This is a genomic window from Peribacillus cavernae, assembly GCF_003989135.1.
Classification (GTDB): domain Bacteria; phylum Bacillota; class Bacilli; order Bacillales; family DSM-1321; genus Peribacillus; species Peribacillus cavernae.
The window spans coordinates 115,343-346,028 of record NZ_RYZZ01000001.1; the positions used below are offsets into that span (position 1 = coordinate 115,343).

General features: G+C 40.7%; 228 protein-coding genes and 8 pseudogenes (2 of these 236 cut by a window edge). 37 read left to right on the forward strand and 199 right to left on the reverse strand.

Annotated elements, in window-relative coordinates; translation table 11 throughout:
• Both ELQ35_RS22420 and ELQ35_RS00590 read left to right on the forward strand, forming a co-directional pair.
• Positions 1-104, forward strand: the 3' portion of a protein-coding gene (locus ELQ35_RS22420; protein WP_185861593.1) for a hypothetical protein. 40 nt of this gene lie to the left of the window's left edge; the window shows 104 of its 144 coding nt (coding positions 41-144); the start codon falls outside the window, past its left edge; its stop codon occupies positions 102-104.
• Positions 105-654: 550 nt separating this feature from the next.
• On the forward strand, positions 655-789 hold the full coding sequence (locus tag ELQ35_RS00590) for a YqzM family protein (protein ID WP_126862919.1): 135 nt from the start codon (positions 655-657) through the stop codon (positions 787-789).
• A 222-nt stretch (positions 790-1,011) separates the two neighbouring features.
• Here the strand turns inward: ELQ35_RS00590 and ELQ35_RS00595 are convergent, their stop codons facing one another.
• The 3 genes from ELQ35_RS00595 to ELQ35_RS00605 form a co-directional block, all read right to left on the reverse strand.
• Positions 1,012-3,309, reverse strand: a complete 2,298-nt coding sequence (locus ELQ35_RS00595) for a DNA internalization-related competence protein ComEC/Rec2 (RefSeq protein WP_126862920.1) — start codon at positions 3,307-3,309, stop codon at positions 1,012-1,014.
• A 48-nt stretch (positions 3,310-3,357) separates the two neighbouring features.
• Positions 3,358-3,780, reverse strand: coding sequence for a deoxycytidylate deaminase (locus ELQ35_RS00600; protein WP_126862921.1), 423 nt, complete (start codon positions 3,778-3,780; stop codon positions 3,358-3,360).
• A gap of 157 nt (positions 3,781-3,937) precedes the next feature.
• On the reverse strand, positions 3,938-4,606 hold the full coding sequence (locus ELQ35_RS00605) for a helix-hairpin-helix domain-containing protein (protein WP_126862922.1): 669 nt from the start codon (positions 4,604-4,606) through the stop codon (positions 3,938-3,940).
• A gap of 101 nt (positions 4,607-4,707) precedes the next feature.
• Between ELQ35_RS00605 and comER the strand changes: the two genes are divergently transcribed.
• Complete coding sequence (comER, locus tag ELQ35_RS00610) at positions 4,708-5,535, forward strand: late competence protein ComER (protein ID WP_126862923.1); 828 nt, start codon at positions 4,708-4,710, stop codon at positions 5,533-5,535.
• A gap of 145 nt (positions 5,536-5,680) precedes the next feature.
• Here comER and ELQ35_RS00615 read toward each other — a convergent pair whose 3' ends face one another.
• The 8 genes from ELQ35_RS00615 to ELQ35_RS00650 are packed head-to-tail and all read right to left on the reverse strand — an operon-like array spanning position 5,681 to position 10,737.
• Positions 5,681-6,427: a class I SAM-dependent DNA methyltransferase gene (locus ELQ35_RS00615; RefSeq protein ID WP_126862924.1), complete on the reverse strand. Its 747-nt coding sequence runs from the start codon at positions 6,425-6,427 to the stop codon at positions 5,681-5,683.
• Entirely contained in the window at positions 6,424-6,780 is a 357-nt protein-coding gene (gene rsfS, locus ELQ35_RS00620) for a ribosome silencing factor (protein ID WP_126862925.1), read from the reverse strand. Before rsfS ends, ELQ35_RS00615 begins: the two co-directional genes overlap by 4 nt.
• Positions 6,777-7,352 (reverse strand): bis(5'-nucleosyl)-tetraphosphatase (symmetrical) YqeK, encoded by a 576-nt coding sequence (gene yqeK, locus ELQ35_RS00625; RefSeq protein WP_126862926.1) that lies wholly within the window; start codon positions 7,350-7,352, stop codon positions 6,777-6,779. The genes rsfS and yqeK overlap by 4 nt, the downstream gene beginning before the upstream one ends.
• Positions 7,342-7,911 (reverse strand): nicotinate-nucleotide adenylyltransferase, encoded by a 570-nt coding sequence (locus tag ELQ35_RS00630; protein WP_126862927.1) that lies wholly within the window; start codon positions 7,909-7,911, stop codon positions 7,342-7,344. Before ELQ35_RS00630 ends, yqeK begins: the two co-directional genes overlap by 11 nt.
• Positions 7,912-7,925: 14 nt before the next feature.
• Positions 7,926-8,216, reverse strand: coding sequence for a ribosome assembly RNA-binding protein YhbY (gene yhbY, locus ELQ35_RS00635; RefSeq protein ID WP_126862928.1), 291 nt, complete (start codon positions 8,214-8,216; stop codon positions 7,926-7,928).
• A complete protein-coding gene (gene aroE / locus ELQ35_RS00640) occupies positions 8,210-9,052 on the reverse strand; it encodes a shikimate dehydrogenase (RefSeq protein WP_126862929.1) in 843 nt (280 codons plus the stop codon). Before aroE ends, yhbY begins: the two co-directional genes overlap by 7 nt.
• Before the next feature lie 15 nt (positions 9,053-9,067).
• A complete protein-coding gene (yqeH, locus tag ELQ35_RS00645; RefSeq protein WP_126862930.1) occupies positions 9,068-10,174 on the reverse strand; it encodes a ribosome biogenesis GTPase YqeH in 1,107 nt (368 codons plus the stop codon).
• Positions 10,171-10,737 carry a YqeG family HAD IIIA-type phosphatase gene (locus tag ELQ35_RS00650; RefSeq protein ID WP_370873411.1) on the reverse strand — a complete coding sequence of 189 codons (567 nt, stop codon included), beginning with the start codon at positions 10,735-10,737 and terminating at the stop codon, positions 10,171-10,173. The genes yqeH and ELQ35_RS00650 overlap by 4 nt, the downstream gene beginning before the upstream one ends.
• Before the next feature lie 385 nt (positions 10,738-11,122).
• Here ELQ35_RS00650 and ELQ35_RS00655 point away from each other — a divergent pair, with 385 nt between their 5' ends.
• Complete coding sequence (locus tag ELQ35_RS00655; RefSeq protein WP_126862931.1) at positions 11,123-11,263, forward strand: sporulation histidine kinase inhibitor Sda; 141 nt, start codon at positions 11,123-11,125, stop codon at positions 11,261-11,263.
• A 43-nt stretch (positions 11,264-11,306) separates the two neighbouring features.
• Here ELQ35_RS00655 and ELQ35_RS00660 read toward each other — a convergent pair whose 3' ends face one another.
• Positions 11,307-12,107, reverse strand: a complete 801-nt coding sequence (locus ELQ35_RS00660; protein WP_126862932.1) for a phosphatidylserine decarboxylase — start codon at positions 12,105-12,107, stop codon at positions 11,307-11,309.
• A gap of 276 nt (positions 12,108-12,383) precedes the next feature.
• Here ELQ35_RS00660 and pssA point away from each other — a divergent pair, with 276 nt between their 5' ends.
• Positions 12,384-12,923: a CDP-diacylglycerol--serine O-phosphatidyltransferase gene (pssA, locus tag ELQ35_RS00665; protein WP_126862933.1), complete on the forward strand. Its 540-nt coding sequence runs from the start codon at positions 12,384-12,386 to the stop codon at positions 12,921-12,923.
• Positions 12,924-12,978: 55 nt separating this feature from the next.
• On the opposite strand, the gene ELQ35_RS00670 is transcribed toward pssA, so the two are convergent.
• The 8 genes and pseudogenes from ELQ35_RS00670 to ELQ35_RS22430 form a co-directional block, all read right to left on the reverse strand.
• Positions 12,979-14,787: a M3 family oligoendopeptidase gene (locus ELQ35_RS00670; RefSeq protein ID WP_126862934.1), complete on the reverse strand. Its 1,809-nt coding sequence runs from the start codon at positions 14,785-14,787 to the stop codon at positions 12,979-12,981.
• Between the two features lie 175 nt (positions 14,788-14,962).
• Positions 14,963-15,676 (reverse strand): RNA polymerase sporulation sigma factor SigK, encoded by a 714-nt coding sequence (gene sigK, locus ELQ35_RS00675; protein WP_126862935.1) that lies wholly within the window; start codon positions 15,674-15,676, stop codon positions 14,963-14,965.
• A gap of 491 nt (positions 15,677-16,167) precedes the next feature.
• A complete protein-coding gene (locus ELQ35_RS00680; RefSeq protein WP_126862936.1) occupies positions 16,168-16,305 on the reverse strand; it encodes a YrzI family small protein in 138 nt (45 codons plus the stop codon).
• Positions 16,306-16,410: 105 nt separating this feature from the next.
• Complete coding sequence (locus tag ELQ35_RS00685; protein WP_126862937.1) at positions 16,411-16,548, reverse strand: YrzI family small protein; 138 nt, start codon at positions 16,546-16,548, stop codon at positions 16,411-16,413.
• Between the two features lie 579 nt (positions 16,549-17,127).
• Positions 17,128-17,421 carry a YrhC family protein gene (locus tag ELQ35_RS00690; protein ID WP_246025916.1) on the reverse strand — a complete coding sequence of 98 codons (294 nt, stop codon included), beginning with the start codon at positions 17,419-17,421 and terminating at the stop codon, positions 17,128-17,130.
• 233 nt (positions 17,422-17,654) lie between these two features.
• Positions 17,655-17,794 (reverse strand): annotated as a pseudogene (locus tag ELQ35_RS22425) (cysteine synthase); the annotation flags it as partial.
• Positions 17,795-17,820: 26 nt separating this feature from the next.
• Positions 17,821-18,516, reverse strand: a complete 696-nt coding sequence (gene mtnN, locus ELQ35_RS00700) for a 5'-methylthioadenosine/S-adenosylhomocysteine nucleosidase (protein WP_126862938.1) — start codon at positions 18,514-18,516, stop codon at positions 17,821-17,823.
• 79 nt (positions 18,517-18,595) lie between these two features.
• Entirely contained in the window at positions 18,596-18,751 is a 156-nt protein-coding gene (locus ELQ35_RS22430) for a hypothetical protein (RefSeq protein ID WP_185861594.1), read from the reverse strand.
• A gap of 196 nt (positions 18,752-18,947) precedes the next feature.
• Between ELQ35_RS22430 and ELQ35_RS00705 the strand changes: the two genes are divergently transcribed.
• Entirely contained in the window at positions 18,948-19,154 is a 207-nt protein-coding gene (locus ELQ35_RS00705) for a DUF2536 family protein (protein ID WP_126862939.1), read from the forward strand.
• Positions 19,155-19,209: 55 nt separating this feature from the next.
• Here ELQ35_RS00705 and ELQ35_RS00710 read toward each other — a convergent pair whose 3' ends face one another.
• From ELQ35_RS00710 to cymR, 18 genes and pseudogenes are all read right to left on the reverse strand, one after another.
• A complete protein-coding gene (locus ELQ35_RS00710) occupies positions 19,210-19,884 on the reverse strand; it encodes a YrrS family protein (protein WP_185861595.1) in 675 nt (224 codons plus the stop codon).
• Positions 19,885-19,984: 100 nt separating this feature from the next.
• On the reverse strand, positions 19,985-21,754 hold the full coding sequence (locus ELQ35_RS00715) for a peptidoglycan D,D-transpeptidase FtsI family protein (RefSeq protein WP_126862941.1): 1,770 nt from the start codon (positions 21,752-21,754) through the stop codon (positions 19,985-19,987).
• 143 nt (positions 21,755-21,897) lie between these two features.
• On the reverse strand, positions 21,898-22,374 hold the full coding sequence (gene greA, locus ELQ35_RS00720; RefSeq protein ID WP_126862942.1) for a transcription elongation factor GreA: 477 nt from the start codon (positions 22,372-22,374) through the stop codon (positions 21,898-21,900).
• Between the two features lie 190 nt (positions 22,375-22,564).
• Positions 22,565-22,708, reverse strand: a pseudogene (locus ELQ35_RS00725) (uridine kinase); the annotation flags it as partial.
• A gap of 36 nt (positions 22,709-22,744) precedes the next feature.
• Positions 22,745-23,398, reverse strand: coding sequence for an O-methyltransferase (locus ELQ35_RS00730; protein WP_126862943.1), 654 nt, complete (start codon positions 23,396-23,398; stop codon positions 22,745-22,747).
• 75 nt (positions 23,399-23,473) lie between these two features.
• The gene (mltG, locus tag ELQ35_RS00735; RefSeq protein ID WP_126862944.1) at positions 23,474-24,616 is read right to left on the reverse strand and encodes an endolytic transglycosylase MltG; all 1,143 of its coding nucleotides are present in this window, start codon (positions 24,614-24,616) and stop codon (positions 23,474-23,476) included.
• 250 nt (positions 24,617-24,866) lie between these two features.
• Positions 24,867-25,154 carry a DUF1292 domain-containing protein gene (locus tag ELQ35_RS00740; RefSeq protein ID WP_126862945.1) on the reverse strand — a complete coding sequence of 96 codons (288 nt, stop codon included), beginning with the start codon at positions 25,152-25,154 and terminating at the stop codon, positions 24,867-24,869.
• A gap of 13 nt (positions 25,155-25,167) precedes the next feature.
• Positions 25,168-25,590: a Holliday junction resolvase RuvX gene (ruvX, locus tag ELQ35_RS00745; RefSeq protein ID WP_185861596.1), complete on the reverse strand. Its 423-nt coding sequence runs from the start codon at positions 25,588-25,590 to the stop codon at positions 25,168-25,170.
• Positions 25,590-25,859, reverse strand: coding sequence for an IreB family regulatory phosphoprotein (locus ELQ35_RS00750; RefSeq protein WP_126862946.1), 270 nt, complete (start codon positions 25,857-25,859; stop codon positions 25,590-25,592). Before ELQ35_RS00750 ends, ruvX begins: the two co-directional genes overlap by 1 nt.
• A gap of 271 nt (positions 25,860-26,130) precedes the next feature.
• Complete coding sequence (gene alaS, locus ELQ35_RS00755; RefSeq protein WP_126862947.1) at positions 26,131-28,767, reverse strand: alanine--tRNA ligase; 2,637 nt, start codon at positions 28,765-28,767, stop codon at positions 26,131-26,133.
• Between the two features lie 415 nt (positions 28,768-29,182).
• Positions 29,183-30,256 (reverse strand): AI-2E family transporter, encoded by a 1,074-nt coding sequence (locus ELQ35_RS00760; RefSeq protein WP_126862948.1) that lies wholly within the window; start codon positions 30,254-30,256, stop codon positions 29,183-29,185.
• 96 nt (positions 30,257-30,352) lie between these two features.
• The gene (locus ELQ35_RS00765; RefSeq protein WP_126863153.1) at positions 30,353-30,541 is read right to left on the reverse strand and encodes a hypothetical protein; all 189 of its coding nucleotides are present in this window, start codon (positions 30,539-30,541) and stop codon (positions 30,353-30,355) included.
• A 15-nt stretch (positions 30,542-30,556) separates the two neighbouring features.
• Positions 30,557-31,033, reverse strand: a complete 477-nt coding sequence (locus ELQ35_RS00770) for a PRC-barrel domain-containing protein (protein WP_126862949.1) — start codon at positions 31,031-31,033, stop codon at positions 30,557-30,559.
• Between the two features lie 977 nt (positions 31,034-32,010).
• Positions 32,011-34,407, reverse strand: a complete 2,397-nt coding sequence (gene recD2 / locus ELQ35_RS00775) for an SF1B family DNA helicase RecD2 (RefSeq protein WP_126862950.1) — start codon at positions 34,405-34,407, stop codon at positions 32,011-32,013.
• 103 nt (positions 34,408-34,510) lie between these two features.
• Positions 34,511-35,179, reverse strand: a complete 669-nt coding sequence (locus ELQ35_RS00780) for a tetratricopeptide repeat protein (protein WP_126862951.1) — start codon at positions 35,177-35,179, stop codon at positions 34,511-34,513.
• 305 nt (positions 35,180-35,484) lie between these two features.
• Complete coding sequence (gene mnmA, locus ELQ35_RS00785; RefSeq protein WP_126862952.1) at positions 35,485-36,600, reverse strand: tRNA 2-thiouridine(34) synthase MnmA; 1,116 nt, start codon at positions 36,598-36,600, stop codon at positions 35,485-35,487.
• A 23-nt stretch (positions 36,601-36,623) separates the two neighbouring features.
• Entirely contained in the window at positions 36,624-37,766 is a 1,143-nt protein-coding gene (locus ELQ35_RS00790) for a cysteine desulfurase family protein (protein WP_126862953.1), read from the reverse strand.
• Positions 37,767-37,799: 33 nt separating this feature from the next.
• Positions 37,800-38,219, reverse strand: coding sequence for a cysteine metabolism transcriptional regulator CymR (cymR, locus tag ELQ35_RS00795; protein ID WP_126862954.1), 420 nt, complete (start codon positions 38,217-38,219; stop codon positions 37,800-37,802).
• A gap of 290 nt (positions 38,220-38,509) precedes the next feature.
• Between cymR and ELQ35_RS00800 the strand changes: the two genes are divergently transcribed.
• Positions 38,510-39,799, forward strand: a complete 1,290-nt coding sequence (locus ELQ35_RS00800; RefSeq protein WP_126862955.1) for a replication-associated recombination protein A — start codon at positions 38,510-38,512, stop codon at positions 39,797-39,799.
• Between the two features lie 19 nt (positions 39,800-39,818).
• Here ELQ35_RS00800 and ELQ35_RS00805 read toward each other — a convergent pair whose 3' ends face one another.
• Positions 39,819-40,760, reverse strand: a complete 942-nt coding sequence (locus ELQ35_RS00805) for an ABC transporter permease (protein ID WP_126862956.1) — start codon at positions 40,758-40,760, stop codon at positions 39,819-39,821.
• The gene (locus ELQ35_RS00810) at positions 40,757-41,677 is read right to left on the reverse strand and encodes an ABC transporter ATP-binding protein (protein ID WP_126862957.1); all 921 of its coding nucleotides are present in this window, start codon (positions 41,675-41,677) and stop codon (positions 40,757-40,759) included. Before ELQ35_RS00810 ends, ELQ35_RS00805 begins: the two co-directional genes overlap by 4 nt.
• Before the next feature lie 396 nt (positions 41,678-42,073).
• Between ELQ35_RS00810 and tagU the strand changes: the two genes are divergently transcribed.
• Positions 42,074-43,012 (forward strand): polyisoprenyl-teichoic acid--peptidoglycan teichoic acid transferase TagU, encoded by a 939-nt coding sequence (gene tagU, locus ELQ35_RS00815; RefSeq protein ID WP_126862958.1) that lies wholly within the window; start codon positions 42,074-42,076, stop codon positions 43,010-43,012.
• Between the two features lie 393 nt (positions 43,013-43,405).
• Here tagU and ELQ35_RS00820 read toward each other — a convergent pair whose 3' ends face one another.
• The 3 genes from ELQ35_RS00820 to ELQ35_RS00830 all read right to left on the reverse strand — a co-directional run bounded on the left by ELQ35_RS00820 (position 43,406) and on the right by ELQ35_RS00830 (position 45,456).
• Complete coding sequence (locus tag ELQ35_RS00820) at positions 43,406-43,627, reverse strand: LexA family protein (protein ID WP_126862959.1); 222 nt, start codon at positions 43,625-43,627, stop codon at positions 43,406-43,408.
• A 122-nt stretch (positions 43,628-43,749) separates the two neighbouring features.
• Complete coding sequence (locus ELQ35_RS00825; RefSeq protein ID WP_246025917.1) at positions 43,750-44,208, reverse strand: hypothetical protein; 459 nt, start codon at positions 44,206-44,208, stop codon at positions 43,750-43,752.
• A 345-nt stretch (positions 44,209-44,553) separates the two neighbouring features.
• Positions 44,554-45,456, reverse strand: a complete 903-nt coding sequence (locus ELQ35_RS00830; protein ID WP_126862960.1) for an AEC family transporter — start codon at positions 45,454-45,456, stop codon at positions 44,554-44,556.
• 249 nt (positions 45,457-45,705) lie between these two features.
• On the opposite strand from ELQ35_RS00830, the gene ELQ35_RS23350 reads away from it, so the two are divergent.
• On the forward strand, positions 45,706-45,915 hold the full coding sequence (locus tag ELQ35_RS23350; RefSeq protein ID WP_281278086.1) for an IS1096 element passenger TnpR family protein: 210 nt from the start codon (positions 45,706-45,708) through the stop codon (positions 45,913-45,915).
• A gap of 185 nt (positions 45,916-46,100) precedes the next feature.
• Here the strand turns inward: ELQ35_RS23350 and allD are convergent, their stop codons facing one another.
• The 4 genes from allD to ELQ35_RS00855 all read right to left on the reverse strand — a co-directional run bounded on the left by allD (position 46,101) and on the right by ELQ35_RS00855 (position 50,106).
• Positions 46,101-47,114, reverse strand: a complete 1,014-nt coding sequence (allD, locus tag ELQ35_RS00840; RefSeq protein ID WP_126862962.1) for an ureidoglycolate dehydrogenase — start codon at positions 47,112-47,114, stop codon at positions 46,101-46,103.
• A 97-nt stretch (positions 47,115-47,211) separates the two neighbouring features.
• A complete protein-coding gene (locus tag ELQ35_RS00845; RefSeq protein WP_126862963.1) occupies positions 47,212-48,135 on the reverse strand; it encodes a dihydrodipicolinate synthase family protein in 924 nt (307 codons plus the stop codon).
• A 343-nt stretch (positions 48,136-48,478) separates the two neighbouring features.
• Positions 48,479-48,682, reverse strand: coding sequence for an IDEAL domain-containing protein (locus tag ELQ35_RS00850; RefSeq protein ID WP_126862964.1), 204 nt, complete (start codon positions 48,680-48,682; stop codon positions 48,479-48,481).
• 95 nt (positions 48,683-48,777) lie between these two features.
• Positions 48,778-50,106 carry a polysaccharide biosynthesis protein gene (locus ELQ35_RS00855; protein WP_126862965.1) on the reverse strand — a complete coding sequence of 443 codons (1,329 nt, stop codon included), beginning with the start codon at positions 50,104-50,106 and terminating at the stop codon, positions 48,778-48,780.
• An 85-nt stretch (positions 50,107-50,191) separates the two neighbouring features.
• Between ELQ35_RS00855 and ELQ35_RS00860 the strand changes: the two genes are divergently transcribed.
• Both ELQ35_RS00860 and ELQ35_RS00865 read left to right on the forward strand, forming a co-directional pair.
• Positions 50,192-50,515 (forward strand): uracil-DNA glycosylase family protein, encoded by a 324-nt coding sequence (locus tag ELQ35_RS00860; RefSeq protein WP_126863155.1) that lies wholly within the window; start codon positions 50,192-50,194, stop codon positions 50,513-50,515.
• Positions 50,516-50,677: 162 nt separating this feature from the next.
• Positions 50,678-50,953 (forward strand): hypothetical protein, encoded by a 276-nt coding sequence (locus tag ELQ35_RS00865; protein ID WP_126862966.1) that lies wholly within the window; start codon positions 50,678-50,680, stop codon positions 50,951-50,953.
• 555 nt (positions 50,954-51,508) lie between these two features.
• On the opposite strand, the gene ELQ35_RS00870 is transcribed toward ELQ35_RS00865, so the two are convergent.
• Entirely contained in the window at positions 51,509-51,886 is a 378-nt protein-coding gene (locus tag ELQ35_RS00870) for a YkvA family protein (RefSeq protein ID WP_126862967.1), read from the reverse strand.
• 316 nt (positions 51,887-52,202) lie between these two features.
• Here ELQ35_RS00870 and ELQ35_RS00875 point away from each other — a divergent pair, with 316 nt between their 5' ends.
• The gene (locus ELQ35_RS00875; protein ID WP_126862968.1) at positions 52,203-53,405 is read left to right on the forward strand and encodes a dicarboxylate/amino acid:cation symporter; all 1,203 of its coding nucleotides are present in this window, start codon (positions 52,203-52,205) and stop codon (positions 53,403-53,405) included.
• Between the two features lie 287 nt (positions 53,406-53,692).
• Here the strand turns inward: ELQ35_RS00875 and ELQ35_RS00880 are convergent.
• The 7 genes and pseudogenes from ELQ35_RS00880 to ELQ35_RS00910 all read right to left on the reverse strand — a co-directional run.
• Positions 53,693-54,394, reverse strand: a pseudogene (locus tag ELQ35_RS00880) (GntP family permease); the annotation flags it as partial.
• Positions 54,395-54,502: 108 nt separating this feature from the next.
• Positions 54,503-55,975: an alpha-ketoglutaric semialdehyde dehydrogenase GucD gene (gene gucD / locus ELQ35_RS00885; protein WP_126862969.1), complete on the reverse strand. Its 1,473-nt coding sequence runs from the start codon at positions 55,973-55,975 to the stop codon at positions 54,503-54,505.
• Between the two features lie 87 nt (positions 55,976-56,062).
• Positions 56,063-57,277 (reverse strand): iron-containing alcohol dehydrogenase, encoded by a 1,215-nt coding sequence (locus ELQ35_RS00890; protein WP_126862970.1) that lies wholly within the window; start codon positions 57,275-57,277, stop codon positions 56,063-56,065.
• Positions 57,278-57,366: 89 nt separating this feature from the next.
• Positions 57,367-57,717 carry a Rieske (2Fe-2S) protein gene (locus tag ELQ35_RS00895; RefSeq protein ID WP_126862971.1) on the reverse strand — a complete coding sequence of 117 codons (351 nt, stop codon included), beginning with the start codon at positions 57,715-57,717 and terminating at the stop codon, positions 57,367-57,369.
• A complete protein-coding gene (locus ELQ35_RS00900) occupies positions 57,714-58,829 on the reverse strand; it encodes an amidohydrolase family protein (RefSeq protein WP_126862972.1) in 1,116 nt (371 codons plus the stop codon). The genes ELQ35_RS00895 and ELQ35_RS00900 overlap by 4 nt, the downstream gene beginning before the upstream one ends.
• A gap of 220 nt (positions 58,830-59,049) precedes the next feature.
• A complete protein-coding gene (locus ELQ35_RS00905; protein WP_126862973.1) occupies positions 59,050-60,357 on the reverse strand; it encodes an MFS transporter in 1,308 nt (435 codons plus the stop codon).
• A gap of 117 nt (positions 60,358-60,474) precedes the next feature.
• Positions 60,475-61,263 (reverse strand): IclR family transcriptional regulator, encoded by a 789-nt coding sequence (locus ELQ35_RS00910; RefSeq protein ID WP_126862974.1) that lies wholly within the window; start codon positions 61,261-61,263, stop codon positions 60,475-60,477.
• A 504-nt stretch (positions 61,264-61,767) separates the two neighbouring features.
• Between ELQ35_RS00910 and ELQ35_RS00915 the strand changes: the two genes are divergently transcribed.
• Positions 61,768-62,745 (forward strand): ornithine cyclodeaminase family protein, encoded by a 978-nt coding sequence (locus ELQ35_RS00915; RefSeq protein ID WP_126862975.1) that lies wholly within the window; start codon positions 61,768-61,770, stop codon positions 62,743-62,745.
• Positions 62,746-62,964: 219 nt separating this feature from the next.
• Here the strand turns inward: ELQ35_RS00915 and ELQ35_RS00920 are convergent, their stop codons facing one another.
• The 9 genes and pseudogenes from ELQ35_RS00920 to ELQ35_RS00960 all read right to left on the reverse strand — a co-directional run bounded on the left by ELQ35_RS00920 (position 62,965) and on the right by ELQ35_RS00960 (position 72,367).
• Positions 62,965-64,671 carry a thiamine pyrophosphate-dependent enzyme gene (locus ELQ35_RS00920; RefSeq protein WP_246025918.1) on the reverse strand — a complete coding sequence of 569 codons (1,707 nt, stop codon included), beginning with the start codon at positions 64,669-64,671 and terminating at the stop codon, positions 62,965-62,967.
• 125 nt (positions 64,672-64,796) lie between these two features.
• Positions 64,797-65,006 (reverse strand): annotated as a pseudogene (locus ELQ35_RS00925) (tripartite tricarboxylate transporter substrate-binding protein); the annotation flags it as partial.
• 50 nt (positions 65,007-65,056) lie between these two features.
• Positions 65,057-66,127: an Ldh family oxidoreductase gene (locus tag ELQ35_RS00930; RefSeq protein ID WP_126862978.1), complete on the reverse strand. Its 1,071-nt coding sequence runs from the start codon at positions 66,125-66,127 to the stop codon at positions 65,057-65,059.
• Entirely contained in the window at positions 66,124-67,071 is a 948-nt protein-coding gene (gene kdgD, locus ELQ35_RS00935) for a 5-dehydro-4-deoxyglucarate dehydratase (protein WP_126862979.1), read from the reverse strand. Before kdgD ends, ELQ35_RS00930 begins: the two co-directional genes overlap by 4 nt.
• Before the next feature lie 7 nt (positions 67,072-67,078).
• Positions 67,079-68,371, reverse strand: a complete 1,293-nt coding sequence (locus tag ELQ35_RS00940; protein ID WP_126862980.1) for a nickel pincer cofactor-dependent isomerase, group 22 — start codon at positions 68,369-68,371, stop codon at positions 67,079-67,081.
• Positions 68,372-68,428: 57 nt separating this feature from the next.
• Entirely contained in the window at positions 68,429-69,442 is a 1,014-nt protein-coding gene (locus tag ELQ35_RS00945; RefSeq protein WP_126862981.1) for a Bug family tripartite tricarboxylate transporter substrate binding protein, read from the reverse strand.
• Positions 69,443-69,582: 140 nt separating this feature from the next.
• Entirely contained in the window at positions 69,583-70,281 is a 699-nt protein-coding gene (locus ELQ35_RS00950; RefSeq protein ID WP_246025920.1) for a FadR/GntR family transcriptional regulator, read from the reverse strand.
• 114 nt (positions 70,282-70,395) lie between these two features.
• Entirely contained in the window at positions 70,396-71,901 is a 1,506-nt protein-coding gene (locus ELQ35_RS00955) for a tripartite tricarboxylate transporter permease (protein ID WP_126862982.1), read from the reverse strand.
• Between the two features lie 10 nt (positions 71,902-71,911).
• Positions 71,912-72,367: a tripartite tricarboxylate transporter TctB family protein gene (locus ELQ35_RS00960; RefSeq protein WP_126862983.1), complete on the reverse strand. Its 456-nt coding sequence runs from the start codon at positions 72,365-72,367 to the stop codon at positions 71,912-71,914.
• A gap of 311 nt (positions 72,368-72,678) precedes the next feature.
• Between ELQ35_RS00960 and ELQ35_RS22435 the strand changes: the two genes are divergently transcribed.
• Positions 72,679-72,849, forward strand: a complete 171-nt coding sequence (locus tag ELQ35_RS22435) for a PepSY domain-containing protein (RefSeq protein WP_185861598.1) — start codon at positions 72,679-72,681, stop codon at positions 72,847-72,849.
• A gap of 188 nt (positions 72,850-73,037) precedes the next feature.
• Here ELQ35_RS22435 and ELQ35_RS00965 read toward each other — a convergent pair whose 3' ends face one another.
• Together ELQ35_RS00965 and ELQ35_RS00970 are read right to left on the reverse strand one after the other, a co-directional pair.
• Positions 73,038-73,331 carry a metallophosphoesterase family protein gene (locus ELQ35_RS00965; RefSeq protein ID WP_246025921.1) on the reverse strand — a complete coding sequence of 98 codons (294 nt, stop codon included), beginning with the start codon at positions 73,329-73,331 and terminating at the stop codon, positions 73,038-73,040.
• Between the two features lie 41 nt (positions 73,332-73,372).
• A complete protein-coding gene (locus tag ELQ35_RS00970) occupies positions 73,373-74,251 on the reverse strand; it encodes a fumarylacetoacetate hydrolase family protein (RefSeq protein ID WP_126862984.1) in 879 nt (292 codons plus the stop codon).
• A 535-nt stretch (positions 74,252-74,786) separates the two neighbouring features.
• On the opposite strand from ELQ35_RS00970, the gene ELQ35_RS00975 reads away from it, so the two are divergent.
• Positions 74,787-75,260 carry a DinB family protein gene (locus tag ELQ35_RS00975; protein ID WP_126862985.1) on the forward strand — a complete coding sequence of 158 codons (474 nt, stop codon included), beginning with the start codon at positions 74,787-74,789 and terminating at the stop codon, positions 75,258-75,260.
• A gap of 121 nt (positions 75,261-75,381) precedes the next feature.
• On the opposite strand, the gene ELQ35_RS00980 is transcribed toward ELQ35_RS00975, so the two are convergent.
• Positions 75,382-76,188 carry an IclR family transcriptional regulator gene (locus tag ELQ35_RS00980; protein ID WP_126862986.1) on the reverse strand — a complete coding sequence of 269 codons (807 nt, stop codon included), beginning with the start codon at positions 76,186-76,188 and terminating at the stop codon, positions 75,382-75,384.
• Positions 76,189-76,855: 667 nt separating this feature from the next.
• Between ELQ35_RS00980 and ELQ35_RS00985 the strand changes: the two genes are divergently transcribed.
• From ELQ35_RS00985 to ELQ35_RS01000, 4 genes are all read left to right on the forward strand, one after another.
• Positions 76,856-78,205 (forward strand): MFS transporter, encoded by a 1,350-nt coding sequence (locus ELQ35_RS00985; RefSeq protein WP_126862987.1) that lies wholly within the window; start codon positions 76,856-76,858, stop codon positions 78,203-78,205.
• Between the two features lie 45 nt (positions 78,206-78,250).
• A complete protein-coding gene (locus tag ELQ35_RS00990; protein ID WP_126862988.1) occupies positions 78,251-79,267 on the forward strand; it encodes a zinc-dependent alcohol dehydrogenase in 1,017 nt (338 codons plus the stop codon).
• A gap of 197 nt (positions 79,268-79,464) precedes the next feature.
• The gene (locus tag ELQ35_RS00995; protein WP_126862989.1) at positions 79,465-80,595 is read left to right on the forward strand and encodes an amidohydrolase family protein; all 1,131 of its coding nucleotides are present in this window, start codon (positions 79,465-79,467) and stop codon (positions 80,593-80,595) included.
• Positions 80,595-80,966 carry a Rieske (2Fe-2S) protein gene (locus ELQ35_RS01000; RefSeq protein WP_246025922.1) on the forward strand — a complete coding sequence of 124 codons (372 nt, stop codon included), beginning with the start codon at positions 80,595-80,597 and terminating at the stop codon, positions 80,964-80,966. Before ELQ35_RS00995 ends, ELQ35_RS01000 begins: the two co-directional genes overlap by 1 nt.
• A gap of 83 nt (positions 80,967-81,049) precedes the next feature.
• On the opposite strand, the gene ELQ35_RS01005 is transcribed toward ELQ35_RS01000, so the two are convergent.
• The 11 genes from ELQ35_RS01005 to ELQ35_RS01050 form a co-directional block, all read right to left on the reverse strand.
• Positions 81,050-82,555, reverse strand: coding sequence for a tripartite tricarboxylate transporter permease (locus tag ELQ35_RS01005; protein ID WP_246025923.1), 1,506 nt, complete (start codon positions 82,553-82,555; stop codon positions 81,050-81,052).
• A 13-nt stretch (positions 82,556-82,568) separates the two neighbouring features.
• Positions 82,569-83,018, reverse strand: a complete 450-nt coding sequence (locus ELQ35_RS01010; protein ID WP_185861599.1) for a tripartite tricarboxylate transporter TctB family protein — start codon at positions 83,016-83,018, stop codon at positions 82,569-82,571.
• 21 nt (positions 83,019-83,039) lie between these two features.
• The gene (locus tag ELQ35_RS01015; protein ID WP_126862992.1) at positions 83,040-84,038 is read right to left on the reverse strand and encodes a tripartite tricarboxylate transporter substrate binding protein; all 999 of its coding nucleotides are present in this window, start codon (positions 84,036-84,038) and stop codon (positions 83,040-83,042) included.
• 177 nt (positions 84,039-84,215) lie between these two features.
• Entirely contained in the window at positions 84,216-85,217 is a 1,002-nt protein-coding gene (locus tag ELQ35_RS01020) for a tripartite tricarboxylate transporter substrate binding protein (protein WP_185861600.1), read from the reverse strand.
• 24 nt (positions 85,218-85,241) lie between these two features.
• Complete coding sequence (locus ELQ35_RS22440) at positions 85,242-85,388, reverse strand: hypothetical protein (protein WP_185861601.1); 147 nt, start codon at positions 85,386-85,388, stop codon at positions 85,242-85,244.
• Positions 85,385-85,738 carry a Rieske (2Fe-2S) protein gene (locus ELQ35_RS01025; protein ID WP_126862994.1) on the reverse strand — a complete coding sequence of 118 codons (354 nt, stop codon included), beginning with the start codon at positions 85,736-85,738 and terminating at the stop codon, positions 85,385-85,387. Before ELQ35_RS01025 ends, ELQ35_RS22440 begins: the two co-directional genes overlap by 4 nt.
• Positions 85,735-86,748 carry an amidohydrolase family protein gene (locus ELQ35_RS01030; RefSeq protein ID WP_246025924.1) on the reverse strand — a complete coding sequence of 338 codons (1,014 nt, stop codon included), beginning with the start codon at positions 86,746-86,748 and terminating at the stop codon, positions 85,735-85,737. Before ELQ35_RS01030 ends, ELQ35_RS01025 begins: the two co-directional genes overlap by 4 nt.
• 509 nt (positions 86,749-87,257) lie before the next feature.
• A complete protein-coding gene (locus ELQ35_RS01035) occupies positions 87,258-87,941 on the reverse strand; it encodes a GntR family transcriptional regulator (protein WP_126862996.1) in 684 nt (227 codons plus the stop codon).
• 221 nt (positions 87,942-88,162) lie between these two features.
• Positions 88,163-89,440, reverse strand: a complete 1,278-nt coding sequence (locus ELQ35_RS01040; RefSeq protein WP_126862997.1) for an Nramp family divalent metal transporter — start codon at positions 89,438-89,440, stop codon at positions 88,163-88,165.
• A 392-nt stretch (positions 89,441-89,832) separates the two neighbouring features.
• A complete protein-coding gene (locus tag ELQ35_RS01045) occupies positions 89,833-90,312 on the reverse strand; it encodes a 2,4'-dihydroxyacetophenone dioxygenase family protein (RefSeq protein ID WP_126862998.1) in 480 nt (159 codons plus the stop codon).
• Between the two features lie 35 nt (positions 90,313-90,347).
• The gene (locus ELQ35_RS01050; protein ID WP_126862999.1) at positions 90,348-91,136 is read right to left on the reverse strand and encodes an SDR family NAD(P)-dependent oxidoreductase; all 789 of its coding nucleotides are present in this window, start codon (positions 91,134-91,136) and stop codon (positions 90,348-90,350) included.
• A gap of 253 nt (positions 91,137-91,389) precedes the next feature.
• Here ELQ35_RS01050 and ELQ35_RS01055 point away from each other — a divergent pair, with 253 nt between their 5' ends.
• Entirely contained in the window at positions 91,390-91,599 is a 210-nt protein-coding gene (locus ELQ35_RS01055; RefSeq protein WP_126863000.1) for a sugar phosphate isomerase family, read from the forward strand.
• 455 nt (positions 91,600-92,054) lie between these two features.
• Here ELQ35_RS01055 and ELQ35_RS01060 read toward each other — a convergent pair whose 3' ends face one another.
• The 7 genes from ELQ35_RS01060 to ELQ35_RS01085 form a co-directional block, all read right to left on the reverse strand.
• The gene (locus ELQ35_RS01060) at positions 92,055-92,933 is read right to left on the reverse strand and encodes a phosphatidylinositol-specific phospholipase C/glycerophosphodiester phosphodiesterase family protein (protein ID WP_221884940.1); all 879 of its coding nucleotides are present in this window, start codon (positions 92,931-92,933) and stop codon (positions 92,055-92,057) included.
• 160 nt (positions 92,934-93,093) lie between these two features.
• Positions 93,094-93,369 carry a hypothetical protein gene (locus ELQ35_RS01065; RefSeq protein WP_126863001.1) on the reverse strand — a complete coding sequence of 92 codons (276 nt, stop codon included), beginning with the start codon at positions 93,367-93,369 and terminating at the stop codon, positions 93,094-93,096.
• A gap of 235 nt (positions 93,370-93,604) precedes the next feature.
• The gene (locus ELQ35_RS23620) at positions 93,605-93,748 is read right to left on the reverse strand and encodes a hypothetical protein (RefSeq protein WP_185861602.1); all 144 of its coding nucleotides are present in this window, start codon (positions 93,746-93,748) and stop codon (positions 93,605-93,607) included.
• Between the two features lie 45 nt (positions 93,749-93,793).
• A complete protein-coding gene (gene mngB, locus ELQ35_RS01070; protein WP_126863002.1) occupies positions 93,794-96,403 on the reverse strand; it encodes a mannosylglycerate hydrolase in 2,610 nt (869 codons plus the stop codon).
• 33 nt (positions 96,404-96,436) lie between these two features.
• Positions 96,437-98,377 carry a PTS 2-O-a-mannosyl-D-glycerate transporter subunit IIABC gene (gene mngA, locus ELQ35_RS01075; RefSeq protein ID WP_126863003.1) on the reverse strand — a complete coding sequence of 647 codons (1,941 nt, stop codon included), beginning with the start codon at positions 98,375-98,377 and terminating at the stop codon, positions 96,437-96,439.
• A 112-nt stretch (positions 98,378-98,489) separates the two neighbouring features.
• The gene (locus ELQ35_RS01080) at positions 98,490-99,239 is read right to left on the reverse strand and encodes a MurR/RpiR family transcriptional regulator (RefSeq protein WP_126863004.1); all 750 of its coding nucleotides are present in this window, start codon (positions 99,237-99,239) and stop codon (positions 98,490-98,492) included.
• 32 nt (positions 99,240-99,271) lie between these two features.
• Positions 99,272-99,700, reverse strand: a complete 429-nt coding sequence (locus ELQ35_RS01085; protein WP_246025925.1) for a bleomycin resistance protein — start codon at positions 99,698-99,700, stop codon at positions 99,272-99,274.
• Between the two features lie 419 nt (positions 99,701-100,119).
• Here ELQ35_RS01085 and ELQ35_RS01090 point away from each other — a divergent pair, with 419 nt between their 5' ends.
• Positions 100,120-100,494, forward strand: coding sequence for a coiled-coil domain-containing protein (locus tag ELQ35_RS01090; RefSeq protein WP_126863006.1), 375 nt, complete (start codon positions 100,120-100,122; stop codon positions 100,492-100,494).
• Between the two features lie 220 nt (positions 100,495-100,714).
• On the opposite strand, the gene ELQ35_RS01095 is transcribed toward ELQ35_RS01090, so the two are convergent.
• The 7 genes from ELQ35_RS01095 to ELQ35_RS01125 all read right to left on the reverse strand — a co-directional run bounded on the left by ELQ35_RS01095 (position 100,715) and on the right by ELQ35_RS01125 (position 108,589).
• Entirely contained in the window at positions 100,715-101,536 is an 822-nt protein-coding gene (locus ELQ35_RS01095) for a carbohydrate ABC transporter permease (protein WP_126863007.1), read from the reverse strand.
• Positions 101,536-102,513 (reverse strand): carbohydrate ABC transporter permease, encoded by a 978-nt coding sequence (locus tag ELQ35_RS01100; RefSeq protein ID WP_126863008.1) that lies wholly within the window; start codon positions 102,511-102,513, stop codon positions 101,536-101,538. The genes ELQ35_RS01095 and ELQ35_RS01100 overlap by 1 nt, the downstream gene beginning before the upstream one ends.
• A gap of 69 nt (positions 102,514-102,582) precedes the next feature.
• Complete coding sequence (locus ELQ35_RS01105; protein ID WP_185861603.1) at positions 102,583-103,860, reverse strand: ABC transporter substrate-binding protein; 1,278 nt, start codon at positions 103,858-103,860, stop codon at positions 102,583-102,585.
• 231 nt (positions 103,861-104,091) lie between these two features.
• Complete coding sequence (locus ELQ35_RS01110; RefSeq protein WP_126863009.1) at positions 104,092-104,598, reverse strand: DinB family protein; 507 nt, start codon at positions 104,596-104,598, stop codon at positions 104,092-104,094.
• Between the two features lie 175 nt (positions 104,599-104,773).
• Complete coding sequence (locus ELQ35_RS01115; protein WP_126863010.1) at positions 104,774-106,183, reverse strand: response regulator; 1,410 nt, start codon at positions 106,181-106,183, stop codon at positions 104,774-104,776.
• Positions 106,164-107,612, reverse strand: a complete 1,449-nt coding sequence (locus tag ELQ35_RS01120; protein ID WP_126863011.1) for a sensor histidine kinase — start codon at positions 107,610-107,612, stop codon at positions 106,164-106,166. The genes ELQ35_RS01115 and ELQ35_RS01120 overlap by 20 nt, the downstream gene beginning before the upstream one ends.
• Positions 107,609-108,589, reverse strand: coding sequence for a sugar-binding protein (locus ELQ35_RS01125; RefSeq protein WP_246025926.1), 981 nt, complete (start codon positions 108,587-108,589; stop codon positions 107,609-107,611). Before ELQ35_RS01125 ends, ELQ35_RS01120 begins: the two co-directional genes overlap by 4 nt.
• Before the next feature lie 628 nt (positions 108,590-109,217).
• On the opposite strand from ELQ35_RS01125, the gene ELQ35_RS23625 reads away from it, so the two are divergent.
• Positions 109,218-109,472, forward strand: coding sequence for an IS1096 element passenger TnpR family protein (locus ELQ35_RS23625; protein WP_370873407.1), 255 nt, complete (start codon positions 109,218-109,220; stop codon positions 109,470-109,472).
• Here ELQ35_RS23625 and ELQ35_RS01135 read toward each other — a convergent pair.
• The 6 genes from ELQ35_RS01135 to ELQ35_RS01160 are packed head-to-tail and all read right to left on the reverse strand — an operon-like array spanning position 109,440 to position 114,518.
• Positions 109,440-109,877 carry a Rieske (2Fe-2S) protein gene (locus ELQ35_RS01135; RefSeq protein WP_126863014.1) on the reverse strand — a complete coding sequence of 146 codons (438 nt, stop codon included), beginning with the start codon at positions 109,875-109,877 and terminating at the stop codon, positions 109,440-109,442. The genes ELQ35_RS23625 and ELQ35_RS01135 overlap by 33 nt on opposite strands.
• Before the next feature lie 7 nt (positions 109,878-109,884).
• Positions 109,885-111,000, reverse strand: coding sequence for an amidohydrolase family protein (locus ELQ35_RS01140; RefSeq protein WP_221884941.1), 1,116 nt, complete (start codon positions 110,998-111,000; stop codon positions 109,885-109,887).
• A gap of 37 nt (positions 111,001-111,037) precedes the next feature.
• Positions 111,038-112,132 carry an amidohydrolase family protein gene (locus tag ELQ35_RS01145; RefSeq protein WP_126863015.1) on the reverse strand — a complete coding sequence of 365 codons (1,095 nt, stop codon included), beginning with the start codon at positions 112,130-112,132 and terminating at the stop codon, positions 111,038-111,040.
• Between the two features lie 49 nt (positions 112,133-112,181).
• Complete coding sequence (locus ELQ35_RS01150) at positions 112,182-113,276, reverse strand: amidohydrolase family protein (RefSeq protein WP_246025927.1); 1,095 nt, start codon at positions 113,274-113,276, stop codon at positions 112,182-112,184.
• A 28-nt stretch (positions 113,277-113,304) separates the two neighbouring features.
• Entirely contained in the window at positions 113,305-113,727 is a 423-nt protein-coding gene (locus ELQ35_RS01155; protein ID WP_126863016.1) for a Rieske (2Fe-2S) protein, read from the reverse strand.
• Positions 113,724-114,518 (reverse strand): IclR family transcriptional regulator, encoded by a 795-nt coding sequence (locus tag ELQ35_RS01160; RefSeq protein ID WP_126863017.1) that lies wholly within the window; start codon positions 114,516-114,518, stop codon positions 113,724-113,726. The genes ELQ35_RS01155 and ELQ35_RS01160 overlap by 4 nt, the downstream gene beginning before the upstream one ends.
• Before the next feature lie 860 nt (positions 114,519-115,378).
• Between ELQ35_RS01160 and ELQ35_RS01165 the strand changes: the two genes are divergently transcribed.
• Positions 115,379-116,689, forward strand: a complete 1,311-nt coding sequence (locus ELQ35_RS01165) for an Nramp family divalent metal transporter (RefSeq protein ID WP_126863018.1) — start codon at positions 115,379-115,381, stop codon at positions 116,687-116,689.
• Positions 116,690-116,819: 130 nt separating this feature from the next.
• Positions 116,820-118,139 carry an FAD-dependent oxidoreductase gene (locus tag ELQ35_RS01170; RefSeq protein ID WP_185861604.1) on the forward strand — a complete coding sequence of 440 codons (1,320 nt, stop codon included), beginning with the start codon at positions 116,820-116,822 and terminating at the stop codon, positions 118,137-118,139.
• A gap of 192 nt (positions 118,140-118,331) precedes the next feature.
• Here the strand turns inward: ELQ35_RS01170 and ELQ35_RS01175 are convergent, their stop codons facing one another.
• Positions 118,332-118,826, reverse strand: a complete 495-nt coding sequence (locus tag ELQ35_RS01175) for a sigma-70 family RNA polymerase sigma factor (protein ID WP_126863020.1) — start codon at positions 118,824-118,826, stop codon at positions 118,332-118,334.
• Positions 118,827-119,152: 326 nt separating this feature from the next.
• Complete coding sequence (locus ELQ35_RS01180) at positions 119,153-119,713, reverse strand: competence protein ComK (protein ID WP_126863021.1); 561 nt, start codon at positions 119,711-119,713, stop codon at positions 119,153-119,155.
• 735 nt (positions 119,714-120,448) lie between these two features.
• Here ELQ35_RS01180 and ELQ35_RS01185 point away from each other — a divergent pair.
• Positions 120,449-121,828 (forward strand): Mur ligase family protein, encoded by a 1,380-nt coding sequence (locus ELQ35_RS01185; RefSeq protein WP_126863022.1) that lies wholly within the window; start codon positions 120,449-120,451, stop codon positions 121,826-121,828.
• A gap of 363 nt (positions 121,829-122,191) precedes the next feature.
• Here ELQ35_RS01185 and manA read toward each other — a convergent pair whose 3' ends face one another.
• Both manA and ELQ35_RS01195 read right to left on the reverse strand, forming a co-directional pair.
• A complete protein-coding gene (gene manA / locus ELQ35_RS01190) occupies positions 122,192-123,139 on the reverse strand; it encodes a mannose-6-phosphate isomerase, class I (protein WP_126863023.1) in 948 nt (315 codons plus the stop codon).
• Positions 123,140-123,198: 59 nt separating this feature from the next.
• A complete protein-coding gene (locus tag ELQ35_RS01195; RefSeq protein WP_126863024.1) occupies positions 123,199-124,080 on the reverse strand; it encodes an ROK family protein in 882 nt (293 codons plus the stop codon).
• 614 nt (positions 124,081-124,694) lie between these two features.
• Between ELQ35_RS01195 and ELQ35_RS01200 the strand changes: the two are divergent.
• Positions 124,695-124,904, forward strand: a pseudogene (locus ELQ35_RS01200) (aminoglycoside phosphotransferase family protein); the annotation flags it as partial.
• Positions 124,905-125,210: 306 nt separating this feature from the next.
• Here ELQ35_RS01200 and ELQ35_RS01205 read toward each other — a convergent pair.
• From ELQ35_RS01205 to ELQ35_RS01335, 27 genes are all read right to left on the reverse strand, one after another.
• A complete protein-coding gene (locus ELQ35_RS01205) occupies positions 125,211-125,852 on the reverse strand; it encodes a TetR/AcrR family transcriptional regulator (protein ID WP_126863026.1) in 642 nt (213 codons plus the stop codon).
• Between the two features lie 361 nt (positions 125,853-126,213).
• Positions 126,214-127,350 (reverse strand): acyl-CoA dehydrogenase family protein, encoded by a 1,137-nt coding sequence (locus ELQ35_RS01210; RefSeq protein ID WP_126863027.1) that lies wholly within the window; start codon positions 127,348-127,350, stop codon positions 126,214-126,216.
• A gap of 121 nt (positions 127,351-127,471) precedes the next feature.
• Positions 127,472-128,989, reverse strand: coding sequence for a class I adenylate-forming enzyme family protein (locus tag ELQ35_RS01215; RefSeq protein WP_126863028.1), 1,518 nt, complete (start codon positions 128,987-128,989; stop codon positions 127,472-127,474).
• A gap of 114 nt (positions 128,990-129,103) precedes the next feature.
• On the reverse strand, positions 129,104-130,300 hold the full coding sequence (locus tag ELQ35_RS01220) for an acetyl-CoA C-acyltransferase (protein ID WP_126863029.1): 1,197 nt from the start codon (positions 130,298-130,300) through the stop codon (positions 129,104-129,106).
• A 19-nt stretch (positions 130,301-130,319) separates the two neighbouring features.
• Positions 130,320-131,081, reverse strand: a complete 762-nt coding sequence (locus ELQ35_RS01225; RefSeq protein ID WP_126863030.1) for an SDR family NAD(P)-dependent oxidoreductase — start codon at positions 131,079-131,081, stop codon at positions 130,320-130,322.
• A 61-nt stretch (positions 131,082-131,142) separates the two neighbouring features.
• Positions 131,143-131,919 (reverse strand): enoyl-CoA hydratase/isomerase family protein, encoded by a 777-nt coding sequence (locus tag ELQ35_RS01230; RefSeq protein ID WP_126863031.1) that lies wholly within the window; start codon positions 131,917-131,919, stop codon positions 131,143-131,145.
• A gap of 16 nt (positions 131,920-131,935) precedes the next feature.
• A complete protein-coding gene (locus tag ELQ35_RS01235; RefSeq protein ID WP_126863032.1) occupies positions 131,936-132,379 on the reverse strand; it encodes a MaoC family dehydratase in 444 nt (147 codons plus the stop codon).
• An 87-nt stretch (positions 132,380-132,466) separates the two neighbouring features.
• Positions 132,467-133,441, reverse strand: coding sequence for an MBL fold metallo-hydrolase (locus ELQ35_RS01240; protein ID WP_126863033.1), 975 nt, complete (start codon positions 133,439-133,441; stop codon positions 132,467-132,469).
• An 87-nt stretch (positions 133,442-133,528) separates the two neighbouring features.
• On the reverse strand, positions 133,529-135,073 hold the full coding sequence (locus ELQ35_RS01245) for a class I adenylate-forming enzyme family protein (protein WP_126863034.1): 1,545 nt from the start codon (positions 135,071-135,073) through the stop codon (positions 133,529-133,531).
• A 21-nt stretch (positions 135,074-135,094) separates the two neighbouring features.
• Entirely contained in the window at positions 135,095-135,385 is a 291-nt protein-coding gene (locus tag ELQ35_RS01250) for a putative quinol monooxygenase (protein WP_126863035.1), read from the reverse strand.
• A gap of 134 nt (positions 135,386-135,519) precedes the next feature.
• Entirely contained in the window at positions 135,520-136,671 is a 1,152-nt protein-coding gene (locus ELQ35_RS01255) for a thiolase family protein (protein ID WP_185861605.1), read from the reverse strand.
• 99 nt (positions 136,672-136,770) lie between these two features.
• Entirely contained in the window at positions 136,771-137,274 is a 504-nt protein-coding gene (gene paaD, locus ELQ35_RS01260; protein WP_126863037.1) for a 1,2-phenylacetyl-CoA epoxidase subunit PaaD, read from the reverse strand.
• Positions 137,268-137,981 carry a Phenylacetic acid catabolic protein gene (locus tag ELQ35_RS01265; RefSeq protein ID WP_185861606.1) on the reverse strand — a complete coding sequence of 238 codons (714 nt, stop codon included), beginning with the start codon at positions 137,979-137,981 and terminating at the stop codon, positions 137,268-137,270. Before ELQ35_RS01265 ends, paaD begins: the two co-directional genes overlap by 7 nt.
• Positions 137,956-138,267 (reverse strand): 1,2-phenylacetyl-CoA epoxidase subunit B, encoded by a 312-nt coding sequence (locus ELQ35_RS01270; protein ID WP_126863039.1) that lies wholly within the window; start codon positions 138,265-138,267, stop codon positions 137,956-137,958. Before ELQ35_RS01270 ends, ELQ35_RS01265 begins: the two co-directional genes overlap by 26 nt.
• A 14-nt stretch (positions 138,268-138,281) precedes the next feature.
• Positions 138,282-139,190, reverse strand: coding sequence for a 1,2-phenylacetyl-CoA epoxidase subunit PaaA (paaA, locus tag ELQ35_RS01275; protein WP_126863040.1), 909 nt, complete (start codon positions 139,188-139,190; stop codon positions 138,282-138,284).
• A 409-nt stretch (positions 139,191-139,599) separates the two neighbouring features.
• Positions 139,600-140,532, reverse strand: coding sequence for a ribokinase (rbsK, locus tag ELQ35_RS01280; protein WP_126863041.1), 933 nt, complete (start codon positions 140,530-140,532; stop codon positions 139,600-139,602).
• A 17-nt stretch (positions 140,533-140,549) separates the two neighbouring features.
• Positions 140,550-141,509, reverse strand: coding sequence for a substrate-binding domain-containing protein (locus tag ELQ35_RS01285; protein WP_126863042.1), 960 nt, complete (start codon positions 141,507-141,509; stop codon positions 140,550-140,552).
• An 18-nt stretch (positions 141,510-141,527) separates the two neighbouring features.
• On the reverse strand, positions 141,528-142,511 hold the full coding sequence (locus ELQ35_RS01290; RefSeq protein ID WP_246025928.1) for an ABC transporter permease: 984 nt from the start codon (positions 142,509-142,511) through the stop codon (positions 141,528-141,530).
• Positions 142,504-143,979: a sugar ABC transporter ATP-binding protein gene (locus ELQ35_RS01295; protein WP_246025929.1), complete on the reverse strand. Its 1,476-nt coding sequence runs from the start codon at positions 143,977-143,979 to the stop codon at positions 142,504-142,506. Before ELQ35_RS01295 ends, ELQ35_RS01290 begins: the two co-directional genes overlap by 8 nt.
• Positions 143,980-144,039: 60 nt before the next feature.
• On the reverse strand, positions 144,040-144,438 hold the full coding sequence (gene rbsD / locus ELQ35_RS01300) for a D-ribose pyranase (protein ID WP_126863044.1): 399 nt from the start codon (positions 144,436-144,438) through the stop codon (positions 144,040-144,042).
• A gap of 33 nt (positions 144,439-144,471) precedes the next feature.
• Positions 144,472-145,494 carry a LacI family DNA-binding transcriptional regulator gene (locus ELQ35_RS01305; protein WP_126863045.1) on the reverse strand — a complete coding sequence of 341 codons (1,023 nt, stop codon included), beginning with the start codon at positions 145,492-145,494 and terminating at the stop codon, positions 144,472-144,474.
• A gap of 472 nt (positions 145,495-145,966) precedes the next feature.
• The gene (locus tag ELQ35_RS01310) at positions 145,967-146,272 is read right to left on the reverse strand and encodes a hypothetical protein (protein WP_126863046.1); all 306 of its coding nucleotides are present in this window, start codon (positions 146,270-146,272) and stop codon (positions 145,967-145,969) included.
• 146 nt (positions 146,273-146,418) lie between these two features.
• Positions 146,419-147,921: an argininosuccinate lyase gene (gene argH, locus ELQ35_RS01315; RefSeq protein ID WP_126863047.1), complete on the reverse strand. Its 1,503-nt coding sequence runs from the start codon at positions 147,919-147,921 to the stop codon at positions 146,419-146,421.
• 18 nt (positions 147,922-147,939) lie between these two features.
• Positions 147,940-149,631, reverse strand: a complete 1,692-nt coding sequence (locus tag ELQ35_RS01320) for an ABC transporter permease (protein ID WP_126863048.1) — start codon at positions 149,629-149,631, stop codon at positions 147,940-147,942.
• Positions 149,628-150,731, reverse strand: a complete 1,104-nt coding sequence (locus ELQ35_RS01325; protein WP_126863049.1) for an ABC transporter ATP-binding protein — start codon at positions 150,729-150,731, stop codon at positions 149,628-149,630. Before ELQ35_RS01325 ends, ELQ35_RS01320 begins: the two co-directional genes overlap by 4 nt.
• A 14-nt stretch (positions 150,732-150,745) precedes the next feature.
• Positions 150,746-151,825, reverse strand: coding sequence for an extracellular solute-binding protein (locus ELQ35_RS01330; RefSeq protein ID WP_126863050.1), 1,080 nt, complete (start codon positions 151,823-151,825; stop codon positions 150,746-150,748).
• Positions 151,822-153,051 carry an ROK family transcriptional regulator gene (locus tag ELQ35_RS01335; protein ID WP_246025930.1) on the reverse strand — a complete coding sequence of 410 codons (1,230 nt, stop codon included), beginning with the start codon at positions 153,049-153,051 and terminating at the stop codon, positions 151,822-151,824. The genes ELQ35_RS01330 and ELQ35_RS01335 overlap by 4 nt, the downstream gene beginning before the upstream one ends.
• 313 nt (positions 153,052-153,364) lie before the next feature.
• Here ELQ35_RS01335 and ELQ35_RS01340 point away from each other — a divergent pair, with 313 nt between their 5' ends.
• Positions 153,365-155,872, forward strand: a complete 2,508-nt coding sequence (locus ELQ35_RS01340; protein WP_126863051.1) for an NEW3 domain-containing protein — start codon at positions 153,365-153,367, stop codon at positions 155,870-155,872.
• A 207-nt stretch (positions 155,873-156,079) separates the two neighbouring features.
• Here ELQ35_RS01340 and ELQ35_RS01345 read toward each other — a convergent pair whose 3' ends face one another.
• The 29 genes from ELQ35_RS01345 to ELQ35_RS01485 all read right to left on the reverse strand — a co-directional run bounded on the left by ELQ35_RS01345 (position 156,080) and on the right by ELQ35_RS01485 (position 183,252).
• Entirely contained in the window at positions 156,080-156,226 is a 147-nt protein-coding gene (locus ELQ35_RS01345) for an immunity protein YezG family protein (protein WP_246025931.1), read from the reverse strand.
• Between the two features lie 62 nt (positions 156,227-156,288).
• Complete coding sequence (locus ELQ35_RS01350) at positions 156,289-156,780, reverse strand: antitoxin YezG family protein (RefSeq protein WP_126863052.1); 492 nt, start codon at positions 156,778-156,780, stop codon at positions 156,289-156,291.
• A 5-nt stretch (positions 156,781-156,785) separates the two neighbouring features.
• Entirely contained in the window at positions 156,786-157,265 is a 480-nt protein-coding gene (locus ELQ35_RS01355; protein WP_126863165.1) for a DNA/RNA non-specific endonuclease, read from the reverse strand.
• On the reverse strand, positions 157,208-157,513 hold the full coding sequence (locus ELQ35_RS01360) for a hypothetical protein (RefSeq protein ID WP_126863053.1): 306 nt from the start codon (positions 157,511-157,513) through the stop codon (positions 157,208-157,210). Before ELQ35_RS01360 ends, ELQ35_RS01355 begins: the two co-directional genes overlap by 58 nt.
• A gap of 133 nt (positions 157,514-157,646) precedes the next feature.
• Positions 157,647-157,922 (reverse strand): hypothetical protein, encoded by a 276-nt coding sequence (locus ELQ35_RS01365; RefSeq protein WP_126863054.1) that lies wholly within the window; start codon positions 157,920-157,922, stop codon positions 157,647-157,649.
• A 334-nt stretch (positions 157,923-158,256) separates the two neighbouring features.
• Entirely contained in the window at positions 158,257-159,069 is an 813-nt protein-coding gene (locus tag ELQ35_RS01370; RefSeq protein WP_126863055.1) for an enoyl-CoA hydratase, read from the reverse strand.
• Positions 159,070-159,221: 152 nt separating this feature from the next.
• Entirely contained in the window at positions 159,222-160,199 is a 978-nt protein-coding gene (locus ELQ35_RS01375; protein WP_126863056.1) for an NAD-dependent epimerase/dehydratase family protein, read from the reverse strand.
• 20 nt (positions 160,200-160,219) lie between these two features.
• Positions 160,220-160,879, reverse strand: coding sequence for a cyclase family protein (locus tag ELQ35_RS01380; protein WP_126863057.1), 660 nt, complete (start codon positions 160,877-160,879; stop codon positions 160,220-160,222).
• Positions 160,880-160,982: 103 nt separating this feature from the next.
• Positions 160,983-161,933 (reverse strand): U32 family peptidase, encoded by a 951-nt coding sequence (locus tag ELQ35_RS01385; RefSeq protein WP_126863058.1) that lies wholly within the window; start codon positions 161,931-161,933, stop codon positions 160,983-160,985.
• Between the two features lie 41 nt (positions 161,934-161,974).
• On the reverse strand, positions 161,975-162,766 hold the full coding sequence (locus ELQ35_RS01390) for an SDR family NAD(P)-dependent oxidoreductase (protein WP_126863059.1): 792 nt from the start codon (positions 162,764-162,766) through the stop codon (positions 161,975-161,977).
• Between the two features lie 80 nt (positions 162,767-162,846).
• Positions 162,847-163,635 (reverse strand): cyclase family protein, encoded by a 789-nt coding sequence (locus ELQ35_RS01395; protein ID WP_126863060.1) that lies wholly within the window; start codon positions 163,633-163,635, stop codon positions 162,847-162,849.
• Positions 163,636-163,681: 46 nt separating this feature from the next.
• A complete protein-coding gene (locus tag ELQ35_RS01400) occupies positions 163,682-164,995 on the reverse strand; it encodes an MFS transporter (RefSeq protein ID WP_126863061.1) in 1,314 nt (437 codons plus the stop codon).
• A 93-nt stretch (positions 164,996-165,088) separates the two neighbouring features.
• A complete protein-coding gene (locus tag ELQ35_RS01405) occupies positions 165,089-165,484 on the reverse strand; it encodes a Rieske (2Fe-2S) protein (protein WP_126863062.1) in 396 nt (131 codons plus the stop codon).
• Between the two features lie 19 nt (positions 165,485-165,503).
• A complete protein-coding gene (locus ELQ35_RS01410; RefSeq protein WP_126863063.1) occupies positions 165,504-166,592 on the reverse strand; it encodes an amidohydrolase family protein in 1,089 nt (362 codons plus the stop codon).
• 238 nt (positions 166,593-166,830) lie between these two features.
• Positions 166,831-167,826: a C-terminal binding protein gene (locus ELQ35_RS01415; protein ID WP_126863064.1), complete on the reverse strand. Its 996-nt coding sequence runs from the start codon at positions 167,824-167,826 to the stop codon at positions 166,831-166,833.
• Between the two features lie 79 nt (positions 167,827-167,905).
• Complete coding sequence (locus ELQ35_RS01420; protein WP_126863065.1) at positions 167,906-169,117, reverse strand: CaiB/BaiF CoA transferase family protein; 1,212 nt, start codon at positions 169,115-169,117, stop codon at positions 167,906-167,908.
• A gap of 197 nt (positions 169,118-169,314) precedes the next feature.
• Positions 169,315-170,529, reverse strand: a complete 1,215-nt coding sequence (locus tag ELQ35_RS01425) for a CaiB/BaiF CoA transferase family protein (protein ID WP_246025932.1) — start codon at positions 170,527-170,529, stop codon at positions 169,315-169,317.
• Positions 170,530-170,585: 56 nt separating this feature from the next.
• Positions 170,586-171,260, reverse strand: a complete 675-nt coding sequence (locus tag ELQ35_RS01430) for a GntR family transcriptional regulator (protein WP_185861607.1) — start codon at positions 171,258-171,260, stop codon at positions 170,586-170,588.
• Between the two features lie 187 nt (positions 171,261-171,447).
• A complete protein-coding gene (locus tag ELQ35_RS01435) occupies positions 171,448-172,347 on the reverse strand; it encodes a fumarylacetoacetate hydrolase family protein (protein WP_126863067.1) in 900 nt (299 codons plus the stop codon).
• 444 nt (positions 172,348-172,791) lie between these two features.
• Positions 172,792-174,066 carry an MFS transporter gene (locus ELQ35_RS01440; protein WP_126863068.1) on the reverse strand — a complete coding sequence of 425 codons (1,275 nt, stop codon included), beginning with the start codon at positions 174,064-174,066 and terminating at the stop codon, positions 172,792-172,794.
• Positions 174,067-174,227: 161 nt separating this feature from the next.
• Positions 174,228-175,421 (reverse strand): thiolase family protein, encoded by a 1,194-nt coding sequence (locus ELQ35_RS01445; RefSeq protein ID WP_126863069.1) that lies wholly within the window; start codon positions 175,419-175,421, stop codon positions 174,228-174,230.
• Between the two features lie 20 nt (positions 175,422-175,441).
• Complete coding sequence (locus tag ELQ35_RS01450) at positions 175,442-175,771, reverse strand: DUF3870 domain-containing protein (protein ID WP_126863070.1); 330 nt, start codon at positions 175,769-175,771, stop codon at positions 175,442-175,444.
• Between the two features lie 58 nt (positions 175,772-175,829).
• A complete protein-coding gene (locus ELQ35_RS01455) occupies positions 175,830-176,960 on the reverse strand; it encodes a muconate cycloisomerase family protein (RefSeq protein WP_126863071.1) in 1,131 nt (376 codons plus the stop codon).
• The gene (locus tag ELQ35_RS01460; RefSeq protein WP_126863072.1) at positions 176,957-177,610 is read right to left on the reverse strand and encodes a 3-oxoacid CoA-transferase subunit B; all 654 of its coding nucleotides are present in this window, start codon (positions 177,608-177,610) and stop codon (positions 176,957-176,959) included. The genes ELQ35_RS01455 and ELQ35_RS01460 overlap by 4 nt, the downstream gene beginning before the upstream one ends.
• Complete coding sequence (locus tag ELQ35_RS01465; protein ID WP_126863073.1) at positions 177,603-178,292, reverse strand: CoA transferase subunit A; 690 nt, start codon at positions 178,290-178,292, stop codon at positions 177,603-177,605. The genes ELQ35_RS01460 and ELQ35_RS01465 overlap by 8 nt, the downstream gene beginning before the upstream one ends.
• 15 nt (positions 178,293-178,307) lie before the next feature.
• Entirely contained in the window at positions 178,308-179,030 is a 723-nt protein-coding gene (locus tag ELQ35_RS01470; protein ID WP_126863074.1) for a carboxymuconolactone decarboxylase family protein, read from the reverse strand.
• A gap of 542 nt (positions 179,031-179,572) precedes the next feature.
• Positions 179,573-180,406, reverse strand: coding sequence for an alpha/beta fold hydrolase (locus ELQ35_RS01475; RefSeq protein WP_126863075.1), 834 nt, complete (start codon positions 180,404-180,406; stop codon positions 179,573-179,575).
• A gap of 339 nt (positions 180,407-180,745) precedes the next feature.
• Complete coding sequence (locus tag ELQ35_RS01480; RefSeq protein WP_126863076.1) at positions 180,746-182,068, reverse strand: hypothetical protein; 1,323 nt, start codon at positions 182,066-182,068, stop codon at positions 180,746-180,748.
• Positions 182,069-182,562: 494 nt separating this feature from the next.
• Positions 182,563-183,252, reverse strand: coding sequence for a LysM peptidoglycan-binding and 3D domain-containing protein (locus tag ELQ35_RS01485; RefSeq protein ID WP_126863077.1), 690 nt, complete (start codon positions 183,250-183,252; stop codon positions 182,563-182,565).
• Between the two features lie 549 nt (positions 183,253-183,801).
• Between ELQ35_RS01485 and ELQ35_RS01490 the strand changes: the two genes are divergently transcribed.
• Positions 183,802-185,376 carry a bifunctional metallophosphatase/5'-nucleotidase gene (locus ELQ35_RS01490; RefSeq protein WP_185861608.1) on the forward strand — a complete coding sequence of 525 codons (1,575 nt, stop codon included), beginning with the start codon at positions 183,802-183,804 and terminating at the stop codon, positions 185,374-185,376.
• 176 nt (positions 185,377-185,552) lie between these two features.
• Here the strand turns inward: ELQ35_RS01490 and ELQ35_RS01495 are convergent, their stop codons facing one another.
• Positions 185,553-185,750, reverse strand: coding sequence for a hypothetical protein (locus ELQ35_RS01495; RefSeq protein ID WP_126863079.1), 198 nt, complete (start codon positions 185,748-185,750; stop codon positions 185,553-185,555).
• 720 nt (positions 185,751-186,470) lie between these two features.
• Between ELQ35_RS01495 and ELQ35_RS01500 the strand changes: the two genes are divergently transcribed.
• Complete coding sequence (locus ELQ35_RS01500) at positions 186,471-187,037, forward strand: hypothetical protein (RefSeq protein WP_126863080.1); 567 nt, start codon at positions 186,471-186,473, stop codon at positions 187,035-187,037.
• A gap of 71 nt (positions 187,038-187,108) precedes the next feature.
• Here the strand turns inward: ELQ35_RS01500 and ELQ35_RS01505 are convergent, their stop codons facing one another.
• On the reverse strand, positions 187,109-187,525 hold the full coding sequence (locus ELQ35_RS01505) for an SRPBCC family protein (RefSeq protein WP_126863081.1): 417 nt from the start codon (positions 187,523-187,525) through the stop codon (positions 187,109-187,111).
• A 208-nt stretch (positions 187,526-187,733) separates the two neighbouring features.
• Between ELQ35_RS01505 and ELQ35_RS01510 the strand changes: the two genes are divergently transcribed.
• Complete coding sequence (locus ELQ35_RS01510; RefSeq protein WP_185861610.1) at positions 187,734-190,067, forward strand: glycerophosphodiester phosphodiesterase family protein; 2,334 nt, start codon at positions 187,734-187,736, stop codon at positions 190,065-190,067.
• 444 nt (positions 190,068-190,511) lie between these two features.
• Complete coding sequence (gene cyoE / locus ELQ35_RS01515) at positions 190,512-191,426, forward strand: heme o synthase (RefSeq protein ID WP_126863083.1); 915 nt, start codon at positions 190,512-190,514, stop codon at positions 191,424-191,426.
• A gap of 68 nt (positions 191,427-191,494) precedes the next feature.
• Here the strand turns inward: cyoE and ELQ35_RS01520 are convergent, their stop codons facing one another.
• The 4 genes from ELQ35_RS01520 to ELQ35_RS22450 form a co-directional block, all read right to left on the reverse strand.
• A complete protein-coding gene (locus tag ELQ35_RS01520; RefSeq protein ID WP_126863084.1) occupies positions 191,495-192,025 on the reverse strand; it encodes a nitroreductase family protein in 531 nt (176 codons plus the stop codon).
• Between the two features lie 223 nt (positions 192,026-192,248).
• Complete coding sequence (locus tag ELQ35_RS23355) at positions 192,249-192,377, reverse strand: hypothetical protein (RefSeq protein WP_281278083.1); 129 nt, start codon at positions 192,375-192,377, stop codon at positions 192,249-192,251.
• A gap of 217 nt (positions 192,378-192,594) precedes the next feature.
• Positions 192,595-193,713, reverse strand: coding sequence for a transposase (locus ELQ35_RS01530; RefSeq protein WP_185861611.1), 1,119 nt, complete (start codon positions 193,711-193,713; stop codon positions 192,595-192,597).
• Positions 193,691-194,038 (reverse strand): hypothetical protein, encoded by a 348-nt coding sequence (locus tag ELQ35_RS22450; protein ID WP_185861612.1) that lies wholly within the window; start codon positions 194,036-194,038, stop codon positions 193,691-193,693. Before ELQ35_RS22450 ends, ELQ35_RS01530 begins: the two co-directional genes overlap by 23 nt.
• A 307-nt stretch (positions 194,039-194,345) precedes the next feature.
• On the opposite strand from ELQ35_RS22450, the pseudogene ELQ35_RS01535 reads away from it, so the two are divergent.
• Positions 194,346-195,268, forward strand: a pseudogene (locus ELQ35_RS01535) (glycerol dehydrogenase); the annotation flags it as partial.
• 409 nt (positions 195,269-195,677) lie between these two features.
• Here the strand turns inward: ELQ35_RS01535 and ELQ35_RS01545 are convergent.
• The 21 genes from ELQ35_RS01545 to ELQ35_RS01640 all read right to left on the reverse strand — a co-directional run bounded on the left by ELQ35_RS01545 (position 195,678) and on the right by ELQ35_RS01640 (position 215,443).
• Positions 195,678-196,178: a VOC family protein gene (locus ELQ35_RS01545; RefSeq protein ID WP_126863086.1), complete on the reverse strand. Its 501-nt coding sequence runs from the start codon at positions 196,176-196,178 to the stop codon at positions 195,678-195,680.
• A gap of 143 nt (positions 196,179-196,321) precedes the next feature.
• Positions 196,322-196,774 carry a VOC family protein gene (locus tag ELQ35_RS01550; protein WP_126863087.1) on the reverse strand — a complete coding sequence of 151 codons (453 nt, stop codon included), beginning with the start codon at positions 196,772-196,774 and terminating at the stop codon, positions 196,322-196,324.
• Between the two features lie 191 nt (positions 196,775-196,965).
• Positions 196,966-197,424, reverse strand: coding sequence for a VOC family protein (locus ELQ35_RS01555; RefSeq protein WP_126863088.1), 459 nt, complete (start codon positions 197,422-197,424; stop codon positions 196,966-196,968).
• Between the two features lie 161 nt (positions 197,425-197,585).
• The gene (locus ELQ35_RS01560; protein WP_126863089.1) at positions 197,586-198,413 is read right to left on the reverse strand and encodes an alpha/beta fold hydrolase; all 828 of its coding nucleotides are present in this window, start codon (positions 198,411-198,413) and stop codon (positions 197,586-197,588) included.
• A gap of 94 nt (positions 198,414-198,507) precedes the next feature.
• Complete coding sequence (locus ELQ35_RS01565; RefSeq protein WP_126863090.1) at positions 198,508-199,314, reverse strand: IclR family transcriptional regulator; 807 nt, start codon at positions 199,312-199,314, stop codon at positions 198,508-198,510.
• 248 nt (positions 199,315-199,562) lie between these two features.
• Positions 199,563-200,531, reverse strand: a complete 969-nt coding sequence (locus ELQ35_RS01570) for a catechol 2,3-dioxygenase (RefSeq protein ID WP_126863091.1) — start codon at positions 200,529-200,531, stop codon at positions 199,563-199,565.
• 408 nt (positions 200,532-200,939) lie between these two features.
• Positions 200,940-201,095, reverse strand: coding sequence for a hypothetical protein (locus tag ELQ35_RS22455; RefSeq protein WP_185861613.1), 156 nt, complete (start codon positions 201,093-201,095; stop codon positions 200,940-200,942).
• A gap of 120 nt (positions 201,096-201,215) precedes the next feature.
• Positions 201,216-202,580: an FAD-dependent oxidoreductase gene (locus tag ELQ35_RS01575; RefSeq protein ID WP_126863092.1), complete on the reverse strand. Its 1,365-nt coding sequence runs from the start codon at positions 202,578-202,580 to the stop codon at positions 201,216-201,218.
• Between the two features lie 30 nt (positions 202,581-202,610).
• Positions 202,611-203,978, reverse strand: a complete 1,368-nt coding sequence (locus ELQ35_RS01580) for an NRAMP family divalent metal transporter (protein WP_126863093.1) — start codon at positions 203,976-203,978, stop codon at positions 202,611-202,613.
• 132 nt (positions 203,979-204,110) lie between these two features.
• Complete coding sequence (locus ELQ35_RS01585) at positions 204,111-204,896, reverse strand: enoyl-CoA hydratase/isomerase family protein (RefSeq protein WP_126863094.1); 786 nt, start codon at positions 204,894-204,896, stop codon at positions 204,111-204,113.
• Entirely contained in the window at positions 204,871-207,030 is a 2,160-nt protein-coding gene (locus tag ELQ35_RS01590) for an acetate--CoA ligase family protein (RefSeq protein WP_126863095.1), read from the reverse strand. Before ELQ35_RS01590 ends, ELQ35_RS01585 begins: the two co-directional genes overlap by 26 nt.
• Positions 207,031-207,150: 120 nt before the next feature.
• A complete protein-coding gene (locus ELQ35_RS01595) occupies positions 207,151-207,510 on the reverse strand; it encodes a MaoC family dehydratase (protein ID WP_126863096.1) in 360 nt (119 codons plus the stop codon).
• A gap of 15 nt (positions 207,511-207,525) precedes the next feature.
• Positions 207,526-207,924, reverse strand: a complete 399-nt coding sequence (locus ELQ35_RS01600) for a hotdog family protein (protein WP_126863097.1) — start codon at positions 207,922-207,924, stop codon at positions 207,526-207,528.
• A gap of 400 nt (positions 207,925-208,324) precedes the next feature.
• Positions 208,325-208,819: a VOC family protein gene (locus ELQ35_RS01605; protein ID WP_185861614.1), complete on the reverse strand. Its 495-nt coding sequence runs from the start codon at positions 208,817-208,819 to the stop codon at positions 208,325-208,327.
• A gap of 237 nt (positions 208,820-209,056) precedes the next feature.
• Positions 209,057-210,532: an aldehyde dehydrogenase gene (locus ELQ35_RS01610; protein WP_126863099.1), complete on the reverse strand. Its 1,476-nt coding sequence runs from the start codon at positions 210,530-210,532 to the stop codon at positions 209,057-209,059.
• Between the two features lie 5 nt (positions 210,533-210,537).
• Entirely contained in the window at positions 210,538-210,747 is a 210-nt protein-coding gene (locus ELQ35_RS01615; protein WP_126863100.1) for a 4-oxalocrotonate tautomerase, read from the reverse strand.
• A gap of 47 nt (positions 210,748-210,794) precedes the next feature.
• Entirely contained in the window at positions 210,795-211,589 is a 795-nt protein-coding gene (locus tag ELQ35_RS01620; protein ID WP_126863101.1) for a 2-keto-4-pentenoate hydratase, read from the reverse strand.
• A 26-nt stretch (positions 211,590-211,615) separates the two neighbouring features.
• A complete protein-coding gene (gene dmpG / locus ELQ35_RS01625) occupies positions 211,616-212,632 on the reverse strand; it encodes a 4-hydroxy-2-oxovalerate aldolase (RefSeq protein ID WP_126863102.1) in 1,017 nt (338 codons plus the stop codon).
• Positions 212,633-212,651: 19 nt separating this feature from the next.
• Positions 212,652-213,533 (reverse strand): acetaldehyde dehydrogenase (acetylating), encoded by an 882-nt coding sequence (locus ELQ35_RS01630; RefSeq protein WP_126863103.1) that lies wholly within the window; start codon positions 213,531-213,533, stop codon positions 212,652-212,654.
• A gap of 15 nt (positions 213,534-213,548) precedes the next feature.
• A complete protein-coding gene (locus ELQ35_RS01635) occupies positions 213,549-214,322 on the reverse strand; it encodes a 2-keto-4-pentenoate hydratase (RefSeq protein WP_126863104.1) in 774 nt (257 codons plus the stop codon).
• Positions 214,323-214,474: 152 nt separating this feature from the next.
• Positions 214,475-215,443 (reverse strand): catechol 2,3-dioxygenase, encoded by a 969-nt coding sequence (locus ELQ35_RS01640; RefSeq protein WP_126863105.1) that lies wholly within the window; start codon positions 215,441-215,443, stop codon positions 214,475-214,477.
• A 381-nt stretch (positions 215,444-215,824) separates the two neighbouring features.
• Here ELQ35_RS01640 and ELQ35_RS01645 point away from each other — a divergent pair, with 381 nt between their 5' ends.
• Both ELQ35_RS01645 and ELQ35_RS01650 read left to right on the forward strand, forming a co-directional pair.
• Positions 215,825-216,598: an IclR family transcriptional regulator gene (locus ELQ35_RS01645; protein ID WP_126863106.1), complete on the forward strand. Its 774-nt coding sequence runs from the start codon at positions 215,825-215,827 to the stop codon at positions 216,596-216,598.
• Between the two features lie 50 nt (positions 216,599-216,648).
• Positions 216,649-216,834, forward strand: a complete 186-nt coding sequence (locus ELQ35_RS01650; RefSeq protein WP_126863107.1) for a hypothetical protein — start codon at positions 216,649-216,651, stop codon at positions 216,832-216,834.
• A gap of 918 nt (positions 216,835-217,752) precedes the next feature.
• Here ELQ35_RS01650 and ELQ35_RS01655 read toward each other — a convergent pair.
• The 12 genes and pseudogenes from ELQ35_RS01655 to ELQ35_RS01705 all read right to left on the reverse strand — a co-directional run bounded on the left by ELQ35_RS01655 (position 217,753) and on the right by ELQ35_RS01705 (position 227,965).
• Positions 217,753-218,007, reverse strand: coding sequence for a biotin/lipoyl-containing protein (locus ELQ35_RS01655; RefSeq protein WP_126863108.1), 255 nt, complete (start codon positions 218,005-218,007; stop codon positions 217,753-217,755).
• A gap of 383 nt (positions 218,008-218,390) precedes the next feature.
• Positions 218,391-218,587: pseudogene (locus tag ELQ35_RS01660) on the reverse strand (fumarylacetoacetate hydrolase family protein); the annotation flags it as partial.
• Positions 218,588-218,647: 60 nt separating this feature from the next.
• The gene (locus tag ELQ35_RS23360; protein WP_281278084.1) at positions 218,648-218,782 is read right to left on the reverse strand and encodes a hypothetical protein; all 135 of its coding nucleotides are present in this window, start codon (positions 218,780-218,782) and stop codon (positions 218,648-218,650) included.
• 15 nt (positions 218,783-218,797) lie between these two features.
• The gene (locus tag ELQ35_RS01665) at positions 218,798-219,802 is read right to left on the reverse strand and encodes a 2-hydroxyacid dehydrogenase (RefSeq protein WP_126863109.1); all 1,005 of its coding nucleotides are present in this window, start codon (positions 219,800-219,802) and stop codon (positions 218,798-218,800) included.
• 88 nt (positions 219,803-219,890) lie between these two features.
• A complete protein-coding gene (locus ELQ35_RS01670) occupies positions 219,891-221,399 on the reverse strand; it encodes a tripartite tricarboxylate transporter permease (RefSeq protein WP_126863110.1) in 1,509 nt (502 codons plus the stop codon).
• Positions 221,400-221,416: 17 nt separating this feature from the next.
• Positions 221,417-221,866 (reverse strand): tripartite tricarboxylate transporter TctB family protein, encoded by a 450-nt coding sequence (locus ELQ35_RS01675; protein WP_126863111.1) that lies wholly within the window; start codon positions 221,864-221,866, stop codon positions 221,417-221,419.
• A gap of 100 nt (positions 221,867-221,966) precedes the next feature.
• Complete coding sequence (locus ELQ35_RS01680) at positions 221,967-222,971, reverse strand: tripartite tricarboxylate transporter substrate binding protein (protein ID WP_126863112.1); 1,005 nt, start codon at positions 222,969-222,971, stop codon at positions 221,967-221,969.
• Between the two features lie 153 nt (positions 222,972-223,124).
• Entirely contained in the window at positions 223,125-224,249 is a 1,125-nt protein-coding gene (locus ELQ35_RS01685; RefSeq protein ID WP_126863113.1) for an Ldh family oxidoreductase, read from the reverse strand.
• Positions 224,242-224,925: an RraA family protein gene (locus tag ELQ35_RS01690; protein ID WP_126863114.1), complete on the reverse strand. Its 684-nt coding sequence runs from the start codon at positions 224,923-224,925 to the stop codon at positions 224,242-224,244. The genes ELQ35_RS01685 and ELQ35_RS01690 overlap by 8 nt, the downstream gene beginning before the upstream one ends.
• Before the next feature lie 207 nt (positions 224,926-225,132).
• Entirely contained in the window at positions 225,133-226,053 is a 921-nt protein-coding gene (gene glaH / locus ELQ35_RS01695; RefSeq protein WP_126863115.1) for a glutarate dioxygenase GlaH, read from the reverse strand.
• Positions 226,054-226,107: 54 nt separating this feature from the next.
• Positions 226,108-227,025: a glutarate dioxygenase GlaH gene (glaH, locus tag ELQ35_RS01700; RefSeq protein WP_126863116.1), complete on the reverse strand. Its 918-nt coding sequence runs from the start codon at positions 227,023-227,025 to the stop codon at positions 226,108-226,110.
• A 235-nt stretch (positions 227,026-227,260) separates the two neighbouring features.
• Positions 227,261-227,965 carry a FadR/GntR family transcriptional regulator gene (locus tag ELQ35_RS01705; RefSeq protein ID WP_185861615.1) on the reverse strand — a complete coding sequence of 235 codons (705 nt, stop codon included), beginning with the start codon at positions 227,963-227,965 and terminating at the stop codon, positions 227,261-227,263.
• A 183-nt stretch (positions 227,966-228,148) separates the two neighbouring features.
• On the opposite strand from ELQ35_RS01705, the gene ELQ35_RS01710 reads away from it, so the two are divergent.
• Both ELQ35_RS01710 and ELQ35_RS01715 read left to right on the forward strand, forming a co-directional pair.
• Positions 228,149-228,778, forward strand: a complete 630-nt coding sequence (locus ELQ35_RS01710; RefSeq protein WP_126863118.1) for a FadR/GntR family transcriptional regulator — start codon at positions 228,149-228,151, stop codon at positions 228,776-228,778.
• A 3-nt stretch (positions 228,779-228,781) separates the two neighbouring features.
• Entirely contained in the window at positions 228,782-228,982 is a 201-nt protein-coding gene (locus tag ELQ35_RS01715) for a hypothetical protein (protein ID WP_126863119.1), read from the forward strand.
• Between the two features lie 329 nt (positions 228,983-229,311).
• On the opposite strand, the gene blaOXA is transcribed toward ELQ35_RS01715, so the two are convergent.
• Complete coding sequence (blaOXA, locus tag ELQ35_RS01720; protein WP_126863120.1) at positions 229,312-230,127, reverse strand: class D beta-lactamase; 816 nt, start codon at positions 230,125-230,127, stop codon at positions 229,312-229,314.
• 222 nt (positions 230,128-230,349) lie between these two features.
• Here blaOXA and ELQ35_RS23630 point away from each other — a divergent pair.
• Positions 230,350-230,472, forward strand: a pseudogene (locus tag ELQ35_RS23630) (short-chain dehydrogenase); the annotation flags it as partial.
• A 111-nt stretch (positions 230,473-230,583) separates the two neighbouring features.
• On the opposite strand, the gene ELQ35_RS01735 reads toward ELQ35_RS23630, so the two are convergent.
• Positions 230,584-230,686, reverse strand: partial view of an AAA domain-containing protein gene (locus ELQ35_RS01735; RefSeq protein ID WP_126863121.1) — the final stretch only. Its footprint extends 3,377 nt past the window's final position; 103 of the gene's 3,480 nt are visible here — the last part of the coding sequence; its start codon lies off the right edge, out of view; the stop codon is at positions 230,584-230,586.

A 230,686-nucleotide genomic window follows, 5' to 3' on the forward strand; every position in this document is an offset into this window, starting at 1 on the left:
TCCCGATCTATATGAACGCTACAGAAAGCAAGACCCGGGATGCTTCCTTTCCCAGCGGAAATATTACCTGTAAAGAAATCACTTATCAAAAAGATGCAAGCTAAGAAAGGATCACCAGCAATTGTGAAAAAGTGGTGTGCCGCTTTGTATTTTTATTTTCACCTTTTTCGGTACAAACTATTTGTGACAACTCTTGTCAGTATAGGAAGTTAGAAAAGCGGAAGCGCCCTTCTAAAGGAACGTCGACTAATAGCCGCCACGTCCTGTGGCGAACGTCGACGTCAGCGCATCCTGCGCAAGTCCGACAAGCATAAGACAGATCCCGAAAGAAGGCGCTTTTTGCCTTCTGTAGGGAGAGGGCTTATGACTCGAGGCCGACTAAGATCGCCACGTCCTGTGGCAACGCCGGCACTAGCACGTCCTGTGCGTCGGGGCTAGGCGCTGGAGCTAGACACCAGTACACATTAAAAAATTAGACTTTCTTTTCTTTTCAGAAAAGCGCAAGCGCCTCCCTGACCAGTTAGAAAAGTAAAAGCGTCATGTCAGCGAAACAAATAGGAAAACGTTCTCATATTTGCGGTTTTTCCAAATAAGCAGGTTGTAGATTTTTTTTTTGTAATCGCTTATACTATTAAAGAAATAGGAGGGGTAGACATGAACGAATTTGAAAAGAATGTACAGTCAAAGCGTAATGACGCTATTGACTCATTAGTAGGTTTTGTTGTTCCTTTTGGTTTTTTTGCAACTATGTTCATTATCGCTACCGTAATTCATTACGTAGGCTCTTAATGGACGTACACAGGTCTTCATGAGTCTATCGGTTGAGACCGTTACACTTTCCTTCATTCAAATAATGAACAGGGGAAAGAACCCAAATCGACCGGCCAGAGACTGCATTTAAAGCAGTCTCTTCTTCATTTTGTATAGAAAACTACAGATTAATTATATGCAGATAACTTAACTTTGGTTATTTGCTTCCAGCCATGCACTACCTTTTGTTTATACCCCATACTATGGCAGTACACTTGAAAAGGTTCCGCCATCATCGGAGAACCGATACAAAATTCCGCCATTGATGTCTGTCCGATAGATGGTAATTCTCCTTCTCTGCAATGCTTCCACGACTTCAGCGTGAGGATGCCCATAGCGGTTCCTCTTTCCGGCGGAAATGATTGCAGTTCTCGGCTTTAAATGATCCAGCAGCATGTCCGAAGTTGACGTTTTGCTGCCATGGTGCCCTGCTTTTAAAACATCGGCACGTAAATGTGGAAATACCTTTAGAATTTGTTCTTCTCCTTCAACGCCTAAATCCCCCGTAAACAACCAGCGCTGCCCGCCGAATACTGCATAGATGATAACCGAGGATTCATTTGGGTTCTCTTCCTCCCGATAGGGATGCAAGATATAAAAAGCGGCATCTCCCATTTTCCATTGATCACCCCTTTGGACTGTGGTGATTTTTAATCCTGCTGCCCTCGCTTTTTCAATCACACCTTTCTCAACATACTCTTGCTCAGTCCCTCTGCCAATGATCATTTCCTTCACTGTGATCTCTTCGATTATTTCACCGGTACTTCCGATATGGTCCGCGTCAGGATGAGTTAAAATTAACTTATCCAATCTGTCGACTCCCTTGCTTTTAAGCAGGGGCACGATAATGTCCTTTCCTGTAGTAAAGCTTTTCCTTCTCTTCTTCCAAGACTCCTGTTTAAAGAGTAGCCGGCCCCCTGTGTCAATCAAATAATTTCCTCTATCAAAGGGAAGCTTGATCAATATCGCATCCCCTTGTCCGATGTCGATAAACACTACTTCTCCATAAGGCGACATTTTTTCGATATGCAATTGAAAAGACATGATCAGAGCAAGTGCAGCCAAATAATATTTGGCTGTTTTAAATGAGGACAAATCCCAGAATATAAAGAACAAAAGCAAGCTTCCCACGAGCAAAAGCATGATGATAAAAGTTGGTTTACCAAAAGCGATTGATGCGAGCGGCAGTCTGGCAGCGAGGCCTGCTGCCTCGTTGCTAAGCGTGAAAACCATATTGAGAAAATAGATGAAAAAGTCCCCTGCAGGTGGATAAACGATGTGAATAATAAACGCGGCAATCGAGAAGGGAAGAAGGAAAGAATAAAGAGGCACAAACACAATGTTAAGCAATACGCCAAGCACGGATATTTCATAGAAGTGAAAAGTGAGGATCGGGAGCGTGCTCAGCTGGCATATGAAGCTGATCATGAAAAGCTGCAGAATTTTACTTTCGCTGCGGGAAAAAATAGCTGAAGACATGATCATCGAAAAGGCGGCCGCGAACGAAAGCTGAAACCCGATATCAAACAGCATATAGGGCTGGATGAAAAGGAGTGAAATGTAAACGATGATAATCGACTTTGTGATTGACAAATTTTTTTTCGCAAGTGATAGCAAAAAAAAGAGCATCGCCATCAAACATGCTCTCCATACCGAAGGACTTGCCCCCGAAAGGATGACATAAATCGGCAATAAAATGAGCAGCGCAAGGTTCATACGCTCTCTGGTAACACCAAGCCTTATTCCTGAATAGAAGACCATTCCCGCCAGAAAGCTGACATGGAGCCCTGAAATCGCAAGCAGATGGACAAGGCCGAGCCGCTGAAAATCGGAGAGTTCTTCCTCATTGATCTCCTTTTGTTCACCGAAAAGAAGCGCCGAAACAAAACCTTTTGTGTCAACCGGGAAATGTGTTTCGACATAATCAATTCCCTTGCCCCTAATTCTCTTAATGCTCTGCAGGATATCGCCTTTTTCGAAGGTGCAATTTTTCAAGGAGAAAGTCCCAGCGTACAATATCCAGTAAGTTCCTTGCTGTCTTAAATATTCCTGGTAATTAAAGCTGTTTATATTTCGGTTCGGTTCCGCCTTCTCCAAAGTGCCTTTGACAGGACAAGAAAGCCCCACTTCCGCTTTCTTTTCAAGCAGCCGCTTTTCTTCTGCCGTTGATATCGTATATCGGAATTGCAGCTTTTCACCGGAATCGGAATGAACGGAAGCACGCAATAAATTTCCATCAATGTCGGGGATATCAGCAAGGCTGATTCGAAAAGAAGTTTCACTTCCCGTATAGGAGGTGTGGCGAAGGTAGTCTGCCAGATAGGCGGCAGCAAAGAAGAGGGCAATGGCCGAGATTTGCAGGATTACTTGGCGGTAACCAGCTTTATATAGAACAAAAGCCAGAAAAAGTGCGATACATATAGTTACTTTCCACCCAAAGAAAGAATAGGCCGTTACACCAAAGGTTGCTGAAACGGCTAAGAAAAGAAGATTGATCATAGAACCTCCTGTCCAATATGATTTTAACGCTATTAAAGCCCTTCTATTTCATCCAGCCTCTCCAGGTAAATGGTCAACGCGAATATCCTTTAAAAAGTATTGATTCAACGTATTTGGATAAGCATTTCTGTACACAATCCTTTCAAGGCCGACCTGTGCTAAAATTTTCGCACATGTCTCACAAGGTTCATGAGTGATATAAGCTGCAGCTCCCTTTAGATTGTCTCTTTCCGCATGCAGCACTGCGTTTGCCTCAGCGTGCAGGGTACGAACACAACGACCAGATTCATTAATCAGACACCCGGCATCTTCGCAATGTTCATGTCCGTGGATAGAACCGTTATAGCCAGTTGAAACGATGTGCTTATCTTTGACGATGACACACCCAACGTGCAGCCTTGGACAAGTAGAACGGGAAGAAACTTCTTCTGCAATATCCAAAAAATACTCATCCCAACTTTTTCTTTCCACCTTTATCGCCTCCATTTTAAAATATTATTCATTTCTGCAGGTAATTTTATGAGGATTGAATCACAGCTAATGCGTCCTATAGTGGCTCCCTTTTTTACAAGTTTCGACTTTATCCTTTATTTTACCCTTCTCTTTTCAGTTTGTGTACCTCTCCCATTCAATTCACAGAGATCGAGTCTTTCAATTTTTCAAATGTCTTGTCGCCGATTCCTGTGATGTTCTTCATATCTTCAATCGTTTTGAACGGGCCACTTTTCTCTCTGTATTCAAGAATAGCCGTCGCCTTGGAGGGACCAATGCCTGGCAATGTCTCCAAATCGGCCTGGACCGCTGTGTTTAGATTGACTTTTTCTCCTGCTCCGCTTGCTGATCCATTGGTGACGGCTGCCCCAGCTGCCGGTATTTCTGCAATCGGCATACCTGTCTCCTCTCCGACTTCCGGTACATAAATGACCATCTGATCTTCTACAAGCTGTGCCAGATTGACTTTATCTTTATCCGCATTAGCCGTAAAGTTCCCCGCCCTGGTTATTAAATCAATGACCCGGTCGCCTTCTTTTGCCGTAAAAACACCTGGCATTTTCACTGCGCCTTTTATGTCGACTTTGACCACTAGAGGTTTTTTTGTGGTTTCCTGAGCGGTTTCTCCTTTAGCTTCAAAATCGTTTTCTTCCGCTGCATATGCTGCTGGTCCCTCTTCATCAAAGTATTTATCACTTTCATTTTTGCCGTTATCAAGAGACTGCTGATAAAAATAATAACCGGCTATTGAGAGGATAAGGATCAAAGGGAGCAGTACCAGCTTCTTCTTTTGTGATATTTTCATATTGACACCTCCGTATTCGTTATTCTTGGGTTTACAGTCATAAGACCATCATGTGTGACATACCTTTTTAGGAGAAGTTCCGCTTAGAAAGGGGGAGGAAAATGAAAATAGGTGTGATTGGAACAGGAAACATGGGGACCATTCTAATAGAAGCGCTGCTTGAAGCAAACGCGCTTGAAGCAACAGATTTGACAATTACAAATCGGACACTCTCGAAATCATTTTCCCTGAAAGAAAAGTACGCAGGTATATCAGTGGCAGATTCTTGCGAAAAGGTGGCCAGGGAGTCAGAGGCCATTTTTATTTGCGTAAAGCCGTTAGAATTCCATCATGTTATCACAGACATCAAGCCTCATATAAACAGCAGCCAATGTGTTATCTCGATTACAAGCCCGATCTCGGTAGCGCAGCTGGAATCAAAGCTTGACTGCAATTGTGCCCGCTTTATACCGAGCATTACCAGCCGTGCTTTGTCGGGAGTATCTTTGTTGAGCTTTGGTGATGGATGTTCCCCGGCATGGGTCGAGGCGCTGACTGATTTGGCCGCGTGCATCTCAACTCCTGTCAAGATTGAAAATGACATTACAAGAGTGGCCTCTGATATCGTCAGCTGCGGACCTGCCTTTTTTAGTTATCTGGCAAGGGCTTTTATCGACGGGGCCTGTAAACAGACGAAAATTGATGAACAAACGGCAACCCTTTTAACTGAAAAAATGCTTGTCGGCCTCGGGGAGCTGTTAAAAAAGGAAATTTACACACTGCCTGCCCTGCAGGAGAAGGTTTGTGTAAAAGGCGGCGTTACCGGTGAAGGAATTAAAGTGTTGGATGCTAAAGTGGGAGATATGTTTCAGCAGCTTTTCCATGCCACACATGAAAAATTCGAAGAGGATATTGAAAAAGTCGAAGAGCAATATGGAACTCCTTATTAGAATTCGCTGTAAATGGATAGTATCCTCCTAAAGGCTCAAGATTTTTTTAAAAAATTTTTTTTAAAAAAAAGAACCGTTTAGTGTTTGTGCAAAAAAACTCGTCCAGTTGGAAGAGCCTCCATGCACATTCACTTCAAACGGCTTCTTATTTTTTTTGTGCTATGAATAGAATTCTTTCTGTTTTTTCGTGGACAGGCTTTTCATCTAAATCAGAAAGAACCTCCAACAACTCAAAACCCGATTCCGCAAGCCACTTCTGATATTGTTCAGTATGATATGTACGTTGATAATGAAATTCATCAAAGCGGTCATAAAGCCCGCTTTCCCTGTCAAGGACAAAAAAGCTTAAATCGTGTTCTGCACTATACGGCTCTTCTCCAGGAAAGCAGTCCCATATATAGGAAACTTCCTCGTCATTGACAGCGAATGTATGGTTTTGGAATATATGTTCCATTTTAAAAATCGAATGGACATCAAACATAAACAGGCCGCCATCTCTTAAATGGCTGTGCACTTGCCTGAATGTGCGCGGGATGTCCCCTTCCTCACGTACATAATTAAGCGAATCGCAAAAAATCGTTACACAATCATAGGCACCGAGGCCGTCAAGTTCAGCCATGTTCTGCCGATAGAGCGGGATATTCAAGCCTTGCCTCACTGCTTTTCCATTTGCCACGGCCAGCATTTCCTCAGATAAATCCACCCCTGATACGGTAAAGCCGTGTTTGGCCAGTTCAATGGTGAATTCCCCGGTACCGCAAGCAAGATCGAGAACTTCCCTGCCATCTATTTGATAACGGTCCATTCTCGTTATGAGCAAATACAGCCATTTCTCATAGGGAGCTTCTTTCATCAGTACATCGTACACATAGGCAAAGCGTTCATATGTCATTGACTTAATTCACTCTGCAGGTCTTCTGTCGGTGCATCTCCCCATAAACGCTCCAGGTTATAGTAGCTTCTTTCGTCGCGGTGGAAAACGTGGGCCACCACATTGCCGAGATCAACAAGTACCCATTTTGCTTCGTCAAAACCTTCCATCCGTTTTACCGGATAGCCTTGTTCTTCCGCTTTTTCCTTCATTGCGCGGGCAATCGCCTGCACCTGTTTATCTGAATTTCCGTGACAAATCAAGAAATAATCGGCAACAAGCGAAATACCTTTCATATTTAACACAATCAAATCTTCGGCCCTTTTGTCGTCTGCCGCTTTTGCAGCAGTAATTAGAAGCTCTCTTTCAGTCATTGAATCTTCTCCTTGCTATTTAGGATAAGGTCATTATAGGCCTCGAATGTATCGGGATAAACCGCCTGATTTCTTTTCATTAAAAAAAATATTGTATTCCGCAACGCTTCGATTACGGCAAGGTCGAGGTTCTCTTTTGCCGTGTTCCTAACCTCATCCACCCCTTGGAACGCCCTGCCTGGTTCGATGTAATCAGCTAAAAAAACAATTTTATCTAGCAGCGCCATCTTCACCTTCCCGGATGTATGGTATCTGATCGCATCGAGAATTTCACGATCGGTTACACCGGCTTCTGTTTCAACCAGGTATGCGCCGGCTGGGGCATGCCACAATTCGGAGTTAAACGCGAGTAAATTCGGATTCATCTTTTGAGAAGCAATGATTTCCTTCATTTCATCCTTGGCACGGAACTTGGCATAATCATGGAAAATCGCCGCCAATTCGGCTTTCTTCTGGTCGGCTCCATATCTTTCGGCTAAGGCGATTGAGGTTTCCATGACGCCCAAAGTATGCTGATAACGGTGCTCGGTTATCTGCGTTTTCACTAAGCGGAGCGCTTCCTCACGATTCATACAGATCATTCTCCTCAATGTAGGTTATCACTTTCTCAGGAAGCAGGTATTTGACCGTCTTTTCATTTCTTACTTTTTCACGGACTTTTGATGATGATATCAACATCTCCGGAATTTCAACCATTGTAATCGGGTAGTCCGTAACCTCGTTATAAGTCGGCCTTTTTACGCCGACAAACCTGATGAGCTTCATCAATTCATCAATTCTATGCCACTTTGGCAGATACTCAATCATATCGGCACCAATGATAAAAGAGAATGCATGGTCAGGCTCCCTTTGCCGAAGCAGTTGGATCGTATCGTACGTATAGGAGGTTCCTTTCCGTTCGATCTCAATCTTTTCTATGGCAAAAAATTCATTGCCTTCGATCGCATAATTTAGCATGGCAATCCTGTCCGCGTCTGTCACATCAAGCGTTTTTTTCTTATGGGGCGGAACATGATTGGGCATAAACCTGACTTCATCAAGTTGTAAACTGTCCAGTACTTCATTTCCGATAACCAGGTGGCCAATATGCGGCGGGTCAAACGTGCCGCCAAGAATCCCGATTTGCTTCATTGCTTTTCCCTGCCTTATGGGAGCTTGATTTGTCTATTTTCCCTTGATTCTTTATACAGTACAATCGTATTTCCGATAATTTGGACCAGCTCGGCCCGTGCACCCTTAGAAAGGGACGCAGCGACGGTGTCCCGGTCTTCCTCACAACTTTGAAGAACGCTGACCTTTAAAAGTTCACGTGCTTCAAGCGCATCATCCAGCTGTTTAATCAGGTTTTCATTGATACCGCCCTTGCCCACCTGAAAAATCGGGTTAAAATGATGTGCCTTTGACCGTAAAAATCGTTTTTGTTTGCCAGTTAACATCTGTTTCCTCCTAGTTTGTCGAGCACGATTTGTTTCATTCTTTCTGTATCCGGGTTAACCCCTGTCCAAATTTCAAAAGCAAAGGCAGCTTGGTGGGCAAACATCCCCAAGCCATTTTGGATGGCTGCCCCGTGCTGTTCTGCTTCCTTCAGGAATTTTGTCTGCAGCGGATTATAAATAATATCGCTGACAAAAGCGCCTTTTTTTATATGTTCGATCTTAATTGGTGCAGCCTCCATGTTCGGGCTCATCCCCGCTGATGTTGTTTGGATGATGACATCGTACTCCCCGAGAGATTTTTCTGCTTCTGCTATCGAAAGCGCACACGAAGTTTTTTCATACGGGCATTCAGCGATAAGATTCTCCGCTTTTTCAGGGGTGCGGTTCGCTATATCGATAAGATGAATGCTTTCCTTTACAAGGGTAAAATAAATGCCCCTTGCCGCACCGCCCGCTCCGATAATGAGAATCTTTTTGCCTGCCAGAGTGTAATGATATTGATCTCTAAGAGCTTTTAAAAAGCCCTTGCCATCCGTATTATAACCGATGAATTTCCCGTCTCTATTCACTACTGTGTTAACGGCACCTATGGCAAGAGCCACTTCTTCCACTTCATCAAGCAGCGGAATGACAGCCTCCTTGTGGGGGATCGTGACATTAAATCCGGAAACGCCGATTGCTTTCATCCCCCTGACCGCATCCGGAAGATTTTCGGTTTGCACATGAAAATGATGATAAGCTGCCTTTATATTTTGCGTCTTAAACGCATCATTATGAATAGTAGGTGACATCGAGTGCTCAATTGGATCTCCGATTACCCCATATATTTTATGCATTCTTTTCACCAGCCATTAGATTAACGATTTACGGATCATGATGTTCACACCTTTTGGAACATAGGCAGCAATCTTTGCCCCTGGTTCATTGACTGTAACCCAGCCAAGACCGGAAAAGACAACATCCGTTTTTCCCTCTTTTATTGTAAATTCCCGTCTAACCAGTTCCGGAAACTCGTCCATTTGCTCTAAACGAGGAGGCGTAAGCATCTCCCCGGCATGGTTTTTATATAATTCATCTGCTTTCTCAAGCTTGGTGCGGTGAATGTCCAATTCATTGGAAATATAACAAGTAAAAGATCTTTTTCCTCCGGCGATGTAGTCAAGCCGCGCTAGTCCGCCAAAAAATAGCGTTTGCTGTTCATTCAGCTGATAAATTTTCGGCTTGATCTCCTTTTTGGGAGTGATCACCTTTAGATCGCGTTTATCCACAAAATGGGCCATTTGATGGTGATTGATAATTCCGGGAGTATCAATTAAAGCTTTGCCGTCATCCAGCGGGATTTCAATTGTGTCAAGAGTCGTTCCAGGAAAATGGGACGTGGTAATGATGTCCCCTTCACCGGTTACTTCCTTGATCAGACGGTTGATAAAAGTCGATTTGCCGACATTCGTACAACCGACAACATATACATCCAAATCACGCCGGTAATGGTCAATCGCTTCAGCCGCTTCCCGAATATAATTGCCTTTATCAGCACTGACAAGCAGGACATCGATCGGGTTTAATCCCAGTTCCTTTGCGGACTCTTTCATCCAATGGATGACTCGATTATGCTTGACGGATTTAGGCAGCAAGTCAGCCTTATTTCCAATCAACAGTACATCATTATTTCCGACAAAACGGTGAAGTCCCGGCAGCCAGCTCCCGTTAAAATCAAAAATATCAACAATCTTAACAATCAGGGAATCGGTCCGGCCCACTTCATTTAATATTTTTAAGAAGTCATCGTCTGTCAAAGATACATCCTGCACTTCGTTGTAATGCTTGAGTTTAAAACATCTCTGGCAAATGATACTTTCCTTTTCCAACGCTGAAGCAGGCGCATAACCCAACTCGTTCGGGTTTTCCGTTTGTACCTTAACGCCGCAGCCCATGCATTCGATATCATGATTGCTCATTCATTCGGATCCTCCCATTCTAACATGCCTTTTCGTTTAAAAAACGCTAAAATCCTTCTTTCAATCCTTCTGTTGAACTTTGTAATAAGTCCATCAGTCCTGGCGACAGGTACAACTAAAATAGTCCGAAAGCCATTTCTATTGCCTCCTAATACATCCGTTAACAACTGATCGCCGATTACAACGGTTTCTTCCCTTTTTAAACCCATATTCTTAATAGCTCTCCTAAAAGCTTTCCCCATCGGTTTTCGGGCCTGAAAAATAAATGGTATTTTCAGTGGATCAGAAAACGACTTCACCCTGTTTTCGTTATTATTTGACACAATGGTCACTAAAATCCCATGAGCGCGCATGTTTTCAAACCACTGTATCAGTTTCGGCGTTGCCGAAGGACGGTCCCACTCGACAAGCGTATTATCAAGATCAGTAATAATCCCTTTGACCCCCTTTTCCTGCAGGGTTTCGGGCGTTATGTCAAATATGCTTTTTACATGTTGACTCGGCAAAAATAATTCAAGCAAGTTCCACACCTCAATGTTTTCCAACAGATTTTCCGTATCCATCATATCGAAATTCTTTCAAAAAAACCAAGAAAAACAAAGTATACCAATAAGTAAATTCTTTGTATATATTTCCTTAGACAACCACATGAAAAAATCTATATTTACAAGCGGAAAAAAATAAATTTTTCGACAAAATTTTGGACATCCGCATTTGTGGATAAGGTTATGCACATTATACATACTGATTTAAAAAGATACCTATAGTTTATAAACAACTTAACCACAGGTTATCCACTTTCTCATGTGGATAACAGAACGATTGTTCTATTGGGTTGTTTTTGATAAAGTAAGAGTACAACAAGGCTGACTTACCAATTTATGTTCAGAAAGTGGAAATTATGCCTTTCTGAAAAAATAATGGAGGTGACTGGCCATTAGGCTGTTTATGAATAAACTATCAGATGATCTATTAATCGAATCCTATTTCAAGGCACGTAAATTAAACTTAAGCGTCGATTTTATTCGCCTTATTGAGACCGAAATCCACCGGCGCTCGCTAACCCACAAAATCAATGCCATTTTCTGATTTCTCATATGCGGGGCTGGCTACCTGAGCCAGCTTTTTTGCTTTAGCCTTCCTTTTGGCTTTCCTTCATTATATACCCAACTTTTTCACCAACGCGGACGTCGGAAGGAACCGATTTACTTTCAGCAATTTTGAAAGTATTTTTTTCAAAAAGCAAAACAACGGTGGAGCCAAAACTAAAATAAGCAAATTCCTGGCCTCTAGAAAGCGATTTTGCTTCGTCGGTTATGACAATGGAATTCACAAACATCGCACCTACCTTCACAATTACGACGTGTCCGCTGCCATGCTGCACCTCTGTGATATTCCGGTAATTTTTAGACAGCGGCGACCGTCCATATTTCATGCCCATGCTATTTACCGGATATGACTTCTTGCCGATTACCCACCGGTCCACGACTTTCCCTTCGACGGGTGCATGGATACGATGATAATGGCTAGGGCTTAAATACAAAACCATATATTTGCCGCCGATATACTTCGATACGGCGGTATCAGCGCCGAGCATTTCTTTGATTGAATATACTTTTCCTTTTACAGAAATCCGGCTTTCGCTTGTGACTTCACCAAAATCCTCCAACACTCCGTCCACAGGGCTGACAACCGCCGAGACATGATCGTCAATCTCCCTGGCACCTGCTTTTAATCTTCTTGTAAATAAATCATGAAGAGTCATAAATGTGTCGATTTCACCATCTATTTCACCTTTATTGAGTTTATAGGCATTTGCATAGCTTGAAATCAATGGCCTGCTCCATTTCGAGCAGCTGAATCTCCTTAATGCCCCTGAAGAGAGTCTCCCATTTGTCAGTTCAATGAACATACGGTATAAGGACTGAAACAAACACGAACACCACCGTTACTAAAATAATTTACAAACCTCTTGCATAAAATGTATGGTATAAAATATTATTATATAATAAAGTATTATATCCGTCAGTGGCTAAAAACTTTTTAAAAACTGACGATTAGCTGCTTTGATAGAAACGTAACACAAAAAAGCATGTCAACCGCCCATTGGCTGCAGGGAACCCGACCGCCTCACCGCGGTCATCGCCAACAGGAGGAGGACTTTTGGCCTCAAGCTAATCTTTACTATTTCGCGAGAGGAGTGAATAAATTGATGTTATCAGACGTGCTAGACCATACCATTAAAAAGCTGAAATCACAAACAGCTAACATTATTACGCTTGCAAACTTGTCCCTCGGGGGATTTGCTATCATTGCCGCAATAAATGGCGAGTTACATTTAAGCTTACTGTTGATCTTCCTCGCGGCGCTCGCCGATCGGTTTGACGGCATGGTTGCCAGAAAGTTTAACTGTGAATCAGAGCTTGGTGAACAGCTCGATTCGATGTGCGATATCATATCTTTTGGGGTGGCTCCTGCTCTATTAATCTATCAGGGAATTCTTCATGAGTTCGGTGCACCGGGAACTTTCTTTACTGTATTCTATATCGGCTGCGGCGCCTTCCGTCTGGCCCGGTTTAATATCTCGGAGAATAACGGGTACTTTACCGGATTGCCAATCACAGCAGCCGGCTGCCTTGCCACTTTAAGCTTTTTGGCGATACCGCACTTTCACCCGGTACTTTTCTTATCATTAATAATTCTCTTATCTTTTTTAATGGTCAGTCCATTTAGAATTCGAAAAGTTTAAGACGATCTCTTGTGACAGGAAATGCCCTCCACATAAAGTGGAGGGCATTTCCTTTTTATGCTTCCTTGTTAGACTTGTCCGTAAGCTCCAAAAATTCTTCGATATCCTTCAGGCAGGCACCTACAGCTTGCACCCAGAAGTCCTTTCCTGTCAAATCTGTTTTTAAATGTTTTTTGGCAAGGTCCTCGACCGTCATGGAGCCGGTATCCTGAAGTAAAGCGATATATTTCTCCTCGAATCCTTCTCCTTCTTCGAGTGCTTTCGCGTAGATGCCAAGCGAGAATAAAAACCCGAACGTATATGGGAAATTATAAAATGGCACGCCGGTGATATAAAAATGGAGCTTGGATGCCCAGAATGAGGGGTGATACTCCGCCAACGCATCTCCATATGCTTCTTTTTGTGCTTCTATCATAATTTCATTCAATCTCGCGGCGCTTACCATTCCCTGTTTTCTTTCCTCGTAGAAGCTCGTTTCGAAAAGAAAACGGGCGTGTATATTCATAAGCAATGCAACAGTTCGCTGAATTTTGTCTTCCAACAGGGCGAGCTTTTCCGCATCATCCTTCGCTTCCTTCACTGCAGCATCGGAAACAATCATCTCGGCAAACGTAGAAGCCGTTTCAGCTACATTCATCGCGTAAGAACGCTTAAGCGGATGAATGTCCTTTAGGGCATACGAATGGAATGCATGCCCTAATTCGTGGGCAAGGGTTGATACATTTGAAGGAGTCCCGGAATAAGTCATAAAAATCCTCGATTGCTCATTTAAAGGAAAACCTGTGCAAAATCCGCCGGGTCTTTTATTTTGCCTGTCTTCTGCCTCAATCCAGCTGTCTTCAAATGCTGTTTTTGTAAACGCTGCAAGCCTGCTCCCGAATTTCGAGAAATGCTTGAGAATGAATTCAGCGCCATCTTCATATCGCATAACATTTTGTGCCGCAGAAGATGGAAGTGGCGCATCCAGGTCATACCAGCTCAATTTCTCAACGCCCAGCAGTTCTGCCTTGCGATTGAGGAATTTCACGAGCGGTTCCTTATTGTTGGCAATAACCTCCCACATGCTTTCCAGGGTTTCCTTTTGCATCCTGTTAATCTCAAGAGGTTCCTGTAAAACATTCTGCCAGTCTCTTTTTTCATAGATACTTAAACGGAATCCTACCAAATGATTTAGCGTTCTAGCAAGAACTTCGCTTTTTTCCCCCCAGGCATTTTCCCAGGCTTCAAAGATTCCCCTTCTGACATTTCGATCAGGATCAGAGAACTTATTTGCGGCCTGGCCGACAGACAGCTGGTTTATTTCACCATTTTCCTTAAATGGGATCTTGATCGATCCGACAATTGTATCGTACATCTGGCTCCAGCCATGGTAGCCGTCTACAGCCAGCTGGTTAATCAATGATTCTTCTTCAACCGACAGTTTTCTTCTTGCTCTTTCCCGTCTTTCATTCAATATGTAATGTAGTTCGTCCAAAGGTGGTGTTTTAAGAATTTTTTGGTAAAATTCCTCATCAAGCTGGACAAGCTTTTGATCAAGCTTTGTCAGTGCGTCCTGGAAGGCAGCTGAGTATTGCGTTACCTGTGCGCGAAGCCCGTGTGCTTTGGCATCCTTTGTATTTTGTGCTTCAAGACAACTGATAAACGCACCCGCCTGGCGCATCTCGGTCCCTGTCTTTGCAAAAAGCTCTATGATATTAATCAGTAAGTGCTGATCTTTTTCCTCAGAGCGCACTCTCCAGCCGCTCACTACCGCGTCGAAGTTTTTAATATCCTGATTTAAACTTTCTAGAAATAAAGAGAATTCCTCAGAAGAACTTCCTCCCTTGAAAAAAACGTCCAAGTCCCATGTCAAAGAATATGTCATCAATATTGCCTCCTTATTTAATATGTACAGTATATCGTTTTATTCTGAATTATTCCATTTCTTGAAAGAGTTTTCCACCGAAATAAATGACTTTTTGGGGATGCAGATTATTTTACTTGCATCCCTTTCAAATGAAAAACAGCCTCCGATTTTCGAAAGCCGTTTTCCTGATCGCCTATCCTCTTCTTTTTTCTTTTTCCGCGCGGTAAAATTCATGGAACATCTTCATCAATGCCCGTTTTTCAATCCGGGATACATAGCTGCGGGAAATGCCAAGTTCTTTCGCTATCTCGCGCTGGGTTTTTTCTTTTTTTAAGTCAAGGCCGAACCGCCCAATAATGACTTCCTTTTCCCTGTCATCGAGAATATCGATAAACTGTTTCACTTTTTCAATTTCCATATTCAACTGAATCGTATCGACAACATCCTCTGATTCCGATTTAAGCACATCAATGAGTGAGATCTCGTTCCCTTCTTTATCCTGGCCGATCGGATCATGAAGCGAGACATCTTTCTTTGTCTTCTTCGTAGCCCGTAAATGCATGAGGATTTCATTTTCAATACATCTGGCAGCATATGTAGCCAGTTTCGTCCCCTTGCCTTCGGAATAGCTTTCGATTGCCTTGATCAGCCCAATCGTGCCGATTGAAATTAAATCTTCTGTGTCTTCGCCAGTGTTTTCAAACTTTTTGACAATATGTGCAACGAGCCGCAGGTTATGCTCAATCAGCATATTTCTCGCACCGCTGTCTCCCTCGGCCATTAGCTGTAAGTATTTTCGTTCCTCTTTTGCGGACAATGGTTGGGGAAACGCATTATTCTTAACGTATGATACTAATAAGTAGAACTCCTTTGCCAAATAACCGATTGCTGTTAAAAGATCTGGCATGCCTCCACCTCCGCTATTTTCCTCTGGACGATTGCCTATGTTAAAACCTATGCTCACGGAGGCTTGATTGTGTCTGTACCAAAAGAATTTTGAGCAGGGAGGAATTAAGGGCTGTAGGAATATTTCCGGCCGTATTGTCTAAAAACCGGTAGGAAGAGATCCGAGGCGAAATATGAGAGAAATCAAGAAGATCATGTATTGAACTCCCTCTCACTTAGTTTTCATAATCATTTTTTTATCAATAAAATAGAGTGTTAAAATCATCCCGATTTAACACTCCATTTTATATAGGCTTCCACATTATTTAGACTTGCGATGGACAACTTCCAGTTCCTTACACTTCACACCGTCCGCTTCAACAAAGACAGATCCCTTCATTTAGCCGGTATCCTTCTGATCCCATAAGCAGCCTCTTGTTCCCTTGATTGTATTTTCCATTTTCATATTCATCTCCACCTTTTCGGTTATTTGCGATTCGGATTGATTTCAAATTAGAAATTACGGTAAAACAATGTTTTATCAATGATTTCATCTCGTAGCTTTTTAATGTTTTGCTGGTGCAAATATTCTTCAGCCGTCATTTTTCGTTTCTTGATCGTGATTGTAAAAAACAGCATGTTTAGTGTCATAGTTTTCACCTCCCTTAATCAGTGTTCATCCGGTCCGATAGGCAGCCCTTCTTTTCCACGATACATCTTTCATATTTATCTCCACCCCTTGTTGGTTATTTGTTGTTAAAAGTTCCGGTACATGATTGTTTTATCCCTATTTTCGCCATGAATCTTTTTAACTGTTTCCTGATGTAAGTATTCTTCAGCCGTCATTTTTTGTTTCTTGATTGTAATGATAAAAAATAGCATATTCAGCGTCATATATATCACCTCCTTCATTGTGAAGCAGACCGATTCTAAAATTGGGCACAAAAAAGCCGCAGAAGAGAAAGCACTCCTGCGGCAATGGATATAAAAAGGCCACAGGATACACGCTTCTTCCTGCGGCCGGTATAGTCTGCATCATCATTTAAATAAAACATCCTTGGTTAAATGAAATCTGCACCGTTCAGGTCGAAAATGTGTGTATAGGAATATGAAGTTAATTCAGTCGGATAAGCGGGACATGAAATTGTGTGAGCATAAGTCATTTTCTTCGACCTCCTTTGCAGATTTTATCTTATAATGGTAAGTATATCCAAAGCTTACATATTTGTAAACCATTAATCTGCCTTTTTTTTATATAAATTTCGTCAAACAGAGATTTGTTCAAGAAATTGCATGCTGAAACTACGGTTATAACGATAAAATGATTTCTTCGAACAAAAGCGTGATCTTCTCACCCATATCACTTAATGTATTCGGGGATAACTATTCAATGTCATTATCCAATTCTTTTAGCGCCATTTTTTTCAAAAAAAAGAGCCTGAAATACCCTATATAGGTTTTCAGGCTCTATGCTTATTTTAATAAAGATTCATCATTTTCAGCGAGAATCTTTTTATATTTGGATGAGAGTATAAAGAAAATGATCGATGCCATGATAAACACGATGGTTGCTCCCATATTGACATATGTGCCAATCATCGTTTTTCCTGCAGAAGGAATGACACTGCCAAGATAGAAAAAAGCGCTAACACATAGCAATATCACTGCAAAACGTTTAAAGTCAACCATTTTCTCACGCATTGGAGACGCTTTTGTCTTTTGCTTCTTCACAAAACCACCTGCACCTTCTGTTAAACTTACAAACAACTATTATCATTCTATCATAAATCGCCTAGCAAGTAGGGCTGTAAATCTTGGGAAATAACTCTTATGAGAATGAAAATCCTTGATTTGTAATGGTTTAAAAGAAGGATTGCCCTTGGGAAATATTAATCTTCCAGTGCGTGATCAATTAAATCCCCGGCGTCTTCAAGCCCGACTGAAATGCGGATGCCAAGCTCGGCTCGGCGCTCATGTGGAATCGAAGCGTGTGCTTGAAGCAATCGATCCTTGACACTGACGCCAGGATTAAAGTATTCCAATTTGGCAAAATCCTCACTCCTGCGGGAAGCTGGAAATGTGTGATTTCCATCAAGGGCGTGTCCCCTATTAACTCATCGATGCTTTGGATTACCTTCATTTCGATTCGCACCTTACCAAGAAGTTTTACCTTATACGTTCAATCATCTTTAGGATCAGTTGCGAGGAATGAAGAGCGGCAGTTTCCAGGAACTGATCAAAAGAGATATTTGACTCTTTACCGGCAATATCGGAAAGAGAACGGATAATCACAAAGGGAACCTTGAATTGATAAGCTACCTGTGCGATAGCAGCCGCTTCCATCTCCACAGCATATAAGTCCGTGAATTTCCCTCTGACAAATTCAACCCTGTCATGGTCATTCATGAACGAGTCACCTGTTACGATCAAGCCTTTTACCACTTGAATATCTTCAATCTCACCGGCAGCTTCCCAAGCTATCTTAAGAAGTTTCTTATCAGATAAAAACGCCGGCGGCATTTGCGGCACCTGGCCATATTCATAGCCAAACACCGTCACATCAACATCATGATGGCGCACTTCTGTCGAAATGACAACATCCCCTACATGTAACGAAGGCAGGTATCCTCCGGCTGAACCTGTATTAATAACTGCATCCGGCTTAAACTTTTCCAATAAAATCGCTGTGGACATCGCTGCATTCACTTTGCCGATCCCTGATTTCAAAAGAACGACATCTACATCATTTATTTTTCCGGTATTAAATTCGGATCCAGCGATTGTTACTTGTTCCAAATCCTCCATTTTTTCTCTTAGTATTGTTACCTCTTCTTCCATTGCTCCAATTATGGCAAGTTTCATTGCTACTACCTCTTCCTATCGTTTTTCGGCCTCCATAATCCTGACAAAAGAATTGCGCCGGTCAAAGGATACATCAAAGTTATTTCTCTTCAAGCACATTTTGCAAAAACGGGATGGTCGTATAATATTCCGTTTGCAAATCCTTCTCCAAAGAATAGAAACCAGCTGCTTTTGCATTATCAATCGCCTGCAGATGATATGCGCTGTTTGATTGATATATCGTATCTGCAAACACTATTTTACCACCAGTTTTTAATTATCACTATCTCCAATAAACATAGCTTCATTATTTTGCTCACCTAATAAAGATAATGCATGGAACATCAGCGTGAAATAAAGGTAAGTATAAACATTTACCATTCAAGAGGGTTTCACCATTAGGTAGAGTAGGCTAAAATAGAAGGATAAAGTGAAAAGCGGGGGAATGAGGTATGAATTTTCAACTGGATTTGATCCAGGATAAAATAGAATTTTTCGAAGTGGAATCAATCAAAGTGCTGGAGGAAAAAATCCAGTCACAGATTGAAGCAAATAAAGCTATCCTGCTTGAGGTCCACCATGTATCCCATCAAATGCACGTTACCGAAGAGGGAAGAAGATTCTACAGTGCGGTGGTTCATTTTAAAGCGAAGAGATAAGAAAAACCCCCTGCACCATCGTTGGTCAGGGGGCCTTTTTTTTATTTTAGTTCTGTTATTGGACTTTGACAGGCTTCCACCCGGCGCCATCCACCCATTCGAGGTTTACACGATATTTTTTTGGATCATTTTTTGCCGAAACAGTCCCCGTTGCCGTATTTGGGGATCCGCCGTTTCCGAGCCACCAAATCGTCATATTAGCCTGGTCAAGGCCAGTGGCCGACGCCATCGCCTGGGTCATCTCATTCCAATCGGCAGAACCTTTTTCAAAAGAGGTCGTATGCTTTCCTGTTTGGGATGTGCCAATCGGCTCTCCAACTTTGGAATCAGCATTGTCTTCCTCCGCTTCAGCATTATCTTCCTCTGCTTCAGCATTCTCTTTCTCCGCTTCAGCTTCGGCTGCATCCTGCTTTTGAATATCTTCTTCTACAGACGTTTTTTCGGAATCAGCTTGTCCTTCCTTGTCTGTTTCAGGATTTGCTTTATCTGCCTCACTGGCACTCGAAGTTTCTTTGTTGTCCCTGTTTGTCTGTTTTGCCGAATTGTTTTCAGAAGAGGCGGTTTCTGTCGCGGTATCTCCACTGCTGCCAAAAAAAATTGTAATCCCGACAACCACAATCAACAGCGAGACAACGACAATGGAAATATTATAAACTTTATTGACTTTTCGCTGTTTGTCTTTTCTGTTAGATCGTGAAGCCGAATGTAAGGGATGTTGATCCTTATTCATGGATATGTTCCTCCCAACAAAAACTTTATCAGCTTTCATTTTATCACGTTACCACTTCAGATAGAAGCGATATCTATCCTAATGCAATGCCCGGGATAATTCATTCTTTCTGCCCATAAAGTTTGTCGGGGTTATCCATTTTATATATCTCTTTTACCATGTCCGCAAATATCCTTGTCATACCGGGCGTACTGTCATTCGTATCATAGCTAACGGCGACAAGAGCATACTTTGGTGATTTATAAGGGAAATATCCTGCAAACCATTTGTTCAATTCCTTATTTTTAATATTCGTTTGGGCCGTGCCTGATTTTCCGGCGACTTCATAAGGCAAATCCTTTAAATAGGCTCCAGTTCCTTTTGGATCGGTCACGACACCTCTTAAAAGCTCCTGAAGCTTCATCGCCGTATAGGGAGAAATCGTATCGCCAGCCAAGTTTTTATCTGGAAAATCAAAAACGGTCGTGCCGTTATTGAATTCCACCTTGCTTACAGCCTTCACCATCTTTTTCTCTCCTCCCCTGGCAATCGTTGCCATCATATTGGCAATGGCCAGCGGAGTGACCTGTACATCCTGCTGGCCGATAGCTGTTTTAGCTACCATTTTTTTATCTTTTTTCAGATCATCGTTTAACCATATGACTCCGGTTTCTTCCCTGTCAAGCTGGTTGAATGGGTCGATATGATATACCCGGTCACTCCAGCCGGACTTGCCTTTGATACCCAGCTTGCGCGCGTATACATCAAGAATCTCAGGGTTTTTATCGGCCATTTCCTGGGCTAATTCCGCGAACGTCCGATTACAGCTTCTGGAAAAACTTTGTCTGAAATTAAGCAGACCAAGATTATGCTCCGTGTCCGGCTTGCCATCTATTTTTACGTTACAATTAAACATCCTCGAATTTTTTGCCGCTTCGGAATCAACTGCTGCAGCCGCTACAATCGTCTTAAAGATCGACCCGGGAGTTTCCCGCTTTAGCATCATATTCTTATTGCCGTTATCCTCCGCGTTATTCTTATTCGCTTTTGGCCTCGAAACTAGTGCCCTTATTTCATTGGTTTCAATATCAAGTAAAACAAGTCCGCCCTTTGTGATTTTATGTTCGTCAGCCAATTGTTCAGCTGTGTCCTGCAGGGTTTTATCCAGGGTCGTGTTAATCTTTACAGGATACATAGGATTTGCCGGTTCCACATACTTGACGTCCACACCGAACAATGGACCGCCAAAGCCGTCTACATGAAAAACTAGCTTGGAATCCCCCTCTGAAAAAAGGAACTCATCGAAGGTCCTTTGCAGCCCATTGCTGCCGACCCTGGTTTCGTGTGATAGCTCCTTGTCCGGATAAAACTGTTTTTTCACCGCCTCGGATTTAGTTGTTGTCCCGATTAATTGCGCAGCAGGAATCTCTCCGTCATAAAATTTTTCCCGCACTGCAAAAACACCCGGTACTTTTAATTCATTGATGGAGGTGCTCTGTGCGGGTGTGAGTTCTATCGGTTTTGTGCCGCCGCCAAACGGAAATGGTTTTTCAGCCTTTTCAATGGCCTCGATGATTTCACGCTCAGGAACTCCAATAATATCGGCAACCTTTTTTGAAGGCCAGGTCATTTTTTTTAGAAATGGAAAAAGGATCAGCGTCGGGATTTCTTCATGGGCAAGCGCATCCCCATTATGGTCATAAAACTCTCCCCGGCCGTCATCGAGTGTAAGCACCTGTGACCTCTGGTTGACGCTTGCCTCCATTAGATTAATATGGTGTTTTGAAAATGATTCCGTACTCACCAGCTGGACCTGCACAAGCCTTGCAACTAACATAATTAGCAGCGCTATCAGGAAAATACCCATTCCTTTCATTCTTCTGCTTATCATCCGACCACCTCATAAACAGTCTTGACGGTATGCAGATTTTTAAAACAACCGTACCCTGTTTACAGTAACAAAACATCAGGTTTGGGCTCCAAATAATGAAAACAGCGGCCACAAATGGGCCGCTGCTGTGAGTTGCTTTTATTTTAGCTGATGGTAACGATTTTGACTCTCATTTCTCCGCCCGGTGTTTGAACAGCTACGGAGTCGCCAACTTTTTTCCCAAGCAAGCTTTTCGCAATAGGAGAGTCGTTCGAAATTTTGCCTTCAAATGGGTCGGCTTCTGCACTTCCAACGATTATATAGGTTTCTTTATCACCGTTTGGAAGCTCGACAAATGTTACAGATTTTCCTAAAGAGACGGTATCTGAATCCATTTTATCTTCTTCAATAATTTTAGCATTGCGAACCATGTTTTCAAGCGTTGTAATCCGGCCCTCAACAAAAGCCTGTTCTTCCTTGGCGGAATCGTATTCGGAATTTTCGGATAAGTCCCCGAAACTGCGGGCAATTTTAATTCTTTCAACAACTTCTTTTCTTTTTACCATTTTTAATTGTTCGAGTTCTTGTTCTAGTTTTCCTTTTCCCTCTTTTGTCATCGGAAACACTTTTTCCATAGCCAAAACCCTTCACTCCTTCTAGTCTTTACAGCGAGCCTAATGCCTCGCGGTTTAAGTTTATGTAGTGTATTCGCTTAAACATGAACAGCGCTGACACATTTATTGTTCAGCAGGAAGCTTTCTCCTGGCCAAAGCGAAGATAGAAAGCTGCGCGTCCTCTCAAAGGGCGCGCACCTTATTTTATGTCATGTTATTACAAAAATGACTTTTGTTCAAGAATTGTTTGTATTTTTGTGACCATTAAATCGCTGGCGACATGGTTGTGCCCGCCCTCAGGGATGATAATATCGCCATAACGCTTTGTCGGCTCAATGAATTGTTTATGCAGCGGCAATATTTAGTCTGTTTGCTATGGTTCCCCAACATTTGCTGCTCATACTCTTTCACCTTTATGTTTACTGATGGCAACACCATCTCCAATCGGCAGGATCACCGTGTCGTAGTTGGGATGGGCCATTACCCATGCATTATACTTCTTTATTTTCCGGACCAGGCTGCGGATTCGTTTCGGTTCAATGGCTGCCTCTTCTTCAGCTACCAGGCCCTTGAATAATACATTATCGGTAACGATTATACCGTTACTCTGCAAAAACACCTCATACAGTTCAAAGAAGCGCCCATATTGCCCTTTGGCGGCATCGATGAAAATCGCATCAAATGGGCTGTGTTCCTTTACAAGTCCGGCTGTTTCAAGGGCATCGCCTTCGAGCAGAATGATTTGATCCTGCTTTCCAGCCTTCTGAATGTATTCCTTTGCCTTGTCAATTCGCTCTTGATCTCTTTCGATGGTAACGATTTTGGCACCAGGGGCAGCTTCGGCCATTCGTAAAGCGGAATAGCCAATTGCTGTCCCTACCTCCAATATCGCTTTCGGTGTGCTCAACCTGATAATTTGCAAAAGCGCCTCGATTCCCTCTGGTTCCATGATTGGCACCTTACCATCTTTCGCATACTGTTCGATTTCTGCGAATAGCCCCTCTCTTGGAGGGATCAGCGAATGTAGATAATTTTCGATCTTTTCGTTCATGTTTCATTTCCTCCCGAAGGATTTTAAGAAAAGCGCAAGAAGTTATACATTCTTTTCTTTAAAAGAAAAACGTTGCTACTGTTTGCTTGTAATATGTTCTGTTTTCTTGCGATTATGTTCATCAAGTGAAACAGAATATAGAACTTCACCGCTTGAGGTTGCCAGGAAATACAGAAATTTAGTGTTGTCCGGCTGTAAAGCGGCATCGATCGATACCTTGCCTGCATTTGCAATCGGACCTGGTGTCAGCCCTTTGTTTTTATAAGTATTATAAGGTGAAACAACTTCCAAATCTTTATAAAGGACCTTTTTTTGATGCTGGCCTTTCGCATACAGGACGGTCGGGTCTGTCTGCAGCGGCATGCCCGCTTTCAAGCGGTTATAAAAAACCGATGCAATCTTAGTGCGGTCGACTTTGCCTGTCGCTTCTTCCTCGATTAAAGAAGCGATTGTAAGCAATCTATGCGGGGAATACTTCTTTTTGTCCATGTCATCCTTATATTCAATAAGCGTTGACTCTGTTTTTTTTAACATCTCAGAAACAATCTTTTCTATGTCCGGTTTATCCTCGTAAAAAGAGTAGGTTGCCGGATATAAATATCCCTCTAATGGATATAATACATTTTTGTTATAGATTTCATCCGTCAACACGTCTGGGTATCCAGCCTGCATTTTTTTGATGAAGGCTCTATCGTTTAATTTGTTGAAGACATCATCCGTTTTTTGGCCTGTTTTTGCCGCAATAATTCCGGCAATCTGGACAAGCTGTTTCCCTTCAGGAATCGTGATGCTCAGCGCAGCATTCTGCATGATTTTGCCCTTTTTGATGCTGTCGACAATTTCCTGTAATGTCATCGATGGAGCCAAATTGTATTTTCCCGCCTGAAAGCCTTCTTCATTCCGGAATTTAATATAATACTTGAATACTTTGGCGTTTTTAATAATTCCTTCTTTCTCAAGAATCGCAGAGATGCCGCTTATCGATGAACCGATCGGGATTTCGACTGATTTGACTTCCCTTTTATCTGGATCCAGGGGCTCGAGGGCCGACTTAATATAGAAATAACCGCCTATTCCTAAGATAGCAGCGAGAATAACTATCGCCAAAGAGGCAATCAGGATAACCTTTCTGACAACCCTGGCTTCTCCCTGCCTTTCAAGCATTTTTTCCCTTATATAACCCTTTTTTGAGTCCTCTTTTTTATCTTGATGATCCATTTTCATACCCCCTTCATGCATGGCACATGGATTGAAACTATACCGGAATATATCCAATTTCATATATAACAATTTGTTAACCCTGTTCATTATACTAAAACATGTGCTGATTTTCATGATTTTCACAAAAATAGACTTTATCCTACAATATATCCTTCTATATTTATGTCAAATATCATCAGGCTTTGTCAATAGCTAAGAATAATCACGTAAAAGCCCCCGGCTGTTTGCCGGGGGCCAGGATGTTCAATCAATCCTTGTCTTCTTCTTCATCGAGATATGTGTTAAGCATTTCTTCGATCATGTCCCATTCTTCTTCCGTTTCAATCGGCTGCAGTTCGCCGTCTTGATTATCTTCACTCGGAGTGAAGGAAGAAGCATGGATTTCTATCTCCTCATCGTCTGTGTCTGATGAGATTGGATAGTAAAGCACATACGACTTTTTGAACTCTTCCGAATTAAATGTGAACAATACTTCGCAAAGCTGCTCGTTGCCGTTTTCGTCTACAATTGTGATATTGCTTTCACCGTGTTCCATTCCATTCACCTCATTAAAGTTTTGATTGGCTGTCTAAATATCCCTGTAAAATCATGACTGCAGCCATCTTATCAATGACTTTCTTACGCTTGCTTCTGCTCATATCTGCTTCAAGCAGAACACGTTCAGCGGCCATTGTCGTCAATCTTTCATCCCAGAGCTGCACCGGCAAATGAAATCTCGCTTCCAAAACCTTTGCGAAAGCCTCGCTAGCTTCAGCTCTTGGCCCTATGGTTCCATTCATATTTTTTGGATAACCTAGGACAATTTTAGATACCTCATTTGCACTGATGATTTCTTTCAGACGCGTCAAACCAAATTCTTTCTTTGCTTCGTTGATTTTAATTGTTTCCAAACCTTGTGCAGTCCATCCCATTGCATCGCTAATTGCCACTCCAATGGTTTTCGAACCGAAATCAAGTCCCATTGTACGCATTACTGACCCTCACGATGGTGCTTTAAATACGATTTAACTAATTCCTCAATAATTTCATCCCGTTCTAATTTACGGATGATATTTCTGGCATCATGATGGCGTGGAATATAAGCGGGATCTCCAGAAAGCAAATAGCCGACAATCTGGTTGATGGGGTTGTACCCTTTTTCCTGGAGAGCCTCATACACTTGAAAAAGTACCTCTTTGACGTCTCTCTCAAATGGTTCTTCCGGAAAATTGAATTTCATCGTTTTATCAAAGGAACTCAATTTCTTGCACCTCTCTTCGCATTCAGCTTATTTGAACGGGCAGCAATCATATGAATCGTGCACCCGGTATTATTGCATGTAGGTCCCTTCCTGAAAAACGGGAATTCAAAAAGATTTGTGTTTACTGTGAGAAATCCGCCTTTCTGCAAAGAGAGGCGCAGCCTGGATTAATGTGGTCCTGTAGCCTGTCCTTTATGAAACCGCTGCAGATACAAGTAGAAAGGAAACCAATTAATACAGATTTCCTCTATTGTACAACACTTCTTTTCGATTATGAAATGGATTTTACCCATTCCTCGACAAAGTTAAGCGCTGAATCTAGTTTTTCAGGGTCCTTTCCGCCGGCCTGGGCCATGTCGGGACGTCCGCCGCCCCCGCCGCCGCAGCGTGTGGCCACTTCTTTGATCAGCTTTCCAGCGTGGAAGCCTTGAGCGATATAATCCTTTGTGACGCCTGCAATCAGATTGACTTTGTCGCCCTGGGCTGAGGCTAATACTATAATGGCAGAGTCCAGCTTTTGTTTCAACTCATCCGCCATCGCACGCAGGTTATTTATATCAGCAGCCTGGACTTTAGCTGTTAACACATTTATCCCGTTAACTTCTTTCACTTTTGAAACAAGATTAGAAGCTTCGATGTTGCCCAGTTTTGCGGAAAGGCTCTCATTTTCCTTTTGAAGCTCTTTCACTTCCCCAAGGATCCCGTCTACTCTTCCAGGGAGATCCTTTGGATTTGCTTTCAATCTCGAAGCTGCTTCCTTCAGGATCGAGATTTGTTCAGTCATTGCTTGATAAGCGGACGCACCCGTAACTGCTTCGATACGGCGTGTTCCAGCGCCGATTCCGGTTTCGGATACGATTTTGAACAGCCCAATTACAGCTGTATTCGATACATGGCATCCGCCGCAGAGCTCGAGGCTGTAATCGCTGACCTGGACGACACGCACAATGTTCCCGTATTTTTCACCGAACAATGCCATCGCGCCCATCGCTTTCGCTTCATCGATGTTTTTGTATTCAATGTTCACGTCCAGACTTTTCCAGATTTTTTCATTGACGATTCGTTCAATTTGATCCAATTCCTCAGGACTGACCTGTCCAAAATGCGAGAAGTCAAAACGCAGGCGGTCCGGTTCGACAAGGGATCCGGCTTGATTGACATGGCCGCCGAGCACATCCTTTAAGGCTTGATGCAAAAGATGCGTGGCTGTGTGGTTTTTAACGATCAAGCTGCGATTATCTACATTCACCTCAGAAATAATCGGTGCTCTCTGTTTCAGCGTTCCTGACTCAATTATAACGCGGTGCAGGTTTTGACCGTTTGGAGCCTTTTGCACATCAAGTACGACTGCTTTTACATCTTCGCTGACCATGGCTCCTTTATCAGCTATTTGTCCACCGCTTTCCGCATAAAATGGTGTTTCGCTGAGGATCACTTGCACTTCGTCACCTTCGTGAGCTTCATCAACTAGTTCCCCGTTTTTCACGATAGCAGCTACTTTTCCTTCCGTTTCAAGCTGGTCATAGCCGGTAAATGTGCTCTCTGTTTTAATGTCACCAAGAACGCCTCCCTGAATTTGCATCGAATCGACATCCTGGCGCGCAGAACGGGCACGCTGGCGCTGTGCCCCCATTTCGTTTTCGAAGCCTTCATGGTCAATCGTCATATTTTCCTCTTCGGCATATTCCCCGGTAAGCTCGACAGGGAAACCATACGTATCATACAAACGGAATACATCAGCGCCCTGAATCACACTGCTGCCTTTTTCTTTCTCTTTCCTGATTACGTCTGAAAGAATCGCAAGACCGTCATGCAGCGTTTCATGGAAGCGCTCCTCTTCATTTTTGATAACCTTTGCAATGAATTCTGCTTTAGCCTGGACTTCCGGATAGAACTCATTCATGATTTCACCGACAACCGGCACCAGTTCAAACATGAACGGACGGTTGATATTGAGTTGCTTTGCATAACGGACAGCTCGGCGCAGCAGGCGGCGAAGTACATAGCCACGGCCTTCGTTGGAAGGAAGTGCCCCGTCACCGACAGCAAATGCTACGGTACGGATGTGGTCGGCGATAACCTTGAAGGCGACATCCTTTTCTTCATCAGTAAGGTATTTGACACCGGCAATTCCTTCTGTTGCGTGAATGATTGGCATAAACAAGTCTGTATCATAGTTAGTATGAACCTCCTGGACAACAGACGCCATACGCTCAAGGCCCATACCGGTATCAATATTCTTCTTCGGCAGCGGCGTATAAGAGCCGTCAGGGTTATGGTTGAATTGAGAGAATACCAGGTTCCAGACTTCTAAATACCGTTCATTTTCCCCGCCTGGGAACAACTCCGGATCGTTTGGATCATCGCCATACTCCGGCCCGCGGTCATAGAAAATTTCCGTATTCGGTCCGCTTGGCCCCTCACCGATATCCCAGAAGTTTTCTTCAAGGCGGATAATCCGTTCTGAGGGGATGCCGATTTTTTTGTTCCATAATTCGAAAGCTTCCTCATCTTCAGGATGAATTGTAACGGACAGTTTCTCTTCTTCAAAACCGATCCATTTTTCATCCGTCAAAAATTCCCACGCCCAGGTGATCGCATCTTCCTTAAAATAATCGCCGATTGAAAAGTTGCCCAGCATTTCAAAAAAAGTATGATGGCGTGCTGTTTTTCCAACATTTTCGATATCGTTAGTGCGGATTGATTTTTGGGCATTCACGATTCTGGGGTTTTCCGGAATTACACGGCCATCGAAATATTTTTTTAAAGTGGCCACCCCCGAGTTGATCCAAAGCAAAGATGGATCTTCATGCGGGACTAACGGTGCACTTGGTTCAATGCTGTGTCCTTTTTCTTGAAAGAAATCCAAAAACATTTGGCGTATTTGCGCGCCGGCTAACTTCTTCATATCTATTTCCTCCTTCTAAAAATGAGTCTATAATTTCCTAAACGACAAAAAAACCCTCATCCCTTGACAGGGACGAGAGTTAACTCGCGGTACCACCCTGATTATGAGTCTTATTGCACTCATCACCTTCATCAAGCCTTAACGCGGCAAACGGTAGTCATTAGCTACACTCGGGATTAGCTTTCAGCTGCTCTTCATCTGGAATTCCTTTCAGCCAGGGAAATTCCTCTCTTACGTGCGTAGGGCACTCAGGATGGACTGCAGCATACTTGATCCTTCTACGATTTACAACTATTCAAATTCAGAGTCATTCTTATGTATTGGATTATATTCACAAGATATGCATTTGTCAATGATTTATAGAAAGCGGATGCTTGAAGCTTTGCAAAGCCAGGAACGACAATCAAACGTTCACCTAAAGCACTGCTTCTTTCTTTTTCGTAAAATGGTTCCGGGCATGGAGAATGCAAACTTTAATGACAGCGAGGATTGGCACCGCCAATATCAAACCAACAAGCCCGCCGATTTCACCGCCCGTTAACAGGGCAAGGATAATAAATAGCGGGTGCATATGCAGGCTTTTGCCGACAATTAATGGAGAGAGGATGTTTCCCTCTAAAAATTGCAGAAAGAACACAATCGCGGCAGTGATAATGATCATCTTCACAGAAATCGATGAAGCAATAATAACAGCCGGAATGGCCCCTATTATCGGGCCAAAATAGGGAATGACGTTCGTGACGCCGATAATGGCCCCCAGCAGCAGAGGATAGTCCATGCCTGCTATCCAAAATAGCAGGGCGGAAATCGTCCCCACTGTGGCACACACAAGAATCTGCCCGCGAATATAGCCTCCAAGCGATGCATCAATATCACCCAGAAAGGCAATTCCCTGACTGCGCCATTTCTTAGGGGTCAAATACCAGACCATCTTCTTGATTGAATCGAAGTCTTTTAAAATATAAAAAGCAATAAAGGGGATTAAGGCAATCAGCAAAATAAAATCAAAAATCCTCATGAGATAAGCCATTACTATTTTCATAAGCTGTTCAAGGCGACTTTCAATCATGGTGATCCCATCCTCAAGCCTTTCATGTACCCCAAATGGCCAGTGAGACGTTTTATTTTCAAAAGCAGTCACCCAATGCCGGTATTGCTCGGCCACATCCGGTACACTTTCCGAAAGCTCCCTGACCTGAATAATCATTGCTGGTATTCCCTTATAAATCCCAAAGCCCACCCCACCAAAGAAAAGCAGATAAATGATCGCAATCGACAAGCCCCGGTTCATCCCTTTTTCATGAAGAATTTCAACCACAGGATGCAATAGATAGCTGATAAATCCCGCGATGAGAAACGGAAGCGAAACCGTAAAAATGATGTTGACGATCGGAAGCCATAACGGCGTTAGTTTCACAAAGATATAAATGACGATAAATAATAAGAGCAGAAATCCAAGACGGTAAAACCATTTAACACGGATATCCATTAAATCGCCTCCACCCTATATTATTCATGCAAAGAGGCGATTTTTATACTAAAGAAACCCTGCCAAATTTGGCAGAGCTTCATACACGTTCATTTTTCACAAGGTGAAACGCCTGTCATTTTCGTCGAACAAATCATCCAGGGAGCTTAAGCTTCCATCCTCTTCCACCTGATGGGTATAAATTACTCCATCCGACAGCGATAATTCAATAAAGCAATTCCAGCAATAAAAATGATTCACGCTAATTTTCCCGATATTTTTACTGCTGCAATTTGGACATTTCATTTCCATTTTGACACCTCACTGACAATAGACAGAAATCAAGATGGCATCCTTTCCAAGCACCGGCGGCTGTCTAGATTCAACCACCCGCTTACCCTCTGTTATCTCAGAGAAAAATCCATCCGTCGTTTCATATGCTACGATTGTGCCCATTTCTTCCTGGAAATATACATCATGCAGCAAGCCCAGTTCTTCTCCGGCCTCAGTAAGGAGCATTTTCCCGAAGAGTGAATCAGCGTTGAATAAATAATGATTGGCTGGGTTATTTTTGTTCTCCGGCAAAGGCCCAACACCTGAAAGAATGATTCCTTCAGAGCCGAAAGAAGATACTTCACCCAAAGAAAGATACATAGTCCTTTTAAAAAAGCTCTTTCGATGAACGATGATTCCTTCGACCTTCCCCGAATCGGAAATACAAAGATCGGATACCTGTCCTATTGTTTCGCCTTGCCTGGTATATACCGGCATCCCTTTTAACAAAGAAAACGTCCGCAAGGTTATCCCGCCTTTCCGAACATCTATAGTATCCGTTATCGGCTCCGTATTCATGAGGAGAAAGGTTTTCCATACAGCGTGAAGAGAGCCTTGATAAATCACAGCTCATACAATCAAAAGTTTACCGTTCACAAATTCGATATTTGAACACAATCCAGTTTCTGCTCAAAAATATGGATCAACCATCTATTGAATAGTAAAAAGGAACCATAAAAAGGAAAACAATAAGCCTTTTAGCTCCACAACCCAGATAAAAACAGCATTGCGAGAGGCTCCGCTCATAAATTTGAAAGAGAGCTCATAAATTTCGATAATCGCTCTTAAATCCTGATAATCGATCATAAATCATTTTTTGCTGCTTCAGATTTCCACAAAAAGGGTAATTGTGGACACTTTTGTCTCCACCTGCTCCGAGAACGGGGATAAAAACAGCTTTTCCAACAAAAAGCGACGGCTCCACTCGTAAATAGGAAAGAAAGCTCATAAATTTCGATAATCGCTCTTAAATCTTGATAATCGATCATAAATCATGTTTGGCTGCTTCGAATTTCCACAAAAAGAGTAATTGTGGACACTTTTGTCTCCACCTGCTCCGAGAATGGGGATAAAAACAGCTTTTCCAACAAATAGCGACGGCTCCGCTCGTAAATAGGAAAGAAAGCTTATAAATTTCGATAATCGCTCTTAAATCCTGATAATCGATCATAAATCATGTTTGGCTGCTTCGAATTTCCACAAAAAGGGTAATTGTAGACACTTTTGTCTCCACCTGCTCTGGGGACAGGGATAAAAACAGCTTTTCCAACAAAAAGCGACGGCTCCACTCGTAAATAGGAAAGAAAGCTCATAAATTTCGATAATCGCTCTTAAATCATGTTTGGACACTTTCGGTTTCCATAAAAAGGAAAATAGTTTAACAAAAAGCAGTATTGCTCAAAAAGCGACAGCTCTTTTACACGAAAGTAGCGGCCGTCCTTTTATTTCCCGATAAAATCATACGGTGTTACATCTTCCATTCCAATCATTGGGTCTGTATTAAGCAGATTCTCCAAATATTCTATTGGATCAGCCTTTTCACCGATTTCCGGTGCGGACATTTCACTTTTGAGCTTTTCGAGTAATGTTGTTTTCCGGCGTTGCTCATTATTTCTTTCAACACCCAGGCGAAGTGCTTCCTCTTCTCCGCACAAAATCAAAAAGTTCTTGCTGCGGGTAATCGCCGTGTAAATTAGATTCCGGCGCAGCATTCGATAATAGCTTTTCACGATCGGAAAAATCACGATCGGAAACTCGCTGCCCTGTGATTTATGGATGGAAGTGCAAAAAGCATGGGTTATTTGTGACAGATCCTGCCTGGTGTAGGTTACTTCAATCCCCTCAAAGGAAATAATCAGCTTGTCGACATTATCCGTGTTTTCCTTGGCAAATAAAATCGAAACAATTTCCCCGATATCGCCATTAAAAACGCCGCTTTCTGGCTGATTGACCAATTGGAGCACTTTATCTCCGGTACGGTATGATATGTCGCCAAATTTGATCTCGCGTTTTTTATTGTCGTCATTGCTGTTGAACACTTCCTGCAGCATTTTATTTAAGTTATCGATTCCCGCCGGTCCTTTGTACATCGGTGCCAGAACCTGGATGTCACGTGCCGTAAAGCCTTTTTTACGTGCATTCCGGACGACTTTTTCGACTGCCTCGGCAATTTGGGCTGTATTGCATCTGATAAACGAACGGTCAGCCTGCTGTTTTTCAACATCATACGGCAAGGTTCCGCGTTTGATTTCATGGGCTAATTCAATGATCGACGATCCATTGGCCTGCCGGTAAATATGCTCAAGGGCAACGGTTGGCACACAATCTGATGCGAGCAAATCCTTTAGAACCTGTCCCGGGCCGACTGATGGGAGCTGATCCTCATCACCGACCAAAATGACCTGGACATGTTCGGGCAGTGCCTTGAACAGCTGATGCGCAAGCCATGTATCCACCATCGAAACTTCATCAATGATGACGATTTTGCCGTTAATTGGATTATCCTCATCATGCGAAAATCCTTCACTTCCATTCCAGCCAAGCAAGCGGTGGATCGTTACCGCCGGGATTCCCGTCGATTCGGACATCCGTTTCGCAGCCCTTCCGGTAGGTGCGGCCAAAATGAACGGGAACGGATCATCCTCATTTTTATAATCGTTAATATCCATCGAGATGCCATGAAGTTCGCTGTACAATTCGACGATCCCCTTGATGACCGTCGTTTTTCCGGTGCCGGGGCCTCCTGTAAGAATTAGCATCGGCGATTGCAATGCCGTCTGGATCGCTTCCTTTTGGGCGGAAGCGTATTCAACATCAAGCCGTTCTTCCAGCTCGCCAAGCGCCAGTAAAAACTCCGATTCAGGAAATTGATTTTCATATTCTGTTTGGGAGAGAATTCGATTGATATTGGTTACAATCCCTTTTTCCGAAAAGTAGAGCGACGGAAGGTAAACCCTTCTTTCTTCGACAATGATTTTTTCCTCTTCGCCAAGCTTGAGGACTTCTTCGGAAATCTCACTGAATTCAATGCTATCCCGTTTGTTTTCCTCGAGCAGCTTTTTTACACTTTCAAGCAAATGATCTGCTTCTAGATAAACATTCCCTTCCTGAAGGCATTGCGATTCCAATGTATACAGGCAAGCTGCCTTGATACGGTCTGGATGGCTTCCGCTTATGCCAAGCTGATATCCCAGCTCATCGGCGCGGCCAAAGCCGATTCCCTCAATATCCTCAACAAGCTTATAAGGATTCGTCTGGATGATTGAAATCGTATCTTGCATGTAAATCTGATAAATTTTCATCGAAAGCTGGGGCCCGAATCCATACTGATTGAGCGCGATCATCACCTGTTCAAGGCCTTGATGTTCGATCAGCGTATCATATAAGCTTTTCGCTTTTTCCGGTGAGAGCTTTGGTATGCTATCCAAAAGCGATGGCTGCTCAAGAATTTTCGAAATCGCATTCTCGCCAAGCGTTTCGACTATGCCCTCAGCCGTTTTCTTTCCGATTCCTTTAAAAAGCTCGCTTGATAAATAGCTGACAATACCGTCCTTAGACTGTGGCATGTCTTTACGGAAATGGTCGACATGGAACTGCAGGCCAAACCGGGGATGGTCTTTCAGCTGGCCATAAAAAATATATATCTCATGCTCATGGATGCGGGGGAAATAGCCGGTCACAACAGCCTCCTTTTCCTCATATTTGAGGTTGGTTTCATCAAGGCGGATCCGTACAACCGAATACATGTTTTGTTCATTATGAAAGATCGTGACCAAATGCCTTCCCTTAATAAATGATTTCTCTTCCGAAAACAAATCCATCGAATCCTGCTGCGCCAAACTGTTTCCCTCCTTTTACAATGTAAGATCCTTCAACTAGCGAAAGATGTTTCAACCAAATCAAAAAAATATTCCAACTAAATCTGCAGAGGGATCATTCCGATCAGTTTTCCTCCGCTAAAAAAGTCTCCATCAAGTTCTTTCCGTTCGCTGCCAGCATGTGGTCCGGCTGTGCCTGCAACGCTTTGTCAAAAAACTCAATCGCTGTTTTTGGATCCTCAAGATGGGCAGCATAGGCGACACCGAGGTTATAATACGCATCCGAATGGTCCGGATCCTGCTCGACGACAAGTAACAGCTGGTTGATCAATTCGTCATACAACTCCGCATTGGCGAGACAGAGCGCATATTGAAATCTTGCATCGACATCTTCCGGGTTTAATTCAACGCTCCTTTGTAAATAGGGCATCGCAAGCTTCGCCTGGTCAAGCTGCATCAAGCTCATACCCAGCATAAAGTGAGCATCGCTGTTGTCGAGGCCGTAGCGGATTGATTTTTCGAACATATCCTTTGCCTCGATAAACTTTGCCTCATCAAAATACACGTTGCCAAGCGAATAATACGCGGCAGCAGCCTTTTCATCCAGCTCAATTGCTTTTTTATAAAAGTTAACGGCCCGATCAAGTTCTCCGACTGCCGTCAATACATTTCCAAAGTTGATATATGCTACTGGTTCTGCAGGATTTTCCTCGATGGCCTCAGAAAATACTTTTATCGCATCGTCATATTTGCCTGCCTGCATGTATTGAATTCCCTGTTGGTTTTTATCCATATCGATTCACGCTCCAATTTTTCTACTAAAGAGTATATCATATGTTGTGGTATGACAGAACAAAGCGGAAGCGCCTTGTAAAAGAACAAAAGCGCAAGCGCCTTGATCAGCCCCGACAAGCATAAGACGAGCAGCTGTATGGGGAGCGATTTTCTCCCCATCAGATGATTGGCTTATGACCTCGAGGGGCTAGGCGCTGGAGCTGGATGCAGATAACCTAGATTAAATTATCCACATAAAATAATTTTATAATTTCCTAAACAACGAAAAATCCCCAGCCTGATCAGCTGGGGTTGGCTCCGGTGTTATCCTACATAGGTAAGTTTTTCACCGCTTTTGAATACTTGATCGATCGTTCCGCCTCCAAGGCATACTTCACCGTCATAAAAAACGACTGACTGTCCCGGTGTTACCGCGCGAATTGGTTCGTCAAAAATTACTTCGGCGGTTCCATCTTCTTTTACCCTAACAGTGACGCCGTTATCAGCCTGGCGGTAACGGAATTTTGCGGTACAGGTAAATTCCGCTCCGGGTGCGTGACCCGAAACCCAGCTTACGTTTACGGCATTGATTGAAGTGGAATACAGCTTTTCATTTTCAAAGCTTTGTCCGACATAAAGAATATTTTTCTTTAAATCTTTGCCGACTACAAACCAGGGATCACCGCTGCCGCCGATACCTAAGCCGTGGCGCTGCCCGATCGTATAGTACATTAAGCCGTCATGCTTGCCCATTAATTCGCCGTCTAAAGTTTCCATATTTCCCGGCTGCGCAGGCAGGTAATTGCTCAAAAACTCTTTAAAATTTCTTTCCCCGATAAAACAAATCCCGGTAGAATCTTTTTTCGCCGCGGTTGCAAGTCCTGCTTCCCTGGCTATTTCACGAACTTGTTTTTTATCCATTCCGCCAAGCGGGAACATGACCTTTTCGAGCTGGTTTTGCGACAGCTGATTCAGGAAATACGTTTGATCCTTATTTCCATCGATTCCGCGAAGCATCTTGTACTCGCCCGCGCGTTGCTCGACCTGCGCGTAATGCCCTGTTGCCAGATAATCGGCACCGAGACTGACCGCATGCTCAAGGAAAGCCTTAAATTTGATTTCTTTGTTGCACATCACGTCCGGATTGGGGGTCCGGCCCGCTTTATATTCTTCCAAAAAGTAGGTGAATACCTTATCCCAATACTGCTTTTCGAAATTAACGGCATAATAAGGGATGCCGATTTGATTGCATACTGCGATTACATCATTATAGTCTTCTGTTGCGGTACAAACACCAAACTCATCGGTGTCATCCCAGTTTTTCATGAAGATGCCGACTACATCATAACCCTGGTTCTTAAGGATCAGGGCCGCAACGGAAGAGTCCACTCCACCCGACATGCCGACGACAACGCGGGTGTCCTTTGGTGCTTTATTCATCACCTTAAACCCCTTCAATCAATTTATTTTACAAGCCTGTTTATGATTTTAACCGTTTCTTCCCCTGCTTGTCTTATTTCCTGCTCAGTATTATTCAAACCGAAGCTGAAGCGGATCGAATTTTTCGTCCGCTCAGACCCCTTGCCGAACATCGCAACCAGCACATGCGACGGATCGATGGAGCCTGCCGTGCAGGCAGACCCGCTTGAAACGGAAACGCCCGCTAGATCCATATTAACCAGCATCGCCTCTACGTTTGTTCCGGGGAAGCTGATGTTGATCACATGGGGGAGTGAGGAGTCGGGGAGTCCATTAACTTCAAAGTTTATATTTCCTGCTTCAAATAACGCGAGCAGAAGACGCTTAAAGCCGCGGAACAGTTCCGCTTTTTCCCCCATCGAACCTTGCGCGATTTTGACCGCTTCGGCAAATCCCGCGATCGCCGGCACGCTTTCCGTGCCTGCCCTCCGTTTGCGTTCCTGTTCGCCTCCGTGAAGATGGGGTTGATGCTTGATTCCTTCTTTTATATACAAGAAGCCAATCCCTTTTGGCCCGTTTATTTTATGAGCAGAAACAGATAAAAGATCGATTCCCAGCTCCTTGACATCTAAGTTTACCAATCCATACGCCTGCACCGCATCCGTATGGAAAAAAGACTGGTGTCCCAGGAGGATGCTGCTGATTTCGCGAATCGGCTGGATCGCTCCTGTTTCGTTATTGCCGAAGATAATCGAAACGAGAATCGTATCTTCCCTAAGCGCATCTTTCAAATCTTCAAGCGAGATAACCCCCTGTTCATTAACAGGCAAATAGGTTACCTCAAATCCTGATTTCTCAAGAAACTCGGCTGTATGGAGGATAGCATGATGTTCAACCTGGGTAGTGATGATATGCTTTCCCCTATCCTGATAAGCATTTGCAATCCCAATCAAGGCTGTGTTATCGGCTTCCGTTCCTCCGCTGGTAAAAATGATTTCATTTCGAGTTGCATTAATGCTGCTGGCAATGACTTCCCTGGCTTCATCCAGGATATGCCGCGCCTCCCGTCCGAACGAGTGAATGCTCGAAGGATTCCCAAAATTCTGCTGCATAACATCCATCATCTTTTCGATCACCAGCGGATGCATGGGAGACGTCGCAGCATGATCCAAATAAATACGTTCCACAATTTCAGCCTCCTATCAGAAAAGCGCAAGCGCCTATATATAAAACATATAAGAGTCCTGTTCACCCGTATCCTTGTAATTGGCCAAATCCTCCAACGTCGTACTGTCGAGGACGTCCTTGACCGCATCACGGATTCTAATCCAAAGCTGGCGCTTGACTGGTTCTTCATCCTCGATGCCTTCTACAGGTGAGATCGGACCTTCAAGTACTCGGATGATATCCCCGGATGTAATATTCTCAGGGTTCTTTGCCAGCACATAGCCGCCATAGGCCCCGCGAATGCTCTTCACCAGTCCAGCATTTCGCAGCGGAGCGATCAATTGCTCCAAATAATGCTCCGATAAATTATGTATCTGGGCAATCGTTTTTAGAGATGTCGGACCTTCTCCGTGTTTTTTGGCGAGTTCAATCATAATCGTTAAACCATAACGCCCTTTAGTCGAAATCTTCATTATTATTACACCTCGAATTTTCCCTGCTTTATTCCTGCAAAAATCTATAAGATACCGATATAGTTTGGGTTTGAAAAGCAAGCTGGAAACAATTTACTTTTGAAATTATAGCATACAATGACGGCGAATGCATTTCTCCATATCATTTCCTGTCTTAAACGGCACTGCATCTGTAGATTTCTCGCTTTTTGGTGAAAAATAGTTTACTTTTATTATAACACGAACCTTTTTACATGTATGCCCGAACCTTGTTAGTCGATAGATTATTAAAATTTTTGGAGAGATGTTTGATGACCATTAAACCATTGGCTTTTCGGATGCGGCCGCGTTCCATCGGGGAAATCATCGGCCAGGAGCATCTTGTAGGTGAAGGGAAAATCATTTACAGGATGGTAAAAGCCAAGCAGCTTTCCTCGATGATATTATACGGCCCGCCGGGTATCGGTAAAACGTCCATCGCAAGTGCGATTGCCGGAAGCACGCAATTTGCCTTCCGTACGTTGAACGCTGTTACCAATAATAAAAAAGATATGGAAATTGTCGCACAGGAAGCAAAAATGTCGGGTAAGGTAATCTTGCTTTTGGATGAAGTCCATCGCCTCGATAAAGCAAAACAGGATTTCCTGCTGCCCTACCTTGAAAATGGGATGATCACGTTAATCGGCGCGACCACAATCAATCCTTACCATGCTATTAACCCGGCCATCCGAAGCCGCTGCCAGATATTTGAGTTAAAGTCACTTGAAGCTGAAGACATGGCCATTGCTTTGGAAAGAGCTCTTCAGGACGAAGAGCACGGCCTTGGCGGATATAAAACAAGGGTCGCCGACGAAGCACTGTCTCATTTAGCATCAGCGGCTAACGGAGATCTCAGAAGCGCCTTGAACGCTTTGGAGCTGGCAGTGATTTCGACGGAACCCGATGACGAAGGCGTGATAGAGGTTGATTTGGCAACAGCGGAAGAATGCATCCAGAAGAAAAGCTTTTCCCACGACAAAGACGGTGACGCCCATTATGACGTTTTGTCCGCCTTCCAAAAATCAATCCGCGGCAGTGACGTGAATGCCGCCCTCCACTATCTTGGCAGATTGATAGAAGCCGGAGACATTGTCAGCATCGCCCGCAGATTAATCGTGATTGCTTATGAAGATATCGGGCTTGCGAATCCCCAGGCCGGGCCGCGTGCCCTCGCGGCGGTGGAAGCTGCGGAACGCCTTGGTTTCCCCGAAGGAAGGATCCCGCTTGCGGATTCAGTTGTCGAACTTTGCCTTTCGCCGAAATCCAACTCGGGCATACTTGCCATTGATGCGGCCCTTGACGACATTCACAGCGGCAACAGCGGAGACGTGCCTGATCATTTAAAGGACGCCCATTATAAAGGAGCCAAAGAACTCGGACGCGGAATTGACTATCTTTATCCGCATAACTATGAAAATGGATGGGTCAAGCAGCAATACCTTCCTAATAAGTTAAAAAGCAAAAAGTATTATCAGCCAAAAAAGACAGGCAAATTCGAACAGGCCCTCGCAAGCGTGTATGAAAAAATTGAAAGCTCAGAGTCCTTTCCCCGCAGGAAATAGCCTCTGAGCTTTTTTAATGCTATGCTGCTACGTCTCTCTTAACAAACACCCAGAAAGAAATGACGTGGAAAATAATAAAGTAAATGAACAGCATGATTACCGAAAACGTAAGAGTCATCCCCTCAACCATTGGGACACTCTCAAAGTATTGAGTTAAATTGACATTGGCAAACAGTAAATATTTAGCCCATTCAAACTTTGCCGCCAGAAGGGTTGTAATCGTTCCGCCCGCCAATAAAAGAAAGATCGATATTCCAATAGCGAGCGAGCTGCTTCTGAACGCAGCTGAAATCATGAATGCCATTGTCGTGAACATCAATAAACCAATGGATGATAATAAATAATTTGTAACTAGGTGGATGACGAAGTTTTGCTCGACGATTTTGCCATCGGCATATGCTAGATAAGGGGAAGGGTTGTCAAGCCCAAAGAAAATCGCGCCACAAACAAAGCTTATAATAAACAAAAGCAAAAGCATCGCAAGTGAAAAAAGCAAGACAACAACATATTTGCTCAGCAGAATTTTCACTCTGCTGATTGGCCTGATCAACAATAGTTTAATCGTTCCCCAGCTAAACTCGCTGGCAACCATACCAGCTGCAACGATAATCGTCAACAAGGCGACAATATCAATCAATTGCATCATATCTTCTATAAAGGACCAAGCTGAATAATCCTCAGCCGGAGATATATTATGTTCAATTCGGTACTCGTTTTCAGCAATGTCTTTCCTAATCAATTCTTTGTTTTGTTCTCCGGGCATTGATTCTATACTTTTTTCCATTTCTCTGTTTTGCATTTGAAGCTCCGTCTTCCAGTTGTTGTCGGGAGACTGCTCATTATCGGTGGTAACGATAACAATGGAAGACGCCAAAATCAGCAATGCTAAAATGCCAATCATAATATAAGTCGTTTTTCTTTTAAAAATCTTTACCCACTCATTCACAATTAACCCCATTATGCCACGCCTCCTTTATCACCGGTAATCTCAAGAAATTTATCTTCCAGTGATTTACTGATCGGAGAAACTTGATAAATCTCAATTTCGTTTTCTACCAGTTTGTTAATCACATTTGGTATCTCCGCTTTCGAACCCTTGATATGGATGCTTTGCTGTGAAACGATTACATCTTCCTCAGAAAAAGACTTTTTCAGTACTTCATAGGCTTTTTGCAGTGGTTTGGCATTGATTACGTACGATTGTTTGTCTTCCTGCATGATCTCCCTGACGTTTTGGACGTCTATCATTTTTCCATTTTGGATGATGCCGATTCGATCGCACATCATTTCCATTTCTGAGAGCAGATGGCTTGAAACGATCACTGCCATATTCTCCTCACGGGCGAGCTTCTTCAAATAATCGCGGATTTCACGTATTCCCGCCGGATCAAGGCCGTTTGTCGGCTCATCCAAAATCAACACCTTTGGCCGGTGAAGCAGTGCCTGGGCGAGCCCAAGACGCTGACGCATTCCTAGCGAATACGTTTTTACCTTTTCTTTAATTCTCTGAGTCAAACCTACAAGCTCGACTATTTCTGCAATTCTTTCGCTCGAAACACCTCCGGTCATACGGGCATAATGTTTCAGATTGTCGTAGCCGGACATGAATTTGTACATTTCCGGATTTTCGACAATTGCTCCAATGTGTTTTACCGCATCTTCGAAATTCGTTTTCACGCTATGCCCGCCGATATGAATATCGCCGGAGGTAATTTTCATTAATCCGACCAGCATACGTATTGTCGTTGTTTTTCCAGCTCCATTCGGCCCCAGGAATCCGAAGATTTCCCCCGCATAAACATCAAAGCTGATGCTATCAATAATCGTTTTATTGTTGATTTTTTTTGTGACATTCGATAACGAAACGACCGTTTCCAAATTAGGCACTCTCCTTTTCCGCTTGAAATAATTGCTTCATCCAGGGAAACGACGGATTTACCCTGTTCTTCCCTGATCTTTTCCACTTGTTGATGCAGGAAAGTGCAAGAACGAGCTTCAGCTTTCCCCGATTACCCTTTGATAAAGAACCTACCAGAGGTTTGGGATTTATCTCCATAAACTCTAGCATTTCGCACGCCTTTTGTCTATCAAAATCTGGAAATTAAAAGTCGTTACAATCAATTATTTGTTTTACGGAAAAAATGAAACGTTTACATTGCTTATAAACAAATCTTGTTATTGATCTACAAAAATAGCTATGCTTTTTAAAAGACTTTATATATAATTATCTTGTTACAGATACTTTACGTTTATTAGGAAGGAACCTAGAAGAAGATGCCTGAGAAAACACGGAGAAGAAAGAAAAAGAAGAAATGGCCGAAAGTTGTTGGAATTGTCATTTTGCTGCTTCTAATAGCCGGTGGCACTTACTTGTACTCTGTTTACCATTCACTGACAGCTGCAGTGGAAACCATGCATACACCAATTGATCGGGAGAAATCAGATAAAAGAACTGAAAAAATAGCTCTTTCCAAAAAGGAACCATTTTCGATATTGATGCTGGGAGTCGATGAGCGAAAAGGGGACAAGGGCCGTTCGGACACGATGATCGTCCTTGCTGTTAACCCTGAAAAGAACTCTGTGAAAATGCTAAGCATCCCGCGTGATACACGGACGGAAATCGTCGGCAATGACACAGAAGATAAAATCAACCATGCCTACGCATTCGGCGGCATCGAGATGTCGATGGATACAGTTGAAAACTTCCTGGACATTCCACTCGATTACTACATGCAAATTAACATGGAAGGCTTTAAAGATATCGTCGACGCAGTGGGCGGAGTTACGGTTAACAATGATCTTGATTTCACCTATGAAGGCGACCATTTCCCAAAAGGAGATATCACGCTTAGCGGCGAGAAAGCTTTAAAGTATTCAAGGATGAGATACGAAGATCCCAGAGGGGATTTTGGCCGCCAATTAAGACAGCGCCAAATCATTCAACAAGTCATTAACGAAGGCGCTAGCGTTTCAACGCTGACAAACTATGGTGGTATTTTTGATGCATTAAGCAAAAATGTAAAAACGAATATAACCTTTAATGAAATGGTAGACATTCAACAGAATTACAAATCTGCCGCGAATACTGTCGATCAAATGACAATTAAAGAAAACGGGACAAAAATCAATGGAATTTACTATGGAGTTGTCAATGAAGACGAAAAACAGAGGGTACAAAATGAGATGAAAACCCAATTGGAATTAAATCAATAAATCTTTTTACGCTGTTCAGGTCTTAGGGCTGAACAGCATTTTTTATTCAAGAAACTGTCGAAATAACAAAGATGATGAAGCAGAATTTGTAGAACGTTTTTTCGTTTCATTTAGAAAAAATAGCGGTATAAATAAATTAACAATAGTCAGAAAACATGGGATACATGATAAATATTATCTTAAGGGGAGATCACAATGAAGATTAAAGCTGGAAACTGGAGAATGTTAACCATCCAAGAGAAAATGTTGATTTTACAGGCAATAAGCCACCGTTCAAGAGTAAGAAGGAGTTTTTAATAGATTAGTGAGATGGGGTATGAATCAGGCTAAAAGTGGAAATAGATACCCCATTTCTTCATAATACGAACGATTCCTTTCATTAAAAGGAGGGATTCATGGCTCCTTCAAGATTCGTATCGTTCTCGGGCGTCCTTCGTCCCATGTTATATATCCTTTTCTCTTTAATGAATCAAGATGGCTTTTAACTGTAGAAGGCGAAATATGCAGTTTGTCTGCTATTTCCTGCTGAGCTGGTGGAAAGGCATTGTCATTGATAAAGTCACTAATAGCTGCCAATACTTCCAATTGTCTTTTGGTAATTTTTGAGTTGCGCATGATCAACCTCTTTTCTGACGGATCCACCTGTAAGTATACATCATTTATATAGTTCGATATACTTATATTATAATAGGTAAAATATACTATCGAAAGACAAACTAGTAAACATGTAAGGTGAATTAATAATTGTAATCCCACAATAACTTCCACTCGTCTTTTTCTATTGTCACAAAACAGTTTTGTTGCAATGTGAATTTGCCAAAACGGCTGTCAAATGTTTGGGTTACTGGAATTTCATACACTTCTTTTAAAGAAGTGGACCCCTTTCTTGCCTTCCATTCCTTGCGTTTTTTTGAATCGCCAATTTCAAATTTAAACGTTTCAACTTCCATATGCTGCATAAAAACATGAGATCGGTTTTGAATGTAAGCATTCTTATTGGGGAATTTCTCCTTCATATCTGAATGCAGGAGCTCCCAGGACTGTCCGAAATCCCCTTCAGCTTCATAGCTATAAAACTCCTTAACCAAATCCTCAGGTTCATTTTTCAAAAGAAAAAACATCTTCACTGAAAAAAAGATAATGATCGCGATAATTATGAGAACGAATATTGGTTTTTGTTTACGTTTGAACTTCACGATTCAGTCCACCCCTTATTGTACGAACCTTGTTTGTATCATTTATATGGGAAAGGCTTGAAGTTATGTAACCCAGAACCGTTAATGGATATAAAACTTCCTTATAGCATAAATCAGCAGAGAGTAAAATAGTGGTAGAAAAAAGGAGTGAAAACGTATATATGAGCAAAATCAAAGCGATTTTATGTCTGCTCCATCGGAACCACAAATACAGCTACTATTCAGATGAATGTATCAGATGCGGCAAAAAAAGAAACCGTTAGCGGGTGTTACTTTTGTAATTTTTGATTGCAATGAAAAAGGGACTATTCAAAAGATGAATAATCCCTTTTCAAACTGTACCAATCATAGAACAATCAAAAAGATAATCGGCAATGTAGCTAAACTTAATGTTGTACTGATAAAGGTGGCGCTTGACACAAAATCAGGTTCTGTATTGAATTGCAGAGCATACATCGTGGTATTCGCAGCAGTCGGCATCGCAGCCATCACAATCATAATTTGTTTTACCATATCATCAACCGGCAGAAACAGGGTAATAATGTAAGCAATCATAGGAGAGATCGCCAACTTGAGAATAAGCGATATCGAAACTTTGCTCTTTTCAATTTGTTTAATCGAAATAGTAGCAAGCTGCATGCCAAGAGTAAGCATGATCGTCGGGATCGCCGCATTGGCGACTAAATCAACAGCTGAAAGGATTGAGGCATTTAACGGTATATGAAGCTGCTGAAAGATAAACCCAGCAATTCCCCCGTATACAATCGGCATACGTTTTACCGCATTAAGCGCCGATTTGATTCCATTTCCATCAGGGCTCCCCTTTGCTGCATAATAAACACCGACTGTACACATAAGAAGCTGTTGTATAACCATCAGGATAATCGCGTAATCCAGCCCCACCGCACCAAACAACAAAAAGACAACCGGGGTTCCGTAATTCCCGTTATTCATAAACGAAGAAGCAAGGATCATTCCGCACGTTTCCGACATGGAGTATTTTTTAATAAACGATATAAGATAAACGACAGCGATAAGTGCAATACAGAGTCCGAATGTGTATACAATCATGTACACGTATTCGGTTTCAAACACCGTTGTATAAAAAGTCCGAAATACTAAAACAGGAGACATTAAATACAGGGCCATCGTGGAAATACCTTTCGTATCAAAATGGAATTTCCTTTGGCCGATAAAGCCTAAAACAAATATCCCGAATATAGGGAGAAGCACACTAAGAAATCCCACTTCACCAACCTCAATTCCATATATAAATCATAAACAAGTATTCTACAATCATCTTAGACTGTTATCATTATACTCCGTCTTTTTTTCCAAAACCACCTAAGAAGACCCTTCCTTCCAACTTTTTTCGCCAAGATGTCCTCTTTTTTGATTGAAAAAAGATATTCAAGGTTATAAAATAGATAACTATTTCTGGAAAGGAGCTGCCGTCTATGAATACTGAGGATGTAATCAAACATATGTTACTAAAAGATATTAAAGAAACAGACAGAAGCAAAAACTTTCACCTGCCCTCCGGAAGATACAGGCGGAACTTATGGATATTCAATGATTGTTAATCTGCTTGAAGGCAACAGCAATAATGAAGAAATGGATGATTTTAAAGAGAGGTACGGGGATTTTGACCCAGATGAATTTGATATTGATTTAATCAATTCCCACCTAAAAAAGGTAAAAGTGTAACGCGCTACTGATAAAAATAACGTAGTTGTGCTAAATTGGGTCCAAAAGAGAGGCCTATACTATCCAATGAAGTGGCCTGACACTTATCTACCACTTTAATGAAAAGATCGATGCTTCCTGTTCAAAAGCTGCTCCGAATTGGTACAATACGGCCTCGTCAAATGGTTTCCCAAGAAATTTTCCCTTTAGGATTGAACTAAATAGTTATAGACTCTCTCTGTGACGGGGACGCCATTTTGGATATGTCCTTCTTCCCTTAATTGCTCCGGTTCTCCTGGTACCATAACACGATTAAATCCTTCTGCGGGTTGTACATCATGGATTTCGTCGATCATGCCGTCCATGTTCTCCATGAAGATGACTGGATCGGTAAACATCGCAGGATCGATTACGCAATAAAAATGCCCAAGTTTTCGCATCTCGTTGTAATCTCCATACATAGGTTTAATATGTGGGCCAAAAGCAGAACCGGTCATAATCCCTGATAGTATATCAACAACCATTGCAAGGCCATACCCTTTTGGTCCTCCAAAAGGAAGAAGCGCTGTCACTTTGTTAGGATCCGTTGACGGTTTTCCGGTTTGGTCCACCCCCCAGTTATTCGGGATTTCTTTGCCGGCTTCACGAGCATGAAGGATTTTACCTAAGGCTGCATTACTCGTAGCCATATCCAAAATAACTGGCTGATGCTTCTTTGCTGGAAAACCATATGCAATCGGATTTGTACCAAAATAAGGTTCAGCCCCACCGAAAGGAACCACCAGTTTATCTGTCTGCGTCATGGCCATGCCGATAAGATTTGCTTCCGCGGCTTGATTGACGAAGTAGGATAAAGCACCACAATGACTGCTGTTAATTACGCTGACCATCCCTATCCCATTTTTTTTCGCCAATTCAATCGCATGATCCATTGCATTCTTTGAAATAACATGGCCAAAACCATCATCTCCGTCAAAAATGGCCGTCACGGGACCGGTTTCTTTAATAGAGAAGGAAGGATAGGTATTTAATCCACCTTCTATTACACGTTTAACATAGTGTTCTGTTCGCAAAACTCCATGGGAAGTTACTCCGCGGGCATCTGCATGGACCAGGACATCCGCTACGATATTGGCATGTTCGGAAGGAACTCCGGCTTTCTGTAATTTTATCGAGCAAAGCTTTTTTAATTTCTCATATGCTACAAGGACATCTCCCATGGCTCTCTTCCTCCCTATTTCTTCTGTCTATTGACAGACTTTGATACATGCTGTGATCTATTAACGATTTTTGATTTATTAGTGCCCTAACCAATATTTATAAGCTGACACCGGATTTATCGAGCACTTGATTTATGATCTTTTTCACTTGCGCTTTCTTTTCATCGTTAAGTGGGCGGGCCGGTGCCAAAACATCTTTGGAAACTTCTATTCCCCTCTGACAAAGCGCCTCTTTAACAACACTTACAAAAGGAGAATCAAGCTTATATAATGTCGGTAACGGCGCCAATTTGCGGTGCAATTCAATCGCTTGCCCATAGTTACCTTGTTTAAAAGCTTGGTAGATTCCTGTTGAGAGTTCAGGTGCGAAATTGGCAGTTGCAGGAATTGAACCATCTCCCCCAAGCGATAATGTATTTAATAAGTGATCATCAAATCCAGAAAACACGGCAAAATCATTTATTTCAGACTTTACGGTTAGAATCATTTCTCTTGTATGCGCTACTGACTCGACAGTTTCCTTGATCCCGACGATATTTGGATATACTCTAGCTAACTTAAGAACAAATTCTGGTGACAAGTCTTGTCCGGTTAATGCTGGGAAGTTATATAAAAGAATCGGCATTTTAACATTTTCAGCAATGTCAGCATAATGCTGAAAAAGATTTTCATCTGATAACACCCAGTAATACGGATTAATGATAACAACGCCATCAGCTCCTGCCTCTTTTGCATGCAAGCTTAGTAAGATGGCTTCCTTTGTACTTGTACTTCCCGTGCCGATTAAAACAGGCAAACGCCCATTGACATACTGAATCGCAAATTCGGCGACTTCTTTTCTCAATTCCACTGACATTTGACTGAATTCACCACCAGAACCAAGAAAGAACAGCCCATCTACTTTTGAATCAATTAGAAAATCGATCAGATTTTCCATACCCTTTTCATCCAAACATCCGTCTTTATGTAAAATCGTCGATACTGGTGGAATAATTCCATGAAATTTCGTTATAGTTGACATACCCATCTCTCCTCTGGTTTTAGTTTTTAGACGATAATATATTCCACAATACGGAACACCATTCCTGTTTGATACTAAAAAATAATATCCTATCTCTTTTTTCATTTCAAAAACAATTTTCTAGAGCGGTAAGCGTTGTCATTTAAATTCTAAATCTATGATATTACAGACTTTTCACAATTGTCAATCGTAAGGAAGAGCCTGCATCATTAAATTAGTTGCTAAAAGATCCTTAAAAAACCCTTTTTCCATTGAAAAAGCCATACTTATCTTAAAAGTAAAGAAGCCCCTCCCCAAAATGGGGACAGGGCTTCCTATAATCTCAATATATCAAGTTTGTTTTTCAGTTTAAAGAAAGTTGTTTCAGTTCCTCCGTTAATTGCAGGAATTCATCCTTGTTGCGATTTTGTAAAGACTGGTCGATTTCTTTGTGGATTTGCTCTATCCGGAATTCCCGTATCGCTTTATCCAATACCATTTCAGCAAATAAAGAATCGATAATTTTTACGTAAGGTTGTTGTGGTGCATTAAGCAAATACTTTTTCATTTGAACTCAGCTCCCCTGACCTTTTTTCTATTATATGAAAGGTTGTCTGACTTTTCAAACATTTTTTACTGATATTAAGGAAATATTATTTTCCATCAGTATACGCTTTGCCTTTGTTTCGTAAACCATAGAGTAATTCCTATTTTTCGACAGATTGTAAAATAGTGCATCAATGATAGTAGAACAGCTCCCGTATTCATACCCAAAATGATGCCCACCATATGCAAGGAAGCTTGAGAACCCAAGAAATACATCATTGAAAACGAAATAATATGCGACCACACCGTATGATAAAACGCGTCTTTAACTAGGCCTACCCCGATTAAATAGGCTTGCATCGGAATCACAAAAAAATGAAACAAGAAATATGGACACAGTAGTTTCAAGTAAAGCGCAGCTTCCGGGGATGAAAAAAAGAGTGAGGTTAATGGTTCCGCAAAGATATACATAAAAAAGACCGCCGGAATTCCATAAATCATCGTCAAAGACATCGATTGCTGCAAGAGATTCCTTAGTTTTTCATGATCCTTTTTCACATAGGCATCCGAAACATTCGGAATCAACATGATCATCAACGAATGAGCAATAAAGGCAGGAAAAAAACCGATCGTCATCGCAACTCCTGTCAACACCCCAAAATGTTCAGTTGCTCCGACAGCTCCAAACCCCGCGGCCATGAGGGCAGATTGAATTAAGAATGGTTGAATCGCATTTGTTATCGCATGAAATACGCGCAAGCCTGTCGTTGGCAGCGAGACCGCGAGCAGCTTTTCGCGTGCAAGTTTCCCTGACATATTGGAATTCGAAGCGCTTCTCATTGTTTGCATATGGATGAGAAATAAGCTGACTAGATAAAGAAACACAATTAATTCACTGCCGATTAATGCACTTAGGGCAATAAGTAATGATGCTTGCTGATCGAAATGAAAATAGTCAAAAATAAGCAGAAGCACTCCAAATTGAACTGCTTTTCTAAGAAAATTAGAAAAAGCAATTTTCCCCATTTGTTGAACACCCATAAAATATCCCCTAGCAATCGATGAAAATGCAGTAATCGGTATTAAACCAATCAGTAACCATTTTACATACGGGTGAAAGCCATTTAAAACGGTTGGAAAAGCTAGAACGATAACCGTTAGTATCAAAATAATCAACACCACAAATGAAGCTAATTTCAAAGCGTGCTGCAGCAGGCTATAGTGCAGCTCTCGTTTATTTTCAGCAATGAACTTTGAAATCGAAATCGGTAACTCAAGGCTTGCAAATATGAAGACCAAGAAAATGATGGGCAATATGGACATGTAGAGTCCCATCCCTTCTTCTCCCAGTTCCCTGGCAAGTATCATATTGACAAAAAACTCTACACATTCACTAAAAAATGCAGCAATAATCAGTAAGGTGGTTCCCCTGAAAAAGGCATTCATGCTGGCTCACTCCTAATAAATCTTTTTATTAGGATATGAGACAAGCAAAAGGATTATTTTACATTTTAAAGACGGTTAGAAATTGATGGGATGGATAGTTTTAAAACGGAAACCTGTGCGCGCTTATAATAAAGACCGGGTTCGTGAAATCTGCATGACGCACCTTAACCAACAGCTTCAAGCCAAAAAACCGGCTCTCATTCTTTGTTTGGGGAATGTCGCAGTCCAATCGTTTTTCCAAAACCCCGATGCTGAGGTGAAGACATTGCGTGGTGTGTGGCATGAGGTCAATGGTTTTCCAACGGCTGTAGCTTACCATCCATTGGCCGTTAGGAGGCGTCCCAATCTGCGTTCATATTTTATGGAAGATTGGGACCAGATTGCCGAGCGCTATCACAATGGAATCTGACAAGAGCATTGGATCAGTGTTGCCATCTGGAACTACTTTCCTAATTATTAGGGAAATAAGGCTTATTCACATCTATTGATTTCATGGTAAAATTATGGTAGTAGTTGGGTTAAATACTCCGTCTTTTCGTTTACAAAATATGAACAAGCGGAGGGTAAACTGATGAGACCACAATTTAATTTTATGTCTACTGCGTCCATCTTTGCTAAAACCGCGAAAAAGAAGCCAAGGGATTCAAAGGTTAAGCCTCGAAAGCCGGAATCAAAGAAGAAAAAAGATATGAACAATACGCAGATGCTTAGCCAAAGTGTCCTGAACTTTGCAAAGGCTGCGTTTGTGATTGTCTTGACAGTTGTTTTTATTGTACTTGCCTGTTTAGGCAAGGTTGATACAGATTTTTACAACACGTTGGTGGGCTCATTCTCACCGTTTCTTTAAAAGGTCTTTGATTAACCTACTAACTATTAGCTATTAGCTTGTTGGAATATGCTTGATTTTTGGGTTTTGGAGAACCCGCAAATCAAATCCTTCGACCCAACGAACGAAAAGATGATGGGTATTTGCATATGAGGACAGCGAAATCTTATAGGTAAATAATCAAAGAAAAGGGAAGTGCCCCGCCAGGCGCTTCCTTTTTTCTTTGCGGATATAAAATTCAAAGCATTTTTTTGCTTTTTTGTGGGTATAGGTTCTCCCCCAAAACATGTAAACGTTCAATTGATTTTTAATCGAATCCAGCGATAAAAATCAATTTGCACGGTCCGCAGGTCTCGTGTGAACATAACTCCCGGATGCATGAGAACAGCTTCTGGGCAAAAGTCATGAGAACTTCCACATTTAATTTTATAAATAGTCTACTTTAATTATTATAGCACCGGCGTTAAGATTGTAAACCGGTTATAAGCCTGTTTGTTCATAAGTTATCAATTTGTAATATTGTGTTCGGAACATATGATTGGGTGTTAGGAAAATAAAGCCCTGGTGAAAATTATCCTAACCTATTTTTCCATCAACATCTGAAGTATCTACGTTATCTCCAAACCAACTACTCAATTTCAATCTGGCTTTTTCTTTTATTTCTTCGTCAATATACATAGCAACCTGAAATAATGCGATTCCTAATGCCCCTAAATCATCGGCATACCCTACTCCAACTGCGAAATCAGGAATTAAATCCAAGGGGAGAATGAAATACCCCAGCGCTCCAATAATTGTCGCCTTGGTCTTTGCAGGGACTTCCGGCTTTTGAAGGGTATAATACAAGAGCAATACAGCATAAACCACAGAGGAACCTGCTTTTTTAGCATATTTTTTAAGCTTATCCCAAAACTTAGAGTCAGAGTAATACTTCCCTGTTTCCTTCGCTTTCATCGTTTCCAGGTTGAATTCGTCATTCCCTTTCTCGATAAAGATTACCCCCTTTTGCTTATTCTACTTTTCATTTTAATAGAACTCACCATAAAATGGAACCTGCATGTACGGCATTGCTGATTAAAATGTCCGTCAATCCGTTTACAATAACCTGCTCTATCTCCACCTGTCATTATTTCATTCATGATTTCCACGCATTGGTAAACGCTATCTATTAATAAGTTTTATTTATCCTGCCAAGCAATCTGTTGGAAACATCTAGATAGCTATTATATAGTAAATCGAGAAACTTACTAAGAATTAGGAGGAAAGCAAAGTGAAACTGTCTACAAAGATCCTTGTAGGCCTTTTGTTAGGCATACTGTTTGGCGCGCTCCTTAACAAAGTTTTCCCTGAGTTGGTCGACCCAATGGATCGTTACGTCTTGTCTCCTGTTGGGGAAGCGTTTATTCGAATTATTCAATTTATTGTAGTCCCCGTGGTTTTCACCTCCCTGATTATTGGTCTAACGAGTTTGCAGGGAACTGGAAAAATTGGCCGATACGCAGGGAAGCTAATCCCATTATATATTGCTACGAGCTGCATGGCACTGGCCATTGGTATGTTCATGGCAGTGGTGTTGGAGCCAGGTAAGGGCGTGTCCATTTCCGAAACAGGAGAAACGCCTGGTAAAGTGGAGAAGAACCAATCGCTAATTGATTGGTTGGTCAGCATTGTGCCAACTAATCCGTTTGAGGCATTAAGCACCGCTAACCTGCTTCAAGTGATTATTTCCGCGATTATTATCGGTGTGGCGATGAATCTTGTCAAAGAAAAAACGAAGCCTTTTTTGGCTCTTATTGAAAGCTTTTATGCCATTATTGAAAAGGTGCTCGAGATTATTTTAAAAGCTGCACCGATCGGCGTCTTTGCCTTAATTGCATCGGTGATCGCAACGCAAGGGTTTGATACGGTTATTAAATTACTGTGGTATGTGCTTGGCTTAATAGCAGCGATTTTGCTTATGGCCGTGTTTTATTACTTGTTCCTGCTTGTTGTCAAGGCAAAGCCGAATCATTTCTTTATCAGCTTTTTACCGGCTTTCTCACTTGCATTCGGAACCGCCAGTTCGAACGCGGCACTTCCCGTTGCCATGGATAACGCTCAAAATAATTACGGGATGAAACGGGATATAACTAGCTTTGCACTGCCGTTTGGCACTGCGGTGAAAAGAGACGGCGCCGGAATTCTGCAGGGCTTCAACGCGCTGTTTATTGCCCAACTTTTTGATGTACCGATTACTGCATCCTTAATAATAGCAATTTTCGTCAGCGCTCTGCTTGTGTCATTCAGTACTGCCGGTGTGCCAGGAGCGGGTATTATCATGATGACGACCGTCCTGTCTGCAGCAGGGCTTCCCCTTGAAGGAGTCGCGATTGTCGCAGGGGTTGATCGGTTGACGGACGGTTTCCGCACAGCTTTGAATATGGTCGGAAATACGGCCAATGCCGCAATCGTCAACAAATGGGAACGATCATAAGAGAATAGCTTATTGGTACCGGCTTACTTTTGATAGTGTCATTTCAGCTGTGCTCTACCCAGTTCCCCTTTGCAACATAATTTTTTCCTTTATAAAAATAGGCTGGTGTGAAAGGCACCAGCCTATTTTTGTTGATTTATTGTAGTTTCTTTGGGTCCCAAATAAGCTTACTCCTCTGGAAAATTGTTTCAGAGACTACTGTCAAAAACGATGGACATGAAACTTCCATGCCTAAACAAGGCTATTCTATACTTTTAGATAAACGATCCTACTTCTGCTAAAATGATTTATACGATACCAGTCAGCATATAAACACCGATGATAAAGAAGGCAGCCACTGTTTTAATGATCGTTATCACAAAGATATCTTTATAGGCTTGACGATGGGTTAATCCGGTTACCGCAAGCAAAGTGATGACAGCGCCATTATGCGGCAAGGTATCCATCCCGCCGGCAGCCATCGCCATGACACGATGCATGACCTCCAATGGGATATCGAATGCATTGGCCGCTTCAATATATTTCTCCGCCATTACACCTAACACAATACTCATTCCACCAGATCCGGAACCGGTAATCCCTGACAGAACATTAGTGATCACCGCCCCATTGACTAATGGGTTGGAAAAGGTATTTGAAAGGGAGTTCTGAATGACAGTAAAGCCAGGCAGGGCGGCAATAACTCCTCCGAAGCCATACTCGGCTGCCGTGTTCATCGTGGCAAGCAAGGCACCGCTTATCCCTACATTCATGCTCGCTTGAAAATTGGTTTTTACCGCTTGGAAGTTCAGCGAAATCGCGATTAGAATACCTACGAGAAGGGCCATTTCTACGGACCAAATCGCTAGCATCTGCCCCATGTTAACGCTTCCATAATCTTTCAAACCAATGGCGGCGAAATCAAATCCATTTTCATACCATTGAGGAAGGTACGTGGTAAAAAATTTGTTCATGACACCGACCAAGACGAGTGGAAGGAAGGCAAGCCAATCCTTTGCATCGATCGCTTCTCCTGAATGATCTGTTTTCTAGATTCATAGATGAAATAGAGTCCCCGCCATACAGACGGGGATTCTATTTTAGATAGAATTAAATTATTACGCTTTTACAAATACTGTTTTGATCGAAGTAAAGAACTCGATAGCCGCCTGTCCCTGTTCACGTGAATGTGAGCTGGATTGCTTCATACCGCCAAACGGAGCTTGAAGTTCGACCCCTGCTGTTTCCGCATTCACTCTTACAAGTCCTGCTTCCATTTCATTAATGAAAGAAAACATATGGCCAATGTTTTGTGTATAGATAGATGCGCTCAGGCCAAACTCCACATCATTAGCAAGTTCCACTGCTTCTTCAAGCGTATCAACTTTAATTAGTGCAAGAACAGGTCCAAAAATTTCCTCCTGGGCAATGATCATTTCGTTCTTCACATTTTCAAATACGGTTGGCTGTACGTAGAATCCGTTTTCTGTTCCATTTTCCATGGGTCTTTCGCCACCGTATAAGAGGGTTGCTCCTTCTTTTTTTCCTTTTTCAATGTATGAGAGAACCGTATTTAATTGATTTTCGCTTGAACATGGCCCCATCCATGTTTCCCCTTGCATCCCGGATCCGACTTTTAGTTCGCTCACCTTTGCCAACAGTTTTTCCTTGAACTCATCGTATACATCTGCCTGTACGATAACACGGCTTGTAGCAGTGCATTTTTGTCCAGTCGACCGCAAGCCGCCGCTAATCGTTCCTTCAACAGCAAGATCAAGATCTGCATCACTTGCAACAATGACAGGATTCTTGCCGCCCATTTCGAGTTGGTATTTTGCTCCGCGGGCCAAAGCCCCCTGGCCAACCCGTTTACCTACCTCGTTCGATCCTGTGAACGTGATGCCGTTAATATCCGGATGTTCAATGATTCCTTGACCAATAACGCTTCCCGGACCCGTTACTATATTGACAACTCCTGCCGGCAGGCCAGCCTCATCAAAACACTCGATGATCTTAGCGGCCGTAACAGCCACTTCCTGTGCAGGCTTCAGCACAACTGCGTTTCCGTAGATAAGCGCCGGAGCCATTTTCCAAATCGGTATTGCGACCGGAAAGTTCCATGGTGCAATAACGCCGACTACACCTAGAGGAACGCGTGTTGTAAACATAAGTGCGTCACTATCTGTAGATGGAATCACGTCGCCGATTTTCCGCATCCCCTCGCCGGCATAATAGCGAAGAATAGCGACTCCACGGGCCGTTTCCCCTTTTGATTCCGCAAAAGTTTTTCCCATTTCTTTTGTCATCGATTCCGCAATCTCATCAAGGCGGCCTTCGATCTTATTGGCGACTTTATATAAATAGTCGCCTCTCGAGGCTCCTGAAAGTTTCCGCCACAGTTTTTGCGCTTGTTTTGCCGCTGAAACTGCCGCATCTAAATCCTCTCGGGAAGAAGACTGTACATAGCCGACGATTTCATTTTTGTTTGCCGGGTTGATACTGCTGCTCACCTCGTTTGTATGTGAAGTAACCCATGCTCCATTTATATAATTCATATACGTTTTTACGTTTTTTTCAATCACTTTTTGCATGTTTGATTTCCTTCCCTTCTCATTTTTATAATTTCTATTTTTACTATAGAAACAATTTTATTTCTTCTCTCTTTCTCGTACTCTAGTTCAAGCTCTCTCTAGCACTCGTATCTCTTCCGCTTTTGATGACTCTTCTAAATGGCCATTGTAGGCATTCTCGATAATAGATTGGATATCCTCCGCCTTTGTAAGCCTTGGATTGATGAAGACATTGCCGCTCCTCATCGCATCCTCGACTAATTTCGGCACAAGTTCCATTGATACTCCCAACTCCTTAATGTTGAGGGGAATATTCATCGTTTGATTCATTTCGATTACCGAATCGATCGCTTTTTCAGCCGCCTGCATCGTTGATAAGCCTGTGACATCATTTCCTAAAGCAATCGCAATATCCTTATACTTCTCCTGACATGCCGGCAGATTAAACTTCATCACAAATGGCAACAGGGCTGCGTTTGCAATACCGTGGGCTATATTAAAGACACCGCCAAGCGTATGTGAGATGGCATGGACATTCCCCAAACGCGACTGGGAAAACGCGGCCCCTGCGATCATGGATGCAACGAGCATGTTTTCCCTGCTTTCGATGTCCGTTCCGACAAAGTAGGCCTTTGTTAGATTTTCACCGATCATTTTAATCGCCTGCATCGCAAACGCCTGGCTGACAGGACTGGCAGCCTTTGAGGTATACGATTCAATCGCATGGGTCAGGGCATCCATGCCAGTTGCCGCTGTGATTCCCTGAGGCAATTGCAGGGTAAGATCAGGGTCCAGGATCGCCAGACTTGGAAATACATAGGTGCTCAGCACCCCTAATTTAAAAGAGGTATCTTTATTGGTTACAACGGTAGAATTGGTGACCTCACTGCCTGTCCCGGCTGTCGTTGGAATCGCGATGATCGGAAGAGGAGGATTCGGAATTTTTCCAACCCCTTCGTAATCCAGGATACTCCCGGCGTTTTTCGCCATTACTGCGATGGCCTTAGCGGTGTCAATGCTGCTGCCGCCTCCTACTGCCAATACCGCATCACTCTGGTACTGCTTCAGATACTCGGTCCCTTTACGAATTGTTTCCGCGGATGGATTCGGTTCTACCTCATCATATATTTCATAGGCTAGGTTCGCATCAAAAAGGGACTTTTCAATTCCCTCTAAAAGATGGGCAGCCCGGATCCCTTGATCCGTTACAATCAGTATTCTCGTAGCTCCAAGTTCCTTGATCATTTCTCCTGTTTTTTTCGAAATTCCGCTGCCAGATTCCACTCGAGTGGGCATAAAATACGTAAAAGCCGTTGATGACATAAGTTATAACTTCCTTTCTATAAAAGCTTATTTCGGAATCATATCGCTTTCTTTCCCAAGAAATTCTTTATATATGTGTAGTTCTAAGGCTACATTTGTACCATAATTCTGTTGTTTTCAATCGATACTTCATAGGTTTTCACTTTGTACTTTGGATCCCCGATGCACTTTCCATCATTTATATTGAACTCCCAACCATGCCAAGGGCAGACTAAAACTTCCCCATCCATCCCGTAAATGTATTCATGTGGTTTTGAAGGCAAGGTTGTTCCTGTAATTTTCCCTTTACACAGTTCTGCTTGTTCATGAGGGCATACATTACGGATAGCAAAATATTTCTCGCCATCATAATAAATACCGATGCTTCGTCCTCCGATTTTTAAAATCTTGCAATCTCCAATTTCAACCTCTCCGACCCCCACAGCATCATGTTTCATCATAGAGGCCCACCTTCTTTTACAAGTGGCTTACTATTTAGTTGATACAGTTCAGCTGCGTTTTCGTATGCTACACGGCGACGCAGATCCTCAGGCAGTTTATTAAGCACAAATGTTGGCGTATCATTATCCCAATGCGGATAATCTGTCGCAAACATCACAGTTTTTTCTGCCCGCATCATCCGAAACATTTGGATGAGTTCCTCATTGTTCGGCTCTTCGATAGGCTGTGTTGTAAAGCGGCAATGTTCAATAATATATTCGCTTGGTTTCTTTTTCAACCATGGAACTTCATTCCTCATACCCTTGAAATTCTTGTCCATTCTCCACATCAAATGCGGAACCCATGCTAAACCTCCTTCGACGAAAACTACTTTCAACGTTGGAAAAGTTTCAAACACGCCCTCACAAACAATACTATTTAGCTGTGACATATGATGGATTGCTAAGATATTGTGACGTTCAAAATTGGTCGTTGGAGTACCAACTGCCGAAATGGGTGGGTTAATACCGTCCCCTTCGCCACCTCCATGAAGCGCAAGAACCAAATTGTTACGTACACAAGCTTCATATATCGGATAAAAACGGCGTTGTCCAAAAGGTTCACGCGACGACACAGTACAAATTACCTGAACCACCTTTGGATGCGAGCCAAGGCGATCGATTTCTTTTGCAGCTAAAATTGGATCCTGAGTAGCCACAAGGATGGATGCAAGGAATCGATCATCCGTTGGAATCCAATGATCAAGGGTATAGTCGTTGAAGGCTGATGCCACCGCTGCTGCGTAATCCGGATTATTGTGTGCAGATACTGTAAGCAGGCTGCCAGTAAGTACCGCTTTGGATATATTGTAGCGATCTAACGCATCGACTTTCGCATATTCCGGGTCAGAACCTGGAGGAAGTCCGTTACCAGGCGATGCATCACGCCGGGACAATGGAACAGGTTTGAAAATGGTTATTGGTAATGTGGCTTCGGGTTCACTTAAACGAGGCCACCATACCCGGGGCATATATGGTTTTAAATCGTCAAAGCTTTTTAATGTTTGGTGAAAATCACAATCAATAAGTCCTTGTTTTAACGAGGATTTTGATTTTTTCGCAGATACATCCATTTTTTTACCTCCATTTTTTTTGATTTTCGGCAGGTTTTCTTCAGTTTTGTCGTTTGGTTAGTTTCCAAACTTTTGTAATTCTCTTTAGCAATCTGTGAATGGTTAGCTCTTTTATCAGACACTGACCATTCACAGATTAAAATTTAGTGAACGAAATTCACCACAAACTTGTATAGTACTGCGAACCTCGAAGTTTTTTCTGAGCAAAGCAGTTCATTTGTTATAATTCTTCAAATCTTTTCTCCCTTATCGCGGCAAGCGAAATCAGAGAAATAACACCGGCGAGGACAATGTACAAAGCGACCGGTATCCAAGAATCATTGAAAGTGTTAAGCAATGCGAGGGCTACCAATGGTGCAGTACCACCGAACACGGCAGCCCCTAGCTGATTCCCTACAGAAATACCTGTATAACGTACGTTTGTGCTAAAAATTTCTGAGAACATAGTTCCCATCACAGCCTCAATCGGTGCCCAGATGATTCCTATCGCAATAATTGTAGCGATTGTTAACCAAAAGGCCGACTTTAGGGATAGCAAGTAAAAATACGGAAAGGCGAACAAAATCGTACCAATTGTTCCAGCAATGTATAAGGGCTTTCTGCCGACTTTATCAGACAGTTTCCCCATAGCAGGAATCATAATAATAGTTACAACATTAGCAATTGCAACCGCGTTCAATACAGTTGAAACTTTATAACCAAGATAGTTAGTTGCGTAAGCGATTACAAAAGTTGCAAAGATGTAATATGGTCCTGTTTCTACAAATTTAGCACCTGCCGCGATTAACACAGATTTCCAGTGATGGCGGAAGGTTTCAACAAGTGGAATTTTGGCAATGTTTCCACTTTCTTTTGCCTCTTGAAAAGCTGGTGTTTCATCAATGCCGCTACGAATCCAAAGACCGATTAAAATCAACACAGCGCTTAGGATAAATGGGATACGCCAGCCCCATGCGAGAAATTGTTCTTCTGGTAAATTGCTAATCAACGAGATTGCAATGGTACCCAATACCATTCCGACTGGTACGCCCAGCTGCGGAATACTTCCAAAGAACCCGCGGTTCTTTTTTGTTGAGTATTCTACTGCTAATAGAACGGATCCGCCCCATTCTCCACCGATGCCAAGACCCTGGCACAAGCGCAGCGTGATCAGTAAGATAGGTGCCCATATTCCGATAGCATTGTAATCAGGCAATAAACCAATCAGGAAGGTAGCCCCACCCATCAGTGATAGCGTTAATACTAGAGTCTTCTTTCTCCCAATCTTATCGCCAATATGACTAAAAATAATTCCGCCTAACGGGCGAATAAAAAATGAAAGCCCAAACGATAAGTAGGAAAGAAGTAAACCGACTGTCGGGTCGCTGCTCGGAAAAAACAGCTTATTAAATACTAATGATGCCAATGATCCGTAAAGAAAGAAGTCAAACCACTCAATTGAGCTTCCGATCATACTTGCTAATAGTGCCCTGTTTGCTTTTTTCTTTGAAACCTCAACTGGAGCCATCGTTGGTTGAACTTGAGCCATATCGCACTTCCCTTCTGTAAAGCACTTTAACTTCTTTTTAAAAGCTTGTTAGAATTGACTTGTTTTATGAAGTACATTATACGGAAGTGCCCTTCTCCTTTTCCTGAATAACATGTATCAAACAATTTGGAGGTTATATCCTAATTTACTTGATACATCGAAAGTAGTTTCAAGCAGTTGTTTAACTAACTCTTTTTCTTTGGACATAATTCGAATGGTAGGTGCACAAATACTTATCGCTGCCTTAATTAATCCGCCTTTTGTAAAAACAGGAGCTGCAAGGCATGAAATTCCACTTTCGAAGGTTTCATAAGAGAGATAGTATCCTTTTTCCCGGATTTGCGCTAACTCCAGCCGGAATATATTCGGATCGACAGTTGTGTGAGAAGTATACGCTTCCATTTTTACCGTTGAAAGATACTCATCAACACGGGCCTCTTTGGTAAAGGCCAATAAAACCTTTCCCAGTGCCGTTGAATACGGTGGTGATGTTAAGGATAAGTGAAATTGCAAACCTAAGTTTGAATCATTCGAAACAGCTCTTTCCAATAGGACTACGACATTTGCATCCAGCACTCCTAAGTGTACTAATTCATTTGTGACTTCAGACAATTTCACGAGTGAAGGATGGGTCACTTTGCGAATATCCAAGCGCTGTTCAAAGGCATTTCCTAATTCAAAACAAGCCAAGCCCAATTGATATTTCCCTGTTTCGGGGTCTTGGACAATAAACCGTTTTTCTTTTAAATCTTCCAAAATTTTTAGTAAATAGCTTTTTCTAATACTTAGAGACTCAGACATCTCAGCTAAAGTAAATTCACTTTTACCTTTAAAAGCTAGGAGAATATCTAATGCATGGGCGACATTTCCGTATGAATTTGAAGATTTTTTTTTAGTCTCCTCCAATTTTTCCGTTCACCTCCCTCATAACAATTTGAAATTCAGCCTTTTTCTCTAAAGTTTTTTGGTGAATGCGATTCACTAAATTCATTATATTTATAAAAGTATAAAAATTCAATGTTTTTTTGCAAATAGTATAATACTATATAAGTTGAAATAACCATTTCCTATTTCGGTTAAAGTTTTGGCGTCTCTCTTATCGTTTTGTCGTCTCTTTTAATTCCAAGTATTGACCGATTTGTGTTAGATGCAATTCTTAGTCTCAACTTTATATAGCTAAAATAGCTGTGCCAGTTGATTCATTGATTTGTTAGAGAATAGGAGGAGATACTTTCCACTTTTTAATAACTTTGTTGATAAAAGGATGCCTTTTTATGATATATTTAAGAATAATTTTCTGAAAACTATCAGATTTTTAGTTTCAGGCACACATTTTTGGAAGGTGCACTTGAAACCTGTAAAACAAATTGAGGAAGTGTCCATCTAAAGTGAGGGAAAGGATGATCAAGCATGTTAGTCATAAATGCCAATGAACAAAGAAGTTTAATAGATATGAATGAGGTTATTGAACAAGCGGCTATTGCTTTACGAGAATTCTCAGCCTCCCAGACTGTCACGCCTATCCGTGCCTCTATGCCATTTGGCAATTCTCAAAACACTGCATTAGTAATGCCTTCGGTAGCTGAAGCGCACGGCAGTCTTGGATTAAAAGTAGTAACGGTAGTCCCTAATAACAAAAAAATAGGAAAGAAAACGATAAGCGGCGTGGTTATGCTCTTTGATTTTGAAACTGGAGAACCACTTGCCCTTTTGGAAGGGTCTTATTTAACAATGATTCGAACCGGGGCCCTATCGGGAGTGGCGACTAAGTTTTTATCTCGGACGGACTCAAAAACACTAAGTATTATAGGTACAGGAGAACAAGCGAAAGGTCTGTTGGAAGCAGTACTTGCAGTTCGAAACATAGAGAAAATTATGCTGTTCAACCGGACTGAACAAAAAGCACATGAGTTCGCTCGTTATATTACAGAGAGATTTGAAAAGGATGTACAAGTATATTCTGATTCCAATGAAGTAGTTCAGGAGGCTGATATTACCGTAACAGCAACCAACTCGTTATCACCCGTTTTTTCCAGCTTATTAAGACCTGGTGCTCATGTTAATGCTGTCGGGTCATTCCGGCCGGCTATGCAAGAACTGCCGTCCTCTCTCATTTCTCCAGCCAATAAGGTAGTAGTGGAATCAAGGGAAGCAGCACTTGAGGAAACTGGTGATTTACAAATTCCGATTCGAGAAGGGGTTTTTAAGGAAAGCGCTATTTATGCGGAACTTGGGGAAATAGTAAGCGGTGAAAGAAACGGCAGAGAAAGCGATCAAGAAATCACCGTATTTAAATCTGTTGGATTGGCAGTCGTGGATATCATTGTAGCAAAATACTTTTATGAAAAAGCAATCAAAAACAAAGTTGGGACAAGTGTTCAGTTATAATACCGGACATTACACTTTCTGACAATAATCGTTGAACCATAAATAAATGAGAAATTAACAAAGTCAGATAATTTGAACCCAAAATGCAGCCAGAATGAGACATATCACTTAAAGATATAACGAGAGAAAAGCCTCTATTTTGTAATGTCATAGAACAAACTAAATAGAGGCAAAGAAAGAAGAATTAAAAATAATTTATTCTATATTATAAGTGATTTATTAGCCCTGCGATTTGGCTTGCTTTCGCAAACTATCAATTGTTGCATTTACTGAGATAACATTGGGGTCAGTAACCACTTCAATTATGGTTGGGACCTTTGCTGCTAGGGCCCGCTGCAACACCGGGATAAACTGATCATTTCTTTCCACCCGTTCCCCGTGCACGCCAAACGCTTTAGCCAGCATGCCATAATCCGGGTTAGAAAGATCGGTACCGATGACTCTGCCGGGATAATTTTTTTCCTGATGCATCCGAATGGTACCGTAAATGTTGTTATTGATTACAAGCGCGATAATCGGAACCTCATAGCGAAGCGCCGTTTCCAGCTCTTGAAGTGTCATCATAAATCCTCCGTCTCCGGCAATCGAAATAACCGGACGGTCCGGGAAAGCCAACTTGGCACCTACGGCCGCAGGAACGGAATAGCCCATCGCGCCAGAAGTTGGACCAAAATACGTTTTCGGCTCTTCAAATTGGTAATAGCGCTGAAACCAGCCAGAGAAATTACCGGCATCATTCGTCAGGATCGCATTCGAAGGAAGTGTTTCCTGCAAGTCATGGACAAGCCCCTCTAAATTGACAAAATCATCCTGATATATTTTTTTCGGGAGGGATACTGTTTCATATACATCCCTTATGTTCTTGCAGTAAAGCAAACGCTCCGATGATACGGCTGCGTCTTTATTCAGCTCTGCCAGCGCCTGAATTGCAAGCTTTGCATCACTGACAATACCGATTTCGGTTTCATAAAATTTCCCTATTGCCTGTTCATCAATATCGATATGAATAAGCGTTGTTTCCGGCTTCAGAAGCGTATAGTTTTGAGTGACAATTTGCGAAAATTTCATGCCTATTGCCAGAATGACGTCAGCTTGCTTGACAAACTTCAGCAAATCAGGATGTGGTCCAAGCCCTATTTGCCCGGCATAATGTTTATGACTATTCGGAAAGGCATCGTGACGCCGAAAGCTTGTCATTACCGGAACGCCAGTTAGCTCGGAGAGTTGGACTAATTTATCCTGCGAATTGGTTGCCGTTACCCCGCCTCCTACGATAATAAGCGGATTTTTTGCCCCTGACAGTAATTCGTTCGCAGCGGCAAGCTGACTCATTTCAGGTGACGGAGCAGAAGGCAGCATTTGATTCTGGAACACTACCTCTGCCTGCTCCCTCAGCATATCGACCGGTAGACTGACCAAAACGGGGCCAGGGCGGCCGGACTGGGCTACCCGAAATGCTCTATGTAGAAGTTCTGGAATCCGTTTTGGATCAGAGATTTCAACCGACCATTTAGTGATATGGCTATAAAAATCGCTTAAATCAACTTCCTGAAATCCCTCGCGTCCACGAAAGCCTCGCTCCACCTGGCCAATTAAGGCAACCATTGGGGTTGAGTCCTGAAAGGCGGTATGGATCCCGATTGCGAGATTTGTCGAACCTACCCCGCGCGTTGCCATACATACGCCCACTTTGCCCGAGGCTTTAGCATAGGCTTCCGCCATAAAAGCAGCTCCCCCTTCATGGCGGGTCGAGATTAATTGAATGCCGGGGCAATCGTACATCGCATCCATTACTGGTAAAAAGCTTTCCGCCGGTACACAAAAAGTTTTCTCAACGCCTTCACGCCTCAGAACTTCCACCACTGCCTGGCCGCCAGTCTGCACACATTTTTTTGTTTGCGCCGAGACTGTATTTACATTTGACATCATGTTCCCTCCAATTCAGGTTAGTGTACTGGCAAAACATTTACATAATATTGTATATGGACCCGCCACATGAAGTATGTCACTGTAAATCTAGTAAAGTTCACTTAAAATATTGTAGGTAAAATCTATTTTACCAGTCCAGTCTTTTCTAATAGATCACCGGTTAGCTTGTTCGTTTCAGAGATATTTTTGAAAAACTCCTCGCGATCGGCATACGCTGGTTCAATACCGAGTTTGTTGAATTCTTCTTTTATAATTGGATCTTTCATTGTTTTCTTAAACACCTCACGAAGCATGTCTACTATTTCCTGTGGGGTATCTTTTGGAACAACTACACCAGACCAGCCATGAGTAGACTATAAAAGTTTTGCTACTAATCTATTGTTTAATCTGTTAGATTCGCTTTAACGCCATATCGTTTGGCTGTATTTAATAACTCAGAATAAATTTCTCGGCTCAAAGGAATTCCCGTTTTGCGATGCTCCTCTGCTCTTAAATACTCAAGATCACCTGGCATGTATACTTTTTCGAAACCGGCAGCCGGCTCACTTTCTCTCGTTTCACGTTCTTTATCTGTCATACGGTGAAGAAACATGTCAAGAGGCATCATTGATTCGATATTGATCGCTGCGAACATATGACCCAGATTTTGCGGAAAAGGGTCATCATAAAAGCGCGGAACATTAGACCCATACAGTGACCCGGTCAGTACGCCGGTCAATATATCAACCATAATCGCAAGACCGGAGCCTTTGGCTCCTCCAAAAGGCAGCAGACTGCCCTTTAACGCTTCTTGAGGATCTGTTGTTTCGTGCCCATCTATTGAAACAGCCCAATCATTTGGGATTGGATTCCCATTTTTAGCAGCTAAGGTTATCTTTCCTCTTGCCTGGTTACTTGTTGCCATATCCAGCATGATTGGTTTACCTGAAGCGGATGGCACAGCGATACAAACCGGATTTGTCCCAAGGGTAGGTGTCTTTGATCCAAATGGAACCATAACAGGGGATGTATTTGTCATGGATATACCTATCATCCCGTGTGATGCAATTTTTGCGGTCCAATAAGAAGCGGTTCCATAATGATTGGAATTGTTCACTCCTACCCAAGAGCTGCCATACTCTTTCGCTTTCTCTACCGCTATATCGACTGCTTTTTGGGAGGCAATTTGGCCCCAGCCATTATTTGCATCTATCATAGCCGTTGTCGCTGATTCACGGATAACACTTATATGTGTTTCCTTAGTCACCAGGTTGTTATCCAGTCTTGTTAAATAATCATTCAGTTTACTGACACCGTGAGAATGTACGCCTGAAAGATTAGCATGTACGAGAGAATCAGAAATGATTTCAGCATCGGCATCCGGGATTCCCGCTGCAATTAATACTTCTGTACAAAATGATTTTAATTTCTCAAATGAAACTCTATAGGTCAAAATCTCTTGTTCTTTTTTCATGAATGACTGCCCCTTGCTTTAATAGAGTGGGTTGTGGATTTTAACGGAAAATGATCTAGAGTATTCATGAGAATCTTCTCAAGTTGAAGGTAATGCTCTTTTTCAACTGGAACAAGCGGTGGACGCACCTTCATTCCGACGGATAGACCCATTATTTCCATACCAGCCTTAATCAAGGAAACGGCGTATCCCTTTTTTTGTTTACGTATATTATTGATGGGGAATATTACTTCCTTGTATAGTTTATTTATCAATTGATGATCTTCTTCTTGAATTGCATTGTAAAACAATCTAGAGACATGAGGGATATAATTTGAGATAGCTGAAGAATAGGAAGTATATCCTAAAGGATGGTATGCCGGAAACGTAACCTCAGCCAAGGGCATTCCATTTATCCAATTGAGTTGCTGACCAAGGGTCTGAACGAACTCAATATTGCGTTCCATATTTCCAACACCATCTTTGATTCCAATTAGCTGTGGAAGGGCTGATAATTTCCTCACAGTCTCTAATGTTAAAACGGCATTGTCTCTTTGATAAATGATAGCGTTGATCTCTGTCGTTTCAATGATGGCCTTATAATAATTATATAGACCTTCCTGTTCACCATTTATTAAATAAGGCGGTAAAATTAAATAACCATCTGCCCCTTTTTCTTCGGAAATACGGGCTAACTCCATCGCGTCTATAATGTTGCCCCCGACTCCTGTATAAACAGGAATCCTGCCTTGGCATAATGAAACAGCAATTTCAACGATGGATTCATATTCGGTACGGCTAAGTGATTGAAATTCAGCTGCACCGGCACATACAAAAATTGAATCCAGCCCCCCTTCAATCAAGAAATTAATATTTTCGATTAGTGCTTGCTTGTCCAGTTGGTTAGAGCTCGTAAAAGGGGCTACTGGAAAGCCAAGAATTCCATTGATACGTGGTTTTCTCATCAATGTGTTACCTCCCTCTCCAAATATCTGTTGATATATAATGGTCAGAATCAAAAGTTATCTCAAAGGGCTCACCTAAAACTTTAATTTGAGGGTTCCCTTTTATATCACGCAAAATGGATTCCGAAACCAATATATTTTCTAACTCTAACGTATTTTTAATCCAAACAACTCTAGGGTTTTCAAGATTGATATTGTAACAGGTTTTCAAAGCTACACTAATGGCTTCTCTATCATCTCGCATAACAAGTGGGATTTTAGCAGAATCTAGAACCTTTGAAGTAATTACGTTGGCATATGTATAATCTAAATCCACTTGATCAAAAACTCGCTTAGTTGTAACATCAGCAACGCCAATTCCGCATGCATTACCCTTGGTTTCCTTCGTTAATCCGAGAACAGCCAATCGTTCTATTTGAGGGGCGTTAAATTTTTGTGGTGCTTTCGATGCGGCCCGCCCGGTAATATTCGGATCCATTCCTGATCCGCTGATATTTTTACCCATTTCTGTTACGATGAGCAAATCAATGTTTTGCGGCATAATCCTTGGCATATATTGCTTGGCTTTGATAAGTAAATCTTTGTCTTTAGAAATCATTTCATCTCCAGGAACCGCAACAATCTGGGCCGTTTGGTCATAGGCATTCTCTAATACGGCGACACCAAAGGCGATCGGGGCTTGCTTCAAATAAATTTCTGCAATTTTCGGCAACAAAATCGGCATCTCAGCAAGCGGGTGTTGATGGACTGCTAATGCCCCTTTGTGCCGCCCAAGGCCAATGGCGATCATTTTTAATAGTCCGCTTTCATAATCACCTTTAAAGCTTGTGTGTGGTTTAACTCTATTTATAAAAACGATTGCATCTGAATGATACGCCTCTTTATCAAGATAAAGAGGCATACCATTATCCAGAGTACCAATTTGAACGACATCCATGGTGGAAACCATTGGCACTCCCATACTTTCTTCTGTAATGCCGAATTCCGCCAGCACCTTTTTTTGACCCTCGCCTGTTCCACCTCCGTGGCTTCCCATAGCCGGGACTATAAAAGGACTGGCACCCCATTCAATAAGCTGCTTTATAACCGCAGCGGTTATTTTTTTTATATTTGAAATCCCCCTGCTGCCCACGCCGACTGCTACACGTGATCCGGGTTTAATTGTTTTTCGGAAGATTTCCTTGTTTAGTTCCATCTTTACTGTTTTTTCAATATCCGCTATGGTGGGTGCTTCAAATATTTGCCGTACAGGGATCATTTTAGGAAGTGAAACGAGACGGTTTGTTTCCACTGTGGACATTCGTATTACTCCCCTTTCGACTGTTTGATGATGTTTGTATATAAACGATACGACTTTTTACAAGCCGACTTTCTTAGCGATATCACCCGTTGTTTTGTTTGTGTCTTCGATCGTTTTCTTGAAATCTTCAGGATTACTGTATGCTGGTTCGATTCCAATTTTTTTGAATTGTTCAATCGTTTCAGGATCTTCCAGGGCCTTCTTAAAAGCATCATGCAAAGTAGTTTTTACATCTTCCGGGATACCCTTTGGTGCAACAATCCCAGTCCATGCATTCAAGCCGCTGTACCCTTTATCTTCAAGAAACTCTGCATCCTTAATAGACTCTGATTTAGTGGTTCCTGTATTAGCCAATATACGCAAAGTTCCTGAATCAACATGCGGTTTTGCCTCATGGACTTGTACAACTGCACCTTCAACATGGCCGCCTAACAATGCCGTAATGGCTGGTGCAGCGCCATCAAAAGGTACATGTTTCAGTTTAAGACCATCCTTAAGTGCGATCCCTTCCAAATTAAGATGCTGCGTATTGCCTTTTCCTGGCGTAGAGTAACTGAAGGAATTCGGGTTTTTCTTCACATATTCAAACCATTCATCTACCGTTTTCCATGGAGCATCTTTTTTAACAAGTAATACGTGAGGAACAGATGTTGCGATCAATAATGGTTCGAAGCTGTCATATGAGTACGGAGTATTGCCATAGTTAGGTTGGATCGCTATGTTTCCAATGGTAGCCATCGAGATTTTGTAACCATCAGGTTTTGCTTCGTATAATTCTGCCAATCCCAAAGTCCCGCTGGCTCCCGGCTTATTTACGGGTACGATCGTTTGCTTGTTTGGAAGGTATTTGGATACAGTTTTTGCTAATATACGAGCTGTAACATCAGTCCCGCCACCGGCAGCATAAGGAATAACTAACTCTATCGGCTTAGTTGGGTAATCAGACTCAGAACCAGAACCCCCCTTAGCTGCTGAGCCGGATGTCTTGGATTCAGAAGACGCACAACCTGCCAAAATAGAACCGGCGAGTAATATTGTACAAAAGATTGCTATCAATTTTTTGCTAATCATAGAAATTGCTCCCCCTAGTAAAAAAATAGTATCTTACGTTTACAATTTCTGTTTAATCTTGTTGAAAGAGTAATGAAAAGATTCTCACGCTTATACCTGCCTGCCCCCATGAACATTTAGCTATTTCCCTTCTTCTGGCATCACCCCTTTCGTGATTCTTTTAAAATTTTCTTTCTTACATAGTCCAAGTGCTCATACATTTTGGAGAATGCCTCCGGAGGAGATCTTCTTTCCAAAGCCTCGTAAATGGCTGTATGATGCTCAACAGCAACATTTCGTTCTCTAACCTCAATGTTCTTGCTCATCTGATCGAACGCAACCAGCAATGAGTCAATCATTGAATCCAGTACAGGGTTGTGGACGCTAAAGGCAATTATTCGGTGAAATTCTTTATCAATTTCTGAATAATTTCCGGGATGCTTAGAGATAGCTTCTATCGTCTGGTATAAATGTTCCAATTCGTTTTGAGTAATTTTCTCGGCTGCCAAAGCTATCAGGCCAAGTTCCAAGGCCATCCTCGCTTCGATAATGGTTGGCAGGTCATCCATAACCAAGGACAACATATTAAAATAAGGTTGACTGCCAATTTTTTCAGAGAAATACGTACCATCCCGTGTTTTTCTGTGAATTATCCCCAGCGACTCCAGGGAACTCATCGCCTCACGTAAAACAGGCCTGCTGACAGATAGCATCTTAATCAGTTCCATTTCGGGAGGTAATTTATCACCCCTTTTCAAATTTCCAGACACAAGCAATTGAATAATTCTGTCTGCTACTTCTTTGGACAATGTTTTACGAGGAACTGAGTCTAATAGTGTATGATTTTGATTTATAACCAATTTACGTCACCTGTCTATCTTATATTTGTATTATTTTATAATTGTAAGACAATTAGGATAAAAAAATTACCGCCTGAATGGAATACTTCAGCGAATGATTTTGTCTAAAAACCACTACATTTCTACATCTGTAGCTAATAATTCTTTTTTCTTCTTTATACCTGCTATCACACTTACTAAAAGAATCAAGATAGCAATCGTCAACATCACAGCAGAAATAGGCCTTGAGAAAAATCCTGAAAAATCACCTCTAAATAAAATCATCGACTGTAACAATGAACTTTCCAATAATTTACCTAAAACAAATGTTAATACAATTGGGGCAATGGGAATGTCCGTCTTTTTCATGAAGTAACCCAAAACACCAAACGCCAGCAATACCCAAACATCGAACAACCGATTATTAACACTGTATGCTCCAAGGATCGAGATAAGAAAAATGATGGGGTATAATAGTTTTGCCGGAACCATGGTAATCTTTGCCCATACCCCAGCTAAAGGTAAATTGAAAATCAATAGGATAAGGTTCCCAATAAACATACTAGCAATAATGGCCCACACGATATCAGGATTGCTCTGAAATAGCATTGGACCCGGAGTCAATCCATGCATGATAAAGGCTCCGAGTATAACCGCTATGGTAGGTGAACTGGGGATCCCCAATGTGAACAGCGGAATTAATGCAGCCCCGCTATAAGAATTGTTTGCTGTCTCGGGTCCAGCAACCCCCTCTATTGCTCCTTTTCCAAATCGGGAAGGATCCTTTGCTAACTTTTTTTCGAGCGAATAGGAAAGGATGGCAGGAATTACTGAATTAGTTCCCGGGACCAGCCCTATCAAAAACCCTAAGCCTGTTCCTCTACCAATCGAGGAAAGTGTTGGTCTCCATTCTTCCCGTTTAGGAAGGAGTCCTTTGACTTTTGGTGGTGTTTCTGCTTTTGAGATGTTCTCCAGCCCTATTAAAATTTCAGATAGTCCAAACAGTCCCATTGCAATAATGACAAAATCGATCCCATTCATTAAATTAGGTTCGTTGAATGTAAAACGAACAGCACCTGAAACAGGATCCATTCCAATAAGAGCCAGGCACAAACCTAAAAGTGCGGAGATCAATCCCCGAATGATAGACTTTCCCATTAATCCAATCACCGTTATTAATCCCAATACCATGAGAGCGAAAAACTCCGGGGGACCGAATTTTAAAGCGAATTGGGCCAGAGGCGGCCCAATGAATGCAAGACCAATAATGGAGATTGTTCCTCCGATAAATGAACCGATACCTGCAACTCCTAAAGCTGTACCAGCCCTCCCCTGCTTCGCCAGCGGATACCCATCGAGAGTGGTAATAACAGAAGCAGCTTCCCCTGGCGTATTAATAAGTACGGAAGTGATCGTTCCACCGTACATGGAACCGTAATATATTCCTGACAACATAATGATTGCCGATACCGGCTCCATTGAGAAGGTAACAGGTAATAAGATCGCCGTCCCGGTGGTAGGTCCTAAACCAGGCAGAACCCCAACCATCATCCCTATTGACACACCGGCCAAACAATATAGTAAATTCCACCATGTTAGTGCAGTTTCAAAACCTTGAAATAACTGTATCAACGAGTCCATTTAATCCCTCCTACCATCCCAGATAATTGACCGGAAGTGGAATTCCGAGAAGCGTATAGAAAATGAAAAATAAGCATAAAGAAACAACTAAGGAAATTCCAAGTCCAAGATACCATCGATAGAATCTGACTAATAAACAAAACAATAGAATACTAGCAGCTAAAACAAAGCCAATATAATTAATGGTCAGCAGCAAAAAAAGCGTCCCGGCCAATAACGATAGTATGTTCCTTGCTCCCTCTCCCCTTGGAATAATTTCCGATAAAAGGATTCCATCTTTCTTTATTGACGTTATTATGTAAATCAATGAAACAACGGCTAATCCTCCACTTAACCAAAGCGGAAAAAATCCTGGACCAGGACCTGTATCCGTGTAATAAACATATTCGAGAGATTGCCAGAAAATTATAGACGCAAAAAGTAATATAACAAGTCCTAGATAAACTGAAGCGTTCTTTAACAACACTTTATCATCCCCCTTTTTGTTGTTTCACTTTATACTTGTAAGCGCTTACTAATGCTCTTTTGTCATATTGTATTACAAATGAACAAGTATGACAATAACTTATTTGATAAATCGAAAGATTGGGATTAATGGCGTATTTTTTTACCACCTATTTCTATATAAGACGACTCCTAACAGGAGGTTCCTGCTTTAAAAACTGTACTTTTTCAAAAAAAAGAGAAAACGATGGGGAAACCATGATTATATTGGAGACCCAAATTGGTGATCTTACAGGGAAAAGTTAGGATTCGTGAGGGGAAATCTCGGGCAAAGTGATAGAAACAGAACTTGACAAAAACCAAGGTACTATGGTGTACCATGTAATCATCGATGATGGATCCACCGTTAAAGAGATTACCCTTAATACAAACAGTGGAAAAGTCTTGAAAGTGGCAGAAGATGATGATGCCGAACAAGAAGTAAAACTGCTACAAAAGAATTAAATGGTTAAAAATCACGACTTAATAGTTAGTCCCAGTACCGATGTGCTTCACCTGGTACTGGGGCTAATTTAATAGATTTGAGTTTATTAACGACTGTTTTGGACAGGCTTATTAAATTTCTATTACTTTGATCTGTGAAAAAATCTCTTCTTCTGCAGATTTGCAGTTCCATTCGTGCGGATAGTAACCTAGCGGGTTGCAGATGATCTCAATTCCGTTATAGTGCTCATAGCAGACTTCGAATCTTCCGAATATACATCATGGTTCCCGTGTACAAACAATAACCTAGTTTGTGGAAATTCATTTTGTAGCTGATTCAAAAGAGTGAGGCTTTTTTCCGGACCGGCAGTCATGTCTCCGCTAATGATAAACACATCCGGTAAATGCGTGTTGATCCATTCTTTTAAAGATGCCATGATCTCAGTCTGGGTATTTTTACGATTCAATCCTTCATGAATATCAGACAAAACGGCAATTTTCATACCAAAGCCCCCTTTATTAAAAATATCGATTTTCATTCTACCTATTCATTTTTGAGATCCTTTACTGAATTGACTAATTTCTCAAATCCATCAATATGACATTCCACAATATCTCCGTCCCGAATCACGACCGCTCCTGGGGTTCCGGTAGATATGATATCACCCGGCAATAGCTTCATCACTTTGGAGTGGAAGGAAACCAGGTTCAATGGCCGGAACGTCATATTCAAAACGACATTTTTCCGATGAATCTTTCCATTGATGACCGTTGAAACATGTAAATCCAACACTTCTTCGACCTCATCCGGAGTGATCAAATGAGGACCAAAGCTAAAAAAGGTATCAAAGCTTTTGGAACGGGTTAAATATCGTGGATTCTTTTGAAGAATATCCTCAGCTGTCATATCGATAATGGTGGTAAACCCGGCAATGACATTAGGGGCATCCTCTTCTGATACATTTTTGCATTCCCTGCCAATGATAATACCCAATTCCGCTTCTGCCGTGGTCCTTTCTGATTGCAAAGGAATCTGAATCGTATCATCAGGACCGATAATCGTCGTATCAGGCTTCATAAAACTCGCCGGTTCAGTATTAGGCGCTTTTTCACTTAAATCTGCCGCATGCTCCGCATAATTCAATCCAATCCCCCAAATTTTCCTTGGCTGCCGATAAAGCGGACCATAAGTAACTTTATTCAAGGGAATAATATGATTCTCATAAAGTTCTGTTCGATTTTGTACTTCACCTTGAAACCAAATCTTTAACTGATTGAGCTGCCCTAATTGAATGATCTCTAAAAGTTCTGTTGACCATTTCTGACTAAACTTTTGATTGAGATCTTCCATAGGAAGAACTCCATTCTCCAACACAAGTGCCGCTGTTTCTTTCCCATCTTTCTTGATTGTTGCTAAACGCATAATTTCCCTCCATTATCTTTCGGACTCATAATTTTAATCCAAGTTCATCCATCGTTTTCTATTTGCCTTGCCAAGCAAAATCTCATTTCGGTCTGTCCTATGATTTTCAACGGTGATTTATAGCTATTCAGTCCACTTTTCGTTTTGTAAAAAGGGTTAGGCCTCCCAGCTAATGACTGGAGCGAAGTCCAACTGCATATAAAGTTCGGCCTATGATAGTTTTCTGTAGATAACCCGATCAATTGCTTCGGCTGCTCTGATACTATCATAATATTCAGTCGCCTCTCCGTAAAGGCTGCAAATCCTATTATTTTACTTCTCAAAAAGAGTTCATCTATAACATTAGGCTCTAGACCGGTGTATCCGCGTGCCCATATTCTAGTACGGGTTTTGGAAATGTTTTTTCCGAATAACAGGCCGCCAAGATTACAAAAGTACATGTCCCTTATTAAATAAAATATTTCTTTCGGAAGGAATAGCACATGTTGATAGAGAAACGATTATAAGTAGTTATTTAAAAAGAGGAGGAATACTCTTGGAGCAATTAATTTTCAATCACATGGAAACAGTACGTGGAATAACGGAGCAAACAATTAAAAGAATTCCAGAAGAGATTTCTGATGTCATTCCTGAAGGGTTTAACAACAATATTCGCTGGAATTTCGGTCATATTGCATTCACACAGGAAAAGCTAGTCTTCGAATTGTTAGGTGAAGAGATGAGTATTCCAAAAGTTTATGGGCAGTTTTTTGGCAGTGGAACAAAACCTGCAGATTGGCAAGAAACTCCGACCTCATTTGCAGAAATTACAGAAACCTTAACCGAACAAAAAACGAGAATAAAGGACTTTCTTCCAGGACGCCTACACGAAAAACTAACTGCTCCCTTTACAAACAGGAGTGGCGTTACGTTTTACACAGCTGGCGAGATATTTTTGTTTAGCTTTTACCATGAGGCTTTACATATCGAAACGATTAAACGATTATACCGATTTATTTCTCCTAAATAATTGGAATCATTAAAGCCTTGGGGTAGCCTGGAGAAATGTGAATTCACCGCATTCTGGGCTCCCCTATTTTTTATAACGTTTACATACAATGTTTCATCAAAAAGAAGACCACTTCCTTCATTTAGAACAGTTGATTCAATCTCATACTTTCCACATAACCCAGTCTCCTGGAAATCTGTTCGCCTGACTCTTTTAACCGAGTAATAATTTCTTCTTTTCTTTTTTTAACGCGGTGTGTTGGCCCCGCACAGCTCATTGCTGCTACCACTCTTCCTGTATAATTAAAAATTGGAACGGCGAAACAAGTTAAGCCCACTTCAATTTCCTCATTATCCGTGGCCCAGCCCTGCACCCGAACTGAACTCAATTCTTGATGATACAAATGCTGGTCAGTAATTGTGTTTTCAGTGTGCTTTTCCATCCCTTTCTCTTGAAGAATTCGATCAACCTCTTCCAGCGAAAAGTTCGATAAGATCGCCTTTCCGACCCCCGTACAATGTACCGGTCTCCTTGAACCTAACTGTGCGGTCGTACGAATTGAACCTGTACCCTCCACTTTGTAAAGGTATACAATTTCTCCCTCGTTATAGACCGCTAGAAAGGCGGTTTCACCAGTAAAGGCAGAAATGTCATAGAGATAATGCGCAGCGACATCGACGATTTCCAAATTAGATAATCCGGATACCCCAATTTCAAGTGATTTCAATCCTATTTTGTACCGGTCTGTAACGGGTTCCAATTCAATGTATCCTCTAGTCTTTAAGGTTTCTAATAGCCGATGACAAGTGCTCTTTGGTATATCCACTCCTTTAACGATTTCAGCTAAAGGCGTACCACCTCTCTTACTTGAAATAAATTCAAGAAGTGTCAATGCACGATCAAGGCTTGAATTCATTTGACTATCAACATCATTGCCTTTTGAAGCCATATTTTGACCTCCTACCCATTTGTCTTAATAATACGTGTTGTAAATTATCGTATTTCAGCCTAATTTCATCTATTTTTTCAACGCATAGTGGAATATCGTTCTATTATCAGAATATATGATTGAAAAATTAGAATCAATATTTATTTAAGTATCTCCTGTAAGTCATGTATTTTACTGGAAGTTCGAACTTCTAAGAATCCTATACGGCTGAGCTGAATGATAAATTTACATTTAGGATAACCCCTACTGAAAGATTATATTTTTTTACTATTCAAAATATTATTGACATTAAGACCAAAAAGACTTACTATACTCAATAAATGGAACATAGGTCCAATATTAAAATCATTGTTCCAACTTGTGAGGTGATTTGCATGAAATAATCTCTAAACCTTTATTAATGGAATGATGTTTCACTAACAGAGAAATAGAATATCACCAACATTCCTGAAAACTTAAAAGCGTGATGCTGTCGCTATTATTTCTTTTCTGAAAAAAGTCAAGGAACTCACCTTAGATTTGTTGTGAATGCCATTCACCTTAGAATTGACGAAATTATCCCTGGTTCAAGGTTAGTTAAAATGATGAAATCAAGTCAATTTTACGTTTATGAAAATAGTTATTTGTTTCTAAAGAAAATAACAATTTATTAAAAAAGGATGATTGTATGGCAAATTCATCAAAATCAAAAAAGGTGCCTAAAAAAGTACTGATTGCAAGTTTAATTGGAAGTTCTGTTGAATGGTTTGACTATTTTCTTTACGGGACGGTTGCAACACTAGTATTCAGTAAATTGTTCTTTCCAAACGATGATCCACAGATAAGTTTGCTTCTTTCATATGCCTCATTTGCTATACCTTTTCTTATCCGCCCATTGGGTGGAATTTTATTCAGCCATATCGGTGACAAAATCGGACGAAAAAAATCACTAGTCATGACCCTCTCATTGATGGGTTCAGGTACTGTTCTTATGGGGCTTTTACCAGACTATAATACAATTGGGATTTGGGCGCCGATTTTGCTGGTCCTACTTAGATGCATTCAAGGTCTTGGACTCGGAGGAGAATGGGGCGGTGCTCTTTTGTTGGCATTTGAGTATGCTCCGAAGGAAAAACGTGGTTTTTTCGGCAGTATTCCACAAATGGGTGTAACAATTGGATTATTATTGGGAACTTTGGTCCTTTCTGGATTGACACTCTTGCCTGAAGAGCAATTTCTCTCATGGGGCTGGCGGATACCTTTTATATTTAGTGCAGCACTTGTCATTTTAGGCCTGTGGATCAGAAAGGGCATTGATGAGACGCCGGAGTTCCAGGAAACACAGGAAAGCAAAACGGTTTCCAGAGTCCCGATTGTCGATATATTCCGTTACCACTGGAAGGCAGTGTTGATTACGATTGGAGCAAAATTTGTCGATGCTGGACCGTTTTATATCTTTGCAACCTTTATCATCACCTATGCGAACACAAATCTTGGATTCGATGAAACTACAGCTCTGAATGCAGTTACGATTGCGGCGGTGATAGCAACGGTTATGATTCCGCTTATGGGAATCTTATCTGATAAGATTGGACGAAAGTCCCTTTATATCGCCGGATCGTCGGGTATTATTCTTTTTGCATTCCCGTATTTTTATCTGCTGAATCTCAATTCGTCGCTGTGGCTGACAATTGCCACCGTTTTGGCGATAGGAATTATATGGCCGGCCATTACCGCCATAATTGGTCCAATGTTTGCAGAGAATTTCAGTGCGAATGTCCGTTATACCGGGGTTTCATTTGGTTACCAAATTGGTTCAGCCATCTCCGGAGGAACAGCTCCTTTAATTGCTGTCGCATTGATGGGTGCGTTTAATAATTCGTGGGTGCCTGTGGCGTTATTTATTATGGCGAATGGTTTAATATCGCTTATTTCTGTTCTGTTTTTGCCTAAAACTATGCCGGAAGTTCTTCCAAAAACAAAGGAAAACGTGCATCATGGAGACAGAATAAATGATAGCGCTACCAAGTCTATTTAATAAGCTTATAGACAGTATCACCCAGTAAAGGGAGGAGACTCGCTAGTGAGGGCAGCATTTTATGAAGGAAACGAAAAAATTCGTGTAGGAGAAAGTGTTCCTGTACCACCAAAAGCGGGGGAAGTACAAATTAAAGTTTCTCATGCCGGCATATGCGGAACTGACCTGCATATTTTTCATGGCCATATGGACAAAAGAGTAACGTTTCCCCAAATAATGGGACATGAAATGTCGGGAACCATTCATGCAGTTGGGGAGGGAGTTATAAATTATAGCGTTGGGGATCGAGTAACTGTAATGCCCCTGGACCCTTGTGGTAAATGTCCAGCTTGTTTAGCAGGACACAACCATATTTGCCAATGTTTAAAATTCCTGGGTATTGAAACATCAGGTGCTTTTCAAAGCATTTGGACTGTGCCAGCACATACTTTACACCGTCTTCCAGATCAACTGTCTTTAGAACACGGAGCGTTGGTTGAGCCGTTGGCCGTTGCTTGCCACGATATTCGTATCGGCGAAGTAAAAAGAGGCGAGTCAGTGGTAGTGATTGGCAGCGGTCCGATCGGAATGTTGATTGCTCTCGTGGCTAAAGAAGCTGGGGCGAAAGTGTTAATAGTGGAAATCAATGCATATCGCCTGCAGCTGGCTAGACAACTGGGCTTTGATGCTTTAAATCCAATTGAAGAAGATATAGTGAAGTACGTCGCTCAGTATACGGGCGGAGCCGGTGCAGATGTAGTTTTTGAGGTAACCTCTTCAGCTGCAGGGGCCGAAATGATGACTCAACTGCCACGCACAAGAGGCAGGATTGTAGTCGTAAGTATCTTCAACCAGCTTCCAAAAGTTGACTTGCATCGTATTTTTTGGAGGGAACTGAAAATGGCCGGTGCAAGGGTTTACGAGCATGAAGATTTTGAAAAAGCGATACAGTTAGCTGCTTCGGGACAGTTGCCTTTAGATAGTCTAGTTACAGAAATTTACCCATTGGAGCGTTTAGAAGAGGGTTTTAGGCAAATGGAAAGCGGCGGAAAGATCATGAAAATTTTGCTAAGCTGTTCTTGACATTATCATAGATAAATATAGTCAGTTTTGGAAGCGATTGCATATATCTTAGAATAGTTCACCTGAATTAACGCCGCTTCTCTTCTAAAAGTCTTACTGCGAGAAAGATGGGCCTTCGGACAGTGGATGGTTCCATTTTTAAAATCATTTACAAATAGAAATACCAAGGATGAAAACGATAAAGGAAGTGAAAAGGAATGGAAGTAACCGAGTCTAAAAAACCAGAAGAAATCGTCAAAAAAAAGCGTACCATTATTGACTCTGACATCCATAATTACACCTCGCTTGATGAAATTAAAAAGTATTTGCCCCGAGTCTATCGTGAACAGATCGATTTATGGGGATGGAGGCTTCCTGGTTCTTTATATTTAAACGGCGGGACGAATGTTGGCCAAAGGGCCGACTCTATTCCGCCGGACGGAGGCTTTCCTGGCAGCGACTTGGATTTTATGAGAATGCAATATTTGGATCCCTCTCATGTTGAATACGGGATATTGACCGGAAGTGACTACTCGTGTCAAGCGACGCCTGATATCGATTACGCTGCAGCTCTCAGTTCTGCGATAAATGATTATACGTTGGAGCAGTGGGTTAATAAGGACCACAGACTGAAAGGATCGATCATTATTCCAAAGCAGGATCCGAGACTGTCGGTACAAGAGATTCACCGTGTTGGCTCCCACCCGGATATGGTGCAGGTTATCGTGGCGAGCGGAGCCGAAAAGCCTTATGGGAATAGGTTCTATCATCCGATTTATGAGGCATGTGTCGAACATAATCTGCCTTTTACGATCCACGTCCTTATGGAAGGAGTCGGCATAAATCCGCCAACGACCGGCGCCGGTTATGTGTCTTATTATCCGGAGTACCGCGCTACAAGACCTCAGGTAATGGCTGCACACCTGGCCAGCTTGATCTATGAAGGGGTTTTCGAAAAATTCCCTACGTTGCAGGTCGTACTTCAAGAGGCTGGTGTGTTTTGGATGGCACCATATTTATGGAAGATGGATGAGGATTGGAAAAGCCTCCGCTTCCAGACGCCATGGGTGAAGAAAAAGCCAAGTGAATATTTCCGCAGCAATATTAAGGTGTCCTCCCAGCCACTTGAAAAGACACCGAACCCGGAGATGTTCCGGCAAATGATGAAAGCAGTCTATGCGGATGAGACCTTATTGTATTGCAGTGATTACCCGCATTGGGATTTCGATTCTCCTGTGATGGCATTTCCAAAACTAGAAGATGAGTTATGGGAACGTATCTTCTACCAAAATGCCGCTGAATTATATGGATTGCCGGCAAGAAAAGACCCTACCGGGGGGATTGACTGATGACTAGCTTTTTTGTGGGAAAGGCATCCGAGATTCCTGAAGGAGAAAAAAAGATTGTCGTAGCAAACGGGCGCAGCATCGGTGTTTATAATATTGAGGGACAATTTTTTGCCATCCGTAACACCTGCCCGCATCAAGGGGCTGCCCTATGTACCGGTATTACGACCGCCTTTATTAATTCCTCCGGGCCGGGAAACTTTGTTCACGAACGTGAAGGTGAAATCGTAAGGTGTCCCTGGCACCAGTGGGAATTTGACATTAAAACGGGACACATGATCGTCGATCCTAAGAAGAGGACGAAGAGCTATGACGTAACCGTGGAACGCTTTGATGTTTCTGTTGAAGAAAGCGAAATATACGTTCATCTATAATAATAGTCAAATAAAGCCGGGCTTATGCCCGGCTTTATTTGTACGACTTTGACCTTCTGAAGTTCTTTCAATATAGTTTAGAACTACATTTCAACGTCACTCGCAAGAATCCCTCTCTTTTTCTTGAGACTGGTAAAGATGCTTATGATCAAAACAAGAAGAGAAATTACTAATAAAGTACCGGAAATAGGGCGTTGGAAAAACCCAAACACGTTTCCATTGAAATAGATTAATGATTGCAGTAACGAGGTTTCCAAGAGTTCACCAAGAACAAAAGTCAGTACAAGGGGCGCTATCGGAAAATCTAACTTTTTCATCAAATAACCCATTATTCCGAAAATGAACATTATCCATATGTCCCAAAGGTTATTATTCACGCTATAGGCGCCTATTACAGAAAAAATAAGAATGATAGGATAAAGTAATTTCGTAGGAATCATTGCAATTTTTCCCCACATTCCCGCCATAGGAAGGTTCATAATAACGAGAATTAAATTACCAATGAACATACTTGCAATTATTGCCCAAACAATATTGGGGTTTGTCTGAAATAAAGTCGGCCCTGGAGTCAGGCCGTGCATGATAAAGGCTCCAAATAGTATAGCAATCGTAGGTGAACTCGGGATACCTAAAGTGAACAATGGAATTAGCGCTGAACCGGAATACGCGTTGTTCGCTGTTTCCGGTCCGGCAACACCTTCGATTGCACCCTTGCCAAAACGGGATGGATCTTTAGCGATTTTCTTTTCCCATGAATAAGACAGGATAGCAGGTATAACCGAATTTGAGCCTGGGATGAGACCAATTAAAAATCCTAAACCAGTACCTCTGCCAATCGCTTTTAAAGTCGGCTTCCATTCATCCCGCCTCGGGAGAAGTCCCTTCACTTTAGCAGGTTTCCCCGCATTCATTCTTTCTTCCAGCCCGATAAGTACCTCAGCAAGACCGAATAATCCCATGGTAATCGTGACAAAGTCCAAACCGTTCATTAGGAAATCTTGTCCCAAATTGAACCGAACGGCACCGGATATAGTGTCCATTCCGACCAACGCCAAGATTAAACCAAGTAATGCTGAAATTAATCCTCGAATTAATGATTTACCCATTAAACCTATAACCATCAACATACCCACTACAATAAGAGCAAAAAATTCTGGAGGACCGAACCCTAGTGCTAATTTGGCCAGGGGGGGCGCTATAAACGCAAGTCCTATAATTGAGACAGTCCCTCCAATGAATGACCCGATAGCTGCAACTCCCAGAGCTGTTCCGGCTCTTCCTTGCTTGGCCAGCGGGTATCCGTCAAAACAAGTAATGACAGAGGCGGCTTCACCAGGAGTATTAATCAGTACCGAAGTAATTGTACCTCCGTACAAAGAACCATAATAAATGCCTGCTAACATAATGATTGCTGTTACAGGTTCCATCGAGTAAGTAATAGGAAGAAGAAGAGCTGTAGCTGTAGTTGGTCCCAAACCGGGTAAGACACCGACAAGCATCCCAATGGTAACCCCAATTAAACAATAAAGCAGATTCCACCATGTTAGCGCTGTCTCAAATCCCTGAAGCAATTGTATAAACGAATCCAAGTCCTTTCCCTCCTTACCATCCGAGTGCGTTTACAGGTAATGGAATACCCAACAACGAATTAAACACTAAAAATACAATTATCGAGGTGACAACTGAAATCCCTAATGCCGAATACCATTTAAATTCTCGTACCAAGACAATGAATAATAAAATGACCGCTGAGACTACAAACCCTGCATAAGATATAACGATCATAAAAATAATGATTGAACCCAGCATTGAAAGAATATTTCCCAATGCCCTACCTTTCGGCAAGATTTGCTTAAAAACGATTACCTCTTTCTTAATCGCTTCCCAAATATACACGAGGGAGATTACAATTAGGACGCCACTTAACCATAATGGAAGGAATCCTGGTCCGGGACCCCGGACCGTATAATAATCAAACGATAGAGACTGCCAAAAAATGAATCCTGCAAACCCGAGCAATAATGCACCAGCCCAAACACCCGCATTTCTCAATTTAACCCCCCCAATCAAAAGCTAGTTTTCTTGTTTTTTAGCAGCTTGGACGATCGGGTCCATTGCCTTCATATCTTTTTCAACCATAGCTTCAAAATCGCCTGCATTCAGGTAATCAATAAACAAGTTCTGTTTAGCCATGAAATCAATAAATTTTTGATCCTTTACGGCCTTTCCGATAGTATCTTCCAATATCTTCACAACTTCGTCGGGGGTGTTATCAGGTACGGCAAGTCCGCGAAATGTACCGGCCCAGCCTACATTAATTCCTTTTTCTTTCATTGTCGGTACATCCTTTAAATCCCCTTCTAGCCGATCTTCTGCCATAATGGCCAACGGACGCAGGTCGCCGCTTTTGATTTGTGCGGTCACTTCACCAGGGTTGTAAAGGCCGAACTCAGCTCTTTCACCCAAAACTTCGATGACTGCCTGTGCTGCACCTTGGAAAGGAACAGTGATAAAGTCCAGATTGGCAGCTTGAGCAAATGGTATCCCATATATACTCGGTGCAGCGGCCGAAGCGAATTTCAGCTTTCCTGGTTTTGCTTCTATATCAGCAACCAGATCCTCGAACGTTTTAAATTTTGATTTTGAGGAAACTACAAGGACAGCAGGATCCCTATTTACGTTTCCGACAAATGTAAACTCGGATGTTTTAAACGGTGCCAGTTCGAGCAATGGAAGTGAAACGATCTCGCGGGTCGCCATCGTTAATTTGTACCCATCTGCCTTTGAATGAAGGCCTTCGTTCATTCCAACGGCGCCGGAACCGCCGGTTTTATTGATAACTACCACATCCTTGCCAAGCTCGGTTTTCATCGATTCCGCCAGCGCGCGGGCTACAAGGTCAGTCCCTCCACCAGCTGCAAAAGGAACAATGAGCTCAATAGGCTTAGTCGGATACTTCTCAGAGTTTTGGCTAGCACCCGTCGAATTCGAATTCGATTGATTTGCACAGCCCGAAGCAAATAAAGACATAATCATTAATCCAGCGATTACAAATTTTAACGAGTTTTTCATGCATATCCCCTCTTGATTCTATTTATCTAGTACATTAGAAGATTTATACTTTTGGCACTTCATACCTTCATGATTTTTTTCAAGAACTAGACTCTCAATGATGACTTGTTTCATATATCTGCTTAGTCTTCTTTTTCTTTAATCTCTACGTCTGAATAGTACTTTTATACAAAGCTATTACTTTTGTTCATTAGCGGCTTGGACGATCGGATCCAAAGCTGTGATATCTTTTTCAATCATGGCTTCAAAATCAGCTGCATTCAGATAATCAATAAACAAGTTCTGTTTAGCCATGAAATCGATGAACTTTTGATCATTCACTGCCTTTTCAACAGCATCTTCCAATACGTTCACAACTTCATCGGGGGTATCACCGGGTACGGCAAGTCCGCGGTATGTACCGGCCCAACCAACATTAACTCCTTTTTCCTTCATTGTTGGTATATCCTTCAAATCCCCTTCAAGTCGTTCTTCGGCCATAATTGCCAACGGACGCAGGTCGCCGCTTTTGATTTGTGCGGTCACTTCACCAGGACCGTAAAGTCCGAATTCAGCTCTGCCGCCCAAAACCTCTACTACAGCCTGGGCTGTACCTTGAAAAGGAATAGTAGCAAACTTCAAATTTGCTGCTTGGGCAAATGGAATCCCATATAGACTTGGTGTGGAGGATGAAGCAAATTTCAGCTTTCCAGGATTCGCTTTTATATCATCAACCAGATCTTCAAACTTTTTATATTTAGATTTTGTGGAAACTACCAGTAAAGCAGGATCTCTATTCATATTCCCGATAAATTTAAAATCGGTTGTTTTAAACGGTGCGAGTTCGAGCAATGGAAGTGAAACGATCTCGCGGGTCGCCATCGTTAATGTGTACCCATCTGCTTTTGAATGTAGGCCTTCGTTCATCCCAACCGCACCGGAACCGCCTGTTTTATTGATAACCACTACATCCTTGCCAAGCTCGCTTTTCATCGATTCTGCCAGCGCACGGGCGACAAGATCAGTCCCTCCACCCGCAGCGAAAGGAACAATGAGCTCGATAGGCTTAGTTGGAAATTTTACAGAGGCTTTTTCATTTTGTTTAGCATTTGTCGAATTTGTTTGACTCGCGCATCCTGAAGTGAATAAGGATAATAGAAATAATCCAACCATTGCAATTTTCAGTGACTTTTTTTTCATAAATACCCCCATATTTTATTAAAATTAAAGGATTCCATATTTTCGGAACACTTTTGAAACACTCATTCCTTCAAGAATCTTCTCACGAACTAGATTTTCACTGCTGGCTTTTTCTAGTGCCTGTTGAATGACTTGGTCTTCTATTTCCTTTTGAATTACGACTACAATCACATGTACACCATAATTCTGTTATTTTCAATCGATACATCGTAAACTTTTACCTTGTATCTATCTGGATCGACAAGGGATTGGCCTGTCTTAATTTCGAACTCCCAGCCATGCCAAGGACAAATTAAAATTTCTCCGTCCTTTCCATAAATGTATTCATGCGGTTTTGAAGCCAATGTGGTTCCGGAAATTTTCCCTTTACACAGTTCCGCTTGCTGATGAGGACATACATTACGGATAGCAAAATAATTCTCACCATTATAGTAAACACCGATACTTCTTCCATTGATGTTAAAGATCTTGCATTTTCCGGTTTCAATTTCTCCGACTTCAGCTGCATCGTATTTTATCACCTCGAATTGCCTCCTGCTCCAATTGGATTAACATTGAATTGATACAGTTCAACAGCGTTTTCATACGCTACACGCCGACGCATCTCCTCAGGCAGTTTATTGAGCACAAATAATGGAGAGTCATTGTCCCAATGCGGGTAGTCTGTCGAAAAAAGCACTGTTTTTTCCGCCCGCATCATTCGAAGCATTTGAATGAGTTCCTGATTATCCGGCTCTTCGATAGGCTGGGTTGTAAAACGGCAATGTTCGATAATATATTCACTTGGTTTGCGTTGCAGCCACGGGACCTCACTCCGCATACCCCGAAAATTTTTATCCATTCTCCACATCAAATGAGGAAGCCAAGCTAAACCACCTTCAACGAATACCACTTTCAATGTTGGAAAAGTTTCAAACACTCCCTCACAAACAAGACTGTTCAACTGTGACATATGGTGGATAGCTAAGATATTGTGGCGTTCAAAATTTGTCGTTGGATAACCCACTGCGGTCGTCGGTGGATTGATTCCGTCACCTTCGCCACCCCCGTGAATAGCGATGACCAAATTGTTCCGTACAGCTGCCTCGTAAATAGGATAGTATCGTCGTTGTCCATAGGGTTCACGTGACCCGGAAGTTAGAAGAACCTGAACCACTTTTGGGTGTGAACCAAGGCGATCAATTTCTTGTGCAGCCAATAACGGATCCTGAGTAGCCACTACGATTGATGCTAGCCATCGATCATCAGATGGTATCCAAGTGTCAAGAGTATAGTCATTGAATGCAGAGGCCAACGATGCAGCGTAATCAGGGTTATTATGTGCAGACACCGAAAGCAGATTACCTGTAAGAATGGCTCTGTCTATACTGTAGCGATCTAAGAAATCAACTTTCGCAAATCCTGGATCCGAACCAGCAGGAAGTTCGTTTCCAGGTGATGCATCACTGCGTTCCAAAGAAATGGGGCGATAGAGCAGGAATGGTAATGTAGCGTTATAGGCATTTAGTCTGTCCCACCATACCCTTGGCATATAAGGTTTTAAATCTTCGTAGCTTTTTACTCCTTGGTGAACGTCACAATCAATAATTCCATGGTTAAACTTGGATTGCTTCTTCATTTTGTCGGAATTCATATGTGATACCTCCTATTTTTCACTTTATTATCTATGGTCATATGTACTATGCCAGCTCGATCATTATTGCTAAATCACCTTTGTGAGCGGTTACATTCGTGAGATCTCCAAGATTCCTGATCTTTCAATACTAATATCTAATATATCAGTTAATTCTATAGCTCAAATTATAACCTATTAAAATATTCTGTCAATTGTTTTTTGTACTCTTGGATAAAACTTCTCGCTCTTCATTTTTTGTATAAAGGCTTTTTCGTAACTCCCTTTTCAGCCGTCACTAAAGAGCCGCCGATTCCAACTGCGACGGCACCTGCCCGAAAAAACCTGCAACCCTTCGTGCCTGAGAAATGCTGTATGATTTGGAGGAAACACAATCATTGCTTCTCCAATAGTTACTACATTCCATGTCAAACCTCTCGACCGGCTTGTTCTCTTTGTAAAAAGTCGTGAAAAATATCCTGCCTTACTTCATCAATATGGCGGCCCATTAATTCCTTAGCATTATCGATTTGATTGTTATACATTGCTTTGATAATTTTCCGGTGCATTCCAATGGCCTGTAAAGGACGGTCAAAGTTTACAGTCATGATTACGCCAAACCACTTAATTTGTACTTCTAAAGAATTCATAATCATGATCAATCGGTTATTATTCGAATGTTGTATAAATGTATTATGAAGATTTCTGTCAGACTGAAAAAACGTATCTGCAGACCCTTTTTCCAGATCGGCCTCTGCATGGTCTGCTTCTTCTAACAAAGCCGTATAGACTTCTTTCGACACATGAGGAGCAGCCAGTTCTACCGCTACGCATTCCAACGGTTTACGGACGTCATAAATTTCTTGAATGTCCTTTGAACGTGGAATACTTACATACGTACCAGAACGTGGTTTTACCTCAATCAAATTATCAAGCTGGAGCCTATTCAGCGCATCACGCAACGGCGTCCGGCTGACTCCAAGTTCAGCAATAAGTTGTTCGTACTCTATCTTGGAACCAGGCTTTAATTCACTATTCACAATTTTATCGCGTAAATGCAAATAGACTCTTTCGTTTAGGTTTAAATTGTCAAAATGTAATTTTTCTTCCAAAGTATATCCCTCAATGTCTAAGTTTTTAATACCATTTTACTAAATTCCCCTTCTTATTTCACTTGAATTACAGCAACTCTTTTATTTTCATAAGCATTAGCTATATCTGTTTGGCATCCTCTTTATTTGTCAAGTCTTCTAAATAATCTATTTGCATGATATAACTCCCTTTTTTTGTTCAAAAGTTCCGCTTTTTAAATTCAGGTAAACAATCAATATTTCTAACTTAACGTTTCAACCACGGCTGCGATAGCCAACCAAAGAGTTACTAACGTAGAAGCCACGAGCAAAATGTTCTCGAACCAATTGTTGCGATATTTCCCTAGTGTCTTTTGATTTGAAAGGATAAGAATTCCTATTAATATTGCTGGCATACCAATAACCCCCAGGACGTTAACATACACAGCCAATGTTACAACTCCAGGCATGCCAGGAATAGACCAAATAATGGGCGTCACCAGAATAAATAAACTAAACCACTTGAACATCGGGTCATTTTCATATTTTTCTCCATATTTTTTCTTCCTTTCCGGTTTTACTTGATGAAGAGCATCAACGATTACTTTTGGAAGTCCATTCGAAAAGGCAATTATACTACTATACACGACGGCGAATACGCCGATATAGAACAAAAGCGATCCAAAATATCCAAAGTAAAGGGAAAGGGCCATTGAGATATCATTTATACTACTGACTACAATATTATTTGGTCTCAAAATTTCGGCACCTACAATCCAAATGGCCAAGATAATAATAATGGACATAAAAGTAGCGAAGAGTAAATCATTACGCTGCAATTTTTTATGGAGTGGATTAACCCATCCCTTTTCCTTCATGTAATAGGGATAAAGAAAGTTGGTTACCGAACCCGTAACCGAACCTGCTAATGAAATCGCCATCAGGACTGCTCCGTAAAAACCAACATCCGCTGGAATATCAAACCCAAGCGTGCCTTTTATAATCCCGGTCATACTCGGTGTTGACCAGATTGCTAACCCAATAAATACAAGCGTCAAAAGCACCAGAAAGACCTTCATAACATTTTCAATGGTATTAAAAACATTCTTTCTAATGACAAAAAGTGCAGATAAGACGACAATAACCGACCATATAAAAGGGTAATCAAAACGAAAGAGCCATGCAAGCGCTTCCCCTGCTCCGCTTATCATATAAGACGTGTACAAATGTCCCATGATTAGCGCGTAAAATCCTATAAATATAGGAAAGAATTTATGAACTCGTCGAAAACCTTCTATAATAGAAAACCCCTCGGAGTTGGAAAGCTGGTAACGGGACATGATATTCACAATGACAAAACGGATGATGAGGGAAAGAGGCAGGATCCACATCAAACTGTAGCCGTAACTTGATCCGGAAATCGAAGCATTTACAAGATCTGCTGCACCCAACTCCCCCAATACATATATGATTCCCGGCCCAAAGGCCAGCATTAACCCTTTTAATCCCTTTTTTTCAACAGTTTCAGTCCCAACTTGCATTTTTCTTGTTTCAGTTTCAAGTGGAATTTGACTCTCCTCCTGTCTTTTATAAACTATTGGAATTTACCGTACCAAATAACTCTTTACTATCCACATGGCATCACACTTTTATAAAATCTTCTACCTTCTCACGATGGAGAAACTAGTTCTGATGCAACAGCCATATTAAACGGGTACTATTTCATAAAATAATTGCTGATTTTACCTAAAACAAAATCCCTTGTTTTTGAAAAATGAATTGCTCAAAAACAAGGGGTTCATTTTTCTATTCTTCAACAAAGAACTGAAAACAAACTCTTCTCTAATTGGTGCTGTAGAGGATATAATTCGTTCAATTTAATACCTACCGTTTGCAATGCCAAGGACTGCTAACCATTTAGCAATTTACTATTCTAAAATCTTAATTCCTTAATCGGAATATTGTTTTGCTCACAATAATCATAGTACAGTTTCATCTTACTAAAGACGTCATCCTGCTTTATCACTTGATCATTATCATCCAAATATTGAATGCTACCCTCAAGAATGAATAGAGTAATCATTTCCTCATCCCCATCAACCAGCAGCGTATGTATATCTCCTGGCGGCTCAAATACATACGAGCCTGCAGTAGCTACCCATTCTCTCTCCAAGTATCTCCACTGTCCTTGTAATGTATAGGCCATTACTTTTCCGCCTGTGTGGCGATGACGATTTACAGCTCCACCCGGTTTCACTTTCAATAGATTAATCCAACTGCCTGTAGTTAAATCAAAACGAAGAGGTTTAAACCATACTCGATCAGATTGCGGGATCCAAGGAATGTCATTAATGTTAATGGCCTGATCACTTAATTGGAATTGTTCTGTAAAACTATTTAAATCTGTAACCATTTTTCTTCCTCCTTCAAATTCACTGTGTATTGTGATTATGTCAATGCAGGCTGTGATACTGGCGGATATAAGGATGGATCACCTGCCAGTATTCCACCATCAACAGGTATAATCGCCCCCGTTACGAAACTTGCCTCTGTCGAGACAAGAAATTCTACAACTGCTGCTACCTCATCTGGCGTTCCAAATCTTTTCTGCGGCGTACGTGATAAAATTCTTTCCCTGAATATCGGATCTTTTGTTGCACCTGATGCAAGAGGCGTCTCGATATAACCAGGGCTAACTGCATTTACACGGATGTTGTCCTTTGCCCACTCTACTGCGAGACATTTTGTTACCTGTACAATCCCACCCTTAGATGCTGCGTACGATAACAAATTGGTGCTTCCATAGTGAGCAAGCATGGAGGCAAAATTGACAATCGCTCCTCCCCCTTTTTCAGCCATATAGGGGTGAACTGCCTGACAAATGTGTACACTTCCCTGGAGATTGATTCCTAAAATCGTATCTAACTCTCCCTCATCAACGGATGCAGCTGGCGAACGACGAATGATTCCCGCACAATTAACCAGTATATCTAAAGTTCCAAATGTGTCTTTTATTTGTCGTAAAACCTCTTTTGATTCGGTTTGCTTCGTTACATCTGCTTTAAAAAACACAACATTTTTACCCTGCTCAACCAACGCTTTTGCCTGCGCTTCCCCTTTTTCGGCAGATATATCCACGATAGCAACTGCCATTCCTCGATTAGCAAGACGGCTAACCACAGCTAATCCAAGCCCGGAGGCTCCTCCTGTTACAATGGCAACCTTATTTTTTTCCATTTTCTCACCTCCAATCAAAAGTGTATAATCCAAAGAGCTGATATCTAATATATTAGATTTTACTCATACTTATATTGTAGATCATTTTTTCGTATTGTCAATGCAGTTTTTTATCTTTTCTGAAAATTTTATTCTAATCCTCACATAGAGATGTGATTAAGATATTAATCTTTACTTTGGTATATTATAGTAGAGAAGCGATTTAAGAGGGTCGACTGAGTTATGGACATACATAATAGATGTTAAAAAAAAATTGGCTGGCGAAAAAGCAGCAGAGTTGATAGAGGACGGGATGACTATCGGATTGGGCTCGGGTTCAACTGTATTCTGGACAATAAAAAAACTAGCTGAAATTGTAAATCTGAAGATAAAAGGTATCCCCTCTTCTCTCAGCACTGAAAGATGGACAAAAGAATTTGGCATACCTTTAACAGACTTTTGGAAGTTCAGAAGCTTGACTTAGCCAGACGAAGTAAATCCTGATTTTAACCTTATTAAGGGGGAGGAGGATCCTTCTTAAGAGAGAAAATAGTGGACTCTTCTGCTAAAGAGTTATTCATTGTCGACGATAATTCATAAGTCGTATCACAATTAGGTGATTTTGCATTACCGGTTGAAGTCATTCAGTTCGGTTGAAAGGCAACAGCTCAAAAAGTTTCTCAGTCCGGATGCATCCTGTCCGCAGACACCTTCGTTGTCGGATTGTTTGCCAGTGGCAGCGACGTGGCAGGCGAATATCGGTCATCCACATTGCCACTGGCAGATGTAATTAGTCCGTTTCTTTGTCGGTATCAAGCTACTAGTCTACTTCCTCCCATTATAAAACGTCTGTAACAATATAAAAGTTTGGTGCCAGTCCATTTTTTGGTATTTTAACTCGATAGATTCCAAATACATCTACTTTTTACTATATTTTATTTACCATTTGATATGCTGTTTCGTAGAGTAAGGATCATGTTCAAGGAGATATTGTTGCAGTGCAGGAAGGTCATCTGTGTTGATGAGATCCACCCCAGCTGTTAATAACTCATCCCAGACAGGCTCACGGTTCGGCAGTGCCATGTCAGGAGTAGCCCAGAAACGGACGATCTGACCGTTGTCATACGCTGTTTTGACGATATGGTTCAGCTTCTCCCGTTCATCCTCTGGCATCTCCCCAACCCCTTGCCATGTAAAATGCTTCGTCCAGTTGTCACTAATGACCGGCATAAATTGATTCGGTGCATTCGTTCCAAGATCACTCATTCGACCATCATATGTGGCGTAACGGATTTTCTGATTTTCCATCAATTCACGCGGACGGTTTCCAGAAATAATTACTGTAACAGCACTTTGCTTCACTTTTGACTTTGAGAATTTTGTGAGTATCTTCTGGTATTGGGTTAGCTGTTCGTGAATTTCCTTATATGTAGCTGCGTCTTCAGATTTAATGTCAATCCAAAGCAAGAAGTCCTGATCTGCCCCTTTGTACACAGACCCTCGATTTTGGCGCACCTTTTCTTTTAATGGATCTAAATATAGGGACTTTAGTGTCCGCTCCGATTCTACGTTACTTTGATCGTGTGCCACCAGAAGTTCCCCGTCTTCCAGCCATACATCTGCTTCCACGCTTGTAAACCCGTGATCTAGAGCATCATAGAGCGGACGTTCATGCTCATAATCATTGTGCGCATGCGCTTTCGCAAGCGGGACCACAGTTGATTTTTTCATAGCATGCTCTGCTGAGGCCAAAGTTGAAGAAAAAGGCATAACAAATGCTGTAACTGCTAATGACATCTTTACCCACCATTTTTTCACGTTTTTTCCTCCTATCCATCTCGTTTCAATTCAATCCTAACTTACTATTCTAGTAAAACAATGGAATTAACTGAACTTTAACAAACTCTAAAAAGATGGTTTACAAGTAGGATAAAAAGGCTAAGTCGATGCCTAACCGACTTTTTCGGGACATTTGTTCTTAGAATATTTTATACAAATTCTCCGAATCCCTTAGTTCCCTCCACCATAATAATTCCAGGATGGGCGTACTCACTACTATCACATCTACTAGCTCAAAGGCCTCATTAAATGAAGCAATAGCTCTTTTTCGAATGTGCTGGGCCTGTACATATTCGTAGCCTTTTGCTAATAAACTATCCTCCAAGCGTTGCAACACTTCGGGCTGGTATTTTTCTTTTTCTCCTTGAAGGTGTTCCTCGTGAATCGCATATGCTTCACTCTGAATGGTTTTCATTTGAGCCCAGGAAACCTCTGAAAGAACGGGTATGTGAACGGGAATGACTTCAGCTCCCATCTCTTTTATAGCATAGTAGTTTGAATTTACACAATGTTCAAACAAATAAAAACCTATGCATAGATTGCATAGGTTTTTATTTGACTCCGCTATGATATCTTTTATTATAATGAATTGTCTCAAGTGGTTTACTATGCATAGATGCATAAACAATTATGGACAATAGCATACCACTCTATTTTTTTCTTAAACAAAGAAGCTTCCTGCTAACTGTCGATTGATTTATTCCTAATGCTACCGCCATCCTTGTCGTCGAATGATACTTTTTTTGAGCCATAGATAAAAGCTCTTCCTCTAGTAATTGAATTCCTTCTTTCAAGGAAATGATAGAATTAACATGAACAGCCTTTTTATATAGTCTAGCTTAAAAAAGAATCGTCCTCACTTGATTCGTTTTCACTTTCAACTGAATCTTATTATCTTCTATTTCCAAAGTTTCTGAAGATTTTTCATTAAGGTTTACTATGTGAGCTTGCTGGATTGGTCGCTTAAATTCAAACGAAGCTGTTTTTTCTTCGTCTGTTGGATTATAAAAACGCAATACAAATTGCTCATCCTTTTCTGCTTTTTTCAGGGTGCTTAATACAACTTCTGGTTGCTCTTCTTTTAAAAAGCTGAATTGGACAGGAGTTGTAACCTCTGCTTTGTTTAGCTTCATTGCATTGAATGGAATTTTGTTGTAAAGGTGAATCGGTGTTAGATACTCTTTTGCCATACGTGCAACATTTGCTTGTAAGGTAGCATGTAGATGTGTGACAATCGCAAATTCCAATGTCAGCTTTCCAAGCATTTGTGAGTCAGGAGTGGGCAAGTTAATACCAGAAGGACGGCCCGGTCTTCTGAGCATATTCTCTTTCCCAAGAACGCCCACACTTCTAAATAGTGTAATAGCAATGGTATCATACTGATCACCAACAATTTCATACTCTCTCGTGCTATTTGTTAAAACACTCATTCCATACTCCTCATTTGATAAACCAACAAAGCTTAACATCGGATAGATGGAGTCCGGACGTTCATCCCAGTTCTCCTGCTCCCAAACATCCATCGCACTATCGTATACATCACGTTTAATGAATCCAAATTGGTTATCAGAAACAGAGAACGCAGAAGCGATACCAGTTGGGATCAGGGCTCTGAGACGATGATCTTTGGCATGATTATTAATTTCTAATTTCACTTCAATGATCGGCTTATGATTTGGTATCGTTAATACGATATGAACATCTACTGAGCTATTGACAACCTGTTCTTTTCGCTTATTCAAATCTTCCGGTACATCCAAATTGTATTGAATCTCAACGGCAGCCCCATATTGATTTTGCTTCATCTCTACGTTTGCCTTTACTTGATCACTGTAGATTAATGTTTCGTTTGGTAATGGAGAGAAATCATACTCATCACCATCATCTCCGCCATTTTCAAGCAAAAGAACCTCGTTGAACATTTTGTTTAAGCGCTTGTCAAAGATATTTAAGGTACCGTTTGGATTAACGGTAATTTCATAAAAGTCTGTTTCAATTTGCTCTTTAGAAACGATTGAGTTATTCATACTTCCCTCATTTTCTACCACAAAATACGTTTTGTAGCCTAACGAAGGAATGCGGTCCTTCAATTGAACCGTATATTTAATAAATGGATCATAGTTCCCGTAATGCACAATCTGCCGGTCTATTAATCCAGGGTCAATAATCTCACTGTTAATAACATCAAACTTCATTTCGTTGGAAGCTTCATCTATTAACGTAAAAGACTTTAGTTTAGAAATAACAGTAGTTGTAATCACTTCTTCACGATCATACGGCAGCAAGTTGAAGGCAGTAAGACGGTCATAGTTCCAATCAGTATCCATGGAATCAACAATTTTTCGCTTATAAAAAGTAATTAGTTGATCGACTTTTTCTTCAGCAAGGAAGAAACGGTTGCAAATTTCCCGGTGCACTTTATCCGAACAGCAGCAGCCAATACTGTCATGAGCATGGTTTTTCATGATTTCTTTCCAAATGAGTTCAATTAACCCATGATGGTATTCAAAGCCTAAGCTGTATGCCAGCGTTGCAAGTGGTTCTAGAATGTTGGTGAGCTTGTTTTCAATTCTGGCGTTTGCCGCCTTTATGTCCATACGAGTAGAGTAGATGCTGCGGTGAACGCGTGCATACTTTCCATCGATAAATTCACCTTGTAGCGTTGGTAAATCTTTATTTTTTTCTAATTCATCAAAGATGTTTTCATATTTGCTTAGGAAGAATTCCCGGTCTGGATATAGCTTTCGAAGCTTTTCCATAATCGTAAAAATATTTGTTTGAATCGGCATTTGATCATGGCCGTTTGGCAGAATAATATTGTCTGTCGTCGCACCACGGTCCAACACGGCAAAATATTTGTCAATGCGCTCTTGAAGCTTTTCCTTATCTTCAGGCAGGTATTTGCCAATTGCATAACCTAAAGGAAATAATTGAACGAGCACTTTAGAACCGTCACCCGTTTCCCAATAAAATTCGGTTTTATCGGTGCCATGGCGTTCAGAAGTTCCCCGCCAAAAAATCGAGTATTTAATATCAAAGCCGTTCAAAATTTGCGGCATTTGCGAAGATTGACCGAATGAATCAGGAAGGTAGCCAATAGGCATATGGCTGCCAAATTCTGCGCTATCTTTTATTCCATATAATAAATTTCGAACAATCGATTCTCCGCCGACGACCATTTCGTCGGTTTGCGTATACCAAGGTCCTATAATCAGCTTCCCCGCTTGTACGAGTTTTTTGATTCTTTCTTTATTTTCAGGCTTCACTGCGAAGTAGTCTTCAAGAATAGACGTTTGACCATCTAAAACATAATAAGGATAGTCCGGGTTGTTCTCCAGCATCTCGATGATTTCTTCCATGTTGTTCACTAATAAAATTCTCGATTCCTCGGTTGAAAAGTACCATTCTCTATCCCAATGCATATGCGGAACGATATGAACTTTTTTCATGATGTCCTCCTATCAATGTTAATCACAAGCTGCTTATGCAGCAGCTTGTGAGGCTTTTTTACGCTTTTCTTTATTTAATTTGCTTTTTCTTGTTGCAATTAAAAGAACCATTGAAACCAAAGCACCAATCAATGCCGCACCGAACCAAATTCCGCCAGCAGCCAGCAAAGGTTTTCCTTGCAGCAAGGCCAGTGAGAAAATCCCGGCACCAGGTACATTTAAGCCGATGTTGAAGTAGGAAACAATCGCTCCTGTAATCGCCGACCCTGCTATCAGAGACGGGATAACGCGGAGTGGATCGTTCATCATGAACGGAATCGCTCCTTCTGTTATTCCTGCTAAACCTAACAGCCATGTTTGTTTTCCTACTTCTCTTTCTGAATGAGTAAAATGTTTTTTGCCAATAATCGTTGCGCCGGTGACGGAAAAAGCCGATACCATTTTCACGGAAGCAAAAGTAGCATAAGGAATAAAATTGCCGCTTGCCATTGCGCCAATACAGAATGTATAGGCTGCTTTATTCACAGGGCCACCCAGATCAAAAGATACCATCGCACCGATTAAAGCTCCTAATATAATCGCATTCGTCCCGGACATGCTCTGCAGCCATTCGATCAGACCTGTGTTTATAAATGCTAACGGTTTTCCGACAACAAATAACATAATCGAACCAACGACGAGGGTGCCAACGACAGGATACAACCAGAAGCTGATAAATCCAGCAAACGTTCCTCTCGGTTTTACAGATTGCTTTAAGAATTTAAGGAAATAACCTGCCAAAATACCACCAAGCATACCTCCCAAGAAACCGCTGCCAATTAAGTTAGCAGCGACACCTGCTGCAAAACCCGGAGCTAAGGCCGGCTTATCAGCAATGGAGTAGGCCATATACCCTGCAAGAATCGGTACCATGAGCTGGCCTAATAATGTTCCGCCTAATTGTCTTAATAGCCAAAGCCATGATCCTTCTTCATTGTAAAGATCCTGAAGATCAAAGGCCTGTGAGATTAAAACAGCTGCTGCCAAGGTCATACCACCGGCCACGATGATTGGGATGATATAGGATATACCTGTTAAGATAGAATCTTTTATTTCTGTCTTGAACCGTTTCTTATCATTTTCTTCCGGAACCTCTGAAGCGCTTTCTTCCGGTGCATGATCTCTTTTTGGAGTGTTTTCAGCTTTCTCCAAAGCCTGCGTTAAAAGCCCTTTTGCATTTTTAAGCGGTGCTGCCACTGAAGTTTTAATTTTTGGAAGATGAGCATATCTTTCTTCATCTTTCACAGCCACGTCCACTGCGAAAATAACAGCATCCGCTTTAGCTAACAATCCTTTGGTATGGCGGTCTTCGATACCATTTGCACCCTGCTTTTCTACAAATATATCGATACCTAATTCTTTACCTGCCTTGACCAGAGCTTCCGCTGCCATATAAGTATGCGCAATGCCTGCCGGACAGGCGGTAACCGCTAGTATGGTCTTATCTATTTTCTTCACTTCTAATGCTTTTTCCTCATCCAGACGGTCCAAATTCTTGTATAGCTCCTGGTTTGTTTTCGAAGTCAATAAACGGTTTTTATAAGCTTCATTAGATAGCCTTGTCACAAATTCAGATAATAACGAAAGGTGGGTAGAACCCGCTTCATTTTCTGGTATAGCCAGTAAAATTACTAGTTCCACTTTATTATTTGGGTCAATACTTTCCCAAGTAGTTAAAGGCTTTTGAAGGGTCGCGACGGCAAAGGAAGCCTCTTTTACGGCTGTCGACTTTCCATGAGGTATTGCCAGCCCGCCTTCAAAACCAGTTGCTGATAAATTCTCTCTGTCCATTACAGCCTGATAGAAGGTTTCCTCAGAATGCAGTTTTCCTGCTTCGGCTAACTTTTTAATCAAGTACTTTATAATTTCATCTTTAGAGCTAAAAGACTGCTTCGTGCTAGTTAAGGCTGGTGAGGTAAGACTTTTTAATAACACGCTTGTACCCCCTTTGTTTCTCTATGGTAAATGATACTTTCATCGTAGCATAAAAAAAATAAGAAGAGATTTTCTTCTTATTTTTACACGTATAGGGTTGGTAAAAGCGCTTTCATGTGTATTTATACACAGTGCCGGATGACTCCCAATAATATTCGGATAAGGTCCGTAAAACAATCATTAGCGGGGTTCTATCGGTGATGTTATAGCCGTTAAGCGTTTTACCTGGAGAATAACAATATAAATGTATATCCGCTAACTTCTGCAAGGAGTTTCTTGTAAAATGAGTGAGTGAAATAATCTTGACTCCTCTTTCCTTGCCTAACGCGGCAATCTCTAAAACCTGAGAGGTTTCGCCCGACAAACTGAGGAGAAAAAGAACATCTTCTTGATCAAGCTTGTTTATCTCATGGATGATTTCATGGCGATGCATGTAAAATTCGGACTGTTTTCCGACAATTTTAAGATTCTTCACCATCATCTCACAGAAAGGAACAGTATCCCCCACCCCGAAAAAAAGAACCTGCTTCGCTTCATGCAGCATTCGAGTCACAATCGCAATCTTATCTATATCGATTAAACTAAACGTTTTTTGCAGATTAAAGTGCAAACTGTCTTCTAAATTCTCCTGTTCTGTAAAAAGTTCTTCCTTCAGACTGTTCTTAAGCTGAGAGTAGCCATCATATCCTATTTTCTTAGAAAGTCTTGTAATCGTATTAGGTACAGTAAACAAATTTGACGCGAGAGATTGAATCGAAAGCTTGACTACTTCTTTCTTATTATCAATGATATATTCAATAATTTGATCATCTGTATCATTTAGCTTATATTCGAATTTTTGAGCCCGCTCCTCAAAAAGCATTTCAGAAATCACCCCTGAGTATCTTCTCCAAATTACTCCCCAACAACTGGATCCTCTTCATATTCTCTTTCCCCCAAATTTTGAGCAAATCTTAATAAATAACCGTCTGGGTCAACGATTAAAAATTCTTTCTGTCCTATTAATTTAGTGTCTGCTCTGTACCAATTATCCTGAATTTCTATCTTAATCGGATACTGATGAATTCTCACATTCTCATATAATTCGTTACTATTATTTACTACAATTTGGAAATTAATCCCTCTCCCAAAAGGATAAGATAGCTCCCCAGTCTTCCAGTAGTCATTTATTTCTTCAATCATAATTTGACAGTCATCTAGTGATAGCAGAGCAAACTTATCCTCTGGACGTTGGTACTCTAACTTAAACAAAAGAATATTTAAATAAAAATTAAGACTTTTATTTATATCTGAAACAGATAACTCTGGTACTAATGCATTCATTCTAAACACCATATATATATTCATCTCCTCTAAAATCGCAACATCCTGCAGGTGAAAGATTGCACGAAAACCCACTCAAACTTTTTGAACTAAACTGTCAGGTAGTTGAGGATTGAAAATAAAATTACACCTTTTAATATTTCATTATACCAAAAACGTATTAGCAATTCAGTTTACATCTCGGTTTTTCCCTTAGCCATATTCTATAGCTAAAAATAGTCCCATACCAGAAAAGCCTTCTATGCTGGTATTTTTCTTGGTAACCAGGACAAGCTTATTAGCTGGATCCTTCGTACCCGTTCTCTATTCCATTCCATATATAAAAAATAGTCTCATTTCCCTCAGTTTTCTTCCCATCATTGGTAGTTTTTCTTGTGAAAAAGATGTAGAATTATGTATGAATAAGGAGGTGATAACTCATGGAAGAAAAGCGCTTAGAAAGAATCGAAGAAATGCTGATCAGTCTCATTTCAATGGTTGGAAATCTCAACAAAAATCTGCAAACGATGGATGGCAGACTGCAAAACCTGGAAAGTAAAATGGACAACCTGGAAAGCAGAATGCAAAACATCGAAGGCAAAATGGACAAATTGGAAAGCAGAATGGACAATCTGGAAAGCAGAATGCAAAACGTGGAGGAAGAACAGTCAGCGATGCGGAAGGAGAACGAAGCTAACTTTAAACAGGTTAATCAAAAACTTAAAGATTTGCTTGCGTTTCAGGAGCATACTTGGGAAAAGACAGTCAGGAATGAACGGGATGTGGCCGTCATCAAAAAACGATTGGAGTTATAGAAAGCATGTTCCAAACTTCTTTTATCATTTCCTGCAGCCTGCACACTCCTCTTTGATGCTTCTCTATTTATTACCCGAAACAATATCGTAAGAGATTTTCAATGCACTTTTTTAAAGTAAACATCCCCACTACTTTGAGCAGAAGCGATGGGGATATTTCTTTTTATAAAATAAGTACCCTCTGATCAGTTAAGTAAATAGCCAGCGTACAACATACAACTCACCCTTTCACAGACCCAGCCAGTAGCCCCCGCACAAAAAACTTCCCTAAGAAAATATAGACTAAAAGCGTGGGAAGGGCAGCAAGCAGCGCACCTGCCATTTGGACATTCCATTGAACGATCTGGCTTCCCGATAGATTCTGGAGGGCGACCATGATCGGCTGCTGGCTGGATGTCGTAATTGTCACTGCAAACAGGAATTCATTCCAGATGTTTGTGAACTGCCAGATGGCGACGACGACAAAGCCGGTAATCGAGAGCGGAATGATAATATAACGGAAGATCCGCAGAAATCCGGCTCCATCGATTTTGGCCGATTCAATCATTTCATCGGGAATTCCGGCATAGAAGTTGCGGAACATAAGCGTTGTAATCGGAATGCCGTACACTACATGGACGAAGACGAGTCCCGTAATGGTGTTGTACAAGCCAATTTCTCTTAAGAACTGAATCATCGGAATTAAAATGCTCTGGTAGGGAATAAACATCCCAAATAGGATCAAGGTAAAAACCGTGTCTGCTCCTTTAAACTTCCATTTTGATAATACATAACCGTTTAAGGATCCTAAGAGCGCCGATAATATCGTCGCTGGAATGACGAGATAAAAAGAATTCAGCAGATTAGGCGCAAGTTTGGAAAAGGCCGTCGCGTAACTGCTGAAATCAAGAGTTGCCGGCAGCTTCCACATTTCACTTAAGGTAACCTGGTCCAATGGCTTAAGGCTCGTTACAATCATCACATAGACGGGCATCAGGAATAATAGACTCAGTCCGATTAACAGGAGATATAACAATGGTTTTGCTAATGTTTTAATGGCCATTACGATTCCCCCTTTCGGCTGGAGATCAGATAAGGAACAATAAAGATCGCGACCGAGATCAGCATAATGATCGCGATAGCCGCACCATTTGCGTAATAGTTGCCACGGAAGGTCGTTTCAAACATGTAAACACCGGGAACATCGGTGACAAAGTTCGCCCCCGATCCGGTCATCGCATAAATAAGGTCAAAAATTTTCAAGGAAATATGCGCCATAATAATAACAACACTGACGGTGATCGGCCGAAGCAATGGAAGAATAATTTTACGGTAGATTTGAAACTCGGAAGCACCGTCCATCCGTGCGGCTTCCCTTACTTCATCCGGAATTCCCCTGAGGCCAGCCAAATACATCGCAACCGAGAAGCCGGTCATCTGCCAGACCGCCGCAATGACAACCGCGATAATCGCGACTGGAATCCCAAATTCAATTTTCCCCCACTGAAATCCTGCGAGGATATTCGTATCGGTATACCACCTCGAATCGAGCCCGATCTTTTTCATAAAGAGGTTCACTCCGGTAGATGGGTTTAACAGCCATTGCCAAACGACTCCTGTTACGACAAAAGATAACGCCATCGGGAAGAAAAAGATGTTCCGGAAGAGCGATTCTCCTTTTATCTTTTGATCCAATAACACTGCCAGAAACTGGCCAGTGACAATACTGGCTCCGATAAATAAAACAGTGAAGATAAGCGTGTTGCGCAAATCGGCCTGGAAACGAAAATCGTTAAATAAGAATTGATAGTTTTTCAGTCCTGCATATGAAAAATCAGGAACCAGTGAATTCCAGTTGCTAAGTGATACATAACCCGTCCAGCCGATAAATCCGTAGACGAAGACCGTTATGAATAGAATAGAAGGGGTAATAAATGCAAGTACGAGAAGATGATCTTTCGTTAATTTCCGCTTCTTTTTCCGGGGTATGCCAATGGACGGTCCTGCTGTTTGAGTTTCTTTGGCGATAACTTGCTCCATCCCTATGCCTCCTTTAATGGTGTAAAAAGAAAAGAGGAAGCACGGAATCACAACCTCTTTTCTGATCATTTATTTCAGTTCAGAAGATGCTGCTTTAAGAGATTCAACAAACCCTTTCACATCTTTCTGCGTCACAAAAATATTGACGGCCTGGTTGACTTTCGTTACATAGCCTTCAGGTGCCGCGGAACCATGAGCTAAGCTTGGTGCCAATTTCGCTGCTTTAAAATCTTCCATTGTGTCTTTTCCGTATTGGTCGTATTTAGAGACATCTGCATCCGTGCGGGCAGGAATCGAACCTTTTAACGGGTTAAAGGCATCCTGGCCTTCTACTGAACCTAAGACAGCGAGGAATTTCTTTACGTCATCTGCCTTTTTGACCCCTTTTGGAAGCCCGAATGTATCGGTGATAACCATAAATTGTCCTTCTGTTTCAGGTGTCGCAACATAGCCAAAGTCTTCATTTACTTTAAGCTTCAGGTCATTGACAAAGTAGCCTTTTGCCCAGTCACCCATCATATTCATCGCAGCTTCCCCTTTTGCTACTAATTGGGACGCATCCTGCCAGTTCCGTGAGCTATGGTCTTCGTTAATGTAAGAGAGCATTTTCTTAAACGTTTCAATGGCCTCGACTACTTTTGGATCATCAAAGGCAAGTTCACCGTTCCAGAGCTTAAGATACTCCTCAGCACCCAATTTCCCTAACAAAACGTTTTCAAATACTTGGGTCGCTGTCCACGGCTCTTTATCACCGAGCGCTAATGGAGTGATTCCCTTTGCTTTCAACTGATCCGCCACTTTAAAAAACTCATCAAACGTCGTCGGTGCTTCCAGGTCATTTTCTTCAAATACTTTTTTGTTGTACCAGAGAACGTTTCCGCGATGAATATTCACAGGTACTGAATAAATCTTTCCGTCCTTGCTTACCATATCGATTAAATCTTTGGGAAACTTATCGTTTAAGCCTTCTTTCTCATATAAATCGTCAATCGGTTCCATTTTCCCGGCCTTTACCCAGCCTTCATTCAATTCAGCGCCGCCATGCACCTGGAAGGTTGCCGGGGGATCATTTCCTTGCATCCGGCTTGCGAGAACCGCTTTCGCATTGGTTCCTGCCCCACCGGCCACGGCTGCATTTTCAATTGGGACATCCGGATATTTCTCCTCGAATAGCTTAATTAAGGCCTTTAAGCCGTCCTCTTCCCCAGCCCCGGTCCACCAGCTGAAGATTTCCAGTTTCCCGGAATCCTTTTTATCCCCGCTATCTCCTGAGCTGCTGGATGAGCTGCAGGCGGAAAGCATTAAGGCAAACACCAAAACAATCGTAAGCCATATCTTTTTTTTCAAACTTTCATCCCCCTTGCATATAGTTGGAAGCGTTTACACTTCTATTATAAAAAAAAGATTGGCATTCTAGAGATGAAGTTTTCTGTACTTTCTTACGAATTTCTGTACTTTTTTAGTATCCGGAAATCTGGACCGCCATTACATATTTTGTTGTCACATTAAAAGAACCTATTTCAAAAAATAGGTTCTCTATCTTAATGCAAGTATAAGGTCTTGAGCATTTTGGTGAACTTAATCTTTTGTTTCATACAAATATGAAACATAATCAGTGGGCTGTCCCTGATATCCCAGTTGTCTCAAAATAGATGTTATATTTCCGCGATGATAGGTTCCATGGTTGACCACATGTTGAAGAAGTTCAAAATAACTTGTCGTCAACGTTCCATAACTTGGATGATGGATACTTATTTTTGCATGCAAGTCTTCAAGCTTTTGGATAAATTGATTGTACTTCTCACCCATTTGAATGAAACTCTCTTCTAATACCTCAATGCTTTTTTCTTGGTTTTTGTCTTTTAAGTGCTGAACATCCGCCGCTATTTTATCGAAACTCTCTTTTTTTAGCGTGCTTAACCATACATGATCCACTTGATACATATGAAAAAAAGTCTCATATAAAGACGGGAACGAACTTTGTACTTCTTGATGATAAATATCAGCCGGAAGTTCCTTTACATGTTTAAACACAAGAGCGTTGGCCCACAAATGATAGTCAAAGAACTGTAGCGAAACATTCACATTATTGCCTCCCTATACTAATAATTTTAAAACTAGTCATAGATTAATTCTGCAAATGCTCGTGTATCCCTTTAAATTAGGTTCGAAAGCCTGTCAAAAATGAAAACAGAGATCTCATGGTTCCCGGTGTTCTTTATTCGGTCTATATTTTGACAGGAAGGATGGAATGAAGGGATCAGTCACCAAAACGCTGCTTTTTAAACTGCTTCGGCGACATCTGATAGTTCCTTTTAAACACCCTGCTGAAATAGTTAGGGTCCTTATAGCCAATCATATAGCTTATTTCCTTTAAACTATAGGTATTTTCAGATAATAATTGTTTTGCTTGTGCCAGCCGGGTCTCAGTCAGATAATCGATAAATGTCATTTGCGCACTTTCGCGAAAAAGCTTTGTAAAGTATGTCGGGCTAAGCTTCACATGCTCGGCTACCTGTTCCAGAGTGATCGGTTCCCGGTAATGCAAATCGATATACTTTTTCGCTTTTTCAATCGGATTTTTCGAATGATGATAATCCAGTGCCTTCAAACATAGAGTTTGGATGAATTCCTTCCATTCAGTTTGTGTTTGCGGAATGGAGAGATCGTCAATCGGAAGCGCTTCCCGGACCAATCGTTCTCTGATTCTTATATACAATTCGGGTTGTTCCATTTTACTCAAAAGCAGCTCAGCCATTGGCCAGGCCGATGGAAAACTCCCCTGATAAAGATAGATAAATAATTCTTCATATTCTTCTAGCGATTCCTCTTTCTTTACAAAAGGCAGACTGTACAGAGTCCTATTGTCTTTCTTTAATGCCCGCAGCGTTTGCAAGGCTTCTTGATAGGATTTGGGAAGCTGCCTGACGTTTGAATAAGGATAGCCGATCCCAATCGTGATGCCTGATGAAGAAGCCGCGATGATTTTTTTCGCTAAAACGAGTGCATCCAGCTTAGGCTGCTCTTTTGGATAAATGAACAAGGTTACATAGTGATTTCCATAATGAACGGTTGTATATGGAAATGGAGAATGCTGATGCAGCAATTCCAGAAGTCGAATGCCATCCTGGCTTTCTTCGATATCGGCCACAAAGAAAAAACCGCTTTTCATTTCGGGATAGAGCTGCTTTTGCTGTTTCAGCAGTTCCCCGCTCACATCATATTGGAGAATCTTTAACAGAAAGTTTTCTTTAGCAAGATAGAGAGATTCTTTTTGCTGATCGGATGCCGCTTTCTCGTTGTTAATTTCCTCGCAGACTCTTACTATTGCCTGCAATGTTTCTTCTTTTCTCGCCGGCTTCAAGATATATTCTTTTACGCCTTCTTTCATGGCCTCTTTCGCGTATGCAAATGAATCATAAGCCGAAACCATGATAAATTTGATGTTCGTCTGTTTTTTTCGTATCTGTTTGATTGCCTCTACTCCATTGATGCCTGGCATTTTAATATCCATCACGATAAAATCAGGCTGTAGCTGTTCTGCTAATTCAATCGCCTCCCGTCCATTGGAGGCCTCTCCTATCACTTTTATATTATCGAAGTTTTCTTCTAAAAATTTTTTCATCGCCTTTCGTTCGAGCATTTCGTCATCAGCGATCATTACGTTCATAAGAATCCCCCTTAACCGGCACTATCAATTTTATCGATGTTCCCTGTCCGGGCGCTGAACAGATTTCAATGACATGTTCAGATTGATAAAACAACTGCAAGCGCCGAATGACATTTTTCAAACCGAGACCGGTAGAATGGCCAACGTGCGGCGGTTCATGCCTATTTGATGACAGAGTTAATAAAGCAGCGATTTGCTCCTGGGTCATCCCTGTGCCATTATCCGTAATCTCTACGATCGTGTTTTGACCTTCCTTATAAATATAAAGAGAAATTTCTCCTCCTTCTTCCTTGCCTTCCACTCCGTGAATGAAAGCATTCTCAACTAACGGCTGTAAGGTCAGACTAGGTATGTCAATATCCAAGCAGTCCGCTTCCACATGCTTCTGAAACGTAATCCGATCGCCAAACCGGGTTTGCTGGATATAGAAATAGTCGGTTACAACATTTACCTCTTCTCGTAATAAAACGGACTTATTATTATCTCCTAAACTGTAACGCAATAAAGCGGAGACAGAGTCTATCAAACGCGATGTCTCTTTTGCATCTTCTAGATAGGCCATTCTTGAAACCGTATTCAATGTATTAAACAGAAAATGAGGATTAATCTGATTCTGCAGATGTTTTAATTCCAAGTCTTTGAACAGCCTGTCAAGCTCTGATTTCTCTTCGATTTCTATGATATATTGACGGATATTGTCACGCATCGTATTAAACGAGTTGCCGAGCAGCTTTAATTCGTCATTGGATTCAATTTGTACAGCTTGACCGTCAAACTTACCCGTGGAGATTTCCTGGGCCGCTTTAGAAAGGCTCTGGATCGGGCGGTTAATGCCTCTTGAAAACCATAACGCAAAAGAAATCGCCAATAATACAGTCGTGTTAAACAGGAACAGAGTGAACCACTTGAACGATTCATTTCTTATTTCCATTTCGGCAAAGAAAGATTGATAGTCTGTTAATTCTAAATCAATGAGATCCAACGTGGTTTCTTTAAGGTATGAGGAGGTCGTTCGTGCCTCCTTCAGATGCTTGGTGTATTGATCAATATCGTCCCGGATGACAAGACCAATCGTAATCTCACATTCTTGGACAAAGTTTTTGATGGTATTGATATATTTCTGGAGCTGGACGGGATCAAGACTATTTTCATTTGTTTGCAATTCTGCTAGATCGTCGTCCAATTGACGGCGGACTTTATGAAACTCTCCGATCGTTGTTTGATTTTTCTCTACGACATAGGCATTGGTTTTTTCATATAACAGATTGGAGGTTTGCGAAATTTGATTCAACAGTAAAAAACGTTCAAAGCTTGCATCGTACTCCGATAAAAGAGACCGGCTGCTGAAATAAATCGAAATAGACACCACATTAAACAACACCACAAAGACAAAAAAGTAAAGAAGCAGCTTAGTCCGGATCGTTTTCATTCGTTCGGCTCCCTGTTATGCACTGCTGGAATTTCGTCACGATGGATCACCTTCGTCTGGGTATATTGCAGCGCTTTTGACTTTTCACCTTGTTTTATTTGGAGAAGTGCTTCTACCGCTTGATATCCCATTTCATAAGGATATTGCGCGACAGTCGCATCTATGAACCCTTTTTCTAACAAACTAAGCGTTTGCGGTAAAATATCAAAACCAATAATATAGGGCCTTGGCTCTAATTGAAACTGATTGACCACCTGAGCAATCCCAGATGCATCAATCGCACTGGTCCCGTAAAAAGCTGTTAAATAAGGATGCGCTCTCAATAAATCATATGTCGCTTGCAGCGCCCCGCTCTTTGTAATATTCGATTCTTCCATATCTACCAATTCAATACGATGCTCCTGTTTGATCGCATCCTTGAACCCTTTGATACGCAGCTGTTGATTCGATGCCTCATATCTTCCGGTTACAATTCCCACATACTGCTTTCCTTTTGTATCCTTAATCAACGCGTTTCCCGCTATGACACCCGCTTGATAATTATCTGATCCAACATAGGCTCTCCGCTCACTGTCTGCCACATCGGTATCAACCGTCACAACCGAAATCCCGCGCTCAAACGCTTTGTTTACAAGCTGGGCAAAGACGGGACCTGCAACCCCTTGAACCATCATTCCGTCCACCTTGCCAGCAATCGCTTTATCGATAAACTTCAACTGCTCCACGTTATCAACCTGCTTTGGGCCGAGATATTCCAGATAAACATTGTTCTTCTTAGCAGCATCACGGGCCCCTTTTTCGATTAACCTCCAGTATTCATTATCAATTTCTTCAGATATTAAAACGAAATGATAATCATATGCATGAGGCGGATCCACCCGTTCCTGAACCTGAAATGTTTCCTTGCCGTAATAAAGCATAAAGAAGAGATTTAGTGCAAATAGCAGCAATAGAAGAAAATAAACCGAACGTTTCATTGTCATGGCATCACCTGATTTAAAATTCTTTTTGCTTTCATAACAAAAACGTAAAGTACCTTAGCCTAAAATAAGCTTTTCGCTTAAATAAGCACAGTTTTCGCTTGATTATTTGTTTTTTCGCTTGAATCAGTGTTGTTTTCGCTTGATTATAGTTTTTCCGCTTAAATCGGGGTTGTTTTCGCTTGATGATCCAAATTCCCACTTCATCTTACTATATACTAAAAAAGCTCCGTCCTATTGATCTCCCGCTTTTTTCCAGGCTGCCGTATCTTAATAAACGTAATAGATATTTCTAATTCCACTATAACCTATTTTATTTCACGTTTCGCCATCAGATTATGACAGAGTTTACAATAGCCTTGTCTTATAATAAATAATACAACCTTTGTAAAAACTTCTTATATCAATCACTAGGGGTGTTGTTATATGGATCATGAGGTTGGTAATTTCCCAAAAGGGTTTGTTTGGGGAGTAATGTTAAGTATTCCGTTGTGGGTTTCTTTGTTAGGGTGGATCAAAATGATACTGCTGTATTTTTAAAGATCTGTAAGTTTGTTTATAAGTCAGTCTTCGGCATTGGGAATCGTTAGATTGCCAATAGAGAAAAGCCACAACGCTATTAAAAGTGTTGCGGCTTTTCTTTTACTATATTCATAGGGAACATACTATCCTATTAGAAAAAATGATAAAAGATGATGATTTGATTGAGCATCCAGTTTGCTTAAATGGGAAACGCGCTTGCCCTCCTGAAGATGTCGGAGGGGTCCGTGAATATACCAAGTTGGTTTTCATGCTTAAAGGAAAAAACAACAAGGAAGGAAAAGAAGAATTACTGGAATGTGCAAGGTTAGATCTCAAGGACTACGTAATCTTTATCTAAGGATACAGAGAAGGTTTCGGCCGCGAACGGTCCTTTCTCCAATTCGATCTCGGCAGGATTAACTAAAGAGCACCCTTGCTCTATCTTAGCCTCGTAGGAACGAACACGCGTTTTGACTGGATCGACCCAGGATTGACCTGTCTTGACATCGAATTCCCATTGATGCCATGGACAGCGGATAATCTCGCCTTTTCGAGTGTAAGTGTATTCACCCGGGACGGGCGACTGGACAAAACCCGACAAAACTCCTTCGCAAAGTGGAGCACCACCATGAGGGCATCTGTTTCGGATAGCGAAGAATTCACCGTTAATGTTAAAAATACCGATGGATTTCCCGGCAATTTTAATGATCTTCCGTTGACCAGGTGGGATTTCATCTGCAGTTGCCACTACATATTTTTGCATATTTACATTACTCCTTATCTGGAAACCGGTATAAAGACTGAGCGTTTTTATAGAAGAATTTCTGTTTTAATTTTTCTGGAAATTTTGCATCAAATGTTAGATCTGGCGAATCGTAATCCCAATGTGGATAATCCGTAGCAAACATGAGCATGTCGTCCGATCCCAGGTGTTCGATTACCTGTAGGAGATATTCAGGAACAGGCGGTTCTTCAATCGGTTGAGTCGTAAAGTGCATATGCCGGCGAATATATTCTGACGGTTTCCGCTTCAAGAATGGCACTTCTTCGTTTAGCCGCTTCCAGTGCTTATCAAGCCGCCACATTAAGGAAGGCATCCAAGCAAACCCGCCTTCGAGCATCACGACTTGCAGGTTAGGAAAACGCTCAAATATCCCTTCACAAACCATGCTGATAACCTGGCATTGGAAGGCCTGTGCCATGCTGGTGTGATCCTCGATATAGTACGAAGGAAACCCCGAGGAGGTGATTGCGTTTCCGCCCAAACCGCCAAAATGAACGGCGATCGGTAGGCCATGGTTTTCCGCTGCCTCATAGATTTTCCAATATTTACGCCGACCCATCGGTTCCCGGGTACGAGGCATAATTAGAACTTGCACAAAGCCAGAATGGCTAGCGACCCGATTGATTTCTTCTACCGCCATATCAGCGTTCTCGTATGGGATGACAATCGAAGCGCGCAGCCTTGGTTCCTTGTCCAACCATTCGGCGATCTGCCAATCGTTAACCGCCCGGGCTAACGCGGCTCCGTATTCATCATTAAGTTGTTCTCCGACACGATACAGGCAGTTTAAGATACCGTATTCCAAATTCAAAGGGTCCAGCAGTTGTTCCTGCATGAATTTCAGATCGGAACCGGGGATTTGACCATTGGGCGGCCAGGCGTCTGCCCGTGTTCCACCCGGATTGCCCTTTGGGTAAGGTACACTTTGGACGAAACCATGGTAGCTGCGCAGGCCAACCATATCCATATACTTCCTCCAACGTAAGGGAAGGTATTGCTTCAGCACTTCATTGGAAGGAACTTCATTATGGATATCGCAATCGATGAAGCGGTTGCCGGTTTTTCGCTTGGCCTCTTTCGCTACAGAATTTATCATCATCATGTTTTTCCTCCTTACTATTCATACTCAAGGCTTTGTGTTAAAAACGGTAAACCGAACGGGCATTTTCCGATAATATCTTTTTCTCCAACCTAGGAGGGAGTTTCGCTGGGAGAGCTTCTTCATTCTTATCGAAGTGCCAATGCGGATAATCGGTTGAAAAGAGCAGCATGTCTTCGGAACGTATCTGTTCTATGGTTTCCAACAGGTGTTCGGGCTTCGGTGATTCATCGAGCGGCTGGATCGTCAAACGGATATGTTCCTTTATTATTTCTGACGGTAAACGGTTCACCCACGGTACTTCCCTGCGTAAACCTTTCCAATTCTTATCGAATCGCCACATCAGTGATGGTAACCAGGTAAAACCACTTTCAATCAGGACCACTCGAAGCTGAGGGAATTTTTTGAAGACGCCTTCGCTTACCAAGCTCACGATTTGCGACTGGAAAGCTTGCGACTGACTGACGTAATCCTCGAGGTAATAAGAAGGCCAACCGACCGGCATCGTCGGATAACCTGTAACCCCGCCGGCATGAATCCCTATAGGTAGACCATACTGCTGGGCCGCTTCGTAAATCGGCCAATAATGTTTTTTTCCGTAGGGCATTTCGGAATGGACCATCAAAAGAACTTGCACGAACCCCGGGTGCTCACCCAGCCGATGAATTTCCTCCGCAGCCTGTTCCGGATTTTGACTGGCGACGACAATGGAAGCACGCAGTCTTGGTTCCTTCTCCAGCCATTCGGCATTTTGCCAATCGTTAACTGCCCGGGCCATGGCTGCCGCCCAGTCCTCATTGTGAATCATTTGAACTCCGTAAAGACAATTAAGAATGGCATATTGCACATTCCAAGGGTCTAGCGCTTGTTGGCGCAATACGTCAAGATTGGAGCCCGGCGGATGGCCATTAGGCAATTCGGAACCCGGCCTTGCAGACAGAGGGGTACCCCTAGGATAGTAATTGGGCTCCAAACTCTTAATTCCGTGTTCCACCACATAATCGCGCCAGCGGTCCTCCAGATAGGGGAAAAGAGCTTGTATCGAAGGGACCGCATTATGCACGTCGCAATCAATTACCCCAGTCCTGGCTTCATTTCTGAAGTTTTCACTTTTCAGCGTGATCGCATCATCCATTATTAATTCTCCTCTCTTGGTAGATTACTAACATACGTGTTTAATGCCTTTATTCAAGGTTATACAACTCTTTTGCATTTTCGAAAAAGATTCGTCGTTTTAAATCCTCTGGCATTTTAGGAAAAGATCTCGTTGGTGAATCGAAATCCCAATGTGGATAGTCTGTAGAAAACATAAGAATATTTTTGGCGTCCATCATTTCAAAATTCATCAAAAGATGCTTCGGGTCATCCGGGCTTTCGATCGGTTGAGAAGTAAGACGGACGTGCTCTTTTATATATTCACTTGGACGCTTTTTCACCCATGGGACCTCTTCGCGTAAAGGTTTCCATTCACTGTCTAAGCGCCATAATAGCGAAGGAAGCCATGCGGAGCCGCCTTCGACCATAACTAGCTTTAATCTAGGAAACTTTTCAAATACCCCTTCGGTTATAAAACTAACAAGATGAGCTTGAGCCGATAACGGCAAACAGGTGTGCCATTCCATATACGTTGTTGGATATCCAGCAACATGCGACTGATTTATACCAACTCCTTCCGTTCCCGGATGGAAAGCGATCGGCAGACCATGCTTCTCGCATGCCTCATAGATCGGGTGAAATTGTTGTTGTCCATAAGGAGCAGTTGATCCAGAATCCATCATGACTTGCACGAAATGAGGGTGTCCAGCCCAACGCTCGATTTCACGTGCAGCAGCCTGGGGATTTTGTGGAGCAACGGTGATAGATCCTTTATAGCGACCATCATCGTTATTGTTGTCAAGCCAATCAGCGGCAAGCCAGTCATTAAAAGCTGCGGCGATAGCTGCTGCAAAATCCGGGTTTGAATATCGCGAAACAAAAGCGCGAGGCAGCAAAATCGCGTAATTAATGCCGTATTCATCTAGTAGCTGCTTTCGTGTAAACTCTGGGTCGGAACATGGGTATCCTCCATCTGGTGTAACAGAATCTAATCGATTCACATGAATCGGATTATCATACATCCCCCTTAACCCAGTTTGAGCGTTAAAACGACTTTTCCATGGTTCAGACATATAGGATTGAATCACTTGATAACTTTTTGGATGAGGATGAACGTCACAGTCGATAATTCCATTTAACTTTTTCCCTGTTTCCATCGCTTTTTGTTCCTCTATTTTGGCCATACGAAACACCTCCTGCATTTCTAAAAGCTTATACATGAACAAGAACATAGTTAGATTTTATAGTGACGAGGTACGTCTCCACTTGTGCATTTATCATTTCTACATCAGATTCCTCTACCGTCACGTCATAACTTTTTACCAAGCACCGTTTTGGATCAACTATTGATTTTCCTGTTTTTATATCAAACTCCCAGCCATGCCAGGGACAACGAAGAACTTCACCCTTCTTAACAAAAGAAACATCGAAGCCCTCCGAACTGCTGCCGTTATAAACAGTCATACCGCCAACACTGCCTTTACATAGCTCAGCTCCTTGATGCGGGCAAGAATTTCTTAAGGCATAGAACTCACCATTCACATTAAAAACACAAATAGACTTTCCATTTACGGAAATAAACTTTTTCTCTCCTGCTGGAATTTCTTCAACGGTTGCAACAATATGCTTTTTCATTCCACATCCGCTCCCGAACGTTTTAATAAGGTTGCTTCCCTTTTATAACCTAGAACATTTGAGATTTCCCCTGTCTCCTCCATCACTAATTTAATAATTAATTGTTCCTTCGTTTTATCAAAACGGTCGACAGGTACTGTATAAATAATGCTTCCAATTACTTTTTCCGAGGCATCGAATATAGGTGCACCAACACTCAAAGAACCCAACAGACGCTCGTTGGCTGTGATTATATAACCATCATCACGAATTTTTTCAATTTCATTCTTGAGTTCGATTCTTTTTACCTTATCGACGTTTTCTGCTTTAAAGACATCCTCCAGCTCTTTTTCATCAAGAAAGGCTAAAATTGCTTTACCGCTTGCAGCTATTGTGATCGATTGTAATAGACCGATTCCAAGAACATACTGCAATGCATGCGAACCATGAACACTGTCAATAAAGGCCAGCTTTTTATGAGACGGATTATATTGTGCAAGATATATGGATTCGTCTAATGTTGAAGCCAACTTTTCCATAAAAGGTTTTGCTACTTTTTTTAAAGTCGCTTGGGATGAGATGATGGAAGCCATGCGGATCATTTCCGGACCAAAACTGTACTTTCCAGTGACTGATGAAACTTCCAACATATTTTCATCTCTTAAGGTTTTGAGAATTCGATGTAAAGAACTTGTTGGGATACCCAGATCTCGGGCTAGCTCATGAACACCCCATTCTGCTTTTTCATCAGTAAAGGCCTTTAATACTGCAAACGTTTTCGAGATCACATTATTTGAATATCGTGTACTCATTTTCTTAAACTCCTTTAGTGTTAGAGTCCAGATTAATTATTCCGTTATTTGGGACAACGTACCATATTATAAGATAAAAAATATCCCAAATAGATAGTCGAATTTGGTATATTAATTGTATAGAATATTCTAACTACTTGCAATAGTTATTTATACAATTTCTATAAAACTCCTCATGACTTTTTTGAAACGCCTCGAATTCTCGAAGAACACTTTTTTAACACAAATTTCATTATCCGGTATCTCGCATTAACCATTTATGCGAATAGTAATAACTTTCAGAAAACATTGACAACCAATTGGATGGCTGATATGATTTTTTCTAATCTCCCACAACATAATAATAATAACAATACATACACCTATCATAAACCAACTATTCAAACTGTCATTAGATCTTTCCATTTAATCAAAAAACTATTCTTATTTTATCCTCCTAGTTCATCTTCCTTATGTCATAGACTGACGAAACAACAGAAAGTTTGTTTTTTTAGAATTTGAGAGTGGCTCTCGAATCATTCAGAATAATGGTCTGAATGAGATAGTTTTTCATGTCCATTCCCAATTTATTGGTTTGTATTAAATACTTGAAAAGCAAATATAAATAATAAATAAGATGTTGGAATGATTATACTTTTCCTGATATATATAAGTAAAAGTTTTATAAAAAGGTTTTTTGTGCCCCAGAAGTTGAACGCCATTCTATTATTCGGAACGATTATCTGTTTTACCATTCTTCCTTAAGGAGATGATGAAACATCTTAAACAATATATGTAGGTCGAGACACCCACCGAGCTTACCAAATTGTATATTGTAACATTCGAATAATTAAAAATATCATGTGAAGGGGATTATTAAAATGAGCGATACGAATCTAAAACCTGAAATCTCTCCTAGGATCCAACCTAAGAAAAACATTTTTAAAGAAGTAATGAAATCATATGGACCGGGAATCATTGCTGTTCTTTCCTGGTTAGGCGCCGGAGACCTGGTTAATGCTTCTATTTCTGGTGCGAACTATGGCTATGCTCTTATGTGGGTACTCGCTCTTTCATTACTTATTCGTTTTGTCATTACAAACATTATGTCCCGCTACCAACTCTGTAATAACGAAGGTTTGACCATTTTGGAAGGGTTTACAAAACTCCATCGATTTTACCCTTATTTCCTTGGTGCTTATGCTTTGATTATGGCGCATTTGTTTAACTCCTATATGATTAAAGGTGTTGGGGAAGTATTTGCATGGTTGTTTCATTTCGGCCATCCGTTTATGTGGTCCATTATAGCCGTCCTCACTGGGGTTTTCGTCATTGGAAAAGATATATATAACTCCATCGAAAATTTAATGAAGGTATTATTGGCAATTATGACATTCTCATTTATTGGATTAGCTATCTGGTCAACACCAGATGTTGGCGGCATTTTGAAAGGAACGATTGGTTTTAGTATTCCAAAAGATGAAGGCTTTTATGGAGCATTCTTGATGGCCGTTTCTCTGACTGGAGCGGTTGCAGGTTCGATCGCAAACTTCCTTTACCCTTATTTCATGAAAGATAAAGGTTGGATAAGTCCAATTCATAAGAGACTTCAGCGTAATGATCTGTTATTTGCCATTATTATGGCAATCGTTATTAATTTATCAATCTGGATTGTTGGGGCTGAAATATTAAGACCGAATGGTATTCAAGTGAACACGATCGGTGACCTGGCTGATGCCTTATCCCTTCATCTTGGGTACGTAGGCTCTCTCATTTTTTATCTTGGTGTATTTGGCGCACTATATAGCAGTATCATCGGATTCGCTGCAGGGTTCCCCAAATTGATTATTGACTCTATTCATAAGATTAAACCCGAACGAAGAGAAAAGTTCGGAGAGAAACTTGAAAATGATCCATGGTTTAAATGGTTCAGTTTATTTATCCTTATTTCACCTCTTATATGGTCTGTACCGGGGGCACCAGGGTTTGTTTCCTTAGTTGTCTTTGTAAACATATTGTCCGTCGTTGGGTTACCCGTGATTTCCGTAGGTCTACTTATCCTCTCCAATCAGAAAAAACTGTTAGGAAAGTACACCAATAACTGGTTTGAAAACATTTTACTAACAGCCACAACTATATTAGCTATTTATTCATCTATCACGCTGGCACAGGACATCATCTCAAAATTGTAAACGTGTGAAATCTAACTTTATTTGAAGTTCTGTAAGGAGTTGGGGAAATTCTAATTCTCCACATTTTTAGAGTGTTTAACTTGGAAAATCCAACCTGAAAAATCGGTCAACTAAAATGAAGGAGGTTGAAATGAAAAAAATTAATGAACCATCAAGAGAAATCCCAATAACAAATGAAACAAGTGTTTTGGTCGTTGGCGGAGGAGCAGCAGGATTGTCAGCAGCTATAGCAGCCAGGAGAATGGGGTGCGATGTAACGCTTATAGAAAAGTACGGCTTTTTAGGAGGAACCCTTACCTCTGTCACACTAGGAAGCTTTTGCGGAATATTTACTGTTACAGAGGACAGTATTAAACCCGTTGTCAAAGGATTCCAAGAGGAAATCATTGAGCGATTAAAAATGTATAATGGTGTTTCCGAAGCAAAGCGCTGGCTAAAAACGGCATCTGTTCCATACGACACGACCTCCTTCAAACGGGTTGCTGATGAACTGGTTGAAGAAGCAGGGGTTCAAATACTGTACCACACACTAGCTGTATCTGTGATAAAGGAACATAACCAGGTGAAAGGAGTGATCATCGAGAATAAAAACGGACGTTCCGCTATTATGGCAGACGTCATCATAGATGCCTCGGGTGATGGAGATATTATCAGCATGGCGGGCGGCGAATATTCAGTGGGTGATAATGGCATAACACAATTTCCATCCTCTATGTTCCGGATGGTGAATGTAAATACTGAAAAGCTATCATCACTAAGCAGGGAAGAGGTAACCGAGTATTTCCAAAAAGCAGTAAACGATGGATATCCATTGCCAAGAGTGGCTGGAGGAATACACCTAAACCCCATAGATCACGTCGTGCATCTAAATGTTACCAAAGTTTCAAATGAAGGTGAAGTGCCTATTAATCCGCTAGACACTAGTCAACTGACATATGCCGAAATGGAAGGCAGGAAGCAAGTATTTTTATACGAAAGAGTTTTACAAAAGTATGTCCCTGGTTTTGAGAAAGCAAGAGTCATTGACATTGGACCAAGTATCGGAATTAGAGAGGCAAGACTCATTAAAGGTGACTATACCCTGACCTCCGATGACGTACTTTCATGTCGAAAATTTGAAGATGCTATCGCATGTGGTGCCTGGCCGGTTGAAATGCATGATAGCGGCAATAAAACTCGCTGGGTATGGATCGAACCAGGCAACTTTTATACAATACCTTACCAGAGCCTTATACCGGCTCGCCTTGAAAACGTGCTGATGGCCGGCCGAAATATATCAGCAACTCATGAAGCACAGGCTTCTGTCAGAGTCTCGGCCATTTGTATGGCCATGGGCCAAGCCGCAGGCATAGCAGCATATTTGGCACTCTCACAAGAAAATCAAGTTAGACATATTTCAGTCGAAAAGCTCCAAAAGTTGTTGCTGGATAACAATGCTTTCTTACCTTAAAAGTATCTTACCAGGAATTGAATGTGTGGAAAAGATTCTTGAGCTGCGACTTGCATGTTGATTCGATTCAACATAATAGGAAAGCCACACACCTCATCACTTTTCAATTTGTTTTGCCAGTATTGAGTCTAAAATCCCATGGAAAGTATCACTATTCAATCACTTCCATGGGATCGGTTTGCAAAAAGGGAATTAAGTTGAATAAGCCGCCCAGTTTTTCCTCAGCTTTTTCAATGCCGATTGTCTCCATGACTTAACGGCTGCCACACTTACCCCCAATTGTTCGGCAATCTCGGTCAATGACTTGTCCTCCTGGAAAGTTAGCATCACCCATTTCGACTGGTTTTTCGTTAAACCCTCACAATAGGATTGAAGCCTTTCGGGCTGCAATGGCTCATCCCGGATTGGAATTTCCTCCCCAAAATCATTTGATTCGAATTCTAACGGAGTATTCCTCGTTTCAAGCAGGTGCTCCTTTTTTAATTCATTCAGGATCCTTCCTTTCACATTGCCATAAGCATAGGACAGAAACTTACCCTTTGTTGGATCAAATTTGGATTGGGCTTCCCACAGTCCGATCAGCCCAACCTGAAAAAACTCTTCTTTGTTTTTGTAAATAGACAAAGATTTGATAATGTGATGAATCATCGGAGTATACTGGTCTGCAAGCTTTGAAAAATCATCCATTCATTCTACACCTTTTGAAAAGCGCGCTTTTCGGTTATTCCCGGGTGCTTAAAATATAATTGAATTTTTCGATGCCTGCGAAGACGGAAAGTGAGCATTTTATGACTGAAAACGCAACTTTTGAAGTAAAAAAGAGAGGAAAACTGAAATTTTTGCTAAAAAAAGAACAATAAGAACATTATTATCAAATTCCAAAACTTTCGACACAAAAAGAGCCGATAGAAAACCCGGCTCTTTTACATAACTTATTCTTTACTCTTTTTTAAAATCCTTTACAACTTAAATGACAAAAAGTCTTTACAAATGAGATTCAATTGCTCCTACTCTCATTCTCCTCTTTTCCTAAATGTATAATAGTTATGACCAGTCTCTTTACAAACGTGGAAACCGCCGTTAGAGTCAACAAAATATGTAAACGTTCCCGAGTTTCTGTTCTTTAATTGTATGTAGAGCTGACCGGCTATCGAGACTCTTCTCTTAAGTAAATGAAATTTCATATCAAGCACAACCCTATGACCATGCTTCAGTATAACCATCGAAGTGTAGGCATCTATTTTTAAAATGTTTTCAATATTATGGTAAGCAAACCAGATGCAATCGGCATGGTCAATCCCCTTGCAAGGAAACCAGATGATATTCTGAGCTGAATGAACAGCAATCGGAGACATGTTATGGTTTCCGATTATCGATTTTGCCCCTTTTATCGCGCCTTTTAAGTTGGATCCATAAAAGAGGATGCTATCATTAATAATCGTTAAAGGCTTTTCGTCGATTAACAGCGAACGGACTCCTTCAAGCAAACGTGTATTTTGATTGCCGAATGAATCATATTCCGATGTAAGCATGCTCGATTCTAAGTTGATTAGATATTTTTCCTGTACTTTCATTTGTTTCACTCCCTTTTCATATATAGAAAATAAGGGTATACTAAACTCTTAGTTGGGTATATCCGGCTACAAACTCCCTCAGGTATATGTCTTCCCGGACGAGCTACCTGAGGGTTTTATCGTTCACCTTTCACATGATCAACACCTCCTTCAAAAATAGTACTTCTTAAAAACAGTAGAATAATTTCGCAAAAAAAAGCCATCTTATGCAAAGGTAAAGGCTTTTTTCGTCTACAGGATAATTATACTATTTATTTGAAAATACTGTAAGTATTTTCTTCTGAACTCACAAAAAATTCAAAATTTTTTAAATTACATGACCTTGTTCCTGATTCTATTGATCTATATTATTAATATCCGTATTGTCGTTTCAACACAATTGTTATCATCAAGTTTCTCTTCTATATAAATAATAGAACGTCCGTTTCCTATTTTCAAATATCTTGGCTAGTGTTTCACCATTCATCTCCCTCCTTACTGGCCTATACCAACCGGCCATGCTGAAAACAATTTCAACTAACATAATATAAATACTCAGAATATTTTTTTCCCATAAATCGAAAAAATCTCCTTCACGCGATAGAATTCTTTTTTCAGGGCATTTACCCAAGCAATTTCCTCTGAAATGCATATATGTATATATGGATCAAATGCCTAATTAAAGGTAGTTGAGTAAATGACTAAAAAAACCAAAGTTTCTCAAGAAGCAAAAGCAAACTGGACAGGAGTGATAGCTTGAAAACTTTACTGTTAGAGGACATATTACACGCTATGGGAATTAAGCCAAATAAATTTCAAAATGGGGTATCGATTGTAAATGTTACTCGTGAACTTTATGAAGCAGATCATAACACGGTATATTTCCGTGTAAAAAAAGGCTGGAAGCTAGATGGGGAAAAGTTAAAAAATTATCATCACTTCTATATAGTGACAGATGCCCCCTTTTTAAATATGGAAAAATTACGCCCCGAACAAGTTATCATGGTAGATAATCTGATGAAAGCTTTCTTGAATTTCACTTCTTACTACCGGCATATGTTCAACATTCCTGTTGTGGCAATCACCGGCACTAGCGGGAAAACGACGACGAAAGAAATGCTCAAGCATATTTTACAAAAAGACTTGACCGTTCAAGCAACAATTTCAAACAAAAACGCTGGCTGTTACCATCTTCCATACCTGCTAGGAATTGATGAAAAAACAGATGTAGCTGTCATTGAAATGGCGGTATCACGACGCGGTGACATGATGGAAGCATGTGAGTATTTCTTTCCAACTATAGGGTTAATGACTATGATCGACGTAGATCATACAGATAAAATTCGTTTATTTGAAAATTATAAAGCAGAAAAAGCAAAGTTAATGGAAGGCCTCGGTAACAAAGGAACACTTATTATTAATCTGGACGATGAACACATTTCATCTATGGACTTCACCAAATATTTGGGGAAAATTGTGACGTATGGGAAAAGTAAGACAGCAGACTTACGGATAAAAAGGATTAATTTCCAACAGAATAACATGAAGTATATACTGGCCTATAAAGGTCAACAGTATAAAGGGAAAATTCCAGTGCTGGGAGAACACAATGTATACAATGCGATTGCTTCGATTGCAGCGGCAATTGAAATAGGTGCCGATATAGAGAAGTCAATTAATAGGTTAGCAACCTTTTCACAATTAGAATCTCATTTTCAAATTATAAAAGGCCGCAACCAAATTACGATTATTGATGACACTTGGAAATCAAATTCGGCATCTTTAAATAGTGGTCTACTTACACTCGACAAACTATCCATTCCCTTTCAGAGAAAAATTGCGGTATTAGGAAGAATAGCGGCCCTTGGTGAATATGCAGATGAAGAGTATGAAAAAGTGGGATATTTAGTAGAAAAGTTGGGAATTGATAAGCTAATTACTAAAGGCTCTTTAGCCAAAGATATCGGTAAAGCTGCTGTTGCGGCTGGAATGAACAAGCAAGATGTCTATCATTTTTCAGACCCACAAGATATTAAAAACCTTTTTGATGAATTGCTGCAACCGGGTGATATTGTCTATTTTAAAACAGGGGGAAATGACGAAGCATTTGAAGACTTCATTCGATTCTTAAAATAAATCGCTCGTTCTGTTCCAAAATGCGGAGCGAAGAAGCCTTTCTTTGCTCCTAAACAATTAGGTTTCTTTCAATAGGAAGTAGAAAGTTCTTCCTGCAACGAAGTGGTGAAACCTTATAGGCTTCCATCTCCGAAGAATTCTCAACTGAGCCAACTTCGGCGAAGCAACTGTTAAAACTTCTTGTATAATTCATTTTTCTAATGAAGCCTTAATGATGGATGGAACCGGAAATATCAAACTTCATAACTGACAATATAGAAAGGCCACAAAAGTAGAAAACTAAATCCTCAGGATTCAATTACACTTAAATCAAAAAAGCCCCCTTCAAGGAAAAGGAGGACAAATTCAATATTTGAAAAATGATCACGGATGAGAAACTATAATCTCCATCGTTCCTTCCAGAGTGAACTCTCCAATGTCTGCAGGCAAAATAAAATGATCACCTTTACCGGTTTGATAGGTTTCTACTCCAACTTTCAGAAGCCCTTCACCGTTAATAATACTAAAAAGCATGAATGGCTTATCCTGTTTGAAAGCAGATTTTCCGCTAATATTCCATTTATAAACAGAAAAATATTCCGCCTCCACAAAAGTGGTAATCGTAGCACCTGATTTCTCATTCACTTTCGTCTCTGTCTTTACATTGTTATGAGGAACAGCCGTCACTTCAAGCGCTTTTTTCAAATGAAGCTCCCGTTTTTTTCCGCTCTGGTCCGTACGGTCGTAATCATAGACTCTGTAAGTCGTGTCGGAGCTTTGCTGTGTTTCCAGCACAAGCGTGCCTTCACAAAGCGCATGAATCGTGCCGCTTGGGACATAGAAGAAATCGCCCGGTTTGATTTTTACCCGGCGGAGAAGCTCGTTCCAGTTTCCTGATTCTACTTGCTGAATCAATTCCTCTTTCGTGCGAGCAGTATGCCCGTAAACAAGCTCGGCATCTTCTTTACAATCAATAATATACCAGCACTCTGTTTTCCCTAGTTCTCCGTTTTCATTCACCTTTGCGTAGTCATCATCCGGGTGAACCTGGACGGATAAATTTGCGTTTGCATCAAGCACTTTTGTTAACAATGGGAACACGTCAGACGGGTAGTTTCCAAAAAGGCCATGATTGTTTTTCCACAGCTCCCCAATCGTTTTACCGGAATGTGGACCAATCTTTACCACGCTCTGCCCATTCGGATGTCCAGATATAGCCCAGCATTCTCCTGTATGATTGGATGGAATATCATATCCAAAACGTTCCTTTAAAGCAGTACCGCCCCATATCCGTTCCTGAAAAATCGGCTGCAAAAACAATGGCTGATTCATTAAAAAGCCCCCTAGTATCAAACGTTCGTAATGTTCTCTTAAAATAATTATACCATCTTCTAGATATCCGTATTCTTTGCTTTGTTTGCAAGAGCCAGGGCACCGCTAATTCCGGCGTTGTCACCCAGACCTGGAGGAACTATGTATTCATTGATGGACGATAGGATTGCTGCATGATGAACGTAACCGTTAAGCAGTTCCTGAACCCTCTTTCGAATTAGAGGAAAAAGCTGCAGCTGTTTCATAACGCCTCCTCCTAAAATAATTCTTTCTGGAGATAAAATCAATATGTAATTCACCAATGCTTGCGCTAAATAATCGGCCTCCATTTCCCAGACCTCCGCTCGTCCTTGAAGCTCAACTCCTGCTTTTCCCCATCTTTCTGAAATCGCCGGGCCCGCCGCAAGACCTTCTAGGCAATCCTTATGATAAGGACATTTCCCCTCATATTGATCGGATGGATGCCTGCGGACAAGAATATGTCCCATTTCAGGATGAGTAAGCCCATGAAGTAATTTTCCTTCGACAACCGCACCAACACCGATGCCTGTCCCTACTGTCATATAAATACAGCTGTTTACATCACTGCCTGCTCCCCAGACCTTTTCCCCAAAGGCAGCCGCATTTACATCTGTATCGAATCCGATTGGGATGTGAAAATGCTTTTTCAATGCACCAAAAATATCAAATTTTTGCCACTGGACCTTTGGCGTCATGGTAATGTATCCATATTGTGGACTATCAACGTTTAAATCAACAGGCCCGAAAGAACCGATGCCAATTGCAGATAATGAGTAATTTTGAAAGAAGTCAATAACTTTCCCCATGGTTTCTTCGGGAGTTGTTGTTGGAAATGAAACTCTTTGGATGAATTCTCCTTGTTCATTTCCGACTGCACAAACGAATTTTGTTCCTCCTGCTTCTATAGCTCCTAAATTCATCCTTTTCCCTTCCTTCTTCGGTACTCATTGTTGGCTTGTAACTATTATTATAAGTCACTTTAGTTCAGTGCAATAGTATTGATAAAGTTATAAAATTCGTCGTCTTCCGCTTGCATATACATGACAAAGTTTAATGCCTTTTTGGCTTTATCCAGCGACTTCTTATTCCCAGTTTGTTCATAGTGGTTTAAGTAAACAATCGCTGCCGTAGCGACGTCATCAACTCAGTCAATACCTTCACCTGAAGCATCTACCCATTTATAATCTGGATATTCCGAATTACACCCAGCTAATATAGGTCCTGTTAATTCCCGATTGTTCCGACGATTCCCTGCACATACAAAAAATGGTCCCTTTTGTCATTCGTTGTCATCTCCAGTATGGCCAAGTGAGCACCAACACTATAAAAACTGATAGCCAAGCCCATCAATACACCTAAATAGATGACATATGTGCTTAAAGAATCTTTTTAGAAACAGCATCAATAGGTAGGTTAATATATGACAGAAGATCCCCAATCTCAGCGATGCTATTAGGCTCGTTTTTCTAGCTAACCAGGTGCACAAACCGATACTGGCCAAAATGGAAAAAGATAAAAAGAAAGAATAGATGGCTGGACATTTTTTGATAAAAATAGTAGAAAGATATTCAAGAATGTTTTAAATATGGATAAAGAAACTTGGAACAGAGCAAGAGGATGGGCTCTATGGAAGGCTTTAATAACATACAATGGTAATAAAAATTCTAACAAAACAATAGCACAAGAACCATGTAATGTTATTAATATAATAGTGGATGATTACAAATCAGGGAAAATACAATAATGATTTCAATCTTCAATTATTTAAATTATGGGGTCGCCAAACCAAACCCGATTGAATTTACTTCGGCAATGACCCCTATTACAATTGGAGCCATTGCTGACCGAAACGACCAACGTTATAACCTCCACCTACAGCAGTACCACGAATATGCGTCGGAAACTTTCGCCCATGTACGTAGCGTTTTCAAAGCTTGTCCTTAATAATAACCCCCTTCTAAATGGCCAGAAGGGGTACTTTTCTTACTACTATTTATTGAACTTTTTTAGTTATGGCTTTACATACATCTTTAGCTTATGCTCTGGCGGTTTACTTTCGTTGAGAAATCAACCTGAACCAATCGTCTGCTAATTCTTTATATGATGGGTCTCTATCTTTTTTATGCCATTTATAAACCCAGTTACACATGCCCATAATGGCATGCAGCCCATTATCAATGCTTATTGGCGGAATAAGCTGATCATCAATAGCATTTTTAATGGCTCTTCTGAAATAATTTAAGTATTGATTTTCTTTTTCGCGAATAATGGAGTAATGCTCCGTATCAAGGCGGTCTTTACTATCAAATAAGACTGTGAACATATTTCGTTCATCAATGATTAATTTCACATGAACTTCCATTAGTTTCTTTAATCTTTCCCCGGAATCAAGCGATTTTTCAATTTCATCCAGCTTCTTCAATCCCAAGTTAAGCGATCTTAGGATGATCTCATACAACAGTTCTTCCTTACTTTTTATATAGTAATAAACATTTGCAGTGGTTACATCGAGAACTTCTGCTACATCCTTTATCGTACCAGCGTCGTATCCGTATTCCCGAAAAACTTTTGCAGCCGTTTCAATGATTTCGTTTCGTTTTTCCACATGTTCTTTATTGTTTCCATCAAGACGGGGACGGCCTCTTTTTTTTACGGTTTTATTTTTCTCAACCTTCTCATCCGCATTTTGCATTGATTTCCTCCATGAAAAGTAGTTTTTCTGATATGGTGATGTGAAAAATTCTCATTCAGCTCAGTTCAATCCCGAAATAACGATAGTGAAAACTTTTCATTCTATTATATATGTTATCCTTTGTAAGGAATTAGTTCAATCGATATAGTTTTATTAACAAATAATTAAAATAATATACTCAATAACAGATTGCCAATAAACTCTGGTTCAAGTTTAAAGCTTGGCAAGTCCTCCCTGCCTGAACTGGTCACTCCCTTGAAGTAAACGAAAAGGAGGTAACTGATACTTACTTACCAAGAAGTAAATCATGTTACCCCACATCGGTTGTGTTTTTATCTAAAAACCCATTTATTTCAAGAGATCAAAGGCCTAAATTTTTAGCAATGATGCTTTTCATAATTTCCGTAGTCCCGGCAAATATCGTATCTACGCGGACGTTCTGATACTGGCGGCTAATCGGGTACTCCTCCATATAACCATATCCTCCATGCAGTTGGAGGGAGTCATACGCAACGCGATTAGCCATTTCTGAAATCCACCATTTAGCCATCGAGACTTTGTTTACGATGTCTTTGCCTTCAATATGTTCGTTGACCAGTTCTTGGAAAAAGGTTCTCCCAATTTCGATTTCCGTTGCCATTTCCGCCAGCTTGAAGCTGTTATGCTGAAACTTCCCGATAGGCTGCCCGAATGCCTTTCTTGTCTTTGCATATTCGAGACCTTCTTCAAACATCTTTTCTGCTGCAGTTAATGCTCCCAGGGCCGCGACCAATCTTTCCTGTTGCAATTTTTCCATTAGGTAATAAAACCCTTTGCCTTCTTCTCCTAATCGATTGCTTTGAGGTACGCGGCAATCTTCGAATACTAGTTCAGCGGTTCCTTCCGTATGGCGGCCCATTTTCTCCATCTTCTTGGCTTTTATAAATCCGGAAGTACCTTCTTCAATAACAAGTATGCTTAAATTGTGGTGTTGTTTTGGGCTGTTGCCAGTTTTGCAAACAACTATCGCCAGATCACAATCCCATCCATTCGTGATAAACAGCTTTTGGCCGTTAATGATATAATCCGAGCCATCCTTGACTGCGGTCGTCTCAATGCCAGCCAAATCAGAACCGGTTCCAGGCTCGGTCATGGCAATGGCTGTAAGCAGTTCACCGCTGGCACAGCCTGGAAGCCAGCGCTGCTTTTGTTCCTCATTTCCATACGCAGCGATATAGGGTACTACCACATCCGAATGAAGGGAAAAAGCGATATCGGCGTCAGCCTTTGCCAATTCCTCGGAAACAATCACCGAAGATTCAAATCCCAAATCTGCTCCGCCATACTCTTCCGGGAGCCAGGGACACAGAAAGCCCTGGCTTCCAAATTTCATCCATATCTCCCTGGGAACCTGCCGTTCCTTATACCAATCTTTAAAATAAGGTACTACTTCCTTTTGTAAAAATTTCCGGACACTCTTCCGGAACATGTCATGTTCTTCTCTATAAGCTATACTCATGATTATTTTCTCCTTTTTTATGAGAATAGACGGGATATTGATATCCGAACCTCTCAAAATGATATTTTCCGAGATTACCATTTACGGTCAGTTAGGATGAGCATAGGGAACTGAAATATGATTATATGGAAAAAACATTTGTAAATTGGTCTCTTAGCTTTCTTTTGAGTAATTTTCCCGATGTATTATAAGGAAGTTGATCCGTAATGATGACTTTTTTCGGGCATTTGTAGTCTGAAAGAACCTCTCGGCAATAGTTAACTACTTGGTCTTCCGTAAGCGTTCCTTCTATTTTTGGTACGATAACAGCCGTAACAGCTTCCCCCCACTTTTCATGGATCAGCCCGATCACCGCGCATTCTTTAATCTCTTCCATTCTTAACAAAGCACTTTCTACTTCTGTGCTGTATACATTTAAACTTCCGGTAATAATCATGTCCTTTTTTCGATCTACCAGACGGAAATATCCATCCCCATCCTTGTAGCCTAAGTCTCCTGTTTTAAACCAGCCATTAATATGGGAGCTTTTCGTGGCTTCTGGATTTTTCCAGTATTCTTTGAAACAGACTGGACCGCGAAGCGCCACTTCACCAATCTCCCCATCTATCAATTCAATTCCTTGATCATCGATAACGATCATTTCCGTGTAGATACAAGGCATGTAAGCCCCATTGCGTGTTTCCATATCCTCCACAGGCAGAAATGCCTCACAGGCACTGCCTTCCGTTATGCCATATCCATTTGAAATCCGGACATTTTTTTGTTTGAACCGTTCAACAATGACCGGCGGAATAGGTGCTGCCCCAATGGTCAATGCCTTAAAGGAGCTCAAATCAGCTTCGGCAAAATATTCATCCTGGGTGAGCATTTGACAAACAGAAGTAACCACTAATGCTGCGGATACCTTGTGCTCCTCAATCAGGTGCAGGATCCGATTTGGTTTTATTTCTTTTTCTAATACCATGGTTCCTCCGCTATGGATACAAGGCATCGTTGCCGGCACCAGGCCGCCGGTAAAACATAACGGGATCGCAACCATCCAGACATCTTCCGAGGTATAATTATAGCCGATGATCATTTGGGTGGTTACCCAAAATATATTGCTGTGCGTCAGTACAGCCCCTTTTGGATTTCCTGTCGTACCTGATGTAAAACAAATGGCTAAATCCGATTCCCAGGTGACTCCTTTATCCCCTATTTCCGAATCATCGGACGATAAAACCCTTTCAACAGAAGGCAAGTCTTCGTAAGTAGGATCAAAATAATAGGTGTGCTCCAGTTTTAGCTCTGCCCGCTCGACTACACTCTGAAAGGCTGTTTGAGCAAATAAAGCCTTAGCTTCCGACATCTCAATGAAGTATTTTAATTCGCTGGCAACTGCCCTTATATTGATTGGGACAAAACGAATGCCAAGCTTAGCACAAGCGAAAAAAAGAAACAGGAACTCCGGTGAATTCATGGACATACAGGCAACCTGTTCTTCCTTTTTTATCCCTAACTTTCTTAGTGTATGTGCATATCGGTTAACATAGTGATTGAACTCTTGATAGGTATAGTTTTCTTTCCCAAAAATGATAGCCGTTTTGTTTGGAGTCACTTTACTCCAATGTGTTACCCATTGCCCTACATTGATTGCCATATGAACCCTCCCGAAAATATGAATAGTTTGGTACCTTTTTACAAGCTTACGATTGCAGAAAACATTCTGGGTTTAAGGTGATTTCACAACGACAATATTCATACCCTATCATTCCTAAACTTTAATAATGACACAATCTCCCTGTCCCATGCCGCCACAAATAGCAGCTGCCCCATAGCCGCCCCCTCTTCTTTTGAGTTCAAGAGCCAATGTCAATATGATTCTCGCTCCTGAGGCACCGACAGGATGGCCGATTGCAATGGCACCGCCGTTTACATTTGTTATTTCCTTTACCAAATCCCAACTCGTACCATACGTTTCAGCTAACACTTTTGTACTCGTTAGAGGAACAGCTGCAAAGGCTTCATTTATTTCTAATAACTTCAAATCAGCAAATGACAGGTTTGCTTTTTCCAAGGCCTGAATAATTGCTCTTGCAGGAGTAGTAGCAATGTCACCCGAATCCCCGCAAATCTCTGTATATGCAACAATTTCAGCTAATAGGGAAAGTTCTTTATTTCGTACTTTCTCCATACTCGTAATTGCCAGTGCTGCTGCTCCTGCATCCAATCCAGGCGCGTTTCCGGCAGTAACAGTGGGGCTATTATAAATGGTAGCAAGCTTCGATAATTTCTCTAGAGTCGTAGCCGGTTTTGGAAACTCGTCTTCCAAAAACATGATTTCTTTTCGTTTATTGACCACTTCGATCCCCTGTATCTCTTCGGCAAAAATGCCTCTCTTTTTCGCAGATTCATATCGTTGCTGACTAACATAGGCCCACTCATCCTGGAGTTCACGGCCGATTCCATGTTCGACCGCAATCGCTCCCGCATCTTCAGCTGCTGTTTTCCCTCTAATCGGGTCAGCCAATACAAGTGGATCTTGTATGGTTATCGACCCCAACCGGCTCCCCCAGCGCAAATCAGGTATCGGGATCGGAACCCTGCTCATATTCTCCATTCCGCCAGCGATAATTAGTGAATTTGGATCAGCGAGAATTTCCGAATAGGCAAGCCCAACTGCGGTCATCGATGAACAACATGCTCGATTGATCGTTAATGATGGTACATGATTCGGAAGATTAGCTTCGATCACAACCTGCCTGGCCGGAACGTTTTCATCTACGGATGGGATACAGTGTCCCATGATTACCTTGGAAACATCATCCCTGCTAATCTTTTCAGTTTGAATCAATTGTTCTATGACACTGGCACCTAGTTTAGTAGCAGGGACATCCCGCAAAATGCCTCCATACTGGCCGAAAGCAGTTCGGCAGCCTGCCACGATTATAGGATTCTCTTGATTAACCATATCTCGTCCCTCTCTTTCGTTAAAAAGTAAATAAGTCTAATCCTCCTGCTATGGTAATGGCCTGGCCAGTAATATACCCTGCCCGTTCCGAAACCAAAAAAGCAATTAATTCTGAAATGTCGTCCGGCTCTCCAAAGCGTTCCATAGCAATCCGTTTTCTCATCCGTTCACTCATTTGGAAATTAACTTCGCGCTGTTCCTTAGCCAGTTCCGTATTGATGATGCCGGGAACAATTGCATTAGCGGTGATGCCATATCTCGCTCCTTCCAATGCAAGTGTTTTCATTAAACCGATCGTTCCCATCTTTGTTGCAGAATAGCCTGCCTGGCCATACCCTCCAAGTGTCCCTGCCACAGAAGCCATTCCGATAATTCGGCCTCCATTCTGCTCTTTCATGATCGGAAGCACTTCTTTAGACAATTGATAGACAGCCGTTAAGTTTACATCCACATCCAATTGCCATTTTTCATCATCCATTTTAGTGATCGGTGCTATATTGGTTACGTTGGCAGCGTTATTAATCAATATATCGATCCTTCCGAATTCTTCTTTTACATTTTTTACAAAAGATCGAATTCCTTCTGTTGATCTTAGATCAAATACATAGGACGATGCTCTCCCACCCGCATCTTCAATTTCCTGTTTGGTATTGTGTACAGAATCCCTTATATCAGCCAGAGCCAGTGTAGCTCCTTCCCTGGCAAGGACCATGGCATCGTTTTTTCCAAGTCCTCTGCCAGCACCGGTGATAATTGCCACTCTATTTTCTAACGTTTTCATGTGATCCCTCCTCAATATTTTTATTAATCATTAAGTAAAATGTAATGGCAAAAAAATATCTTTATTCACCTTTGAAGTCCGGTTTTCTTTTTTCCAGAAATGCCTGAACACCTTCTTTAAAATCTTCGGTATACGCTAGTTGGTCCTGGATCTCAGCTTCCAGCTCCATTTGTTTATTCAAGATCTCTTTTTCCTGCTGGTAGACTAGTTTCTTTGTGAATCCGATGGCAAGCGGGGCACGACCAGCCAGTTTATTTGCCAGGGCAAGGCTTTGCGATAACAGATCTTCTTTTCGGACGACCCGATTTATAATCCCGTACTGAAGTGCCTGATTGGCAGTAATCATTTCCCCGGTCAGCATCATCTCCAAAGCGATCCCGTTCCCTATTAATCTGGGCAATAAATACGTACTTCCAGCATCCGGAATAAATCCGATATTTACAAAAACCTGGCCAAATTTCGCGGTTTCCGAGGCGATTCGTATATCAGCAGCAAGCGCTAAGCTGAAACCGGCTCCAGCCGCAGCGCCATTAATAGCACCGATGACCGGTTTATCCATCCCTCTAATCAAATGAATAAGCGGCATATATCTCTCTTTTAACACCTTTTCAGGGGAGAAACCGCTTGTGCCGCCTTGCAAATCTTCTCCTGAACAAAAGCCCTTCCCTTTTCCTGTCAAAATAACAGCCCGTATGCAAGGATCGTGTGATGCCTGTTGTAATGCTTCCATTAACCGGCTGCCCATTTCATCATTCATCGCATTTAGTGAATGCGGCCTGTTTAGACTGATAATAGCAACTTTTTCTTTCTGCTCATATAAAACGGATGACTCTTCCATTCCAATCCCTCCTTCACTATAAATCTTTACTCGCAACCAGCACTTTTTGAACAAGCAGGACCAGATCCTGTTCGGCTTGGTTTTTCACTTTAAGCTCTAACGTTACAACACCCATACCATTTTGTTTATCCTCTTTCTCTACAACCTTTTGTTCTACAAAAATGGAATCGCCAATCCGGCATGGCCTTACGAAACGGAGGCGGTCAACCCCATAATTGGCAAGAAGCGGCCCGGGACTTGTTGGAATCGCCAATGCACCTGCATACGATAAAATTAAATATCCGTGGGCAATTCTCCCTTTAAAAATCGTACTCTGTGCATAGCCTTCATCTGTATGGAGCGGATGAATATCCCATGTTAAATTGGCAAACTGATTGATATCTGCTTCGGTAATCGTTCTTCTTCGGGAAACTTCCACTTCCCCGACTTCAATGTCTTCAAAATACTTACTTAACAACATTGCCTTACCACCCCCGCAATTCAGTGTTTGCATTCGTGCTATCGTTAATCTGAATAAGATAGCCTGCTTTTTTTCAAATTCGGCAGATTAATCATTTAGAAAATAGTGAAGTCCTTCCTGTTTAATCATTTCGTCTTTTAACAAATGCTTAATAAACGTATCCACTCCGGTAAATTCAATCCCGACCCTTTCTAATGAAGCATTTTTCATACCGAAATAAGCGATAAACAAGTCGATGGCCGTTTTGGGAGAATCGGATAAGACCCGTTTCAACTTTTCTTCCTGTCTGGACACCAATTCAGCAACCTTTTGTAAACCGGTTTCAAATGAAAAGGGATGTCCGTGCGAGGGAAGAACTCTGTCGATATCCAACTGTTCAACACGTTTTATACTCTGTACAAAGGCATCCACTTGATCGCCCATTAACCGGGTTAAAGCAGGTCCGCGCTGCAGCATGTAATCACCGGAAAAGAATAGCTTCTCTTGTTTTAAAAGCAGGCCCACGTGCTTCATGCTGTGCCCGGGAGTATAAATCACTTCTAATTCTCTTTTCCCAAGTGAAATTCTCTCTTCATCGACTAATTCTCGGGTTATCTGTAAAGAGCCTCCTCTTGGGAAAAAGCCTTCAAACCAATCGAGGCTGAGCTGACTTAAAAAAATCCCGCGTAAATCCGGATATTCGGAAGCAAGCAAATGTGGTAATTTCATCCACCTATCAATATACTGATCATAGCTTCCAATCTCAGCCATTGTTTCTTGATAAGCGTAGACTTGAGGAGGATCAGGTAAAAAGGCCGCCCCTCCGATATGGTCAATATGGGGATGCGTTAAAATCAGCAGGTCGATATCGGCCCATTTATACCCAAGAAAACGCAGCCCTTCATGCAGCACCTCCAGACAATTGTCATAGGGCGGCCCGCTATCAATCAATGTAAGCGTTTCATCTTCAATTAAAAATACGTTTGCTGTTTGCGATTCCATTTGCGGCAATTCAATTTGCCAGATTCCCTCGCCAATCGGTGTTACCCATTGTTCAATCATTTTCTTTCCTGCACGATTCATTGTTCCGCCCCCGCAAGATGGCTTTTTACTTCACCAAAGATCTTCGGAATAGAATTGTTTCATCAAACAGCAGCATGTTGCCATTGCTTATTTCAATACAGCTTTTTGATATTTATTTTTCACTTCCAACTTCAACAGTTTTCCAGTTGCACCTCTCGGAAAATCAGAAACAAACACGATCCGTTTAGGTACTTTATATCTAGCGATCTTATCTTTGCAAAAATTGATAATCTGGGAATCTGTTACACTTTGATTTGGCTTCAGCCTCACTTCCGCCAAAACCACTTCTCCCCATTTTTCATCCGGAACACCTACAACACATACCTCGGCAACCGAAGGATGCTCATTAATCACGTTCTCAACTTCAACTGGAAATACGTTATAAGCACCCGTTATAATCCGGAATTTTGCCCGATCCAGCAAATATAATCTTCCCTCTTCATCAAATCTTCCGATATCGCCCGTATAGAGCCATCCATCGCGGATGGTCCGCTCTGTTTTAACTTCATCCTTCCAGTATCCCGGAACGATCACATCACCTTTAATCGTGATTTCTCCTGATTGTCCGGCAGGCACCTCCACCCCGTTATCATCGACGATTTTGATATCGACATGGGATGCCGGCCTTCCGCATGATGCCAATATATCGGTACGATTATTATGAATCGCAAATTGATGCTCATCCGGGTCAAGAAAGCTAACCCATGCACCGGTATTTTCTGTACTTCCGTACCATTGTTGCAAATCACAATTGAATTTATTAAACGTTTCTACGATATTTGTTGGGGACATAGGAGAAGATCCATACGTAATTAATCTTAGAGTAGACACATCATATTCGTCGAATTTAGGATGGGAAGTCATCATTTGGATCATCGTTGGAACAAAAAGGGCAGCGGTAACTTTTTTCTCTTCTATTAACCGTAAAGCAAGTTCCGGATCAAAATAAGGCATTAAAACATTCGTGTTACCCCAATAACAATTGACCAGCATAGACACAATCGGTACCCCTGCAGCGGGTAGAGCGTGCATCCAGATATCGTCTTTTCTCAGTCCCATATGTAGTATTCCATTTACTAGTGAGTTTATTAGGTTCCCCTGAGTCCAAATCGCCCCCTTTGGCAAACCGGTAGATCCAGTTGTATAACAAAGCGAGATGATATCATTTTGTTTATGCTGCATCTTTATTTCATTCATGGGCTGAGGGCGGATACAGGTTTCATAATCATGCTTCAGGCCATGATTTTCCCCAACTCCAATCACAAAAGGAATCGAACAATCCTTCGCACCTTTCTTACCGAGTTCTGCTGTCTTTTGATCTACTAATAAAACTTTTGGCCCAGAATCTTCAAATATATAATTCACTTCCCGCTCACCATATCTCCAGTTCACTCCGACCCGGATAAAGCCCGCTTTTGCACAGGCAAACATCACCTCTGCCTGTTGGTGAAAGTCCAATCCAAAATAGGCAACCCTGTCTCCCTTTTTTATTCCAAGATCCTTAAGAAAAGCGCATAATTGATTTACCCTTGCATTGATTTGCGACCATGTAAAAGCTGTATCATTCGAGATATAGGCAATCTTGTTTCGTTTACGTTCAGCGGTTCGAATTAACAGATCCTGAAGAAGCATATTTCACACCTCCAACATTTTTTATAGCTGATTGTAAAAAGTAATGGAAAATGGCTTTTCCAGCAAATCTTCCATTTTATTGATTGAATCTGCTAAATGTGGTTGTTTCGAATGTTGGGAGAAAGCCTCTTTATCTCTCCATTTTTCGAGAACGACAAACGTTGCTGGATTTCTCCTTTCTTGAAAACCTTCATATTGAAGGCAGCCTTCCTCTTTAGCAGTCTCTGTTATTAACTCTTGTATAATACTGCTAACGCTTGATTCGTGATCCTGTTTCGCTATAAAAACAGTTTGAGCTACAATCATAGACATAACAACACTCCCCGTATTTTATTAATAAGCTAGATTGATATAGATTATTCCACTTGTTTAGGATTCTTTCCTTACTATCCAATGATGAGTTTCTAACGTTACATCTTGAATATTGCCTTTCTTTCTAATTCCTATTACAAGGAAACATTGCAGTCAATGATGGTGGTAACCCCCATTCCTCCTCCGCAATTGATTGTCGCTGCACCTATTTCCAGGTCACGGTGTTCCATCTGGTTTAATAACGAAAGGATAAGCCGGACGCCGGTCGCTCCTACTGGATCACCCAATGCAATCGAGCCCCCGTTTGGATTCACCTTTTTTTCTTCAACATCCAATTCTTCCATCCACCCAAGCAAGGCTGAAGCAAAGGATTCATTGATTTCAAACACATCAATATCCTGAATCGAAAGACCGCGGGCATGTAACGCTTTCGTTGTAGAAGGAACCGTTCCCATCAACATAAGAGTCGGGTCCACCCCAGCCACTCCCTGGGAAACAATTTTCGCACGTGGCTGAATGTTATGCTTTTCGATATATGCCTTACTTGCTAATAACAGCGCAGCACTCCCATCTCCCAACGCGGAACAATTTGCTGCGGTAACCACCCCATCCTCTTTAAAAGGTGTTGATAAGGTTGTCATTTTCTCAAATTGAACATTCTCACGGATGCACTCATCGTGTTCGATATACCTTCCATCAGAAAGTTGATAGGGGACAATTTCTTTTGCGAATCTTCCTTCCTTTCTTGCACGTGCAGCCTTTAGATGGCTTTGATAGGCAAAGTGATCTAAATCCCTCCGCGTATATCCATACTTTTCGGCGACTAATTCAGCAGAATAACCGGGATGAACAGACTGATGTTGGGACACCCAGCTGTCGGATATTGGATTTCCGTAATGGGAAGGACCTGAACCAAAAGGAACCCTTGATAAGTTTTCCACCCCGCCAGCTACGATCAAATGATATTGTCCAGTCTGAATGAGGCCTGCTGCCGTATTGATCGCTTGTAATCCGGATCCCCCCTGATAATCCATCGAAACGGCCGGGACATGGATGGGCAGCCCACCCGAAAGCCATGCGTTCCTGCCAATATTCAAGGATTGTTCACCAATCATATTCATGCATCCGAATACGACTAATTCTGCATCCTCTGCTGGAATCTGTGTTTTTTCAAATAAAGATTGCATCACATATGAAGCTAAATCGTTCGGATGGACTTGAGAAAATGCCCCTTTTACCTTTCCAATTGGGGATCTAACCCCCTCTATTATGAAAACCTCATGCAAGGCAAATCCCTTCTTTCCCAATTTCATATTTGAAAACGTTTACAAAAAATACAGTCATCAAGTATCGTACAAACCGAATACACCATATGATGTATCTACCTATAAAAGACTTTTTAACGCTTCGAATGGTTCACGGCAATCATTGCAATAATAGATCATCTTGCATAAGGTTGGACCAAATTCATTTTCCCTCGATACATTTGTAGCTTTGCATCTTGGACAGCGAACGATTTCCTTGCCTCTCCATATTTTGGACATCGCTACCCCAAATTCATTTAATTTCGCTTTCCCTTTTAGAGAAATTTTCTCGAGAGTCCATTCAGTACTATAATTTAACCTCACTTGCACCTCCGTAACATTTTCTATCAAACTAACATTCTCAATTACTCTCTTTTCAATTTCTTTCCATGCCGGGCAGCCCGTAAATGTAGGCGTAATGTCTACAAAGACTTTGCTGCCGTTATTTACCGTTTCATCTCGTACAATTGCTACCTGATTTACAATTCCCAGATCAACGATACTAATAGGAAGTTCCGGGTCTTCAACATCATAAAGACATTCCCATATGATATTTTCATTGACCGTATCTATGTTGTTTACCATTTTCCTCCGCTCATCCCTTCAACCAATACTCTGCTCCGAGTAATGAGTAGTTTTACATCATCCGATAAAACACCACGTCCTGAAAACCCTTCCTTTATTTCAGGAGTAGCAAATCCAAGTGTGGTTAATTCTTTTTTGACGGATTGGAATGTTGTTTGATCATCAGCAAGGAATGTCCCGTGAAAAAACCCTGCTAATTTTGGCCAATAATGATAAATTTCCTCTTGTATCCTACGCTTTCCTTCCAAAGTTGCCGACATTTTGCTTAACCATGTATGCCAATGCCGATGATGATACCGTTCTTCACGTGCCATTTGACCCAATACATTCTTGGTCCGCCCTTCAACAACTTCTATTAGTTGGCTGACTCTGTATTGATCCGCCGCTTCGTAAAAATAATGCTGGACGATAATCGCTGCCCAATCTATTGTTTTCGCAGAAACCAACGCCGATACTTTAAATCCAGATACGGGCCTTTGATGCACAAAACCATCAGCACTTTCCCATTGAAAAGCAGAATCTAAATCTAGTATTTCATTATAAATAATTTCTGCATGGCCAATTTCGTCCTGGGCTATAGATGAAATAGCTACATTTTCTTCCACAAACGGCCCCCCGCCAGACATCTCTGCCAGAAAAGAACCAATAACCCATTCGTCATCGGCCATGTATAATAGTTCCTTAGCCAGTTGATTCGCTTGAATCATTGCCATCACCCTTCTTACGTTTCTTCTTTCTTAACCCGGGTAAACGATACATCTTTTCCCTGCTTACGGTAAATTCATCTTCCATTTCTTCTGTTGTCATCGTGATATTTGAACGCCGTACAACCCAAATCGCGGCACAGCCTTCTCTCCTGCCGTAACATTCCTGGGCTGTTAATAGTGCAATATCTGGATCTCCGGAAACGACAGAACCCACGTGTGTATAGGGGGTCCCACGTTTATCCATTCTAAACACTTCAAAGATTGTCTCTTCTTTTGTTCTTTCCATCTCTGTTCCTCCAGTTATAAAGCTTTCGGGATGTTATCCAATTCAACTAATCTTCTGACCCATCCATTCGTTTCATAGCTTTGCCGCAGGAATTTTAAACGCCGCTGATGGGACGGCAAGCTTTTACTATTTTTATAGATTGTAAAATCTGGGTCTTTGTACTTCCAACTACCTTTACTCTCATCATATTGCAGCGTTTGATCAGGAATTTCCAGTCCCATTTTCTTAATACGGGGGACAAATTTATTTAAAAAAAGATTACGCAACTCATCATTGGACTTGATTTTTAATTTGAAATTCATCAGAACCTTTGAATGAGTTGATTCACTGTCGTGAGGCCCAAATAAAACCATGGCCCGCCACCACCATTTATTAAACGACTCCTGTACCATATCCCTTTGCGCCTTTGTTCCTTGCATCAAGGTAGCGATAAGGTCCCTGCCTTGTGAATAGTGGAACGCTTCTTCATAAACAATTTTGTGCATCGCTCTTGCATACGGGCCATAGCTCGCATCTTTTAAGGTATGCTGCCTTTCGATTTCAGCCCCGTCACCCAGCCAGCCAATCATCCCGATATCAGCCCAACTCTCATATTCTTCATCAAACACGGTTAAATATTTAGCCTTGTCGTCCAAAATATCCTGGATAAATTGTTCTCTTGAACATCCGAGATCTTCGACCACCCGCATTAAGATTTGGCCGTGGCCTACTTCATCCTGTACCTTGGCGATCAAAACCCTTTTCCTGAACAAACTAGGTGCATAAGGAATCCATTCCGCTTCTGGTATGGCACCTACAATTTCACTGCTTGCATGGAATTTCATCATTCGTAAAGCTGCATTCCGATACTCGTCTGGCATCTCATCATTCGGCTCAATCTTCTTGTCTGCAGCCAGTTTAGCCTCGAAACTTTCTACCGTCATTTGTGCCACCTTCTCTCCTTTATTTTTATTAACTTGTTGGTTAAATTATATTCTGAGTATTTGTAAATATCAATATATTTTATTGATTAGTTAATAATTAAAATTATACAGCGAGCTTCCAGCATTCTTCTTCGGAAAACATTGAACTGCCTTATAAAAAAAGCCGTTCAACCAAATGCAGGTTATAACGGCTTTCCGAGGTGAATGAATGTTTCTCTTAGCTACTGTTTATTTATTTGTTTATATGTAAAACATCGTCAATTGATAGGTCTTCACCTTCAAGATCCTTTTTTAACACAAGTACAAGTTCTGCTTCTACTTTTGGATGAATCAATTCACCCATTGATATTTTTCCGTCATTTGATACCTTCATATAATCAAAATATAATGTACAGTATGATGTGTAGCACTATATCAGTACACCATTATGCTTTAAGAATTCATCTATTTCCGTCTTTATTGGCATTGCTGGAGCTGTTCCTATTTTTGTAACAGATAGCGCCGCCACACAATTTCCGAAAATCATCGCATCAGTTATTGATTTCCCGCTTGCCACTGCGTGAGCGAAACCTCCGTTAAATGCATCTCCTGCTCCAGTTGTATCAATGGCATCAACAGTAAAACCCGGTATTAGTTTCCCTTTTTCTCCACCAGTGTATAGGAACGCTCCCTGTTTTCCCAACGTAATAATGACGTTCTTAACTCCCAGTTCATAAAGTTTTTTTGCAGCGATTAACGCTGAATGTTCATCTATCACTTCCACTCCCGTTAATTCGTGAGCTTCTGTTTCATTGGGAGTTATATAGCTGACATCCTTAAGAATCTCTTTAGAAAATTTCTGAAAAGGGGCAGGGTTTAATATTACAGGAACACCATGCTTGGCTGATAACCTTACCGACGCTACAACAGCTTCAATACTGGTTTCCAATTGAAGCAAAACTATATCGGCTTCCTTTATTTCTGCCTCTGCTTCTAATACATCTCCTTCTGATATCTTTCCGCAGGCACCCAGAGCCACTACAATGCTATTCTCGCTTTGCTGATCTACACTAATTAAAGCGGCTCCGGTTGCTTCATCTTTATCATGCTTTATATATTGAGTATTAACACGCTCCCTCCTAAAGTGTTCTAATGCTTCCCTTCCGAATACATCATCACCCAATCTAGTTACAAAAGTTACGTTTGATCCGCATCGTACCGCGGCGGTTGCCTGATTGCCGCCTTTGCCTCCAGGGCCCATTTTAAATGGGCCCCCTAGAACTGTTTCTCCAGGCTTTGGAAGGTGAGGAGCTCTACTCATTAAATCTACAACATAGCTTCCAATGACAACAATCTTTGGCATTATAAATCCCCCGATAGTTATTTAGTTTTGACTTTATCCACATTATCTGGAGTAACCAGTGTGGAATCTAAAATCACTTCTTTTTCTACAGATTCATCTTCTGAAATTTTCAGAGCAGTATCTATTGCTTCTTTTCCAAGGAAAAATGGAGGTTCGGCTATAGTTGCTTCCATTTTCTTTTGTTTTATAGAATCTATAGCTGGATCTACTGCATCACAGCCAATTAGCACGATTTCATCCAGACGCCCAGCTGCTTCAATTGCTGCTAATGCACCAAGTGCCATCTCATCATTCGCGGCATATACTCCATCAATTTCCGGTTCTGCTTGAAGAATATCTTCCATTACTTTTAACGCTTCTCCGCGGTCAAAATTGGCAGCCTGTTTTGCAACAATCTCAAATCCAGGGGTCTGGCTCATAACTTTATTGAAACCCTCACTTCTTAACTGGCCTACACTTGTGCCTAGAATCCCTTGTATCTCTACAATTTTCCCTTTACCGCCTAAAGTTTCTTTTAAAAAGTCCCCTGCAATAGTCCCGGATTTAAGAGCATCAAATCCAATGTGTGTAATAACTTCTCCACCATTGGATTGACGGTCAATTGTGAATACAGGAATTTTCGCATCGTTCGCTTTCTTAACACCCTCAGCAATTGCATCGCTATCTGCCGGGTCAATTATTAATATATCTATATTTTGCTGCAATAGATTCTCAACATCAGACATCTGCTTGCCGGAATCATTTTGAGCGTCTGTCACAACAAGGGTAGCATCTTTTTCTTTCGCCTGAGCTTCAGCGCCTTCTTTCACTGCTACGAAGAATGGGTTATTTAAGGTATTCATAGAAAGACCTACTTTTAGTTTCCCATCATCTTTTGCTTCTGAACCTGTAGTTGTACTTTTACTCTCATCCATACTGCAACCAACCAGTCCCAAAACGCCTACAACTAATGCTAATAAAGAAAAAAAATTTTTCATTATCTTACCCCCATCACCTTATTTTTTTATCCTTGCAAACTTACTATCTACTAATACAGCTACTAGAATAACAAGACCTTTCGCGATACTTTGATAAAAAGGAGAAACATTCATTAAATTCAGGACATTATCCAGAACCCCCATTATTAGCGCCCCGATTAATGTACCTATTACCCCCCCTTTCCCACCTGTGAGACTGGTTCCGCCAATAATAACAGCTGCGATAGCATCCAATTCGATCCCTGATCCAGCGGTCGGCTGGGCGGACATTAATCTAGATGTATAGATCACTGCAGATAATGCTGATAACAAACCTGCGATTCCAAAAACGGCTACTTTGATCGACTTTACATTTATCCCCGCCAGAATCGCTGTTTCTTCATTACCTCCTATGGCATAAATATAACGTCCAAAGCTTGTATACTTTAACATCCAATACATAAATCCAAAGACAGCAAACATGATGATAATAGGAATTGGAACTCCAAAAAACTTGCCATTTCCAATATAACGATATAGCTCATTGCTGACTACCAATGGATAACCCTTGGTATAAACTAATGTCATCCCACGAGCAATTACCATTGTTGCCAGGGTTACAATAAAGGAAGGAACCCCGAATCTTGCCACAACAAATCCATTAAATACCCCAAAAAGGAGACCTACTGCCAATGCTCCTAGCAGAGCAACAGAAAGAGGGAATCCTGCAGTCAAGATGCCTGCTAGAATGGCGCCAGAAAATGCCATGACTGCTCCTACAGATAAATCAATACCTGCTATCAGTATGACAAGCGTCATGCCACTTCCAATAATGGCAATAATTGAAACCTGTCTGAAAACATTCATGATGTTATTCATTGTAAAGAACGCATCAGATAGAAACCCTGCCGCTATACATAAAACAAGAAAAATAAGCAAAACACGGTATTTTTCCAGCAGAGCATTCCAGTTTCTATTCGATTTTCTTACTTGTTCTTTTTTAGTTGAAGGAACACTATACACTCACCCCACCTCCAGATGCAAAATAGAAAATGTTTTCTTGCGTAGCTTTGCTTTGGTTCAATTCTGCGCTTATCCTCCCCCCATGCATGACTAAAATCCGGTGACTTAAACCCAGCAACTCGGGCATATCAGAGGAAAACATGATGATGGAGATCCCTTTTTCTGTAAGCCTTTTCATTATTTGATAAATTTCTGCCTTGGCACCAACATCTATACCTCTTGTTGGTTCATTTAAAATTAACACTTTCGGATTCATCTGCAGCCATTTACCTAATACTACTTTTTGTTGGTTACCTCCACTGAGTGTCCTTACTTCTACATGTGGATCATGCACCTTTATCTTCAAATCATTTATCCAGCGATTTACAATCTCATCTTTCTTGTCTTTCTGTAAAACTCCGAACCTAGATATTTTTCTATAAGCGGGAAGAAGTAAATTCTCGTATACTGATAGACCTAAAACAAGCCCTTCCTGTTTTCGATCATCGGTAACCAGAGCGATTCCTGCATCAATTGCCTGCTTTGGGCTGGAGATATTCATTGAACCTACCGTTACCGTTCCACTCATATTTTTATATAATCCAAATAAAGCCTTGGATAGTTCCGTTTTCCCAGCCCCCAATAAGCCCGCTATGCCGACTACTTCACCTTTTTTAACCTGAAAGTTTATATTTTGAAGAACATTTGGTACATTTACATTTGTTACTTCGATAGAATTGCTACTGTCCGGAATAGTCTTTTCAGGAAATAATTCTGTCAGTTCTCTGCCAACCATAATGGTTACCATTTCATCTTTAGTTATAGCTTGTGTTAATGAGCTACCTATGTATTTTCCATCCCTAAGAACCGAAACACGATCTGCAACTGCTTGCACCTCTTCTAATCGGTGAGTAATGAAGATAATTCCTATACCCTGTTGTTTCAGTTCCTTCATGATCTTTAATAGCTTACTAGTATCTTCATCATTCAAAGCCGCTGTTGGCTCATCCATGATGATAATCTGCGAGTTGAAAGAAAGCGCCTTTGAAATTTCGACTAACTGTTGCTCTGCCACAGACAAATCTGAAATAATCGTGTCAGATGACAGTTGGGTTAGACCTACCTTATCAAGCCACTTTCTTGTTTCTTCCTTTATTTTTTTTCGATGTAATATTCCTTTTGCTTTACGAGGTTCCCGACCGATAAATATATTTTCTGCAACACTCATATGTGGAATAAGGTTAAATTCCTGATATATAATACTTATCCCTAGATTTTGAGAATGTTTTGGACCTTCAATCGTGACTGGTTTTCCATGCAGATAAATTTGTCCGCTACTTGGTTGATGGGCACCTGCAAGAATCTTCATAAGAGTGGATTTACCGGCTCCGTTTTCCCCGATAAGAGCAAGAATCTCAGAGCGGTTTATTTTTATAGATACTCCTTCAAGTGCTTTTACCCCTGGAAATTCCTTTGTAATTTGTTTCATTTCGAGTAACATAGAATCCATTTCCTTCTCCCCCTAAAAAAAGTGAAGATGATAACTCATTTAGTACACAACACCTGCAACCAAAATAACATTTGCATACGGGGTGAATTCTCCGCTTCTAATTAGCCCTCTTGCTGTTTTGGTCTGTTGCTTAAATTCGGTATGTGGTACATATTCAACTGCAAGTTCTGGAAACCGACTCATAATTTCATCGTTCATATCTGGACTTTTCGTTTTTATCTCCTCAGCAAGGATGACCTTTTCTACTTCCAATTCCGATAAAACTGTATCAAGAGTCTCAAGAAATCCCGGAAGTCCCTCTTTTAGGGCTAGATCAATTCTGTGGGTAACATTTTCCGGAATCGGAAGTCCTGCATCTGTTATAACAATAGTATCTGTATGACCTGTTTCTGAAATCAATTGATTAATTTCCGGATTTAAAATACCACTTTTTTTCATTAAATATTCTCTCCCTTTGCAAAATGTAAACGTTTAGAAAACTAGTTTGTTTAGTCTGCAGGACTCTCGTATCTTTAACTCTGGGGATAATAAGTATTCTCGCTTTGGCAAACTCTCCTTACTGTGGATACGGTCATGCAACAACTGAAAAGCAATTTCACCGAGAGCATTCATAGGCCTAGAAACAACTGACAGCTTTGGAGTAATAAATGTTGCAATCTCTACATCATCGAAACCAATAAAAGATACCTCCTCACCTAATTTCCACTCAAGCTCCATCAAAGCTTTCATGCACCCGATGCTCATTAAATTATTTGATGAAAAGATCGCGGTAGGGCGTTTTGGTAAGTGAAACAATTTATATGTTGCTTTATAACCGCTCTCCTCCATAAAATCCCCATTCGTTATAAAACTTTCATTTACAGGTAAGTTGTATTCTTCAAGGGCGTTCTTGTAGCCCTGCAACCTTTCAAACCCAGGAGTCGTATTCTGAGGCCCGCAAATAATCGCAATGTTTTTATGTCCTTGTAAGATCAGATGTTGAACTGCTTGATATGATCCCTTTATATTGTCAACCAATACTGTATCAACTTCAAAACGCTTAATTGCCCGATCAATTGCAACAAGAGGGATTCCTTGTTCCTGCAATAGTTTAATGTGGTTACCATTTTCATTCGCAGTTGTGATTATTACTCCGTCTACCCCTCGCTCAATAAATATTTTAACAACCTCTTCTTCTACAATAAGAGATTCATTGGTACTGCTGAGAATTGTATAATACCCTTTATCGCGGGCCATCCGTTCAATGCCTGAAACAACTGAAGGAAAAAAGGGGTTTCTGATATCGGGAACAATAATACCGATTGTGTTTGTTTCCTTTTTCTTCATGCTTCTTGCAACTGCACTTCTAATATATCCTAATTCATTAATTGCTTTTACAATTCTCTCCTCTGTTTTCTTTCTTACTCCACCCTGTTTATTAATTACACGTGACACTGTTGCAATAGAAACTTTCGCGCGTTTTGCTACGTCTTCTATAGTTGGTTTGTATTCCATACGATCTGCTCCTAAGGGTAAAAGCGCTTACATATTTTCCTCGAAAAATAGGAAAAAGTAATATTAACCAAATGTAAACGTTTAGATTTTTCTTACTTTGATATTACCATGGCCTAAATTCACCCGGCAATAATTTTTTAGAATTTTTTGAAAATTTTACCCTTCAAGTATAAATACAATTTAAACTTATTAGGCTTTTGTTAACCATCTACTGATCCTTTAAGGACAAGGGGAACCTGAGCAACCGTAAAGACCAGGCAAAAGACAAATGTAAAAGCGAACATTTAGCTACTCAACATAAGAACTCAGTTAGTTGAAATGTTCTTTTCCTCATTTAAGTTATTGAAAATGAAAAAAAGAATAACAAAAAACCTGAAGGTCTATTTGATCTTCAGGTTTTTGGCTTAAAACTAAAAGTTCGAAACAGATTAAAGAAGGGGCCCTTCTTTTTTAATGAGACCAGCCACCTGAATTAATCGTCTCGATTATTTGCATCATTCATATCTTTTGGGTCCTCTATCGGATCTTCTGAATCTGGATTGGCATCCTTTTCATCATCTTTGTTCATAGTATCATTTTGATCATCGCCAGGCATGTCGTTTTCAGGCTCTGTATCGCCATTGAGATCATTTGTATCATTGTTATTTTCATCTACCGGGCCTTGATCCGTATTTTGTTCTTGGTCAGGAGGCGCCGGATCCTGATCATTGTTACATCCCACTACCATCATAGCAGATAAAATTGTACCAGTTAGCATGAGAAACCATTTTTTATTCATGGTCACTCCCCTTTCTTATATGATTTTTTAAGCCTTTTTTTATCATTTCCTGTGTAAAGGAAATTATGTGTTAAAAATCTAATGGAAGTCCTTTCATCTGAAAAAACCCCAGGATTCAATCCTGAGGTTTTAATTGTAAAACAATCCTATTTTTTGTCGTCGAAGCAAAATTCAACTAAATTTGCCCTTTTTGTTTTTAAAATCTCAACTGTGGATTCATATTCATGGACTTCCGCGAGAAGTTGCTTCTTTCGTTCTGAAATCATTCTGATGACTTCATTTGGATTCGGTCCGCCTTGTATGGTTCTGATTTTAATAAAATACTCGGGTGAAATGATTTTTTTCCATTCTTCTGCTGATAATGACACATTGACGAATTCGTGAATCATTTCATTAATATCGCGTATATCCCATTCATATAATTCTTTCTGTTCTTTGATCGTTCGTTTTGAGATGTAGCTGGCGATTGAATGGGCTTTTCTAAGCGGTACCTGATAATCCCTGGATAAGGTGTCCGCCAATTCGGTAATGGTAATACTTGATTTTTTGGCCATTTCTTTCATATGTTCACTGTTTACTTTTAATGTAGTTATGACGGCATACATTAATTTTAATACCCGGTTTGCATTAGTAAATGCACGGTATAAATGTGGCTGTAAATCATCTTCTGTGTCTACGATGTCGCCGAACGGCGTATTATGGATCATATTGATCGCAGCCAAAGCATCGCCATAAGCACTGCTTGCTAAAGAACGGGAATGTTCGATGGAGACAGGGTTTCGTTTTTGTGGCATGATGCTGCTCACCTGTACATAAGGATCCGCCACAAGAAACGAGCCGAATTCCCTGGTTACCTGCTGTAAAAAGTCCTGGATCCATCTTCCGGTATTGACCATAAGGGTCATAATGGCTGTGGAAGTCTCAAGCAGATAATCGGCGCCTCCAATCGAATCATAGGAATTTTCAATTATTCCCTCAAAGCCTAACAACTCACAGGTACGTTCCCGGCTAATCGGAAAACCGGTCGTTGTCAAAGCAGCTGCCCCCAGCGGAGATTGATTGACCAGATGATAAGCGGACCAAAGACGTTTGATGTCTCTTTGCATAACGTCATAAATCGCTAATAAATAATGGCCTAAAGTAGTCGGCTGAGCAGGCTGTGTATGGGTATAGCCCGTCATATAGGTCTCTGAATGTATGGCGGATTGGTCCAAGAGCGCTTCACTTAATTGATATGCGCTCTCAATAGTATTCAGTAGATGTTCTCTTAAAACCAACCGGTACATGGCCACACCCATATCGTTTCTGCTGCGCCCGATATGGATCTTACCAGCCAGTTCGTCACCGATCTCTTCCCCTATCTTCGCTTCCATCATGAAAAACAGATCCTCGAATTGAGGTTGATAGGCCAATAAGGCAATATCCGATTTCGCGACTTTATTGATTCCTTCTAACATCACTTTCGCTTCGGTTAAATCGATAATGCCCTGTTCGGCAAGCATAATGACATGTGCCCGGTGGATATCAAACATGACATGGAATAAAAAATCTCTCTGATCATTGAAAACAGGCATCAATAATTCTTCCATATAGGTTTTTCCTGGAAATACTGTTCCTTCTTTCCTGATAAACTCCTCAAGCTTGTTCATACTATTTCATCTCCGATTTCATGAAAGTGATTGTTCGGCTTTCACTCCAAAAAATTTATTCGAAATAAAGAGAACGACTGCGATTATTACAATCTGGATCATCCCGTATGCTGCAGCCTGCCCCATGTTAGCCATACGGAGCTGGTTCATAATTTCAATCGAGATTGGCCGATTGGATATCGTGTATAAGAGAACGGATGTCGGGAATTCCCCAACAGATTCGACAAAGGCCAGCAGTGTTCCGGATAACACACCCGGCATGATTATAGGCAAAATGACCTTTCTAAAGGTATAAAACCATTTGGCCCCCAGGCTTCTTGACGCTTCCTCGATGGAGTCATCCAATTGCTCAAGCACCGCATTCGTGGATCGGACGATTAAAGGAATGTGACGGATAAAATAAGCCAAGGGCAAGATCCAAAACGTTCCGACAAGAATGTTTCCAAAAGTAAAGATGCTTGGTTCATTAAAGGCAAATACTAGATTCATCCCAATAACAGTTGCTGGTAGCGCCCACGGGATCATTACCAGGATATCGACAAGACTTTTCCCGACGAATTTGCGCTTTACCAATAAATAAGATGTTAAAACTCCAAAGACGAGATTTCCTGCTGTCGCGATAACGGACAGCAATAAGCTATTCTTTAAAGGCTTCAATATATTCGGATCCTCGAAAAGAAGCCGGTAATTTTCAAAGTTAAAGATAGTAGGATAGGTTTGCCATGTCCATGTTCCATCAGGTACTAATGAAAGGAGCAGGATGGTGAAATGCGGCAGGAGCAGGATGATAACTCCAACCATTCCGATCATGACCATGGTCCACTTTATGAATGGATTTTTCACTTCGCTGCGATGGGCGCCAATCCCTTTAGACGCCATTCGGTAATCTTTCCGATTCTGGTACCACCGCATAAACAACAGAAAGCTAATCGAAACGATCGAAAGTATGACTGATTGCGTGGCGGCAATTTCCATATCACCATTAATTTTTGAAAAATAAATTTGTAAGCTTAAGACCCGAAAGCCGCCAGCCAGTAAAAACGGTGCACTGAAGGAGGCCATGGAAATCATGAAAACCAACAGCGATGCAGCAACGATAGCTGGTGTCAGTAATGGAAACGTTACTTTCCAAAACACTTTACTTTTACTGGCTCCTAAATTGTAGGCTGCTTCCTCCAGGGAAGGATCGATTTTATGAATCGCCGACGATACGGTCATATAGAAATACACATACATCGTGTAGGCATGGACAACTAAGATCCCCGAAATCCCTCCGATTTTGAAGGGTACTTTCTCAAGCCCGAATAGATCCTTTATCGCATTCGGGACCAACCCTGTTTCCCCATATAAAAACATAAACGCCATAACCCCGACTAATGATGGAAGAACGATGGGCATGATCGCAGCCGTTGAAAAAAAACTTCTCCCTGGAAAGTCGTAGCGATTGAATACAAAGGCCAGTGGAATACCTATCAGGGCACTGGCTAACACGCTTAGCAGCGAAATATAAACGGAATTCCATAATGCTTCCAAATTGGTTTTGGATGCTTGTGTAAAAAAATCCTGATAATTGCCAAAGGTGATACTGCCATCTTTTTGCAAGCTTTCAAAGAAGGTCCGTAAAGAAGGATAAAGAACATAAGCGATCAACACTAAAATAACAGGAATCAATAGAAGCAAAGTCAATCTGTTATCACGATTTTTCATCATGTGACATCACCACTTACCATGGGAATAATTCGAATTTGATCCTCCGGCAGCTGTACGTAAACGTCGGTTCCTTCTTTAAAATTGCTGGACCTATGATCATTTAACAAATTCACTTGCAGAACCAGCTTATTTATCTTCACATTCAGGTTGATAACAGAGCCGAAAAACTCGACATCCATAATCGTTCCTTTAAAAATATTGGGTCCCTTCATATAATTGTCCAGGACTTTTATCGCTTCTGGCCTGATGGAAAGGGCCAGCTGTTCCTTTTTTCCCTCCAAGGCAATATGAAAAGGATGATTATGTACGACAAAATGTTCCGAACCATCCAGCAGGGACACGTGTACTTTCTCTTCATCGGCTCTATCGACTTTAATAGACAGAAGATTGATTTCACCGATAAAACGGGCGACAAAATCATTAGTTGGTGTGTTGTAAATTTCAGTCGGCGTTCCTACCTGGTGGCATTCGCCAAAATTAAAAACAGCAATTCGATCACTCATAGATAATGCTTCTGCCTGGTCATGGGTAACATAAATCGTGGTAATCTTGTATTCTTGCTGCAACCGTAAGATCTCACTTCTCATTTCATCGCGTAACTTGGCATCCAGATTGCTCAGCGGCTCATCCAATAGCAGAATTTGAGGTTCGATGACCAATGCCCGAGCAAGTGCCACACGCTGCTGCTGCCCCCCGCTTAGTTGACTCACTTGACGATCTGTATATTTCTCGAGCCTCACTTTATGAAGGACATCCTGTACCCGCGTTTTCACTTCATTTACAGGAATTTTTCTGACCTTCAATCCAAATGCCACATTTTCAAAGACCGTCATATGAGGGAAAAGGGCATAGTTTTGAAAAACCATGCCCGTATTTCTTTTTTCCGGAGGTACACGCGTCATATCTTTTTCGCCAAATCGGACAAGGCCCTTTGTCGGGTAGTAAAAGCCGGCAATCATGCGGAGTGTAGTGGTCTTACCGCATCCACTTGGACCCAGAAAGGTAAAGAATTCCCCGTCCTTTATGTGTAAGTCTAAATGATCGACTGCGATTACGTTCCCGAAGGCTTTTTGGACATTTTCAAGTTTTATCGACGCCATACCAACTACACTTCCTATTCCTTAATTTCTTTATCTCCACTTTTAATGTTTTCGTCCCAATGCTGCATCCACTTATCGCTTTCTTTCTGGAATACCTGCCAATCGATGTCCATGCTCTTAATCTCAGTATCGGTAATCCACTTTGGCAAATCTTTCACATCATTTCTTGTTGGGATACGATAGAATTCCTCAGCCAAAATCTTGGCAGCTTCCGGTGTGTTGACAAATTCATAGAATGCTTCTGCCGCTTTTGGATGCGGTGCATCTTTCACTACGGCAATCCCTTCTGTCAATACCGGTGTTCCGCTTTCGGGGATAATGAACTCGAATGGATAATTTTTATTTTCCTTCAGCATCACAACGTCCGGCATCGCCCAAACGGAGAGCACTCCTTCCCCTTTGGCAACTTTGCTGTACATCATTTCAGGATTTGCTGAATATTCTTTTGTATTTGCATCCAATTTCTCTAACCATTCATATCCTTTAGCCGGTTCATTTGAATTCTTGAAGTCACGGTAAATCATCGCCGAGAAAATCGTTCTCATCGTACCGGATGCTAATGGATAACGAATGATGATCTTATCCTTCCATTTAGGATCGAGGAGCTCATCCCAATCCTTTGGAGCTTCTTCCTTTGTTACCTTTTTACTGTTATACATAATGACTTCCGGTGTCTGACTTGTGCCGCTCCAGTGCCAATCCGGGTCATGGAAGCCTTCGTCCAGAGCAGCAGCGTATTTTGGTTCATACGGCTTTAGCAGACCCTCGTCTTTTGCTTGATCAAAACTTGTGGAAGGAGCTCCCCACCAAACATCTGCCTGTGGATTATTTTTTTCCGAGCGGACGCGGTCTAGCACTTCCTGGGAACCCATATCCAGCCACTCGACATCAATATTATATTTTTGCTCGAATTGTTGTTCGAATTTGGACAAAATATCTTTTCCGTGCGGGGAGTAGATAACAATTTTTTCTTCCAGTTTACCTTCCTTTTCTTCTGGTTTACTCGAACTACTTTCTGAATTACATGCTGAAAGTAACAAAGCAGCAGATAACGTCAACGCTGTAACAACCGATACCTTTTTCTTTGTTTTCATAAACAGTCCCCCTCGTCATGATAATTTAAAATACTTGCATGCTCCCGTAAAAACAGTGAAACTGCTCCCAGCACTCCTGCATGATCCCCTAACTGTGATGTATGAATTTCTACTGAACTTGGAAGATATTGATTCACGATTTTACGTAAAGCAGGTAAAATAAGTTCGGTTGATTGTAAAACACCACCTCCCAAAATAATAACCTCAGGATTTAGCAAACTAGCAGCATTGATCACCCCATATGCCAAATGCTCGATTGCTTCTTCAATTACTTCCAGGGCGATCCTATCCCCTTTTTTCGCTCGTTCAAATGCCATTTCACCTGTCAATTCAGATGTTTTAGCCTGTTCGAATAAAGCATGATCAGGCTCATTTCTGATGTGTGTTGTGAATTTGTCCCCTATTGATTTGCCGCCAGCTACACTTTCTAAATAACCATAGCGATGAAAGGTCGGCTTAAAGTCATGTTTCAAATCCGTTTTATCTGTCACCATGTACCCGATCTCACCCGCGGCACTTGAAGAACCCCGGTACAGCTGATTGTTAATAATAATACCGCTCCCGATACCGGTACCAACGGCGATAAATAAAACATTCTTTCTGTTCTTTGCGCTGCCCAGCCATTGTTCCCCGAGCGCGGCGGCATTGACATCATTGTCCACATAAACAGGGAACGAAAAGTACTTCTTAGCTTCACTAATAAAATCATATTGAACCCAGTTTAACGTGGGTGCCTCAACCACTATTCCAGTTGCGGTTTCCGTTATTCCAGGTACGCCTGCACCCATCCCTAATATATCCGTCCGGCCGATGTTGTTCTGTTGTAGTAAACGTTCCACTTCAGATGCGATTTGTTTTAACAATCCGGACTCCAGGTATGCACCGGTTGTAAAACTGCTTGATGCAATTATATTTCCTCGCAAATCACTGACGACCGTATTTACTTTTGTCCCGCCAATATCTGTGCCGATAATATAAGCAGCCCGATCATTGAAATAAAGCTGAATCGGCCTCCTTCCTCCTTGTGAGGAGGCTTCACCGTTCCCTTTTTCAAAAACCCATTGTTCCTGGATAAGTTCATCGACTAATAAGGAGACAGTGGGCTTGCTTATTTTAATTTTCCCAGCAATCTCTGCTCTTGAAATAGGAGCATTTTCTTGAATACACTGCAAAACCCTTTTTTTATTGATGGATTTCATATACATAGGTGTTCCTTTAAAACTCATAGCATCACGGCCTTAACAATATTGGTTAGTTAGATTTACTAATTAACTAGCGCTAATATAACGTAATTGGAAAACGTTTGCAATACACTTTTTAGAATATTTATATTATTCTAAACAGAAGATTATTTATGAAAAATACAAATATAGTCAGAACATTAAAAGTATTTACAATTTTATTTATACATGTTATTCATTAGTTATGGGTTTTTTATCTACAGTTAGTTAGGTAAACTAACTAACTACTAAATACCCAGATCGAAAGGATTGTCTCTGATCTTACGTTTTTACTTCAAAAACGAAAGGGGTTACAAGATTGAAAAAGTTTCTAGTTTCTATACTTGCTCTTCTTTTAGTTGTGTCTTTGTTGCCGATCAGCGGAAACGCTTCAGAATCACGGACGCACGATGCGGACTTATGGAATGCTGTGAAACCTCTTGAAACAACAGTCACTTTCTTAAATACAGGAGCACATCCTGATGATGAGAGAAGTGATTTTCTTGCCTATTTATCAAGAGGACTTGGGGTCACCACTTCAAGCCTTATCGCGAACCGCGGTGAAGGCGGTCAGAATGAAATTGGAAATGAATTAGATAATGGGCTCGGAATCATCCGGTCAAGGGAAATGATTGAAGCAGCCAAGATTACCGGTGTGAAAGCTTACCATCTAAGCCAAACGACATCTGATCCAATCTATGACTTCGGTTTCTCGAAAACCCCTCAAGAAACATTGGCCAAGTGGGGAGAAGACCTTACTTACGAACGCCTGATCAGGTTTATCCGTACGTATCAGCCTGATATTGTCATGCCATCATTTAGAAACGACCATACCCAGCATGGACACCATCGCGCTATGGAAATTCTAAGTGAACGCGCCTTTAAGGATGCGGCAGATCCAAATGTATATCCGAAACAATTAAAAGAAGGCCTGACTACCTGGCAGGTTAAAAAGCTGTATTTGCCTGCAGCATCCAAAGAAACGGCAACGGCTTCCATCGAAATCGGGATGTACGATCCGGTTTACAAGATGACATATCCACAATTAGGCGAGCAATCCCGTTATATGCATAAAAGCCAGGGCATGGGTTCAGACATCCCTGCGGCCCCAAGACAAATTCACCTTGAATTACTTAATAGTGCTATAAACACAGAAGGCAGCAAGGACCTATTCGCAGGTGTTCCATATAACTTTACAGAATGGGGGAATGTCCTTCCAACAAAGGAAAAATCCTTAAAAAAGCAATTAACGAAACTCCAACAAGATTTAAACTCGATTATTGCAGCTTATCCAAATAACGATAAAGTATTTGCACAAACCCTACATGCATTGAAAGACGTTCAAAAACTAGTAAAGAAAACAAAAAAAGCCAAATTGGATCGGCAACTGGAAGCAGATTTACTTCATAAACTTTCCTTAAAGCAACAACAATTACAAACAGTAAGCTTCGTGTCCTCAAAACTGAAGGTAACTGCAAAAGCAGCATCCAACGTTCTTACAGAAGGACAAAAAACAACAGTCCAGGTTACTCTTGAAAACAATGGCAAACAAAAGCTAAAAAATACAGATGTTTCTTTAGCAGCTCCAAAGAATTGGAAAATTACCACCACAGACAAATCAAAGTCACTTGCTCCTGGAGAAATCAAACAAATGACCTACCAGGTCAAAGTCCCGAAAAGTGCGGATATTTACCACGCTTATAAGGATGCTGTTATGCAGGCACAGGTGAGTTATAAATCGAGTGGAACAACAACCGAACACACCCAGGAATTAGAAGGAACAGTTGCGGTTCTTCCAGAAGTTGGCATCACCCTATCCCCTGAAGATATAGTGGTGAACACGGAAGACGTCCAGGAGGAAATTCCTGTTACTGTAAAGGTCACAAACTATCAAGAAGGCAAAACGCATGCTAACGTAACTTTAAACACGCCAAAAGGATGGGAAAGCGTTCCACAAAAAGCGGCCATCGATTTTGGAAAGCAATTAGAGGAAAAATCGGTAACCTTCAAACTGAAGCCTCCGAGAAATATTCAAGCCGGAGATTTCAAGATAGGGGCTACAGCAATGGTAAATGAGAAGACCCTTGATTCAACCATTCAGGAAATTTCCTATGACCATATCGGAACTTTCTATTACCAGTATCCAGCAGAGCTGAATGTAGCTGCCTTTGTACTTCTCAAACCGGACAAATTAAAAATCGGCTACATCGACAGTGGATTTGATAAAGTAGCGGATGCTTTTGTAAATACAGGTTTTGACATTAGCAAACTGACAGAAGCCGATCTCGCAACGGGTGATCTAAGCCAGTACGATACGATTGTAACAGGAATCCGTGCATACTTATCACGTGAGGACTTACTGAAAAACAATGCACGCTTGCTGAAATACGTGGAAGATGGCGGACATTTAGTCGTTCAATACCATAAACCAGGCGACAAATGGGACCCGGCAACTACCGCTCCATACAAGTTAAAAATTGGAGAACCATCAATCCGCTGGAGAGTAACCGATGAAAACGCAAAAGTCACCGTACTGAAACCCGAATCCCCGCTATTTAACTATCCGAATAAAATCACGGATAAAGACTGGGATCAATGGGTTCAAGAAAGAGGACTTTACTATCCAATGGAGTGGGATGACCGCTTCGAAACATTCGTAAGCATGGGAGATCCGAACGAAGAACCTTTCAACGGCGGCATCCTAATGGCTAACTACGGCAAAGGAACCTATCTATACACAAACCTGGTCTTCTACCGCCAAATCCAAGGCCAGGTACCGGGAGGATATCGAATCTTTACCAATTTGATTAGTTATGGTGCGAGGTGACAGATTCCATTATTTGTTCTATCCAAACCTAACAACAAAAACAAGCCACTTTTCTATAATTAAGAGTGGCTTGTTTTTTCGTACTTATTCTAACGTTCTTAAGGATTTTTATCTTGATTTTTCAATAAGTCGATGTTTAAAGGAGTGGGGGTCTGACCCCTTTATTAGTTTACTTGTTTATTTGTTTTTCTTCACTGTTTTAACGATTTATCTTTCGTATTTGTTTAGGTATTCTTCTAAAAACATTATATCGTCCTCATCTTGGGGGATAAGTCCGAGATATTTATGTTCCCATATGATTTGCTGCTCGTGTGGATCAGCCTCAGAAAGATCGTCATAATTGTAATCAATCAATTGCTTGATAAATAATCCCTAATCTAGTTTCATCCATCTGATTTACCAAAGTCAACTCCCCACTATCTTTTTTCTTCTCCGTTTTCTAAATTTTTCATATATATATCAAATAAAGACTTTTTATAACTTCCGTTTTCCGGAATAATGCCAAGTGTTTTATATTCCCAAATAACTTGAGTTTCAATTGGATCGTTTTCAGTCAAATCCTCATACCCGTACTCTATTTTAAAGTTTCCTGTGTTCTCTAAAATGAAGGTAAGGCATGTCCATTGTTCTTGATCACTTCCTCGAATTTCCTCCCATAATTCAAAAAAACAATCATCTAACTCAGTTCTTAAGTTTATAAATTCGTCCTCATCTAAATTAAAACTTTTAGGGACATTTAAACTGTAAACTGGCTTATTCCCCCCTACAGGAAAGTAATAAAAGAATACTGTCCCATGGTCTTCACTTATTTGTGCATATAAATAAATCTTTTCCCATTCTTCCGGAATCATTTCATTCATAATTTGAGCAGCCTTCTGAAAAATTTCTTCCGTTATCTGTGTATCCACTTTAATTAACCTCCAGATCTGTTTTGAAATACTTTAGTAAAAACTTCTCCATCTATTGTAGAATCTATCATAAAGCGTATAGGTCTTTGTGAATCACCCCTAAAAACAGGTCTTACTTTTACGTATACTTCTTGTCCTTGTTTTAACGCTTTACTCCATGCATTTTCAAGCGTTTTAAATGCTCCCCTATTCAAATTTGAATCCATAGGTACTAGATTATCAAGTCCACCTGAACCTTTAAAAATACTTGCAATTAAATGTCCTCCATCATCAGTTATTAAGCGGTCTTCTCTTCCTGCAACCTTTTGCGCATGAATATTTCTTTTTGCTTTTCCTAATTCTAATTTACCTTCAACCGTTGAAATACGACCGACACTGTCAGTAGTATAAGTGTAACCTACTTCTGTTATATATTTAATATTAGGTTTTAGGACCTCTCTTCTTCCTTGTTTTGTATAATGTTGTCCGTACTCAACAGTAGTAATTTTTCATTGGTTTTAACAGCTCCCTGAGATGCATTTCCAGTAAATTCTTCACCCGCCGAAGGCTTACCAGCCTCCACACTCTTCAACGAAAACTCCTGCTTAATATCACTAATCGATTTCTTCTCGACCTCGATGATCTTAGTGTTTAAGCCCGGCCCTACAGCTTCAAACACCCGAACCCCAACAGGTACTTCCACTTTCCCGACTTTCTTCCCTAAGTCCTTCAGTATCAGCTGAGCTTCTTCCACTTTGGCTTTCGCATAGACATTGCTATACTCCCGTCTAATTCTGGATAATCAACACTCATGAAGCATAATAATTAAAAAGCCCTTGGGGAAGAATTCCCAAGAGCTTTTTATTGACCAAGGCAAAAGCGCAATTTTAGGAATGGGATAGTTGGAATAAACTCGGTGTCACAATCACATCTGCCCATCTGGAAAAACCGAGAATTAATCCGATGACGATGCCCAAAATAGCTCCACAGGTGTAACCTACCCCGACGCGGTACAAGCTGGCAAACAGATTCTGGTATAACTCCCCGCTTACGATCATGTCCTTTGCTGTTACCAAAATAGTGGATGGAGCCGGTAGTCCGGTGGCGCGTGCGATCTGGAAAAGACCCTTTTTCTTAACTCTTAATTTTATAATTGCCTTCAAATGCTTTTCCTGATCCTTTCACTAGTACCGGATGGAACATGGACATGCCAAACCTTACGTGGAAGATGGCGGACATGTAGTCGTTCTAACAATAAAACCAAGCCGCTTTTCTGTATGTTGAGGCGGCTTGGTTTTGCTTTTTTATAAAAATATAATTAAGCAGGAACTGGTGATCACAATTATAAGGAGTTAACGAGTGTAATGTCCTGGAGTCATTCTGGAAAAAGAAAAGAGGAAGCCTCCCAACAAGTTTAACTGCACCAACAGTTACAGGGGAGACGTCCTACCAAAATAGCACTATTGAAATCAGATTCCTTGATTTGGTTTTTTGTTTTTATTCTCCCCGCCAGACCGGAGAACGTTTCTCCAAATAGGCCGAAACTCCTTCAGCGAAATCCTTGCTTCCATATACCTCAGACACAACATCATCAAATTCTTGTTCAGAAATATTTAAACCATTATACTTGTTGAGACGACAAAGTGCTTCTTTCGTCGCACCGACCGTAAGTGGGGCGTTTTTGCTAATTTGACTGGCAATATCAAGCACTTTTTGGAAAATATCTTCCTCATCAAAAATGGCTGTTAAAAAGCCAATTGAAAAGGCTTCTTCGGCAGAAATGACTCGGGAAGTATATAGCAATTCTTTGGTACGCATGGAGCCGAGTTCCTGTACCAGTCTTTGGTAGTTAGCAAGACTGAGGCAGTTGCCGAGTGTCCGAGCCATAGGGGCTCCGAACCGAGCCTTTGGTGTAGCGTAACGCAGGTCACAAGCAGTTGATATAATCATCCCACCTCCAATTGCGTACCCATGAATCGCAGCAATTGTTGGTTTCGGAAAGTTAGCCAATTTATTGATAATACGATCCATCTTACTTTCATAATCTAGACCGTCTTGACCGGTAAAATCTTTAAACTGATTAATATCAGTTCCGGCGGCAAAAGCCTTATCCCCTCCACCGCGTATAACTAATACACGAGTCGTAGTGTCATCTGCTAGAGTAGTTAAATGTTTCTCTAATTGTTCATACATCTCCCAGGATATCGCATTCAGGGCACTTGGCCTTGAAAGGGTTAACTGGGCAACGGCACCAAAACGTTCGAGAATAACGCGCCCAACATCGCCAGTATTTTTAACGGACATGTTCATCTCTTATCTCTCCTAAAAAGATAGTTTTAAAAAACGATTAATCGAGAAGAGAGATTAACTCTTCGCTCGATTACTTCTCATTGATTTTAATACTATATACTGTATCAGTGAAATGCAGCATGAAATCGCTCTTATTGTAGCGATTATATAATTTAAACCTTATGCATTTCATTTACTTTAGATTTGTTTTTATTAATCCACTCTAGATAATTACGTATTCCATCTGCGATTTCAGGAAACTCTGGTTCGTATCCTAGCACCATACGTGCTCGGCCGATATCAAGTGGTGCACCACGTTTTAATCCAAACCCAGGTCCTAGATAAACACCTGTATCTACTCCTAATATTTCTTTAACAATCTGCACAACCTCACCTAAACTTACTTTAATACCACTAGAAATATTAAATACCTTATTTTCAACTTTTTCCTGCCGGTACACTTTGTTTACACCTTGTGCAACATCCCAAACATGCGTGAAATCTATCTCGGTATCAGAGCCTGATTCACCAATGTAATTAAAAACTCCTTCCAAAGGTCCGAAAAGACCTTTGTAGAGTGGATACATTCCAGAGGGCATCTTGCCCGGTCCATAAATAAAGTATACACGTGCAATTCTAACATCCATATCAAATGCATCCCCATATTGCAGTGAAAAAAGTTCACCCGAAATTTTTGTAGACCCATATAAATCTGTAGCTTTATATGGTGTATCTTCGTGCAAAACACCTGCTGTATCACCATAAACCGCACCAGAGCTTGTATAAACGAATTTCTTAATACCAAATATTCTGGCAACCTCCAGCATATTAAGTGTACCAAAAGTATTTAGCGATACATTACGATAAGGTCGATCAGTAAACTCTGGGACTCCAATCAATGCAGCAGTATGGATTATCCCTTCTATACTATCTCTGTATTTATTCAAAACATCACATGTTGTTTGAAAATCTAAAATATCTCCATCTTCAAAAATAAGGTTATCTTTTACTTCTTGCAAAAATTCAAGCCCTAAGCTATCAAAATGTTTTACAGCTGGATCATATATAATTACTTTGTTTCCTTGCTTTGCTAAGTTATATGCTGTCCAAGACCCAACGTGTCCAAGACCTCCTGTTACTAATATTGCCATAGAATTTCCTCCTCATAAAGTTACTTTTCTATCGCTATAACCCTGGCAGGTCCGCCTTCAAAACCTTCTAATTTTAAGGGTAAACAAATTAATTCAATACGATCTTTCTTAATTTTTGACATATTACACATATATTCTATATGCAAGATATCATTATTTAATAAATATTCATGCGAAGTTAACTCTTCTAGCTTCCAATTGCTTCCCTGGTTTACAAGCTTTAAATTATAATCTTGTGGAAAATCGAAACCTACTACTCTCGGTTTTTTATCTCTTAACCATTTTGCTGCTCCCTCGGTTACGTATGGTGACTCAGTCCAATATTCCTTACTATAAGGGCTATAGTAATCATCCCAACAAGTTTTGAGAATTATAATATCGTTATCTTGTATATGTTTTCCGTTTTCCAGCAAATCCTCCACTGTAATAGGTTGATCTGCTTTTTTATAAGAAATATTCACTACTGCAGCAGACCCGCTATATGCATCTACCTCAATTTCCCCTAGGGTTATACTATCTGGTTTACAGTGTAGTGGGGTATCAACATGTGTGAACGCGTGGGCACCCATCTTAAAAATAGAGGTTCTAAAGTCATCCCCCTGTTCAAAATCATGATGAAGTTCTTGATCTATTTTCCATCTCCAATGATTTTTTATTGTCATAGATAAATCTATAAACATAATCGTTCTAGCCTCCTTAAGGAAAGACCTATAAATTAATTATCAAACACAAGTTTTTAACAACTTTTTTCAATGAAACAGATTAATAAACAATGTTCAATTTTTAATTGACCTTCACTTTTTCACTAATTTGTGGAATTCCTAATCCCTTTGCTCCTAACTTCGATGTTTCAGCTTCCGGATAATATCGATCGATCATTTGAATACCTAGGGCTGCTCTTCGAACCCGTTCTTTACACAACGCAATATTAGTCGATTCTAAATGCGTCCCCGAGGGATAAACATCAGGGTGATTGCGAAGTCCAAATTTAATATAAACCGGAGCTAAGATACGAATAAGTTCTGGGATCTCGTAGTAACGTATAAAGCCTCCAAAGTTATCCGGTACTTCAACATAGAGATCAATAGGGATATCGATCGTTTGACGAATAGCTGCTAGTTTGGGTAAAGTTAGGGCAGTCGGGACATTGTAAGTGTCCGCTCCTAAATCTTGCATTAATTTAACGGATACTGGATTGGCAGCCATCATTTGTACTGAAACCTTTACCACAAAATCCTGTGGAAGGTCACCCTGCTGTTTCATTTCTTTCGTTAATAACAGCAGTCCTTCATCAGCCACCAAAGCTCCGCGTAATCCCAAGTTTGCACCTCGTTTTAATTCTTCCATGGCATATACTAGTTGATCAGCACCCTCATGGCGTAATGCAATGGCTTTACCAGCAGGAGTTAATGGCTGGGCCCCTATATCCCATGTGCCACGGGGTCCCACAAAAAGGCTTAGTTCCATCTTTCTATTCGCACACATTGCACACATTTCCCTAATTTCCTCATCCGTTTGTAACATAATTCCACTGCCTTGCGACACGCGATGGACGGTGATTCTGTAACGGTCAATTTCTTCAAAGGTCGCTTCTAGCGCTCGTGGCCCTTCTACGCTAGGAAGCTCAATACGATATTGAGCTCCATCAGGAAAGCGTTTATTGGATGATGGCAGAGAATAAAGGTCACCATCAGGGTAAACTAATGACTTTAATAGTTTTTTTGATTCAATCAATGTTTAACACCCCTGTTCAAAATATTTATTGCTATTTGGTATCATTCAGGTAGTTCAACAGGTAATTTAGCCAATAGTCCACCATCAACTGTATACACTCCACCAGTCATAAAACTTGCATTATTACTACAAAGATAAACAATAAAGTCAGCTACTTCATTGCTTTCACCTAACCGGCCTAGAGGATGAGATTCCCCCCATTCCTTAAGGGTTTTTTCTCCTTCGAATCGATCTGCTGATTTAATCAAAGATGGTGTGAAGATTGTACCGGGGCAGACGGCATTTATCCGAATGTTTTCTGCAGCATGATCTACAGCCATAGCCCTTGTTAAGGCATTAATGCCACCTTTAGACGTTGTGTAAGCAACAACATTTTTTTGAGAAGCGAAGGATTGGACAGAAGAGATATGAACAATTGCCCCGCCCTCCCCTGACTCAATCATTTTTGGTAAACAATATTTAGAAGTTAGGAACATGCCTTTTAAATTTACGTTTATTACATTGTCCCAGGCTTCCTCATCTAAAGTGATAGCGTTTCCAGAAGCCCTTATAGCTGCAGAATTGATCAAATAATCGATTCGGTTAAATGATTGAGTTACTTGATTCACCATTCTTTCAACTTCCAGACTTTTAGAGACATCTGTCTGAATACCGATAATATTGTGGTTTCCTGTTTTCTTTATCATTTCTTCAGCTGTTTTGTTGGCGGTATCGTGGTTATTATCTACAATGGCTACTGAAGTCCCTTTTTCTGCAAACTTTCGCACCGTCTCTTTACCTATTCCACTTGAACCGCCTGTAACGATAGCAACTTTATTTTCATAACTCGACATATAAAAGCCTCCTCATAAAATTTATGAGATCAACATTGTTATAGTAAAAGCCAGGTATTTCATATGGCAATTCACCGAAATTATTCTTGAAGAGCCACTGCTCTGCAAGTCGCTCCACGCGCACCTTGAATTTTTAAAGGCAATACAGATAACTTTATTCGTTTTTCAGAAATTTCACCCAGATTACACATCGCGCCAATATACATGACATCAGCTGAATTTAATATATTTGGAGAAGGAAAATCTTCATATGCTTTTTCTGTCGTATAGTTTGCTAAGTAACGCCTCGCTTCTACAGATGGAAAAGGGTTTCTTTCCCAAGAAGGTTTTGAAGCCCATTCTGGCAGTTGAAATTTTCTCCCGCCACCTAAATATGGCATATCTGTACCTACTAAATCGGAATGAAAATCTTTCATAACCTCAACTAACCTCTCGGCTCCTCCCTTGGAAACATGCGGGGCTGTTCGGGCATAGTCATCTCCTAACTCTACCCAACTCTCATTGTCACCCCAGCCCGTCCGGAGCAAGATAGCATCATTCATCTTAATCTCCGCTCTCTCAAATCCCTTGTCGATATCCAATGCAGTTACTTCATGATCAGCTTCAACAGGCAAGTCAACTATAACAGCGTCCCTCATCATTAACGAATCAAGTGGCAGTTCATGGACTTTTGGAGCATCAGGATCCTGCATGGCGCGAATCATTAACCTTGTACCTGTCTCTGAAAACATGGTAATTTTAGTGAGTTCGTAGCCATTATGCGAATCCTTCGTAATCGGTTCCGTTTGGAAAGGTACATCCCAGGCCCATACATTTCCCACAGGCATATAATCGTATAAAGGCAAAGTTAAATCGATCCACTTAGTCATCTGCTTTCCTCCTAGTTTATTATCTTCCTTCTCTGTCCAATTAATTTCACGCTTTCATTTTTATATCGGTTTCCACCCGGGTATGCTGTTTTCGCAGAACTAGCACCAAGCAAGTACATACAATCAGTGAACAGCCCATGAAAATTAATCCGCTCTGGGGACTGCCTGTCATGGAGACCGTGAAGCCCATCGCGTAAGGCCCAATGAAACCTCCAATATTGCCAACAGAATTAATAAAAGCAATGCCTACAGGTGCGGTGGAATCCGTTAAAAATCCATTGGTGTATGACCAAAAGGGGGAGAAAAAGCTGAAAATCCCAGCCGTGGCCACACTTAGCAATAAAAGAGAAGCGACTGGGTCGATCACCATTGCACACCCACTCAGACCTATCGCCCCAATCACCGGTGGAATCGCTGTATGCCAACGCCTTTCTTGAGTTTTATCCGAATGAAGACCCCAATAGACCATGACCACTGCCGCAATAATATATGGAATCATTGTAATCAATCCAACTTGGGTATTGCTCATCTGATCGGAAAAGTCATTTACGATCTGAGGCATCCAAAATCCAATCCCATATGAACCCACATTGATCGTGACATAAACCATTGCCAAGAGTAAAATCTTCCTGTTTCGCATTACTTGCAGGATGGAATGTTTTTCGGGTTGGCTTTTCAACTTTCTTTCTGCTTCCAACTCTGTTTCCAGCCAATCTTTTTCTTCCTGTGTCAACCATTTCGCCTTTGCGGGTTTGTCGGTTAGATAAAAGAAGGTCACAATTCCCAATAGAATTGCGGGAATCCCCTCTAAGAAAAACATCCAACGCCATCCTTCCCAACCCAACCAATGGATAGTATCCATGATCCAAGTGGATACAGGTGCACCTATGATATACGATACTGGCAGAGCAATATAGAAAAGAGCATACGCACGAGCTTGCTCTCTGGCACGAAACCAGTATGTTATATACAGAACAATACCTGGAAAGAACCCTGCTTCTGCGACTCCCAACAAAAACCGCAGAATGTATAGGTGAGTTTCATTTTGTACCCAACTCATTAACACGACAATAAGTCCCCAGGAGATCAATATGCGCGCAAGCCACTTGCTCGCACCAAATTTATGCAGCATAATATTACTCGGTACTTCGAAAAGAAAGTAACCAAAAAAGAATATTCCCGCAATGAAACCAAAGGTTTCGCTCGTTATACCCAGGTCTTCGTTCATATCTAATGCCGCATAACTTAAGTTAACCCGATCTATAAAGGCAATAATGAACAACAGGGAAATAAACGGAATGACTCTTTTCGTTACTTTTTGAACGGTTCGTTTCTCAAGCGTAAGGGTCACATTACTCATATTGATACCTCCAATTCGTGATAAGTGGTCTAAAAATAGACATTTCTTTTTATTTGTAAGAATGGGCCTCTGCTCCGGTAACGGACACCAGAGTTAAATATGAACGACTACCGCACCCAACTCCACAGTGACCTCAAAGGTTTCGACGCTTTCCGATTCCTCTTCCACCGTCACTTCATACGATTTGACAAAGCACTTGTGAGGATCAAAAATGGATTTTCCAGTTTTAATATCAAATTCCCATCCATGCCAAGGACAGCGCAGTATTTCTCCTTCTCTGCCCCAATTGAATTCCTTCGGTTTGGAAGGAAGAGTCATGCCTGTCACTACTCCCTTACAAAGAGGGGCCTTATAGTGTGGGCAAACATTTTTCAGTGCATAGTAAGAGTTTTCAATATTGAATATACCGATGGAACGGCGCTCCAGCGTAACAATTTTGCGTTCTCCTGGAGGAAGTTCAGACACTTTACAGACGACATGTTTTCCCATCGTAGCAAATCTCCTTTTCTTAAAATCTGTAAAACTCTCTGGCATTTTCATACAAAATCTTGTTTTTCATTTGTTCCGGAATGTTTCTCGGAAACATTTCTCTCGGGTGATCGGTATCGTAATGCGGGTAGTCGCTGGTGAACATCATGATGTTTTCCGCATCCATCATTTCCAAGAAATACAGTAAATGTTTGTCATCGTCCGGTTTTTCAAGAGGCTGGCTTCCAAACCGGACATGATCGCGAATATACAGACTCGGGAGCTTCTTGACCCAAGGAACTTCAAAACGGAATGACTTGTAATGCGAATCCAATCTCCATAATATCGCTGGTAGCCAAGCTGAGCCGCCTTCCAGGGATACAACCTTTAATCCGGGATAACGCTCGAATACGCCTTCAGTCAGCAAACTGACCAGGTGAGAAATGAACCCACACACAAGCGTCGTGCCCCATTCGATGAAGTGGGTTGGGAATCCCGGTGTAAATGGAGTATTCGACCCTAAACCGTCACTTCCCGGATGGTAGGCAAATGGAAGTCCATGCCGTTGACAGGCTTCGTAGATAGGCCAATAATGCCTTTGGCCGAAAGGTGCACGTGCCCCGGCATCTGCAAGGACCTGGACGAAATGAGGATGTCCGGCCCAGCGTTCGATTTCCTTGACAGCCAAACTCGGATCTTGATGAGAGATAACGATGGAAGCCTTAAACACACCGTCATGATTGTATTTACTTAACCATGTATCATTGAGCCAGTCGTTGTAAGCGGAACAAATCGCCGCCTTCAAGTCGGGATCCGCATAATAATCCGCGTATATCCATGGATGCAATATCGCATGTTCAGTTCCGTAGGAGTCGATCAGCTGTTCCCTTAAAAATTCAGGATCTGATCCGATCGGTCCTCCTGTAGGCGGTTTTGCGTCAGGGCGGACCTCAGTGAATGGATTATCAAAAATCCCTCTTCCCCAGAAACGAAAGGCATCACGGAACGGTTGTTTCATGTACTTTTTAATCTCATCATTATCAAAAGGCGAGACATGTACATCGCAGTCAATAATACCTGTTCGTTTCCTGTTCTTATTTTCGAGTTTTACCGCTTGATTTTGGGTCATAATGAAACCTCCTTGAGAATAGTTGATTTATCTTAACAGATTTTGTATAATTAAAATTCAACAATCAGTAAATTCAATTTACTTACCTTATTTTTCTTGGAAACTAAAATTCACGGATACACAATAGCGGGAATAAAAATTGACTTTTAACTTTGAAAAAAATTGGACTCCTTTCCGTTGGTTGTTTGGATATATAAAACGATGAAGTGAAGACTAAGACTCTGTAAAGTTCCTAATCCTATTTAACTACTGAACTCAATTTCTCAAGCTCTTTGTTTACAAAATAAGTAGGCTTTTTACCGCTTAAGACCTCTATAACATTCTGGGCTGTTTTCGTTCTTAATTCCTCCATCGCTTCTTCGGAATACCATGAACTATGAGGGGTTAATATGACATTGCTCATCGTTAACAAGGGACTATCTTTTGGAATTGGCTCTTCCTCTGCAACATCAAGAGCTGCACCAGCTATTTGTCTGTTTTTCAACGCATCAGCTAAATCATTTTCATTTATAATCGGTCCCCTTGCCGTGTTTATAATGACTGCATTCTTTTTCATTAGCCGTATCGTATGTTTATTAATTAAATGTTTTGTACTCTCAACGAGAGGAACATGAATAGAAATAAAATCGGATGCCGTTAATAGTTCCTCAAATGGAACGGGCTTAGCACCCATTTGTCTAATATCGTCTTCCGGAACAAAGGGATCGTGTACTAGGATTTGAAAACCAAGAGGTTGTGCCTTTTTTACTAAAACACGTGGAATCCGTCCAAAGCCAAGAACCCCTAATGTTTGTTTCGAAAACCGATAGATTGGAGTTGCTAATTTAAAATCCCATTGCCCTGATTTAATGTGAGCGTTTAATTGAGTAATTTTCCTTGCCGAGCTTAGGAGCAGAGCAAGAGCATGATTCGACACTTCTTCAACGCCGTAATCCGGAACATTCGAGACAAAAATACCTTTATTTGTAGATGCTTGCACATCTATGGTATTTACGCCGACTCCATATCGCGAAATGACTTTGCATTTTTCTAATTCATTGATCACTTTTTCCCCAACAGGCGCATATTGGTTTAATAGTGCATCTGCATCTTTTCCTATTTGAATTACTTCCTCTTCCGTTTTACACTGAGCTTTAACAAAATTTATATTAAGCCCTGAGCTTTTAAAAACCTTTTCTTCAAATCGGAAATCTTCAAATTCATAATCAGTCAACACAACTTTAAAACGATCCATCGTTAAGATCCTCCTATTCTCATAGTTTTGTTTTCCTATAGATAATTTTTATTAAATCAGCTGCTCGTAGTAATTTGATTTATATCTCTGCGGGCACAGAACCCAGCTTGATAACTCCTTTTTCTTCTAAATCTGATATAGCATCATTTGATAAACCGCCAAGGGTTGATAGTACTTCTCTTGTATTCTCTCCAAATAAGGGAGGAGCAGAAACAATTTCCCCAGGTGTTGCTGATAATTTAACAGGAAGTCCCGTCATTTTTATTTTTCCAGCTGTGGGGTGCTCTACTTCCACCACCTGTTCTCTAGCTAAAACATGCGGGTCTTCATAAATTTCATTAAACCGGAGGACAGGGCCACACGGAATTCCAGTGCTTTCAATAATAGCAATCCATTCTTTCGTTGTCTTAGTATGAAAAATATCTTGCAAGTATGGAATCAACCGTTCACGATTTATTACCCGGTTAGCATTATTGCTATATTTAGAATTGTCCTTTAAATCAGATGCACCTATAACTTCACAAAATTTTTCCCAGTGATTTTCAGTAGCAACAGCCACGTTAAAAAAGCCATCAGACGATTCAAATAATTGATATGGTACAATATTAGGGTGTGCTCCTCCTTGCGGTTCAGGGTTTTTACCGCTTGCGAAGTAATTACTGGCTAAGTAAGTTTGCCAAGATATCATCGTGTCTAACAAAGAGACATCTACCCGTTGCCCTTCTCCAGTCTTTTCACGGGCTATCAATGCATTTTGTATTCCAACTACAGCCCACATACCTGCTCCAATATCCGCAACCGAAAAGCCGACTTTGACGGGAGGCTTATCGGGCTCCCCCGTAACACTAGTTAAACCGCCAATCCCCTGGGCGATAATGTCGTACCCTGGTTTTTTCGAATATGGCCCTGTCTGTCCATAACCTGAAATTGATGCTAATATGATTTTTGGGTTTATCTTTTTCAACGTTTCATAGCCTATTTTTAATCTATCAAGAGTGCCCGGCCTAAAGTTTTCTACAACTACATCTGCCTTTTTTATCAGGTTTAGGAGAATCTCTTTTCCTTCTTCGGTTTTTAAGTTAAGAACAATGCTTTTTTTATTTCGATTTACACTAAGGTAGTAAGCGCTTTCACACTTAATAAAAGGAGGCCCCCAATTACGTGTATCATCCCCGGCTGGTGATTCAACTTTAATCACTTCAGCACCCATGTCAGCCAGAGTCATTGTGCAGTATGGGCCGCTCAGTATACGAGATAAATCAATTACTCTTATCCCGTTCAGTGGCTTCACATGAATCCCTCCAATACTTATTTTTTTCAATTTTAATTATGCAAAAAGTGATATGGGCTATTTTAGATTTTGTTTGCTTTTTTGTTGCCATTTCCAAACAATCCTTTGCGCCTGCGAAATCACTCCCTTATCAAAGCAATAATGGGTGAAATAGTTTGCTGATAAACGACCTTCTCTATATTGAACGACAGTGTTCCTTATTTCTGAATAGATAAGGGCTCCTTTGAGATAATGTTTTCTTCTAGCAATTGTTGTATATCTTCTTCGGACAATAAGAGTTCTTCTCGTAATATTTCTTCGGTATGCTGGCCTAGTAAAGGAGCAGGTTTTCTAATTTTTCCGGGCGTTTCCGATAACTTGCTTGGAATTCCTAGCGTTTTTAATTTACCTGCAACTGGATGGTCAAACTCTTGAACCATACCTCTTTCCAGAATGTGAGGATCATTGAGGGTTTCATCGTAGGTGTATATTGGGCCTCCTGGGACTCCCGCGTCATCCAGTCTATCTACCCAATACTGAGTGGTTTTCTTGACTAATACTTCTTCAATACATCTTTCCAAGTCATCAACATTTTCAATTCGATCTTTTGGTGTTTTATATTTTGGATCATCTATCCATTCGGGCCGATTTACAACCTTCTGGCAAAATTTTTCCCAACTGCGTTGGTTCGCTCCGCCAATAAGAACATATCCACCTTTCGTTCTGTACGCTTGATAAGGCGCTGAAACACGATGACGGGACCCCGTTCTATTTGGAACAATTCCCTCTCCAAAATAACCGGCTGATTCCCAAACACTCCAAGCTAATCCAGACTCTACAAGTGAAACGTCTATGAACTGGCCACGGCTGCTTTTTAGCTTTTGGATGAATGCAGCCATAATAGAATAAACAGCTGTTACTCCTGCTGAAATATCATTTATTGAAATTCCTACTTTTACGGGGTGGCCATTTGGTTCACCGGTCATACTCATAAGTCCCGACATTCCCTGTGCCATAATATCATATCCACCTTTGTTACTATACGGTCCTGTTTGACCATACCCCGAAATGGAACAATAAATAATTCCTTCATTTAACGCTTTTACCGTCTCATAATCAATCCCTAGTTTTTTTACTACTCCCGGCCGGAAATTTTCAACAATGACATCTGCTTTTTTTGCTAATTCCAGAAAGATATTTTTCCCTTTTTCTGATTTGAGATCAAGAGTCATGCTTTTTTTGTTTCGATTAATCATCATAAAACAAGCGCTTTCACCATTTACAAATGGTCCCATACTTCTTGTATCATCGCCGGTCTTTTCTCTTTCGATTTTAATTACATCCGCCCCTAGATCTCCTAATATCATCGTGCAATAGGGTCCCGCCATTACGCGAGTTAAATCAAGCACTTTCATTCCATCCAATGGAAACACGTAAACACCTCCTGAAGTTTATCTAAAGAGTCTGTGAAGATGAAAGTAATTTATTATTAATCTGAAACCTTTTCGAAAAAATCCATATTAAGAATCTCTTTCCCTCTGCTCAAATCTTTTAATAAATGATCTTCAATTTTTTTAATAGCCTTCTCCACGTCTTTTTCTTTTATAGCATTTAAAATGTCTCTATGTTCATCTACAATTTCAATATTAAAGTCATTATATTGAAGGATATTAGCCCTGTATATTAATAATAAAGACCGGACTTCATCGATAAGCTGAACTAATCTTTTATTTGGACATGCGCGTATTAAGATTTCATGGAATCTAGTCGTGTATTGGAGCACCATTAAATTTTGTTTTGTTATAAATGCTTCCTGTGACAGTTCGATAAATTTTTCAGCTTCTAATAGCTCCTCAGCAGTAATATGAGAAACTACTAATCTAATAATTTCTTTTTCTAATACAAGTCGACAGTGAAGTAATTCTTCATAATCCTGCTGATCCAAAGAAATCACATTTGTTCCCATGTGATTATTGACCAGCAATCCTTCATTCGTTAACTGTCTCACTGCTTCTCTAAGAGGTGTTCTACTTACGTTAAATTGCTCAGCTAGTTGCGTAGCGACAATTTTGGAACCAGCTGGAATTTCTCCCTTTAATATTGCATCTTTAATGGCTTCATATGTTTGTTGATGGAGCGGCTGATTCTGGTTTATTTTTTTCACTCTTTTGCCTGCTTTCATAGTTAGTTTGTTCATACTTTTTTGAGTCCGCATCCTGCACCCTGCATCCAATGCATGGTAAAAAAAGGGTTTTTCCCTATTCAACACGAACCGGATTAGAGTATTTAAGCTTTTTTGCATGTAAACTTTATTTAAAGATAAGTCCTTATCCCGATTGAAAAAGAAAACTCTATAATAATGTTACTGATTTACCAACTAGGCTCTTAACAGGATTATTCAGTGTTCCTATTCCTGGTATGTCAATTTCAATGCGATCGCCTTCATTAAGAGTGAATTCATTCGGTGGCACAACGCATGTACCTGTTAATAGAACAGTCCCATCAAATACGATATTATCTCTGACTAGAAAGCTAACAAGCTCATCGAATTTACGCTTTAGCTGATTGACCTTGGCAGATCCCTCAAATACTTTTTCTTCCCTGCGATAGATACAACAATGGATTTCCAATTGATACGGATCTTCCACGCTCTCAGCCAAAAGGATTGCAGGACCTATAGAACAAGAGTTTTTCCATATCTTCGCCTGTGGTAAATAAAGAGGATTCTCCCCTTCAATATCACGACAACTCATGTCATTTCCGATTGTATAGCCCAGTATGACACCTTTCTTATCCAGGATCAGTCCAAGTTCCGGTTCAGGAATCTGCCAATTAGAGTCACTTCTTAAATACACGTCTTGTTCGGTTCCCACTGTACGATCTCCTGTTGATTTAAAGAAGATCTCTGGCCTTTCTGCATCGTAAACTTTATCATAAAAGGTTGCAGCATCTAATTTACCACCTGTTGCTTCGTAATTCCTAGCTTCTTTACTCCTTTCATATGTAACACCACATGCCCAAACTTCCTTAGCTTCTATGGGCACAAGTAATTTTAAGTCTACCAAACGCTTATTTAAGGGTATTGCTTGATTAACCGACTCCTCTACTACTGCTAAAATTGATTGTTTTCTTTCCCTCGAATAATAAACCAACTCAAGAAAGTCACTAAATGGAAGGTTATAGATATTTTCCTCTTTTGTGACTGCCGCCATCAAGGATTTTTTTTCATCTAAATACCTGATTATTCTCATTAACAAGCCTCCAATTTACTTTTTATAAAACTATGTTCCTGCAATATAAGTTGTTCATGTCTCATTGATAAAAAAAAACAGTGGATATTAGTTGATCTTACGGTTTTAATAAATGGGTTTAATAATTTAGTAAGCATTTATAATTCTTAACTTTTATTTTAACTCTGCATCCCGCACCCTGCACCCTGCATCCAATTTATATAAGAAGTATACAAATTATTCTGAACATTGTCAATATTATTTTTTTATTTATTGCTAAATTCCTATAATTGAAACCTCTTTTTATAACAATTATTTTAAGAATCAATTATTTACTTAAGATCCACCACCTATTTTTAAGGTAAATTTAATCAGCTTAATAAAATATTTACGCGTAGTTAAAAGCCCTCATTCTTTACGAAGAATGAGGGCTAAAGTCATATACCTTATGGGAAATTCCACTGCTTATGCAGAATGGCCCCCGGAAGCGTTTCCATTTTTTCTGTCCTGAATACCGCCTTCCGTTTTAAATGGATCGTACATTTTTTCTTTGATAAATAGCGCAGGGATGATTCCAGCAAGTGCGTAGGCAATCCCCAAGGTCGCCAAACCGAACCCGATTGAATTTGCTTCGGCAATGATTCCAATTGAGATTGGAGCTATTGCTGACCCAAAACGACCAATGTTATAAGCTCCCCCTACAGCAGTACCACGGATATGCGTCGGGAAACTTTCGCTCATATACGTAGCGTTGACTGCATAAGGCATACCATAAAGAAATCCTAGTATAGTCAATAAGGCAATAATATTGGCCGGTGAATTATACAGATAGATAATAGGCAAGGCCATCGCAGTAGCTAAACCACCAATGATAAACATTGTTTTCCGGCCGAATTTATCAGCCAACCACCCTGTAATAATCTTTCCTAATATCATGGCTGTATAAGTCCCAACTAGATATCCTGTCATCTTTTTAAAATCAAAGCCTAGTTCACTGACTAGATATGTTGGCAGCCATGAGCCGATACCGTAAAACCCAAACTGCAGGAAGGTTGCTGTCAGAATCCACAATAGAAAAATTTTCCTCGTTTTTGGTTCTTTAAAAATTGTAGCCCATTCATTTTTCTTAATTCCAGATGATTTGCGTTTTTGAACCCCTTCTATCCACGATTGAGGCTCAGGGATTTTACGTCTTAAATAAAGTGCTAAAACTACAGGAATAATCGATATAAAATAAAGCGGTCTCCAACCGAATTCAGGTAGAATGACTCCTGCCAAGAGTGCTGCCACTAAATAACCGACTGAATATGCTGCTTGAAGGGTACCTAAAATAGTTGTTCGTTTCTTAGTTGGAACATACTCTGCCATAAGCATCGATACAATCGAATATTCAGCTCCGATGCCAATTGCTGAAATAAAACGGACGGTGATGAATTGTTCGTATGTTTGCACCAACCCTAGTAAAGCAGTACCGACGGAGAATAGCACCATCATATAAGACGCCATGCGCACCCGGCCAAACCGGTCAGATAACCAGCCGCCCATTATTCCTCCCAAGGCCATTCCCACTAAGGACAAAGTACTGATGAGGCCAGCCTGTGTCTTCGTTATATTAAATTCTTCTATTAAGCTCGGAAGCGTTACGGATAGCATTTGTATATCCATGCCATCGACTACGAGGCCAATAAAACAAGCGACAAATACAACTATCCACGTAGGATTTTTTTTAGTATTTTCCATAATACCACCACTTTTCTATATATTAGTAGGATTACTATTATTGCTTCTTACGATCTTAATCCGCTTTTAATAATGTTTTTATTTACTATTTTCAAAGGTCTGTAAATTATCAGCAGTTTTATACGATTTTTTGTTTTTTTAATTTTTATATATAAATTTATTTATAACTGTTTGTTTTCAATAATTGTTGTAATTCCTAACCCACCTGCAATACATAAGGTGATGAGCCCGTATCTTTTTCCTGTTCTTTCTAATTCATGCATCGCTTTTGTTGCTAAAATGGCACCTGTGGCACCAATCGGGTGTCCCATGGCAATTGCACCACCATTAGGATTCACCTTATTTAGATCGAGCTTTAATTCTTTTATTACCGCTAAAGCTTGTGCAGAAAATGCTTCATTTAATTCAATTAAATCAATATCTTCTAATTTCAGACCAGATATTTGGAGCGCCTTCAACGTTGAGTTGACAGGTCCAATCCCCATAAAATTTGGTGAAACTCCTGCAGCTGCTTGAGCAATTACTCTTGCTTTTGGTTTTTTGCCAAGTCTTTTTGCTTCTTCTTCTGACATGAGTACGAGAGCGGATGCACCATCATTTCTGCCACTGCTATTTCCAGCTGTTACTGTCCCATTTTCTTTAAAAACTGGCTTTAACTGGGCTAATTTTTCTAAGCTGGTTTCTCTTGGGTGCTCATCCACTTTAAACTCAGTTATTCCTTTTCTAGTTTTTATTTGATAGGGGACGATTTCTTTTGAAAATAGTTCAGTAGAAATGGCTCTTTTTGCATTTTCTTGGCTTCTTAATGCAAATTCGTCTTGTTGAATTCTTGAAATAGAGTACTTTTCAGCTAAATTTTCTGCTGTCATTCCCATTGTTAATATGCCATAATCTTCAATGGGCTGTGAACCCGGCTGGCTTTCCGTGTTTGGATCCAATAATTGTCCATTTCCTGATTTTAATCCAAAACGAACATTTCGCATATAATACGGAGCTGTACTCATCGATTCTGCTCCACCAGCAATAATAACCTTTCCTAGACCACATTGAATTTGCTGACTAGCCGAATTAATGGCTTGAATACCTGAGCCACATTGCCGATGGACTGTATAACCTGGTACTTCAACCGGGAAGTCGGCACGGAGTAATGCTATTCTTGCCAAATTTGATGCATCAGAACTTTGTTTGGCTTGTCCCATTATTACTTCATCAATAATTTCTTTTGGAATATCCGCTCGCTTGATAACTTCATCAAGAACAGTAGCTGCTAGAAAATCAGCAGGAACATTTTCTAATGCTCCCCCTAATTTCCCAATAGCAGTTCGAACAGAGTCAATAATAACGACATTAGTCATTTTTGATCCCCCCGTATTTTTTATTTTTTTCTTCTTTCTTCTAAACTGTCTTTATATCTTTGATGTGCTATTTTTAGTGCAACTATAACGGATTGTTGTGATGGCGCTAAAAAATCAGTTGTAATATGATCTATTAATGGATTAATATCCTTACTGAAATCATATCCAACAATCATTCGCTTAAAAAAATCTTGTGCTAATTTTGTTAAAAAAGTAAATTCTGCATTTATAATAATGTGACTTTCTTTTTGGATTTCAAGTACTATACCCGCATATTTATAATTTTCGTACATACCTGTATTTTGCGGTGCTTTTGCATAAGCAGTAATTAGTAATGTTGGCATTGCCATAATACTTCATCCTTTCAAGACTACCTGTAAGGGTAACATGGAATTATTATCCCTCATACTAGCTTAAACTACTTACAAATTCTCTTGAATAATGTTTCAATTTTTCTTTATCAATCTCCATACCAAATCCTGGTCCGTTTGGAATTTTTATTTCAAAATTCTCATATTCTATTTGGTTTACCGTTACATTGTCTTTAAATAGTAAAGGACCAAATAGTTCAGTACCAAATGTCATTTCAGGAATCGTTGAGTAAAGCTGTGCACAAATTGCAGTTCCTAAAGATGATTCAATCATTGTCCCGCCATACATTGAAATTCCAGTCGCCTCTGCAACGGCTGCTACTTTTTTAGTTGCAGTTAGTCCACCTGCTTTCGGAACTTTTAGAGCAAATACATCTGCTGCTCTATGCTTTGCAATTTGATAAGCTTCATGCAGCGTTCCAAGTGATTCATCTGCCATAATTGGCACTTTAAATCTGGAGGATAATTTCGACATTCCTTCATTATTCCAACGGACTAATGGTTGTTCAATCAGGTCCACGCCACCATCTTCTAACGCTTCTATACAATAAAGAGAAGTGACTTCATCCCAGGCTTGGTTAATATCAACACGAACACTGCCTGCATCACCGACTGCTTCTTTAATTTTGATAACGTGTGTCACGTTCTTTTTAGGATTGCCTTTTCCTATTTTCAATTTAAAGATATTATGCCTTTTCGTTTCTAAATAATTTTGAGCCTCTTCAATATCCCTTACCGTGTCTCCACTCGCTAATGTCCAGGCAACAGGTAATGATGTATGACATTGTCCACCGAATAATTCATAGCTTGGAACATTCTTTGTTTTAGCTACTAGGTCAACCATTGCCGATTCTACTAGTGCTTTCGCAAAGTAATTCCCTTTAACATGTGTGCCTATCATATGTGAAAGAGCATCGAAGTTAATTGGATTTTTTTCAATTATTAATGGCTTAATATACTTTTCAATATTCAATTTGATCGCTTCTGGACTTTCCTCACAGTATGAAGCTCCGCCAATTGTTGCCACTTCTCCCCAACCTTCAATTCCATCTTCACTTTTCATACAAGCCATCACAATAGTCTGCGTTACAATTGTATGCATTGCTAAGTGATGAGGTCGAATTGTAGGTAAATCTACTACGTATACATCTAATGAATGTATTTTCACTTAGCTCTCTCCTTTAGTTGATCGATAAAGTCCGCTTCTGTCTTGTCTCTCACTTCTTCAATCGTTATACCTGGCATTAATTCCAATAAATTCAATTTACCTTCTTCTACTTCAAATACTGCTAATTCAGTAATGATCATGTCTACACTTCTTGTTGATGTAATAGGAAAATGGCATTTTTTTAATAACTTACTTTTTCCGTCTTTCGATGTATGTGTCGTTGTTACAATGACTTTCTTTGCTCCTACAAGCAAATCCATTGCTCCCCCTACACCCATAATGTTCTTACCTGGAACTGCCCAATTGGCAATTTGTCCTGACTGATCCACTTGTAAAACACCCAGGATTGCTACATCAACATGGCCTCCGCGAATCATCGCAAAAGATTCGGCACTATTAAAAAACGATGCTCCGATTGTTTCACCAACAGGGAGTTTTCCTGCATTCACCAAATTAGGATCGATTTGGCCTTCCTCAACATCAGTGACACCTAACAATCCATTTTCCGTATGAAAATAGACATTTTCATCTTCAATGTATTTCGCAACTAAAGTCGGAATTCCAATTCCAAGGTTTACGACACAAGGACCTGTAAGTTCTTTCGCCGCACGTTTTGCTATCAAATCTTGAATTTGATTTTTTTCACTCATAATCAATAACACCTTCTTTCGTCAAGATTTTCTTTGCTTTAATAATGCCATCGACGAATAAATGCGGCGTTACGATCACTTCTGGAGATAGTTCTCCAGGTTCTACAATTTCATCTACTTCTACAATTACTACATCTGCTGCTGTTGCCATAAGTGGATTGAAATTACGAGCCGTTTTATAATAAACGAGATTACCGAGTGTATCTGCTTTCCAAGCCCTGATTAAAGCTACATCCGCTCGGATAGCCGGTTCGAAAATATATTTAATTCCGTTAATTTCTCTTTCTTCTTTACCTTTTGCTAGTTCTGTTCCTACACCTGTTTTCGTATAATACCCACCTATACCTGCACCGCCAGCACGCATAGATTCGGATAATGTCCCTTGGGGTAGTAGCTCTAATTCAATCTCACCCTTTTGGTAATAATCCCCGACCTCGCGATTACTAGTAAAATAAGATCCGACAGCCTTTTTGATTTTCTTTTGTCTTAGGAGTTCACCTAATCCTTTGCCTATCTCACCTAAGTTATTGCTGATAACCGTTAATTCTGTTACTTCTTTTTTCGTTAAACCATCAATTAATGTTAGAGGTGCACCGATTAGTCCAAACCCGCCTACCATTAACGTATGACCATCTTTTACACATGCTAATGCTTTCTCTATATCTTGGTGTATCTTCGACATTTTCCCACCCTCCTATCACATTTTGTTTTCTATTAATGAATCACTTGCTTCAAACCAAGCTGGAATACCCGCGGTTAATAAACAAATAAATCCTACATCTGCTAATTGAGCCTCTGATGCACCATTAGCTCTTGCTGCTTCCATCCATTCTTCTGCTTGTTGCCCTTTTAACACAGTTATGAAGATTCCAGCCATTAAAATATGTTTCAGTATTTTTGAAACGACTGAATCACTTAGTACATACTCTTTAAGTAACGCTTCATCTCCTGATCTAACAAGCTTTAATACATTTGTAGCAAAGGAGGAGTTCTCCCCACCTAAAAGCTCTATCATATAAAGAAGAAGTTCTTCTGTCGTTTTTCCATCTGCACTTTCTGCTTGAAATTCAATGCCTTTTAGTGTAAGTGCATATTCCAATGACTTTACTCCTGTTTGTAAAGCTTTTGCTCCATTAAACAAGTAAGGAACAATGAGATATTCAACTAGCTCTGGTAGAGTTGCTCCGCCATCTATTGCTCCTTTGGTGTGGTAAACCATGCTTCGTTCATACAATCTTGCCGCATTTATCCCTACTAGCAGAATATCTTTCTCTTTTCTTGTTAAAGCTCCCTCTTGCATAATTTCACTACGCAAGCTTGTATAATGATCAAGTGCATTTGGGTTACAATCGTGCATTTTTTGAACCCAACCCGGTACCACATCATACACTTCTTTAAAATACGATAATCCTTTACCCATTTTGTCAACACCTCTCAAATTAGTTGTGAGTTTAAAATAGACACCTTGTCCACATTCGGCCTCTTCAAGTAAATTTGCTCTACGGACGCTCCATTTTCAATGGAATGTGACGGAGCAGTTACCTATGCTCCGCTATGGTCACAAAAAGAAATCATTCTAGACTCAAAGTATGAGTGATATATATCCCTTGTTTGTTCAAGGTAATGTTGTTTATTAATACCAACTTCCTGATGATCATTTTTTGTCACTAGACCATCATAAAGTTCCAGATTTAAATGAAGTATGTTGATAGCAAAACCCACGAGAGGTTTAAAGCGTTTACATTATTGCGATAAAAAAAAGGCTATCTTAAACATTACTATCAAAAATTGATAGTAGTTGTCTAAGACAGCCTGTTTGTCCACTAGTTATATTAAAAAAGGTTGTTTTTTAATAGCTAATGAATAGGCAATAATTAATTTGTTAATCTTATATTACATGAAATTCTGAAAATTTCAATCCCCTTTTAAAAAATATATAATTTTCAAGACACTATTCCTATGTTATATTCTCATTAAAAATGTTTTAATCGATTGATTTATCTCTTCTCTATTTTCAAACACCATTGTGTAGTGATTACAATCCGAGATAATTGTTTCAATATGTTCCGTATATTTCTTCGTATCATCATATGCATTTTCAAAAAATAAGGGTGGTAAAGTACCAATTTCACCTTTTGCATACACTAATAAAGTATTGCATGTAACTTTTGAGCACACTGTTTTAGGGATATATGAATAAAAGCTTTCAAAGTCTTCCAGTACCTTATATTCCGTTGATTTATGTTCCCACTTATCTCCTGCTTCTCGAATTTCATACTCCACTGCATCCTGTAAAACAGGTGTCCATTCCACCCCTAATCTATTATAAATCCCTTTAACTTCCTCAATATAACTTTCTTTAGATTCATACCTTTTACTTAATCTTCCTAAAGATGGTTTTACAATGTCACGTTGCTGATCAGACATTGTAGCTGCACCGTCTAATAAAACCAATCCTTTTACCGTTTCTAATTTGCTCGCTATAATCGATGAGATAAATGCTCCCATTGAATGACCAATTAAGATTGGATTTTCTATTTTCAGTTCTGTTATTAAATCGATTACATCTTCCGCATGTTTAAAGATAGATGTATGTTCATCTAGTTCCGAACTATTCCCGCGCCCTCTTAAATCAACAGCAATTACTCGATACTCGCCCTTTAACAATTCCGCATAGTAATGCATATTTTTATGTGTCCCTGTTAATCCATGAATAGCAATAATTGTTCCTTTTTCGCCCGGATAATCGGCAATTTGAATATTTCGATTCCCCAGTTCTTTTACATACATTTTCATAGTAACACTCCTCGAATTAAATTTATTTAGCCATCATCAATCATTTATCTGGTTGTGTTTGTTAACACTTATAAACTAAAATATTTTACACCTCTCACAAAATATGCACACACACATTAATGCTACAAAAAATGGCTATCTTACCTTCACCATCAATTATTTGATGGTGAAGGTAAGATAGCCATTCATTTCATTAATTTTTATTAAAAAAGTGTGTTTTTTAATAGTTAATGAATAGGCAATTATAAATGTAATAATTTCATTTTACATGAAGTATTCAAAATTTCAATTACTTTTTCCATCTAAATCACGAAATGACCCCTTACAACAACACACACTCTACAAAATGTCTGACCATAACATCAATTGCACATAGGCTTCCACCAGCAGATAGAATGTACATGCATATGCCCAATTATTTTTAAAACTGTTATTCCAGGGACTACGCCCGTTTGCACCACTCAATATAATGACTGGAGCAACTAAGGGGGATAGCATAATCGAAAGGGCGCTTCCAATAGTCAGTGAAATCAAAATGAGCTCCGGTGGATAGGGAGAATCGATATTTTGAATAATTCCCCCTACAAGAACCATGGACATCAACGGGCCGAGACCGATAGATCCCAGCATGACAATGATCAATGGGAGCACCCATAGGAAATTTATCAACGGCAGTTTTTCTGTCAGATAATAGACACCCTCTACAAATTCTTTTCCCCATCCTGAAATATTCAAGGCATATATAAGCAAACCTGCTGAAAAGAAAATGCTCATTTCTTTCCCCTTTTGTGGAACTCCCCTGGTAATATAATATTTACCTTCCGTAAAAAACCGATACAGATCTCGTTTGGTCAGAAAATAAATGAACGTCCAAGCTAGTACAACCAAAGGTATAACGATTAATAAATCCCAATGTAAAGTAAGATGGATAACGAAAATAGGCACCAGTAAAGATAGAAACAAAATGATAAATTCGATGACTATTCGATACGTTATTCTGTCTGTTTTTTTCACTGATAACACTCTATTAAATTCTTCTTGAATTCCTTTGGATAGAATAGATGGATCTTTTTTTTCCTGAAAGTAAAGAAAACCTATAGCTAATGCCGTCCCTGCCAAAGAAACGGAAAATCCCTGAAGAATGGCAATAGATAAAGACGCTCCCGTACTTTGAACAGCATAAGAAAAGCTCGGAACACTAATAATCCAAAGCGAACTCAAGGCAAAACCCCTCAGTACAGTGGTCGCTTTAAACGTATCCCATATCTCCCCTTTTTTTCCTTTTAAAAAGGTATGTACAAATTGGAACATAATAGGTACCGCTCCAATTATGATAAAGTAGGAAACCAACTGGGTAACTGACATGATCCCGCCATAAAAGCTTTTACTGTTATTTAAATGTTTGCGGCTAAAGATCATCACTTCTTCGATATAAGGCTCATAGCGCAGCACCCAGCTAACAATGGGTACAATAAATAACAGGCTTATTAGGGCACGCATTTGCAGAATTCCTTCCCAGATGCCTGGAAAGATGTTTCCTTTAGAGCTCAGCAGCATGATAGCAATCGAACTTATCGTGAGAAAAAGAGGAAGGATCATTACCCTTGGCTTCATATAAAAGAAGGTAACAAGTAAAGATAGGATTCCAAACAATGAGAGCAAGTTGGACAACCACTCAGAAGGCCAGAAAAAACTCAAGAAATGTATGCATGCATATAGACTAATCAAAAAAATAAATATCCACTTTAGAAAAGATCTCACAGAAATACACCCTTTACCTTCCAAGAAGTTTTTTGGTTCGATGAAAAGCAAGCAGCAGGATTCTCGGCGTGCGCTGAAGTTTTCCATGCCACCTTCAATACGGTCTTTAAAGAATATACGTTTGAGTTTTACTATTATCCTCTAATTCTAATGAAACACTCTAATTATAACATTTTCGCAAAATAAAAATATCCCAATAAGGTTGACCCTATTGGGATGAATGGTTACAGCATATGTAAAAAACACTTTAGGGGAATTTTCATCTTACTTCTAATAATCTGGGATTACAAACCTTCGTGATCTCAGCGTTAATCTTGATATTTCTATCTAGACTGTCGATTCCATAAAATCCTGTTTTCTTACCTCTATCTACTATTTTCTGGAAGCACGTTACATTAGTTAATGATGGAAACTTTAACAGATTTAACGCCCCAATTCAGTGCCGTATGTTCTTCAGGGAAAAAGATATCGATTTCATTTCCATCAATTGCTCCACCAATATCCTCTGCAGTAGCATAGCCATATCCCTCCACATGAACCTTTGAACCTAGCGGGATAACATTCGGATCTACCGCAATAACCTTTTCATTAGGATTTTTTCTGAGGTTGACACCGGTTTTAGTCACTCCGGAACAACCCTCACAATATGCGGTATATGCCGTTGATTTTACTGTAAGAGTTTTTCCAAGTGACTCCTTTTGCCGCTCAAGAGATCCCTCAGATCCCTCCAATGAGTCGAAAGCTATTTTTTGGTTTGGAAAGATCAAATCTGTTTGCAAATGATTCCAATCTTTTAAGTTATCAACTGACACTCCGTTCTCTCTTGCAATCTTCCAAAGTGTATCGCCTTTTTTCACTATGTATTGTTTTCTTTCTGGTGAAACTTTTAATTGTTGATCTGGATAAATGGTATTCGATGATAAATGATTCCACTTTTTAACTTGCTCTACGGAGACCTTATAACCCTGCGAAATACTCCAGAGAGTATCCCCTTTTTTGACGGACACCTCCTGTGCATCTGCATTTGCTCCAATGGTTCCTGTAAGTGCCGCTGCTACAATAAAAGAAAATATTGCTTTTCTCATTATGAAAAGCCTCCCTGTTCATTATTTTCATTATCTTAACATAGAAAATAACTACATAAAGAACAGACAGATTATATTTCAGTTGCGAAAATGTCATCACTACAACAATCAAGTTACATACTTTTTTCTAAGAATCCGATTAATTTACAGGAAAAAGAGTTAACCCTTGCCACAAATGGCTTTTTAATACGGTTGGTGCATAATGGAAATATTAAATTTTCATGATTACCCTCAAAATTGGTGGGGCTTTTTCGAATAACTACACTATTTCAAAATAAGGTTCAAAAACACAATCGCGATTTATAATTTATTTCTATAGAAATCTGTCCATCCTTTTAGTCCAATCTTTTTTTAGAGCAGCTTCAAGCATTGTATTAAAAAATCCACTAAACGTTGTCATTATTATTCTTGATGGCGCCTGGACAATCGTGTCTCCCGAAAGAACCACATCCTCTTATATCATCCTTAATAAAAAATTTACGTTCCCTTTAGATGGCTGAAATGATCCAAAGTTATACTGAAAGTACATCTGAAGGGAGGAATCAGAAGTTGTCAAAATTTCAAATCGCACCGGTGTTCTTCCTGTTACTCCTCATTCTGGGAACATATGAATACAATTCCACTTCAACCTCACTAAAACCGTCAGCATCCAATAACTACATTCAAGTTCAATTGTTGGGCGTCAATGATTTTCATGGCCAGCTTAACAAATATCAAAGCCTGTCAGGGACCAAGGCAGGGGGCGCTGAATACTTGGCTGCCTATTTAAAACAATATAAACAGGAAACCGAAAATACACTCCTTGTTCATGCTGGTGATATGGTTGGAGGAAGTCCGCCTATCTCCTCTCTATTTCAAGATCAACCAACGATTGAATTATTAAACCTTTTGAACTTTGATGTAGGGACACTTGGAAATCATGAATTCGACGAAGGCGTTAATGAGATGAAACGCCTTATTCATGGAGGGTTTCATGAAAAAACAGGCACTTTTCCAGGTTCCAATACCTCTTACTGCTCCGCAAACGTCATTGATAAAAAAACCGGTACCCCGTTGTTACCACCGTATGTGATTAAACAAATAAACGGAATCAACATTGGGTTCATTGGTGTGGTCACAACCGAGACCAATCAGTTTGTTCTCCCTGAAATTCGAAAAGAAGTAAAAATTATTGATGAAGTTTCGGCGATTAATCAAACAGTTGAGCTATTAAAAGAAAAAGGGATAAAATCCATTGTGGTACTCGCCCATGTTGCAGCTAAATCTGATTTGACAGGAACAAATCCTTCTGAAGATTTAGCGGAGATGGCTCCAAAAATTGATGATGAGGTCGATGTCATCTTTGGCGGCCATAACCATAAATATGCTAATACCGAGGTAGACGGTAAACTAATCGTTCAATCTTATTCTTATGGGAAAGCTTTTTCTCAAGTAAAGCTTAGCCTTGACCGACATACAAAAGATATTGTTAAGAAGAAAGCAAACATTATAGTCACGTCACATCATCAAATAGAACCCGATGAAGAAACGATTACTCTTCTAAATAAATACAAAGAAAAAATGGACGTCTATACAAATACAATAGTAGGAGAAGTTCCTGAAGGATTTGCACGGAAGCAAAATCCAAACGGCGAATCCCCATTGGCGCAAATAGTTGCGGAATCCGGACGGACGGCAATGGAATCAGAGATTGCTTTTGTCCATCACGGCGGGATCCGGGCAAGTTTAAAGAAAGGGGAAATTACGATTGAAGACCTTTATACAGCCTTACCGTTTAACCATAGTGTAGTGAAGCTGACCTTAACTGGAGACCAAATAAAACGTGCATTAGAACAGCAATGGATGGAAGACAAAGAAAACATTTTGCAAACTGCAGGCTTAACGTATAACTGGAACCCGGATGCCCCGATTGGCAGCCGTATTCTTGTAGTGAAAGACTTGCAAGGCAAAGAACTACAGCCAAACAAGGAATATACAATTGCGGTTAGTAATTATTTAGCTTCAGGCGGCGATGGCTTTACTGTCTTTAAACAAGGGAGACTCGTAGAATCAGGTCCACTAGTTGTGAGTGCACTTAAGCACTATATACAACAGAAGTACCCTCGCGAAGTTGTTCTCCGATAATACAGAGCACCTTTCTGGAAAATAACAGACAATCGCTTCCATATTTCCGGAATGCCAAAAAGCGGGAGCCTATTATATGGACTCCCGCTTTTCCTTACTCTTGATATTTAGTTAAATTATCAGGCGTCCATCCTCATGGTAAGAGACAGTACATGCTGTCCAAGTTCTTAAGGAATTTATCTCGATTGTTCAATAAGTCGATGAAGGACCATCCTAAATCCTTCTTTTTCATTATTGGTGATTTCAGTGACGACAATATCATTAGTTCCACCGTGAACATAATACTCCCCTGCTCCACGGAAGGAACGAATAAAAAACGCAGGAATACTTTTATCTTTATTATGGCCTGTATTAATTAGCCAAGTCATCTTCATTCTGAACACCCCCGCAATAGTATCTATAAAAATCCTTTAACAAAATGGTTCAGTATCAAAGTCTGGATACCATAATTCGACAAATCGACAAAAAAGGAACATCCAAATTATCGACGTATTGGTTAAGTATACGACTACCTACCATACGAAAGGATGATTTGGATGCTTACCCATTATACCATGGAGTTTGAAACGAAAACAGTTCCCTTTGTCATTGTACACCAACAAGAAATTCCATACGTTTATCAAGATTCTGGATTATATTGTCAGATCGTGTGAACCAATAAAAGTGCACACTGTCCTAACTGTGGCGCATGGTCAACGTCCGTCCGTGAATATCTTCCGAAAGTCGTACTAGCAGGAACGTACAACGGAGTGTTAATTTAGCATTCGTAGTCCTCTTTCGATAATATACGAAAGCAATTCTTCGCAGTAGCACTCCCGTTATATTGATTTTATTCAAAAAACATATTTCAGTGCCTTTTTTTCACGATGGTACAAGTCATTTTATCTAATTGACATAAAATAACTTAAAGAAATTAAAAGGAGAAAACACTGTACGACGTAATGGGAGAACCGATAGAAGCTGTATGAACATCGCTGTTAGGAGAATGAGAACACTACTTTAACTCCTATTATGGATCCCGACAAAGAGAAACCAAGAATACAAAAATGCATGGAAAGTTAGAAACTTTGAAGATAAAGGAGGCCATTTTATTTATGTCCTTAGATAATAAAGATGTGGAAAGATTTCAGTCTGATAAAAGTGTTATCTTGTCTGATGATGAGATAAAGTCTATTCATTTTTGGATATCCCAAATGAGACAATATCGTTTTCGAAGCATAAAGGAAAAAATCAAAAAAGCAAAAAACACATTAAAGTTAAAATACAATGTGATTGGAAGTGGGGTTAATCGAATTGTCTATGACCTTAATAACGGCTATATAGTAAAAATAGCTATCTCTAATTTGGGACTTAAAAGCAATGAAACTGAATTCGACATATACACACACTGTCCACAGGAAATAAAACGATATCTTTGCCCAATGAAAGAGTTTGGTCATGGTTGGATTATTATGAAGAAAATGAAAGCAAAAGTACCCTGGCAGATCATCGAGATTACAAAACTAGTAGATTTGCAAGTAAAATTTGTTAGTTACGGAATTTTGCCACTGGATTTGAGGATGGCAAATGTGGCGTTATCGGATGAAAATGAAATTGCTGTTGTTGATTATGGACATTTCATTAGGGGACTTAACAGCCCACATTTTAGATGGTTTGATTAAAATCACTATAAGCCAAAAAGAAGGGTCCTGCCCCTTCCTTTTTATTTTTCTACAAAATCCCATTTAGTATATCAGTGATCTTTTTCCACATAATCCTTTAAAAATTTTCCTAAAAGTTCTTGCCATCCTTCTCGATGTGATTGTTCCCATTCCTCTGTCAGTAATCCAACAGCATGATGAGAAAGTTTTAATAATGTGCCTCCATCTTGCTCTTCTAGCGCAAACGTATATGCACTATTTACAGCACCTTTCATACCAAGCATGCCATTCAATCGGATTTCTTCATTTCCCTTTATATATGTGATGGTGCCCCAAACCGCACCTCCACCATCATTCCATTCTTCAGTAAAAAGGCCTCCTAATTTTGGTTCCATACGCATTTTTGCCTCTTTTTTACCGACGCGATACTGCCACCAATTGCCAATGTTAACGGTTAGGGCTTCATACACTATTTCTTTTTCTGCCTTGATAAATACTTCTTGCTCAATCTAGTAACATATCGAATTGCATTTCACAACTTTTAAAAAAACCCCATTACAAAAGGGTGGAAAATAGATTTAGATACATTTCCCCACATGAAGTTAAAGCTCTTACATGCAAAACCTTTACTTGATTTTAATACCAACTTAATAAAATTTTGGAATGATAGTTTTGGAGTTTACTATTAAACTACTAAAGTATGTGGGGGCATTTAATATGTTAAAAGTTAAGAAAAAGGGTCTTTTTAAGATCGTACTCGCCACCGGTGTGGCCTTTAGCGCATGGCCTTCTCTTTCCGACAAGAACCCAACCGCTTATGCGAGCGAAACAAGCAATGTTTTAATGAATGAAAATTTTGACGGCATCGCTAACGGGAGTGTGCCTGAAGGATGGAAACTCCTACAGGGAAATGCTTCAGTAAACGACGGTAAGCTGGTATTAAGCTCCCCTTCCTCTTCTAGTCCTGCCAGAGTGATCGTTCCTTTAAGCAAGAAAGATGGTGACTTTGTATTTGAAGCAGATATGACCTTCCAGGCAGCGGCTGACGATGCAAGATGGGCCTCTATCATGTATCGTATTCAATCCGGAAATTATCCTTACTATCAATTCGCGGTCAGAAGAAATACAACTGCTTTAAATGGATTGGAATTTGCGATGAGGAATGAAAAAAATCAATGGGAGGTACCCGAAAGTACTTTTTATCCTGAGAAGTTCGCGTTTAATAAAACATATCGCCTCAAGGTGGTTTCAAGTAAAAACCGTGTTCAACAGTTTATTAATGACAAATTGGTCATAGATACTGATCTTGCAACAAAATGGCCTTCTGGCGATGTCGGTTTTCAAGCAAACGGAACAACCGTACAGTTTGATAACGTAAAAGTTACTTCGCAAACGATAGCATTACCGCCAATAGAAAATTCAAATGCATTTATCCCAAAGGAAGCGGAGACTACTATCATAAATCCCCCAACCCTTATAAGCAGTTCAAAAACAAATACTGAATCTGAAATTGCGTCTGCTGTGCTGCCGGTCCATAAGAATAGTGATGGCACCCTTATGGTAAATGAAATCTCACTAAAGGATAAACTCGCAGCTATAAAGAACAAACTGATCCCTGTCATTCAATTAGAAGAAGATGGCCTTGAAGATGAAACCATCCGTGCTTTAAATGAAACCCAAACGATCGATGTACATATAATCTCGAGCAAAGATTCCATTTTACAAACATTTAAGAACAAGTTCCCTACTGCCCGAATTGGCTTAATTTATAGAAAAAAATCTTTCACGAAAAGCGATTTAGAAGAATATGCAAAACAAATTCACCAGAACAATAGCAAAACGGCCATTATTGAGCAAAAGAACATTACTCCTGAAGTCGTTCATTATCTGCACAGCAGAACAATCGCGATTTGGGGAATCGGTACTGAATCTTCAGAATCCGCTCATGAATTAATTCACCTTGGAGTGGATGGGATCATATCTTCAAAACCTGAGTATACTTCCGAGGCCCTAACCGAATATCCCGAGAAAACGATTATCCAAAGGCCAATCGTAGCTGCACACCGTGGGGTTCCTTCCTTAAGTCCGGAGAACACTATGACGAGTTATCGACAAGCATATGACCTTGGAGCGGATTTAATTGAAACAGATGTCCAAAAAACAAAAGACGGACACCTGGTCATTATGCATGATTACACAGTAAATCGGACAACAAATGGAACAGGGAATGTAAAGGATCTTACACTTGACCAAATCCAACAGCTTGATGCGGGCGTGAAATTCGGCCCGGAATTCCAGGGCGAAAAAGTTCCTACTTTTAAGGAATATCTACAGGAATTCAAAGACAAAGAAGTTGTATTACTGGTAGAGCTAAAGGCAGCAGACATCGAACAACAGGTCATTGATGAGATAGAAGAAGAAGGTATGGCAGACAAGGTTGTCATTCAAAGCTTTAATCTCGACAGCGTCAAGAATAGCAAAGTGATAAAACCGGAGATTGGGACTGGCTATCTATACTCTTCAGCCGTTCCTGCTACCGAAAATGCCAAGCTGAAAAAAGCCCAACAGATGCTTTTATATGGAACAAGCATGAATACATCCCTTAACGCAAGCTATAGCAGCCTCTATCAGGAATTTATCACCTATATGCGTCAACGTGGAATGCTGAACATGCATTGGACTTACAGAAATGAAGAGCATCTTCATCAATCCCTCAATGCAGGAATAATCGGTCCGATTACTGATTATACTCAGTGGTTAACAAAGTCGCCTATCATGCTTGAAACACCTGTTAAGAAGGTAAAATTAGAAGTAGGAAATACGAAAACGATTGATCCCAAGGCAAAAGTTAGCTATAGAATGGATAAAAAAGAAAAAGTTCCAACTACTCTATATGCGACTGGAAAGGAAGAAATCATTCAAATTGAAGGCAACAACATTACGGCTCTAGCTCCGGGAAAGGTAAATGTCTATGTCAAACACACCTTTAAGATGCTAGGGCACGATTGGAATGTCGTCGCAGAACCGATAGAAGTAACCATTTCAGAGTAAAAAGATCGTAACGTAAGGTCTATACCCGCCGCTTAAAAACGCCTGGATATAAAATCCAGGCGTTTTTCATTATGTTGGTGCCTCTCTCATTTATGATTTTTGAACGGATTGATTTATAATATTATCCAGAATTTGATTTACTTCCTGGGCCCATTCACGGATTTCCGCACCTTTCTCGATATACTCTTTGAAAAGATGTTCCATATCACGAAAGATGGCCTGGCTTCCATGTCCTGATTGGATTACTGCAATCCTTAGCGGGATGCATCAAAATTCCCAATAAAGGTCTGAAAATTTAAAAATTGTATTGAAAATGTTCACAAAGATTCGACATCTTTTTGTCTAAAATACGATTCAAATCTTTATAGAACAAATTTCTGTTAATATAGTACATAATTGATTAGATTCATTACTACTGATTGATTTAAAGAAAGGTGAACCGTGATGAAAAATACAGAAGCAGTTATAGGAGATTCTCTTCCTATAAAAACTTATCTTTCTTGGAGCGTATTGAAAGCTATTGTAAAAGACGGAATTGTGAAGTCAAACCTTCTCGGGATGTTTGCCGGTCTTTCTGTAGCTCTGTCCATCCATAATCTGAGTTTTATCGATAATATTTTGACAGTACTCCTGGCATTATTCGGTACAGCATTTGTCGTAGGCGGGGCTGGTGCAATTAATAATTACTACGATCGGGATATCGATGCCCACATGAAGAGGACGATGGTGCGGCCAACAGTTACGGGTTCCGTTAATCCTATATTTGCGTTATGGCTTGGAATCGTGCTTGCAATTGTGGGCATCGCTTTATTACTTCTTATTTCTGGTATAACAGCGTTCGTCGGTTTTTTGGGATTGTTTCTTTATTTAGTTCCTTATACGATGTGGACGAAAAGAAAAACCATTTATAACACAGAAGTTGGCAGCTTATCTGGCGCCATTGCACCGCTGATTGGATGGGTTGCAATTTCACCGGAGGTCATCCATCCCATTTCAATCGGATTATTTATGCTTATGTTTTTATGGCAGCCTCCTCATTTCTATGCAATCGCGATAAGGCGTTTAGAAGATTACAAAAATGCAGGTGTGCCGATGCTGCCGGTTGTTAAAGGTATACACCGTACAAAAGTTCAAACGATTGTTTATTTAGTAATTCTGCTTGCATCTTCTTTTTTGTTTTTATCATTTAGTAAAGTTGTTGCCTTTACAATGTTTGGGCTCACTCTTGCTTGGATGTTGGCTGGGATTATCGGCTTTCGTAAAATGGAAGATTATAAATGGGGCACCATGATGTTTGTCTTTTCACTCAATCATTTAACCATTCTATTTTCTTTACTAATCATTGTTTCATTCATTTAATTTCCTAAGCAACGAAACAAGCCGGCTGGAACTCAATAGCCGGCTTGTTTTGATGTAAATAAAACAGGTCACTTTTCCTGAAACTGTTCATAATGAATAAGTGATTCCTTTGGCAGCAATTGTTTGGCCGCCGGTTCTTTTTCCAGATAGCCCAATCCTAGAATAGCAACTACACGCCGATCATTCGGAATCGTCAGCGTTTCCCGGACATAGCCTTCCCGTTGTGCGGATTCATTGGCATCCTCTGCATGGTAGATAGCCCCAAACGCGGCCCCCAATCCTAATTCAACCGCCGACAACCATATAAATCCACACGCAATGGAGGCATCCTGTAACCAATACTTACTCTCTTCAGGACGCCCCGTTACTACAATAGCTGCTGCAGCCTTTGCAAGCCAAGGAACAAAAGGAGTGGATTGTGCCAAATGCTGTAATGATTCACGCTTTGTCACAAGAATAAACTCTCTTGATGGTAAATTGTTTCCGGAAGGGGCCAAATAAGCTGAGTCCAATATTCGCTCCAGATCTTCATCAGGTATGGATTTATCCAAATAATGCGTGATTTCCCGTCTCTTGCGTATTGCCTCAAATACGTCCATTTAAAATCAACCTCCGCGTTTTCGTTACCCCATAAACTTGCGACAATGCTCTCCACTATGATGTACCTCTCTGTATTTATTACAGAAAAACTTTTGCTGCAATCCATTTTAAAAACCCAAACCCCGACAGTTTTAGGAGAATCTTATTCTTACTATTTTTCTGGATACAAATTGAGAGATTGTCAATTTTAAACTCATGATAGCGATCCAGAGCCTTAGGTTTTCACTCATGAAGATCGACAGCACAACAGCCTTTTACCTGAATCGTTTTTACTGTTAACTGTTTGCCTTTCGATTCAATCCACTTTTTTGCATGATCATCTAATTCAACATTCGTAGCAACATTTATCATCCTTTCTACACAATTCTAAATGGAAGAATTATTCTAAAGAGCCTCCGTCAAAATTAAAATTCCGGATAAATTTGGATAATGGTGGGAGGGTAGTTTAGGATGCAGGGGAGATTTTTTTAGGAAAACAGATAAAATCCCCATTTCTTCTCGAAGAGAAATAGGATCATCAAAAAAAGGGCAGACTACTCCCTTGGTTCAAAATCCGTTTTTTAAAAAGTTAAGCGGATAATTTTGTCCAGCCTCTATAAAGCGTTCCTGTCTCCATGACCGAGATATAAGCAAGCATATGAGATATCGTAATACACCGATCCATATGCGCTTCAACAGCTTTTTTCCCTCTTTTATGGACACGGCGCATACTCAGTCCATCTTTGAGTTGGGCAAACACCCGTTCAATGGCTGTTCGTTCCTTATATATTTTTTGAAAGGACGCCAAATGTTGAGGAAACTCCGGATCAATTTGAGGAGTTGTTTCCTGGTCGATTCGGATGGTCCTCCCTGACTTCGCTTGACTACAACATTCTGTATGACAAGCGCTGGAACAAGTAAGGCCTTCTTTTTGATACTTTTCATTGAACACTGGGCAAACCCATATGTATTGGTTGTTGGTGGTGTCCAGTCCTTTCAGTTTCATTTGATGGCCACTCATACAAACCGGGACACCATAAGAAGTCAGTTTTTGCATCCCTCTTACGTCTAATGGCTTTTCCTTGCGGTTTCTTGGGTTGATCGGTGCGATCAATTTCGCTTCTAAGATCTCTTTACACAGCGTTTGATTGTTTCCATTTTGATACACACCATCCGCGGTGACATATTGAATGGATTTGGCTATATAGGGTACATCTTCGAGAACGTCCTTTAGCGTTTCTTCGAGGGTAACGGCATCCGATCGATTCCCCTTAAAAATAGTCCGGGTCGAAGGCAGTTCCGAGTGGACCCCACAGACGACAGATGCTTTATGGCCAATGTAAGAAACCGTGTTGCTTTTTCGAACGAGACCTACATTGTCATCCGTCGGAACCTTCGGGCATTCACAAGGTTCTGGATGATCGCATGTTTTTCGTGTGGCATTCAAAGTGGCCTCGGCCTCTATATGAGAGGTATCGACAGCGACGACAGCCTCTTTTTCGATGACTCCCTGTTCAAAATTTTGGAATACCGTCATCTTGCGAACTTTTTCCCATAATCCCGTTTCAATCATGATCTGGTCAAAGCGTTCAAAGGTCCGGATTGAAGGGATCGATGAAAACCCGCATAGTGCAGCATAAGCCGGGTTGGCCTCGACTTGTGCATGTACCGTACTGACCATCACTTCAATATGAAGAAGCGGAGCCAATAAAAAAGCTTTTAGCAGAGGATAAAATCTCGTCCCTTTCCGCCCTTTCGGATCCCGAAACTGGTGAGGGGCTAGGCAGATCAAACAAAACATGTTCTTGTAGCTCTTCTTCCCTTTCCGCAGGATTTTTCTTGTGATGTTCGAGGCGTGCTTGGAGGAATTCTTGCTCATAGGAAGAAAATACAGCTTCCCATGGGAAATGGAGAGCAACCTTAGCAAAAGGCAACTGAAGGATCGTATCGGGGAAAGGGTATTCTGGAAAATGAAAAGCATCCTGAAGATAGATTACATTTGAATCATTATTTGATATAATGGTAGCAGTCATGATAGTCTCCTTTTTAATGGTTGCTCGTTACTTCCATTATACCAAAAGGTTTCTGTCATGACTTTTCTTTTTTAGTAAAACCGCAAAGTTCCCATTATCCATAAAACCCCTGTAAATAATTAGGGTGTGAATATAGAAAAAACGGATTATTTGGCCTTAAATCAGCTAAAACGGAGTTTGACAAAAAGGAAAAGCCTCGTTCTCAGTTAGGAGCACGAGACCAAATAAACTTGAGTCAATCATTAGAATGAGTGTTTACAAGGGCTTCTGAATTTTGACGGAGGCTCAAATATAAAAATTTGCGATTAATGGAGAGGCCTCTATTAATGAGATAGATCGTATAACAGAAATCGGCAAACAGGAAAAATCAGACGTTGTCATTGGTGTTGGCGGCTGAAAAACAATTGATACAGTAAAGGCTATTGGAGATAGCTTGCAAGCAATTCGTGTTATTATTCCAACGGTTGCTTCTACTGACGCTCCTACCAGTGCTCTGTCGGTTATTTATTCCGATGAAGGAGTTTTTGAATCTTATAAATTTTTTAACAAAAACCCGGATTTGATTTTAGTAGATACCCAAATTATTGCCGGTGCACCACCTAGATTCCTAGCTTCTGGAATTGCAGATGCCCAGCAACTTGGGTGGAGGCAGGACAGGTAATCGAAACAGGTTCCACTAATATGGCTGGCGGTTTAACAACAATTGCTGGCAGGGCAATTGCAGAAAAAAGTGAGGAAGTGCTTTTCGAATTTGGATTGCTTGCTTACGAATCCGTCAAACGCCAGATCGTTACCCCTGCTCTGGAAGCGGTTATTGAAGCAAACACTTTACTAAGTGGACTAGGCTTTGAGAGCGGCGGTTTAGCAGCTGCTCATGTTATTCATAATGGTTTCACAGTTCTGGATGGCGATATCCATCACCTGACTCATGGAGAAAAAGTAGCGTTTGGAACGGTTGCACAATTAGTGCTAGAAAACAGACCGATCAATGAAATAGAACGTTACATTGAGTTCTATCTCCAGCTTGGCCTCCCAGTAACATTGGAAGAGATCAAACTACAAGATGCAACAAGAGAAGACTTATACAATGTTGGAGTAGCAGCTACAAAAGAGAATGAAACCATTCATAATTTTCCATTTACTGTAACTCCAGATGATGTTGTAAACGCTATCCTTGCAGTAGATCAGTTTGCAAAAGCATACAAAGCCCGCATCGGTTTGGAAAAGTAATTTGTGATATAGAATGTAACAGAATAATAGTTTGCATTGCGATAAAGGGGTAGCAAAATGCTGCCCCTTTTTAGGTCCTGAATATATTGTGAGGTCTTTTACTCCTGCCAGCTAGGTTCTGCCAACTGATGCAGTTCAGCGTATGTCTGTTGTATCTCTTGTTCGAGCTCAATAATAAAATTAATAAGCTGGCTCAAGATTTACCTTTGTTTATTCACCGAAAACGCCATTATTGGAGTAAAGTTCTTCTAATTTCTGTTGACGGGCTTGGATTCGGTAACGTTCCTTCATTGTCATTCCTGCGAAATGCCTCTTTTTCACAGAAAAGAAAAGGCTGACCCAAAAGCACTTTATATGTCCTTTTGGGTCAGCCTCAATCAATTTTGATGGTAAATATTGAAGGTCTATTTTATTTTTGGGAAGGGTAAGTTCCAACCGAAGCGGGTAGATCATAATCTTCATTGGTATTAAATATTTCTAATATGAAACCCAAGTCTTTCATAGTATCTAAGTAAGTATATTTTAAGGCAAATTCGCCACCTTGAATCTCGTTGATTCCCCGAGCAGCCATCTTTAGCATAACATCTTCATAGTTCTCCTTTGAATCAGCATTTTCAGTTGATAGAGCGATATGGTGTAAGCCAGGGCCATGCTCTTTCAAAAATTCCGAATAAATGCTATTATCACTTGTCGGTTCAATCAACTCCCACTGCATGTTGTGAAACTCAAAACATATTGCTACTTTAAAAGTATACTCCTCTTTCTTACCATGGACAGTCATATTACTTATATTATCTTTGTTGAAATCGTATACTGTCCAAGGTCCTATACCGTAAACATCATTATACTTCTTCATGTAAGCCTCAACATCGTCCACAACTAAACCAATCTGAAGTGTTTTCCCAAACATGTTTATTTCCCCTCCTAACTCGATCATTTCAGCAATAAAAGATTAAACTTTAAATCCAACACATGTGGCAAGTTTTTTGACGCTGCTGCATTGTGTCGGTCTAACCTCCTCCGTTCGTCGTAGCGCTCTTGGCGTCTACGTACTCAGCCCAGATGCTCGACGAGCTCCAACATGTTGCCTTCGAGGTCAAGGAAGTGCGAGCAGCGCACTCGAAGCAGCGGGTAGTCCGCCGGCTCCCAGACGAACTTGACTCCGCGACGCTTAAGTTCCTCGGTCGAAGCGTCACAGCTGTCTACGGTGAAGGCCATATGTATAGGGCCTTGGATCGATGCAAACTCAGGGGGAGTACCCCCGGCGTGTGGGTTCTGCGAAGAGCCGTGAAGCTCGACGAGTTCAAAGGTAAAGCTGTTGACTGTGACGAACGCCACATTGGTCTTAAGATCTTCAAACTTCATCCTGTCCGTGACCTGGCAACCAAGCTTCTCCTCGTACCAGCGAATGCTGGCCTCCAAGTCTGCGACCGAGACAGCAATATGATGGCTCCGGGTTACAGTGCCGAGCGGGTATTCCATTGTAGTTGGTTCTGTTCTTGACATGTATCTTCATCCTCTCTCAATTTGTATAAATTCACCTCCAACCTGCAATCACTTATAATTCAAGTAATTTTGGGGAGAAGAAAATCCTATTTTTAAAAATTTTGGATTATATTTGATCGTAGATACTGTGGTTCCAACATACTGAACATCACGACAAACTTTTCGTGACGCCGACCTTACAGGCCCTGAACTTAGTCCAAATGCTCGACGAGTTCAAGCAGGTTGCCCTCGATGTCAAGGAAATGTGCGCAGCGCCAGTTCAGCGCCGGGTAGTCTGAAGGCTCTGAGCTTCCACCAAGACAGAGGATCTTGACCCCGCGGCGCTTAAGCTCCTCGGCCGTAGCATCACAGTTGTCGACGGTGAAGGCCATGTGCGCGTGTCCTTGAACCCGAACAGCTTCTTCAGGACCCCCCGGGAACGGGAACGGCACGGAGCCCTTCCGCTCGATGAGCTCGAAGCTGAATTCATTATTAATCGTGAGGACAGCTAGCCTTACGCCTAAGTCTTCGAAATTCATCGTGTTGGTGACCTTGCAGCCGAGTTTCTCAACGTACCAGCTGATGCAAACGTCGAGGTCGGCAACCGAGATGCCGATGTGATGTGCGGATCCTAGCGGGGATTTCATAGTAGTAGTTTTAGTGTTTGACATCTTCCTTCATCCTCTCTTTAATAATATCGATTAAATTCAATCCACAATCACTAATTGATTGTAAAAAGGATTCTATGTTTGTAATATTGAAAAAACGATCACTAAACATCTACCTTTTCACCTTTTACAAAAAGATGACTGTGAAGAAAAAAGCAAACGCCTCATTTGCCCTGTCGTCCTAAGAAATCTATAACTTGATTAGCAAAGGGCTTTGTTTTTTCGATTTGCGTCCAGTGTCCACACTGTGGGAAAACGTGCAGTTCAGCATTCGGCATGATTTGTGACATCTTCCAGCTGGTTTTCTCTACCGGGATAATCCGATCATCTCTGCCGTGAATCAATAATACAGGAACTCCTATTCCTTTCAATTCTTCTTCTTTTAAAGCTAAAGCATTTACATGCCTTTGCCTTGGTGCTGGGAACATCGCAGAAAATGATTCCTGAAAACCTGCTTGTATACTTGCTTCATATCTCATTTCTACAAGGTCGTCATTGGCTGCAAGGCTTTGGTCATAAGCAAAAGTAGCGATCATATCTTTCATATTCTTAAGGCTTGGTGTATATCCCCACACCTCATTCAATTCATTCGTGATTGGAAATTCAATCCCTACACTTCCCATTAGAATAAGCTTTTTAACCAGATCAGGACGCCGATTAGCGATATGTAGCGCCAAAGCTCCACCCATAGAGTTCCCTAGTATCGATACATTTTCCAAACCCTTTTTCTCCATATAAGCGATCATATGGTTAACCCATTCATCTACGGAATATTCAATATCTTTCGGTCTTTCTGTATAACCGAATCCCACTACATCCGGCGCATAAAGGTGATAATGCTGAGACAGGATGGGAAATACCAATCTCCAATTTGCCCAGGCTGAAACACCAGGGCCTGACCCATGTATGAGAAGAAGCGGTTCTCCACTCCCATCCTCATGAAAATGGGTATTGATTCCTCCCGCTTCAATATACTTTCCATGATCAGACATAATCTCATTCCTCTCAAAATATTATTTTGGAAAAATTCTTTTAAATCATTGACTTACCTTTTTTGATAAATTTATCTATTTTTTTACATCCCACTTACTTCCAATAACCCAATTGTTCCGATATCTCATTTGCTGCCTGGACTACTTTTTTTTGATAAGTAGGAAGATGATGCCGTCGAATACGTTGCACAGGCCCTATCACCGATACGGCTGCAACAACTTTTCCAGTATAATCTCGAATCGGAGCAGCAATCGAAGTTACCCCTTCTAACAGTTCTTCGACACTAATGGCGTAACCTTGTTTATTGATTTCTTTGAGTTCAAAAAGTAACTTATCGGGAGATGTAATGGTATTTGGGGCATAGGCAAGTAACCCATCTTTGATAATTCTCTCGACTAGACCCTCACTTTGGAATGCCAACATCACTTTACCCGAGCTAGTACAATATGCAGGATTCCTTTTCCCTAAATGTGTAAGGATTCTCACAGGGTGATTGCATTCCACTATTTCAAGATACATAGTATTCGTGCCTTCTAATACGGCAAGATGTACCGATTCTCCAATGTTTTTTACCATATCCCTTAAGATTGGCCTCGCCTCTTTATTAATTTGCAGCTGAGAAGTAAGTACACCGCTCAACGATAAGAATGTTAAACCTAAACGATACTTTTGGCTTTCTACATCCTTGGTTACAAATCCCTCACTTGCAAGAGTAGCAAGTATACGACTTACGGAACTCTTTCCAATCCCCAATTCACGAGATAGTTGAGTCACCTGCTTTTCCGGCTCTTCCATTGTGAAACTTTGTAAAATGCTTAAAGCATTTTTAACCGATGAGAGTAGATAATTCCCTTGCTCTTTACCTGGATCTGTATTTTTACTTTTTGTAATTACAGCCATTGTCCCACCTGAACCTCCCAGCAAAGTATTGTCTTAGACAGACTTTGTTTAAACCAATTCAAAAGGAATTTCAATTACTCGTAAGGGATAAATTGTAAGGTCTAACATTGAAAAGCGGATGTGATAAATCTTTTCGCTGGGTGAAAATATTCTGTTCTACTTCCGTCGAACCCATCACAACCGCTAACATCAAATCTTTAAATCTATTTTTTTAAATGATTTTGTTTTTAATACATAGTTAGTAGCCCTTAAACCTTGGCTGGTTCGATTATTGGAGTGCCGTACATAAAAAACTCTGCAGGAAGCGGCGAACCATACCAAATAATCCCTTTATCCAATTCATCCTCTTTCCAGGTGATCGGTTTCCACTCTGGATCAAATATTAAATACCCTGCATCGCCGAATAGTTCGATTCGATTTCCTCCCGGTTCTAACACATATAAGAAGTTAGCTTGGCTTACACCATGTTTGCCGGGGCCTGCCTCGATTTCAATCTCGTTCTCTGTAAAAATATCTGATATGTCGGATAAATGTTGTGGATAACCATACCAAAAACAAACATGATGCAAACGGCCTCGGCCTCCTAATGAATCGCTCATGAAGGCAAGCTCGTGGACCAATGGACTAACACTCATCCAGGCGCCTGCTTCACTGCCATCGTTCATCACAATGTGTTCCCTCAGTCGGAAACCGAGTTGATTCATCAGAAAGTTCTTGTTTGTCGTAACATCACTGGCCAGCAGGTTGACATGGTCCAAACGACGGACAGGCACGCCGCGTAACGGTCTCTTTTGTGGTCGGCTCAATAGTTTCGTCCATTTATGTTCAGGAGCTTTATAGTACTCAACGTCCCAAAGAAGTTCCATTTTATGACCGTCAGGTGTCTCAAACTGAAAGGCCGGTCCATGACCGAGATCCCCGTCAATCCACTTCTTTCCGTAACCACTCGATTCAAGCGCCTGCACACGACGCTCTAGAGCAGGTTTTGAACTCGTCCGCCAGGCCACATGCCCTATACCGGGTTCCTTTGCCTCCGTCACCTTCAAGGTGTGATGGTAAAAGTCTTCATAGGCACGAAGATATACCGATTGGCCCTCTCTAGTTGTTTCTTCCATCCCAAGAAGTTCTTTGAAAAACCATAGTGTTTCATCTGGTTTCGGTGTAAAAATTTCAACATGAGCAATTTGTGCAACATCAAAAATTGGTTCTTTAGTCATTCTCTATTCCCCCAAATTTTTATGAGATCCAACACTTTTTTTTATTTTCTAGTCCACTAAGTACGGAAGAAACATTTTTGTTCTATTATAGTAGCATTTTCATTTTGTGAATATTTTTAATATTTATAATTATTATAATACATGCTGGTTACTTTACAACTTCCTTGTTGTTATATAAGCAACAATTTATAAATTTCTTTAGTCGTACCTTCCAATTGAAAGTTCAAACCGCTGATACAGCATGGATTTTCATTTTTGTTTGGTCACTACAACCTACAATTTTTTAAGCAAAAGGCGGTAAATACATTTCCGTTAATAGATGAAAAAATACCCCGCAAAGTAGAGGGAAATCAATTTTGATAGTTCAGGAAAATATATATACTTTCTATTTGAAAAATAAAGTGTTTCTTAGTTGCTAAAGCCCCAAATACCTAACATCACATCATTTCCAAATTGGTCATACCATCCGAATGAACCCGGTTGGATATAATGCCAGTTTGTGAATACAAGACGACTTCCGCTTAATCTGTATGGATGACCCACTCGATATAGCTGTGCACACATACTCATTCCTCCTTCCCATATAAAATTCTTTGCATACGCTGAGCATAGTCTTTCTTAAAAGTGCTTTATTTAGCTCCATCATAGTTGGCAGGAGGGAACCATTACTTTACAAGGGGTCAGTTACGTACTATGGTTTTCATCTGGAGTTCCCAAAAAACTATTATCCCGGGACAGTTCACGCTGAATTTCTTTAATAGGAACTTCTCGAGGCAAAACCCCATTTTTGGTTGCGTAAGCGGCTCCAACTGCTGCGGCCTCTCCTGTCAAAGCACATGAAGGAGTGTTGCGAGTGGAACCAAAAGCTGTATCATCTGCCGAAATACACCTTCCTGCAACAAGAAGCCCATCAACATCTTTTGGAATTAAACAACGGAATGGAATCCCATAACCTTTTCCGACATCAATAATAGTTAATTTTTCTCCATCGGGTTCATGAATGTCGATAGGACAATTTGAGAGTCCAATTGCATCTTCAAATCGTGCCTCATTAGTAACATCAGCCTTCGTCAACATATATTCACCCACGATTCTACGAGTTTCTCTTATGCCGAGTTTTGGTGCAACTTCCAGAAAAATTGAGTTTTCAAATCCTCGTACGTATTTCTTTAGAAAATCAAAAGCATTATAAGCTTGTTTACGAATTTCGATCTCTGCACGACTTAGGGTGCGCTCGTCTAATCCGTTACCATGGAACCGGGTGGCATTGATATTTAATTCACCTGGAATAAGTCCTGCTTTCAGTGCCATGTGGTCTCTTGGCACAATCCAATTGAATCCGTCTTTTTTAGCATTTTCGATTCGTTCTGTTAAACCAGCAGCGAAAAAGTTCAAAACATAATCTTCGTTGGTTGCTCCCTCTTTTTCCGGAACGTTAAGCTCCCACATATCCTCTATATGTTCTTTAAAGTCTTGAACAACGGAAGGGATGTCAACGTTTAATACTCTAAAGTAGGAAGTGATCGGTTGCATTAGTCCATCTTGTGACCGTCCTGACAAAAATTGTGCCTTGGCTAAACATGCCACATCTCCATCCCCGGATGCGTCAATAACAACTTTAGCTAATACCAGTTTGGTTCCCGATTTCGTCTGAATCTGAATCCCTTTCACCTGTTGGCTATTGCGAATTACGTCCGTGACTTGGGTATGCAGGAGTACTTCAACGTTAGCTTCCTCTATTACCTCTATAATCACACGCTGCATGACTTCCGCATCGAATACTCCTGAATAGCTTCCCCACTTTGAACTTCTGATTTGATTATCCGCCCCCCCATTCTCAGCAGCACGATTAATCAATTCCTTATATATTCCTCCATTAACCAAGCCAGCCGGCTTTGTTAGTCGACCTCCCGTTACAAGCCCTCCTAAAACTCCGCTTCCCTCTACAAGCAAAGTTTTCACACCTTGACGAGCTGCACGTATTGAGGCCACAACTCCCGTTATCCCGGCACCAACAACAACCACATCATATTTACCAAATAGCTCCATTTCCATTACACCTCTTAATAGATAATTTGATTATCCGGTGATTCTTGCAATTAGATTGACAATAATTTCGTATACCGACCAAAATCCAACGCCCATGAGGATAAAAAGAATTCCAAACTCCCACCATCTGTTTGCTTTGTCTGGAAGCATATACTTTTTACTGCTGGTCATTATCGTAATCCCTAAAATAATAGGTGGTACCATAACCGTCGTAAGAACCGACCCAAATATACTTATATAAACAAGGTTAGGCGCATTCGGTACAGTAATAAGCAACGTAAACAAAGTAAGTAAAATTATCACCTTATTAAATAATGGGTCCTCATCTGCCTTTTTAAAACTTTCCCCTCTCTTGGTGTTCAAATGAAAACCATCAAACACTATTTTTATCAATCCGTTGGCCGCTGATGGAAAACTGGTAAATGCCGTTAAAAACACACAAATCCAGAGTAATGAAGGTCCGCTGGGGCCGACAGCCATTTCCATCATGAGCGCCAAATCTTGTTCATTAGAGATGGTAATCCCTGATCCTCTCATTGTTTCTGCAGCAACGATCCAAATGAGTATCATGATTAATAAAACAGGCAGTAATCCACTTAATAAATCGATTGTTTGAAGCTTTCGGTATTTTGGTCCCTTCCATCCTTTTTCTTCCATGAAGTAAGGATAAGTTAGATTGAGCACTGAACCACCAACTGTACCAATAGTCGCTACAGCAATAAATACAGCATCAAATGCACCGTTGTTCGGAGGAAGACCAAAGCCCAGTCCTTTAATTAATCCAATAACATCAATTGTTCCAATCTTAAATAACGCAAATACAAAGGTCAGAATTATGGCGATTGATGCGATTTTTGCACACCATTCCAAAATTTTAAAGGCATTTGGTCTTGATAACATATATAAGCTTATCCCTACAGTCACACTTCCCCAGATGAAATACCCCCATGTGCTTCCTCCGGTCTGCCCAAATAAGTTATATAAAGCGACCGAACAAAAGCGGACCATAGCCATCATAAGGATAATGGCGTAAAACAAGGTAAGAATCCCTAACAACATAGGAAATCCCTTCCATACCCTTTTATAACCTTGTAGAATTGAAACATCCCCGAATTTATTTTGCAGTGTATATTTCGCAATAGCCGAAACCATAAAATACCTGGCCGCGAGCCCAACGATCACGGTCCATATCAAGGCGTACCCGTAGTTGGTACCTGATACAGCTGAACTAACTAAATCGGCCGTTCCAAGAAATGCCATCGCAATAACGATTCCCGGACCTAGACTTTTGATAATGTCACCAAAAGTAGTTGGCAATTCATTTGGTGGGTTCGTTTCATTAGTTTGAGAGTATTCCAGCCTATCGACGTTTACCTTTTTTTCCTGAGCGTTGTTCATAAATAACCTCCCCCTTGTTTCAACAATTTTACTTTCTTTTAACTTCCTACAAGTTCGTTTACCAGCTTTGGAATATCTTTATAACCTTTTCCTCTAAATATGACTTTAAAGCGCTTACATTCCTGTCATATCTTATTTCCCGATAAAGTGAGGCTCACGTTTTTCCAGAAATGCGCTTACCCCTTCATTCGAATCATGAGTATTGTACATTAATGCTTGAATATAACGCTGATAATCTACTGATCTTTCTAATGATTCTCCAATGCTCTGATTAATCGCCTTTTTCATCATTCCGATTTGGCCTGTAGGTGCTTTAGCGAAACGATGTGCCCACTTGTTAACTAGCTCGTCAATTTCTTCTTGTGATGCCACATAATTCACAATACCCATTTGATGGGCCTCTTCGGCAGTAAACATATCTCCACTAAACAAGAGTTCACAAGCTTTTTGATAACCGATAATTTTGGGTAATACTGCTGTCCCCCCCAATGCACCCCGTTTCGCAAAAACCAGCCCGAATTTCGTTTCCTTTGCAGCAAAGATCATATCACACGAAAAAGCTAAGTCACATCCGGCTCCGAGTGCAAAACCATGTACTTGTGCCAGGACCGGCTTATCTAATTGCCTTAAGGTAAGAATAAAGCGAGAATACCCTATCTCAGCCCGTTTTAAAGGAAGTCCTTCCGGTAAAGGCGTTTTCGCAGTGCCCATCCCTTTTAGATCATCGCCGGCACAAAATGCTTTCCCCGCACCTTTTAAAACAATGACTCGAACCTTTTCATTATATTTGCAGTCACGGATTACCTCTTCAAGTTCCTCTAGTACATCATAAGTAATGGCGTTTAATGAACCCGGACGGTTAAGAGTCACTGTCCGAATCCCATCCAAATCGCTAACTAGTAAATTGTCCAAGTTCATTTTTATTCTCACCTTCCTGGTTTTTTATTTTAATTAATGAATCAACGATCTTAACTCCTTTTCCATTTTCCAAAACGAGGACCGGGTTAAGATCAGCCTCTTCAATTTCAGCTACTTGTGCTAACCTTGAAAATGACATGATCGTATTGCATAGTGCATCTACGTCTAGAGCTGCCTTACCCCGGGCTCCATGTAATAGTGGAGACATTTTTAGTGAGTTGACCGCCTTTTTAGCCCTAGCGAAGTTGAACGGAGGAACTAAAAGTTGAATATCCTTTAGTATCTCAATATAAATCCCACCTGAAGCTACCATAATAATAGGACCGAAGGCAGGGTCTCTTTTTAAGCCAAGCGAAATTTCATACCCTTGGTCTATTACCATCTCTTGTACTAATATTCCGTCAACCAGGTCTACACTAACGAAACGTTGGACATTAGTTAATATTTCATGGTATGCTTTTATTAGATGACCTTCATTTTGGACATTGAGTTTAACGCCGCCGATTTCAGTTTTATGTTGTATGAAAGGCGAAGATATTTTCAATACGACCGGATAGCCGATACTTTTTCCTGCTTGACAGGCTTCTTCCTCCGTTTTACATAAAATTTCTTGAGAAATAGGAAAATTCCATTTCTTCAGAAGAAGTTTACTGTCATACTCGTTTAAAAAGTCGGTGGCATTTGTTAGATTGATATCATAATTTAATTGTTCGCATTCTGCCTCTTCATCAAAATAACTTGATAGCTCTAAGTGATATTCAATAAATTTAGCTACAGCTTTTATGCATAAATTTGGATCTTCAAATGCCGGGACGCCATTTTTGCTTATTGTTTCGATTACCCCTTTGTCACAACCTACACCCGTTGAATCAATAAGAGTCAGGGCGATAATAGCGTTACCTTGTTTCTGGGCTTCAGAAAGATCGATAATCATCTTCGAAATGTCATAACCTTCCCCAATCCCTAGACCAAGCAGGATACTGTCTACATTAGAGTCTTCCATCAAAATAGGAAGTATCTTTGAAAACAGATCATGATCAAAAAAGATTTGAGTAGTTACATCAACCGGGTTATCCACCGATGAAAACGTCGGAAGAAATTGAGATAACCGGTGTTTGGTTTCCTCCGAAAAAATGGCTAAGTTTAGACCTAGTTCCTTGCATTTATCGACCATCATAACCCCTAATCCGCCTGAATTGGTTATAATCGCCACGTTTTTTCCGCTAGGTTTTTTTTCTAATTCAAACACCTGAGGAAAAACGCCCAATTCAACAACGCTGTCTACACGAATAATCCCGTAATTATCAAATACAGCATCGATTACTATATCCTCTGTAGCCAATGCTCCGGTATGAGAGCTAGCTGCCTTGCTTCCTTCAACTGTTCTGCCTGATTTTAAGGCTAATATAGGCTTATTCAATTTTCTGGCTTTTTTCGCTGCATTAATTAATGAGGCCCCGTCTTTTACATCCTCCATGTAAACTTGTAAAACCTTAACATCCGGGTCATCTATAATATAGTTCATCAATTCAGGCACATGAACATCAGCCTCATTCCCTGTCCCTATCCAATATTTAGCCCCCCATCCAAAGGCCTTATGAATGTTATAAAGCATTCCAGATATTCCACCGCTTTGACTGATGATGGCAGATGAACCATTATAGAGTTCACCCTTTGCTAAAGATGTAGAAAAAGAAGCCACACTATGTGATTTCAAATTTGCTACACCTTGGCAATTGGGGCCTACGATTCGCATTCCGTATAACTTTGCTATGTCACTGATTTCTTCTTGTGCTCTTCTCCCGTCTTCCCCTAATTCTGCATAACCGGAACTAAAGATAATAGCTGCTTTAACCTTCTTTTTACCGCACCCATGCAAGGTCTCGATTACATATTGACTGGGAATTGCTATAATAACCAAGTCGATTTCATCTTCAACATCAAATATCGAGGCATGAGAGGCAATTGACTGAATCTCCGGATAGTTCGGATTGATTGGATATATCTTCCCTTTGTAACCATATCTTTTTAAATATTCTATCGGTCTACCACCTATTTTAAGTGGATCATTCGATGCACCGACAACTGCTATACTTTTTGGATCTAAAAGCGCCTTTATTCCGTCGTTTTCCACTCTTAACGTCTCCCTTCACTAATATGAATAGAATGCTGGTTAGTGTGTTAACTCATCGTTCCCCTCGCAGCTAATTGGCAAATCAAAGTTTCATAATTGCGAATTTTTGTAGCATAAATACTATTTGGCGATAAAAGCCTTCCCTGAAACAACAGTCTTTTCTTCACATATCACTGTAACGTCCATTTCAATATTTTGATTTTGTTCTAAACAAATGACAAAATCGGCCCCTGCTCTGACAGGTTTAACAAAGGTTGCCTTTAAGGTGCCCTTCTGGTGCCAATCAGGAAACCTAAACTCCAGTTCCTTTTCTATAAGAGCAAACAACAATACACCATGGACAAGGGTTCCACCAAAAGAGGTTTGGCTTGCATATTCAGGATCAATATGAATTTTTCCGGTTCCCCCGCTCGCTTCCGCAAATTGATTCAACTTATCTTGAGGTATATTGTAAACTTCACTTACATACTTGGTTTCCATCTGTAATCTCCCTTCCTATTGATTCGAAGCAAAAGACAGCAAAAAAGTTGACTCTTGTCTGCATATTACCTGGTTTTCTTTTTTGAAAATGGTTTCCCAAACCAAATAATCTCGTCCTTTTCTGACGTATTTATCAGCTATCAGTACTTCTACCTCATATTCATCTCCAACGAAAGGTGCCCCGAAGTGTTCTACTGTTTGTTTTAAATGAATCGATCCCTGTGGAAATCGCCCTCCCAATGCTTTTAATGTTGGATTTATAAATGTCGAGAAGAGTGCCGCAGGTAGAGCTTTTCCATTTTGAAAGACAATACTTAAAGATTCTATAAGGTTTTTGGCAAGCTTATCTGTTAGTATAAATTTTGTGTGAAATTTACTGCCAACAGAAAACTGGTCATTGGTATACTCCTTCATTATCGAACCATCCTCTCTTTTTAACGGTTATACAATCTTTGCATATCAATTATTTACATTTATTATAGCGGACACCGGTTTCTATAGAACTTCTCTTTTGTTATATAAGCAACAGTATAAGAATTTCTTTAAAAATATTTCTATCCATAGCCCAAACTATTGATATAACAGGTTTTTCACCTTGGTGACTACAACCTATCTTTTTGTTATGCGAATCCTATATCAATAAAACGAAAAATGTCATTGAGAGTTAATGGAAGGAAACCAACAAGAAATCCCCCTTACAAAGTAGGAGGAAATCCTTGTCTAGACATATTAGACTTTGACTACGTTCGCTTACTACCCCTATAAAAAGGTGATTGGGAAGATTACTGTTGGAAATGAAGAAGAAAAATCACAATCAGTCTATATACTCTACGATCTCCAACTGGTTACCTTCAAAGTCGCTGAATGTACTGCGACGGATGCCCAGGTCAGGAAAGCTTGCTGGTTCCCAGGTGATCTCGACATCGCGTCGTTTTAGCTCTTCAATCACTTCATCAACATTATCAACGGTAAAGCACAAATGAGCGAGTCCATGCATATATGCTTTCGCAGCGGGATCACCCTTGTACGGGAACGGAACAGAATCCTTAAGAGCGATCATCTCGATGTTGAAGCCGTTGAGCTCAAGGAACGCGAATTTCCCGTCAATTCTTTCTTCTCTCGTAGTTACACCAGCATCCGATAGGTTTTCGAACGCAAATCTCTTCGTGACTTTGAAGCCAAGCTTCTCCTCATACCAACGGATGCTAGCGTCGATGTCCCGGACCGAGAGACCGAGATGATGGGTACGTGTTACGGTGCCCAGTGGGGATTCCATAGTAGATGTAGTTTTAGTTTTACTGTTTGTCATTTTCTTCATCCTCTCTTGATTTATCTAGATTCACCTCCACCTTACAATCACTTAAATTTCCAAGTAATTAAGGGGAAGACAAGTCTTATTTTAAGAATATTTCAATATTTATGCGCAGTAAATATCTCTGTTGTTGCATACGGATTATCACATAATTTTTTTAAAAACTTTCAATCTATAAAAAAAATCACGGTTTTTCAATAAATTCATGTAGAGTGTACAGCTTTAGTTATAAAATTATTTCAAAGCAATACAGATATTTTTGGCCTCCGTGAAGAATTCAAGGCTATGATGGCCGCCTTCCCTGCCGATTCCGCTTTTCTTAAATCCGCCGAATGGAGCACGGAGATCACGCACAAACCAGCAGTTTACCCAAATGGTTCCGGCACGGACATTGTGGGAGATACGGTGGGCCCGTTGTAAATTATCTGTCCAAACGACACCGTTTAATCCGTATTCGGTGTTATTCGCAATTTCAAGCGCTTCTTCTTCTGTGTCGAAAGGAATCAAGGTGACAACCGGTCCGAAGATTTCCTCCTGGCAGATTCGTGCATTTGGATCCTCTTGGATATAAATCGTCGGCTCTAGGTAGTACCCATCCTGTAAATAATCTGGAAGATCGGGCCGTTTTCCACCGTATACCAGTGTTGAATTTTCATCATTGGCTATATCTAAATAGCTGGTAACCTTATTGTAGTGTTCTTCACTCACAACCGGCCCCATGTTCGTCGAGACATCTTGTGGATCCCCGACTTTAAGTTCGGACGCCGCCTTCTTAAATCGATCAACAAATTCATCCATAATGGAGCGCTGTACCAGAATCCTGGAACCTGCCAGACAGACCTGGCCCGAATTCATAAAAGCAGCCTGGATCGATACCGGGATGGCTTTATCCAAGTTCGCATCTTCAAAAATGATGTTTGCTGCTTTGCCGCCTAGTTCAAAGGAAACGCGTTTCAGAGAATCGGCCCCGTTTTTCATGATTCCTTTTCCTGTTGTTGTTTCTCCTGTAAAGGAGATAAGGTCAACATCCGGATGAGTAGTCATGAATTCTCCTGCGGAATCGGCTCCAAATCCTTGAACTACATTAACGACTCCATCCGGAATTCCTGCTTCCTTCGCAATTTCGCCAAGTAATGACACAGTTAATGGTGTCATTTCTGCTGGTTTTATTACTGCTGTATTTCCGGTTGCTAGACACGGACCTAGCTTCCAAGTCGTCAACATGAGTGGCAAGTTCCATGGAGTGATTAATGCAGCTACTCCAACAGGCTCATACCGTGTATAATTTAAATATTCATCTTCCATCGGATAGACTTCTCCGCCTTGTTTCTCCATAAAATCCGCGAAAAAACTTAAGTTGTGAGCCGCACGTGGGATTTCCCTTTCCAGTGCCACATGATAAGGTTTCCCCACATCCAATGCTTCCAAGCGAGCTAATTCTTCTTTTCGTTCGATAATAATTTCTGCCATCCGGCGGATTTTTCCACAACGCTCAGCCACTGTCATTTTACGCCATGGACCTTCCTCAAACGCCCGTCTTGCTGCTCGGCAAGCGCGGTCAACATCTTCATTTGTAGCTTCGTGCACATGAGCAATTACTTCCTGAGTTGCCGGGTTTTTTACCTCAAAGGTTGAATTTGTGCTGGACTCTACATATTCTCCATCAATAAAAAGCTTAACTTCTTTTACCTCTGTTTGTATATTTCCCAAGTTAATCACCCCTTAGTAGTTGTTGTTTGCCTTCGTGTTTTCACGGATTCTCCTGCTATTCCCCAATGTTCAGCAGGCATCTCTTGGATGAGAACACGGACATTCTCTATCGGTGCCTCTAACACTTCCGCAACTTTATCACTAACTTCACGTATTAATTTTTCTTTTTTCTCAGGTGTACGTCCTTCAAGAATACTAATCTGAATAAATGGCATGATTAACACTCCTTTCTGAATTTGTCTTACTGACAGTAAGTCCGTTTCTAATTGTTAGAAAATGAGGCTTCCAATGAGCCGATTCCGTCAAAACTGACTGAGAAATGGTCTCCTGGTGAGATCGTAGCAGCTCCAGATAGTGCCCCGCTTAAAACGACTTCTCCAGCTTTAATGCTCTGGCCTTTCTTAACTAATTTGTTAGCCATCCAGGCGATTGCTCTTGCGGGATGCCCCATTACCGAAGCACCTGCACTGGTAGCTAAAATTTCACCGTTCTTTCTAAACACCATCCCCATTAAGCGCAGATCAACGTTATCCACACGATAAAGCTTTTCTCCTATCATGTAACGTGATGATGAGGAATTATCGGCAACCACATCCGGAAGTGTGAAATTAAAGTTACGGAAACGGCTGTCGATAATCTCCATCGCAGGGGCTATATAGGCAGTTGCAGCCAAGATATCTGTTACCGATACAGTTGGTCCTTTCACCTCTTTATCGAATATGAAAGCAATTTCTGGTTCGATTTTGGCATGAATGAAGGGTCTCATAGAGATTGGCGCTCCTTCTAACAATTGCATATTTTCAAGGAGAACCCCGTATGTCGGCTCATGTACGCCCATCATTTCCTGTTTAGCACGACTAGTTAGCCCTAGCTTTCGCCCGGAAATTCTTGTATTTTCTTCCCTACACTTCTTTCCTATTAATCTATCTTGTACTTCATAGGCTAACTCGGAATCCAGCTCTGAAAACTGGTCTACAAATTTGTCGACCTCTACACCATCTCTCTCCGCTTTATATAGTTCGTGGGCTATATGGTCAACGACCTCAGTCTTAATCATTTTCTATCACCTCTTCTATTGTTATTCTAGACGGGTACTTTTTTACTTCTAGCAAACTCTCTAGCAACTTCATAAATGAGGTCTTCCTGGCCACCCACTGCTTGCATCCGTCCCAGTTCCACTAAGATGTCACGTTCATCTACATTGAACTTTTTCGCCGCTTCTTGTGTAAATAATAAGAAGCTTGAATAAACTCCGGAATATCCCATGATTAAACTGGAACCTGTAACCTCTTGTGGTCGTGGCATAAACTTCGCCACAATGTTATTAGCAACATCCATAATCGGATATAGTTCAACCCCGGTTTTATAGCCTAAACGATCAAAAACTGCCGCCATCACTTCTGTTTGTGTGTTTCCGCTCCCCGCTCCCAGGCAGCGTAAGCTCCCGTCTACATATGTAGCTCCCGATTCTATGGCGGCCATCGTATTAGCCATGGCCAGAGATAAATTATTATGCCCATGGAATCCTATTTCACAGGATAAGTTTTCCTTAAGGGCGGATACTCTCTCTTTTACTTCATGAGGCAGTAAGGCTCCAGCCGAATCAGTCACATATACAATCTCAGCTCCATAGCTTTCGAATAATTTAGCCTGCTCCACTACCTTATCGATTGGCGCCATATGAGCCATCATTAAAAATCCAACTGTTTTTAACCCTAGATTTCTGCCAAGTTCTATATGCTGTTTAGCTACATCTGCCTCGGTTACATGTGTAGCCACACGGACCATTTTTGCTCCAGCTTTTACAGCATCTTCTAGATCTTCTTTTATTCCAATCCCCGGGAGAAGAAGCACCGATATTTTCGCTTGGCTGCACTCTTCGGCTGCAGCTTCAATTAGTTTCATTTCATTCACTTTGGAAAAACCATATTGTAAGGAAGAACCACCAAGCCCGTCCCCGTGAGTGACTTCGAGATATTCAATCCCAGCCTGGTCCAATCCTTTTGCTACCTGACGTACTTGTTCTTCAGTGAATGCATGCTTCATTGCATGACTTCCATCTCTTAACGTCACATCGACAATTTGAAGGTCGCGTTTCATCTTTCTGCTCCTCACCTACCTATTTTTGAACAAAAGTTGATTGTTTTTTGGCGATTTCATTGGCCACTTTTGCTGCCGCAGCTGTCATTATATCCAAGTTTCCTGAGTATGGCGGAAAGAAATCTCCCGCCCCTTTAACTTCAATAAAAACAGATACCTTTTTTCCGTCGAACACCGGTTTACCGCGCATCCGGTATCCTGGGACATAATCTTGTACGGAATTTATCATCTTCTCGATGGAAGAGGTAATTTCTTCTTCCTTCCTTTCTTCTTTAACTAGCACATGGATAGTATCCCTCATAATAATCGGTGGTTCTGCCGGATTTAGAATGATAATTGCTTTTCCTTTTTGCGCTCCGCCAATTTTCTCAATCGCGCGAGATGTTGTCCGGGTAAACTCATCGATGTTTGCTCTTGTTCCAGGCCCTGCACTTTTACTTGCGACAGTTGCCACGATTTCTGCATACTCAACCGTGCAAGCTTGATTGATTGCATGAACAATTGGGATGGTCGCTTGACCGCCGCACGTGACCATATTTACGTTTGGCGCATCCAAATGTTCATCTAAATTCGCAGATGGCACAACGAATGGACCAATCGCTGCCGGCGTTAAGTCAATTACTTTTTTCCCAAGCGCGGTAAGTAATTTACTATGGTTGGCATGTGCTTTTGCTGTTGTAGCATCGAAGACAATATCGACGAGTGCCGCCTTTTCCAATAATCCTTCAATGCCGTTATCAATGACATGATAGCCACGATCTTTTGCACGCTTAAGCCCCTCGGAATCAGCATCAATTCCCACCATGGTGCTCATTTGTAAAAAGTCACTTCTTTCGATTTTATACATTAAGTCTGTTCCGATATTTCCAGAGCCTATGATTCCAACCTTTAATTTGCCCATTGCCTATTTCTCCTTTCAATGAAATGTGGCAGACACTGTTCCGATGTGGGCGAACTCAGCTGTAAATGTATCGCCGTTTTCAATGGGTACAGCCGCTGATAGCGCTCCTGATAAAACAATCTCCCCTGCATGTAGTGAAATATCGTATTTCCCAAGTGCATTTGCCAACCATGCGACTGCACGAGCAGGATTCCCCATAACAGCGGCACCTGCTGCTGAATCTAAATACTCTCCGTTTTTATACACCACCATCCCAATATGTTGTAGATCTACATCTTCAAGGCGCATCGGCTTTCCGCCAATGATCGCTCTTGCAGATGAACCATTGTCGGCAACTGTATCTTCAAAACAGATCTTCCAATCTTTTATTCTACTGTCGATTACTTCGAAAGCCGGCGCGATATAATCTGTTGCTTCAATCACATCAAGGACTGTTACACCTGGACCTTTTAAATCTTTTTTTAAAACAAACGCAATCTCAAACTCTAATTTCGGTTGTATAAGCTCATCTAGGGGAACTGTTTCCCCATCCACATACAACATTTCATCCAGTAAATGTCCATAATCAGGTTCATTTACATCGAACATATTTTGCATCACATTACTTGTTAGCCCGATTTTCTTTCCAACTATGACTGCTCCGTTTGCCACTTTTTCCTGAATTTGCTGAAGTTGAATATTGTATGCATCATCTACACTGATTCCTGGAAAGGTGTCAGTTAATGGATCAATTGTTTGTTTGTTTTTTTCTGCTATTAGTAATCGCTTGGCCATCTCCTGGATGTTCACCTTTTAATCCTCCTTTTCATCACGCTAAAGAGAAAAACTCTCGATACTTATTTATTCCCACCTTTTTGATACTTTTGAAAAGGGCAGCGTACATTCAATATCCCTAATAAATACTTTGGGATATGAATAGACAATTGCCCTCACTATTCACTTTATTTCAAGATCACTTTGGATACCTTGTTATCCGGAGTTCCGTATAAGAAATATTCCTCTGGAAGTGGTGAACCATACCAAATAATCCCTTTATCAAGTTCCTCTTCTTTCCATGTAACTGGTTTCCAATCCGGATCCAAGATAAGGTAACCAGCATCTCCGAACATCTCCACCCGGTTTCCACCTGGTTCGAAAACATACATAAAGTAAGCCTGACTAACTCCATGTTTTCCTGGTCCAGCTTCAATAACGATATCGTTTTCCACCAGCAAATCAGCAAGATCCATTAAATGTTGCGGGTACCCATACCAATAGGCGATGTGATGGAAACGTCCTTTTGCTCCACCCAGGTCTTTCATAAGTGCAATTTCATGTACTAACGGGCTTACGCTCATCCATGCACCCATTTCCAAACCATCGTTCATCAAAATGTTTTCACGGAGTTTAAATCCTAATTCATCTGCCATAAAATTCTTATTCTGTGTTACATTACTACACATTAAATTGATATGATCTAAACGCCTTGCAGGTATGCCCACATTAGGTCGTTTTTGTGGGCGGCTCTTTAGTTTTGTTTTCTGGTCTTCTGGGGCTTTATAGTACTCAACATCCCAAAGAATCTCCATATTATGGCCATCAGGTGTTTGAAATTGGTAAGCTTGCCCATGTCCAAGATCACCGTCAATCCATCCCTTTCCATATCCACTTTTTTCAAGAGATTGAACTCTTTGATAAAGAGCAGCCTCTGAACTTGCTCTCCAGGCAGAGTGAGCCATACCTGCTTCTTTTGCTTCGGTGATCTTTAAAGTATGGTGATAAAAATCTTCATAAGCTCTGAGATAGACCGATTGTCCTTTCGTTTCAGTTACCTGCAAACCCATAAACTGTGTAAAAAACCTAACTGTATCTTCTGGTTTTGGAGAAAACAACTCCACATGTGCTAACTGTGCAACATCAAAATTTGACATAATGAATCCCCCTATTATTTAACAAAGTTTTAATCCTATATATTTCTTATCATGGAGTTCAAAGCTTAGAATTCTAAGTAAATTGAAAGGACAATGTTGATAAGTAGATAAGTAATCAAAAGATTGTTTTGAAAGTTATAGAGTCAAATTCAGTCATTTCATGGGGCTTGTTTAGAAGATTAATTTTTAATATATTGACAGCGTTTGCATATTTATATAGCAATGCACCTCCAAATTATATTTACATGTGAGAAATGAATTTTGTATAATCATAATAGTAAAGAATTGTCCCACAAACAAGGATGTCGTCCCTTTATAGTGGACAGAAAATAAATATTTTTTAATTTTCTTAATTTTCTACACTAAAAGGAGAAGATAAGAATGAAGACGGAGCAGGAAAATTTGCTTTCATCTGTTAATAATGCTTTAAAGGTTTTGCGCTCTTTTAAAATGGAGCAACCACAAAAAGGGGTTCGGGAACTTGCAGATGAACTTGGTCTTGGGAAAAGTAGTGTACAACGAATTTTAGCAACCCTTGCAGCTGATGGATTTGTAAAAAAAAATAAAGAAACTAATAAATATGAATTAGGGGTTTCAGTATTAGAATTGAGTTCAATCGTTCTTGGTCACCTTGACCTTCATAATGAAGCACTCCCAATCATCAAAAGTCTTGTTGAAAAATGGACTGAAACGTCTCACCTTTCAGTCCTTGAGGACCTCCAAGTTGTTTATTTATGTAAGATGGAAAGTGCAAACTCAATAAAACTAACTACACATTTAGGTCTTCATAACCCTCTTCATTGCACAAGCTCGGGGAAGTTGCTACTTGCTTATAGTGACCCATCTCTATTAGAACTTATCTTAAAAAAAGGATTAGATAAATATACACATACTACCATTACTGATCCTGCACTCTTTCGCAAGGAATTGGCAAAAATATACGAGAAAGGGTATTCAGTCAGTTATGAAGAGCTTCGAATGGGAGTTATTTCAGTATCCGCCCCAATCCGGGATCATACAGGGAAAGTAATAGCTGCAATAAATTTCGTTGGTCCTAGCCACCGATTTTCTAAACAGCGCATTAATCTATTTGCAAAGGAACTAATTCATGCTGGCGAGGTCATTTCAGAGAGACTTGGTTACTGGATAAAATAAGGTTATTAACTCATTATCCGTATCGTTTCGTTGTGGTCTATTCCGACAAGTTGAATGAACAAAAAGATCAAACATTCCAGCGTAACTTGGAAAAAGAACGAATCACACTCGAAAAAGCGATGAAGAAATTTGAAAACACTATCTACCACTGTGAAGCCGATGCCCAAGAAGCATGGGAAACGTTTCAAAAAGCCTACCAACCATTATTTTCTTTAAAGACAAGAGTTGTCGGGTAGAAAACAGGCGCGCGCAATCAATTATAATTGAATCACGTTTCCTGTAGCCCCCCTGCGATCCCGGACGGTCGGATTTCCCGAGTCCGGTTCTGACCTTGGATCAATCACCTACAAGCCTTCCCTGATAATTGCAGGATTAAATGTCGGTACACATGTGCCCCCATCAATTATTGGTTTACTTGCAGGCTAGTCAATATAAGCTCAGAGTCTTAGATGTTCTGACTGTCCAAGTGCCCAGAGGCCCTTCGCCCTATCACTGGTGTTACCCTGACAGGAGTGTAATTTGTTTACACTTAAGAAGACATTACTCTTCCCTCATCGCTACTACGACCTCATGCGCCAGTCCTAAATCATCCTCCCAATTTCAGTTTTCACCTATATATGGCAGGTCTTTTCTGTTTAGTACCTTCACAGTTAGAAGTAGGACTTTCCCGTCGTTATCTCTGAGAATCTTTCTACAGATGCTAGAACCCATATCCCGGTTGCTCCTACGGTGCATATAACCGTTTCTTCCCGTAGGACATCGGCCTTCCCTAAAGAGGCATTAGGTCGGCGCATCACAATTTCCCTTAGTACAGTTTCGTAAATTAGGGAGGAGGTTTTCGGGACTGCAGTATTCGTTAAAGCCTTCTGGCCTCTGTATTTGCTCGCTACCCAGACTGTACCGACCGTGTTTTCTCAGCGTAAAACTGGCCGCCGTAGCTTTTACATCCGAGCAGAACGTAGTTTGTTACCTCCCCACGCATCGGATATGCTAATCATCTGAATCGGTTAATTGATGATAGGGGACTTCCACCCCATTAGATTCTCAGCCTTGACGGCTGCTCCACCTCTTGCCCTCCAAGACTCGCTACGAGTGAATGGCTAGTTCTTACTCGGTGGGAATCATCTAACCCTTTATCTCTCTCTCTGAAATACTTAACTCATCCTGGCTAAAACCATACCTGGATTAACTTTATCTCCTATTTTTATATTTAATAATTCAAGAGTTCCGGTTATCATAACTGATATTTGTTCCAAAGATCCCTGTTCTGTCTTGATTAAAAACAAAGGCTGCCCTTCATTAATTCTGTCTCCAGGTTGGACAATAACCTTCTCTACGGTTCCAAAGGAAGGACAAGTGATAAGTTCTTTGTTATCCCATCGAGTTGTCATAAGTTCCCGAATAATCATTGGTGTTACCTCTCCTTTCCTTGATTTAACTACGACATTGTGGTTGGAGATCGACTAAGGTGATGTGTACACTATTAAGAGGAATAAGCCCATTTAATCAACGTGGTTCCGCAAAAGGTAGAGCTATAAACTTGACTCATCTGGAAGGCCTTCCTGGTGTAAACCAGCAAATACTATAATTGCAGGACAATCGTTAAACATACTTAGGAATCTACCCTTCTTTCGGCAGTCTTATTAATTCCGAAGCAAGCTTTGAAGGAGGTATCCATAGATTAGAATAACGCTTAATGTGTTTTTTGTCCGGAAGAAAACAATACCTTAATATTCTTTTTACATTTAGAGGCTAACGGTTATTTCGCAGCTTATCTTTGTCTGTTTTCTATTTATAGTTTCATCGTCTTCTGTTTAGTATTTAGAGAGCTTGCTATCTTTAAATCTTCCACAACGTTTACGAGTTTTTCAAATCCGTCAATATGGCATTCGAAACATCACCATCGCGGATAACGGCAGCCCCTGGTGTTCCTGTTGATATGATATCCCCCGGAAGCAATGTCAAACCTTTGGAATGAAACGATACGAGTTGCTGGCGATTTTTTCTCCATCACTGGCCCAATAATTCAAGCCAGCATGCTTCCCGGAGTTAATCAGAGTAAAATTGTCCGGTCAGCCAATTTTGACCGTCCTTTTTGCTTACTATTGTATTTGGCAGGAGCCCGTTTTCTGTCACAAGCGCAGCAGTTTCCTTTCCGTCTTTTTCCACGGTCGCTAATCGCATCGCTTTTACCTCCCTTTACTTGTTACCTAATTCGTGTATTAATCTCCTTTTAGTCACGTCATTCAAGACATAATTAGGTTTTTCGCCGGATTCGACTTTCTTAATATTTGAAAAAGCCATTTGCAGTACCCGGTCCAGAGTATCCTTTGTTCCTGCACCGATGTGTGGAGTTGTTATCACATTGTCAAGCCCCAGCAGTGGATTGTCAGGATGAACTGGCTCCGATTCCCATACATCGATACCAGCCCCGGAGATGATTCCTTTTTGTAAGGCATCAAACAAAGCTTTTTCATCTACAATACCGCCTCTTGCCACATTAATTAAAATGGAAGTTTGTTTCATCATTTGTAATTCATTCTTTCCAATAAGATGCCTTGTTTCGGGCAGTAGAGGAAGATGAAGAGTTATAATATCAGCTGTTTTTAGAATTTCTTCCATTGTTATATACTTTGCATTTAGGTCTTCTTCTACGTCTTTGGAAGCTCTCATTTTATCGTAGTAAATGATGTTTGTTCCGAACGCTTTTGAGAGTATTGCTGCTTCTCTGCCAATGTTGCCAAAACCAATAAATCCATGTGTTTTTCCTTTCATTTCAAAAGAGTGGGTCCTTAATTCCCACATAAGCCACTCTCCATCTTTTGTTGAATGATTCAAAGGAGGAAGTTTCCGGTACAAGGATAAAATCAATAAAATGGTGAGTTCCGCTACCCCTGCAGCATTGGCTCCAGGAGTGTTAGAAACGGGTAGACCAAAACGATTTGCAGCTTTTAAATCAATGTGATCGACCCCGATTCCCGTTTTTTGAATGAATTTAGCCTTTTTTGCTTTCGAGAATATTTCATGGCCTAGTTTTTTTGTAGCTACCATTAAATAGTCTGCTTTTTCGAGCTTGTCTTCTCTTTCTTCATTATTCATCTCTTCCCAAAACCATAATTCAAAACCAGCCGGCATGTATTCATACATAAGCTGCTTATATTCATGAAATGTGTGATCAAAATATAAAATAGTTTTGTTTTCCAAACTACTCACTCCGCTTCCAGAGATGTAAAACAGGGATTAAACGGCTCCTAATGAATTCCGATCGGTTAACTCTTTCTCTATGAAATCACTACATTTCCACATCTCCATCTAAATAAGGCGACCTTTTCTTTTTGATTCCGGTGATAAGGCTGACTATGAGGGCGGCAATCGCAATGCTCAAAAGGGTCCCTGAAATAGGACGCAGGAATATGGCCCAGAAATTACCATGAAATATGGTTAAGGATTGTAGTAAAGAATCTTCCATTAATTTTCCTAAAACAAAAGTCAAAACAATCGGGGCGAGCGGAATATTTCCTTTCTTTAAAAAATAGCCGATGATGCCAAAAGCCAACATAACTCCAACATCCCAAAGACTATTATTGACACTGTATACTCCTAAAACACTGATAATCAAAATGATTGGAAATAGAAGTTTCGTAGGAATCGTTGCAATCTTGGCCCAAACCCCGGCAAGTGGAAGGTTCATAATTAGAAGCAAGAAATTCCCGACAAACATGCTGGCGATTACAGCCCATACGAAATTACCGTTAGTCTGAAATAATGTAGGGCCTGGTGTCAATCCGTGCATGATAAACGCACCTAATAGTACGGCTATCGTAGGGGAACTGGGGATGCCTAAGGTAAACAGCGGGATAAGGGCCCCTCCACAATAGGCATTATTAGCTGTCTCGGGTCCAGCAACTCCTTCAACCGCGCCCTTTCCAAATCGAGAAGGATCTTTGGCCAACTTTTTCTCCAATGAATAGGACATCAGTGCCGGGATTACTGAATTTGACCCTGGGAGCAGTCCAATCAAAAAGCCTAAGCCTGTACCTCTGCCAATTGCTGCTAAAGTTGGTCCCCGCTCTTCGCGCCTAGGAAGCAGCCCTTTTACTTTTGGCATTTTTTCCGCTTTTACATTCGATTCTGCATTGGTCAATATCTCGGATAAACCGAATAACCCCATAGCAACGGTTACAAAGTCAAACCCATTTACCAGATTTTGCTGTCCAAAGGCGAAACGAGCGACACCAGTTAAAGAATCTGTGCCTACCATAGCTAAAGTAAGCCCAAACACCGAAGCCATCATCCCCTTGATAAGAGACTTTCCCATCAGACCTACTACAAGGGTTAGCCCCAAAACCATTAATGCAAAAAATTCTGGCGGTCCAAAATTAAGTGCTATTTTAGCTACTGGAGGACCTATAAAAGCAAGTCCCAGAATTGAAACGGTTCCTCCTATGAAAGAACCAATTCCCGCAACTCCTAGAGCAGTTCCTGCTCGCCCCTGTTTAGCCAACGGGTATCCGTCCAGGCATGTGATTACAGATGCAGCTTCTCCCGGGGTATTTATCAATACAGAGGTAATCGTCCCCCCATACATAGCACCATAATAAATTCCGGAGAGCATAATAATAGCTGAAACAGGTTCCATTCCAAAAGTTATCGGAAGCAGGACGGCTGTTCCAGCAGTCGGACCCAATCCTGGGAGGACTCCAACTAGCATTCCTAGTGAAACTCCTATTAAACAATACAGAATGTTCCACCATGTTAAGGCAGTCTCAAAACCTGACAGTAATTGCAGTAATGATTCCATTATCTTTTCCCCCCTATTTAAAATCCGAATGCATTGACTGGAAGCGGAACATGGAGAAAGGAATCGAATACAAGGAAAAGTAAAATAGAAATTGCGGTCGAAATGCCTACTCCCCAATACCATTTAAATTCAGCTATTAATATCATGAACAGCATTACAATCGCGGCCATAGTGAACCCTATATAAGGTGCGATAAGAATGAATAAAACAATGGAACCCAATAGAGTTAGTACCTTTTTCTTGCCTTTCCCCTTCGGCAGAATCTTCTGCAGTAATATCACTTCTTTTTTTATCGATTCCCAAATATAGAAAAGGGAAAGAATGATCAGGAAACCGCTTAACCATGCAGGAAATAAGCCCGGCCCCGGCCCTAAATCACTATATAAATCATAGGATAGGGATATCCCAAAAATCGTTCCAGCAAACAAGAGCATGATCAATCCGATCCATAGTCCCAAATTGTTCAATACATTCACATCCTTAAGAGAAAGTTGAAAAACAAGGCTGATCTAACTCAGCCATGTTTTTTATAATGAACGAATGTTTACACAAAAGCATCCACACTCACTACCATCCTAGTAATTCTTTTAAATTATTGACGTTGGCTTCTTCATCTTTCAACATATTCGTGTAATCGTCACCTTTACGAAAATCAACCAATAGTCCCATGTCCTCCATCTTCTCCTGATGCTTTGCATTTTTGATTCCTTTTTCAAAAGCTGCCCTCAGTATGTCAAGGTTTTCCTTGTCCATGCCTTTAGGTACTGCAATTCCTCTTGCAGACGCTGATGAGATATCTCCCATGCCCGCTTCTTTTAGCGTGGGAACATCAGGCAGCAAAGGCGAACGTTCCGGCAGCATGACTGCCAAAACTTTTAATTGTCCTTCTTCTTGCGGCTTTACTACCTCTCCAACATTGGCAAACATTACATCAACATGTCCACCGAGTATATTGGATAAGTTTTCACCAAATCCTTTTGTATGGACTGCCTCAAATTTTGTCCCAAGATTCTTATTCATTTTCACCGCTGCAAAATGATCGTCACTGCCTACACCTGTTGAAGTTGTTGTCAATTGCTTTTTCTTTGCTAATTCCACCAAATCATTGATATCTTTGAATCGATCATCGTCCTTACGAACGGCAATCGCTCCTACATCGGTAACATGATTCGCAATAAGTTCAAAGCTGTCTAAATTCTCCTTCCTCTTAAAAGAAGGGTTAACATATCCCGTGATAAGGTTGGGCGTATTAATATATCCAATCGTGTAACCATCCGGCTTTGCACGTGCAAGCTCTGACCAGCCGACCCATCCACCAGCACCAGGTTTGTTAACCACTGTGATTGGAACTCCCAGTTCTTTCTCAACATAAGGCATAAGTGTTCTTGCCCCGGTGTCAGTTCCACCGCCTGCCTCAAAGGAGACAATAAGTGTAATAGGTTTATTAGGAAAATTGCTTTTTCCTTTAGCTTTCGATTCTTTTGAAGAAGAAGTTTCTTGGCTTCCTCCGTTCCCACAGGCTGTAAGCGCTACCAAAGAAATAAGCAACAATGATAAAATCAGTTTTTTCACTGTGTAACCCTCCTCACATTTTATCTATTTTTTCCGCCACGGTTAATCATTCACTTTGTAAGTTTTGTTCTGTATTTTTCTATTTTCAAGAACCAAACATATGGATGGTTTCCTAGTTTTTTCATCATTGTTGTGACAGAAGATCATACTAGTTCACTGCCCAAATGAAACAAGTTTGCTGGAAGTACAAGTAGAACATGAATTTTCACAAGAACAGCTCTCTGATAGTTTGTGAGAAACCTGATATTTTTTGGCTACATCCAAAAGCTCATTCAGTACCTGTTTTGTTAATGGAATACCCAGCTCTTCGCGTTCCGCCTTGATTTCAGACTCTATCTCACCAGGAAGGTAGATTTTTTCAACACCTTCCATTAAGCGTGTCTGGCGAATCTCCCTGATCATTTGGTCAATACGTAGTTTATACTCTTCCAACGGTTGAAATAAATCAGCACGTACGACAAAGAAAAACTGTCCCACATTTTGACTTTGCGTAAAATCCTTATACAAATCGCCAATATGCGGGCCGAATGAAGCTCCCGTAAACAGTCCTGATAGTACATCAACCAATAGCGCAATTCCGTACCCTTTCGGACCCCCTACTGGCAACACCAACCCTTCCAATGCTTCTTCAGGATCCTCTGTAGGTTCCCCGTCTTTAGAAATCGCCCACCCAATCGGTATCTTTTCTCCATTTTTTTGAGCATTGATTATTTTTCCCCGTGCCACTACACTCGTGGCCATGTCAAAAATAATATCCGGTTCCTCCCCGGCCGGGATTCCATACGAAATCGGGTTTGTCCCAAAAAACCGGCTGCGTCCGCCCCATGGAGCCATGTTTGAAGGTGCATTCGTTGTTGCTAAAGCAACGCAATCATTTTTTGCTGCATATGCTGTATAATCTGCAAGCATTCCGCAATGGTTTGAGTTTTTTATCCCGACTAAACCGATTCCTGCTGCTTTTGCTTTTTCTACCGCAAGTTTTATCCCGGCCTTTGCAACCACAATCCCGGAGCTATTTCCAGCATCAAGCAGAGCCGTTGTAACAGTCTCTCTTTCTTTTTGAATCGTAAATTGCTTATTTGTCAATCCCCTGGAAATTCTTTCTGTGTATATAGCAACCCGGCTGACACCATGGGAGTCTACTCCTCTGAGGTTAGCCAAAACCAAGTGTTCTGCAATAATAGTAGATTGGTCTTCATCTAAACCAGCAGCCAGCATAATTTGATAAACCAAAGACTCTAATTCTCTTTCATTTATTCCCACATTCGTATCACACAATGGTTACACATCCCTTTTTTTGCAGCACTTCATCTACCCAGCTTCGATCCCACTTGTTATCATAGATTGATTGAATAATAGATTCCTCTTTTTCCTGTATCTCTCTTGCTTGTGCCAGAACTTTTGATGCTTCTTCTTTGGGAACCACTACTACCCCGTCATCATCTCCTACGAGTATATCTCCGGGGCTAACCGGAACATCTCCGCAACTAATTGTTGTATTAATCTCTCCTGGTCCTTCCTTATAAGGACCCCGGGGTGTTCCACCTCTTGCAAAAACTGGAAAATCCATATTTGCTATCCCCTGTAAATCTCTAACCGGACCATCGACAACATAACCGGTAATCCCTTTTACCTTTGCATAATGGCACATAATTTCTCCCAAAATGGCGTTTCCCATATCGCCGCACGCATCCACTACAATTATATCTCCGGGCCTAGCCAAGTCTATGGCCTTATGAACCATTAGGTTATCTGACGGATGAGTTCGTACCGTGAATGCACTTCCAACAATATGAATACCAGGTTTGTTTATAGACTTAATCATATGATTCATGGCTCGGAATCGCCCCATGACATCTGCAATGTTTGGTGTGGCGATCCCCTTAAAACCATCAATAACCTCCTGGTCCGCGCGCTTAAAATTCTCAATAATGCGAAAACCTACATTTCCCATTGCCTGCACCCCTCCAATTCTAAATTAGATGTAAAGTGTAAAACTTCTAAGTTATTTTATAAATAGCAGGTTAAATGTTTTTTAAAAATGCACTTAAACAAAGAAGCCATGATCCTCACGATGCTGGATTATGTTTTTATAAGGATGATTGGATAGTAAGTCTCATGGCCAAAAATATTTCAATCTTGGTTGAAAAACAAATAAGTTCTATTGAATGGTAGAAAAACTGCCACGTTGCCTCATTAATTCTCTATGGAGGTTTTCATTTCTGCTAAAAGCCTCTCTACCATGAAGCCAAAAATTGTTATTGATCATAACCAATTGTCCTAGCGGTAGATTAATAGGAATAACTCCTGCACTTTCCTCCATTGAATCTTGAATCTCTTTCAGAAATGCCGCTTGTTCGATATTTAATGGATGTGTACACTGATGGTTATAGCGAATACACGGACTATTATTTTGGTCAAAAAACGTTGTATTGTAAAGGACGTCATCTACTTTTTTGCTTCCTCTATCTGCATAGGAAAATTTATATTTATAGGAAGAAAGGGGATGGCTTTTAAATTTTTGAAGATCTTCCCAGTCATCTAAATGCAAAAGACGTGATTCTCCACCATTTGCATTTTCCTCTTCAAACTTCATCATCAATACCCAATCCGTTTTTTCATTTACAAACGTTCCATCTGTATGCAGCTCTAAGACACGATAAGCCTGACGAAGATACGTATCACTATCAAATGTGTGTTTTACACTAAATCTCGCATAATATTTGCCTGACATTTCATCATAGTTTGAAATTCCAACGAGATGTGTCAGGGCTGTTGAAAATTTAATATAGTCATCAATTTCCGTCGATTGATTTTGAACGCCGATCGTAAACCCACCTGTGTTCCGGTCATGTAAAATTTCCCGAGTTTTGTGCTGAAGATCTTCCCCCATCACTTCACGAAGTTTTTCTGCTAAAAAGAATCGCATAAATGGCACATATTCCAATCTTTCAACACTTATTTTGCTTACTATTTCCAAAAACCGATACAGCGCGGCGTTATCTATCTCAATATGAACCAGCCTTTTGTGTTCAGCATGTTGTTTTACTTCAAAGGTTGACTTTGTACTAACGTTACTCATTTCAACAACTCCTCCTTATTTATTAAGTTATCTTTTTAAAGATAAACAAAGCTTTTAGACTTCAGCAAAATACCCTCTTTGGCGCAACAGTTCTCTGTATAGTTTTGGGTTTTTCTCAAAAGAACCTCTTCCGTGCAGCCAAAAATTATTGTTCACAATGACCATATCACCTATTGGCAATTCAATTGCAACCGCTTTGGAAGTAGCTTCTAATGAGTCAGAGATTTGTTTATGATACCTTGCTTGTTCTATCGTTTTTGGTACGCTGCATTGATCGTTAAATCTAATGCAAGTTTTATTGTTACTTTCAAAAAAGGTCGTATCGTAAACTTCTTGATCAATGTTTTTGCTTGCCCTGCCTTTTTGCGAGAATTCATATTTAAGATTCGCTAATGGATGGTTTCGGAATTTGTCTAAATCGTCCCAATCATCGATATGCAGTAAGATCGATTCTCCACCCTCAGCGTTCTCTTCTTGGAATTTCATCATCAATACCCAATCCGTTTTTTCATTTACAAATGTTCCATCCGTATGCAAGTTGAACCTGCGGTAAGCCTGACGGAGATACGTATCACTATCAAAGGTATGTTTTACATCAAATCTTGCATAATATTTACCTGACATTCCGTCAAAATTCGGAACACCAATCAGATGAGACAGAGCCGTAGAAAATTTGATATAGTTATCAATTTCCGCAGTTTGCTTTTGAACACCGATTGTAAATCCGCCGGTATTTCGATCATGCATAATCTCTTGCACCTTGTTTTGAAACTCTTCGCCAAGCACTTCCCGTAATTGTTCGGCTAGATAAAACCGCATAAATGGTACATATTCAATCCTTTCTACCCCAATATCTTTGGTTTCCTCAAAAAATTGTTTCAATGCCTCTTTGTTCATCTCAATATTCAATAAGCGTGGATGATCTGAATGGGGTTTTACTTCAAATTGAGATTTTGTATTTACACTACTCATACACTTGCTCCTCCTTTATTTATAAAATTTATATACAAACCATCTTATAAAGATGGGAATGTAACATAGGATTTATATTTGTGTGAATTTCAACTTGAATGCGCTTTCAAAAGTTTTAATTTTATTTTGATAACTGAATATTTTTACATATAGTAATTTATTATGGTCAGACCAATTTTTATAAAAACAATTATGAACATTCATAATGCTTATGAAAGAAATTCATAATTGTTTTTTACTTGATGTTTTTCCAGATTTTTGTCTCATTTCTTGCTAAATGATTTCTCATTGCTTCTGAAGCCATTACTGGATTTTTTTGAGACAATGCCTCAATAATTTGTTCATGTTCTTTATGTCCCTCATTAAATCGTCCAGGAACATTTGCAGATTGTGTTTTTGTCACTCTCATGACGTCTTCGAATTTTTCTGATACTTTATCAAATACTTCTTTATAAATCGAATTGTGCGAAGCATTTATGATGGAATAATGAAACATAAAGTCTTCTTCTACTCCCAGACCACCGGAATTATTGATTTCGATTAGCCTTTCATGAGCTTGTTTGATGACAGTCAAGTCTTCCTCTGTTCTTCTTGTTGCAGCAAGTGCTGCTGCTTCAATTTCCAGCCCTTTTCGAAATTCTAGAATCTCTTGAAGTTCTTTTTTATTCATTAGGTTTTTCGTAATACATTGAGCTATCGTTCCTTCACTGATTTCCCTTAAAAAAATTCCAGCACCAGATCTTGTTTCGATAATACCACCTGCATTTAAAACACTCATTGCTTCTCTTACAGCTGTCTTGCTTACATTAAATAATGTGGATAATTCATTTTCAGAAGGCAACTTTTCCCCCGGCTGAATGTTTTTATCTATTATATACTCTTCAACAGCCAAGACAATATCCTCAAAAAGTCTCCTTTTCTTAATTGGTTTTAATGTCATCATGCTATCCCCATAACCTTGAAAGTATTAATTAATTTATTATGGTCAGACCATAATAAATTAATTTCTATTTGAATAGTAACAATTTTCTGATAAGTAGTCAATGCTTTTTTTCACTATTTTTTTGTTTTTCTTTATTTATTTGTTAAAATTAAAGAAAGTTGAAAATGGGGAACTGTATCCATGAATGATAAATACAACATTAAATCTGTTCCAAGAATCTTTGAACAAGTAGCTAAAAGACTTATTGAATTTATTTCAATAAATCAACTAAAAAAAGGCACAAAACTCCCGACCGAGCGAGAGCTTAGTGACATGCTTGGGGTCAGCCGCTCTTCAGTCAGAGAGGGCTTGCGCGTATTGGAACTCTTGAAATACTTGGATTCAAAGCAAGGAAATGGGACTTTCGTCTCCAACCCCCCTCCTTTTCTTATTCCAAGCCTGATATTGAATCAGAAAATAGACTCTGCTAGTTTAAATCATTATTTTGCTATTGCTTTAATGTGTTTAGAAAGAATTGTATTTCTCTCTATTAACGATATGAGAAACGAAAATATTTTAAAGCTAAATAATAAAGGAATCAAAAATGATTGGTCAGAACTTTCACAATTCATTGTCGACCTAGGAAATCAACTAAATAATCCTTATTACCTTTCGTTATGGTTAAATACCTACACGCTACTAGATGAGAATAATTATTTTTCAAACAAAAACTTATCAATCGACGTAAATCGTTTTATACATGCCATTCAAACAAAGGATAAAGAGAAAGTAACAAAGTTTGTCTCTGTTTTATTTGAAAAGGAATCTTAGGTTATGACACCCTTAAAACCTGCCTCGCCGGACGGCCTTCTTGATATCTTCTTTTCTACTGTTACAATAGAAATGGCTTATAATCCAAGAGAGGGGGTGGAACTCCTGCTAAATAGTTTGCCCATATTCATAACATCAGGTGCGATAAACTGGTCAATTGGCGTTACCCTCTCCCTGCATTGTCGAAAAGCTAAGCATGTATGATGAGCACAAAGAACGGTTAAAGGAATATTTGAACGCCTCTAGCGAACATGTGTCATTGTTCATTCAACAGTATACCGAGGACGGCCGTACCTATAAAACGTTCAAAAAAGGACGGGTTTCCAGCATCAGTTATTTGATTAGTCACGAAAGCCATCATCTCGGCAATCTAATACAAACGTTAAAACTATGCGTCATAGATTGGATAAGGATACTTTTTACGCTATCTGGTATTGGGACAAAATGTAATGGAAAGATTAATTGCTTCAAAGATTCTATTAAACATTAAGCTGCCAAAGGTGTTATAGGTTGTAGTTTATCCGATGTCCTTTTTATTCTGTAATTAAGTGATACTTCTTTAATATATCCTTTGTGATGTTTTTAGCTTTTGTACCCGTATTATCAATGTTTGTTACAAAAACATAAGAACGATTGTCCACTTTTATAAATCCAACAAACCATCCTAAACCTAAATCAGACAATCTTGTCCCCGTTTTTCCGTAAAGTGTGTAGTGTTCACCTTCCTCCAGGATCATCATTCGTTTAACAGTTTTCATTACAGGTTTATCAAATGGAAGCTCTTCTTTATACAACTTCTCCATAAAATTAGCTTGTTCAAGCGGACTGATTTTCAAAGAGCTGCTTAACCAGAAATGGTCAATTCCTCCACTAATATCCTCGTTTCCATAAGAGATTTTTTGTACCCAATCTCTCATGCGTTGCTCTCCAATATCTCTAGCCATTGCTTGGTAATACCAAATAACGGATTCACGCATAGCTGACCCAAGGGTATGGTCACGATTCCAAGTATCAAATTCCCATTTGACCCCGTCCCATTGTTTTACATCATACTCATCTCGAACAGCTTTGACTTGCAATCCAATTAATGCATTAGGGACCTTAAATGTAGATTCCGGGGTTTGTCTTGTGTTAGCTCTTTCCTTATTGTAGACAAAGGTTTTTCCAGTTTTAACATCACGTAATATAAACGTTCCATTTTGATCAGAAAATGATTCAGCGACATCTGATTTTTTAACGTTAAGTTTTTCTCTAGAAGTAACTTCTTTACTTAGTGCTTGAGCTTGAGCTGTAAAACCTATAATCCCTATAAACAATAAAAAGATGGACAGGTACATCAATTTTCTCATTTCAGACACCTCATTAAATTATTTAACAGTTGTATTCTATAATAAATTATCAGAAAATTCAATAACAAAGAGATGATAACTCTATGATAAAATCAAAAAAGTTGAGATAACTCTTCTGTTCTGCATGTATTTATAGTGTAAATTTATTGTATAACGTATTCATGTGAAGTTTACAGAATTACATTTTATAATGACAGTATCCAATATGAGAGGACTGATTATATGAGCTCGTTAAAAGGAAAAATAGCTGTTGTAGCCGGTGCAACCAGGGGAGCTGGCCGGGGAATAGCCGTTAAATTAGGAGAAGCGGGCGCCATCGTTTATGTGACAGACCGGACCACAAAATACCCAATGGCTGAATGCGTCGATACAATTCGTCAACACCCTCTACTTCTATCCGACAACTGGAGGTACCTGCAATAAACGATTCTGCACCTGAAATGACCGGTTCTGAGTTCAGCTTGTTTCCCCTTCTTCTAAATAAGGAGACAATTTAGCGAATAAATACTGTTCACTGAGTTTCGCTGTTGACGGTATCCTAATTAACGTAAAATCTGCA

Excerpts from the sequence above, each read along its gene's own strand:
- ELQ35_RS00855 (WP_126862965.1), bottom strand. The coding sequence starts at position 50,106 with ATGAATGCCTTTTTCAGGGGAACCACCTTACTGATTATTGCTGCATTT.
- ELQ35_RS01495 (WP_126863079.1), bottom strand. The coding sequence starts at position 185,750 with ATGAAGATGACTTGGCTAATTAATACAGGCCATAATAAAGATAAAAGT.
- manA (WP_126863023.1), bottom strand. The coding sequence starts at position 123,139 with ATGAATCAGCCATTGTTTTTGCAGCCGATTTTTCAGGAACGGATATGG.
- ELQ35_RS01330 (WP_126863050.1), bottom strand. The coding sequence starts at position 151,825 with ATGAAAACAAAGAAAAAGGTATCGGTTGTTACAGCGTTGACGTTATCT.
- mtnN (WP_126862938.1), bottom strand. The coding sequence starts at position 18,516 with ATGAAACTTGCCATAATTGGAGCAATGGAAGAAGAGGTAACAATACTA.
- ELQ35_RS01080 (WP_126863004.1), bottom strand. The coding sequence starts at position 99,239 with ATGCTTTTTGAGGAGCGGGCTCAAAAATTCGAATATAAGCTAAATGAT.
- ELQ35_RS01710 (WP_126863118.1), top strand. The coding sequence starts at position 228,149 with ATGAATGATAAATACAACATTAAATCTGTTCCAAGAATCTTTGAACAA.
- ELQ35_RS01175 (WP_126863020.1), bottom strand. The coding sequence starts at position 118,826 with ATGGATGATTTTTCAAAGCTTGCAGACCAGTATACTCCGATGATTCAT.
- ruvX (WP_185861596.1), bottom strand. The coding sequence starts at position 25,590 with ATGCGTACAATGGGACTTGATTTCGGTTCGAAAACCATTGGAGTGGCA.
- ELQ35_RS01325 (WP_126863049.1), bottom strand. The coding sequence starts at position 150,731 with ATGGCGTCGATAAAACTTGAAAATGTCCAAAAAGCCTTCGGGAACGTA.
- ELQ35_RS01690 (WP_126863114.1), bottom strand. The coding sequence starts at position 224,925 with ATGGGAAATGTAGGTTTTCGCATTATTGAGAATTTTAAGCGCGCGGAC.
- yqeH (WP_126862930.1), bottom strand. The coding sequence starts at position 10,174 with ATGAGCAATCATGATATCGAATGCATGGGCTGCGGCGTTAAGGTACAA.
- ELQ35_RS01445 (WP_126863069.1), bottom strand. The coding sequence starts at position 175,421 with ATGACTAATGTCGTTATTATTGACTCTGTTCGAACTGCTATTGGGAAA.
- ELQ35_RS00985 (WP_126862987.1), top strand. The coding sequence starts at position 76,856 with ATGGCAAATTCATCAAAATCAAAAAAGGTGCCTAAAAAAGTACTGATT.
- ELQ35_RS00955 (WP_126862982.1), bottom strand. The coding sequence starts at position 71,901 with ATGGACTCGTTGATACAGTTATTTCAAGGTTTTGAAACTGCACTAACA.
- ELQ35_RS00765 (WP_126863153.1), bottom strand. The coding sequence starts at position 30,541 with ATGAAATGTCCAAATTGCAGCAGTAAAAATATCGGGAAAATTAGCGTG.
- ELQ35_RS01670 (WP_126863110.1), bottom strand. The coding sequence starts at position 221,399 with ATGGAATCATTACTGCAATTACTGTCAGGTTTTGAGACTGCCTTAACA.
- ELQ35_RS00920 (WP_246025918.1), bottom strand. The coding sequence starts at position 64,671 with ATGTCAAATGTAAATACAGTCTCGGCGCAAACAAAAAAATGTGTGCAG.
- sigK (WP_126862935.1), bottom strand. The coding sequence starts at position 15,676 with ATGCCAGATCTTTTAACAGCAATCGGTTATTTGGCAAAGGAGTTCTAC.
- ELQ35_RS01000 (WP_246025922.1), top strand. The coding sequence starts at position 80,595 with ATGACTAGCTTTTTTGTGGGAAAGGCATCCGAGATTCCTGAAGGAGAA.
- ELQ35_RS00915 (WP_126862975.1), top strand. The coding sequence starts at position 61,768 with ATGTTAGTCATAAATGCCAATGAACAAAGAAGTTTAATAGATATGAAT.
- ELQ35_RS00670 (WP_126862934.1), bottom strand. The coding sequence starts at position 14,787 with ATGACATATTCTTTGACATGGGACTTGGACGTTTTTTTCAAGGGAGGA.
- kdgD (WP_126862979.1), bottom strand. The coding sequence starts at position 67,071 with ATGAGAAAACCACGTATCAATGGAATTCTTGGCTTTCCAGTAGCCCCT.
- ELQ35_RS01120 (WP_126863011.1), bottom strand. The coding sequence starts at position 107,612 with ATGAAAACGATCCGGACTAAGCTGCTTCTTTACTTTTTTGTCTTTGTG.
- ELQ35_RS01215 (WP_126863028.1), bottom strand. The coding sequence starts at position 128,989 with ATGGCAATCAATGTAGGGCAATGGGTAACACATTGGAGTAAAGTGACT.
- ELQ35_RS01570 (WP_126863091.1), bottom strand. The coding sequence starts at position 200,531 with ATGACTAAAGAACCAATTTTTGATGTTGCACAAATTGCTCATGTTGAA.
- ELQ35_RS01310 (WP_126863046.1), bottom strand. The coding sequence starts at position 146,272 with ATGAATAAAAAATGGTTTCTCATGCTAACTGGTACAATTTTATCTGCT.
- ELQ35_RS22455 (WP_185861613.1), bottom strand. The coding sequence starts at position 201,095 with ATGTGTGCACAGCTATATCGAGTGGGTCATCCATACAGATTAAGCGGA.
- ELQ35_RS01085 (WP_246025925.1), bottom strand. The coding sequence starts at position 99,700 with ATGAATGCATTAGTACCAGAGTTATCTGTTTCAGATATAAATAAAAGT.
- ELQ35_RS00965 (WP_246025921.1), bottom strand. The coding sequence starts at position 73,331 with ATGAAAATTGCCGTTTTGTCTGATATTCATGAAGGATTGAATCGTAAA.
- ELQ35_RS01095 (WP_126863007.1), bottom strand. The coding sequence starts at position 101,536 with ATGGCCATTAAAACATTAGCAAAACCATTGTTATATCTCCTGTTAATC.
- ELQ35_RS00780 (WP_126862951.1), bottom strand. The coding sequence starts at position 35,179 with ATGGATAAAAACCAACAGGGAATTCAATACATGCAGGCAGGCAAATAT.
- ELQ35_RS00605 (WP_126862922.1), bottom strand. The coding sequence starts at position 4,606 with ATGAAAATATCACAAAAGAAGAAGCTGGTACTGCTCCCTTTGATCCTT.
- ELQ35_RS01390 (WP_126863059.1), bottom strand. The coding sequence starts at position 162,766 with ATGTCGAGTTATGAAAATAAAGTTGCTATCGTTACAGGCGGTTCAAGT.
- ELQ35_RS01370 (WP_126863055.1), bottom strand. The coding sequence starts at position 159,069 with ATGAACATGTCCGTTAAAAATACTGGCGATGTTGGGCGCGTTATTCTC.
- ELQ35_RS01165 (WP_126863018.1), top strand. The coding sequence starts at position 115,379 with ATGAGCGATACGAATCTAAAACCTGAAATCTCTCCTAGGATCCAACCT.
- ELQ35_RS01015 (WP_126862992.1), bottom strand. The coding sequence starts at position 84,038 with ATGAAAAACTCGTTAAAATTTGTAATCGCTGGATTAATGATTATGTCT.
- ELQ35_RS01295 (WP_246025929.1), bottom strand. The coding sequence starts at position 143,979 with ATGAAACAAATTACAAAGGAATTTCCAGGGGTAAAAGCACTTGAAGGA.
- cyoE (WP_126863083.1), top strand. The coding sequence starts at position 190,512 with ATGAAAAATACAGAAGCAGTTATAGGAGATTCTCTTCCTATAAAAACT.
- ELQ35_RS00865 (WP_126862966.1), top strand. The coding sequence starts at position 50,678 with ATGAGACCACAATTTAATTTTATGTCTACTGCGTCCATCTTTGCTAAA.
- ELQ35_RS00970 (WP_126862984.1), bottom strand. The coding sequence starts at position 74,251 with ATGCGTTTAGCAACAATCAAGAAAGATGGGAAAGAAACAGCGGCACTT.
- ELQ35_RS01640 (WP_126863105.1), bottom strand. The coding sequence starts at position 215,443 with ATGTCAAATTTTGATGTTGCACAGTTAGCACATGTGGAGTTGTTTTCT.
- ELQ35_RS00595 (WP_126862920.1), bottom strand. The coding sequence starts at position 3,309 with ATGATCAATCTTCTTTTCTTAGCCGTTTCAGCAACCTTTGGTGTAACG.
- alaS (WP_126862947.1), bottom strand. The coding sequence starts at position 28,767 with ATGAAGAAGTTAGCCGGCGCGCAAATACGCCAAATGTTTTTGGATTTC.
- ELQ35_RS00900 (WP_126862972.1), bottom strand. The coding sequence starts at position 58,829 with ATGGATGTATCTGCGAAAAAATCAAAATCCTCGTTAAAACAAGGACTT.
- ELQ35_RS01605 (WP_185861614.1), bottom strand. The coding sequence starts at position 208,819 with ATGACAAACAGTAAAACTAAAACTACATCTACTATGGAATCCCCACTG.
- ELQ35_RS00850 (WP_126862964.1), bottom strand. The coding sequence starts at position 48,682 with ATGAAAAAGTATTTGCTTAATGCACCACAACAACCTTACGTAAAAATT.
- paaA (WP_126863040.1), bottom strand. The coding sequence starts at position 139,190 with ATGACGGTAGAAAGTTTCGAGGCTAAACTGGCTGCAGACAAGAAGATT.
- ELQ35_RS01500 (WP_126863080.1), top strand. The coding sequence starts at position 186,471 with ATGTCCTTAGATAATAAAGATGTGGAAAGATTTCAGTCTGATAAAAGT.
- ELQ35_RS01580 (WP_126863093.1), bottom strand. The coding sequence starts at position 203,978 with ATGAACAACGCTCAGGAAAAAAAGGTAAACGTCGATAGGCTGGAATAC.
- yhbY (WP_126862928.1), bottom strand. The coding sequence starts at position 8,216 with ATGTTAACTGGCAAACAAAAACGATTTTTACGGTCAAAGGCACATCAT.
- ELQ35_RS01090 (WP_126863006.1), top strand. The coding sequence starts at position 100,120 with ATGGAAGAAAAGCGCTTAGAAAGAATCGAAGAAATGCTGATCAGTCTC.
- ELQ35_RS01065 (WP_126863001.1), bottom strand. The coding sequence starts at position 93,369 with ATGAAAACCATTCAGAGTGAAGCATATGCGATTCACGAGGAACACCTT.
- blaOXA (WP_126863120.1), bottom strand. The coding sequence starts at position 230,127 with ATGAGAAAATTGATGTACCTGTCCATCTTTTTATTGTTTATAGGGATT.
- ELQ35_RS01485 (WP_126863077.1), bottom strand. The coding sequence starts at position 183,252 with ATGAGAAAAGCAATATTTTCTTTTATTGTAGCAGCGGCACTTACAGGA.
- ELQ35_RS00685 (WP_126862937.1), bottom strand. The coding sequence starts at position 16,548 with ATGACGCTGAATATGCTATTTTTTATCATTACAATCAAGAAACAAAAA.
- ELQ35_RS01220 (WP_126863029.1), bottom strand. The coding sequence starts at position 130,300 with ATGGTTAATCAAGAGAATCCTATAATCGTGGCAGGCTGCCGAACTGCT.
- ELQ35_RS01020 (WP_185861600.1), bottom strand. The coding sequence starts at position 85,217 with ATGAAAAAAAAGTCACTGAAAATTGCAATGGTTGGATTATTTCTATTA.
- ELQ35_RS00845 (WP_126862963.1), bottom strand. The coding sequence starts at position 48,135 with ATGTCAACTATAACGAAATTTCATGGAATTATTCCACCAGTATCGACG.
- ELQ35_RS00630 (WP_126862927.1), bottom strand. The coding sequence starts at position 7,911 with ATGAAGCAAATCGGGATTCTTGGCGGCACGTTTGACCCGCCGCATATT.
- ELQ35_RS01150 (WP_246025927.1), bottom strand. The coding sequence starts at position 113,276 with ATGGCCAAAATAGAGGAACAAAAAGCGATGGAAACAGGGAAAAAGTTA.
- ELQ35_RS01380 (WP_126863057.1), bottom strand. The coding sequence starts at position 160,879 with ATGTTTATAGATTTATCTATGACAATAAAAAATCATTGGAGATGGAAA.
- ELQ35_RS01405 (WP_126863062.1), bottom strand. The coding sequence starts at position 165,484 with ATGGGAAAACATGTCGTCTGTAAAGTGTCTGAACTTCCTCCAGGAGAA.
- ELQ35_RS00730 (WP_126862943.1), bottom strand. The coding sequence starts at position 23,398 with ATGAACGAAAAGATCGAAAATTATCTACATTCGCTGATCCCTCCAAGA.
- ELQ35_RS00710 (WP_185861595.1), bottom strand. The coding sequence starts at position 19,884 with ATGAATAAGGATCAACATCCCTTACATTCGGCTTCACGATCTAACAGA.
- ELQ35_RS01170 (WP_185861604.1), top strand. The coding sequence starts at position 116,820 with ATGAAAAAAATTAATGAACCATCAAGAGAAATCCCAATAACAAATGAA.
- ELQ35_RS00820 (WP_126862959.1), bottom strand. The coding sequence starts at position 43,627 with ATGCGCAACTCAAAAATTACCAAAAGACAATTGGAAGTATTGGCAGCT.
- ELQ35_RS01465 (WP_126863073.1), bottom strand. The coding sequence starts at position 178,292 with ATGTCGAAGATACACCAAGATATAGAGAAAGCATTAGCATGTGTAAAA.
- ELQ35_RS01600 (WP_126863097.1), bottom strand. The coding sequence starts at position 207,924 with ATGAAGGAGTATACCAATGACCAGTTTTCTGTTGGCAGTAAATTTCAC.
- allD (WP_126862962.1), bottom strand. The coding sequence starts at position 47,114 with ATGGGAGATGTCCTTGTAGCATATGAGAAATTAAAAAAGCTTTGCTCG.
- ELQ35_RS01145 (WP_126863015.1), bottom strand. The coding sequence starts at position 112,132 with ATGGATGATGCGATCACGCTGAAAAGTGAAAACTTCAGAAATGAAGCC.
- ELQ35_RS01555 (WP_126863088.1), bottom strand. The coding sequence starts at position 197,424 with ATGTCAAACACTAAAACTACTACTATGAAATCCCCGCTAGGATCCGCA.
- ELQ35_RS01155 (WP_126863016.1), bottom strand. The coding sequence starts at position 113,727 with ATGAAAAAGCATATTGTTGCAACCGTTGAAGAAATTCCAGCAGGAGAG.
- ELQ35_RS00650 (WP_370873411.1), bottom strand. The coding sequence starts at position 10,737 with ATGGATACGGAAAATCTGTTGGAAAACATTGAGGTGTGGAACTTGCTT.
- ELQ35_RS00895 (WP_126862971.1), bottom strand. The coding sequence starts at position 57,717 with ATGATGAAACATGATGCTGTGGGGGTCGGAGAGGTTGAAATTGGAGAT.
- ELQ35_RS00930 (WP_126862978.1), bottom strand. The coding sequence starts at position 66,127 with ATGAAAAAAGAACAAGAGATTTTGACCTATAGAGTTTCATTTGAGAAA.
- aroE (WP_126862929.1), bottom strand. The coding sequence starts at position 9,052 with ATGCATAAAATATATGGGGTAATCGGAGATCCAATTGAGCACTCGATG.
- ELQ35_RS23360 (WP_281278084.1), bottom strand. The coding sequence starts at position 218,782 with ATGCGATTAGCGACCGTGGAAAAAGACGGAAAGGAAACTGCTGCGCTT.
- ELQ35_RS01460 (WP_126863072.1), bottom strand. The coding sequence starts at position 177,610 with ATGAGTGAAAAAAATCAAATTCAAGATTTGATAGCAAAACGTGCGGCG.
- ELQ35_RS01550 (WP_126863087.1), bottom strand. The coding sequence starts at position 196,774 with ATGTCAAGAACAGAACCAACTACAATGGAATACCCGCTCGGCACTGTA.
- tagU (WP_126862958.1), top strand. The coding sequence starts at position 42,074 with ATGCCTGAGAAAACACGGAGAAGAAAGAAAAAGAAGAAATGGCCGAAA.
- gucD (WP_126862969.1), bottom strand. The coding sequence starts at position 55,975 with ATGCAAAAAGTGATTGAAAAAAACGTAAAAACGTATATGAATTATATA.
- ELQ35_RS01235 (WP_126863032.1), bottom strand. The coding sequence starts at position 132,379 with ATGTTGTTAAGTAAGTATTTTGAAGACATTGAAGTCGGGGAAGTGGAA.
- ELQ35_RS23355 (WP_281278083.1), bottom strand. The coding sequence starts at position 192,377 with ATGATAAATGTTGCTACGAATGTTGAATTAGATGATCATGCAAAAAAG.
- ELQ35_RS01160 (WP_126863017.1), bottom strand. The coding sequence starts at position 114,518 with ATGAGTACACGATATTCAAATAATGTGATCTCGAAAACGTTTGCAGTA.
- ELQ35_RS00680 (WP_126862936.1), bottom strand. The coding sequence starts at position 16,305 with ATGACACTAAACATGCTGTTTTTTACAATCACGATCAAGAAACGAAAA.
- rbsD (WP_126863044.1), bottom strand. The coding sequence starts at position 144,438 with ATGAAAAAAAGTGGTATTTTAAATCCGGAAATTAATCAATTGATTTCA.
- ELQ35_RS01565 (WP_126863090.1), bottom strand. The coding sequence starts at position 199,314 with ATGGCTGTAATTACAAAAAGTAAAAATACAGATCCAGGTAAAGAGCAA.
- ELQ35_RS01335 (WP_246025930.1), bottom strand. The coding sequence starts at position 153,051 with ATGAGTTTTAAAGGAACACCTATGTATATGAAATCCATCAATAAAAAA.
- ELQ35_RS01450 (WP_126863070.1), bottom strand. The coding sequence starts at position 175,771 with ATGGCAATGCCAACATTACTAATTACTGCTTATGCAAAAGCACCGCAA.
- comER (WP_126862923.1), top strand. The coding sequence starts at position 4,708 with ATGAAAATAGGTGTGATTGGAACAGGAAACATGGGGACCATTCTAATA.
- rsfS (WP_126862925.1), bottom strand. The coding sequence starts at position 6,780 with ATGACTGAAAGAGAGCTTCTAATTACTGCTGCAAAAGCGGCAGACGAC.
- ELQ35_RS01395 (WP_126863060.1), bottom strand. The coding sequence starts at position 163,635 with ATGACTAAGTGGATCGATTTAACTTTGCCTTTATACGATTATATGCCT.
- glaH (WP_126863116.1), bottom strand. The coding sequence starts at position 227,025 with ATGAGTAGTGTAAATACAAAATCTCAATTTGAAGTAAAACCCCATTCA.
- ELQ35_RS01645 (WP_126863106.1), top strand. The coding sequence starts at position 215,825 with ATGAAGACGGAGCAGGAAAATTTGCTTTCATCTGTTAATAATGCTTTA.
- ELQ35_RS01030 (WP_246025924.1), bottom strand. The coding sequence starts at position 86,748 with ATGCCAAGGGTATGGTGGGACAGACTAAATGCCTATAACGCTACATTA.
- ELQ35_RS01440 (WP_126863068.1), bottom strand. The coding sequence starts at position 174,066 with ATGGAAAATACTAAAAAAAATCCTACGTGGATAGTTGTATTTGTCGCT.
- yqeK (WP_126862926.1), bottom strand. The coding sequence starts at position 7,352 with ATGAATCGTGAGGAAGCGCTCCGCTTAGTGAAAACGCAGATAACCGAG.
- ELQ35_RS01415 (WP_126863064.1), bottom strand. The coding sequence starts at position 167,826 with ATGGATCGTTTTAAAGTTGTGTTGACTGATTATGAATTTGAAGATTTC.
- ELQ35_RS01510 (WP_185861610.1), top strand. The coding sequence starts at position 187,734 with ATGTTAAAAGTTAAGAAAAAGGGTCTTTTTAAGATCGTACTCGCCACC.
- ELQ35_RS01100 (WP_126863008.1), bottom strand. The coding sequence starts at position 102,513 with ATGGAGCAAGTTATCGCCAAAGAAACTCAAACAGCAGGACCGTCCATT.
- ELQ35_RS01250 (WP_126863035.1), bottom strand. The coding sequence starts at position 135,385 with ATGTCTATGATTGTAGCTCAAACTGTTTTTATAGCGAAACAGGATCAC.
- ELQ35_RS00980 (WP_126862986.1), bottom strand. The coding sequence starts at position 76,188 with ATGGCTTCAAAAGGCAATGATGTTGATAGTCAAATGAATTCAAGCCTT.
- cymR (WP_126862954.1), bottom strand. The coding sequence starts at position 38,219 with ATGAAGATTTCGACTAAAGGGCGTTATGGTTTAACGATTATGATTGAA.
- ELQ35_RS00715 (WP_126862941.1), bottom strand. The coding sequence starts at position 21,754 with ATGATAAGCAGAAGAATGAAAGGAATGGGTATTTTCCTGATAGCGCTG.
- ELQ35_RS00870 (WP_126862967.1), bottom strand. The coding sequence starts at position 51,886 with ATGAAAGCGAAGGAAACAGGGAAGTATTACTCTGACTCTAAGTTTTGG.
- ELQ35_RS01240 (WP_126863033.1), bottom strand. The coding sequence starts at position 133,441 with ATGAATCGTGCAGGAAAGAAAATGATTGAACAATGGGTAACACCGATT.
- ELQ35_RS01400 (WP_126863061.1), bottom strand. The coding sequence starts at position 164,995 with ATGAGTAATGTGACCCTTACGCTTGAGAAACGAACCGTTCAAAAAGTA.
- ELQ35_RS01210 (WP_126863027.1), bottom strand. The coding sequence starts at position 127,350 with ATGAGTATAGCTTATAGAGAAGAACATGACATGTTCCGGAAGAGTGTC.
- ELQ35_RS01225 (WP_126863030.1), bottom strand. The coding sequence starts at position 131,081 with ATGAAAACGTTAGAAAATAGAGTGGCAATTATCACCGGTGCTGGCAGA.
- ELQ35_RS00940 (WP_126862980.1), bottom strand. The coding sequence starts at position 68,371 with ATGTCCACAGTGGAAACAAACCGTCTCGTTTCACTTCCTAAAATGATC.
- ELQ35_RS00860 (WP_126863155.1), top strand. The coding sequence starts at position 50,192 with ATGGGATGGATAGTTTTAAAACGGAAACCTGTGCGCGCTTATAATAAA.
- ELQ35_RS01195 (WP_126863024.1), bottom strand. The coding sequence starts at position 124,080 with ATGAATTTAGGAGCTATAGAAGCAGGAGGAACAAAATTCGTTTGTGCA.
- ELQ35_RS01270 (WP_126863039.1), bottom strand. The coding sequence starts at position 138,267 with ATGGAAAGAACAAAAGAAGAGACAATCTTTGAAGTGTTTAGAATGGAT.
- mngB (WP_126863002.1), bottom strand. The coding sequence starts at position 96,403 with ATGAAAAAAGTTCATATCGTTCCGCATATGCATTGGGATAGAGAATGG.
- mnmA (WP_126862952.1), bottom strand. The coding sequence starts at position 36,600 with ATGAATAAAGCACCAAAGGACACCCGCGTTGTCGTCGGCATGTCGGGT.
- ELQ35_RS00995 (WP_126862989.1), top strand. The coding sequence starts at position 79,465 with ATGGAAGTAACCGAGTCTAAAAAACCAGAAGAAATCGTCAAAAAAAAG.
- ELQ35_RS22450 (WP_185861612.1), bottom strand. The coding sequence starts at position 194,038 with ATGACTGCTACCATTATATCAAATAATGATTCAAATGTAATCTATCTT.
- ELQ35_RS00705 (WP_126862939.1), top strand. The coding sequence starts at position 18,948 with ATGAATTTTCAACTGGATTTGATCCAGGATAAAATAGAATTTTTCGAA.
- ELQ35_RS01520 (WP_126863084.1), bottom strand. The coding sequence starts at position 192,025 with ATGGACGTATTTGAGGCAATACGCAAGAGACGGGAAATCACGCATTAT.
- glaH (WP_126863115.1), bottom strand. The coding sequence starts at position 226,053 with ATGAGTAACGTTAGTACAAAGTCAACCTTTGAAGTAAAACAACATGCT.
- ELQ35_RS01135 (WP_126863014.1), bottom strand. The coding sequence starts at position 109,877 with ATGCAAAAATATGTAGTGGCAACTGCAGATGAAATCCCACCTGGTCAA.
- ELQ35_RS01435 (WP_126863067.1), bottom strand. The coding sequence starts at position 172,347 with ATGAGAATAATCAGGTATTTAGATGAAAAAAAATCCTTGATGGCGGCA.
- rbsK (WP_126863041.1), bottom strand. The coding sequence starts at position 140,532 with ATGCCAAAGATTGTTGTCATTGGAAGCTATGTTGTAGATTTAATGAGT.
- ELQ35_RS01375 (WP_126863056.1), bottom strand. The coding sequence starts at position 160,199 with ATGGCAATATTAGTAACAGGAGGTCTTGGACACGTTGGGTCTTGGACA.
- ELQ35_RS01470 (WP_126863074.1), bottom strand. The coding sequence starts at position 179,030 with ATGGGTAAAGGATTATCGTATTTTAAAGAAGTGTATGATGTGGTACCG.
- ELQ35_RS01475 (WP_126863075.1), bottom strand. The coding sequence starts at position 180,406 with ATGAAAATGTATGTAAAAGAACTGGGGAATCGAAATATTCAAATTGCC.
- ELQ35_RS00655 (WP_126862931.1), top strand. The coding sequence starts at position 11,123 with ATGAATAAACTATCAGATGATCTATTAATCGAATCCTATTTCAAGGCA.
- ELQ35_RS01125 (WP_246025926.1), bottom strand. The coding sequence starts at position 108,589 with ATGAAACGTTCGGTTTATTTTCTTCTATTGCTGCTATTTGCACTAAAT.
- ELQ35_RS01410 (WP_126863063.1), bottom strand. The coding sequence starts at position 166,592 with ATGACCCAAAATCAAGCGGTAAAACTCGAAAATAAGAACAGGAAACGA.
- ELQ35_RS01715 (WP_126863119.1), top strand. The coding sequence starts at position 228,782 with ATGACACCCTTAAAACCTGCCTCGCCGGACGGCCTTCTTGATATCTTC.
- ELQ35_RS01585 (WP_126863094.1), bottom strand. The coding sequence starts at position 204,896 with ATGAACTTGGACAATTTACTAGTTAGCGATTTGGATGGGATTCGGACA.
- ELQ35_RS01705 (WP_185861615.1), bottom strand. The coding sequence starts at position 227,965 with ATGACATTAAAACCAATTAAGAAAAGGAGACTTTTTGAGGATATTGTC.
- ELQ35_RS01140 (WP_221884941.1), bottom strand. The coding sequence starts at position 111,000 with ATGATGATGATAAATTCTGTAGCGAAAGAGGCCAAGCGAAAAACCGGC.
- ELQ35_RS01245 (WP_126863034.1), bottom strand. The coding sequence starts at position 135,073 with ATGCTTCTTCAGGATCTGTTAATTCGAACCGCTGAACGTAAACGAAAC.
- ELQ35_RS00905 (WP_126862973.1), bottom strand. The coding sequence starts at position 60,357 with ATGGCTCAAGTTCAACCAACGATGGCTCCAGTTGAGGTTTCAAAGAAA.
- ELQ35_RS01115 (WP_126863010.1), bottom strand. The coding sequence starts at position 106,183 with ATGAACGTAATGATCGCTGATGACGAAATGCTCGAACGAAAGGCGATG.
- ELQ35_RS00740 (WP_126862945.1), bottom strand. The coding sequence starts at position 25,154 with ATGGAACACGGTGAAAGCAATATCACAATTGTAGACGAAAACGGCAAC.
- ELQ35_RS01595 (WP_126863096.1), bottom strand. The coding sequence starts at position 207,510 with ATGGAAACCAAGTATGTAAGTGAAGTTTACAATATACCTCAAGATAAG.
- ELQ35_RS01050 (WP_126862999.1), bottom strand. The coding sequence starts at position 91,136 with ATGGAAAAAAATAAGGTTGCCATTGTAACAGGAGGAGCCTCCGGGCTT.
- ELQ35_RS00615 (WP_126862924.1), bottom strand. The coding sequence starts at position 6,427 with ATGACATATGAACGCTTTGCCTATGTGTACGATGTACTGATGAAAGAA.
- ELQ35_RS01615 (WP_126863100.1), bottom strand. The coding sequence starts at position 210,747 with ATGCCATTTATTCAGATTAGTATTCTTGAAGGACGTACACCTGAGAAA.
- ELQ35_RS00890 (WP_126862970.1), bottom strand. The coding sequence starts at position 57,277 with ATGTCATCAACGGCTTTTACGTATTTTATGCCCACTCGAGTGGAATCT.
- ELQ35_RS01630 (WP_126863103.1), bottom strand. The coding sequence starts at position 213,533 with ATGGGCAAATTAAAGGTTGGAATCATAGGCTCTGGAAATATCGGAACA.
- ELQ35_RS01040 (WP_126862997.1), bottom strand. The coding sequence starts at position 89,440 with ATGCAAGTTGGGACTGAAACTGTTGAAAAAAAGGGATTAAAAGGGTTA.
- ELQ35_RS01620 (WP_126863101.1), bottom strand. The coding sequence starts at position 211,589 with ATGATTAAGACTGAGGTCGTTGACCATATAGCCCACGAACTATATAAA.
- ELQ35_RS01205 (WP_126863026.1), bottom strand. The coding sequence starts at position 125,852 with ATGCAAAATGCGGATGAGAAGGTTGAGAAAAATAAAACCGTAAAAAAA.
- ELQ35_RS01655 (WP_126863108.1), bottom strand. The coding sequence starts at position 218,007 with ATGATTATTCGGGAACTTATGACAACTCGATGGGATAACAAAGAACTT.
- argH (WP_126863047.1), bottom strand. The coding sequence starts at position 147,921 with ATGAACAAGCTTGAGGAGTTTATCAGGAAAGAAGGAACAGTATTTCCA.
- ELQ35_RS01545 (WP_126863086.1), bottom strand. The coding sequence starts at position 196,178 with ATGTTTGGGAAAACACTTCAGATTGGTTTAGTTGTGGACGATGTTGAG.
- ELQ35_RS00760 (WP_126862948.1), bottom strand. The coding sequence starts at position 30,256 with ATGGATATCCGTGTTAAATGGTTTTACCGTCTTGGATTTCTGCTCTTA.
- ELQ35_RS00945 (WP_126862981.1), bottom strand. The coding sequence starts at position 69,442 with ATGATTAGCAAAAAATTGATAGCAATCTTTTGTACAATATTACTCGCC.
- ELQ35_RS01045 (WP_126862998.1), bottom strand. The coding sequence starts at position 90,312 with ATGGTTACAGATTTAAATAGTTTTACAGAACAATTCCAATTAAGTGAT.
- ELQ35_RS01230 (WP_126863031.1), bottom strand. The coding sequence starts at position 131,919 with ATGGAAGAGTCATCCGTTTTATATGAGCAGAAAGAAAAAGTTGCTATT.
- ELQ35_RS01265 (WP_185861606.1), bottom strand. The coding sequence starts at position 137,981 with ATGATTCAAGCGAATCAACTGGCTAAGGAACTATTATACATGGCCGAT.
- paaD (WP_126863037.1), bottom strand. The coding sequence starts at position 137,274 with ATGGTAAACAACATAGATACGGTCAATGAAAATATCATATGGGAATGT.
- ELQ35_RS00800 (WP_126862955.1), top strand. The coding sequence starts at position 38,510 with ATGACCATTAAACCATTGGCTTTTCGGATGCGGCCGCGTTCCATCGGG.
- ELQ35_RS01560 (WP_126863089.1), bottom strand. The coding sequence starts at position 198,413 with ATGTCTGATCATGGAAAGTATATTGAAGCGGGAGGAATCAATACCCAT.
- dmpG (WP_126863102.1), bottom strand. The coding sequence starts at position 212,632 with ATGAAACGCGACCTTCAAATTGTCGATGTGACGTTAAGAGATGGAAGT.
- ELQ35_RS01305 (WP_126863045.1), bottom strand. The coding sequence starts at position 145,494 with ATGGAATACAAACCAACTATAGAAGACGTAGCAAAACGCGCGAAAGTT.
- ELQ35_RS01575 (WP_126863092.1), bottom strand. The coding sequence starts at position 202,580 with ATGGAGCTATTTGGTAAATATGATGTGGTTGTTGTTGGTGCCGGGATA.
- mltG (WP_126862944.1), bottom strand. The coding sequence starts at position 24,616 with ATGGATCATCAAGATAAAAAAGAGGACTCAAAAAAGGGTTATATAAGG.
- ELQ35_RS01180 (WP_126863021.1), bottom strand. The coding sequence starts at position 119,713 with ATGAAAGTACAGGAAAAATATCTAATCAACTTAGAATCGAGCATGCTT.
- ELQ35_RS00590 (WP_126862919.1), top strand. The coding sequence starts at position 655 with ATGAACGAATTTGAAAAGAATGTACAGTCAAAGCGTAATGACGCTATT.
- ELQ35_RS01320 (WP_126863048.1), bottom strand. The coding sequence starts at position 149,631 with ATGATGAAAAATCGTGATAACAGATTGACTTTGCTTCTATTGATTCCT.
- ELQ35_RS01285 (WP_126863042.1), bottom strand. The coding sequence starts at position 141,509 with ATGAAAAATTTTTTTTCTTTATTAGCATTAGTTGTAGGCGTTTTGGGA.